Source organism: Achromobacter xylosoxidans A8 (assembly GCF_000165835.1).
GTDB lineage: Bacteria > Pseudomonadota > Gammaproteobacteria > Burkholderiales > Burkholderiaceae_B > Achromobacter > Achromobacter xylosoxidans_B.
In genome coordinates, this window is record NC_014642.1 from 1 (window position 1) to 226,608 (window position 226,608).

Below are 226,608 nucleotides of genomic sequence, written 5' to 3' on the forward strand. Positions count from 1 at the left end.
ATGCGCTCACCTTTCTACGAAACTATGCGCAATTTCCCCATTTTGAGCCAGGCTGCACACCTCATGGTTTCTTCGAACAGCCGAGCGCGCCGCGTTCAGAAGCCCCCAAAGGCCGCCGAACCGACATCGGCGGTACAGAGCCAGGTTGTAGTCTTCGAAGGTGAGGACGATGACCGCACACTGAAAAAGTCGAATGACACGATCGCCGTTCGCGTTGAGAAGGGGGGGCTCTCGTCTCTCGGCCGCAAGGTGTTCAATGTGCTCATCTATCACGCTCAGCAGCTGGGTGAGCCCGGGACGACTGGGCCGACCGAGGTTCGAAATCATGCGAAGTACTTCTGGATCCCATTGCGAGACGTAGTTGCCGACACGCGATACAACAGCAACGATACCGAACTGCTCAAGCAACAAATCGATCAGCTGCAGGACGTGCGGGTCAAGATCGAGGGTCAGAAACAATACACATCCGAGCGGCTGATATCCTCGGCGACGCTATACAACCCTGCCGGCTTGCACTCGCGCGGTGGAGTTGTATGGCTTGGCTATGCATTCCCGCCGGAGATCTCATCTGAGATGCTCCGGCCGATGCAGTACACCAAGCTATCGCTGTATTACCTGACCAGCCTGCGAACGAATGGGGGAATGGCGCTTTACGAGAACTGCCGGCGCTATCTGACGAACCCCAGCAAGGTGACCAATCGGCAGACCGTGCAATGGTGGTACCAGGTTCTCACAGGGAATCCGTCGACCGCGGAGGTACCGGAGTACAAGTACTTCAAGCGAGACACCTTGCTAAAGGCGATTCGCGAAGTGAACGACGTCACTGACCTGGTCGTTGAACTCCTCGAATTCAAGGAGGGGCGCCGCGTAGTCGAGCTGCAATTCAGGGTGAGCCAGAAGGCTCAGGAGCCTCTGCAGCTGCCGACTCCCGCCGTCGACTCTGCGGCGTACCTGACGCGTCTCATGGCTTTGGGTATATCGCAGGCGGAGGCGCTTGAGCACATCGGCACTACGGACCAAGGAAAACTGGTCGCGACGCTTGAAATGGTTGAGAAACGCCTCGAGAACAAGCGACTGGCCCCGGTGGATTCGCCTGCCGGTTACTTCCTTCGTGCCCTGCGAGGGTCGTATGCGACGGCCCAGGATATTGCAAAGGTGACCACCCGCAAGATAGAGCGACCGGTGGCGCCGAAGGTGCAATTGGAAGAACTGACTCATCGCTTCATTGCGTGGCGCGCCGAAGAGGCGATGGGGTACGTTCGGGAACTCGACCCGGAGAAGCGCAACGAGCTGCTCGAACGCTTTAAGGAAAGCCCAGCGTTCAGGGCTCTGCACCCGTCTGCAAAGAAGACTCTGGAGCAGGGACGCGAACCCTCTCCCATGGTGAAGGCTTCGTTCGGGACGTGGGTTGCCCAGGACCTCTGGGGGGACCCTACGGAGCAAGATCTGTACGGTTTTGGTCTGAAGGAAATGGTAGGGGGCGCCGCCCCCCAGCAGATAGAGGCCTAGTGGCTGCGGAGCAGACCTCCCCGAGAGGTCCGCAAAAAAACCGAAATGCCTTCCCAGCGCGTATTACCTGAGATTTACCATATTCGTCGATATGGAAAATCTCAAAGCTTGCGGAGTATTTAAATACTCATTATCGTACTCAGGTGAAATTGAATGAAGCGAGAAAGAGTATGGTCAACGAGAGCAGCTGGCGGAGTTGGACGGTGGTCCGATTCCCCAATGGTTCGTGGAGTTATGGTGGCCGGTTGCACTCGCCGGATTACGAGTTGTGCGAGAAGTGGAGCATCGCTGCGCCCACAGCGAAAGACGCCGTGAAGAAGGCCCAGGCTCTAAGGCGCCAAGAACTGCGCCGCCAAGCACGGGCCGTCGGCGCAGATCTAAAGCGGGCCTGACGTGGCCAGGCCTGCAAAACTGCCGCTGCCTGCTGATCAGGAGGCTGAACTCCTACGGCGTACAGCGATGATCTCGCGGGAACTCGATAATTCCTCGTTTCTGGATCAGCTCCTGCCTCAGATTGAGGCGATCACCGGAACCACGTTCGGTGCTGGGTTGATACGCCAGCTGCTCGCTGGCGTACTCTGGGATGCTGCCGGTGGCCGGTCCCCCGCTCAACGAACGGTGCACGCCGCCGTTCAGCGGCACGCCGCGCAAAAGTGCCGTTCGGCCAGCCCATCCATTTTGGATGCCCTAGTGACCGCAGCCGAAGTGCGGTCTGAAGGAGAACGGCCATCGCCTCCCGCGGTTACGCCGGATTCGATTGGAATGGTGCAGAAGGCGCTCGAGCTGGCAGAGCTCAATCGCTTGGAAATCGAGAGAGAGCGGAAGCGGGCAGATATGGCCGAAAGGGAGCTGAGCGACTTGCGCGTGCAGCTGCAGATCGCCCTCGCGCACGGCAGCCAAGCGGATGCTCGCCTCTCCGCGCGAGAAGAGGCATATACGCTACTGCAGCAAGTGAATGCGGACTTGCGATCATCGTTGCAGTTGGCCGTTGACCGTGCCGCAAGGGAAAATCGGCAGAACATGCTCCGCGTCGATGAGATGCGGCAGGAAGCTCGTGCACTTGAGGAGCAGCTTCGGCTTGCACGTGTGGAAATCGAGGAAAGTGCGAAGAAGCTCAGAGACGAGAAGCTGATGAGCGAGGAACTAAGGCGCCGCGTCAATTCGCTGCGCGACGCAAGGAGCATCTCGTGAGTGAAGCGCATCGGAACTCCGCGCCCGGAGCTACCGTTGGCCAGGTTGAAGTGTTGTTGAATGCGTGGCTTGCGTCGCTTGAGCGAAAGGGTAGGGCAGAGGCGACCATCGCGACTTATCGCCGGGAGGTTCGGCGCATCATTTGGTACTGCGACTGGAGGGGTGCGCCGGCGCCATGGCTTTGGAAGGACGAAGACGCGCTGAGCTACGTTCAGTTTCTGCGTGAGGAGGCTCATCTCCATGTGTACCCGGCAGGGCGGCAATTCGGCACTCCCGACTGGACACCCTTTCGGGCCGGCCATCTTTCGCAGTCAGCTCGTGATTCCGCTGCGCGTATTGCCAGCCTGCTATGGGATTACCTGGTGGTGACGAGACATGCGCAAGCGAATCCATTCGCGGCGGTGGTGCGCAAAGCTTCAGAAGAGTCCGCCCCCCGCCAGGCCAATCGTGGAGCTGTTCCTCCAAACGTGCTTGATCTTGTGATGACGTGCATGGACCGGCGGCAAAAGCCGACAGCCAAGGACATTCGCATCTACTGGCGCAATCGATTCGTCTTGCTCCTATACTGTGGGACTGGACTTCGGGCTACTGAGGGGGTCATGGCCAACATGAGTGACATCCATCCCCTGACGGACCCACAGACTGGTCGTACATACTGGGCTCTTCAAGTCCGAGGGAAAGACCTCCCGCTCGATGCGGCCGTGATTGACGCGCTGCGGAGCTATCGCCTGGCGTTTCAGCTATCCCCTATGCCGATTGCACGTGAGGATCTAGGCCTTATCCTGTCGCCCTTCACGCCAGCCCAAGCCGAAACCCAAGTGTATGGTTCCGCGCGCTCGAGGCGGGGGCGCGGCATGTGGAAGTCCATTCGGACACGCCAGACAATTCGGAACATTGTGCGCGAAGAGTTCGGCGCAGCTGCGGCAGCCCTGCCGAAACAGTCCCCAGAGGCGGCACTTTTGACGCGCGCGTCGACACAGTGGCTCAGGCACACTCGCGGCGCCAATTTGGCTGCGGCGGGCGCTGACGCCCCGGTGGTTGCCCGTGCAATGCGGTACAGCAGTACACGCACCGCGAAGGCTTTTGCCGAAATTGATTTCTTCGATATTGCGCGCCTTGCTGATGCTGAATAACTAGTTTGAGAACTCCAGGGCAGGCGCTAGCAAGGCAGGGAACTTTCGCACTGGCTGGACCGCCGTGACGAAGGTCAACCGAAGGTGAGAATGCACAGGGACCGAATTTCGACTGTATTCGGTCGTGCTTATGGGCTCGGTGATGGATAGGTGAGACGGAACAGGAATGTACGGCCCTCTGCGTCAGTCATTGAAGTCTCAGACTTTGAGCCGCTACATTTTTAAGTTCCACACTGCAGAATAAAATTGGGAGGGGTGACAAACATGACGTTCTATAAGGTCGTTTTGTATGGTGCATACCAGGAAGGCCGCCGTCTCGCTTTGCTTGAATGCACTGCGCTTATAGGACGCCCGGGAGGTAGCTACGGCATTCACGAGTACGTCATGGAGCTTCGAGATGTTTCCTGTGAAGCGCGGGAGTTTTGTGCCGTGCGAAAACAGGATTTAGACGTCGCGTTTAATGACCATCCAGACGACTTTGCGGAGGACAAATTCTGTTTCGCTTGTCCCCGTGAGCCCGGGTTTGAACTAATGACATGGTGGTCAGGGCGGGGCGAATTTGATGCACCGGTAGCGTCGGCCGCCGAAATCCAAACGATAGTACAGGCAGGGATCTCGGGTATGACGCAGGTTTTTCCCCGACCCACAAGGGTTGAAATGGGCGTGCGGCGTAGTGACTGGTCCACTGTCGAGCAGCCTGCGTGGGCACATCTTCACGCGCTCTAAATCGGCGCATGAACAGCTAATACTGGCGAGTGGCTCACCGACAGGTTTGACCATTCATGCTTAAATTTGGACAAGACCACCAGGCCATCGCCGTTCAGAGCGAGTACATCATGTGCTATTCCGCGCAGCTTGTTGCCGATTTCAAGCGGGTCACCCGCCAGTATGGTGTGAAGATCGCCTTTGAAGATTTCGTCGACCTGTACCTCTATCACTCCACTGATTCCAGACCCAAGACTCCAAGGGCGCTAGATGTCGCCTTCACTGCTGCCGATGGGCCGGCGGGAGCTGCGATTCAGGAAGCGGTGAGGCGGTGGGATCAGCTCGAGATGCAGGAGCTCGAGGATCTCGTCTTCGCGCAGCGCGTGCGCCTCGTTTCCGCCGAGCAAGCGCTGCAAAAGAAGGTGACCAAGAAAGCGGAGAATGACCAATGTCGAAGACCATCCACGTCAGAAACTTGCTCTGCATAAGATCAAGGACTTACGTGAAATTCGTCAGTCACCATGGAACTGTCGTGTCAAACAAGTAGGAATTTTGAGTACGAAATTTCATTCAACTTGGAACTTTGCGGCGGTTGAGGCCTAACAAGCCACTCCGGGCTCTGCCCCATAAAAAGGGCTTGACGTAAGTCGGACAGGAGGGAGAAACTTAATCCACCCCTACATGGAGGTAGATGCCTCTGCGTCGACGCTGGTCCGCTTTCGAGCTGATCGGCGTTTTTATTTAGCCGCGCGCTCGGTCGTGACGGCAAGATGAGGACTCTTTTCAGTCGGAGTTACCTCAATGTTTCGTATCAACAGCAGCCCAGAAAAGCATCGCCTGCGCTGCTCGCTGGCAGGCGACCAGGTCGTCGTGGTGTGGTTGCAGCGCCACCAGATCGGCGGCATCGGTGGCCAATCGGATATCCAAGTCGACGTGCAGTGTGAACGGGAAGACAGTTGTCCGCACTGGACGACCACGGCGTGCCCTGCCAAGCGCCTCGAATAGCTCGCGCTTTTTGCTGCGACCCGTAGCAATAGGAGGCCCCCGGATCTGCCATTTGGCCAATTGATGCCCCGTCCCTGCGCACGCGTCAGCGAGATGATTGACTTTAGCGATTCGTGAAGGTTAAAGTGGGGCCGCGCTGGCACGCGCAGGACACCGTCTTCCGAAGCTCCTAGAGCAGTGCTTTGATCTTCCATTGGCCGATGCCTTCCTTCCGGCCTTTCAGAGCGACGGTGACTCTGTAAACGGGGCCCTGAGGATCGAAGCGCATGAATACCGCTAGCATTAAGCCGCTCACAGTGAACGGCATCAAGCAGCTCGCCAAGAAAATTAGCCGCGAGCACAACATCACGCACACAGACGCTCTCAATCTTGCCAGTCGCCAGGCTGGCTACGAGAATTTCGTGCACGCGAAACGTCAGCTTCCCGTCGCAAATGCGACGCGCGGGTTTCCCGTCTACATCTCCGTACACTGGTTCACCCGGCGTGCGCGCAAGGACGACCAAACGCCCAACGGGCTGAGGCATGGCCGAGAACTGTTGTGTGTGCATCTCTCTCGTCCATTACCTGAAATCGTGGCCAAGCACCTCGTCAGCCATGCGCGCGGGCTCTACGGTTTCCGGATGGAGTACATCGATCATCTGGAACACCGGACCAATGTGGACAGCCAAGAGGCGGCTCGGGACCGCTTACTGAAGGCGGAGCGCAGCTTGCGCTTCATGGAAGCGACAGGCCTGCAACCGGTATCGACCAAGAAGTTCGCCTCCATCTCCAGAGTGCTGACCGAGATGCCTGAAAGAGACCATGACTCGGACTGGTTCGACCCTGTGAGCGGGACCTATGTGTGCCTGGACGAGCCGTATGCGGCCGCGGTCAAGGGCATGGAAGCCAAGCGCGCACACTGGCTGGAGAGTAACGGCCTGAAAATGGTGGTGCCCCAGTGGGAGGGCATCTACTACGCCGGCGAATGCATTCCGCACTTGGTTGGCCCGGACGGCGCCCTGCTGCAGCGTGTTGCAGACGCACTGGCCAGACTGCGCCCCGTCGCGGAGCCCCACCCGTGGCCCCACGAAACGGGCATGTGCAACGACGATTTTGTCAGCCCCCAACGCGAAGCGGATGCAAAGCCGCGCCGACGGCGGCCGGGGCCGTCTTACGGCGAATACAACGGCGCCGTGCCGTATGGTGGCCAAATCGGTATCCCGTCACGCTGGCGTCCGGCCAAAGCGATGCCACTTGAGCTGCATTTGCAACTTGCCCCTCTAATGCGAGGCCTGACGGCCGTCGGATTTTCCGGCCGCGTGCGCTCGAAGCTGGGCGCGGCCCGTTCCGAATTGGACAATTGGTGGCCAATGGAACACCGGGATGAGCAGGGAAGGGCCCTGGACGATATCTACTATGGAGGGCCGACTGTGGTGTGCGGCGATTCGGACATCGAGCGCCTGGCGATGCTCACCGAAGCCCGATCCATCGTCGTGCGAGGCTACGACGATTGCAAGCCGAGGCGCACATTGCTTGCGGCTTTTGATGCGGGCGTTGCTGAACTCGAGAAGATTGAGCGCAGCCGCACGGCGGCGAACGCAGTCGCAGACGCTCGCGTTGCGAACTGACGTCTCGCGACAAGCGAGCTCGCAACAGAATGCCCCCGAAAGGGGGCATTCTGTTGGAGGTGCTTCGTGCCCAATCGTCGATACGCTACTGGGCGGTGTGCATTTCGCGCATGCGCGGCCGAGCGGGTCCCCCCACAGTCGAACCGCGAAATCGTACCTAAGGCAGGAAAACCTTGCCGAAAGCCGAGCCAGCGCTTGTATACCGGAAATTCTCGATTCCAAAGCTGGATGACGCAAATCCCAAGAATTCCGACAGCCAGTTCCAACTTGAGTGACACAAATTCCAAGTTGAGTGGCATTCGACAGCTATGTTGAATCCGTTTCACACTGATCACTCATTGATGGAACGCCATCCCTGACCGAGAGACGCGTAAATGTCACCGTCAGCAGCTGAGTACCCCCAAGGTACGGCGCGCCACCAGCACATCACCATTCCGACATTACCCATCAGAAAAAAAGCACAACAGGAATAGCAATGTCCTTTGAACCATGCGATTCCGTCCTCCTGGAGCTTCCTGCAGGCTGGCGCAGTCATAAGAATTCCAGTCACAGAAGGAAGTTCAGTCAGGTGTCGCTTGTCATGAGCGAGCCCGCGCGGCCCCATCGCGATACGGATGGGACAGCCGGCGTTACTGCGCAGGGCCCTTCCTCGGGGTGAGTTCGCCGACCTCTCCCTGAGCCGGGTACCAGTTTGCGATCCACTGCGCTGCCGCTGCCATGGATTCGCACCTGGCCAGTACCTTCTGGGGCGGTCAGGCCTATGGGGCATCTGCACCACCAGGGCAGCGCCTTCTTCCAATGAAACCAAGGGCTCCGCCCGTCTGCGCTGCCATGCTCTCAATTCGTCGGCTAAGGCTTTCGCTGAAATCAACTTTTTCGATATTGCGCGCCTTGCTGATGGTGCACCAACCGACGTCGAGCCCAATCAGTGATGGAGGCAGCGCACCTCGACAAGCATGAAAATCGAAGGTGAGTGTTTACGGGGAAGGCCGAGGTACCGAGGAGTATGGTCCTCCCCGCAGGAGGAACTCGATCGGTGAGGCTTTACAGGAACCGAACTCAGTAAGAGCTAGCTGGTGAAGTCGGTCTAGATGCCTGCCTGCGGCCGCTGTTGTTGGTGGCGGGCCGGCAGACACTAATTTTGTCGGTGGCGCGCAGTGAAGGGGCTGGTGATCCCTATCCCGATGTCGGCCCACAGCCGCGCCGCCCTCGAATTCCCGGAACCCGCCGCAAGAGTTCCATGAAAGAAACCCCGCGCGGCGTAGCGCCGCGCGGGGTTTCTTTTCGGCCCTACAGCGCCGCGGCGCTGCCGAGGATGACGGTGCTCTGGCTGGACAGCGTGCCGCCGTTGCCGTGCGCGAGCGCGGTGTGGCAGTCGGCGACCTGCCGCGCGCCGCATTCGCCGCGCAGCTGGCGGGTGGCTTCGATCAGCGCGAAGATGCCGTACATGCCGGGGTGGCAATACGACAGGCCGCCGCCGCTGGTGTTGACCGGCAGTTCGCCGCCGGGCGCGATGCGGCCGTTTTCGACGTAACGGCCGCCCTCGCCCTTGGGGCAGAATCCCAGGTCTTCGAGAAAGAGCAAGGGCGTGATCGTGAAGGCGTCGTAGAGCTGCAGGACGTCGATATCGCTCGCCGCCAGGCCGGCCATGCGATAGGCCTGGGCGCCGGACGCCACGGCCGCCGTGGTCGTCAGGTCGGGCATGGCGGAGATGGAATAGTGCCCGAGCGCCTCGCCCACGCCCAGCGCGTAGACGGGCGGGCGGCGCAGGTCGCGGGCGCGCTCGGCGAGGGTCAGCACGAGCGCGCCGCCGCCGTCGGTGACCAGGCAGCAGTCGCGCAGGGTGAGCGGCTCGCTGATCATGGGCGAGGCCAGGACCTCTTCCACCGTGAGCGGCTTTTTCTCCCAGGCGACCGGGTTGAGCAGCGCCCATTGGCGGGCGGCGACGGCGATGTCGGCAAGCTGCCGGCGGGTCGTGCCGTACTGGTGCATGTGGCGCGAGGCGGCCAGCGCGTAGGAGCTGGCGGTGTACATGGGCCGGTAGGGGGCCTCGTGCGGATTGGGGTCGGGCGCGGCGACGTTGGCCCGCCCCATGCTGCGCTGGGTGCTGCCGTAGGCGATCACGGCGACCTGGCACAATCCGGCCTCGATCGCGGCCTGGGCGCGCGCAACCATGGTCATGAACGAGGCGCCGCCCATGTTCGTGGCGTCGTGGTAGCGCGGCTGGATGCCGAGGTATTCGGCCAGCGCCAGCGTGGGCATGCGGCTTTGCGAGGTGGTGGCGAACAGCCCGTCGACCTCGTCCAGGCGCAGGCCGCAGTCGTCCAGCGCGCGCGCCGTGGCCTGCGCCATGAGGTCGAGGGGGCCGAGGCCGGGCATGACTTTGCCCAGGTCGGATTCGGCGGCGCCGACGATGGCGACGCTGCCGCGTTGCAGGGGGGGGGTCATGCCGGCTCCTCGATATCGAAGACGGGATAGGGCGGGCCGCCGTCGGGCGGCGTATGGGCGCGCATGCGCACGCGCATGCCGATGGCGGGCCGTCCTTCGACCCGGCTCATGAGGCGAAAGCCTTCGTCCAGGTCGATCAGGACGACGTTGTAGGTGGTCTGGTCGCGCGGATGCACGACCGTCACGGCGTGCACGGTGCCCAGGCCCGCGCTCAGCCGCCATTCAAGCGCCGGGTTGCCGGAGCCCGGGCCGAGCACGCGGGGCGGAAAAACCGCGCTTTCGGTGCGCGTGTCGTACTGATAGGCCAGGTGTCCGGCCGACAGGTGGCGATGGTAGATCGCCAGCGGGGATTCCGGTTGCGTCATGGGAGCGTCCATTCAAACGATGCGCTGTGCGCGCAGTCCGGCGATTTGCTCGGCGCTGTAGCCCAGGAGCGCGCCGAGCACGCTGTCCGTGCTGTCGCCCAGCCGCGGCGGCGGCAGGTCGTAGCGCGGCGGCGTGTCGCTCAGCCGCAGCGGGCTGGCGATGGTGGATACCTGGCCGTCGACGTCGGCGTGGGCGGGCCGGGGTATGTCCACGCGCAGGCCGCGGTGCAGCACCTGGGGATCCTGGAACACTTGCGCGTAGTCGTTAATGCGTCCGCAGGGAACGCCGTTCGCTTCCAGTCGTTCGATCCAGTCGGCGGCGGGCCGAGCCAGCATGCTGCGCGCCAGCTCGGGCACCAGGGTGTCGCGGCCCTGGATGCGTCCCGTGACTTTGGTCCAGCGCGCATCGGCGCCGAGGTCCGGGCGCTCGATGGCCGCGCAATAGCGTTGCCATTGGTCGTCGTTCCCCACGGCCACGACGATCTCGCCGTCGGCCACCGCGAAGACCTGGTAGGGCACCAGGCTGGCATGGGCGTTGCCGTAGCGCTTGGGCAGCTTGCCATTGGCGAAGTAGCCCGTCACCTGGTTGCCGCCCAGGGCCACGATGCAGTCGAGCAGCGCCATGTCGATGTACTGGCCCAGGCCGGAGACATCGCGATGATTCAACGCGGCGAGGATGGCAATGGTGGCGTACATCCCGGTGATGACGTCGGCGATGGCGATGCCGGCTTTCTGCGGCCCGCCGCCGGGCAGGTCGTCGCGTTCGCCGGTAATGCTCATGAGGCCGCCGATGGCCTGGAAGACGAAGTCGTAGCCGGGCTTGCTGGCGCTGGGGCCCTCCTGTCCGTAGCCGGTGATGGAGCAATACACCAGGCGCGGATTGATGGCGCGCAGGCTGGCGTAGTCCAGGCCATAGCGCTTGAGGTCGCCGATCTTGTAGTTCTCGATGACTACATCGCTTTGCGCCGCCAGTTCCCGCACGATGCGCTGGCCCTCGGGCTTGGAGATGTCGAGGGTCAGCGACTTCTTGCCGCGGTTCGCGGCGGCATAGTAGGAAGAGTCGCGCGTATCCTGGCCCGCGCCGTCCCGGATCCAGGGCGGCCCCCAAGCGCGTGTGTCGTCGCCCGTGCCGGGGCGTTCGATCTTGATCACCTCCGCGCCCAGGTCGGCCAGGTTTTGCGTGCACCATGGGCCAGCCAGGATGCGCGATAGATCCAGCACGCGGATGTGGGAGAGCGCGCCGCGTGCCGGCGTGTTGCTTGGTGTTGCCGTCATGCCTGCTCCTACTGGATGGTGATCTGGGCGTCGTTGATGACCTTGGCCCACTTGTCCATTTCCGCGTTGACGAAGCGCGCGTACTCGGGCTGCGTCATCGTTCCCGGCATGGCGCCTTGCTGCGCGAACTGCCCCTGGATGGACGGAGAACGCAACGCGGCCAGGACGTCGCCGGAGAGCTTGGCGAGCAGCTTGGGATCCATGTTGCCGGGCGCGTACAGGCCGAACCAGGCCGTGGCCTCGAAACCCTTCACGCCGGCTTCGTCCAGCGTCGGCACGTCGGGCAGGGCCGCGGAGCGGGTGAGCGAGGTGACTGCCAGGGCGCGCAACTTGCCGGCCTTGATGTGCTGAAGCACGCCGGGAACGGAGTCGAACATGATCGGGATCTGGCCGCCCAGCAAGTCGTTCAAGGCGGGCGCGGCTCCTTTGTAGGGGATGTGGACCATGGACACGCCGGTCATGGACTTGAACAATTCACCGGACAGATGGTTGGCGCCGCCGGTGCCGGCCGAGCCGAAGTTCACCTTGCCGGGGTTGGCCTTGGCGTAGGCGATCAGGTCAGCGACGCTGTTTATATGATTGCGCGCGGCGAAGTCGGGGTTGATGACGAGCACATTGGGTACCGCGGCCACTTGCGCGACTGGCGTGAAGTCCTTCTTGCTGTCGTAGCGCAGGTTCTTGTATAGCGCCGGGTTGATCACGTGATGCGTGGCGGTCACCATCAGCGTGTAGCCGTCGGCTGGCGCGCGGGCCAGTTGTTCGGAAAAAATCGTGCCGCTGGCGCCGGGCTTGTTTTCGATCACTACGGGCTGTTTCCATTCCGTGCCCAGCGCGTTGCCCAGCATGCGGGCCAGGATGTCGGTGGTGCCGCCGGGCGGGAAGGGCACGACCAGGCGGACGGGGCGATCGGGGAAGGCCTGGGCGCGCGCGCCCAGGGGTAACAGGCACAGCGCTCCCAGGAACAGGGAGGCTGCGGTGTGCAACCAGCGATTCATTGTTGTCTCCTCGGTTGTTCTGGACCGGTATCCGCATGGCGGATACCGGAGGGTCTTAGCGGGGGAATTCCACCATCGCTTCGCCTGCCGCCACGGTCTCGCCGCGCTGGTTGAGCACTTGCACGTCCAGCGTCGCCCAATGGCTTTTCTCGGTCTTGCGCGTGGCGGTGATCACCGCCAGCGGGGTGATCGTGTCGCCGGGTTTGACGGGCGCCTTCCAGCGCGTTTCCAGGCGGCGTTGCACGCCGCCGCGCTCATAGAGCCAGTCGGTCAGCATGCGCGTGATCACGCCGAAGTTGTTCATGCCGTGCATGATGATGCCGCCGAAGTTGGTGCGGCCGAAGTCGCCCTGCATGTAGTTGTCGTCCAGGTGCAGGGGGTTGTAGTCCAGCGAGGCTTCGCAGAAGGCGCGGATGGATTCGCGGGTGGGCGAGAAGGGCGCGCCTTCGATTTTCTGGCCGATCGCGAGCGAGTCGAATACTTGGGTCATCTTGGTGCTCCTTACACGGGCCGGATAGTCCAGCCGCGGCCGGAGCAGATCACTTCGTTGTTCTGGTTGAAGAAGACGTTGTCGTGCACGACGAACAGGCGATCCTTGCGGATGAACTTGTCCAGCGCGCGGGCTTCCAGCCGGATGACGTCGCCCGGACGCGCCGGGATGTTGTAGCTCCAGGACTGGCCGGCATTGACCGTGCCGGGGCTGCGCATCCAGTCGTCGGTGGGCGTGCAGGCGAACATCAGGAGGATGTGGATGGCCGGCGGCGCGATCAGGCCCTTGTAGGGCGACTTCAGCGCATAGGCTTCGTCGAAGTACAGGGGGTGCATGTCGTCGACGACGCGGCAGTACTTCTGAATGGCTTCCAGCGTCAGGGTGTAGGGAATGGTTTTGCGAGGCTCGCCGGGGACGATGTCGTCCCAGATCTTGCGCGTGGCGGCGTCTTTCCAGAAATCTGTCTCGAATGTGGTTTGAGTCATGGCCTTTCCAGGGCGGGTTGTGGGGAAAAGGCGCATTGCCGGGCCCGGACTTGCGCGACACGGTCAGTCTGCTTATAATGACCGCTAAGCGGACATAAACATCCGCTATACGGTCATTCTGAGAGTTGGTTGCGGACGTGTCAAGCACGTATGCAGGAGCACCTATGGCAACGCCTGACAGCGAATCTTTCGTCCGCACCTTTGCGCGCGGGCTCAAAATCATCGAAACCATGGGCCAGGGAGAGGCGCGCCAGACGCTGGCCGACGTGGCGTCGGCGGTCGAACTGCCGCGCACGGCGGTGCGTCGTTTCCTGATGACGCTGGTCGAACTGTCTTTCGTGAAAAGCGACGGCAAGCACTACTGGCTTACTCCCAAAGTGCTGCGCCTGGGGCTGTCCTATCTGTACACGCTGCCTTTTTGGCGGCATTCGCAGCTGGCGCTCGAGGAACTGGGCGCGCGCATCGGCCAGTCTTGCGCCGTCTCGGTGCTAGACGAGGAAGAAATCGTCTACGTGCAGCGCCTGCATACCAAGCGCATCCTGCCCATGAGCCCGTCGCTGGGCAGCCGCCTGCCGGCGCATGCGGTATCGATGGGCAGGGTCTTGTTGTCGGGCCTGGAAGACGAGGCGCTGCAAAACTATCTGCAAGCGGCCAAGCTGAAAAAGATGACCGCCACCACGGTCGTGGACAAAGACAAGTTGCGCGAAGGGATCCTGCTGGCGCGAGAGCAGGGCTATGCCTGGGTGGACAGCGAACTGGACGATTCCATCGCCGGCCTGGCGGTGCCGGTGCGCGATCAAGACGGCACCATCGTGGCGGCCGTCAACGTTAGCCTCACGGCCGGCGCCTTCGAGGAAGCGGCGGCAGTAGCGGAGTTTCTCCCACCATTGCGGCAGACTGCGTCGCAATTGCGCGCGACGATGGTGAGTTTGCGCTAGGTGTCGAGTTTCAATAGGTTGTTCCCAGCGAGTCGAGAAGCTGGAGGCTTGTCCTCGAGAGCGGAATGGGGCCTGCGGGCGTTGTAATAGGCCAGGAAGGCCGGCAACGAAGCGGTTCGTTCGTCGCTATGGTTCCAGAGCCGGCCGTAGGTCAACTCACGCAGGCAGGTCTGGATGAAGCGCTCAGCCTCGCCATTGGTTTGTGGGCGGTAGTGGCGGGTAAACCGGTGCTTGATGCCCAGGTCGCGGCAGGCCTGAGCAAACAGCCGGGATCGATAGGCCGAGCCGTTGTCGGTGATCAGTCGTTTAATTGTCTCGCCCAAGGCTTGGTAATGGGCCACAGCGGCCTTGAGGAAGGCCACGGCCGAAGGTTGCCTCTCGTCAGGGAGTACCTGCACAGACCCCACTCGCGAATGATCGTCAATGGCCACATGGGCGACTTCCCAGCCTACCCCTCAGATATGGTTCCGGCGGTCGTCCGTGATGCGATGGCCCGGTGCCACGATGCGCCCGAGCTTCTTGGTGTCTATGTGGAGCAATTCGCCAAGGGCAGGGTGTTCGTAGCGCACCACCGGGACGGTCGGATCAAGGGCTTTCAGGCTCGAGAGCCCCAATCTGCGCAGATGCCGGCTGACCGTGGCCACGCTACGCCCGACCACGGCATCGATGCGCCACATAGGCATGCGAGCGCGGCGAAGTTGCTCGATGTGTTGACCCAGCCGGGTATCGATCGTGCTTCGGGTACGAGCTGGGCGGGAACTGCAATCGACCAACGCGGCCTTGTCATGCAAGGCGAAACGTCGCTGCCATTTGCGCGCTGTGCGCAGACTAATGTCGGCGGCTTGGGCCGCCGTTTTGAGTCCTTGGCTGGCAATGCGCTCAATCAGCAATTCACGACCTCGCGGCGTAAGTCTGGCATTCTTATGGCTGTTCATCCGGGTAAAGCTTTTGGGTGGTTGAAGCGTAGAGAACTCCAGTTTCCCAGACTCTTCCGGGTGAACAACCTATTGAAACATCACATCTAGCTCATAGCCGTTGTTGGGTAGGCCAGGGGCACGCGCATGGGGGAACTCGCGATGTGATGGACCCAATCAGCACCCAAGTTCAATGAACTTTCTGGGGAAGAATGCCATGTTCAATGAATCAGTGCGGCCAAAGTGAATGAACCAAATTTCATTAAGTGCCCGATTAAAAAATGTCGAGTTTCCACCTTCAATGAATTTCGACAGTTCAGCCGGGAATCTGGCCGGTCGCGCCGCGCTGGATCGGGGCGTAACCATGGCCTGCGCTCCGGCCTTCGTCCGGCGCGACGACGATGATGGCGTCGTCACGCTCACCCTCAGCCATCCCGATACCCTGAACCGCTTCTCCGACGGTTCGCAGTTCCTGGAACTGGCCAGCCAGGTGCGCCGGGCCAACGCAGATCCGGCGGTGCGCGTCCTGGTCATCACAGGGGAGGGCAAGGCCTTTTGCGCGGGGGGAGACCTGCGCCAGATGGCCGAACGGGAGGGATTCTCGGCCGGGGACGTTGCCGAGGTGCAGGCGCGTTACCGCGAGACCGTGCATCAATTGCCAGCGGCGCTGGCGGAGACGGACATTCCGACCATAGCCGCGGTGAATGGCCCGGCCTATGGGGCGGGCTGCGATCTGGCGTGCTTTTGCGATATCCGGATCGCCGCGCAGCGCGCAAGCTTCTCAGTCAGTTTCGCTCGTCTGGGCATCGTGGCCGGCGACGGCGGCGCCTGGATGCTGCCCCGGCTCATTGGCCGCTCCAAGGCCATGGAGCTGGCCTTCACGGCCGAGCCCATCGATGCCCAAGAGGCGTGGCGCATCGGCCTGGTATCGGAGGTTACGCCAGACCATGCGCTGGCCCGGCGCACCACCGATCTGGCGCGTGGCATTGCACGGCATCCCGCCGCGGCGCTACGCATGCACAAGCGCCTGCTGCGCGACGCCGAACAGCACACGCTGGCAACCCATCTGGACGTTGTCGCGGCGTTTCAAGCGATTGCGCACGCCTCGGATGAACACCTGAGGGCGGTGCGCGATGTGGTCGGCGCCCTGGGGCAGCCTCGTTAGTCCTCGCCGTCGGTCGCGAGGGCGACGCGCTCGGCCATGGCAAGCAGCGCCGGCGCGACCTGGTCTCGCAGTACCGCTTCCGTGACGTCGGCGCTGACAGCCATGGCGGCCAGGGCGAAATCGGAGCCCGCCTTCACTGGAGTGGCGATGGATGCGGTGTGCGTGGCCACGGGCGCGGCCAGGTAGCACCAGCCCGCTTTCTCCAGCTCCCGGAACGCGGCGTAGACGTCGTCCAGCGCGCGAGATGCGCCTGACGGTGCGTCGGCCTCGATCATGCCCAGCAATTCATCGCGTTGTTCTTGTGGCCGTCCCCAAAGATAGGCGCGGCCGGAAGCCGAGACGGCCATGGGGAAACGGGCGCCCGTGGTCAGGCCCAGCTGTACCCGGCCCGCAGGAACGCAGTGCTCGACCACAAGCATATGCAGCCGGTCACGCGTGCTTAGCGTGACATGGACGCCGAAACGCTGAGACAACTCACGCATGAGGGGCCTTGCGGCCTGGCCGGTCGACAGGCCTTTCTTGGCGGCCCGCCCCAGCGCCAGGCAGGCGATATGGGGTTCGTAGCTGTCGCCCGTGGCCTGCAGAAAATGCTGGGCTTGCAGCGTCTGGACAAGCTTCTCGGTGGTCGGGCGGGTCAGCTCAAGCTTGCGGGCGATGTCGGCCAGCGTCAGTTTGCGGTGACGCAGATCGAATAGGCGCAGCACCTCCAGGCCCCGGCGCAGCGAATCGACCTGCGCGTCGTCGCGCGGCGTGCCCGGTGTCAATTGACGAGTCCGTACCATGATTATTCCGCCTGCATATTGCTGAGTTCGGCTTCCAGCCGGGCCTTGAGGGCGAGCAGGTCGGGGATTACCTCCTGCTTCAACCGCGGCAATTCCAGGGAGTTCGAAGGCGCTGCGCAGCCCAGTGCATAAGTGTGCGGGCCTTCCGGAGTGTCCACGACCACGGCGGCGCCGTTGGTGCCGGCCTCCAGGGTGCCGGCCGCGATGCAATAGCCGTCGCTCGCCATTTGTGAAACCGCCGCCGGGACTTCGCGGCTCAGCAGCTCCCAAGCCTGCGGGTCGGTTGCGGAAAGCTTGTCGAGGAACACAGTGCGTTCCGCATCGCCCATTGCGCCGACCAAGGCCCTGCCCAGGGCCGAGCGGTCTATGCGCAGCCGTGAGCCGGCGCGCACCCGCAAGGTGAAAATCATGTCTCGGCTATGCGTGACCTCGTTGCAGACCATGCTGCTGGCGTCGGGCGAAGCGAGTACCACGGAGACTTGGTGCTGGTCGGCGAATTGCTGCATCAGGGGCCTGGCGAGCACGACAAAGTCCCGGTGCGAAGCCGCGATGAACCCAAGAGCGAGCACGGCCGTGCCCAGCCGGTAGGCGGCCCGTTGGGCGGAATATTGCAGGTATTCCGCCTCCAGCAGATTGGCCGTAAGACGCGAGACGGTCGGCTTGGGCAGACCGGTGAGCGCCGCGATCTCGGAGTTGCTCAGCCACTCGTTATTCGGCTCGAACGCCGAGAGAATGGTCAGCCCGCGCGACAGCACCCGCACTTCGCGAATGCCTGGCTTTTCGGAGGACGAATCAACGGATGTATTCATCGAGTCATCAAAATGAAATTAGACTCGATTCTACAGGTAAGCCTGCCTGAATATGGGGCTCAGGCGCCCCCGTTGCTACTCCTGAAAGACCTTCGGCCGGCGTTTGAGCCACCAGCCGTATTGCTCGGGCCAGGCGAGATAGTCGGGGTCGGCTTGCAAGGCCAGGCGCGCGTGCAGGGGCCAATTCGGGTTGTGCAGCGCCTCGCGCCCGATTGCCACCAGATCCGCCTTGTTCTCTGCCAGGATCGCTTCGGCCTGTTCCGGATCGACGATCAGGCCCACGGCGATCGTGGCGATGCCGGCTTCCTGCTTCACGGTTTGCGCGAACGGCACCTGGAAGCCGGGGCCGCGCTTGACGGCAAGCGGGCCTTGCCCCGCCGTGGCGGGTGCCTGGATGCCGCCGGAAGAACAGTCGACCAGGTCTACGCCCAGTGCTTTCAGTTCGCGCGAAAACACGATGCTGTCGGCCAGCTGCCAACCGCCTTCAATGCCGTCGACGGCGGAAATCCGTACGGACAGCGGGATGTCGGAGGGCAGGGCGTCGCGGACGGCGGCCGCGACCTGCAGAGGGAAGCGCATACGGTTTTCGAGCGATCCGCCATATTGGTCCTGCCGCAGGTTGGTGACCGGAGAGAGGAAGCTGTGGAGGAGGTAGCCATGTGCGGCGTGGATCTCGACCAGGCGGTATCCGGCGCTGACTGCGCGGGCCGCGGCGGCGCGGAAGCTTGAGACGAGGCCAGCCAGTTCGGGGGTGTCCAGCGCGCGCGGCACGGGCCAGCCCTCTTGAACCGGCACGGAAGAGGCGGCCGTGGTTTCCCAGGCCAGCTCCGCCGAGGAGAGCGCCAACGGCCGGTTGCCTTCCCAGGGGCGGCCGGTGCTGGCCTTGCGTCCGGCATGGCCGATCTGGATGGACGGAATCACGCCGTGAGTGGCCATGATGCGCGCGAGTTCCGCGAGCCCGGGGATCTGTTCATCGCTCCAGATTCCCAGGTCGCCTGGGGTTCCCCGGCCGTCGCGGGTGACGGCTGCGACTTCGATCATGGCGCTGCCGGGTCCGCCTCGTGCCAGGCCGGCGGTATGGAACCGGTGCCAGTCCTGCACCAGCCCGTCGATGGCGGAATACTGGCTCATCGGCGAGATAAGCACCCGATTGGGCAGCTCGACGCCGCGCAGTTTGATCGGGGTGAACAGCTTGGTGGCCCGCATGAGGTTCCTTGTTTCGGGTGGTCGTGTCATGGCCGGCGCTCAGGCTTCGTAGTCCAGCACGATGAGCTGCCTGCTGAGCGCCGCGACTTTCTGCTTCAGCGGCACGTGGACAGGGGCCTGCTGATATTGATCATGGGCGGCCGCGTCCACGAGGTCTGCCACGAAAGCGTGGGTGTAGGAATGGGCGCGATCCGAGGCATTGGTGGCAAAGCGCAGTTCGAGGATGCCCGGAAGTTCGTCCTTGATGGTCTGACACATGCCGACGATTTCTTCGTGGTCCCGCCCGGTGAGCGGGTTGTTGAAGCTGAGCATGACGATATGGCGAAACATGATGGCTCCGGTCACTCAGGAAATGGTCAATCCGCCGTCGACGGCCAGGATGTGGCCGGTCGTGGAGCGGGACTCATCGGATGCCAGGTACAGCGCGGCGTGGGCGATGTCTTCCGGTTGCACCAGCCCGAAGAACTGGCCTTCCAACGACTTGCTGGTGACGCCATCGTCCTTCAGCAGTTTGAGCACACGTTCTGTCGCCGTCGCGCCGGGAGCCACCGCATTGACGCGGATCCGGTACTGGGCATACTCCACCGCCATCGATCGGGTCAGCGCGCTGACCGCGCCCTTGGCGGCCGTGTAGGCGTCTTTGCCGTGGGTGCCGATCAGGGCGAAGATCGACGTGCTGTTGATGACCGAACCGCCATTACCCGCGTCCATCATGGCCTGGATGCCGTAGCGGCATCCCAGCCAGGTCCCGAACAGATCGAGCTTCATCTTGGACCAGAATTCTTCCACCGGCGCGTCCGTCACGCGGCTGTCGCGGACGGTGGATCCTCCGGCATTGTTGTACAGCACGTCGAAGCGTCCAAACTGCGCCACGGTGCGCTTGACGGCTTCTTCCAGGCTTTCGGGTTCCGTGACGTCGGTGTGGATGAAAAGGGCGGGGCGGCCCGTCGACGCTTCCACCATGGCGGCGGTCTGCTCGCCCGCGGCGGTGTCACGCTCGGCGATGACGACCTGCGCGCCTTCCTTGGCGAATAGCAGTGCGCTGGCGCGGCCGATGCCGGCGCCGCCACCTGTGATGAAAGCGACCTTTCCTTCGAGTCGTTGCATAATTACCTCGCGAAAACTAATGAGTGGATAGGGCGTTGCGTGGCGATCAGATTCCCAGGTAGGCCTTGCGCACCGCTTCGCTGCTGGCCAGCTCCGAGGCCAGGCCCTGCAACTGGATTTCGCCACGTTCGAGAATGAAAGCGTGGGTGGCGATCTCCAATGCCATTTCTGCGTTCTGCTCGACCAGCATGACGTCCACCCCTTCGGCCGCGATGTCCTGGATGATCTGCGCGATGGTGTCGACGATGGCTGGCGCGAGCCCGATGGTGGGCTCGTCGAGCAGCAACAGCCGCGGTCGGGCCATCAGGGCGCGTCCCACGGCAACCATCTGCTGCTGGCCGCCGCTGAGGCTCCCGGCTTGCGATTTGAGCCGGGTTTTCAGGGCGGGGAAGCGCTCCAGGACGCTCGCGATGCCCTGCTCGATAGCATGCTTGCTTTTCTCCCGGTAGGCGCCGAGTTCGAGGTTTTCACCTACGGTCATGGCTTTGAACAACCGTCGCCCTTCGGGCACCAGTACCAGCCCCCTGGCGACGAGGGCATCCGGCGCCAGTCCGGTAATGTCTTCGCCATAGAAGCGGACTTTCCCGGACGAGGGCGCGACCAGGCCGGTCAAGGCTTTCATGATGGTCGACTTGCCGGCGCCGTTGGAACCGACGATGGTGGAGATGGAACCCCGCTTCACCGTGAAGCTCGCCCCGCTTACCGCCGGCACGATGCCGTACATCACGGAGAGACGCTCTACGTCGAGCACATTTTCGTTATTGTTCATGCCGCTTCCCCAGATAGGCCGAAATCACACGCGGGTCCCGCTGAATTTCGGCTGGCGTGCCGGTGGCCAGAAACACGCCATAGTCCAGCACCACGATGCGGTCGCAGATGTCCATGACCGCCTTCATGTTGTGTTCCACGAGCAGCATCGAGACACCGTATTCCTCGCGCATCCTGCGGAAGATCGCCAGCACCGAGGTGGCCTCGGTCTGGTTCAGGCCGGTCAGGGGTTCATCCAGGCAGAGCAGGCTTGGCCGGGCGGCGAAGGCGATGGCGATGCTGACCAGCCGCTGCAGTCCATGCGAAAGGTTGCCCGCGATCTCGTCCAGAACCTCGGACAGGCCCATGAGCGCCGCCGTTTCGCGCACGCGCGCATCGCGTTCGGCCTTGTTGCGCAACGTCGCGAACGTGCCTACGACGATGTTGTCGTAGACGGTCATGTCGCGCAGCATGCTGTCGTGCTGAAACGTCCGCACCAGCCCCTGTCGGGAAATTCGAGCGGCACTCTGGCCAGTGATGTCCCGGCCCATGAACGTCAATTGGCCGCCCGACGGCTTGTAATAGCCGCTCACCACGTTGAAGGTGGTGCTTTTCCCGGCGCCATTCGGGCCGATGAGTCCGAGGATTTCTCCCTTGCGGACTTCGAAGCTCAGATCCTTGACAGCCACCAGGCCGCCAAAGCGACGGCTCATGCCATCGACTTTCAGTAGTACTTGGTTTTCCATGAGGACCTCAGGCTTGGGGCTTCGCCGCGGCAGTCAGTCCGGGCGCGCGCTTGTTGAGGTGACGGCCCAGGCCGATCAGGCCCCCCGGCATCAGCAATACCGAGATCACGATGGCGGCTCCGTAGAAAATGTGCTCGTAGGGACCGAAGCTCAAGGCGAACTGGCCGAGCAGCGTCAGCACGATGGCGCCCACCACGGCCCCCAGAATGTGGGACTCTCCGCCCACCTTCAGATAGGCTAGGGCGTATACCGCGAGCAGGAAGCCGAAATCCCCTGGGCTGATGACGTTGTTCGAGTACGCCAGCAGCGCGCCAGCAATTCCGGCCACGAACGACGATACGCCGAGGCACAGCACCTTCGTCAGGTGGACGTTGATGCCTACGGTTTCGACGAGGGCGTCGTTGTTGCGGATGGCCACGAGGACTTTTCCGAAATCCGACTTCTCAATGAACCACAGCGCCCAGAGCAGTGCGAGGACGACCGCAACCACGAGGGCGGGGAAATAGCCGTCCAGGTAGGACGGCGGAAAGATCCCGACCATGCCGGAGCTTCCGCCGATCGCTTCGGTCTTGGTATAGATCATGCGGATCACTTCGGTGAAGGCGAAGCTGATCAGCATGAAGTAGGGGCCTTTGGCGCGCAGCGTGATGTAGCCGAACACCAGGCTGATGAGCCCGGCGAAAACTGCGCTGGCGGCCAGCGTGACCAGGAAGGGCCAGTTGAACGATACGCTGCCGACACCCGCCATGTAGGCGCCGAGTCCCACAAAACCGGCGACGGCGAAGTTGAGTTCACCGATCAAGGTAACGAAACGGAAGCTGGCGGTGATCAGCACGTTGACGGCCAGCCACAGGACCAGACTGGCGGCCAGGCCGCCGCCCTGGAGCAGGCTGGCGGCGAGCGCCACCAGGCCGACCGAGACGACTGCAGGGGTGAGTAGCGATTTAGCCATTTCCGAGAATTCCCTTCGGACGAACGAGAAGTACAAACATGGTCAGGGCGAACATCGTGATCGTGGCCCAGGTGGGGTCGAAGTAGTAGCCGCCAAGGCTTTCGATGACGGCGATCAGCAGGCTGCCCAGGATGGCTCCCGGTATGCTGCCCAGCCCACCGATGACAATCGCGATGAAGCCTCGAATGAGATAGTCGCTGCCGATGACTGGGCTGGAGACCGTCACGGGGGATAGCAGCACCGCGGCGATAGCGGCGAGGGAGGTCGCGATGAAAAAGCCGGCCAGGGCGATCCGGCGGTAGGGAATGCCCTGCAGCATGGCTGCTTCATGGTCTTCCGAGACCGCGCGCAAGGCCTTGCCCAGGCGGCTGGACGTGATGGTCCAGCACATGAGTACGGCCACTAATAGCGCGCAGCAGGTGATGATCAGGCGCTGCATGGTGATGTAGGCGCCCAGGATGTTCACCGTTCCTTCGACCAGCGCGGGGAGTTTATTGGGAACGCCGCCAAAGGACTCCAGGAATATGCCTTGCAGCAATAACGAGAGGCCGACCGAAACCACGAAGGAACCAGTCATGTCGCGCTGGAACCGCTGCAAGGCGAACTTATAGATCACGCCGCCAAGCAGCAGCGTCAGGGCGATTCCCAGCGCGCCGCTCAGCGCATACGACGCGAAGAGCGGCAACTGCTCGCTGACCAGGAATGGGACTGTCACCCCCATCACCAGCAACGGCAGCGTGAAAAACTCCCCATGCGCAAAGTTGACGATCCGCATGACGCCGAATATGAGCGTCAGGCCCAGCGAGAACAATATGTACGCCGCGGCGATCTGCATACTGTTCATGATCAATTGCATGTAAACGTCCAACTTGTCTCCCCCGACTTATCGCCGTCCGGCGTTCTGATTACTTTCCTTGTGCCAGACGCTTCTGAAGCTCTTCCGGCACGACGCGCTCCACCTCGACCAGCTTGCCGTCCTGGATCTGCGTGATCATGACCGGGATGAGCATCTGCTGGGGCGAGCCGTAGGTTGCCTCGCCGCCGAACGCCGTCTTGCCGTAGGACGTCTCGAACACAATCTTGGGCAGAACCTTCAGGATCTCGGAGGGCTCGACGCTTTGCGCCGCTTCCATGCCCGCCTTGAGGGCATACACAGAGTCGTAGGGCGCCAATTGCAACGGGTTGAGCGATTCCCCGACGGCCTTTTTCATGCCTTCATTGAGCTCACGTTGCTTGCTGGTGGCTTGGGCTCCGGAGTAGTCGCCCGAAAAGCCCATGTACACGCCATTGGCTGCCTTGCCGCCAATGTCCACGAGTTGCGCCGCACCGGTGCCCACCGGCTGCACTTTGACGCCGTCCCAGCCCAGCACGGCCAGTTCCCGGAACAGCACGCCTGCGTCTGCAGGCGGCGCGACACCGAGGTCGATGACGTCCGGCTTTGCCGCCGCCAGCTTCTGGGCAATAGGTTGGAATTGCGTGGTGCCGCGCTCGTACCAGTTGACCGACACCACCTTTACGCCAAGCTTCTCCCAGGCCTGCTGGGCGACCGGCTCGGTTTCCTTGCCGGTGGCGTCGTTCGGATTGAGCATGGCGACCGTCTTGATGGACCCATGCTTGGCCTTGACGTAGGCATATAGCGGTTCCAGGATTTCAAACGGCGTGGTTGACTGGGTCAGGGTGTACGGCTTGGTCGGCCCCTTGACGGTTTTGCCCCAGGCCGAGGTGAAAAGAATGACCTGGTTGCGCTCGGTGAGCGACTGCAGCGCCAGGATGGGCGCGGTGCCAATGCTGCCGACGACGTAGCGCGACTTGTCGCGATTCACGATGTTCTGCGCGACCTTGGTTCCTTCCGCTGCGTTGTACTTGTTGTCGTACGCGCGGACCTCGAACTTGTAGGTCGTTCCGCCGATCTTCACGCCGCCGGCGTCATTGATCTCCTTGGCGGCCTGTTTGGCAGTCCATTCCTGCCCCAGCCCCCAGGTCGCGGCAGCGCCTGACATCGGGGCGGATACGCCCAGTATCAGGGTCTTGGTGTCCTGGGCGGAAGCGCTGCCCGCCATGAGCGTGGCTGTTGCCATTGCCGTGGCAAGCAGAATGTTGTTGAGGTTCTTCATCCTGTCATCTCCGTATTTATAGGTGTAGTGATAGCCGGTAGGCGCCGGCTTCTACCGGATCCCCGGTATGTCGTTATGCCGGGCTGGACGTGTGCCCGGCGCGTGTCCAGAGAGCGGCTGCCTTGGAGCCGTCCTCGTCCACGTAGTTGGAAACCTGCCTGAGCATCCCAGTCTCCAATCCGGCCTGATCGCCCAATGCCAGAGCCAGATGCAGATCCTTCGCAACGATGCGGTGAATGTCCGGGTAGGCTGCTTCAGTCGGCGACCACGCGCGGTACTGCGCGCGGCCTACGGCCGCGTCGGCCGTCAGGAAGTTCATCCCCGTGCTGACCGCCAGGATGGGAGCGAGGCTCTCAAAGGCAACGCCGTGCGCCTGAGCGAGCTCGATGGCCTCGGCGGTCAGGTACATATTGGTCACGCACAGCATGTTGTTGATGATTTTTGCGACCTGGGCCGATCCCAGCACGCCGCAATGAAAGAGGCGGTTGCCCATCGCGCGCATCAACGGCCGCGCCAGCTCGACATCGGCCTCGGCGCCGCCCAGCATGATCGTGAGCGTTCCTTCCTGGGCGCCGACAATGCCGCCGCTGACCGGCGCGTCCACCAAACGCGCCCCAGCCGCCGCCAGCGGCGCCTGCAGTGTGTGCAGCGTGTCGGGCAGCGTGGTGCTCATCATGCACACAGTGGGGCGATGGCCGGCGGGAATGGCGGAAACCAGGCCGCGTTCGCCAAGCAAGGCGTCCTTGATCTGGGCGTCGTTGGCGAGCAGCACAATGATCGCGTCCGCGGCGGCGCAATCCGTCATGTCGGCGGTCGTTCGGACGCCCTCGCGCTCAAAACTCTCGCGAACAGCCGGATTGCGGTCGCAAATCGTGATGTCGAAGCCGCCGCGCCGCGCACAGCGGGCCATCGGCGCGCCCATATTGCCCGCGCCAATGAAGGCCACAGTCTTGATCGATTCCATGGGCGCCGCTCCGCCTAGACGGCGATTTCCGGATCGAACCGGGGAGCGCGCCGTTCCTGCAGCGCGCTCACCCCTTCCCTGGCCTCGGGGCTGCCGAAGCCCATGAATTCGAGCGCCAGGGACGTATCGAAGATGGGGCCTGCCTGGCGCAGCCAGTTGTTCAGTGCATACTTGGTCCAGCGCAGCGCGGCCGGTGCGCCCGCCGCGAGCCTTCCCGCGATCTCGAGCGACTTTGCCTCCAGCGCGTCATCGTCCACGCAAAGCGACACGAGGCCCAATGCTTCGGCCTGCGTGCCGTTCACGGGCTCGCAGAGCATCAGGTGGTACTTGGCCTTGGCCATGCCGCAGAGCAGGGGCCAAATGATGGCGGCGTGGTCTCCCGCCGCCACGCCCAATTTGGTATGGCCGTCCACGATACGGGCGGATTTTGCCGCAATGGAGATGTCGGCCAGCAGGGCGGCGACCAGGCCGGCGCCGACCGCCGGGCCGTGAATGGCGGACACAATGGGCTTGGAGCAGTTGATGATGTTGTAGACAAGGTCGCGCGCTTCACGCCAGACGCGGGCGCGTGCCTTGAAGTCGTCGTTGATCTCTTCGAGCATCTGGAAATCCCCGCCAGCGGAGAAGGCGCGTCCCGCGCCGCGGATCACCACGGCGCTTGTCTCCGGGTCGCTGTCGATCTCGCGCCAGACCTCGGCCAGTTCGGCGTGGCCCTTCGAATCCAGCGAGTTCATGCGTTCGGGATTATTCAGCGTCAAGCGCAGGACGCGCTCCAGGGGACGGTCAAATTCGATCGCGGTGTAGTTCTTGTAGCGATGGCTCTCTGTCATCTTCGACTCCAACTCCAGATACATAATTCAGCGAATGTTCTCGGCGGTGCTCACCCGATGGCGGCGCGGCGAAGTGGAACGTTCCAGTGCGCAACTGCAGGCGAATTGTGCGATCCGAGTTCGGTTTATCAAAGGTCATCGTTGCACCCTTGGTGTGCGCTGATGCACAATAGGCCATGGATACGCACCCCGAATGGAACGACCTGAAAGTTTTCCTGGCAGTCGCCCGGCTGGGAACGATCTCCGACGCCGGAGAAAAGCTGGGTATCGAGCACTCCACGGTGTCACGCCGTATAGACCGACTTGAAGCGACGCTCCGAGTCGTCCTGTTTGACCGACGCCGCAGCGGCTATTCGCTGACGGATGCCGGCCACGCATTGATTCCCCACGCCGAGAAGATGGAAAGCGCGCTGCTGGCCGCGGTCGAGCAGAGCCTGGAGGCCGCCGACTTCATCAAGGGGAATGTGCGCGTGGGAACGCCTGAGGCATTCGGCATACATGTGCTGGCGCCGGGCCTGGCCAAGTTGCGCCAGAAGCACTCGGGCCTGCACATAGAGCTGATGGCCCAGCCGCAGTTCCCCAGTCTCGTGACGCGGGAAGTCGAGATACTGGTGACGCTCGATCCGCCTCAAATGGGGCGCTACAAGGTCGCCAAGCTCGCGCAGATCGACTATTTCCTGTACTGCTCTCCCGCCTACAAGAAGGCGCATCCCCCCATCCGCGAACTGGATGATGTGGCTCAGCACGATTTCGTCGACTACATACACGACGGCTCGGTCAGCGAGCGCTATCGCGTGCTCGAGGAACTGGTGCCCGCGCCCAAGCGATGTTTCACCTCCAATAGCGTGCTCGCGCAGCGTTCGGCCGCCGCTGCCGGCCTGGGACTGGTGCTGCTCACGCCCTATGTCGCCAACATCCAGCGCGGCGATCTGATCAGCCTGTTCCCCGACAAGCCGCTCATTACCCGCAGCCTCTGGATCGCGGCTCCCGAAGATCTGCTCAGGATCAAGCGCTATCAGTTCGTCTGGCGTTTCATCCGGGAGCAGGTCGAGTCGCAGCCGACGCTTTTTTACCCGCCCACCTGATTGCTGTGCAGAATTGCACAATAAGGTTGCGCCAAATCCATTGTTCCCGCCTGTTCGAATCCCTAGTATCCGGGGGGTGATTCCACGCACTCAACCCCATTACTTCGGTTAGAGAATGAGAAAAGTATTCGGAGATGTGGCCGGCGCCCTGCATGGGGTGATCAAGGACGGCCAGACCATTGCCGTGGGAGGTTTCGGCCTTTGCGGCATTCCCTCGGCATTGATTGAGGGAATGCGCGAAAGCGGCGCCCGCGATCTCACCTGCATCAGTAACAACGCCGGTATAGACGACTTCGGTCTTGGCGTGCTGCTGCAATCGCGCCAGATAAAACGCATGATCGCGTCTTACGTCGGTGAAAACAAAGAATTCGAAAGGCAGTATCTCAGCGGCGAGCTCGAGCTGGAGTTCAACCCGCAAGGAACGCTGGCGGAGCGACTGCGGGCGGGCGGCGCAGGCATTCCCGCCTTCTTCACGCGGACTGGCGTAGGGACCGTCGTCGAAGACGGCAAAGAGATCCGGCAATTCGGCGGCCAGACCTACATCATGGAACTCGCGCTACAGCCGGATGTTTCGCTGGTGAAGGCGAAACGCGCGGATCGCTCCGGCAATCTCGTCTTCGCGCGTACCGCGCGGAACTTCAATCCGGATGTAGCGATGGCTGGCGCTGTGACTATTGTGGAAGTAGAGGAATTGGTTGACGAGGGTGAGATAGATCCCGACGACGTACACCTGCCGGGAATCTTCGTCGATCGCATCGTGGTCGTCCCCAACCCGGAAAAGCGCATCGAGCGCAAGAGTTTCCGTTCGCGGCCGCAGTAAGGAGTACACGCAATGGCATGGACACACGAGCAAATGGCGGCGCGCGCCGCGCAGGAACTGCACGACGGCGACTACGTGAATCTGGGAATCGGACTGCCCACGAAAGTGGTGCAGTACGTGCCCGACAACATGCAGGTCTGGCTGCAATCGGAGAACGGGCTGATCGGCATCGGGCCTCCCCCTTATGAGGATGAAATCGATCCGGACCTTATCGATGCCGCCAAACAGACGGTAACAATGGCGCCCGGCGCGTCGATCTGCTCTTCCTCGATGTCATTCGCCATGATCCGCGGCGGCCATATGGATCTCACGATCCTGGGCGCCATGGAGGTGAGCGCGCAAGGAGACCTTGCGAATTGGATGATCCCCGGCAAGATGGTCAAGGGAATGGGCGGAGCCATGGACTTGGTCGGCGGGGCGCGCCGGGTCATCGTGCTCATGGAGCACAACACGCGCGACGGTGGCATGAAGATCCTGGATCACTGCTCATTACCACTGACCGGTCGTGGCGTGGTGCACCGGATCATCTCCGACTTGGCGGTGATGGACATCACCGAAGAAGGGTTGGTTGTAAAAGAGCTTGCGCTTGGCGTCACGCGGGAGGCATTGCAGGAAAAATCAGAGCCTCGCCTGAATTTTGCACTTAGCTAGCAGATTCAGGCGTGAGGAGGCGACTGCTAGGGCGTTCGTTTTCCTAAGTCGACCTCCACGCCTCGACCCACGTTCTCCAGTAACCGGCCCAGAGTGGGAACATGATGCAACTGGTAGGTGTAGCGTCGCGCAAGCGCTGCAGACAGCCGTCCCGCTCGCCCGGAAAGATCATCAATCCACCCCACCATCGTGAAATTCGGCCATGCGCGAGGGCGAATGGCACGTAGCTGCGCGAACAGTTGATCCTCATCTTGCAGTTCTGGTTGACTGGCATGGAGAATTGCGAGCATTGCTGCGGTGGATCGGGATATCCCCTGGTGGTAGGGGATAAGTATCCGCGCAGGGGGGCCTGCCCTTTCCGCACGTGCGAGTTAAGAAAATTCGAGAATCTCCGCCAAGTCCTCCGGGAAGGGCATTGACTTGCCCGGCTCGGGAGACAGAATGTCGTGGAACCATAACGTCTTATGGTCTTTGACAGACAAGCGTGCTCGCTACAGCGGCGATAACAGGCATGCCCGGATCCGGTAATGAGAGGACGTGGGACACGCCCTAGTATTTATTCTGTTCAAGTATCTGCGATACCATAGATCAACAATGACTCAATTTTCACAGTGATAATGCGCATTTAGGTACTGGCTTTTGCTCCTCGGCTCATACAGACATCATTGGTCGACCGAGGAAATCGCATATCGCGGCAGCACGCACGAAAGTATGCCCAATAGGCCGCGAAATCGGGTAGCGCTTGGGGCGTTATTGTGTGGCTGGATTGGCAGCCGATTGCGAAGCCCGGGAAATTTTTGGCATTTTGTCATTCGGGCTAGCTCCCTGACGCGCCGCGCAAGGTTGCTCACATGTGAATCGCGGATTTCCCAGCGAGTGAGCGCTTCCTCCAAATACGTGAGGTACTCACGATCGCTCCCGAATGGGCTGCTGGCCGTGGTGCCATCGATGGCAACCGCATTGAGTTCGTGTGTCACGCGATTTTGGGGATGCTCCGAATCGGCCACAAAGACAAAGGCGGAAGCGATACGTCCATCCGTCAGGCCTTCTCGTGTCCAAACGGGCCGACATAGCCCGTGCACTATTTCACAGACTGACACCAGGCGTGGTTCGTCGAGCGAATTATCTTCTTCAAGGCGACAAGCCAGACCGCTGCACTCTCCACCATCTTGCCACGCCAACATGCGTCCTGGTACCGACCGTGTCGTCTGGCCGGCGATCAAGCGAAGGTAGAAACTACGATGCCGACTGAGAAGCGAGGCCATGCGCTGTTCTCGTGTGTCGATAACCGGATTCCACACCAACGAGCCATATGCGAAAAGCCAAGCGACTGTGCCCGTCGGCCTTCCGGATAAGGTGTCTTGCTTCGACTGTTCAATGACATCCATTGTCCAAGCCGGTTGAGCGGGCGTGCCGGGCAAAATATTGACGTTGTTGCCACAATCTAAGAGGTCGCGCGTCAGCATGGCGGTTTGGCGAAATCAGCAAAGGTCGTTGAATCAGCGAATCGCACTTCCGACCAGCTCATGAGAGCGGCAACGATGTTGCGGGTCGTAGATCCGGCAATCTATCATCAGTTCGTCTGCGCCCGTGCGCTTTATCACGCCCTCGATTCAGGCGCGCACCTTTTGCTGATCGCCTGCCACCGTCACGGCTAGAACTTCTTCTAGCACGCGGTGTTCGGTCTCGGGCAGGCTCTCCACACAATCCTCAACGGGGCGCGGCAGCAATCCAAGGCGGCTCATGTGCAAATTGAGCATCAATTGGCGATGGGAGCTCGCAAGCAAATCCGCCTCCTCGTTCGAGTCTGCGGCGAATATGTTCACGCCAACTATCACGTAGGGCGCCGCCATCCACTCCGACGGACGAAAGTTCTTTCGGTAGTAGTCGACCGCTTCGTCAAGCATCCTGGGTGCGAAGTGGGAGGTAAGGGCTTAAGGCAGGCCCATCGCTGCAGCGAGTTGGGCGCCGCACATGCTCGGCCCCAGAATGCAGACCGGCACATCGTGAACACCGGGCACATGATGGACAGGACGCCTGCCGTTGTTGGCAGGTAGTCCATTACTTCAGTGACGTCTTCGGCGAAGTCATTCTCAATGCCACTGCGCCGCAAAGCACGAACGGCGGCGGCGGCGCCGCCTGGAGCTGGCCCCATGTCGAGGTCAATCCGGCCAGGGTAGTGGGCGTTCAAGGTGCCTAACTGTTCCGCAACGACAAAAGGGCCATGGTTGGGGAGCATGATGCCGCCCGAACCCACGCGGATTTGAGAGGATACCGCGGCGATCTGATCGACAGAAGCGGCTTGCAGCTGCGCGCTGCTATTGGTAAATTATGAATATCATTCATAAATATGAATTCAACGTTTTCGTGTAATTAGGCACGAAAACTTAATTCCATCGCAGTCGGGCGATGTGCAACTGGAAAAAAAATGAGTTCCTCACTACTGGAAATGGCCAACCGCATGGTTGACCGCAGCCCATTCAACCGCTGGCTTGGCATGTCCGTGCTAGACGCCGGCCCGCAGGGCATCGTCCTCGCTATCCAGTGGCGCGAAGAACTCATTTCCAACCCCGACATTCGTTCCACCCATGGTGGCATACTGGCCGCGCTGGTCGACGCCGCGGGCGACTACGCGGTCGCGCTGCAATTCGGACATCCGGTGCCCACCATGGACATGCACGTGGACTATCATCGCGTGGCAACGCCGGGCAATTTGCGGGTCGAGGGTCAGATCATCCACCTGAGCAAGCGTTTCGCCACGGCTCAGGCGCGGGTGCTGGACATGGAAGGCCACTTGATCGCCAGCGGACGCGGGCTATACCTGCTGCGTTCGCCCCAGGCCCCCGATGCAACCACCGTTGGCGCCGGGGTACAGGCATGACGGGGCCGCTCCAGGGAATCAGGATCATCGAATTGGCAGGCATCGGTCCTTGCCCAATGGCCGCCATGCTGCTGGCCGACCTGGGCGCGACCGTGCTGCGCGTCGACCGTCCGGAGCCGGCCGCGCTCGGCATCGAGCGGCCGCTGAAGTTCAATCTATTGCTGCGCAACCGCCAGGTCATCGCGCTGGACCTGAAAAACCCAGCGGCTCGCGATCTGCTGCTGCGGTTGGTGGAAGAAGCCGATGCGCTGCTCGAAGGTTTCCGCCCTGGCGTGATGGAGCGCCTGGGCCTGGGGCCCGAGCCCTGCCTGGAGCGCAATCCCAAACTGGTTTACGGACGGATGACGGGCTGGGGCCAGACTGGGCCGCTGGCCCAGGTGGCCGGCCATGATTTGAATTACCTGGGCCTGACCGGCCTGCTGGATGCAATCGGCCGCGCCGGCCAACCGCCCACTCCGCCCCTGAACTTGGTGGGCGATTTCGGCGGCGGCGCGTTGTATCTGGCCCTGGGCGTGCTGGCGGGCATCATCGAGGCGCGCCAGTCCGGCATGGGGCAGGTGGTGGACGCCGCCATCGTCGACGGCGCCGCCTCGCTCGGCACCGCGTTGTTTGGCCTGCATGCGGCGGGGTTGTGGCGCAATGAGCGCGGTGCCAATACGCTGGATTCGGGCGCCTACTTCTACGACGTGTATGAGTGTGCCGACGGCAAATGGGTGTCGGTGGCGCCGCTGGAATCTCGATTCCATGATCGCCTGCTGGAGATCATGGAGATCGACCGGGCCTCGCTGGGTCGGCAGGCCGACCCCGAAGGCTGGCCGCGCGCGCGGGCAATATTGGCCGAACGTTTCAAGACCCGCACTCAGGCGCAATGGTGCGACCTGCTGGGCACGACCGACGTGTGTGTGGCACCGGTGCTTCCCATGGACCAAGCCGGCATGCACCCTCACATGCGTGAGCGCGAGGTGCTGGTGGAGATCGACGGGGTAACGCAGCCGGCGCCGGCGCCGCGTTTCTCGCGCACCGCGCCCGGTCTGCCCACGTCTCCAGTGGCGGCCAGCCCGGCCAGCATGGATGCGGCTCTGGAGAAGTGGCTCGTCCCGCAGGAGCGCGAGCATTGGCGGGGCAGGGTAGGCAGCGGCTCAGCCGCCGGGCATGTGACGTAGAGTTTCGGATGCGTCGGCCGCCACCTCGAGCAGCAACTCGCGCAGCGCCGGCATGGATTCCACCAGCCGGTCGATGGGCGCGGCAATCATGAAGGCATAGGTGGCCGAGCCGTCCGCCTTGACCACGGGCGCGGCGATGCCGGCCGCGCCGGCCACCGCTTCGCCGATGCTTACGGCAATGCCCGAAGCGCGGATCTCGTTGAGCTCCGCCTCGAAGGCCGCCCGCTCCGGCAGGGGCTTGCTGGTCAGGGGTTTGAACTTGGCCGTCTTCAGGTATTTCTTGCACCAGTCCGCATCCTGGAAGGCAAACAGTACCTTGCCGGCAGCCGAGACGTGCAGTGGGCGCTTGGTGCCGATAGGCACGGAATACCGGATCGCCTGCCGGCTGTCGATGCTGTCGATGTAGGTTACGGTCTTGGCCTCTTTATCGATCATTGCCAGGAACACGCTTTCATCGCATTGCGCAGCCAGTTTTTCGACGTAAGGCCGCAGGATGCGGGTGATGCCAGCGCTGGCAAGGACTTCGGCGGACAACTGGAAAATGGAAGGTCCCAACTCGTAGCGCCCGTCGCCATGCATCAGGTACTTGTGCGCCACCAACGGCCGCAACAGCAGCAGCAGGCTGCTCTTGGGCGCTTCCAGCGCACCGCTGAGTTCGGCCAGCGTCACGCCGCCTTCAGTGCGGGCCAGCACCTCGAAAATACCGAGAATGCGTAGCAGGGAACGAGGTTCGGTGGAGGCAGGAGCGGTTTCGGATCGGGTTTTCATGTATGGGCGGGATCAGGCAAGGAGGCGTTCGCGCATTGCATTCATGCATCGCGTTCAGCATCATGAATGATACTTGCAAACCGCGTGTAATTCGGAAAAACGACTCATATAAATATCAACCAACATCAGCGCCAGGCATTGGCCGCAAAGGAACTAACGATGACAAACACACCGCAACACAGCCTGCCCGACCAGAGTGCTTTCCGCGCATTCCAGGTGCGCCAAGGCGCCGGCCTGACGGCGGGCGTCGTGCAGTTGGGCCTGGCTGAGCTATCGCCCGGCGGCGTCCTCATCCGCACCGCCTATGCGGGCGTCAACTACAAGGACGCCCTGGCAACCACCGAACACGGCCGGGTGATCCGCCAGTTTCCGCGCGTGATCGGCGGCGATGCATCCGGCTGGGTGGTGGCGTCGGACAATCCCGCGTTTCGCGAGGGCGACGAAGTCGCCGTGCTGGGACGCGGTTTCGGCGTGGACCATGACGGAGGTTTTTCGCAGTACCTTCGCGTGCCGGCTGATTGGGTGACGCCGCTGCCGCCCGGCATAACGCTACTGGAGGCGGCCGGGCTGGGAATTGCCGGCTATACCGCCGCGCTGGCCGTACATCTGTTGGAGGAAGCGGGAGTGCGGCCGGGACAGGGCCGTGTCTTGGTCAATGGCGCCACCGGCGCCGTGTCCAGCATGGGAATCGAGATGCTGGCGCGACTGGGCCATGGAATCACAGCCGTCAGTTCCAAGGCCGGCCAGGAAGGGCATTTGCGCGCCCTGGGCGCCCATGAAGTGCTGGCCACGGCCGACCTGTCCGATCGCGGCAGGCCCCTGGAAGCGGCGCGCTGGGCTGCGGCGCTGGACTCATTGGGCGGCCAGCATCTGGATTTGATCCTGCGCACGCTTGAGCCGCGCGGCTGCGTGGCCAGCTACGGCAACGTAGCGGGCAACACGCTGACGACCAGTGTGCTGCCGTTCATCCTGCGCGGCGTGCGCCTGATCGGCGTGAATCTTACGTACTACATGGATCTGGAAGCCGAACTGTGGAAGCGTTTGGCCACCGACCTGAAGCCGCAACGCGCCCTGGATCAGGTGCACACCCTGGCGCTGGACGACTTGCCCGGCCAGTTGCAGCGCATGCTGGCGGGCCTGACGGTGGGACGCGCGGTCGTTGATCTGGCCGCCTGAAACGCAGCGGGCGGAGATGCGCATCTCCGCCCGCTGCGCTTCCAGCCGCTGCGCTTCATGAGCGTAGCGCTTTATGACCGTTCAATCCAAAGTAATGCCAGCCCCTTTGATCACCTTGGCCAAAGATCCCATTTCCGACGTCAGGAACACGCCATATTCCCCGGGCGTGGAGGGCGTGGCCTGCGCGCTTTGGTTGGCGAAGAAGACCAGCACTTCCGGATCGGCCAACGCCTTGGCCACGGCGCTGTTGAGCTTGGCGATGACCTCGGGCGGCGTGCCCGCCGGCGCCATCAGGCCCGACCACGCGGACAGATCCAGGCCCTTGGCCACCGTGGCGTCCAGGGTAGGGACGCCGGGCAGGGTATCCAGCGGCTGTTTGGTTGCAACCGCCAGCGCTTTCAGGCGTCCCGCCTTGATGGCGGGAATCGCGCCCGCCGACGTGGCGAAGTAATAGTCGACCATGCCGGCCATCAAATCGGCCAGCGCGGGCGCTTCGCCCTTGTATGGAATATGCGTGCCCTTGATGCCGACGGCGTCCTCGAACGACAGCGAAGCCAGGTGCGTGACGTTGCCGTTGCCGGCCGATGCGTAGTTGAGCTTGCCGGGATGCGCCTTGGCGTAGGCCACCAACTCCGCTGCGCTCTTGAGCGAAGACTTGGCGGGAACCACCAGCACGATGGGCAGGCTGGCGGTCCGTGCGACCGGGATCAAATCCTTGGAGACATCGTACGAAAGGCGCTTGTTGTACAGCGCCGGGCTCGACGCAATGGAAGACGTGTTGTACAGCAAGGTATAGCCGTCGGCCGGAGAGCGGCTGACTTCTTCGGCGGCGATATTGCCGTTGGCGCCGGGCTTGTTGTCGATCAGGACATTGGCGCCCAAGGTGCTGGACATATGCTTGGCCAGCGTGCGCGCGATTGCGTCGGTGCCTCCGCCGGCCGAGAACCCCAGCACGATCCGTATCGGCCTGGATGGATAGGCGGTCTCGGCGGCGGACGCGAGCGGAGCCGCGCCCAGCATGGCCAGCCCGGCGACGGCAGCGGCCGCGCGGACGACAAAGCCGCGGCGCGAAACGAGCCGCGCAGGGGCAACGAAGAATTGGCTGCGTTGAATCATTTGTCTCTCTGCTGTGTGCGTGGGGTAGGGGCCCCGCACTTTTCTTTTCTGGATAGCCGGATCAGCCGGCCATGGTCAGGCCGCCGGAAACCGACAGCACCTGGCCGGTAATGAAATGGGCATCGTCCGAAGCCAGGAAGCACACCGCGCCGACCACGTCTTCGGCCTGCCCGAGCCGGCCGAACGGAATGGCTTTTTCGAGCGCGCTGCGCAGCTTGGCGCCGCTTTCGCCTTCGCCGGCGAAATCACGGAACAGCGGCGTGTCGGTAGGGCCCGGGCAAACCACGTTCACGTTGATCTGCTTGCGCGCCATCTCGCGTGCCATGGTCTTGGTGAACGCGATGATGCCGCCCTTGCAAGCCGAATAGACCGATTCGCCGGACGAACCGACCCGGCCTGCGTCGGACGCAATGTTGACGATCCGGCCGCGGCCGCGGCTGGCCATGCCGGTCAGCACGGCGTGGTGCAGATTGATCGGACCTTTGAGGTTGATGCTGATGATCTTGTCCCACAGCGCCGGATCGGTGTCCAGGAAGCGCGCCGCATGGTCCCAACCCGCGTTGTTGACCAGCACGTCGACCGGTCCGAGTTCGCCTTCGACCTTGGCCACGGCAGCTACTACGCCGGGATGGTCGGTAATGTCGACCCGGTAAGCGGTGGCGTGGCCGCCCGCCGCCCGGATTTTCGAGGCAGCTTCGCCCGCCGCGCCCTCGTTCAAGTCGAAAATGGCGACCTTGGCCCCCTCTTGGCCGAAACGCGCGCAAAGCGCCGCGCCGATGCCGCCGCCGCCGCCGGTGACGATCACAACTTTGTCTTTCAGTCCTTTCATCGTTAGTCTCCTTTCTGATCTATTGGGTACGGCACTTGATCATGCGCAGCGGCGTGTAGGTCATCACCACGGAGCCATCCTGCTTGACCACCTTGTTGAATGTGCGCACCAGGGCGCGCCCCGGGCGGCTATTGGAGCGGCGGGCTTCGATCACCTCGCATTCGACGTGGATGGTGTCGCCGGCGAAGACCGGTCCCTTGATGTCCAGCTCCATGTTGAGGAACGCGTAGCCGGTCTTCTGCATGGTGGACTGCGTCAGCAGACCCTCCGACACGCCGTACACCATCGAGCCCGGGGCCAAGCGGCCCTTGATGTCCGATTCATGCTTGATGAACTCCATGTCGGTGAACAGCACTTCCGTCATGTGGATGACGTTGATGAACGCGCATATGTCGGCGTCCTGGATGGTGCGGCCCACGGTCTTGAACTTGCGTCCGATGGGCAGGTCTTCGAAATACATGCCCAGGCCTACGGTTTCGATTTCTTCGCGGCTCATGAATGTCTCCTTGCAGGGGGGTTACTTTTTGGCGGGACGGCCCAGCAGGCCGTTCGAAATGATGTTGCGCTGGATCTGGTTGGTGCCTTCGATGATCTGCAGCACCTTGGCGTCCCGGAAATAGCGGTTGATGGGGTACTCGGACGAGATGCCGGCGGCGCCGAACAACTGCACGGCGTCGGTGGCGACTTTCATGGCGGTGTCGGAGGCAAAGCACTTCGCCATGGCCGCCACCGGCGCCAGTTCGCTCGCCGGCGCGCCGCTATCGACCAGCGACGCGGCGCGATATACCAGGTGTCGGGCCGCTTCGGTCTGTATGGCCATGTCGGCCAGCATCCAGCGCACGCCCTGGAATTCGCTGACCTGCTGGCCGAAGGCCGCGCGGTTGGTGACAAACTCCACGGCGTGGTCCAGCGCGCCCTGCGCCAGCCCGACGCCGCGCGCCCCGATGAGGGGGCGGCTGGCGTTGAAGGCCTCCATCACCGCCCTGAACCCGCCGCCCAGCATGTTTTCCTCGGGCACGAAAACGTTGTCCAGGAAGAGAGGGCAGGACGGCACACCGCGCGCGCCCATTTTTTCTTCCTTGCGGCCCACTTGCAGGCCCGGCGTGCCTTTCTCGACGACGAACAGGCTGATGCCGTCTTTTTCGCCTTCGCGATACTTGGCCGCCACCAGGATGAAGTCGGCGATGTCGGAATTCGTGCACCAGATCTTTGCGCCGTTGAGCGTGAAGCCGCCGTCGACCTTCTCGGCGCGCGTCTTGATGCCGCTGACGTCAGAACCGCTCTGGGCTTCGGTGGTGGAGAAGGCGCCGCGCAGTTCGCCGCTGGCCAGCCCGGGCAGGAGCCGGGCTTTCTGCGCTTCGGTGCCGCCATGCAGGATGGCGCCGAAGGGCACCCACTGCACCAGCAGCAGGTAGGCCGTGTTGTAGCAGACGCGGCCGAACTCCTCGATGGCCAGGCAGGCCGACAGCATGCTTCCCGCGCCGCCGTATTGCTCGGGAAAAGGCAGGGTGAAAAGCCCCAGATCCTTGAGCAGCTCAAACATGTCGTGCGGATACTCCGCCGTGCTGTCGATCTCGTTGGCGCGCGGCGCCACCTTTTCGCGGGCGACCCGCCGGATCAGGTCCTGGATCTGGCGCTGGTCGTCGTTCAGTGCGTACTGGCTGTGTTGCATGCGATGTTCCTGGTTTCGATGATGCGGGCGGCCTCCAGCGCCGCGATGTCGTCGGGCGACCTGCCCAGCAGCGCGGAAAGCACCTCAGCGGTGTGCTGGCCGCGCAGGGGCGGGGCAAAGCGGTACTCGACCGGCGTGCCGGACAGCCTGATCGGGTTGGCCACTACGCTGACCGTCGTGCCGCCGGGATGCGGCATCTCCACGCGCAGGCCGCGATGCACCACCTGCGGGTGTTCGAAGACTTGCGCGTAGTTGTTGATAGACCCGTTGGGCACTTCCGAATTTGCCAGGAGGCCCAGCCAGTGCGCCGAGGGTTGGGAGCGGAATATCGCCTCCAGCGTTTCGACCAGCGCGGCCCGGTTCACGTTGCGGTCGGGCATGCTAAGAAAGCGCGGATCGCCGGCCAGTTCAGGCGCGCGGATCAGCGCGCACAGCTTCCGGAACTGGCCATCGTTGCCGCAGCCGATGATGATGTGGCCGTCTGCGGTGGCGAAGGTCTGGTACGGTGCCAGGTTCGGGTGCTCGTTGCCCCAGCGGCGCGGGATGGCGCCGCTGGCGAAATAGCTGGCGATCTGGTTGGCGCCGAAATTGACCACGGTATCGAGTAACGCCACGTCGATGTGCTGGCCCAACCCCGTCGCGTGGCGGCCCTCGATGGCCGTAAGAATGCCGATGGTGGCGTTCAACCCCGTAAGCACGTCGGCCACGGCGATGGCCGATTTCATCGGCCCACCGCCCGGCTTGTCGTCGCGTTCGCCGGTAATGCTCATCAGCCCGCCTTCGCCCTGGAAGATGAAGTCGTAACCGGGCAGGTGGGAATAGGGGCCATCCTGTCCGTACCCGGTTATGGAGCAATAGACCAGGCGCGGATTTAGCTCGCGCAGCTCGGCATACGACAGGCCGTAGCGGGCCAGGTCGCCCACCTTGTAGTTCTCGACCAGCACGTCGCTTTGCTGCGCCAGCTCGCGCACAAGCGCCTGGCCTTGTTCGGTCGCGATATCGATGGCGATGGAACGCTTGTTGCGGTTGGCCGACGTGAAATAGGCCGAATCGCCGACGCGCTCGCCGGATTCATTATTGATCCAGGGCGGTCCCCAGTGCCGGGTGTCGTCGCCTAGCACGGGGCGCTCGACCTTGATGACGTCGGCGCCCATGTCCGCCAGCATTTGGGTGCACCATGGGCCGGCCAACACACGGGTGAGGTCCAGGATGCGCAGATGGGATAGAGATCCAGGCATGTCGCTTGCTCTGATTGAACTGTCGTTCATATTTACGAATGATGTTTATGATTCTATATACGAAGCCGATCGGGCACAATCGATTTTCCCGGTTTCGGTGGCTTAATACAACATGATGTTGATATATGAAGCAAGAATTCAATCCAACTGGATGCCCGAGTCCTGCACGACTTTCTTCCATCGTTCGATCTCGGCGCTCAGGAAAGTCCGGAACTCCTGTGGCGATGTGGCCTTGGCCACCGCGCCCTGCGACGCCAACCGTGCCGTCACCTCGGAGTCCTTCAGCGCCACGACATAGGCATGGTTCACGCGCGCGATCACCTCGGGCGGCGTGCCGGCGGGCGCCATCAGGGCCTGCCATGCGCCCATCTGGAATCCGGGCAATATCACTTCCGAGGCCGTCGGGACGTCCGGCAACAGGGCAGAGCGCTGCATGCCGGTGACGGCCAGCGCCTTGACGCGGCCGTCCCTGACGTATGGATACGCCGAATTGATCGGATCTGCGAATAGGTCGAGACGGCCTGCGACGAAGTCCGGGAACGCTCCTGCGCCTCCCTTGTACGGAATATGCGTGGCCTCGATGCCGGCCGCCTGCAGCAGTACGAACATGGCGAGGTGCGTCAGGTTGCCGGTGCCCGAGGAGCCGTAGTTGAGCTTGCCGGGGTGCTGCCTGGCATACGCCTTGAGATCCGCCACATTGGCCACGCCCAGCGGATTGCTCGCCATGATCAGCAACGGCTGGTCGATCAGCAACGATACCGGCTCCAGGTTCTTGTCCAGGGCGTACGAAACCTTCTGGCCGAACGCGGCGGTAAAGCCTAGGGCTGAGGTACTGTGCAATAGCGTGTAGCCGTCGGGCGCCGCCTGGGCCACGGTCTCGGCGCCGATATTGCCGTTCGCCCCGGGCCGATTCTCCACCACAACCGGCGTGCCCAGGCTGGCCGACACCTTTGTTGCTAGCAGGCGCGCGACCTGGTCGGTGGCGCCGCCGGCCGCGAACGGCACGATCACCCGAATGGGCTTGGACGGATAGACCGCCTCAGCGGCGGCCGGGGCGAGGGGGGCGAGAATCAATCCGCCGACGAGCGTGGCGGCCAGCATGTACGTGAACTTCATGTCTGTCTCCTTTGTGTGTTGGTGTGCGGCCTGCTTCAGGTCGCCCCAATCGTTCATATAAATGAACATCATTCATTATTATATCTGCACGAACGATATCGAATGCGATTTTTTCTTTACAAGGTTGACTGGATTGAATCATGATATTGATATAAATACGTACCGGAGACAGACATGACCGTAACCACTACTTTTCGAGACCGGCTGGCCGTGATCGAACTGAACCGCCCCGAGGCGCTGAACGCACTGAACGCGCAGACACTGGCTGAGTTGGACGCCGCGCTCGACGAGGTGGAGGCATCCGACAGCAAGGCCATTGTGTTCACTGGCGCCGGCGATAAGGCGTTCTGCGCCGGCGCCGATATTGCGGAGTTGCAAAAGCGCTCGCTGGCGGAGCACCTTGCCAACGCGCGACTGGGGCAATCGATCTTTGATCGCATCCACCAATCGGCGCGGCCCAGCGTGGCGGTCATCCATGGATTCGCGTTCGGCGGCGGGCTGGAGCTGGCGCTGGCCTGCACCTTCCGCATCGCCACGGCCAGGGCAAAGATGGGCCTGCCTGAACTCAAGCTGGGCCTGATCCCGGGTTATGGCGGCACCCAGCGCCTGCCGCGGCTGATCGGCGAATCGCGCGCGGCCGAATTGATTCTCTCCAGCGCCACCGTGTCCGCCGAGGAGGCGCTGCGCATCGGCCTGGTCAATCGCATCGTGGAAGACGGCGCGCCGGCCGACCTCGGCAGCGCCTATATGGCGCCGTTCGTCGCGCAGAGCAGAGTGGCCATGTCGCTGGCGCGCGAAGCCATGCGCCGGGGCCTGGACGGCACGCTGCCCGCCGGGCTGGCCATCGAGGCCGACCTGTTCGCGCTGTGCACCGAGTCGAACGACGGGGCCGAGGGCATCGCCGCCTTTCTCGACAAGCGCGCCGCCGCCTTCACCGATTCGTAAGCGCCTCGCCGTTGCGCCGCTCCCACCCCCGATACGCGGAAAACCGACATGCATACCTACCGGAACCTGCTCGAGCCCTATGATTTCGGCTTCCTGAAGCTGCGCAACCGCATGGTCATGGGCGCCATGCACACCCGCATCGAGACGCTGGACCAGCCGGTGCAGCGGCTGGCCGAATTTTTCCGCGAGCGCACCCGCGGCGAAATCGGGCTGATCCTCACCGGCGGCTTCGCGCCCGACCTCGCCGGCCGCATGGAAGAAGACGCGCCGGTGCTGGACAGCCCGGACCAGCTGGCCGTGCATCAGGCGATCTGCCGCGCGGTCCACGAAGAGGGCGGCCGCATTGTGCTGCAGATCCTGCATGCCGGACGCTACGCCAGGCATGCTCTGTGCGTCGGCCCTACCGACCAGCGCGCGTCCATCAACCGGTACGTGCCGCGCACCATGAGCGCCGCGGACATCGCCGCGACCGTGCAGGCCATCGCCAACACGGCTCGGCTGGCGCGCGAAGCCGGCTACGACGGCGTCGAAATCATGGGCTCCGAGGGCTATCTGCTCAACGAGTTCGTCAGCCTACGCACCAATACCCGCGACGACGCCTATGGCGGCGGCTTCGAGCGGCGCATCCGTTTCCCGCTGGAGACGGTGCAGGCGGTGCGCGCCGCGGCCGGCCGAGATTTCCTGCTGGTCTACCGGATATCCGCCATCGATCTGGTCGAAGACGGGCTGACGGGCGCCGAGACCGCGCAGTTCGCCGCGCGCCTGCAACAGGCCGGCGTCGACATGCTCAATACCGGCATCGGCTGGCACGAATCGACCATTCCCACCATCGCCGCCTCGGTGCCGCGCGCCGGCTGGGCCTTCGCCGTGCGCAACATCAAGCAGGCGGTGTCGATTCCCGTGATCGCGTCCAACCGCATCAGCACCCCGCAGACGGGCGAGCAGTTGCTGGCCGACGGCGTGGCGGACTTCGTCTCGATGGCGCGGCCCTTGCTGGCCGACCCGGAGTTCGCCGCCAAGGCGCGCCAGGGCCGCGCCGACCTGATCAATCGCTGCATAGCTTGTAACCAGGCCTGCCTGGACCGCATCTTCACCGAGCGCAGCGCATCCTGCTTGGTCAATCCGCGCGCCGGGCGCGAGCTGGATTACCCGCGCGGCCGGGCCGGCGCGCGCCAGCGCATCGCGGTGATAGGCGGCGGTGCGGCGGGCATGGCTTTCGCCGTCTACGCCGCCGAGCGCGGCCACGCGATCACGCTGTACGAAGCCGAAGCCGAGCTGGGCGGCCAGCTGAATCTGGCCCGGCGCGTGCCCGGCAAGAGCGAGTTCGACGAAACCCTGCGTTATTTCCGCGCGCGCCTGGCCGAGCTGGAGGTGCGCGTCGAACTGGGCAGGCGTGTGACGGCCGCTGAACTGCGCCAGGCCGGCCACGACGCCGTCGTGGTGGCCACCGGCGTGGCGCCGCGCCGTCCCGACATCGAGGGGCTGGACCACGCCAAGGTGGGGTTCTACGACGAGGTGCTGTCGGGCCGGCGCAAGGTGGGCCAGCGCGTCGCCATCATCGGCACCGGCGGCGTCGCCTTCGACACCGCCGCCTTCCTGCTGGCCGAGGCCGACGAATCCCTGTCGCCCGAACTATTCACTCGCCACTGGGGCATCGACGCCACGCTGCGCAGTCCCGGCGGCCTGGCCGCGCCGGCGCCGCAAAAGGCAGGCCGCTCGATCCACATGCTGCAACGCAGCCTGGACAAGCCGGGCGGCCATCTGGGCAAGAGCACCGGCTGGATACTCAAGTCCCGGCTGCGCCGCGCCGGCGTGCAGACGCTGGCCGGCGTGACCTATCACCGCATCTGCGATGCCGGCCTGGAGTATTCCTGCGACGGAGTAACCCAGGTCCTGCCGGTGGACGATGTCATCGTCTGTGCCGGCCAGCTCTCGCGCGACGAGATCAGCCTGGCGCTGGCGGGGTCCGGCCTGCGAGTCGCCAGGATTGGCGGCGCCCGCCATGCCGTCGAACTGGACGCCGCCCGCGCGATCGAGGAAGCCCTGCAACTGGCCCAAAGTTTCTGACCGCAATCCCGGCCCGCCGGCCACCGGCGGCCGATCTCATCCATGTTTCCAACCCTGGGAAGACACTCTCATGAACGACCGTTACGCCTCCTATACCCGCCTGAAATTCGACCGGCCGCACCCCAAGGTGCTGCGCATTACGCTGGCCTCGCCACTTAAAATGGGCGCGATGGACGCGGCCATGCACCGCGAAGTCTCCGAAATCTGGCGCGATGTGGACGATGATCCCAGCGTCTCGGCCATCATCATTACCGGAGAAGGGCGCACGTTCTCGGCCGGCGGCGACCTCAACCACGAGCGCAAGGGCGCGGACGACTACGAAATCCGCATGCAGACGATGAAAGAGGCGCGCAATATCGTCTTTGGCATGATCAACTGCTCCAAGCCGATCGTGAGCGCGGCGCGCGGCTGGGCGGTGGGCGCCGGCCTGGCCTGCGTGATCCTGGCCGATATCTCCATCGCCGCCAAGGACGCCCGCTTTTCGGACGGACATCTGAAGATCGGCGTGGCAGCCGGCGATCACGCCACTATTATCTGGCCCTTGCTGTGCGGCATGGCCAAGGCCAAGTATTACCTGTTGACGGCTGACAGTTTTACCGGCGAAGAAGCCGAACGCATGAACCTGATCTCGCTGGCGCTGGATGATGCCGAAGTAGAGGCCAAGGCGGTGGAGGTGGCGTCGCGGCTGGCCGACGGCGCGCCGGGCGCGATCCGCTGGACCAAGCACGCGCTCAACAACTGGCTGCGGCAGGCCGGTCCGATCTTCGAGGCTTCGCTGGCGATGGAGTTCATCGGCATGGCCAGCCCGGAAGGCAAGGAAGGCATGGACGCCTTCCTGCAAAAGCGAGCGCCGCAGTTTCCCGCCGACACGCCGTTCTGAGCGCAACGGACCGATCGAGTAATCTCGAACCCTTTCTGTTGCAGAGGGCGACAACATCGTGACTAGCAATTCCGGCGCCGATATCCACAACCGGCTGTTTTTCCGGTTGTTCCAGTTGGGGAATTCCCTCCAACGACAGGCGGTTAAGGAGCTGGGCATCAGCACCGTCCAATGGGCGGTGCTGGGCGCGCTCACGCGTCCGCAGGTGTCCAGCGGCATGACCTTCGGCGAACTGGCCGACTATCTCGTGGTGAGCCGGCAAAGCCTGGACGGCGTGCTCAAGCGGCTCGAACGCGAGGGCCACGTGCAGCGCGTACCCGACCCGGACGACCGGCGCGCGCGCATTGTGATCCTGCTGCCCGCCGGCAAGCTTTTCTGGGACGAAATCCAGCCCTCCATTTACGAGTTTTACCGGCAGGCGATGCAGCACTTTCGCTTCGATGACAGCGTGGCGTTCGTGCACTTCCTGAATCGCCTGCAACACGATATTTCCGACGTGCGGCTGTGAAGCCCATTCATCCAGAGGAATTCCATGAAAATCCTGGTACCCGTCAAGCGCGTGGTTGACTACAACGTCAAGGTGCGCGTCAAGTCTGATCAAACCGGCGTGGATATCGCCAATGTGAAGATGTCCATGAACCCCTTCGACGAAATCGCCGTCGAAGAAGCGACCCGCCTGAAGGAAAAGGGCGCGGCCACCGAAGTCGTGGCGGTTTCCTGCGGCGTTGCGCAGTGCCAGGAAACGCTGCGCACGGCGATGGCCATCGGCGCCGACCGCGGCGTGCTGGTCCAGACCGATGCCGAACTGCAGCCGCTGGCCGTGGCCAAGCTGCTGAAGGCGCTGGTCGACAAGGAACAGCCCCAACTGGTGATCCTGGGCAAGCAGGCCATCGACGACGACGCCAACCAGACCGGCCAGATGCTGGCCGCGCTCCTGGACTGGCCGCAAGCCACGTTCGCCAGCAAGGTCGAACTGGCCGACGGCAAGGCCACCGTGACGCGCGAAGTGGACGGCGGGCTGGAAACGCTGACGCTCAAGCTGCCGGCCGTCGTCACCACCGACCTGCGCCTGAACGAGCCGCGCTACGTCACGCTGCCGAACATCATGAAGGCCAAGAAAAAGCAGTTGGACACCGTCACGCCGGCGGACCTGGGCGTTGACCCCGCGCCGCGCCTGAAGACGCTGAAGGTCAGCGAGCCGCCCGCCCGCAAGGCCGGCATCAAGGTGGCCGATGTCGCGGCCCTGGTGGACAAACTCAAGAATGAAGCGAAGGTGGTCTGAACATGACGACGCTGGTTATTGCTGAACACGATAACGCCCAGCTCAAGGGCGCAACCCTGAACGCCGTCGCCGCCGCCGCCAAGATCGGAGGCGACGTGCACGTGCTGGTCGCCGGCGCCAATGCGCGCGCCGTGGCCGACCAGGCCGCTCAGGCCGCTGGCGTGGCCAAGGTGCTGCTGGCCGACGCCCCGCAACTGGCCGACGGCCTGGCCGAGAACCTGGAAGCCCAGGTGCTGGCCGTGGCCTCGGGCTACAGCCACATCCTGTTCCCGGCGACTGCCTCGGGCAAGAACGTGGCGCCGCGCGTGGCGGCCAAGCTGGACGTGGCGCAGATCTCGGACATCATCGGCGTGGAATCGGCCGATACGTTCCAGCGCCCGATCTACGCGGGCAACGCGATTGCCACTGTGCAGTCGGCAGATGCCGTGAAGGTCATCACCGTGCGCACCACCGGCTTTGACGCCGTTGCCGCGCAGGGCGGTTCGGCTGCGGTCGAAGAGATTGCCGCCGTGGCCGACTCGGGCCTGTCCTCGTTCGTGGGCCGTGAAGTCGCCAAGAGCGATCGTCCTGAACTGGCCGGCGCGCGCGTGGTGGTGTCGGGCGGCCGCGGTCTGGGCAGCGCCGAGAACTTCAAGATCCTGGATCCGCTGGCCGACAAGCTGGGCGCTGCCCTGGGCGCTTCGCGCGCCGCGGTGGACGCGGGCTACGCGCCTAACGACTGGCAAGTCGGTCAGACCGGCAAGATCGTCGCGCCGCAGCTGTACGTGGCAGTCGGCATCTCGGGTGCGATCCAGCATCTGGCCGGGATGAAGGATTCGAAGGTCATCGTGGCCATCAACAAGGATCCGGAAGCCCCGATCTTCGGCGTTGCCGATTATGGTCTGGAAGGCGACCTGTTCCAGGTCGTGCCGGAATTGGCCGGCGCGCTGTAGGCGCCAGTCCGACAGCACACGGAGGCGCCCGGGCAGGGCGCCGGCCGCGGCCGCAATCTCCACGATGTGGTCATTTGCAGCATTCTCATTTGAGCCACGGGGCGGCTTGATCTGAAATCTCTGGGCGCACGTCGCGCGTCGCAGAGGTTTTAAATGACAGAAGCAATCAAGAGCCCAGTCCGGACCCACCGTGCCGGCGACGTATGGGTAATGGAAATCGACAATCCGCCCGTAAATGCCACCTCGTACGCGGTGCGCATCGCGCTGGTGGAGGGCATCAAGAAACTCGACACGGACCCCACCCTAGTGGCCGGCGTGCTTGCCGGCAGCGGCAAGACGTTCGTGGCCGGCGCGGATATCCGCGAATTCAGCGATTCGGTGTCGCGCCAGCCCATGCTGGGCCTGGTGATAGACGACCTGATGGCGTGCAGCAAGCCCGTCGTGGCCGCCATACACGGATTCGCGCTGGGCGGGGGCTTGGAGTTGGCCTTGGGCTGCGATGCGCGGATCGCCAAGCGTGGCGCCATCGTCGGCCTGCCCGAGGTGACGCTGGGCATCCTGCCGGCCGCCGGCGGCACCCAGCGCCTGCCGCGCTGCGTGGGCCTGGGCCGCGCCATGCAACTCATTTGCTCGGGTGAACGGTACACGGCCGAGCGCGCCCTGCAATGGGGCCTGGTGGACGAGGTCGTCGAGGACGGATTGCTCGAGCGCGCCATCGCCAAGGCGCGTTCGATGCAGGGAACCAAGCGCGATCTGCTGGACCTGCCGATGCCGGCCGAGGAGCCCTCGGCCATCGAGGCCGCCGAGCGTCAGGTCTTGCGCGCGGGCAAGCACCGTCCGGCGGTCGTTACCGCCATCGAATCCATCAAGAACGCCGCGCGGCTGCCCAAGCAAGACGGCTTGCAGGCCGAGCGGCGCTACTTTCAGGAACTGCGCCTGACCCCGGACGCGTTCGGGCTGCGCCATCAGTTCTTCGCCGAACGCGAGTCGCTCAAGGTGCCGGCGCTGGCCGGCGTGGCGCCGCGGCCGGTGCAGACCGTGGCGGTGATCGGCGCCGGCACCATGGGCACCGGCATCGCCATCAGCGCGCTGCAAGCCAAGCTGGACGTCATCCTGCTCGAGCGCGACGAGGCGGCGCTGCAACGTGGCCACGAGCGCATCCAGGCGCATTACGCGCAACGCGTCGCGGCCGGCAAGACTGACCAGGCGCAGGCCGACCAGTCGCTCGCGCGGCTGTCGGCAACCGTGGATTGGACACAGGTGGCGCGCGCCGACCTGGTGATCGAAGCTGTGTTCGAGCAGTTGGAGGTCAAGCAGGAAGTCTTTCGCATCATCGACCGCCATGCGCGGCCGGGTGCCGTGCTGGCCACCAACACCTCGTACCTCGACGTGGACAAAATAGCCCAGGCCACCTCGCGGCCCCAGGACGTGCTGGGCCTGCATTTCTTCAGCCCGGCCAATGTCATGAAACTGCTGGAAGTGGTGCGCGGCGCCCACAGCGCGCCCGATGTGCTAGCCACCGGCATGGCGCTGGGCAAACGGCTGGGGAAATCGCCGGTGCTGTGCGGCAACGCCTTCGGGTTCGTCGGCAACCGCATCTACAACGTCTATCGCCAGCAGTGCGAACTGATGCTGGAAGACGGCGCCTGGCCGGAAACCGTGGACCAGGCCCTGGAGCAGTTCGGATTCGCGATGGGGCCGTTCTCGGTCGGAGACCTCGCGGGACTGGACATTCCCTGGGCCATGCGCAAATCGCAGGCCGCCACACGCGATTCGCGCGTGCGCTACGTGGACATCCTGGACAAGCTGTGCGAACTGGGCCGCTACGGCCGCAAGACTGGCGCCGGCTACTACCAGCACACCGGCGACAAGACCGCCGGGCGGACCAGCGACGCGGCGGTGCGCGCCATCATCGAGGACGCATCTCGGCGCCGCGGCATCGAACGCCGCGAACTGGGCGCCGAGGAAATCCAGCGCCGTGCCATGCTGGCCTTGGTCAACGAGGCGGCCTGGGTCATGCACGAGGGCATCGCCACGCGCGCCAGCGACATCGACGTGGTGCTGGTCCTGGGCTACGGATTCCCGCGCTGGCTGGGCGGCCCGGTCCATTGGGCGCGCCAGCAGGACCGCGCCCGCCTGACCCAGGACTTGCACGACATCGCCCGTTCCACCGGCCACGGCTTCAACGTGGCTGACCTTTCTCCTCTTCTGGATCAATAATCGCCATGAACCACGCTTATATCTGTGACGCTATCCGTACTCCCATCGGCCGCTACGGCGGCACCCTGGCCAGCGTGCGCGCCGACGACCTGGGAGCCTTGCCGCTGAAGGCGCTGATGGAGCGCAATTCCGGGGTCGATTGGAACCAGATCAGCGATCTTTATTACGGCTGCGCCAACCAGGCCGGCGAAGACACGCGCAATGTGGCGCACATGGCCAGCCTGCTGGCCGGCATGCCGCTGGAAGTGCCCGGGGCGACCGTCAACCGCCTGTGCGGCTCGGGCCTGGAGGCGATCGGCCTGGCGGCGCGCGCCATCCGCTGCCAGGAGGCCGGCCTGACCATCGCCGGCGGCGTCGAAAGCATGACTCGCGCGCCGTTCGTCATGGCCAAGAGCGAAAGCGCCTTCGACCGCAGCTGCGGCGTCTGGGACACCACCATGGGCGCGCGCTTCATCAATCCGCGCATGAAGGCGACCTACGGCGCCGATTCGATGCCGGAGACCGCGGAGAATGTCGCCGAGCAGTTCGGGATCTCGCGCGAGGCGCAGGACCGCTTCGCGCTGTCCAGCCAGCACAAGGCGCTGGCGGCCCAGAAGGCCGGCCATCTGGCGCGTGAAATCGTCCCCGTCGTGATTCCGCGCAAGAAGGGCGACGCCGTGGTCTTCGAGCAGGACGAGCACCCGCGCGAAACCTCGCTGGAGCAATTGGCCAAGCTCAAGGGCGTGGTGCGCCCGGACGGCACGGTGACGGCCGGCAACGCCAGCGGTCTGAACGACGGCGCCTGCGCGCTGCTGCTGGCCGACGAAGCCAGCGCCACGCGCAACGGACTCACGCCGCGCGCGCGCGTGGTCGCCATGGCGTCGTCGGGCATCGCGCCGCGCATCATGGGCATGGGACCCGTGCCGGCGGTGAAGAAAGTGCTGGCGCTGACCGGCCTGAGCCTGGCGCAGATGGACGTGATCGAGCTCAACGAGGCGTTCGCCGCCCAGGGGCTGGCCGTGCTGCGTGAGTTGGGGCTGGCCGACGACGACGCCCGCGTCAATGCCTGGGGCGGCGCCATCGCGCTGGGCCATCCGCTGGGCGCGTCCGGGGCGCGGCTGGCCACCACCGCGGTCAACCGGCTGCATGCGCTGGGCGGCCGCTACGCGCTGTGCACCATGTGTATCGGCATGGGGCAGGGCATCGCCGTGGTGCTGGAAAAAATCTGAGCGCACAGGCGCCCGAACGGAAGATGACCCGTCAATCAGATTGACGGGCCATCTTTTTTTGGGGCGTGGCGCAAGGCCCCGCGGATGCCGCGAGCGGCTAGCGTTGCACCCAGGCCGCCGGTACCGACAGCGGAAAGTCCAGCAGCATCTGGGCAAAGCTCTTGCCCAGCGGATCGGAGCGCAGGCTGGCCGCGCCGCCGCCGCCCAGCGCCTGTCCCATGACGAAGTTCAGCGCATGGATGCCGGGCACTTCATAGCGCACGACCTCGCCGCGCACCAGGTGCGCGAACCACTCCCGCACGGCCTGCGGCGTCAGTTGCTCGCGCAACAGCGGCAGGAACCTGGGCTCGCGGGCGATGACGCCGATGTTCTCGTCGTCGCCCTTGTCGCCGCTGCGCGCCCAGGCCAGGGCCACCAGCGGCGCCTGGACGCGCGGACCCGGCGCCTCGCCGCCGGCCGGGGCAGGGGCCAGCGGCGCGGCGGGCGGCAGATCGCCGATCTCGGCGCCCACGTCCATCGTTTCCCTGCGCGCACCCAGCGTCACGGCCAGCGGCACCTCGGACTTGTCGACCAGGAACGAGAACACCTTGACCACCTGCTGGATGTCGGCCCGGCCGAACAGCGTGGCACGGGTGCCCGCCGCCATGGAGGTGCCGGCCGAGGCGCATTCGCGCTGGAGGAACCGCAGGGCCTTGGGATCCGGGTGCCTGGCCGCCAGCCGCAGCAGCACCTCGCGGGTCGGCAGCGGCTGCGCTTGCGGGCCGTACAGCGCCTCGCATCCGATCAACTCGATACTGGTTTCGGTGTAGTCCGGATAGCCGTGCTCGGCCAGCATGCGGCGGGTGCGCTGCAGGAGCGCCTGCGCCGTGCGCCGTGCCTTCTCCGGCGCGTCGATGCCACGGATCGCCAGGGCCAGCGCGATCTGGTGGCCGTCCAGCCAGGTGCCATTGCACTTGTACTGGCCACCGGGCGCGCGTCCGCGCACGCCGCTGACGCGGACGTGGTCGGCGTCGAGGGCCTCGATGCGCACGTCGCGGAAATCGCAGGTGACGTCCGGCATCAGGTAGGCGCCCGGGTCGCCGATCTCATACAGGATCTGTTCGGCCACCGCGCCGGGGTGGATGAGGCCGCCCGTGTCCGCCGGCTTGGACACCACGAAGCTGCCGTCCTCGGCGCAATCGATGACCGGATAGCCTATACGGTCCCAGTCCTGCACCGATTGCCAGTCGGTGAACAGGCCGCCGGTGGCCTGTGCGCCGCATTCGACGATATGGCCGGCCAGCGTGCCGCTGGCCAGCCGGTCCCAGTCGGTCCAGGACCAGCCGAACTCATGCACCAGCGGCCCCAGGACCACGGCGCTGTCCACGCAGCGGCCCGTGACCACGATGTCCGCGCCCCAGGCCAGCGCGCGCGCGATACCCTGGGCGCCGATATAGGCATTGGCCGACATCAGGCCGGCCGGCGGCGCCTCGCCGGTGTGCATGTCGGCCAGCCCGGCCTCGGTCCAGGCGGGCATGGCGTGCATGAGGTCGTCGCCGCTCAACACCGCCACCTTGGGATGCAGCCCCTGTTCGGCCGCGACCTGCTGCAAGGCTTCGGCGCATGCGTGCGGATTGAGGCCCCCGGCGTTGGCCACCACTTTGATGCCGCGCGCCAGAATGGTCGCCAGGTGCGGCCCCATGGCCGCCGTCACGAAGTCGGTGGCGTAGCCCGCGCCCGGATTCTTGGCCCGCGCGCGGGACATGATGGACATGGTGGTTTCGGCCAGGTAGTCGTACACCAGGTATTGCAGTCCGGGCACTTCCAGCAGTTGCGGCGTGGCCATGGCCGAGTCGCCCCAGAAGCCGCTGGCGCCGCCGATGCGGACGGTTCGATTCCGGTTCATGCCAGTTCCTCCTTGGCCAGTTCGACCACCTGCACCAGTTTGCCGCCCGCCCGGGCCTGTCCGCCGACCTGCGCGGACAGTTCCGCGATCCGCCCGTCGAACGGCGCGCAAAGGCTGTGTTCCATCTTCATTGCCTCCAGTACGACCAGAACCTGGCCGGCTTGCACCTCGTCGCCCAGCGCCACGTGCACGGCCGCGATGCGGCCGGCCAGCGGCGCGTTCAGCAGGCCATCGCCGCTCTCGGCGTCGCGCGAGCGCCGCGCATCCACCGTCTGGAAGCGCCAGGCCTGACTCTGCATGAAAAGGTGAATATCGTTGCCGTCCGCGGCATACAGCGCCTTGCAGGCCTGGCCGTTGCATTCCAGGCGCCAGAGGCCGGCTTCGGGCGCCTCCAGCAGCAGTATGCGCACCGCCGCCGGGGCGTCGTCGCCGGCGCCCTGCACGGTCGCGTCCACGCCGCCGTCCGCGGGTTGCAGCCGTATCGTCCAGTTGTCGCGGCTGTGCTTCAGTTCCACCCCGAAAGCCAGCCCGCCCAGCTTGCCGGCGCCGGCCTCGGGCCAGCCGCTGGCGCACAGGGCGGCCGTGGCCAGCACGACCGGGTCGGGCGCCGCTTGCGCGAGCGCGCGTTCCATGTGCTGGGCGATGAAGCCGGTGTGGACCTCGCCGGCGGCGAACGCCGGATGCGCCAGGCAATCGGTCAGGAAGCGCTGGTTGCTGGCGATGCCGAGCAAGGCGCAGTCCTCCAGCGCCAGGCGCAGCTTGCGGCGGGCCTCGTCGCGGGTCGCGCCGTAGGCCACCAGCTTGGCGATCATGGAGTCGTAATGCGGCGGGACCGAACCGCCTTCGCGCAGGCCGTGGTCCACGCGCACATCATGGCCCGCGACGGGCGGGCGCCAGCGCAGCACCGGGCCGCTTTGCGGCAGGAAGCCGGCCGGCACGTCCTCGGCGGTCAGGCGCACCTCGATGGCGTGGCCGTGCAGCGCAACGGATTCCTGCTCCAGAGGCAGCGGCTCGCCCGCCGCCACGCGCAGCTGCCATTCCACCAGGTCGAGGCCGGTAATGGCCTCGGTCACCGCATGCTCGACCTGCAGGCGGGTATTCATTTCCATGAAATAGAACTCGCCATTTCGGTCGAGCAGGAACTCCATGGTGCCGGCGCCGACATAGCCGATGGACTTGGCCGCCGCGACCGCGGCCGCACCCATGCGGGCGCGCAAGGCCTCGTCGATGGCGGGCGAGGGCGCCTCCTCGATCAGCTTCTGGTGGCGGCGCTGCACCGAGCAATCTCGCTCGGCCAGGTGGATCACGTTGCCGTGGCCGTCGGCGAATACCTGGATCTCGATATGGCGCGGCTCGATCACCGCGCGCTCCAGTATCAGTTCGTCCGACCCGAACGCGCCCAGCGCTTCCGAGCGCGCGCTTGCCAGCGCGGCCGGCAGCTCGCCGGGCTCCAGCACCAGGCGCATGCCGCGCCCGCCGCCGCCGGCGGCAGCCTTGACCATGACCGGAAGCCCGATGTCGCGGGCCGCCGCCGTCAGCGTCGCGTCGCTCTGGTCCTCGCCCTGGTAGCCGGGCACGCAGGGCACGTGCGCGGCCAGCATCAGCCGCTTGGCGTTGGCCTTGTTGCCCATCGCCTCGATCGCTTCGGGGGAGGGGCCGACGAATACCAGCCCGGCGTCCCTGACCGCCCGCGCGAAATCGGCGTTTTCGGCCAGGAATCCGTAACCCGGGTGCACGGCGTCGGCGCCGCTCCGTAGGGCCGCGGCGATGATGGCTTCGATGTTCAGATACGACTCGCGCGGCGCGGCGGCGCCGACATGCACCGCGCTGTCGGCCTGCGCCACGTGCAGGCTGGCGCGGTCCGCGTCGGAATAGATGGCGACCGTGCGCAGGCCGAGACGGCGGGCCGTGCGCATGATGCGCAAGGCGATCTCCCCGCGGTTGGCGATGAGCAGGGTTTGAAAGGGCCGCAATGGTGAACTCATGTGGAAATCCTTCAGGCGAGATGCGCGGAAGAGGAGGGGGGTACGCCATGCGCGGCGCGCACCGATGCGGCGTCGAACTGCACACGCCAGGCGGGCGCGCGCTTTTCGCGGAAGGCCAGCGTGCCTTCGCCGCCTTCGTCGCGCAGGCAGCGCGCGAACATCCGGGCGGCGTCGTCGAGCAGCCCGGCGTTGGGCTCCTGGCCGCAGCGCCGGGTCAACAGCTTGAAGGCGCGGTTGGCGTTCGGCGCGCAGCGGCCGATGCGGCTCAGCCAGTCGGCCTGCAAGGCGTCCAGCGCCGCGCCGTCGGGCGCGAGGTCGTCGACCAGGCCGATGCGCAATGCCGGCGCGCCGCTGATACGCTCGCCGCTCAGGCCCAGGCGCCGCGTGGCCGCCGCGCCCAGGCGGGCGGCCACGGCGGGCGCGATCTGCGCGGCGATCACGCCCAGCGTGGTTTCCGACAGCGAGAAGCGCGCGTCCTCCGTGGCTAGCACGATATCGGCGGCGCAGGCCAGGCCCATGCCGCCGCCCATGGCGGCGCCTTCTACCACGGCCAGCACCGGCACCGGCAACGCCACGAAGCGCTCCATGAAGGCGCCGAACTTGCGGTTGCGCGCCGCGATGGGGTCCTGGCCCGCGTCCTCGGCCTGCAAAATCTCGCGAAAGCCGCCGATATTGCCGCCAGCGCAGAACATGCCGCTCGCGCCGCGCAGGGCCAGCGCGCGTACGCTGGCGTCGTCCTCAATCATCGAAAATACGCGGTTCAGCTCGTCGAGCATCTCCGTGCCCAGCGCGTTGCGCGTCGCGGGCCGGTTCAGGGTGGCGAAGACCACGCCGTCGGCGCGGCGCACGACCAGCGATTCAAAACCTTCCATTGTTTCCATGGCGTATCGGTCCCGGATCAAGAGCGGCTCATCAGGCCCATCTGCTTGGCGATGACCTGCATCATCACTTCGTCGGCGCCGCCGCCGATCGAACCCAGGCGGAAGTCGCGGTAGGCGCGCGAAACAAAGTTGTCCCAGGTGTAGCCCATCCCGCCCTGGAACTGCATGCACCAATCGGCGATCTCGCGGGACAGCCGGCCGGCCTTGAGCTTCGCCATCGAGGCGAGCTCCACGACGTCGCCGCCGTTGATATAGGTCTGGGTCGCCATATAGACCAGGCCGCGCAGCGCTTCCAGCTCGGTCTTGAGCTCGGCGAGCTTGAACTGGATGAACTGGTTGTCCAGCAAAGGCTTGCCGAAGGCGACGCGCTGGCGCAGGTAGTCGGCGGTTTCCTCGATGAGCTGGACGGCGGCGAGTCGGCGGGCGGCCGCCCCCAGGCGCTCTTCCTGGAACTGCTTCATCTGGTAGATGAAGCCCATGCCTTCTTCGCCGATACGGTTGCGTACCGGCACCCGCACCTCGTCGAAGAAGATCTGGGCCGTGTCGGAGCACCACATGCCGAATTTCTTGATCTTCTGCACTTCCACGCCCTTGACGCGCTTGCCGCCTTCTCGCAGCGGCACGATGATCATGGACTTGTTCTTGTGCGTCTGGCCTTCGGAGGTGTTGCACAGCAGGCAGATCCAGTCGGCCTGCGTGCCGTTGGTGATCCACATCTTGGAGCCGGAAATGACATAGTCGTCGCCGTCGCGGCGGGCGCGCGTCTTGAGCGACGCCACGTCCGAACCTGCACCTTGCTCCGACACGCCGATAGACACCACCACGTCGCCCGCGATGGCCGGCGCAAGAAACTCCCGCTTGAGCGCGTCGGAGCCGAACGTGGCCAGCGCGGGCGTGGCCATGTCGGTCTGCACGCCGGCGCCCATGCTCACGCCTTGCGCGCGCACATAGCCCATGGCTTCGCCGGCCGCCACGCCATAGGAGAAGTCCAGCCCCATGCCGCCGTACTCGGTCGGCTTGGTGATGCCGAGAAAGCCCAGGTCCCCCATCTTCTTGAACAGTTCATGCGCCGGGAAAATCTCGGCCGCCTCCCATTCATCCGCGAACGGATCCACCTCGCTGGTGAGAAAACGGCGGATGCTTTGCATGATGCTGCGATGATCTTCGGTATACATAGTCGTACTCGCGTATGAAGGGGTTAGAAGCGGGCCACGCCGAACTGCACGGGATGCACGACGCGATCCCGGCCTTCGCGGATGGTGGCAAGCACAAAGGCCAACACTGCGCGCGTGTCGCGCGGGTCGATGATGCCGTCGTCCAGCATCAGGCCGCTGGTGATGAAGGCGCTGGACTGGCTTTCGAAATTTGCGATGATTTCTGCTTTCTGTGCGGCGAGCTGAGCCTCGTCCACCGGCTTGCCGCGGCGCTCGGCCTGTTTGCGGGCGACGATCTCCATGGTCATCGCGGCCTGCTCGCCGCCCATGACGGCGGTGCGCGCGTTGGGCCACGAAAAACTGAAGCGCGGCCGGAACGACTGCCCGCACATCCCGTAGTTGCCGGCGCCGAACGAGGCGCCGCAATACAGCGTGATATGCGGTACGGAAGAGTTCGACAAGGCCTGGATCATCTTCGATCCATGCTTGATCATGCCTGCTTCCTCGGACATTCTGCCCACGATAAAGCCCGTCGTGTTCTGCATGAACAGGATCGGCGTCTGCGACTGATTGCACAGCTGGATGAACTGGGCCGCCTTGGTGGCGCCGTTCGGGTCGATGGGGCCGTTGTTGGTGATGATGCCGATGGCCATGCCGTCGATGCGCGCGTGCCCGCAAAGTGTGGCCGGGCCATAGTCGGGCTTGAACGGCAGCCAGGCCGATTCGTCCACGATGCGGGCGATGATCTCGCGCATGTCCACGGGCGTCTTGACGTCCAGCGGCATCACGCCGGCCAGCTCGTCGGCGTCCAGCGCGGGCGCCGGCCCGCCCTGATGAGGCTGGGGAGCCGCCCATCCGAGGGCGTCGACCACGTCGCGCGCGATCGCGATCGCATGGGCGTCGTCCTCGCCCACGTACTCGGCCAGGCCGCTGACGATCGAATGCATGTCGGCGCCGCCCAGATCCTCTTCGTTGGCGATCTCGCCGGTGGCGGCCTTCAGCAGCGGCGGCCCCGCCAGGAAGGCGCGGGCGCGCTGGCGCACCATCACGACGTAATCCGACAGCCCGGGCATGTAGGCGCCGCCCGCCGTCGAGGAGCCGTGCACCACGGTGATGACCGGCATGCCGGCGGCCGACAGCCGCGCCAGGTTGAAGAACAGGCTGCCTCCGCGGATGAACCGTTCCACCCGGTAGGCGCGCAGATTCGCGCCGGCCGATTCGACCAAATGGATGAACGGCAGGCGATTGGCCAGCGCGATGTCCTGCGCCCGCAGCAGCTTCTTGCTGCCGGCATCCACGTAGGCGCCGGCGTTGATGGCGGAATCGGACGCCGCGATCATGCAGCGCACCCCGCTGACGAAACCGATGCCCGTGATCTGGCCGCCGCCCGGCACGCTGCTGTCCGGGGCCTCGCCCTCGGCGCAATACCCGGCCATATTGCCGAGCTCCAGGAAGGCGGTGCCGGGGTCGATTAGGCGCGCCAGGCGTTCGCGCGGCAGCAGTTGACCGCGCTTGTCGAAAGTGGGCTTGGCCTTGGCCGAGGTGTCGCGGGTTCTGCGTTCCAGACTGCGCAGGCGCTCCACCAGCGACAGCATGCCGCTACGCTGGTCGCCGTAGGCGCGAAACGCGGTGTCGATACGGGATTCGATGGGAGTCATTTTGCGGTCTTCTCGGTGGTCAACAACAAGGCGTCGAGTGCGACGGCCCCCTGGCCTTCGGCCTTGATCAGCAACGGATTGATTTCGATATCGGTCAGCCCGGGCCCGCAGGCCAGCGCCGCCCGTGACACCGCGGCGATCGCACGCGCCGCGGCTTGCACGTCTGCCTTGGGCCGACCGCGAAAGCCCTGCAACAAGGCGGCGCCGCGCAGCTCCTGCAACATGTCGAGCGCGATGGTTTCGTCCACCGGCAGCAGGCGGTGCGCCACGTCCTGGAAGATCTCGGTCATGATGCCGCCCAGCCCGACGGTCATGGCCAGACCGAACACTGGATCGCGCGTCACGCCCACGATCAGCTCGCCCACGCCGCTTTCCATCGGCTGCACCAGCAGTCCGCGCAACTCGGCCTGCGGCGCGGCGGCCCTGGCCGCCTCCTCGATCCCGCGCGCCGCAGCCTGCGCGTCCTCGGGCCTGATGTTCAGCCGCACGCCGCCGACCTCGGTCTTGTGCGCAACGTCGGGGCTGAGAATCTTCATGGCGGACAGGCCGCCCATGCGCCGCGCGATGGCCTCAGCTTGTTCGGGGCTGGCGGCGACCTCCGCGGCGCCGACCGGCACGCCGAACTGCGCCAGCCACTGCTTGACCTCATATTCGTCGCCGCGCGCCGGCGGCGGGGCGGCGGGGCGGGGCGCCGCCATTGCGGCCTGTCGCAGTTCGTGCCAGTACTCGGCCCGCTCGGCGTTGCCGGCGCGCCGCACCACGCTGCCCAGGGCTTCGCAGGCGCGCGCCGCGTCGGGAAACACGGCGATGCCGGCCTGCTCCAGCCGCTGGTGGGTCTCCGGCTGGCCCGAGGTGGCGATCATCACCACCAGGCAAGAGCTGCCCGTCGCGACTTCGATCAGTTCCGGGGCGATGCGCTCGAACAGCGAGCCGGTGGCGAACACCAGCAGCACGTCGGCCAGGTCGCTGTCGAGCAGCGTCTGGAGGATTTCGGTCGCCAGCCGCGGCTTGCTGAACAGCTGGCCGGTCATGTCGACGGGATTGCAGACCATGGCGATGCCGGGGACGATGTCCAACAGCCGGTCTTGGCCGGCCTGCGGCAGGACGGGCAGTTCCAGCCCCTCGGCGCTCAGCAGGTCGGCCGTCAAGGCGCCCATGGCGCCGGAGATCGACGCCACCATCACCTTGCGTCCCACGCGCTTGCCTTCCAGGAAGCGGGACAGGTAGGCCAGGTCGGTCAGGTGCACGGTATGGCGCGCCTGCATGACGCCCAACTGCGAGAAGGCGGCGCGATAGATCGCCCGGTTGCCGGCCAGCGCCGCCGTATGCGATTCGGTCACCTGCGAGCCGCGTTCGCTTTCGCCGGCCTTGAGCAGGATCAGCGGCTTGTTGGCCTGGCGCAGCCGGGTGGCGGCGGCGATGAATTTCGGGCCGTCTCGCAGACCCTCGACGTAGCCGGCGATGGCCTTGGTGGCGGTATCTGACGCCAGATAGTCGAGGTAATCCGCATAGTCCACGCAGGCTTCGTTGCCGGTGTTGATGAAATGGCGGAAGCGCATGTTCATCATCCAGCCCATGACATACAGGTCGGCACACATGCTGCCGCTCTGAGTCACCAGGCTCAGCGTTCCCGTCTGCTCGTCGGGCGGAAACGCGCGGAAGGTCGGGACGAACGAAGTGATGGCCCGGGTTTGCAGATTGGCCAGGCCCATGCAGTTCGGGCCGATCACCTGCATGCCGGTGCGACGGCAGAATTCGACCAGCTCGTTCTGTCGTTGCACGCCCGCGCCTCCGACTTCCGCGAAGCCCGCCGCGTAGACGACGGCAGCCCCGATCCTGCGGGCATGGCAGCGTTCCAGCATGGGCAGCACGTCCTCGGCCGCGAGCGCGAGCACGGCCACGTCGGGCGCCGCGGGCAGCGATTCCACGTCGGCATAGCAGCGAAAGCCGGCCAGCTCCGGATACTTCGGATTGACCGGATAAACCTGTCCCTTGAATCCCAGTCGCGCCAGATGGTCCAGGGCGATGCCGCCGATGCGATTGGGATCGCTGGAGGCGCCGATGATGGCGATCGAGCCGGGGTCCAGCGCGGCCGAAAGCTGATGTACCGTTTCCGACATGCAAACGTCTCCGAATGTTCTCGTTATGGATGGAACGATTTCAGAAGAAAGCCGCTTCATCCGCAACGAAGACCGGGACGTTTGTCCAGATTATGGACCAAGTGCTCGTGCCGCCGCTTGCCGCAAGGCCCGGCGGCGGACTCAAAATGCCATTCAGTCGCCGATTTCCTCGATCAGCAGGGCGCCGATCTCATGGCGTCGAGCCATCAGCATGCGCGCGCGCGGCGCGAACACGCTGATGGCGGCCTGACCGGGCGCAACCTCGAAGGCACGGCCGACGCCGGCCACGCCTTCTCCGGCGGCGACCGAGTAGCCGATGCGGCGCGTGCGCTCCACACCCGTCATCAGCCGGCTCAGGCTGAGGTTATGAGCCGTGTACTGCGCCTGGTGCCGTTCATGATGCTGGCGGATCTCGTCGTCGCCCATCATGGCCAGCAGCGACAGGCTGCCTACGCCCAGCCCCAGCAGCCGCGTCGCGCCCACCAGGTTCTGCAAGGCGATGCTGCGCGCCGGGACGTGTTCGTGGTGGATGTTGTAGCTGTAGTCGCCGATACGCACGATCAGGAACACGCCTTCGTCGGCGCGTCGGGCGATGCGGCGCATCGTGTTGGTGAACTGCGTGACCAGCGGCGGGCGCGACATGGTGCGCATGCCCAGCAGCATGGCCGCCGAACCTAGCCGGTACGCATGCGTCTTGGGGTCCTGTTCCACGTAATGCATGTGCATCAGGAACGTAAGCATGCGGTGAACGGTGGGCCGGCTGAGCCCGGCCGCCTGCACGATCTGCCGCATGGCCAGGCCGTGGTCATGATGGCGGGCCAGCAGCGAAAGCAGGCCGAAAGCGCGTTCCAGACTTTGCACGCCGCCCGGCGATGGCACCACGGGTAGCATCGGGAATCCTCCTCGGTAGTGGGCGTCTTGACCACATTATGGTCAATTTGTGCGTTCTTATTGTTTGATGACGGGTCGGTCTATGAAATAGCGGCCATCGTATCACTAGGAATCGACGATGAGCCAGACGAATCTGGAGCGCGAGTTTTCCGAGTTTCTCGCGCAGGGCCGCTTCATGCTTCAGCGCTCGCGCGGCAGCGGCGACTATGTGTTTTTTCCGCGCGCGATCGCGCCGTCCAGCGGGCTGGCGGATCTGGAATGGGTGGCGGCCAGCGGCCGGGGAACGGTCCATGCCACGACGGTGGTGCGCGCTCGCCCGCCCCAGCAGCCTTACAACGTCGCGCTGGTCGAACTGGAAGAGGGGCCGAGGCTGATGACCCGGGTCGAGGGCGTCGCGCCCGAAGCGGTGCGCATCGGCATGCCCGTGCGGGCGAGGATTTCGAACGACGGCGACCGGCCGTTGCTGGTGTTTGACGTGGCGTCGGAGCAGGCATGATGACGGATCGATTCCCGCGCGGCCAGGCCGCGATCGTCGCGGCGGCGACGCATGGTATGGGCAAGGCGCCCGGCTTCAGCTCCCTGGACCTGGCCGCGATGGCCGGCGCCAAGGCCCTGGCCCAGGTGGGACTGGCGCCCAAAGACGTGGACGGACTGTTCGTGGCCTTGCCCGACGATTTCATGTCGGGGCTGGGGCTGGCCGAGTACTACGGCATCTCGCCGCGGATCACCGAGAACAACCGCACCGGCGGCTCCGCCTTTATGACGCACGCTATGTGGGCCGCCCTGGCGCTGGCCACGGGGCAGTGCAGCGTCGCCCTCATCGCCTATGGCAGCAACCAGCGCAGCGCGGCCGGCAGCCTGATCAAGTCCATGCGCGAAAGCCCGTACGAAACGCCGTACCGCTTGCCGCGGCCGGTGGGCGCCTACGCGCTGGCGGCATCGCGCTATTGCCACGAATACGGGCTACGGCGAGAGCAGTTGGGCGAAGTCGCGCTGGCCGCGCGCGGCTGGGCCCGCCTGAACCCGGACGCCTACGCGCGCGAGCCGTTGACAATGGACGACTATCTGGCCTCGCGCATGGTGGCCGACCCCTTGAGCGTGCGGGACTGCTGCCTGGTCACCGACGGCGCGGCCGCGATCGTGATGGTGAGCGCCGAGCGCGCCCGCGACCTGGCGCGACAGCCGGTCTATCTGCTGGGCGCGGCCGCCGCCACCGAGCACCGCGAGATCACCCAGATGCCGGACCTGACCCGCACCGCGGCCCGTCTGTCGGGCCCGCGCGCGCTGGCCCAGGCCGGCGTCGGCGTCGCCGACATCGACGTGGTTCAGCTGTACGACGCCTTCACCATCAATACCCTGCTGTTTCTCGAAGACCTTGGCTTTTGCGACAAGGGCGAGGCCGGCAGCTTTGTCGAGGGCGGGCGCATCGCCCCGGGCGGGGAACTGCCCGTCAACACGAACGGCGGCGGTCTGTCCTGCGTGCACCCGGGTATGTACGGCCTGTTCGCCATCGTGGAGGCCGTCGAGCAGTTGATGGGGCGTGCTGGCCAGCGCCAGGTGGCCGGCGCCAGGCTGGCGCTGGCCCACGGCAATGGCGGCGAGTTGTCCAGCCAGGCAACCGTGGTGCTTGGCATGCAAGACGTTCTATAAGGAGATTTCCCGTGGACCTTCGATTTACCGAAGCTGAATTGGCGTTCCGTGCAGAAGTGCAGGCCTTCGTCCGCGAAGCGCTGCTGCCGGCGACCCGAGACAAGGTGCTGGGCCACCGGCGCCTGCACCGCGAAGATTACGTGCAATGGCACCGCATCCTGCACCGCCAGGGCTGGGGCGCGCCGGCCTGGCCGGCCGAATTCGGCGGAACCGGCTGGAACCCGCTGCAACGCATGATCTTCGAGATCGAGTGCTACCGCGCCGGCGCGCCGCGGCTGGTGCCCTTCGGCCTGTCCATGATTGGCCCCGTGCTGATCAAGTTCGCCAGTCCCGAAATGCAGCAGCGCTTCCTGCCGCGGATTCCTTCGATGGAGGACTTCTGGTGCCAGGGCTATTCCGAGCCCGGTTCGGGTTCGGACCTGGCGTCGCTCAAGACGCGCGCGGTCAGGCAGGGCGACCATTACGTCGTGGACGGGCAGAAAACCTGGACCACCATGGCGCACTACGCCGACTGGATGTTCTGCCTGGTGCGCACCGATCCCGAGGCCAAGGCGCAGGAGGGCATATCGCTGCTGCTGATCGACATGAAATCCCCGGGCATAACGGTGCGCCCCATCGTGACCCTGGACGGCGCGCGCGAAGTCAACGAAGTCTGGCTCGAAGGCGTGCGGGTGCCGGCCGCCAACCTGGTTGGCCAGGAGAACAAAGGCTGGACCTACGCCAAATACCTGCTGGGCCATGAGCGCACCGGCATCGCGGGCATCGGCACTTGCCACCGCGAACTCACGGTCCTGAAATCGCTGGCGGCGAAAGCGCCTTGCGCTGACGGCGGCGTCATGCTGGACGAGCCACGTATGCGTGACAAGATCGCCCGCATTGAGATGGAAGTCATGGCGCTCGAGATGCTGATGCTGCGCGTGGCCACCGAGAACGGCAGCCGCGGGCCCGGTCCCGAGGCATCCATACTCAAGATCCGCGGCTCCGAAATCCAGCAGGATCTGGTCGCGTTGCAGATGGAGCTGGCCGGGCCGCAGGCCTGGCCGTTTGACCCCGCCTGGCTCGAAGCTGGCGGCGAGCCCTCCATCGACGCGCCAGCCTGGGCGGCGCCCTGCACGGGCGCCTACATGGATATGCGCAAGACGTCGATCTTCGGAGGAACGACCGAAGTGCAGAAGAACATCATCGCCAAGATGATTCTTGGATTCTGAGGAGCATAGGCATGGATTTTGAGCTCACTGACGAGCAGCGCATGCTGGCTGACAGCTTGCGGCGTTATCTGCAAGAACAATACACCTTCGAAAGGCGCCGGCGCATCGCGCGTGAAGGCGGGGGCTTCGACCGCGCCGCCTGGAGCGCGCTGGCCGACATGGGAGTCCTGGGGCTGGGCATCGACGGGGAATACGGCGGCTTCGGCGAAGGGCCGGCCAGCCTGGCCGTGGTGCAGCATGAATTGGGACGTGCGCTGGTGCTGGAGCCGGTGACCGCCTGCGCGGTCATGGCGGCAGCGGTAATCGGGCGCCATGCCAGCGCCGCGCAGAAGGCGCGCCTGCTGCCGGCCATCGCACAGGGCAGTTGCATCGTGACGCCAGCCTGGCTGGAGCAGGGCGGCCAGGCGCAGACGCGTGCCCACCGCAGCGCCGAAGGCTATGTGCTGTCGGGCCGCAAAACCCTGGTCTGGCATGGCGGCCAAGCCGACGCGCTGCTGGTCACCGTCATCGTGGAACAGGACGACGAGCCCTCGATGTTCCTGGTCGAGCGCGCGGCCGCGGGCGTGACCACCAACGCCTACGCCACGCTCGATGGCATGAGCGCCGCGGACCTGATCCTGGACAATGTGGCGGTGCCGTTCGATAGCCGCATCGGCGACGAGGGCGCGGGCCGCGAGGCGCTGCAGGACGGACTGGATTACGGCGTGGCGGCGTTGTGCGCCGAAGCCGCCGGCGCCATGGAACGGCTGATCGAGATCACCGCCGAATACCTGCGCACGCGGCAACAGTTCGGCCGTCCGCTGGGCGCGTTCCAGGCCCTGCAACACCGCATGGCGGACATGGTGATGCAGAAGGAACTGGCCATTTCCATGGCCTATGTCGCCGCGCAGGCGCTGGGAGAGGACGATGCGGCCGGACGCGACCGCAAGCTGGCCGCCGCCAAGTTCATGATGGCCAAGGCGGCCCAGTTCGTGGGCCGGGAGGCAGTGCAGTTGCACGGTGGAATGGGGATGACGGACGAACTGATGGTGGGGGACTACTTCAAGCGCCTCACCTCGCTGACCGTCTTGTTGGGCAACGGCGACCATCATCTGGCGCGCTACGCGGCATTGCTCGAGGCCTGACACCATGAAAACACGCATCACCGAGCTGCTGGGCATCCGTTATCCCATCGTTCAGGGCGGCATGCAGTGGGTGGGCAAGGCGGAACTCGCGGCGGCGGTTTCCAACGCAGGCGGGCTGGGCATACTTACCGCGCTGACGCAGCCCACGCCCGACGAGCTGGCGCGCGAAATCTCGCGCACCCGGCGCATGACCGCGCAGGCATTCGGTGTCAACCTCACCATCCTGCCGACAATCAATCCGCCGCCTTACGCGGATTATCTCCAGGCCATCATCGACAGCGACGTCAAAATCGTGGAGACCGCCGGCAACACCCCGGCGGAGTTCATCGAGCTGATGAAACGCCACGACATCGCCATCGTCCACAAATGCACCTCGATACGCCACGCCCTGTCGGCCCAGCGCAACGGCGTGGACGCGGTCAGCATCGATGGCTTCGAGTGCGCGGGGCATCCCGGCGAAGACGACGTGCCGGGGCTGGTGCTGATTCCGCTGGCGGTCAAGGCGCTGAGCATTCCCGTGATCGCCTCCGGCGGGATCGCCGATGGCCGGGGCATGGCCGCGGCGCTCGCGCTGGGCGCAGAAGGCATCAACATGGGCACGCGCTTTCTCGTCACGCGCGAAGCGCCCGTGCACGAGAACATCAAGTCCGCCCTGGTCGGCGCCACCGAGCGCGACACTCGCCTGATGTTCCGCACACTGCGGAATTCGTCGCGCGTGCTGCGCAATGCCGTCTCCGAAGCAGTGCTGGCCACCGAACGCCGTCCCGGCGGCTGCAGCTTCTCCGACATCCGCCACCTGGTGGCCGGCGCGCGCGGGCGCGAAGCGCTGGCCGGCGGCGAAGTTGACGCAGGCGTGATATCGGCCGGCCTGGTTGTCGGCCTGATCGACGACGTGCCCAGCTGCGCTGAGCTGATCGAACGCATGGTGAAGGAATGTCGCGGCCACCTCGAACGGGCCGCGCGCCTGGCGGGCGCCTGACAGGCGAGCAGGGCAGGGCAGGAAAGCGAAAAAAAGCGGCATGGGCCCATGGGCCCATGCCGCTTTTTTGTCGAATCGTTTAATCGACCTTGATGTTCTTTTCGCGGATGACCTTGGTAAAGGTGTCAATGTCATGCTGCATCATCACCGTCAATGCCTCTGGCGTGCTGGAGTTCAGCATAATGCCGTAATCGGCCATCCTGCTGTTCATGCCCGGCTCAGCCAATATCTGCTTGAGGCTCTGGTTGACCTTCTGCACCACCGCCGGCGGCGTCTTGGCCGGCAGCATCATGCCGAACCAGCTCATGGGCTCGAATCCCTTGTAGCCGGACTCCCCGAAGGTCGGCGTGTCGGGCAACTGGCGGGCGCGGGTGGGGCCGTTGACGGCCAGCGGGATCAGCTTGCCGGCCGTCACATGCGACACCGAGCCGGGCACAGAAATGATGAGCGTCTGGACATGTCCTCCGATCGCCTGGGTGATCGCGGGTGCTTCGCCCTTATAGGGAACGTGAATCAACTTGATGCCGGCGGCATCCTGGAACAGTTCCATCAGCAAATGCCCCGTCGAGCCGGTGCCGAACGAGGCATAGCTGTACTTGCCAGGCTCCGCCTTGGCCATGGCCACAAAGTCGGCCAGATTCTTGACCGGTGTGCCGGGAGCGGCGGCGAACAGGAACGGTATCGTCCCCACTAGCGAAACCGGCTCGAAACTCTTGATCGGATCGAACGCGGCTTTGTCGCCGAACAATCCGGGCACCAGCATCAACGCGTTCGTGCCCATCAGCATGGTATAGCCATCCGGAGCCGCCCGGGCCACCGACTCGGCTGCAATCGTGCCCGACGCGCCGGGCTTGTTTTCTACCACTACGGACTGCTGCCAGAGCTTGCTGAGATGTTCCGCGATCTGGCGGGTCATGGCGTCGGACGCGCCGCCGGCGGCGTAGGGGGTGACGATCTTGACGGGGCGCTGCGGGAACTCCTGAGCGCTGGTGGCGCCCGCTTGTGCCGCGCAAGTCAGCAGGGCGATACCGGCCGCGGCCCCTGGCCGTCTTGCGAGACGGCGGATAAAGCTGAGTATGGTCGATGGCATACGAGTGTCTCCGAATATGTTCTGGTGTGAGGCAGAGCGATTTCAGAAGAGACTGGTCGTGCCTACAAGAGGAAAATGAACTTTGACCGCAATGTGGGCAATGCATGGATTTCTGGCGAAAGCCTCTCTCGCAGCGCGGGAATTGCCCATATTGTGGTCGTTTCATCGTCCCCGTTTGAGGGACGTATCAAACTGCTGAAATGATGGTGTTCACTACACCGTTCTTAAAACTAAAGGAGCAGGGGATGAGCGAGATATCAGGCGGCCATGGAAAAGGGCCTTTGGCGGGTTTGCGTGTGCTGGACATAGCCACCATTCTGGCCGCTCCTTCCGCGGCGGCGCTACTGTCGGACTACGGCGCTGAAGTGCTAAAAATCGAACTGCCCGGCGGCGACGGCCTGCGCGAGTTTCCACCGCACAAAAATGGCAAGCCGCTGTGGTGGAAAGTCACCAACCGGAATAAGAAGCTTATCTCGCTGGACCTGCGCAAGCCCGAAGGTCTGGCGCTGTTCAAGCGGCTCCTGCCCCGGTTCGACGTGCTGATAGAGAACTTCCGACCAGGTACGCTCGAGCGCTGGGGCCTGGACCGCGACACCCTTTGGCAACTCCAACCGCGCCTGACCATATTGCGTGTCACCGCGTTCGGCCAGGACGGCCCATATCGCGACCGCCCCGGTTTCGCCCGGGTTTTCGAATCGATGGGTGGCCTGACCTATATCTGTGGCGAGCCAGACGGCCCTCCCATGCATGTCGGTTATCCCCTCGGCGACTCCGTTGGCGGTCTGATGGGCGCCGTCGGCGTACTGGCGGCGCTGTGGAAACGCGCCCGCGACCCCCAGGCCCTCGGCGAGGAAATCGACCTGTCGCTGACCGAGGCCACCCTCAAACTGCTGGAATACCTGCCGATCCGATACGACCAGCTCGGAGAAGTCTGCGAGCGCAGCGGTAACATCAGCCAGTACGCCGCGCCGACCGGTGCATACCGGACCCGCGACCGACACTGGGTATCTTTGTCCGGCAGCACCAACGCACTGTTTGCCGCCAACTGCCGGGCCATAGGCCGGGAAGACCTGATTGCCGACCCGAGATACCAGAGCAACGTCAATCGCTGTGGCTACAAGGACGAACTGAACGCCTTGTTCGGCGAATGGATCGCGAGTCACGACCTGACCCACGTCCTCGCATGCTTCGAGCTCCACAAAGGAACCCTGGTCCCCATCTACTCGGCCAAACAGATCGCCGAAGACGCGCAAATCGCGGCGCGAGGCTTCCTGCGCGAAGTGCCCGACCCCGATCTCGGGCTGGTCAGGGTCCAGGGCGTCGTGCCGCGTTTTCGCAACGATCCCGGCGACATCTACGGCACAGCGGGCCCCATTGGCCATGATAATGACGAAATCTATGGCCAGTGGCTGGGTTTGAGTGCTGCCGATCAGGCAGTGCTGCGAAAGGCGCAGGTAATTTGACGGACAGGGAAGAGGGCCCGTGGCGACGGCCCTATTTCGATGTCACGAGACTAAGTGCCACTCAAGTTCCACTGGTTCCAGGCCCATGACCACAAAGGCGAGATATCTCGCATTCACCGCATGCGATGGGCTTGGGGCGGCGATTCTGGAGGCAGTAGGTCGGTGGATCAGTTCGAGATGCAGGAGCTCGAGAAACTCGTGTTCGTGCAGCGCGCGCGCCTCGTTTCCGCCGAGCACGCGGCACAGAAGAAGGTGGCCAAAGTAAGCGGAGATTGCCCCATTGCATCGCGACGAAGAAAATCAAACGCGCGTTGGAAAAGCTAGGAAGTTTGAAGAGCGTGGGGCAGCAGCTGGCCAACAGTCGCATCTTTTCAGGAACATACGCCCTTGTCATCGTAGAGGGCTCCGGTAAGCGACTAATCCGGCCGATGTGCTATCAATGCAGCCCGGAGGCGATGCCCGAAAATATGATCTGCAGTATGCAGTACCCCGAGACATACAACGCCCGCGGGAACAATCTGGAAGGGTTCTAGGGAAGGACGTTCAGCTTCAAGCACGGGATCATTGTGGCCAGCACATTCAATTAGCACGTCGCCAAGTACGCGCTGGAGGGGGGGGACGAACTCGTCCCCGATGAAAAGAAGGAGGACATCATCCTCGAGTTTTCGCCCTAGCCGGGCAGGAGATGCTTATTGCATGTCTCTGGGAGGAGTGGAAAGGGCCGGAAGGAGCGGCTTCTTTCATTTGTTGTGATCTCGCGAGCTACCCCGGGCAGTGGCCGTGGCGGGCCGCGGTCACTGCAGCGTGCAGATCACGCATGAAAATGTTCACGGCACGTTGAATCCCGACCATAGAGGTTTTGCTGCCTGCTACACAATTCCGGATGATCGGGCGCGTCCCTATTAAGAGCAAAGGCTCGGTGTTTAGGACATGCCCTGCCTGGCCGGCGCATGCAGTGTGCATTGTTCGCCCACATGAGCGCCCTCGATCAGTCGCCCATTCACCGAAGGTGTTCCTTGAACTCTTCCGAGATTCGCAGCCGCGATGTCTTGCCTTCCATCCCCCATCGCCATATCACCTCAATTATTCACTCGCGGGAACGCCTTGCGCAGGTTGGCCCCCAACTCCCAATGAAAAGGCCTGGCACCGCGGCCGAGGTAGCCGACACCGTCATGTGGTTGCTCTCACCCGCGGCCAGCTATGTGGCGGGAACGAACGTGGGCGTGTCGGGCGCACGCTAAGGCGAATCGCCGAGGCCCCCGTGGAGAAACGACGCAAAGACAAATGCATGAGCGTACGTCTCGATGGGAGGGGGAGGAGCGTTCGCGAACGGACGGGCGAGGGGCTTACGGCGGCGTTCGTCCCGCCTGGACCCGCTCAGCTCGCCGCGATTCGATGACCGGTACGGAAGCCATGTGTCCGCGCCGACCACACGACCGTGGTTCCCAGCAAAGCCAACATCACTAGCGCCCACGGTAGGGCAGCGGGCCCAATGTGCTCCAGAAGGACCCCGCCCAAGGCGCCGCCACCTGCCACGGCGAGGTTGAAGACGGTCACTAGCATGGATTGCGCCACGTCGGTGCCGTCGCCGGCCGTATCCGCCAGGGCGGTTTGCAGCAAGGTCGGGGCGCCACCGAAGGTCAGCCCCCAGACGGCAATGCCCAGCAGCACGGCTGCGGGCGAACCGCCCGAAAGCCCCAGTACCAGGGCCGCGACAGCGAATGCCGTCAAACTGAGCAGCGTCAGTGCGCGCAGCCAGCGATCTACCAGCGCGCCGGTGATCCAGATACCCGCGATGGAAGCCACGCCGAACAACAGCAATACAGCATCGACACGATGCCCCAACCCGGCGGATGCAAGGAAGGGAGCGATATAGGTGTAGAGAATGTTGTGCGCCAGTATCCAGGCGAACAACGCCAACAGCACGGGCCGGATGCCCGGCGTCGTGGCGATGCGCCGAAGCGGCAGGCGCTGCCTGGCTGTCTGCCCCTCGAAGTCGGGCACCGCCAGCCGCACCCAGGCGAACAGCAGCAGCGCCACGGCCGACATGATCCAGAACACGCCGCGCCAATCGAACAGCATGCCCAGCCAGGTGCCCAGCGGCACACCGAGGCACAGCGCAATGGGCTGTCCCAATCCTGCCACCGCCAACGCCCGGCCCTGCAAGCGCTGCGGAACTATACGTCGCGCATAACCGGCCACCAGCCCCCACACCACGCCCGCGGCCATGCCTGCAGCAAAGCGCGCGGCCAGGATCAGCTCGTAATGCGTGGAAATGGCTGTGATGGAGTTGAACGCCAACAGCCCTGCGATGGCTGTCAGAAACAGAGGCCGGCGTTTCCAACTTCGCGTGGCGGCGATGACCGGGATGGCGGCCAGTACCGAACCCAAGGCATACAGCGTTACCAATTGGCCCGCCAGGGTTTCAGAAATTTCCAGGCCCGCGCTGATCTGCGGCAGCAGGCCGGCGGGCATCGTTTCGGTCATGATGGCGAGGAAGCCCGCCATCGTGAAAGCCAGCAGTCGCCACACCGGCAAGCGTCCGGCAGACGCGGGGTTTCCATGCAAATTCATGCGTGATGGCTCCATTGCCGCTCAGGCCAGATAGGATGCGGCCATGTCCTTACCGCCGTGCCCGGCCGCCAGGGCGCGCTCAAAGCGATGCAGGCCCGCTTGCGCCGCATCCAGTTGCACGCCGTTTTGCACGGCGGCATGCATGATCAGCCGCGCATCCTTGGCGGCATTGGCAATGGAGAAGCTGGCGGCGTAGTTGTCTGCCAGGATGGCGGCCGCCTTGGCCTGGAAGTAGCCGCTGTCCATCGGGCCGCCCGTGACCGCATCAATTACTAGCGCCGGATCGACGCCCAGCACCCTGGCCAGCGCCAGGCTTTCGGCCAGTCCGTGCGTCAGCGCAAAGGCCCAGTTGTTGAGCACAAGTTTCAGGCGGCTGCTCGCGCCTACCTGCTCCGATACCCACAGGGTGCGTTTGCCGATGGCGTCAAAGACAGGCTGCACGGCATCGCGCTGCGCGATGGGGCCAGACGCCAGGATGACCAGTTGCGCCTGTTCGGCGGGCTGGCGGGTGCCTTGCACAGGCGCGTCGTAGAACACCAATCCGTGCTGTTCGGCCAGCGCGGCCAGAGTATCGATGCCCTCGATGCCCACCGTGCTCAGTTGCGCCCAGATGGCGCCCTTGGCCAACGCCGACGCGGCCGCCTGTATCGCCTCCTGGACGCTCGGGCCGTCCTTGAGCACGGTCACGATGATGTCGGCGCCGCGCACCGCATCGGCCGGGCTATCGAATGCAAGGATGCCATCAGCGGCCAATGCCCGTGCCTTGGCCGGGCTGCGGTTCCAGGCCTGCACGGCGAACCCCCGTTTGTGAAGATTGCGGGCGACAGGCGCGCCGATCAGGCCGGTGCCGAGGACGGCTACGGTGGCTTTGTGGTCAGTGCTCATAGGAACTCCTTAGATGATGGATGAAGAATTCATAATCGGAACAATCGTTCCGTATATGGACAATAAAAACCCGCCGTCCCGGTGCGTAAGTCGCCGAGACGGCGGGATGAGGGCTGACTACAGCGTGTCTAACGCCACGTTGACCACGTCCAGCAGGCACTGGCGACGCAGGTGCGCGGGACTGCCTTTGCTCAACACCCGCAACCCCTGCATGGTGTTGACGAAGGATCGGGCGAGCGCCCGAGCGCTCTTGCCGGCAGCGACTTCGCCCGATTGCTGTCCACGCTGGATCAGCTTCTCCAGCGCCGTCTGCAAGCGTTGGAAATTGTGCGCCACCAACCCGGCCACCGCCTCATCCTGGCCCGCCAGTTCCAAAGAGGCATTCGCCACCAGGCAGCCACGCCGCTGCGGGTCGCCCAGTTCGTCCTCGACGATGCGCATCAGCAATTGTCCGATCAGCACCCTGGGAGAGCCGGGACCGGCCAGCAATTCCACATTGGCGGTGGTCACGGCCTGATAACGGTGCAGCGCCTGTTGATAAAGCCCCTGCTTATTCTCGAACGTGCTGTAAAGGCTGCTGCGCGACAGGCCGGTGCCTTCCACCAGGTCCTGCACGGAGGTCGCGGTGTAGCCACGCTGCCAGAACACCTCCATGGCGGCATCGGCAATCTCGTCAGGTTCAAATGCTTTTGTCCGCATGGCAACTCACTTAAATGGAATGATCGTTCCCGACAGTGTAGGATGCTGTTTATAGAGCGTCAAGAACAAGCCAACCCATGCAGCCATAGCTGGGCGCCATACTTCCGAAGAGAAATCATGCCTTTGTCCAAGCCAACCATCCTGCTCGCCTGCGATTTTTCCGTGCGCTTCAAAACCTTGCTCGGCAAGCAATACAGGGTGCTGGGGCCTCTGCCGCACTCGAATGCCGAGGCCTTGCCCGAAGGCGCAGCAGGCGTGCGTGCACTCGTCACGAAAGGCGGCCTAAAAACGGATCAGGCCTTGATCACGGCTCTTCCCAAACTCGGCATTGTTTCCTTCTTCGGGACGGGGTTCGAAGGCATCGACCTGGAAGCAGCAGCCCAGCGCCAACTGGCCATCACCCACAGCCCCGGCGCGAATGCGTCGAGCGTGGCGGATTTCGCCATGGGGCTGGTGCTCGCTTCCACACGCAAGATTATTTCCGCAGATCGTTTCGTGCGGGAGGGCAACTGGACCGGAAACAGTCTGGTCAGCATACCCGCCGTGCCGGGACTGACGGGCGCGCGGCTCGGCATTTATGGTTTGGGCTCGGTCGGCCGCAAGCTCGCCTTGCGGGCCGCCGCTTTCGAGATGGAGATCGCTTACCACAGCCGTGCCCTCAAGTCCGACGCGCCCTACGTCTATATGGATTGTGTCCAGGCCCTGGCGGAATGGTCGGACGTCCTCGTGGTCGCGGCCAGGGCCGTTCCATTCAATCGTCACATTATCGGCCCTTCTATTCTCTCCGCGCTCGGGCCGGACGGACATGTCGTCAATGTGGCACGCGGTTCGCTGATCGACCCGGAAGCGCTTGCAGATGCGCTGGAACGGGGAACGATTTCGGGCGCCGCGCTCGATGTCTTCGAGAATGAACCGGAGGTGCCCGAACGGCTCCTTCAAGCACCCAACCTTATCCTTTCTCCGCATATCGCCTTCGCGTCCGCCAGCGCGCGGAATGCTCAGGAAGATATGGTGCTCGCCAATCTGGAGGCATTCTTCGCGGCCCGGGAATTGCCAAATCCCATCGACCGCTTCTAACCGTCGCCGGATCGCCGATGCTCTCCTCTCTTATTTCGGATCTTTCCATCGCCCAACCGCTGGCTCGGATGGCGGCGACGGCTTTCGTCGTAGTTGGCGTTGCAATGACGGTCGGCCGGTTTGGGCCGGTCATCGGCGGTGCACTCGCGGGCTTGCCCATCGTTCTAGGGCCAGGCTTTCTCTTCCTGCTGATGCAGGCACCTCCCGGGTTTGCGTCGAATGCCGCGATCTATTCGCTTTTCTCACTTAGCGCGACGCAAATATTTCTCCTCGCGTACATTATCGCTGCCGAACGCGCAGGCCCGCTGGTCTCGTTACTTGGAGCGGTGGCCGCATGGGGCGCGGCCACCGCGCTGTTCCGATTGCTTCCGCCACAAGCGCTGGTCGGCATTGCTCTGTTTGCGGTTGTCACCGCAATCACGCGGAAACGAGGTGCGACGTTCGTTCGCGGGACGATTAAACGCGCTCGGGCAGACAACATCGGCCTACTTCTCCTGCGCGGAATTCTGGCCGGGCTTCTCGTGGCCGGCGTCACTGCGGCGGCAAACCAGCTCGGCGCCACCGCTTCGGGCCTACTACTGGCCTTCCCGATCGGATACACGGTACTTTCCATCACGATCCATGAAGAATTCGGCGCGCAAGCCGCGACCGCGACACTTCACTCAGCCATCTTCGGCACGATCAGTCTGGCCGGGTTCTGCGCCGTGTTGGCAATCGCAATTCCCAATATGCCGGTAGCATGGGCGTTCGTCTTTGCCGTGGCTGTCTCGCTGGTCATTACCGTTGCGCTCATCCTGATCTCCCGTTTCGCACGAAACGCTTCGTGATCGCCAACAGCTTCGCGAAGCAGTAGGGATAAGCATCCAATATTCGAATTGGATCAAAAACGATGGTCCCTAAGCCATCAACGAGAATCGGCGTTCTCGTGTCGTGAAGGAGATGCCTTGGCGCTAGAGCAGCCAGCATAGAGGAAGACCCATATCCGGTGTTTTCCGTCAATCGGTATATAGCGAGTCCGGCTTCGGGAGCACCCAAATTTGGGACGCTCTTCAGTTCGCCGGCGTTGACCTGCCCCCCAGACTTAGTACGGCATCGACATAGAATCCAGGTTCACCCGGAGCGCAGTTGCTCCCCGGTCTCAGGTTTGTGGGCCAAGGTTGCGGATACCTGCAACCCTCCCGAGGATCTGCGCCTGTCGTAGCACAGCATTCCATAGCATCTGCGCGGCTGGCGATAATGAACGGCCGGCCCGGCGGCACAATTCTATGCGGCGCACAGGAAATTCAGCTGTGAGCGGCACATAGCGCAAAGCAGGTAGACGCATCTGATGCAACACCAGCGCGGGTAGAATGGCCAGCGTGACGCCCTGCTCCAAAATGGCTGCCATGCTGCCCGTACCGTCTACAATGAATGATGGCTCCAGAAAGGCAGCGGGAACGTCTGACAGAGATGCGAGCGTGTCGTCGATTGAGGTGCGGGTATTGAGCGAGACGTATGGAAATTTTCCGGCATCGCGCAACTTAACTTCATCGACCTGAAGCGCCGGATGGTCGTGGCGTCCCACAAGTCCAAATCTGTCCTCGATCAAGGGAATGTGGTCGACATCGATCCCCGTGCCAGGGGGAAGCGAAGCCACGCAAAAATCTACCCTGCCTTCGCGCAACGCGGCCAGCATGTCCTGCGACAGGCCTGTACGCAGTTCCACTTTCAAGCGGGAAGATTCCCTCCACATCCCAGCCACGCACGGCGCAACCAGGCAGGATAGAGCCGATGTGGCCCCCATCACCCGGACATGGCCCGCGCTCAGATCGCGCAATTCGGCCACGTGCGTGACGCCATGATCCAGGAGTTGAAGCGAATTGCGCACATGCTCTAGGAAAGCATTCCCGGCCTGGGTCAGGGAAACACTCCGGGTCGAACGGTCGAACAGCCGCAGTCCGAGCTGCCGCTCCAGCGCCTTGATAGTTTCGGACAGGGCCGAAGGAGTCAGGTGCAGATGGCGCGCGGCTTCGACGAAGGAACCGCGGGTGGCTACTTCGTCCATAGCACGCAATTGCCTGAGAGAAAGATTATTCAATTTGTCCAACATAATCGCTCAATTAATTCTGATTGTTTGGGGTAAAGGCTACTCCTAGAATGCCTCCACGACAAAATAAAAGGAGACATTCCCATGCGACAGGTCGTCTGCTACGCCGGCTCGAACGTGTCTATCCCGGCTTTGATTGCTAGGAACCGGCAAGGCCCACCGAGCCGCTTACCGATGCGGCACTGGCGGACGATGTCGGACCGGTGGCTACTTGGTAGATTGATTCGGACATGAATGTCAGGTCGCCCGCCACATTCTTCGGCCTTGCCTCTCTTCTACTCCGCGAAATGCCTGGCCGCGATGTACCCAAAGGTCATGGCCGGACCTATGGTGATACCGGCGCCGGGATAGGCGCCGCCCATTACGCTGGTCATATCGTTGCCCACCGCATACAAGCCGGGAATTGGCGTTGCGTCGGTTTCGCGCAGGACGCGCGCATGTTCGTCGGTACGCAGGCCGCGGAAGGTGCCGAGGTCGCCGGGCTCCAGTCGAACCGCATAGTAGGGCCCCTGCTCGATTGGCGCGAGGTTGGGGTTGGGCTTGCGCCGCGAATCCCCACCGAAGTGATTGTAGACATTGGATCCTTTGCCGAACTCTGGATCGGTACCTTCGCGCGCAAACGCATTGTAGCGATCGACCGTATCTACGAGGCCTTGCGGATCCACATTCAGTTGCGTGGCGAGCACCGCCAAGGTCTGGCCGCGAACCAAATAGCCGGAATCAATATAGCGCCCTATCGGCATCGGAAAGGGAGGAACCACGCCCATGCCGTAACGCCTGATCGTGGTGTGGTCACAGATCAGGAATGATTCAACCCGTGGATCGTCGGCACAGGCCCGCACCATGGCCGGCACGAAGTCGTGGTAAGAGTCGGCCTCGTTGGCGAAGCGCTTGCCTCGGCGGTCAACGGCGATAAAACCTGGCTTGCAGCGGTCGATGAAGTGTGGATAGGGCGTGTATGTGCCGTCGCCGTTCGGCAACCGGGAAACCGGGGCCCAGGCCGCAGGGTTGGAGGCCCCGTCGGAAAGCGCTGCGCCGTGGGTCATGGCGAGATGTGCGCCATCGCCTGTATTGCCGGGGGGAGCGAGGAAAACATGGTTCTTCCCCTGCGCGACATGTGGGTAGTAGCGCCGGCGCCACTCTTCATTGCGCGGAAAACCGCCGCTGGCCAGGACCACAGCCTTGCGGGCCGTGATTTCCACAACGGCGCCGTTGCGTCGAACTTGCGCGCCGCTGACCCGCCCGTTGTCGGTGACGAGTGCGATCACGGGTGAATTGGTCCAAAGTGGGACGTTTTTCTCAAATAGCGAAAGAGCCAGGCGCCCGATGAGCGCGTTGCCGTTGGCAATCGCCGTGCCGCGAGGCCAGTTCAGACGGTCGCGGGCATAGCGGCCCAGCAGTTTCAGAACATGAATTGCCGAGCGCGGTGAGCGCGTGGCGTTGAAAAGATGTGGAATATCCGACCGAGAAACCGACATTCCTCCAAAAAGCATCATGGTGGATAACGGAGTCCTCAGCCGAGAGAAATCCCGCCCTAGCCTGCGGCCGTCGAACGGCTCGGGCAGTAGCGAGCGACCGCCACTGGACGCGCCCGGGCCGAGAGGATGGTAGTCCGCCCAATTGGGAATCAACTGATACCGCACGTGGCTGCGTTCAAGCATGAAGTCCAGCATCCGCGGCGCCTGCTCGACGTAGGCGCGGGCCTTCCGCTCATCGAAGAATTCGCCGGCTTCTGATGCCATATAGGCAAGTGCGCTCTCCTTACTGTCCGACAAGCCAGCGCGTTGCGCCAGCGTATTGCCCGGAATCCAGATCACGCCTGCTGAATAGGCCGTGGTGCCCCCAAAGGTTGCCTCTTTCTCCGCCACGATAACGTCCAAACCGCTGTCGGCGGCGGTAAATGCCGTCGTCAGTCCGGCTGCACCCGACCCCGCAACCAGGACGTCGCATTCAATCCGTTCCATTGTCATGTTCCTTCGTGCGTCAGAGACCCATCAGCTGGGCGATGATGTTGCGCTGGATTTCGTTCGCGCCGCCACCGACAGGACCGATGCGCGAATCGCGGAAGAACCGCTGCATATCGTGTTCCATCATGTAGCCGGCGCCGCCCATGATCTGCATGCCCAGGTTGGCGCAGTCGAAGTCGTTTTCGGTGGATACCACCTTCGCCATCGCGGTTTCAATTCGCGGCTCGATCCCGGCATCCAGCATTTCCGCCACGCGATAGGTCAGCAGGCGCGTCGTTTCAGCCTTGATACGCATGTCGGCAAATTTGTGTGCGACTGCCTGAAATTGCGAGATCGGCTGGCCGAATTGCACGCGCTGGGTGGCGTAATCTCTGGCGTAGTCAATGACGTGCTGCATGTTGCCCGCGCCGGCGGCTGCCAGGCAAAGCCGTTCCATGTTCAAGCATTTCATCAGGCCGCGCCAGCCCCGGTTTTCCTCCCCGATAAGGTTCTCGACCGGTACTTCGACATTGTCCAGGAAGATTTCGGTGGCACGCGTACTGCGGCGGCCCAGTGTGTCCAGCATTCGAATGGTCACGCCGGGGGCATCTGTCGGGATCAGCAGCATACTGATCCCGCGGTGTCCAGCATGGGCAGGGTCGTTCGCGGGCGCGGTGCGAACCGCGGCCACCAAATAGTGCGCAACATGGGCACAGGTAATGTACAGCTTCTGGCCGGAGACCACATAGCGGTCGCCGCACCGTTCAGCGCGGGTCGAAATGGCGGCGGCATCCGAACCAGCGCCGGGCTCGGTCAGTGCGATGGCCATTCGAATGCTGCCATCCATGATGCCGGGCAGATATGCACGCTTGAGATGGTCGCCGCCATGCAGCGCGATGTGCTGCCCGGCATAGATCACTGTTGTCAGGTAGGCGGTGGCGACGCTGGCATAATGGTAGGCCATTGCTTCCACCAGGACTGCCAGATCCTTGTGGGAACCGCCCGAGCCGCCCTGAGCTTCCGCGAATGGCAGGCTCATCCAGCCTGCATCCGCCAGAGACTGGTAGGCGTCGAGAGGGAATTCACCTGCGCGGTCGAGTTCGCGAATTTTCTCGGTCGGTAGTTTTGCTTGTAGCAGGTCCAGTACCGAGTCCCGGATCATGCATTGCTGCTCGGTCATGCCAAACGTATTCCAGTCTTGTCGCGCCATGGCGATATGTCTCCTAGTTAGAATTCATTTCAGGCGCGGGTGCGCACCAGCGTTGCGAACAGGCCGGATTGGACGACTTCGTCGCGTTGATTGAGTATTTGCATGCGACGCTTGATCACGCCCGCCTTGCGGTTCGACGCCAGGCGCTTTTCTTCCACGCTCCAGCGCAGGCGGATGCGATCGCCGAAGAAGACGGGTGCGTGGAAGTTCCATTCCTGCATTCCCAGGAACGCCAGCGCCGTGCCTTGCAACTGTCCGGCCTTGGCCGACAGTCCTGTGGCTATCGATAGGACCAGCAACCCGTGCGCAACGCGTTGGCCCATGGGGCTATTTTTTGCATACTCGGCATCTGTGTGCAGTGGGTTGTCATCGCCCGAGAGTGCTGCAAAGCCCAGTACGTCTGCCTCCGAGATTTCCTGTTCGGGGGTGATCACCGGCGCTGCGGCGGGATCGAAATCCTCGAAGTACCATCCCATCTCTTACTCCTGTGTTGGTGTTTCTTGCGTTTGGCGGCGTACAAAAAGCGCGTCCACGGCGATGAAGTCGGAGCCTCGGGCCATCACCGGGTTGAGATCGATTTCCTCGATTTCTTCCGCGAGATCCGCACACATGGCCGAGAAGCGCACCACCAGACCGGCCAATGCATCGAGATTCACGCCCGCCTTGCCCCGATAGCCTTGAAGCAAGCGGTGGCACTTCAGACGTCGCAGCATGTTCGCGGCGGCATACTGGTCTACCGGTGCGAGTTCGGTGGCCACGTCGCCAAAGATCTCCACCAGTTCACCGCCGAGGCCGACCATGATTAGCGGTCCGAACACCGGATCGCGCTTCATGCCCAGGACCAACTCGAAGTCGGCCTGTGCCTGCCGCTGCAGCAGAAATTGCCCCGCCAGGGATCCGGGCGCGCGCAGCTGGATCGACTCCAGCATCTGACGTGCGGCGACTTCGACTTCTTGCGCGTTTTCCAGTCCGACGCGAACTAGGCCCAGCTCGGTCTTATGCGCGATTCCCGGCACGTCGTACTTGAGAACGAGAGGGAACGACATGGATGCCATCGCACTCATTAACTGGTCGACGCCGGACACCGCGTGCTCCGTCACCACTGGCAGACCATACATCTGGGCGAGGCGTTTAGCGGCCTGCTCTGTGACTACGCGCGGTTGTTCGCTAAGTAGCGCGCGTGCCTGCGCACCAACGGCCGCATCCACGTCCTCGCCACGTGCCGAGCGCGGATTGCCGGCACGCCGGAGGTGCCATTCTTGCCAGGCAGCCAGGGTGCGAAAGCAGCGGTCCGTGTCCCGGAAGAAGCCGACATGTGCATCGCGGGCGTAAGTTGCCGCGCCGGGGCCCTCTAGCCAGTCACTAAGCCAGACTATGCATACCGGCTTGCCGGCTTCACTCGCCAGTGACGACACTAACGGGCAACGCAGATCGGCCATGGCCTGTCCAGCAGTGACTTGAGGTAGGACCAGCGCGCCGTAGTGGTTGTCGCGCAGTAGGGAACTGGCGCAAGCGCGGAACGCTTCCGGATTGTTAAGCACTTGGCCGGTGATGTCGCAAGGATTGCGCGCCGAGCCGAATTCGGGCACGTTCGCGTCCAGCACGGCCTGAGTTTCGGGGTGCGCCTGCGGCAGAACGATGCCGTGGTCGGCGCTTGCGTCTGCACACATGATTGCGGCGCCGCCGGAGGTAGCCATTACCGCAACGCCCGGAGCCTGGGGCGGGGGGGCCTTGGCGAAAAAGTCCGCCATCTCCGTCAATTCCGCCAGTGAGGCGGCTCGGATGAAGCCGCCTCGCCGCATGGCCGCCTCGAATGCCTGGGACGAGCCGGCCAGGCTGCCGGTATGAGATTGTGCGGCGGTTGCCGCAGCCTCACCCACTGCGGTCTTGTACACGATCACCGGCTTGGCACATGCGTGCGCTACATCCGATAGCTCCAGCAGACGTTCAGCGTCGCCTGCCGCCTCCAGTACACAGGCGACGCTGCGCGAATCCGCGTCATGAACCAGATAATTGGCCAGATCCAGCGTGTCGACGTCGCATGAATTTCCCGCCGTGAGCAAATGCGTGTACGCCATGCCGTGGTTGGCACCTTGCAGTAGGGCATAACCCAGGGCGCCAGATTGGCTGACTAGTCCGACTCTGCCGGGAGGATGCTGCAGCGCGGCATAACCCATCTGGAAGAGAAGGCCGGCGCCTAATTTGTTGTTGGCTATGCCCAGGCAGTTCGGGCCCAGGATTCGCATGCCGCTACCTCGTGCGATATCGCTCATGGCCGACTGCAAGGCGACGCGTTCAGCCAGGCCGGTTTCGGCGAAACCGGACGCATAGACTATGGCACCCCCTGCGCCCGCATCGGCAGCCTCGCGCACGGCATCCAAGGCGGCTTGCCAAGGTAGCGCAACAATTACGCAGTCAGGTGCCGATGGCAATGCCCGAAGGCTGGCGTGGCATGGACGGCCGCTGACCTCCGTGTAACGCGGATTGATCAGGTGGATTTCGCCCAAGTAGTTGGCGAGGTTCTCCAGCGTGCGGTTCGAGAAGGCGCCGGGCTTGGCACTGGCGCCGACGATTGCCACGCTGGCGGGGGCCAGCAGGCGACGTAAGGATTCCGGCGCATACAGGCGTCGATTGATAGTGGGCATGGCGTTATCAGGTTTGAGGAATCAGGCGGGCCGCGAACAGCGGGCCATCTTCATAGGCCAGCACGGCCAGTTCGACTTTGCGTCCCAGAGCCTGGGCCGTCGGCGTGTCGTCCAGCAGCCTTGTTGCGATGCGCAATCCGGCGTGCAGATCGACAATGCAGACCTGGTAGGGCGCTTCGGTGCGGAAAACCTTGGGCGCTGCGTGGACGGTCGTGGCGGAATAAATCACGCCGCGCGGAAGAATTTCGCGCCATTGCACGCTCCGATGCCAGCAATGCGGGCAGAACGGCTTGGGTGGAAAGGACAGCCGGTCACATTGTGGGCAATGTGTCGTCTGGAACCTGCCCGTGCCAAGCGCCCGCCAGAATTCGGCGGTAAATAGCGAAAGCGTTGGAGGATAAGGACGCGTGCCCGCCATCGTCAACGTTGGCATCGCGCCGTTTCCGATCGAATGGCTGTTCATGCTGCTGCCTCCAGGATGTGTACGAGCGCGGCGTTGTAGTTGCCAAGTTCGCAGGCGGCCATACCGATCGTTGCGTTGGGAACCTGGCGTTCGCCGGCGTGGTGTGTAAGTTGTTCGAAGACCTCCACGAAGGAGTAAAGCGGTGTGATGAACGGAGGGTGGCCTCGCGCGATCAATCCACCTGAGGTGCAGATGGGCATGCGGCCTCCCAACGCGGTTTCTCCAGCCGCGGCCTGGGCTGCGCCTTCGCCGCGCCGCGTCAAGCCCAGTGCTTCGCTGACCAGCACCTCGACAATGGTGCAGGGCGCATAGAGTTCGGCGAAGTCGATGTCCTGAGCGGTCACTCCGGCTTCCTGGTAGGCACGGTTGCCGGCCCGCACCGCGGCGTTGAAGCCGATCATGTCGGAGGGCACTTCGGAGATCTGGTGTGCGCCTTCGTGATGGAAGCCGCGTCCCAATAGACGTGCATAAGGTCGGTCCAAGTTGCGTGCGAATTCTTCGCTGGCCAGTACGATGCAGGCGGCGCCGTCAGAGCGCGGTGGCACTTCGTACAGACCGAAGGGTTCAACGATAGGGCGCTGCGCCAGCACATCGTCGAGCGTTACCGCTTCGCGATACTGGGCGAGTGGATTCAGTGCGGCATGGCGCCGGTTCTTGACCGCGACGCTGGCAATCTGCGCCCGCGTCGCGCCGGTTTCGTGCATGTAGCGCATCGCGTCCATGGCGTACCAGGAGATCGGCGTAAAGCCGAACGGCGTATGAAACGCCACATCGCCTGTAGCGCGCATTGAGCGGTTCATGTGCTCGGCACTGGCGACGGCGGTCTCGAAGTTCACGCCCAGGGCCAGGGCTACATCGGCCTTCCCGGTTTCTATCATCTGGGCGGCTTGGTCGAACGCCAAGCCACCTGTCATCCCATTGCCGACCACCTCCATGACGACACCGTCGGTAGCCAGCCGCAGGTAATTGGCCATGAACGTACCGAAATAGAGCTGTTCGGTGTACGGCCGTGGGTGGCAGAACACCATGGCGTCGATGGCTTCCTTGCCGATACCCGCATGCGCGATCGCGTCCAGCACACAGCCGGCAAGCACTTCGTGCTCTTGCAAGCGCAGGTTGGATTCCGGAGGGGTTTGCAGGCGGCCGCAGGGGATGGCGGCGGCGCCGATGACCGTGACTCTCTTATTTGTCATACGGATGCGCCTCTTATTGAGAATTCAGAAGGCCGGCACGTTCGACGAAGCGGCGTTCCTGCTTGTAGGCGTCAGCCGCCCATTCAGCGTATTGCTGAGGTGACCGGTACCAGGGGAGCTGGTACAGCGTGTCGAGCAGCGTCTGGTTGCCGGGGGCTTCCAGGGCGGCCTTGAACGCATCATGCAGCCGCCCCACGATAGCCGCAGGCATATTGCGCGGCCCCACCAGGCCGTAAGGGGAGCCATAGACGATGTCGTAGTCGAGCTCCTTGGCCGTAGGCACATCGGGCAGGCGCGACAGGCGCTGCGCGTCGAAGATCGCCAGGATTCGTGCTTTGTGCGCGTCGAACTGGCCGATCACGCTGCCTACGTTGTTCAGTGTGACCATGACATGGCCCCCGAGCATGGCGGTAGTGGTTTCGCCGCCGCCCTTGAAGGGAACATGCACGGCCTCGAAACCCGCCTGGCGGGCGAGCTCTTCCATCAGAAGATGCAGTGATGACCCTTGGCCGGGCGTGCCGTAGGTCAACCGTCCAGGGTTGGCCTTGGCCCAGGCAATCATTTCCTTTAACGTCTTGAAGGGCGAGTCCTCGCGTACCGCGACCGCGAACGTGTAGCCGCCTAGGCCAATGATCCAGGTAAATTCATCGAGGGGATTCCAGTCCACTTTCTGCATATGCGGCTGGCGCAGCAGCGATATCGTGCTGGCGGCAATCGTGTATCCGTCCGGTTTGGCCTTGCGCGCCATCTGAATGGGGCCGATAGTGCCATTGCCGCCGGGCTTATTTTCGACGATGACGGGCTGGCCCAGATGTTGCGAAGCCAGTTCAGCCAGTTTGCGGTACTGAGCATCGGTGGGCCCGGAGCTATATGGCACTACGAGCGTGATCGGGTGATTTGGGAAGTCCTGAGCCTGTGCAGCGCGCGGCCCAGTTAGCAATAGCGATGCGGCGCAGATGGCGCCAAGTAACTGTCTCATGATGTCTCCTTTTTTTAATCGACGACCGCCTAATCCGGGCAAGACGGCGCTGCGAATCAGGTTGGTAAGCACATATATGCAATAAGCGTGCCAGTTTTTCGCCTTGTGGTTAGACTTGTCGCGCGTAGAATGTGACCTTATTAAGAGCACTGGCCGTCCTCAATGACTACATCATCTAAAACTGTCTCAAATATAGACACTAATTCCAGTAGCGAAGCCGATGGAATATGGGTGCGGGATCCGGTATCGGCGACACTGTGTGTCCATGGCATTGCGCGGCAGGATGCAGTGCGGGCACGCATACTTCCGGCTCTTGAGGCGTGGCTGCTGAGGGGACAGGGGGCAGGACTGTTTCCCGTCGACGGCCAGCCCGCGCTGATCGTGGTGGTCAGGGTGGTGGAGTCGGCGCAATGGATGCTGATCAAATCCGCGCGCGATCGAGATGCCTTGCCGCAGTTTCTCACCAGCGTGCCGTTTGCCGCGTCCATACTCAATCATTTCCTGACCAGCACGCACGACGCCATCTCGGTAGTCGACAAAGAGGGCATTCTGCGATACATCAGTCCCACTCACGAACGATGGCTAGGCCTGAAGCCAGGCGAGGCTTTAGGGCAGCCATCCCAGGCAATCATTCCTAACTCGCGCATGACGGATGTGGTCGCCTCAGGCCTCGCGGAAATAGGTCATCCCTATTCGGCCGATGGCGTCGCCACGCGCATCGTCAGCCGGATCCCAATCCGTGAAATGGGAGAAGTGGTCGGAGTGGTGGGGCGGACCTTATTCAAAGGGCCCGAAGTGGTGCAACGCATGTACCGTGAAGTGTCGCGCTTGCAAAATGAAGTCGCCCGTTATCAGCGCACGCTGGGGGTGATGGAGCCTGAGCCTGAATCGCTTAGCCGACTAGTCGGGCATAGCGTGCCGATGCACGAACTTAAGAAGGATATCCGGCTAGTGGCCGAGCTGGATGTTCCGGTGCTGATTCTCGGCGAAAGCGGCACAGGGAAAGAACTCGTTGCCCAAGCCTTGCATGGGCTAAGTGCCCGTAGCGCCCGGCAAATGGTGTCGCTGAATCTTGCTGCCCTGCCATCAAGTTTGTTAGAGGCGGAATTGTTTGGCTATGCACCGGGCAGTTTCACCGGCAGTCACAAGCAGGGGCGCGTCGGCAAATTCGAACTTGCCGATCAAAGCACAGTATTCCTTGACGAGGTGGGTGATATTCCGGCGGATATCCAGGTGAAGTTGCTGCGGGTCCTGGAAGATCAGACCGTGGAGCGTCTGGGAGAGCATCGTTCGCGGAGAGTAGATTTCCGCCTCGTAGCCGCTACCCATCAGCATATGGATGAACTCATCTCGTCGGGTCAGTTCCGCCTAGATCTCTTCTATCGTCTGGCAGGCGTTACGCTTCATATTCCGCGGCTTTCGGATCGTACTGAAGATATTCCAGAACTACTGGCGCATTTCGTTCAGCGCTTCTGTGCCAGGAATCGTTGGGAATTGCCAGATGTCCATCCGGATGTCGCTCCCTTTCTGGCCCAACAGCCATGGCCAGGCAATGTGCGCCAGTTGCGCCAACGCGTTGAAGAAGCATTAGTCTTTTCTGCTGGCCGACAGCTCGAACGACGGCATTTCGAGCGTGGCGGATCGGCCGTCTTTGGACGCCCCGAGACGCCTTTCGTGGCATCCGTCCAGGTCGCGTCACCGTTTGGCACTCAGACGTTGCAAGAAACCATGCGTGTGGCGGTTCGGCGGGCAGTGGAGGACCACAGCGGTAACAAGCAGCGGGCCGCGCGTGCGCTGGGCATTTCTAGATCGTATCTCTACCGGCTGTTGGGCGATTATTAGCGCACCGCGTGTGGGTTCGCGCAAAAAAGCGGCGTTACCAGGATTTAGTAGAAAGGTTTGGCTTTTCATCATTGTGCGTATGGATGGCAACGCTGGTTTCGCCTTGAGCGAATCTTCGGGACCGAGGCGGAGGCAGAGTTAGGGGGCATGCTTGTTCGCCTTGGCCTGGGCCTGCCGCCATTGGGAGAGCCATTCCGCGGCCGCCGCCACGGATTCACACCTGGCCAGCACCTTCTGGAGGTGATCGGGCCTGTCGGGCTCTTGCACCACCAGGACAGTCTTTTCGTCCAATGACTGCAGGGGCTCCGCCCGTCCACGCTGCCATGCTCTTAATTTGCGTTCGGCAAGCGCGATTGCGGTGGCCGGGTCGTCGGTGCAGCCGAGTCAGGACGATCGATCCCACGTGCCGCCGTGAAGGCAGCGGACATCGCAAAAGGGACGACCCCACCATTCGTCCAGCTGTTTTCGACTTCGGCGTTCGTTCGATGTGTCATCGAAAGCTGCTGGCAACACAGGGTCCACCGGAAGCTTCATGGGTCGTGCTGTTGCTGGCAGCCGGTGGTGATGTGTGGCTCTTTTTCGGAGGCGTGCCAGGATGTGAAACCATGCCCCCGTGCAAATACCTTCTAGTGCTTGGTTATGCGGAATACCGTCACGTTTTGCGCGTTGCTTTGCTTCTCCTTTCACGCGCGCGAGGAGTCCTGAACTGGGGGAGGGCATTTTCAGTTCCTTAGAGCCGCACGCATGCCCACTTGCTTGCGTCAAGGAATGAAAATAGGGAAGGCGCTCATCACGCGGGGGGGGGAGGGGGGGGCGCCATGTGGGCTGCTTGCGCAGAAGGCGCGCGAGGACGCTAAGTGGAGCCGACCGGGGAACAAGGGAGAAGGATACGTCGGGGGGCGAGTTCACAAATGTTAGCGCCGTGAAAGGCCGGGGCCCTTCCAGGGCGAATCGGATCTAGTGTGGCATCATGTTCAGGACGAAGGCTCGGCGAGCTTTGTCGCAGGAAAATGGGAAACGTTGAAGAACTGCCAGCATGTCGTTTTCGAAGTCGGGGCCGGCTCCGGCTGGTCGTAGAAATCGAATCCCTTGCTTGCGACCGGCTCTGGCAAGGTTCACCAGAACTTCGCACCAGTCCTCTGACACCTCGAGAACCTGACGAAGCGCTGGCTCATTCTCAATGCGCACGTTGGCACTCTTCAGGATATCGAAAAGGGCATTCACATCGCTCCTCGCACGAGGATGGACTACTCGGGTGCCCGTCGGCATGGACGGATCATTCAGGATGCGGCTTTCCTGTTCGAATCGCTGGGCGAACTCGGGGTCGAAGCGGAGTGCCAGTTCTCGAGTCCCTTCGATGAATTCGAAACCCAGCCGTTCGAGGTGACGCTGGACGACGACGAACTTGTCGAACGGCAAGGTGCGATCCCCGGCTTCGATGCGGGCGAGCGTAGTGTGATGGATGCCTAATTCTTTGGCGAGTTGGGCCAACGTACGCGGGCGCAGGGTGCGCGCGACAGAAACCAATTGGCCGAATACTCTTTCGTCGACAGATTGCAGAATGCGCCGGGTCTTGATCGGCATGATTGTACGTTAAAGTATAGTTGATAGCATATTAAGTATACTTCGATGGGGCTGACAAGGGTGCTAGTGCTCGTGTGCAACGGCCCCAACCTGCATGACGCGGGCGCGGCGTTTGGGTCGTCGGCCTTGCTGATTGACTCTGCCTACCGGGGGTCGGTACATTTGGCAGTGCGTTGGCACGCGCATGACACCGTCTCCCAAAGCTCCTAGAGCAGTGCTTTTGATCTCCCTTCGGCCGATCCCTTCATTCGCGGCCTGCGGCAGTGCGACGGTGACGCTGTGCACGAGGCCTTGAGGACCGAAGCGCATGAATATCGCCAGCATTCGGCCGTCTACCGTGGATGGCATCAAGCAACTCGCTAAGAAAATTCACGGCGAGCAGAGAATCTCCTATGTCCTTGCCCTCGACGAGGCAAGCCGTCAAGCCGGCTACGACAACTTCGTGAACGCGAAGCGCCAGCTCGGCCGAGAACATGTGCCAGACCTTCATCCCGTCTATCTTTCCGTCCACTGGTGCAGCGGGCGCGCGAACAACGTTAAGCGAGCGCTTTCCGATCTAAGCTCCGGTCGGGAGCTCCTCCGATTGGATCTCTCTCGGCCGCTGCTTGAGATTGTGCCCAAGCACCGTGCCCCGCATGCCCGTGGTCTCTTCGGTTTTCGCATGGAGTACGAGGATCACTTGGAACACCGGCTGAACGTGGATGCACAGGATAAGGCTCGTCAGCTACTGCTGGGGGCGGCGCGGAGCCTGCGCTTTATGGAAGCGACAGGGCTGCAACCCGTAACGACCAGGAAGTATCAAAAACTCCAACGATTGATGACGCGATTGCCTGGTAGGGACCATGACTCAGACTGGTTCGACCCTGTCAGCGCCTCCTACGTATGTCTCAATGAGCCTGATGATCCCATTAGGGTGAGCTCACCGGAACGCGATCAGTGGCTCGCGCAGAACGGTTTGAGTTGTGTCGCGCCTGACTGGCCCGGAATTTACTGCCCTTGGTCATGCATGCCGTATCTGATAAGTCCGGACGGCGCATTGTTACAACGTGTAGCTAGCGCTCTCGTCCGGGTCAGGCCGATTAGGGCCCCTGGGTTCTGGCCACACGAGACTGGGATCTGCAACGATGAGTTTGTCAGTCCCAGGCGCCAGGCGGATGCAAAGCCGCGCCGACGGCGGCCCGGTCCGTTCTGGGTCGGACACTTGTGAAACGAGGAAAGAGCTTGTTGAATGTGGCGATGTGTTGGCTCGCAGCCAGCATATGGTCAGGATAGGAACGGAAATTGCTGGTGAGACTCCCCGCGTACAAAGAAGGGAGCTGAAATGACCGACGACCTAAAGAAGAGGGGCGCGCAGGATCGCTCACGTGTGAACGTCAATGAAGCGCATGAAGTGCAGTACTGGACGCGTGAACTGGGTGTCTCTGAGGCGCAGCTGAAAGCAGCCGTGCAGGCAGTGGGCGTCTCCGCCGACGCGATTAGACAATACTTGGCTAAGACTGCACGCTAGCCGAGACGGCACCAATGCCGGAGTCCCTCAAGAAGTATCGCGAAAAGCGAAATTTCGCGGTCACAAGCGAACCCGCCGGCGGCGGTGCCGCGAACGAGGCCGCGCGCGCTTTCGTAGTTCAAAAGCATTGGGCCAGTCGCCTTCATTACGATTTCCGCTTGGAGCTCGGAGGGGCCATGAAAAGCTGGGCGGTACCGAAAGGCCCCTGCTATGACCCATCGGTCAAGCGCATGGCGGTCCAGGTGGAGGACCACCCAATAGCCTACAACCAATTTGAAGGCACAATCCCTAAGGGCGAGTACGGCGCGGGCAAAGTCATCATCTGGGATGAGGGCACTTGGATGCCAATCGGCGACCCGGCCAAGGGTTATCGGGAAGGCCAACTGAAATTCGACTTAGCCGGCACCAAGCTGCGAGGCCGTTGGGCGCTTGTTCGGATCAAAGGCAAGGAATCGGAAAAGCAGCCGCCGTGGCTCCTCATCAAAGACAGAGATGAATTCGCGCGAGATGTGCGGGATTTCAGCGTAATCGACGAAATGCCGGATAGTGTGGTGCCTCTGCGGACTCCAAAGCAGCGAACAGGGCGCAGATCGCGGGAAGCTCCTGCAGCGAGCATAGGCGAAGGCAATCTGCCAGGCGAAGCGGCAGACCTCTTCGAGTCGCTAAAACCGCAACTGGCGACACTGGTGGATGGGATCCCGCGTCGTGGTGACGATTGGCTTTATGAGGTGAAGTTCGACGGGTACCGTATGCTGGCGCGCGTTGACGGCAAAGCTGTGAAGCTTCTGACCCGCAACGGCCACGACTGGAGCGCCAAGGTGCCGCACCTTGTTACCGCCATCCAGCATCTGAACGCGCAGTCGGCCTGGATCGACGGTGAAATCGTCGTACTTGCGGACAACGGGGTTCCGAGTTTTCAAGCACTCCAGAATGCTTTTGATGGGAAGCGGACGCGCGACATTGTTTTCTATGCGTTTGACCTGCCATATATCGCTGGGAGGGATTTGAGGCGCGAGCCTTTGCACGTGCGCAGAGCGCTGCTTGCACAGCTGGTGGCCCCAGGTGCGAACGACCAGGTGCGATTCAGCGAGTCCTTCGACGCGTCGCCTACTGACCTCATCGCTTCAGCCTGTCGCATGGGGCTCGAAGGCATAATGGCCAAGCGGCAATCGGCTGGCTATGTGTCCCGGCGTACGGACGATTGGGTCAAGATTAAATGCGCGAAGCGGCAGGAATTCGTGATCGTAGGTTACACGGCACCGAAGGGCGGGCGGCTCGGATTTGGCGCGCTGCTGTTGGGCGTTTACGAAGCGGACGGCTCGTTGCGCTACGCCGGCAGCGTGGGCACGGGGTTCGACGACCGCACGTTGTCGGACATAAAACGTAAGCTCGATCGCCTCGGGCGGAAGGTTAGTTCGCTGAAATCCGGGAAGCCGAAGGCAGGCCGCGACGTGCATTGGGTCCAACCCACGCTTGTCTGTGAGGTGTCATTCGCCGAATGGACCCAGGCGGGGCACGTGCGCCATGCGACCTTTCGGGGAATTCGGACGGATAAGTCGGCGCGCGCTATCACCCGAGAAATGTCGATCCCTGTCGCCGCAGTCGAAGCTTCGGACGCTGTGGCGCCAGCGCAAGCCGGGCCGCGTGCGCCGCTCCGAGTTCGATCCGGAAAACTCTCCAATCCAGACCGGGTTGTCGACCCCTCGACCGGCCTGACGAAGCTAGACCTGGCACGCTATTACGGCCTTGTCGCGCCGCTGCTGTTGGAACACCTTGCGAACCGGCCCGTGTCCTTTGTGCGCGCACCCAGCGGCATTCAAGGCACACTCTTTTTCCAGAAACACCTAGATGCGGCGATTCCAGGCGTGAAGGCGTTACCCGAGCGGCTGCATCCCGGTCATCCCGCGCTGCTGGAAGTGTCTACGCCGGAAGCCATCATGGCGGCGGCTCAGATGAACGTCGTTGAATTTCACACTTGGAACGCCGTCAAAAGCGCGATTGGCAAGCCGGACCGATTAATTCTTGACCTGGATCCGGGCGAGGGGGTGCCATGGGCGACAGTGCAGCAGGGCGCACAGCTGGTACGCGTGCTTCTGAAGGAAATCGGCTTGGAAGGGTGGCTCAAAACCAGCGGTGGCAAGGGGCTGCATGTCATGGTGCCGCTGCGGAAACAATATGACTGGGACACAGTGAAGGCTTTCTCCGAAGCGATGGTGCTGCATCTCGCCCGCACGTTGCCTCAACTCTTCGTGGCCAAAAGCGGGCCGAAGAATCGTGTGGGCAAGATTTTCGTGGACTATCTTCGTAACGGCTTCGGCGCGACAACGGTCGCGGCTTGGTCGGCGCGGGCCCGGCCAGGTCTCGGCGTATCGGTGCCCGTCGCTTGGGAAGAACTCCCGAAGCTGACCAGCGGCGCGCAATGGACGATCGCGAAAATACACCACCGGCTGGACGCGGCCAACGCCCCTTGGGAAGGTGTCGCACCGCAGGCGCTGGCGCGCCCGATGAAGGCGTTGGGATTCTTCCCCAAGTCTTGACGGCTTAACCTTACGATGTTGCCGGGCAGATGGGCTAGATGGGACGCCCCGCTCTTTGGCGAGGCTTGCGCTGGCTGGCTTTCGCGGCTTCCAGTTCAATTTGTCGGGCGGCCAACTCTTCCGGCGTGAGCAGCGTCGCGTCGGATGGTAGAAACCAGCCAACGACACATGTTTGGTCACGAACCGCAAGTTGAATGTGCGAGTCCAGTCGAAAGCCCGAATGCGGGCTCACTTCCTCACCCTGCCCGAAGGCTCCTCGAACCACCTGATACTCCGTCATGGCCCGTTCGCGACGAATTTCGTGCAGGTAGGTGAAAACAGCATTGTCCAATTGGCGCAGGATGAAGTCGCGATCATCCGGGTGCGATTGGTGATTGGTGGGTAGAGCGTGGCCCACTTGGCTCAACGCTTCATATGCGTTGGCAAATTCGACAATACCGGCCTGGGTTGTCATGTCGAGCCACTGCTGCACGCGCAAGACAGCCCCGACTACAGCCGGGGTAACGATCGGCTGTTTAGTATAAAGGCGTTCGGGATGTCGCTGCGAGGCATCGGCGAAGCGCAGCGCGCGCTCGGGATCGTTCTCGAAGAAGTAAACCCCTGGACCGAGCCAGTCGTACTTGTTCTGACTTTGCTTGAGAGCCCGCAGTTGTCCACCGACGAGCGCATCGCGCGTCACGATGTCGCATCCATGGTACGCCACGATCAGATGGCCGGCGCTCACTCGAAAGCTGCCGTCAGCTTCCCGGTGGCAGTGAAAATACCGGCGCGTTTTGCGACTTTAAGCGCTTCCTTGGGAGTACTGAGATAGGGGTTCGCCGGTTTGACCGACTTCAGAACAGTAATCGTGCCCTGCGGCTCCTTCCCCACCTGGGTCCGGGGACGTTTTGCTTCACTTCCCTTGGCTTTCGCCGGCACAGCTCGGCCCTTCGCCGACTTGGGGGCGGCACGGCCGGTGTCCACCACATAGCGCACGACCTTTGTGTCGCCCGCTCCGGTGGACGTTCGTTTGAGGACTTTGCTCATGACATTATTTTCGCACACCCCTGGCACTGGCGTAAGGTAGCAAGGGGCCAAACTCTCATTACGAGCAGCCAGCCAGCCCCCACTTTGACATCAGCCTCAGGGCACCGTTAAGAATACTGTATAGACGTACAGCATTAATATTCCAGCCCCTCTAGGCGCGAACCCCGCGCTTCGGAAAGGTCAAGCACGTCGCGTCGGCGCTCATTAGCCAAGTCGTGATGGCCGGATGTGGGCTCCTACTACACCGGAGTCCATTCCATGAGTCTTCACGATCACACGTCGGTTGGCGCCCCCCAGCAAAGCCGTATTCACTGCTCATTAGCGACCGGCCAAGTGGTCACACTCTCGATTCAAGGCCACTCCATCAGGGGGACCGGAGGCGAGAGCTTCAGCCAGACGGACGTCCAAAGCGAGGGCGAGGGCGCCTGCCCGCACCGGATGTGCGCGACCGCCGGGCTCGGGTCTTGGACAGCATGTAGAAGGCTCTGCCTCTGTTGGCGAGGCTTAAGGGGAGGTGCGAGTTCCAAACTTGCATTCAATCTCACGATTCTGGTGTGGACTTTTTGAAACGCCATGCCTATAGGTTGACTTCGGACAACGGGGGCCGGTACATTGCGAATTGCGCTGGCACGCGCACGACACCGTCTTCCAAAGCTCCTAGAGCAGTGCTGATGTTTTCATTTGGCCGATGCTTTTATCCCCGGCCTACAGTAGCAGTGGCGACGGTGACGCTGTGATCTAGGCTTTGAGGATCGAAGCATATGAACATCGCCAGCATTCGGCCGTCCACCCCGGGCGGCATCAAGCAACTCGCCAAGAAACTCTCGCGCGAGCACAACATCCCCCATACCCGCGCACTCGACGAAGCCAGCCGCCAGGCAGGTTTCGAGAACTACGTCCATGCGAGGCGTGAGCTCGCCGGCGCAGTCGTACCGTATCCTTATCCGGTCTATTTGTCCGTGCACTGGTTTGCTCCACGCGGGCGCAAGGACGAACCCATGCCCGGCGCCCTAAGGGCTGGGCGCGAGATCCTACGCGTGGATCTCGCCCGGCCGCTGCCCGACATTGTGGCCAAGCACCGCGTCGGGTACGGACGTGGCCTGTACGGCTTCCGGATGGAGTACGTCGATCATTTGGAACATCGTACGAACGTGGAAGGTCAGGACGAGGCTCGCAGCCGTTTGCTTGGGGCTGCGCGCGCCCTGCGCTTCATGGAAGCGACGGGCCTGCAACCCGTGACGACCAAGCAGTTTCAGCATCTCGCGCAAATGCTGGAGCAATTGCCTGGCGGAGACCACGACTCAGACTGGTTTGATCCTGTGACGGGAGGCTATGTTTGCCTCGACGAGCCCTATGACGCTGCGATCAAAAGCGTCGCTGCGACGCGCACACAGTGGCTCGAACGCAATGGTTTGAAGATGGTCGCTCCCGCATGGGAAGGCATTTACTATGCTGGCGAGTGCGTGCCGTTCCTGATAAGCCCGGACGGCGCACTGTTGGCGCGTGCCGCGGATGCGCTGGCCAAGGTGCAGGCCGTGACGACGCCTGAAACATGGCCGCACGAAAAGGGAGTGTGCAATGACGATTTTGTCAGTCCCCAGCGCCAAGCCGATGCAAAGCCGCGACGGCCGCGGCCCGGCCCGTCCTGGCGGGACCACCAGGGCGCTACGCCTTACGGCGGAGCGCCCGGTATCCCCTCGCGCTGGCGTCCGACAAAGCCAATGGCCTTCTCCCTGCACCAGCAACTGGGTCCCCTGATGCAAGGGATCTGCTCCGCAGCCTGGCCCTGGCGCGTGCGCCAGAAGCTGTCGTCCGCCCGTTCAGAGCTGGAGGAATGGTCCATCAAAGAACATAGTGTGCAACAGGGCAGAGCCGTGTACGACATCTACTACGGTGGTTCGCACACGGTGTACGCCAATTCAGCCGCTGAGCTTATGGCGATGCTGACGACCGCTCGAGCCATTGTCGAGCGGGGATACGGCGACTGCAAGCCTCGGCGGAACTTGCTCGCAGCCTTCGATGCGGCGCTCAACGAGATGGGAAAGGCGCAGGCCAAACAGGCGAAAAGCCGCGCTCCAGGCCCGCAGCCTGAGCGCGCCGACAAGTAGCAGCCCGCGCCGGAACCACACGGATGCCCCCTTGGGGCATTTTCTTGGGCGGCGCCGGCGCGTGGCCGACGACAGGTGCCACCTGGCCGCGCACGGCGCCCCCAACCAACCAGATTCCGCTGCCCCAGGATGCTCACACCGCCGGCCTGGCTTCAGTGCTTCGTCGCGGTGATAGACGGGATCGTGCTTGACGTCTGCAAGCACGCAACCTCTAGCGTCTTATCCAGCATCCGGCGCACCGCTTCGTGCTGGCGTTGGAGATATGCGGGGATGGATTTCGGGTTCGCTTTGGCCTCTTGAAGCTCGGCGTCCTCGATGATGGCATTGCATTGATCTACGCATTCGTCGCAAATCAGTACAGCCAGGCCGGCAATGAGCTTGCGTACTTCGTGCTGAGTTTTGTCGCAGAAGGAGCAGCGCAAGATTTCCGGCTGCTTTTTGTGGCGGCGGCGCTTCTTGGGCTCGTCCATCTGAATCAGGCCGGCGCAACGGAGTGCGGATGCGGTACCAGCTGGCCGTGTGGCAGGAGCGGATCCATGTCCAGCTCCTCGTCACCAGAGAACTCCAGCGCCTCGTTGGGATCGTCGGTCCACACCGGTTCGTACCCGATGAAGCCGTTCATATCCTTGAGGTAGCGTGCGGACGTCGCGGCCGGAACATCGGCCCAGCTGGCGCTTCCCAGCCATTCCAGCAGCTCGTCAGCTGTCTGGTTCGCTTGATGTGCCAAGGCGCTAAGACCGCCCGAAAGACGGGTGATGAAGTAGTGCAGCCCGTTGTCGAAGCACTCAAAATCTTCGTCCCGTGGTGGCGGACCACACAATTCGAAGCGCTTGTTTTCCACGTCATTCCAGAGGTCGGCGGTGAAATACCTGTATTTCGTTCCGTAGAGCCAATGCTCGCGCCAGGCCGCAGGCAGGCGCAGCGCGTGCTCAAGCGAGGTCGTCAAGCTGTGCTCATTCGGCAGGCCGACGTCGGAGTTGTCGTAGACGCTCCAATACACGGGACCCAGAACAGGATGAGAGGCACATACGTGCACACCACCGACAACGGTTTGCATGAGGACGAACCGTGGCGACAGCGATTCACTGGTCGGGCAAGGGGTCACGGGTGTTTCTCCTGAGCATATCGGGGGGGAAAGCCTATCCGTGGCCTGGCCCGAGGTCAATACGGCCAGCCAGGGCGGTCAAGCCAAAGCGGGCCGCAGCCATGTATGGCAATCGTGACCCACGTCGCAGACGAAGGCGTCATCGGCCCGGTCGGGCCGCGCTTCGCAGTGCTGGGCGTGACCGACGACCGAACTTCTGCCAGTGCTGCGGACGCCAGGGCCTCAAGCGCGTGGTCTGGGTCGAGGAAGGCGAGAGTAGGGAGGTGCAGCACTTCGGCGTCGTGTGCATCACGGTGGTGGCCGCCCGCGGTTTCGGCATAACGCTGGCCGCCAAGGTCGCGATCGCCTGATTCCAAGACGGCGTCGACCATAAATTTCGCCATGGCCACAGACGTCAGCATGATGGCGAAATTTGTATTACGTTTCGTGTTTGCCCGAGGGCCGCGCCGGCTCTTCTCCATCCCTCGACCTAAGGAACCACATGCAGACGAGTTTTTCCCGCCGCCATGGCTTGGACTTGGCCACTGGCCCGTTGACCTACAACGCGCTTCCCGACGCGTTGCGTCTGGAGCTGTTCGGAATGCTGCAGGCTGGCATTTGTGCAGCAGGCGACCAAGAATCGGCCTATACGCGTGAATATGCGGTCTACCGTGACCTTTGCATCCACATCCATCGGACACCGGCGGTGCTATGTGGCGACGAGGACGACGTTGCTGAGCGCTATCGCCACGAACACCTGCTCCAATTGCTGACCACGGCCGCGTGGCACCAAGTCTTGAGCATGGTTGAGCTCGTTGTGCCGGACATCCTGCCAGCTCGTGCGATAAATGATCTATTTAAGGCCCACCGTGTTGGATATCGCGTGCGACGCAATGCAGACAGTGGCAGGATGGCTGTCGAAAACTTTTATGAAGGTGATGCTCAGCCCGTGAGAGAGGAGGGCAGCGCTTTGACGGAGCATCCGGACATCCGGGAAATGCTGGAGCAAGCGCGTCGTGACCTGGTCAGTCCCACCAGCGTGAACGCTGCGCGCGCAGCCGCTTCGGCCGTTCAGGCCTTGGAATCCTATCTCAAGCGATGGATTGCTCACAGCGGCCAGAAGGCGCCGGCGACGTTGGGAGATGCGATCAAAGCGCTACGCACTAAATTTGCTCTGGATCCGCAGTTCTTGAATGCGCTGGAGCAGATTTATATCTGGCGGAATCGCACGCCCGGCGTCGGCCACGGAGGGGCAACGCCCCCGGCTACTTCTGTCGCGGAGGTCCTTTTCGTCATTGACCAAGCCTGCTGCTTTGTGAACTATTTTTCCCGCCAAGGGAAACCGGCGCCGGCGACCTCTGGCGAGCTCGAGGCTGAAGCAAAGGCTGAAACAGCGGAAGGCGCCGATTAGGCGTCAGCACGTCCGGTACCGATCCCTTCTGGCCAGGAGCCGCGCGGAGTCGAAGGCGCCAGCCAAACCGTACGGCTCAGCCTGGCGCCGGATGGTCGAGCTCTTGGAGCTGGAGCTGCAATCCACCCACCGCGAGAGCCGTCCATAACGCTGTCGCCCGGCCGCGTTCAAGATCAGTTGTCAGCAAGAGCTGCTCGCCCCGCAGCAGTGCCTCCACAAGCACTTCCCCAATTGGCGTGTAGGCCCGTGCTATAAGCCCTTCATCGGGAAGAGCCTCGTCGGCACGCACGAGTGCGTTCTCCAGTTCCTGGATCATCGCGCGTGTCTCCGGGACTCGTGGAAGCCGCTCCAGATAGGTAATCGCGCTCTGGAGTGCGGTGCGCAGGATAATCGCTTCGTTCAATTTCACTTTGTCGGGCACGGTGACTTAACTTTCAATTTAGAACGCGGCGCCGGCAATTCGTGGCCGGCGATGTAGTGCAGGTCTCACGCAATAGGGGGGGCACGGATAGGTCAGGACGAAGGATCGCCCGGTTCGTCTTCCAGCAAGCGCCCAGCCCGCGATGACACTGCGGCCCCGGCTCGATGGTAGCCCACAACACTCGCGACGCTGACATGACCGGACATCGCCATGGTTTCGCCCAGCGGCACCCCTTGTCGGCCGGCTTCGGTAATAAAGCCCGAGCGCAGACTGTGGGCTGAGAAGTCTCCCTCCAAGCCGGCCAGCGCCGCGCGTGCCTTCACGATCTTGCGCACTGCCTCTTCGCTTAACCGTTCACCAATCACGCCCCCGCGGCGCACGCGCCGAAATATTGGCCCGGACGAGATGTTGGCGGCCGTCAGCCATGCTTCCAACGCCTGGGCCGCGCGCCCCACAATCGGCTTGTGTTGGTCAGACCGCTCGACCCCTTCCTGATTGGTCTTGGACTGCCCCATCGTATAGAGAAACCCTTCGGGCACGCGCCGCGTGTTCTCGAGCGAGGCGCGCACCACTTCTGAACGGCGGCGCCCGCCGCTCGCCCATGCAAAGAGAAGAAGCGCGCGATCGCGCAGACCGCTAAGAGAGTCGTCGCACGTGGCTAGCAATTCCTCCAGCGGCTGTTTGGTGATCGCGTCCTTGCGTGCCGGCCGTACGCCACGCTTGGTATAGGCGCTACGGGTCCGTTCCATCACGATCTGGACCGCACGAGTCCGACAGGGGTTCGGGAGGCCCTGCGTTTCGTGGGCCTCGGAAAGCACGGCCAGACGATGGCGCACTGTGGCCAGCTTGAATGGACCGGGGAAGCGTTTGACGCGGGCGGCAATTAGGGCCGCGTCGACTTCCGGCGGCAGGTCATGGACGAGAGTGTCCTGGTCGGTCGTGTGTTCGACGTGGTCGGCTATGAACTGCAGCACCGTCTTAACCGGAACGGGCAGCGCAAACGGATGCCCGAGACGCAGTTGATGCCAAGCCGCCCAGTACTGAATTGCCGCGCGGTACGAGGCCAGCGTGTTTGCCGAACTGCCTTCGTGCAGCAACGCCTGAATCGAGGCGTCGCTAGCGCCGAGGCCTTCCTGAAGCGCGTTCACTACTGCGAGGCGGTCCGCGAGGGCGTTCGAAGGGCTTTTCGGGGCGTTCTTCATAAAGTCCTGGCAGTCCTATCGATGAATCATTAAAATATTTACGTAATACATAAAATTAAATAAGGTACGGCCGATATAGATCGGATAACACCTTATTATCCGCTCTAATTTGAGGAAATGGTATTTCGCGGCGCGGCCCGGGTACCGAGTGAACACGGCTGTTGCCGAAAATAGAGGAATAGCGATGTCGCAGGGAAAGACGACTGCAGTGGTGGAAAACGAACTATTCGCGCTTACTGCAGGGGACTGGTGGTCGATGAGTCGCAAGCCCTTGCACTGGGGGCTGTACGAGGTGCGGCGCCGCGACGGGTCAGGGATCGAGCGGGTTCACTTCGGAGAAAATGGCTGGGAAGGCGGCACTACCGCGCAGTGGGATCGGTGGCGCGGCCAGGTGATGCTCACGGTCCTCACTCCCCAGCCGGTGAGCGTGGAGGAAGAAGCAGTGCGTCGGGCGACGCTCTCCGCCTACATGGGTAACGATCCGGCCACTCACGCCCCCGCCGCTCACGCAGCTTGGTGGCTGGCCCGGCGCGCGGCGTCTCTCGCGGATAACAAGGAGGCGTTCCGTCTATACATGGTGGCGAATCGCATTGCGCCGAGCCTGTTGGCGGAGGTGGATCGCACCTGGCAGCGGCGATGCCGCACGTGGCCGCAGAACGCAAAACATCCCGAAAAGTTCGACCTGGTGGAGGCACAGGTCGAGGCTTTTTTTGCCGCGCGAGGTGAGGCGGATGCACTCGGTAGTCCGGCTGGCAATCCCAAGCTCGTCGCGGAGGATCTCGTCGTGGCAGAGTCGATTCACGGAACCTACTTCTACCACCTGGCGCGGCAAACCGCGACTGCACAGAGCCTCTGCGGTGCGCGAACGATGCCAACGAGCATGGAACTGTCGCAATGGGGAGGCAGCGGGCATCTGAATGAGCGCTACTGCACTGACTGCGTCCAGATTTTGCCCGCCGGTGAGGCGTCTAAGTTGGGATCCGCGTCATGACAGTCGATCGCACGTCTTCGACACTGCGTCGGTTTGACAACTGAGGGGCGCCCCATGGCAAAAGGAATTACCGAATCGGACGTCCATGAAGCCGCGGACGCGGTGCTCGCGGCCGGCGAACGTCCAACCATTGAGCGCGTGCGTGCACAGATGGGCAATACCGGTTCGCCGAATACCATTACGCGGTATCTGGAATCCTGGTTCACCGGGCTGTCGGAGCGCATGGCCAACTTGACCGCCGGCGCCGTTGCGATTCCCGACCCTGTCCATCGGATCGCCGCCGGTGTCTGGCAGGAAGCCCTCCAGTTCGCCGGCCGCGAACATCAGGCTCGTCTGCAGGCCGAACGTGACGCCTTGGCCAAGGCCCAGCGGGACGCCGAAGAGCAGATGGCCGCCGCGGTGGACATGCGCGAGCAGATGCGAGTGCGTGTCGTGGACCTCGAAGCGACTATTGAGGTGGCGCGGGAGGGAATGGCCGCTGCCGAAAGTCGCCTGGCGGCCGCCGAGGTGCAGATTCGCGAGCGTGACGCGCGAACCGCCCAGCTTGAGGCTCAGGTGGCCTCGCTTGGCCAGGAACGGGAAGTCATGCTCGAGGAGGCGAGCAGAGAGCGACAGGCACATGCCGTGGCACTTCAGGAGGAGCAATCTCGGCACGCGGCCCATGAGCGTCGGTGGTTGAATGAGCTTGATGTCGAGCGAGCAACGGTCAAACAGCTGCGCAATGAGCTGGAGTCTGCACGCGCCAAAGCCGTGCAGGAGGCGCGCCACGCGGCCGAAACCGCCAAGGCAAGTGAGGCGGCGCTGGCCGTCTGTGCGCGTGAGCGTGATGTCCTGCAAGTCAAGCTGCAAGGCGTCGAAAGATCAGAGCAGCAGCTGCAGCTGCGCATTGGCATGTTGCAGACCGAGCTTGACACGTTGCGCGACGAACGGAGAGGGGCTCAGTTGACCATTGCCGAGCTTCGTGAGCGCGGCGCGGGCCTAGTGGCGACAGTCGCGCAGCAGCAGGCTGCGTACGATAGCCTCTTCGCCCAGCTGCGGGTCAAGGATGACCAGATCGCGCTTCTCACGACAGCCTCGACCAAGCGGAGCAGCCCCCGGGCGGGCTGAGGTCAAGCATCCTCGAGGGGACGAGAGCCGTTCCTCGGATCTTGCGAGGTGGTGCAGCCTCGCCAACGGACCCTATGCTCGCGGTTCTGGGCGCCTGATGCGGTCGCTAGCCGCGCGGCCTGGGCGTCTTCTAGGTTAGGACAAAATTGAGGTACCAGAACACGTAGAGGGCGCACGAAAACACACATGCGGCATCGCAGATTAGCCGAAAGAGGACCCGCAATAGATGCTGTGTGAGTTTGATGGCAGCGAAACCGCCCACCAAATAGACAATGACGCTATCCAACACTGAGAATCTCCAAAGAAGAGTTGCATAAGAGGAGTCTCGGAGTTGTGCGACCTGCATCTGTGAGTTTCGAGCCCCATATTTGAATATAGGCTGGGGCTCTGGTCATGTTTGGCGCGAATTCAAGCCCGGGGGCGATTCATGTACAAAACCCGCCGTGAAATGGCACAGATATTTTTTTTCTGCGGCCTCAGTTGTTGAGCTGGCTGACCAAACGGTCCCTAGCGTTCGGCCAGAGGCGAAATGTCGCTAGGTCGTGATCAGGTTTTGGTCGGAGCGTCGTGCCCAAAGTCGGCCCGCAAGAGCGCATTTGTCCTTTGGAGTTCCTGCAGCCTCCTGGCCTGCTGATAGGCCGCACAATCCTGGTGCCAGACAGACCATTTCACAAACTCTTGAACGAAAGCGGGGCGTAACTTCATGAGAAAGAACCCCCCGCTCAGGAGCACCAAGCCGTCCATTAGTTCAGGAAGCATCCATGGCACGTTGCCAGGAAGCAAGGAGCTTAAGGCCCATGTGAGCATTCCTACGAGCAGCGGAATGCTGGCCGCGCCAAGTGGGGCAACAATCAGCCCTCGATAGTTGACGACGGGTTTATTCTGTTGGGGGTCTTGAAGTGCAATTTCTGTTGGTGGATTCACTTGATCCATGTTCGGATCCTCTCACGTGTAAGGGCGCCGTGGATGGAAGCCGGCTTTTGCAAATTCTATCGCGTCGAGCATGGGCTGTGGATAAATTGTGCCCGCGGTATCCCATCGGAAGGAATCGTTCGGATGTCCAACTCAGAAGCTTGCTTCCATCGGTAGGTCCGCTCGTTCCGTCGCGGCAAGGGCATTGATGATGGCCATTTGCATGACGGAGCCATCCAAGAGGGGAACTGTTGCTGGCGTCCCGTCGCGGGCGAGTTCCAGCCGTACGGTGGCCGCGCGAGTTCCGACAACCGGCCGTAGAACCTCGGCGCCGGGTCCGAGAACACAGTCGGGGCTGGTGGCCACATCGATGCTGTGAACTGTCTGGACCTTTGTTTTCACTTCGAAAGTCATGAAGCTCTCGTTCGCGTTCACGCTGGCGATCGACAGCTGGAGACCCAGGTTCACTTTGCTCTGCTCGATGAACTCTGCGCTGCATTCAAAGAGGTAAACGTGCGAGATATGCTCAGAGGTGTAGGCATGGCCATGGAGAGGTACCGAGAGCGTGCCTGACCAGGTACGTAGGCTCGGGAGTGCGGCCTCGGCAGTCGCATTGCCCACGGGGGCGCCGGTGTACTGCACATGCATCGCAACGGTCGGTATTGCCAGGTCGCTCGATGCGACTGCGGGAGGACTGCTTGCTAGCGCGCCAAGCGCTGCGATGATGAGCTTGGTGGCATCGAAAGTGGCTTTCATGAGTGACCCTCCTTGCCATGGGAAGTTGAAGTTGGAGGAAGCCCGCTCGCAAGGAGGACGTCCTTCACAATGACCAAAAGTACGACTGCTCCGGCTAGCCAGAGGGCGTTTAGGTCTAAGCGCTGAAGCAGTTCGAACAACTGGGTCGGCTGAGTGGCAATCTCTCCTGCTAGCTGATGCAGATCTACGGCACCGGACTTCATCATCCAAATCAATGCACCAGGGGCGAGTCCCAGGAATGCGGCATAGGCGACGGCCGGCCAGACCATCATGCGCGCTACGGTGCTACCCAATCTCGACATAAGGCGGGGGCTCTTGAAATAGTTTCTGCCGTTTGCGCGTAAGCACGTCAGGGCAGCGATAAAAGTTTCAGTTGCAAATTTCCGACGCTCTTTCATGAGTTGCTCCTTAGAAAATTACGGAATTTTTGCTGTAGGCGCGCTCGATATATCGGCTGGACTGGCGTGCAGCTTGCACGGCATCTTCAACGAGCCGTTGGCTCAACCCAGAGTCCGCAGCACGCTGGACGAGAAGTTCGATATCTACCGTTTGCGTGCCTGGATAGACATAGTCTTGGCAGTCGCGGATAACTTGGTCCGCTGCGATACCTCTGATCTCCAAGGGCAGACTCACCTCATGGGCCCTGTTCACTCCAAAGCGAAGTCCGTGTGCGTTAAGGGTGCGTTCGACCGAGGCAATCAACTCCGCAGATCGCTCGCGCGCGTCGGTGACCGTGGGTGCATCGGGTACCGCTGCTTTGAGTTGGAGATATCGGCCCTGGCTCCGCATGGACCAAATTGCCTCATCGACGAGCTTTAAGCTTTCCCCGGTGAGCCAGGAATGATGAATCAGGTCGAGCACGTCGGTTGAGTCGCCCGGAAAGAGCTCCTCCCGGCATGCGCGAACAAGCTCATCCGCGGCGAGCATTTGGATGACAGGCGGCAAGCTGGCCTCGCGTGCTCTGCTGTCTCCAAAAGTAAACCCGTAAGCACCGATGGCGCGCTCGACGATCTGTCCGTGACGATTCACTCGCTCTTTGGCATCCTCGATAGCCTTAGCGAGCGTGATCGAAAAATTGCGGCCGGCAGGATCCTCAATGGAGGAACAGAGGCTTGCCCAAAGGCTATATAGCGCCTCGGCGCTCTGGATCTGTCCAAGCCTCAGCTGATGGCCAATGTGATGGCCGGTTTCAGCGGTTAGCGTGCTGTAAGTCAAGGTCGGAAGAGGGGCGGCATCGGATGCGTCGTGGTGCGATTCATCGGACGGCGTGGTACTCACATCATCTGTGGCACGCGACCACAGTTTCCGATAGGCACGTACCAAGTACGGTTTGCTGACAAGAAGCAGCAGGCAAAGGGACGACAGAAATCCGGCGACCCGCGCGGCTCGATCCAATTGATCTGGGTGGGCATCCAGCCCGACTGCTGCCAGCACGACCATTGCAATCAATGCCAACAGGATCAGGGGAGGGCGCGTCGACTGCTGCTCGGGAGGGGGTGTGTTCGGAGTCATCGTCGTTACTGTTTCTGGGGTGAGGGTGGGTGGGTTGAGGCCGGCTTTGCCTAATCACCGATTTTCGAAAGCACGCCATTGAGCTTTGGCGGATCGTCATTGCGAGTTCAGCTAGTGGCACGTTGAGAAAGAGAAATCACCGTGCCGGAGTCGGGTGCGTCGCAGTCCAGCATCGTGAAATATCCCTTCCCCGAATGGTGGTCGTAATGGACTAGGTAACAGTCGCCGTGCCATTCCTGGAGCAATTGATCCATCGCCTCTTTCGAGGGTATTTCGCCTTCAGTGACGCGAAATTCTGCGCCATCGCTGCCGCAACCAGGGAAAAAGTGGCTAGGCAAGTTTGGTTCCGAGGCCTTGTCTACAGAAGCAATTGTGACTTGACAGACAATGCGCGGTCCGCCGTCGCAGTCAGCCTGGGCAGTACGTGCCTCATAGCCTGCCTTAATTGCGATGAGGTTGTGGAGCGCTGCGGCTTCCTCTATCAGCTCATGCAAGATATGGCCATCAAGATGATCTTTGTTGTAGCAGTGGGTACCCTTCAACATTGCTAGACGGAAGCTGATGGACCACGCTTGCTGGTGTTCCGCGTTGTCTGGAATCGGTTGCTCGCCAGCCTCGCGGACAGCGCCTTCAGATGAGGTCGCTGTCACCACGTCGGCGTGGACAGCTGTCATCTTGAACAGGCGTTTAAGAAGAACTATGGGCTTATTCATCACAAATTCCGCAGCTCTTCATCATCCCTGGCCATCATTCGCGCCTTTCCAGTTTCCACACTTATCCGCACTCACGATCCAAGCGCCCAGAGTTTCAGAGCCTGGCACGGGCAATTTCGACACGAGTACATCGCATCCGGAGTCGCTGGTGTCCCCCTTCCGACGCACGGAGACAACCACCGACCTGGGCGACAGCACAGTCGGTTCTCCCACGTCCAGCGTTTTGCGCACCGCATACCGCGCTACGGCCTGGCGGATCTCGTAACTGTCCGAGGTTTGAAGGACCTGCTGTGCGTTCTCAGAGCGGCCGCTCATCAAGCCTGAGAAGTACGAGGTCAAAATCGCCGCTCCCAACAAGAGCAACTTGCCAACCACGGCCCACCGTGCTGCGGGACGGGCGGGGTTTTCGTGACGGTAGGAAGAATTAATCAACATTGTGTTTTCCATAAATTTTGCTTTACATAAGATACATTATGTGTCAGAACGATACTAAAAGTAACTTGAAACGATAGTGCTCGCTGCGCCGCTTTTCAAATTCACCGTCCGAGGCCTTTACTCGGTTGAGCGCCGGTGTCATTTCCGCTTCCGAGCCGCGTTTGCTCATCAGGGCCAGAGGCTCCCGTGCCTCTGATTTCCGTCCAGAATTGATGCTCCCGATAGTCTGAAATTGCCTTCGCCGCCCACCAAAACGTGGCTGAGGCGATGACCGCGAGGAACACCGTGACGAGCGCGGTCGGAAAGACAGCTGCGAACCCGGCCCCGTGGGCCTTTTTCGAGACGGGGCCCATATTGAAGCCGCCCCCGACACCAACCGTAGGTGCCGCGAGACAAGGTGCGGCGGAATGAAAACCCGGGCTGGCCAACCGGGTCGGTGGCGGCGGGTTAGCTGCAATCATGGCGCGATAGTGGTAATGATCTAAACAAAGCCTGCCTTGATCGCAACCTAGCGCTTTGTCAAAACCGGGTAACTCCCGTTCCAGGTATTGCGTCATTTGCTCTCGCGCAGCAATCGACACACCGGCTGTGCGTTCCATGAGTTCAAAGTACTCAGGAAGAGTGGGCACGAGTCCGCGTTCTGTGGCGCCCGACCACCAGGCCAGAGAATTAGGTGCAGTATTCCGAGCCTCCTGAAGCGCCAATCCGTAGGATTGGACGAAGCGCTGCGCACGTCGTAGCCACGCGCTTTCGGAACAGCTTTGCCGGCAGGATTCTGCATTGCACGAGCAGCGCGTGGCGAACAGCGTTCCGAACAGTTCATGTATGGCGGGACAATCTTTCATCTGGTCTTTCCTTTTTCCCAAGTCAGTCGGCCACCACCTGGGCGGCACATTTACGCGTCCGGGCATGGCTCGATCCGGAGTCAGTGGCGTCCACAAACACAACTCGGGCGGGTTCCAGCATCCGTCGCGCCTCGGCTGCAATCGTGGCGAAGACCTCTCGGAATGCGCCCCCCTGGCGCTCGCCCGCGTCCTTGTCGTAACCGGTCGCGTAACGCTCCAGGAAGGCCTCCATTTGCTGGGACGCCGTCGGCGAGATGCCGGATGTCTCCCGCATAAGCTGGAAGTACTCCAGCCAAGAAGGAATGTGGGGGGCGCTGTTGGGCGCCATCCAACCCAGATCTGAGGGAGGAAGAGCCACTTGGGCTTGAGCCAGGGACAGCCGAAAAGATGCCACGAAGGCGAATTTGCGGTTCCGCAGTGTGGAGGACATCACGGTCCTCTGTGAAAATCGTCGCAATGGTCCCCGTTTCATCTCACCCATCGCCTCAGCTCCGCATGCCGCCATGCTGCGGGGCGGAGCTTCCGCCAGACGTCACAGCCATTTCGATCTGTTCGGCGCGAAGCGCGGCATCCAATATCATCGGGGACATTTTGGTTAGATAAAATGAATCAGCATATTAACGCATACTAAAAAATGTAGGGAAAAAATAGCGCACAGCCCGCTTTCTGCCATTGGTCTCTCCCCTTTCCTGCGAATTCTTTGGCGCGCATGCGGCACTTGATAGGCTGGTCCCAGTAGCATTTGGAGGACACCTAGAATGACGTCGAAATACAAATCGCAGCTGGAAACTCGCGAGGCAGCGGAGCATCGCGCTCTGATGGATCGCACAGAGCAACTGCCAGGCGGACGAGAGGAACTATTGGCTGTGGCTCGAAAAGCCATTGATCGACTGAATGAAGCTGTGATGGCTGGAGACGCGTCGGGGATCGCAGACGCATTCCGCACTTATGACGCCGTGGTGTGGAGGCTCAATGGCAATACGTTCTTCGCGAGCCGGGATTGTTGCAACCCTAAGGCGGCCGGCCATGTGGTGGATCGACACTGCGCGGCGACGCCCGGCCAAGAACCCCTGTGGGGTCAAAAAGGCGAGTTCCTTATCTCCGTGCAGGGTATGCGTGCTCGGGTTGAGATCAAAGAAGGTTTTGGCCCGCAGCACGTGAGCTTCCACTTCCATGCCGTCGACGTACACCGGCCATTCATCAGCGAAACAGGCTTCTTGTCCGCCTTCGACAAGGTGCGTTTGGGGAAGTCGCCACGTGAGTCGGCGGAGGCGATTTTTCAGGAGAGGATGAGCAAGAGGCCTATCTACCTTACGCCCTCCGCCGTTCGAAGCTGCTCTTCGAATCCAGTTCCCGACTGGTTGGAAAGGCAGCTCGGTGACTTCGCGTGCGCGCCCGTTGAGGACGCAGCAGGGCAACTGGGTCTCGGCTTCTAGGACCTTCGCGGAAACCCGGCCCCGGGCCGGGCGCGACCCGGGCGGAAATTTTCGCCGCAGGTATCAGCTCGGTAGGATGGTGCTCACCTGAACACGAGGAGCATCCATGAGCAATGATACTGGCAAGGCGGCGCCCACCACGGCATCGAATCTGATCGCGTATGGCGAGTTGGTACGGAAAATTTCAGTCGGCGCCCCCCTGCCCCAAGACCTCGGACTTGGTCGCGAGTGCTTGACGGACGTGGCCGATTTCTACTCTACGGCCATGCAGATCACAGCTTTAGGGGGCATCGTGTTGAGTGTGGTCGAGCGTGAAGACCTCACCATCGAGGTGATCTTCCTCTGTGCGAAAGCAGCGCACGCTCTGCAGCTGGCGAAGATGGAGGTGGACCATGACGCAGATTGATTCCCGCATGGCGCTGGGGCAGTTCCCCACGCCCGGGTGGGCGGCTGAGGCCCTGTACGAACGCCACTTTTCTCACCTGGGTCGGGGCGACGTGGTCTGGGAGCCGACCTGCGGGCCCGGCTCCTTCCTGGCTGTGGTGCCGCCTGAGGTGGACGCCTTCGGATCGGAGCTCGACCCTGCCCTGGCCCACGCTGCAGCTGCTGCCACCGGTCGGCTCGTGCTGCAGGGAGATTTTGAGACCGTCGCTCTGCCACTATCTCCCACGGCAGTGATTGGCAACCCTCCCTTTCAGCTGGACCTGATTGATCGCCTGCTTCGGCGCGTCCATAGCGTCCTGCCGTCTGGCGGCCAAGCGGCGTTCTTGTTGCCCGCCTACGCATTTCAGACGGCCGCGCGTGTTGCGGGGTATGCCGAGAGCTGGTCGATCGAGCAGGAAATGATCCCGCGTAATATCTATCCGGGGTTGAAGCTGCCATTGGTGTTCGCGACCTTCACGAAGGATGGCCGCAGGCGCTTGTTCGGCTTCGCGCTCTATCGTGAAACGGCCGACGTGCAGCAGTTCCCGCGCAGCGTTCGCGCAGAACTGGACGGTCACCGGGGCCCGGTCTGGGCCCGGGCAGTGGAAGCCGTATTGCGTCTGCTGGGGGGTGAGGCAGACTTGACCTCGATCTACGAAGCGTTGGCGCCGGCGCGCGCCAGGCCGTCGGCAAACCCCTGGTGGAAAGAGAAGGTTCGCCAGACCTTGCGCCGGTATGAGCGCTTCCGGACGATTGGCCCATCGCGCTACGCGCTGGCCGGCGCAGAGCCAGCGCGTGGCCAACAGCTGGCGCTGATCTAGAGCGCGCGCAGCCGAATCACCCGCCCATGCTCTGCGAGGAGCGCTCGCGTTCGTAGGAGCGCGCTTGCTCGGCGGGAGCGGCGGCTTGAAGGATGATCACCTGTTGCAGCCGCTCAATCGTGCGCTGTAGAGCCGCGGGATCGACCGCCGCCACGGGCTTGGGCGCCCCCAGGTGATAGAAGTACTCCTTCTTCTTATGCTCCGTCGTACGGTCATCCAGGAAGGTTTGCCATGAGTTGACCTCCTCCGCGTGCGTGCGCGGAGGCTCGCCACGCTGGGCGATCGCGAGGCGTGATTGCTGCATCGCTCGATCGAACCCTTCCAGCGCTTCCGCAGCCCAGTACAAGCCTCCGATAAGCTGAGCTTTCTCGTTGGGCGTCATGGACGACATCTCAGCCATATCGAACTGGGGCATGATTCTGTCGCGCAGCGTCGCCTCGTCGAGGCCAATGCTGTCGCGAATTTTCACCAGATCGGTGAATCTCATGCTGCCCAAACTCACGTACTGCTGAGCCTCGGTTTGGGTAGCCACGTTGGCCTTGTCTTGCGCTGCATAAGCTTGCGTCGGCGCCTGCGCCAAATTGACAGTCGCCACCAGTCCGCATGCGACCGCGGCCGTGGCGAACGAGCGAACCGCCTTCGACCACAGCGGACTCTCGGTGCCATTGCCCGAGGTCAGATCGATCTTGGCGTCAGGCCGGAAGAACGCCCGCGCGCGCGCGCTGAGCGTCTCCGCCATATCCACCTTCATGGAATCAAAAATTTTGACGCCTTTTGTGCGGTTCATTGAGTTGTTCTCCCTGTGGGGTGCTATGCGAACTTGAGGACGAAATCCGAGGCGGGCATGCCGCTCTCGCTGATAGGAACCACGAGCAACTCCCCTGCTTCCTCGATCTTTGCCGCCAGGGTGTCGGGCAAGGGGCTGCCCACTTGCTCGATCAAGCCGTCGGCCGCGACCCAGTGAAGGATGCCGGCAAGCAGCCGGGCGCGCTCAGGCACCCCGCGGCCAGGTCGATCCGCCACGAGCAAGCATTCAGCTCCTGTCGTCTTGTCCGAGGCGATTCGGTACGGGACCTGCATGGGTTCTGTCATCTAGGGCTCCAGGCCGAAATTAGAAAAATGAATTATAGGAATAAAACATTCTTTTGATGTTTCTCGAATGTCGATTTAGGACTCCGTCGGAATGCGCACTTTGGTTGTTCGCATTCTTTTAAATTCCGCAATAGATCGCGTAAAATTTAATCTAATGCGGAAATACTGGAAGAAGCGATGCGCGGCGATGGTCCTTTGAAGCGGATGAACACCACTCTGGCTAGGGGAGCCCCACTCGGCGTGGAGGAGTTGGCGAGCGTCGGTGTTTCGCCGGCCCTGGCCAACTACTACGTCAAGACGGATTGGCTGCTTCGGCTCGGCCGCGGGACATTTGCCTTTCCTGCAGACGAACTAGTGCCGTACAGGTGCATCGCGTTCCTTCAGGCCAAATGGCCGCAGATCCACCTGGCCGGGGGCGCCGCGCTCCGCGCGCGCGGTCTGGCCACGCCGTGGGAGCAGGATGAGGTCTTCGATTTTTGGGGGGGCGATGCAATTCGGCTGCCCGGGTGGTTCACGGATCGATTCCCGGCGCGCTACCAGCAGCGCGGCGCCCCCGCAGCTGGTACGCCTGGGCCAGGCCTGGGCACATCGTTGGTGGAGGTCGGGGGGGCCTTGGTGATGGCTTCTGAGCCGGAGCGTGCTGTCTTAGAAGTGCTTTCGCAGGGCGCCCGTGTCAGCCCGGCCGGCATGAGATCGCTGGTGCAATCAATCCGAGCAGCGGTGCCATTGCGCTCTGATGTGCTGGGCATAGAGATTGCGCAATGGCCACGGGCTGGGGTGCGCGCCGCGGCGGCCGCTCTCCAACTCGTCGCGGCATGACTTTCAGAATTAGTTGGTCAATTGCCAGTAGGCGATCGCTGCCATCAGGGTGATCACGCCGGGAATGACAAGGGATTGCCACCCCTGTCGCAACGCCCACCTGAATGGTTTTAGTTGCGCAATTTGAAGCTCGCGAGCCTGGTCCTGCACGGTCTTGTTCAAGTAGCTAAGCTCGTCTTCCGTCTCCCTCGCCGTGGAGAACTGGCGCGCAAGCACGGTGGGCAGTTCATGGACGGTGATGTTCTGTTCCCAAGCCCTGCACTCCACAAGCTCTCCGGCGGGCATGGGGATGGACATCCCCGCCAGTCTCTCTTCCGTTGTGTAGTCGAAGCGCAGGCCGAATTGCTCGTAAAAGCGATTGCGGCGGAGACCGGCCTCGCCCTTCCCTTGATCCGCCTGAAGTTTGATCGATTCCACAATGGCATCCGGCCATTGCCGGGCCCAGTGGACGACATAGTCCATGAGGTAGGTACCGATACGATGCCCGCGCAGCTCACCTGGATCGACGAAAACTGCACCCCCGCCAAGGTCTAATCCGGTGAGTTTGACGGCGTTAAACATGCGCCAATATCGCGCGGTGAACGTGAACGTGCCATGGGGGGGCGGATACGTGGGCGAAACAGGCTGACACTTCAGTCGCAGTGAAGCTTCGTGCGTGACACCCCCGCTGATACTGGGTTCTTCTTCGATTTCAACGAGGATCCAGGCTAAGCCTTTATCTGGGGCTGTCCGCTGGCGGACCTCAAGCAGATGGATGCGTGGCACGCTGTAGTTATCGCGGGGGTATGAGCGTTCCAGAGAAGGTAGCATTGGCGACGAAACAGACAGGGTTGGATGGCGGCGCACCAGAGGCGGCCACCGTCAGCGGTGTGGGCCGGGGGGGCCGGCACCTATGCGCGAGCGCATGGCGCCAGCGTGCGGCCGGGCTTAGGCGGCCATTCGGCTGTTTGGGCCCAGGACTTTGGCGTCCGGTGCCAAGTAGGCCGCCCAGGCCACGTCTTCATGATATCCGTCGGTAGGCTTTCGGGTCAGCTCAACGTACCGCTGCAGCGCCGGGTGCGGGAGGTAGGAGACAATGCCGCCGCGCATGCCCATTGTGACCTCTCCCAGGCTGCGCGAGTTTGCCATGGGCATCCATAGATACTGCGGTTCCCAGGTGACCATGGTCTTCCCGCCATCCTGTGCATCGAGTAATTGGGCCTTGAGCCGTAACGTGTTCGTGGTGACGTCGAAGATGCTTTCCCCCATGCGCAGCCAGGCATGGAAAAACGCGGCGCCGGCACCGACGGTGGTGTTGCTCGACGGAAAATGGGAAATAACGTCCCCGCCCCCGGGCCCAACTCGCCATGCGGCGTAGCCGATGACGATTTCCGCATGCACGCCGAGGCGTTGCAAGACGCTCTGAGCCAAGAGAGCTTGGTCGAAGCAGTCGACCCCTAGATTGCCACTTGCCGCCGCGCATACGCGTTGCACCGCCCCCGCGACGCGCGCCAGGTCGATCTCGTTGAAGAGCGCGTTCACTCGTTCTTGCGCCATGCGGCGTTGCTTTGCCTGCCCCATCATGCTCACCTCAGATTGAATAGTCGTAAATCCATCCTACACACCGAGCAGGCCATCCCAAAGAATTCTGCGGAGCGGCTGCAGATGCGAATTCTTTGGAGTTGGTGGGGGGCTTGATAGTTTGGAATTGCGGTCGTTAATACCAATGACCGAGGGTATGATCCCTACGGAGATTCAGGAAAAATGAACCAGATCAAAGTGATTTTCGCTCTAAGCATGTTGGTAGGCGGGGTTGGCACCGGCTGCATTTTTGGTTGGGCACTAGAAGCTGAAGGCATCAATTTCGCGGCCCTTGTTGTGGGCTTCACCGTGTTCAACTTGATTGGGGGCGCGATTCTCTTCGAGGCGAGCTCCAGCGCAGCCCGGTGGTTCAAGCGATGAAAGTCAATTCATTTTGGTCCATCATCGGTGGCTTGGCGCTGTGGTTCTTTAGTATGGATCTCGCACTTCAGTACGGATCTATCTGGGACTCGCAAGCCAACCCCACCCCGGGTGTCACGGTGGTGATGAACGACGGGGAAGAAATCTCTGGGGAGTTACGGCGTACATGGTCCAAGGAATGGATGTTGACCACGAAAGATGGGACCAGATTTGCCTTGAGCTCGTTTAGCCATATGCGAATTGAACGTCCCTTAGAGCCCAGAACGTTGTCTTCGGCATGGCGATCTTGGTTCCCGATCGCATTAATTAACTTGCTCTTCATCGCATACTTTTCTTTTGGAATGTTCCTGCGACCAAATCGACGATCCAATAAGGACCGCCGATAAACAGACTAAAGGCCGGCATAGTGCCGGCCTTTTTGCATTTGTCTAGTTTATAAGTGGGGCGTTCAGATTCTCGGGGCGAAAACGATGCTGCTGTCTTTTGACAGCTCTTCAATCCGTGCCGCCAGTGTGCTATCGATCTGCTTGCGATACTCACTAGCAGGAAACATTGGCATACACGGGCGAACGCAGCGCAGCGCCCAGAGATAGGCCGAAGCGGGATCGCCTTTCATTTTGAGGTGCAGGGTTAGATCGCGGGCTGCATCAGCCTTGCCGCCGGTCCAAGCCTTTGAAAGGAGCTGCACAGCATCCTGGTTTGCGTAAGGAACAGCCTCGCCCGCGATTACCACTTGGCCGGCCAGATTCAGCAATTCGGCGTTGTTCGCAGTACCAGGCATCGTCAACGCCTTCGCGACTAAGCGCTTAAGCTGTTCGTCGCTGAACAATCTGATGACGATCCGATCCCCGCCCGGCAACAAGCCTTTCAGCTCATTGAGCGCTGCAACGTCCCCTGCGGCGACCGCCGCGGTGAGTTCCTCACTGCGTCGATCGCTGCTGGGCGCGCCAGTGGCTTCAGGAGGGTGGACTGGCGACGCCTGAGCGCGCAAAGGGTTGGAGGCCCATTCGGCGTACCCATTTTCAACGAGAGACGAGAACATTGCGGCACCCGAGAGCGCAAACACGAGGACATAGATCCCTGCGACGATGGCATATCGCTTGGCCTTCTCGCGATCATTGTCGCAGTTACATCGGCAATAACATTGGCACATGAACCGGTCTCTGTAAGGTGACGAAACACAAAACTCGCCGAGCCTGGAACCGGCTCGCCGATCGATAAAAGAATTGATGGTAATGTTAATTCATACTGAAAAATATGAAAAGAGAGGCAGAATCTCGCAGCGTGCCGGCCGACGGGAACGTCAGGTGCTCGTCGGCCAGCCTGCTGGAACACGGGTACGGTCTGAATGCTCAGAGAACGCGGGGTTTCGTGTTGGGTACGGGCCGCCAGAGCCCGCGCCGACGGTGATGTCACTAGAAAAGTGATGCAGCTAAGGAGCCGCTCCCGGCCGGCCCTACGCAGGATTTTCCATTTAGGAGGGAGAACGCCCGAAATTTTGGTCTACCCTTTGACGTCAGTACCATGGTTTGCACAGAACAGAAGAGAGCAAAAGCATGGATACGTCGAAGCTGGATATCGCAAAGGACCCCTTTTTGTCCCCGAGCGTTGAGAATTCGGAATTGGTCCGCCACGTCGCCCCGCCGGATGGAGCAGACCCCGTGCGGATGGTGGCGATGTTTGAAGGGTTGGCGTCCCAATGGGTGTCCGTCGCTGGTGCAGCGAACGAAATCCATCCCCGTGGATCGGGGGCGCTGCGGGCACAGCTACCGCACGAGCTGCAGAGCAGTCTCGTCTATTGGCGCCGGCGGCTGCTATCCTGCGACCCGAACTTTCACGCGGTCATCAAGTTGAAGTGGGCGCCCCCTCCGCCAGACCTCCCTGGACACCCTGGTACTTGGCTCTACTCCGTCCACGTCGACGGAGTCCGCGCAATCGGCGGCACCTCTTTCGGTTCGGACAAGGCGCGCGCGACTCAGCGCGCGACGCAAGTGGCGGTAGACGCTGGCATTTTTGCCTGGGCCTTTGAGGACTGACGCGAGGCTCTCGAGCGCTTGTTGAATGCGGCTGGGATGGGCGCCCTTTGGGCACACTCCAGCCACATCGCTTCCGGGCATTGCCTTGTGCTTCAAAGTTATGGAGCGGCCGGCGCCAGGCATAGCATGGTGTGGAACAACCAGGGGGTGACACACCATGAAGAAACTCAAGCTGACCATCCGCATTGACCACGCCATTCCCGCGGACGGGCAAGACAATAGCGGCGTGACCGCGGATCTCGTCGGACAAATCCGGATTCTGGCAGATCACATCGAGAAGGTTGGCCTCACTGGTCAGCATTCGCACCTCCCCGGCCAAGTCGACGAATTGGGCTACCCGCGCACGCGCTACGTGCTTCTTGAAGACCAAGGTCCGCATAACACCAAGATCGTGCCGGGCCCGAAATGCCCACCGCCGCCTGTCGCCGATGCACAAATCAACCGCGTTATGGGCGTTCTGGACTCGCTCATGCTCGCACTGGACTGTGTATTCCCGCAGGATCTGTATTCGGCGGCGAACACCCACGCCGCGGCCACGGGCGATCGCTCCGCCCTGGAAGTTGCAGACGACTTCGCCTCGACCAGGAATCGCGATCGGTTGACCCTGCTCTGCAAATATCAATCGGCATATAGCCACGGGCTGGGCACCGAGAAAACGGTGATCGCCCGGGCCTTGGCCACCCAACGTATGTGCTGCGCGTGATCCATTCGCGGCTTAAGGGCGCGCGTCTTTGGTCGATTCTTGAGCTCGAGCGCGCATCTGGCGAAATTCTTTGGTGCGCCAGCTCGGTCTGATAGTATGGCTGTGGGGTGTGATCTGCGTCCCGCCGTTGGCAACTGGCAAAGGCTGTGCCGTCAGATCTGTATTTCGCTTAGGCCTCTGAGTCGCAATTCCACACTCTTCGCGCCAGCTGCGGCAAGCCAACTCCCGTGACTCCGTGCGCAATAGGAGCTATTGGAATGCGTATTCCCGTCACCGCCTACGACCTCTCGTCGGGGCTTTTTACCCGGTCGGCCCGCTTGTTGGGCAAGCGCTGGCCAGCGAAGCTTCGCGGCCTGGCGCACCAGCAGAATATTCTGGCGGTCGCCATGGGGTACCGCGATTATCACGACCTGCAGACTGCCGCGCACGCAGGCAGACAAACTCTCGAATTGTTGACCGTAGAGGAGCGTCAGCGTGCACTCGTGGCTAACCTCACCCGCGATCAACTGCTCGAAGAAGCTGCTGCGATGAATCTGGCTTTGGCGCTGCCGTTGGCGAAGTTCGGTTCGAAGGACCCATCATCCAGTGAGTCTGCGCAGAGCCCGTTCCTCGTTGTGCTGGACGAGATGGGTTACTACATGGCGAACCATGATGACGGTCTCATTGCAGAATTGCGCGTGATCGACGGCATACCCAACGCGACGTACCTGGTCAAGGATGGGCGCGTATTCGTGTTCGAAAAGCTGGTGCAGCTCGTCAAGGAATACAGAGCGCGCGAGACGACCGTGGCGCTGGAAGATCTCGCTCGAGGCCTAGTCAACGAAGCCATCGTTCCCGCGAAGGAAGCGGTGGAGTCTTGGGGCGTCGTGCCAAACCCCTATGAAATGGTCGAATCTCCCGCCGGCGCGCTCATGATCAGGCATGTCGCGTTCAACGCACGCCTCCCAGGCGACTTTCATGTGGAAGGCGAGGTGCGGGACGCTTTCGCCGGCCTGCTGTTGGGAATTGTCCAATCGGGGCTTGGCGAGTTTGTTTACCGTGGGCAGCCCATGTCACTTTGCGAGCCCCTAGACTTGGCGCTATTGCCTCCCCGCCCCACCTTTCAGTGCATGGAGGAGCCCGCGGGCTGGGACTTCACAGCCTTGGGCGGCGTTACATACGTCGCAGGCTTCGAGCCGGTTTCTGAGGCGCTATTTAACGATGTCAAGGAACGGGAGGCGACCTGGTCCGACGAACGCGCTCGGGCTCGGCGCTATGTTCAAGCGCACGTTGCGACGATCTGGGCCCAAGCGGCGACGCTTCGGCTTGCGGCCCTTGACGAACCGACCAACGAAGTGCCCGACTACGGGCGGGAAGAATTTGCCGCGTTGCGGCTCCTTTACCCCGAACTTACCATGCTATCGGACGGAACCCTCTACGCGTGGTTTGACTCGTATCAGGTTGAGTGTTGCTACATCAACGGCTGGACCCCTGATCGTGACGACGATTTTCTGTATTACCTGTTAGGCAAGGTTGCTGGTCGAAACCTTGGATCGGAGGAGACTAAAGAGGTCGGGCAATGGACGGCCTATGCCCTGCTCCACTGTGAACTGCTGGATGAGGCTTTCGCCTTTGGGCGGGCTGTGTTCATGTACAACCGCAGCCTGTCCAACTTGGCAAACAGGATTGCTCGAGCTTTGGGCTTTGTTGCCGAGGACCAGGAGTCCGCAGGTCTGCGTGGGAAGCCTTTGGTGACGATGCAGGATATGTTCAGACTGAGCCGGAAATTCAACGTCAAGAGTACGCCTGTTGAACAGAACCTCTCCAATCTGCTGGGAGCGGCTGGCGCGGAGATCGGGGCGAAGCCGCGGCCTTGAGTTTTTTCATAGGCGCGTCGAAGGGAGGAGCCTTCTGTATCCCGACGATGTGCAGCCTAGAGGAGTTTTGGCGAGCCGGTCACAGAGATCGAGCGCGTCTAGGCCGGGCAATTGAGATGTGTGCTGGGGGCGTATCGCCCCGTCGTGGCCGGCGCTGGCGCCAACTGCCCCTCCCGTAGTCGGAATCACTGCTCGGCGATTTCTTGCGTCCGCCCCGGCAGCCATTCATAATTGGTGCATGGCATTGGATAGATGCCTGCCGCCCGCGATGGCAAAGCTGACGCACTATCTTCTTGAATCAATCATCCTTGGAACCGAAGTCGGTTTCTCGGAGCGGGCCACAGAAATTCCCGACGAGGTGACAACGATGATGCAAATCAATGCCCTGGCGATCGAATCGCTGAAGCGCGACGCCAAACTCGCCCGTAGGCGTGACCCCTCCCTTACCCATGCCCAACATCTGAATGCGCTGGCTGCGCAACGATTTGGCGTTCGCAACTACCACGAGCTGCTGCAGCGTGTTGGCACCGAGGTGCCCAGCCAGCATTCTCGAGGACGGATTGTTGTAATCGGCTCTACCGGGATGGGAACAGGAAAATCGACCATTCTGTTGAACCTAGCTGCCCAGTTGGCTCGACTCGGCGGCGCCGCGGGCTCAAATCGGGTTCTTCTCGTGGACCTCGACCAGGGGCCGGCATCGGCCGCCAGCTGGCAGCTGGGCCGCGCGTCAGAAGCGGCCGCGTTACCGTTTACGCTAAAGAGGTTGACGCTACCCGAGTTTGCGGCGCAGGTCGAATCCTTGCGAGGTAATTTTGACTTCGTCCTCGTTGACTTGCCTCCGAACGGCGCTGAATCCATTGTCGGCCCTATGGCGGATATCGTGCTCTTGCCCACAAACGCGACGGCCGCAGGAAAGAGCAGAGCCGTGAAGTGGCGTTTAGCTGCATGGCCAAGTGAGGGTCTGTCTGCGCGATTTTTCTTGTTCGGGGCACGGGCGGGCACTCAGGACCGGGTAATGCAGAGCGTCAGGGAAATTGCTGCAGACCCACTTCCGCTCTCCACCCCGCTCCAGGTATTGTCCGTGTGCTTACCGGAGCATAGAGCAATTGCACTCGCGAACTCTCGCGGCGAGCTTGTCACCGAGATGGCGCGCCCCCCAGCTGCCTTTCTCGCTGGGATTGCGGAGCTGGTGAACGTTTGCGCAGGTGCATCTGCGCAGGCGGATACAGCGGATGGTGCCGATGTGCAGGCATCTCCGAAGGGGGTGGATCCTTCGCAAGGTGGCCCGGTCACACCGATTGACCGTGTGGGGAACAGATTGGGCGGGACCGCCCATAGGATTTTGCGAACCGGCCGCCTTGCTGGGCAAGGCGATGACTTCAAGGGAATGAAGGTGATCTATCCTGATGCCGACTCGGGCCCGAATCCATTCTCGAAGAAGTAGTGCGGCGCCGCGCCGTCGCCAGGATCGACGACGCGCGCATGGGTCTGCTTTACCGGTTCCCGCCCTACTCCCCGCCGGCACCCGCTCGCGCCCACTTTCGGCCGGGCGCCATGCGCCGATGCGCGGCAGGTACTGCTCCGCGCGCGTAGGAGCGGCTCGGCCAGTACTAGGCCCGCGCCTTTAGGGTCATCCTGGCGATGATCGCCTTCAAAGCGTAGGCGGCAGAAAAGACCATCACCGCGGTGATGGCGTGGGCCAACAGGAGCATGAGCAGTTGGAGCAGGCCGTTCACCGTTGGCATGACGCCCCCTTGAGACGGCTCCAGCAGGGATGCTCCTGGATCTGCCATGAATACGCCGGGGGCGCATAAGAACCAACCGACGACGCCGATGAGGAACACTGTGACCAGGAACCGTAATCTCAAGAAGATCCCGCCCAGCAGCGTCATCATGGCAGCAATTGCCGCAATGGTCGCTACGCCAGATCCAGAGGCCAGGTGGGCCACATAGCCCGTGACGCCCGGGATCGCGAAGATCAAGGCCAGCGACATCCAGTCGCCCCCGGTGGGACGCTCGGAGTTAGAACTTGCCATAGCCGAATAGCCAGTTGGAGAGGGCCATGGCCGCGGTGATCGTAATGGCTGGCACCAGGAACACCCCGAGAACCACCATAGAGGATGCGCCTTGATTGGGACCTGTTGCCTGATGGGCATCCGTTTTCACGGCGCGCGCAATCCCCGAAAAGATAGAGATGGCCAAGACGAAGATGAATGGCGTCCAGGCGATATAGAGCGTGACGTTCCTCACGCCCATGGTGACCTGTTCAGCTCTCTCGCTCGAGGGGCCCGGCCCGATGGCAATGAAGATGAGTGCAGCAACTTGTACCAGGGTAGCAATCAGAAAGAGAGGCATAACAGGATCTTCTCGAGAAGGGAGGTAGAAAATGACCGAACGGCGTTGAAGGTCCTAGCTCATGCGATCCTGGGCGTCTCCCCAAGGCAGGCCGCGCGCGAAGAGGTCGGCCGGGAATTCGCAAAACATGCCCTTCACTTCTGGTTTCCCGCATGTGAAGCACCATTGCCCCATGCGTCCTCCGCCATGCGCATCCCCACCCGCGCATACACATAGAAGACGCAGGCCAAAAACGCTCCAAACGCAATCAAGAGGAGGAGCGCAGGAGCTCGGTGCCACAGCACGAAAAAAGGAAGAGCGAACGCGTCGATCGACACGCCTGGTGCCATCGCCAGTACCAATCCCAGGCCCGCGAACGCGCCAATTATCAAATAAATGCCGAATCGCACCCAGATCCATCCCGTACAAACCCAGCTCTTTCTCTCGCCGCAAAAGACTCGCCACATCTGAGCTTCGATCGCCCGGTACCGCGCATGACGTTCGCGAAAGGACTGCGCAAGTTGACGGACATTTCTCATTTGGTTGTATTTCCTAGGGTGATTTGGAGATGGACGTCGCCGGACCCGGCTTTGCCCTCGGTTGCCCGTGCGCCAGCTCACCTGAGGCTGCGTGGCGTGCGGGCCATGGTGACGAGACCCGGCCAGAGGCCGAGGTAAGTCGCCCCTGCCCAAGTGCGAACCTAGTCAGCGGAATTTCACCTTGCCGGATCCAGCGACGCTGTGGTCGCGCTGCTGGGGATTTCCGAGGACGACGATATCGCCCGAACCAGCAACGCGTGCGTGCACGGAGGAGCGGACGAAGGCTTCGATGTCCCCCGAACCGGCGATCGATAGACTTGCGTTGGTCGTGATGAGATCTCGAGCATCGACGTCGCCGGAGCCGGCAACGTCCACAGAAAGGCTGGTTGCCGTTCCAGACGCAGTGACGTTGCCCGATCCTTTGATGCTGACTGCCAGGGCATGCTGTTTGAGGTCGATTAGGCCAATATCGCCGTTGCCCTGGAGGCTGATGCTGGGGGCCTCAGGTAAGCCGAGGCCAACGATCACTTTTCCTTGACTGATGACTGTGGTCGATTTGCTATCTGCAGCATGGCCCTGCTGCGCCGACCCAATTCGCGTTCCGTTGACCACGACGTTACCGGATCCATTGATCGTGACGCTTCCACCAGAAAAATTGAAGGTAGAACCCTCTCGTTCAATGATCAGGCGATCTCCCTCGTAGTGGGTCTTGACTGAGGCCACGGCTTCGGCGGTCTCGCCTGCGACATAGAACGTTGGTGTGGAACTGCGGCGGAACACGACATCCACCGCCCCATTGACCGCGAGTTTGCTGATCTGTTGGAGTGGGCGATTTTCTGTGATGTAGCTCGCGGGCACGGTCCATTCAGGGTCATCGAGTGCCGTCTTGGGCGGATTACCCTGCTCACGTGATTGCATAGAAGATGGAGTCATATTTGCCTTTGCATTCTGTGAAGTCGAGGGAGCCGTTCGATCGAAGGCATGAGCCAATCCGGCGAAGTTGATGAGGATGCCAAGTAGGAAGTATGCGGACGGCTTCATGTGGTCAAGGTCTCCTGAGGTATCAGATCCGTAAAGGCAGGGAAAAAGTGTCGTTGGCTATCGGTGCCCGCATACTCCCACTTCCGTTAATTGTAATAATGAATCGTAATTATGACTCATCACAATGAATTATTTTCTCGAAACGCGGCTCCGCTAGCTATTCGCTGCGGCCAGTGGCAATGCGCCAGGCGGTGTGCAGGCGCAAAGCGGAATCGTCCAGGAAGTAGCCCATACGCTCCTGGACGTCTTCTCTCGGCAGGCCGCGCGCGAAGAGGTCGGCCGCGAAGCTGTTGCGAAGCAGCTGAGGTGTGATCCGACTGTCGTCGGCGTCACCCTGGCGCGCAAAGCCTTCGAAAAAGCCCTCCACCAGGTACTCGACGGATCGCACGGAGAGCTGGCCGCCGGCGGTGCCGCGGGGAAAGAGCGGGAAACCATCGGCGCCGGCGCCCGGAGCGGTGGCGCGCAGCATGATCATCCACCTGGTCAGCGCTTCGGACGCGTACGCCGGCAGGCGCAAACGCCGCTCTCGGGTGGTCGACGTGCCGCGCACCAGTAGAATCAGCTCGAGAGTTGCGCCGGAATCAGAACAATACTCTTCGTTAACAGCCGGGATGACATCGGCCGACGTTACCTCAACGGAGCTCGAATCTTCGCTGGATTCGACTTCCAGCAGACGCCTCTGAATGTCATTCGATGCACTGCCCGTCCCCTGCCCTTGCTGACTAGAACAATAAACTTCGTTAACGGCCAGTTCGCGGAGCTCGGACGGTTTGAGCCCCCCTGAGAGAAGAACTGCGCATGCCGCTCTGTTTCTGCTGAAAACCCAGGCGCGCGGAGCGCGCCCCCTGGACACCCCAGAGTTCGCTGAAGGCCGTTTTACCTGAGGAGCCTGGGCGGACCCGATCCAATCGATCGCGCTCTTGTGGTCGGACTCGTCCAAAAAGTCCGTATCGTCGTTGCGCTCTGCGAGGCGCCAGCTATGGCGCCTGGCCACGGCGGCAGATGCCGCCGGGTTGGTGGCGGCGACGTGGGTGCTGGTAATGGCATTAAAGGCGCGTTCGATCAAGCGGTGAATGCGTTCACGCTGTTCTAACTTCAGGTCGGTACCTTCCAGGTAGGTTCGGATAAGGGTCGAATCCACCCGGTCGAATCCGACCCCGTGCGTATCCAGGTATTGGATGAATCCAGCCCATTGGGAGCGGTAAACGACCCTGGATGAATCCGCCAAACGGCGCGAATCCATCCAAACTTCGAATGCGTCCTTGGGCGAATCCGCCCATGCCGAGAGCGAACCATGCAGGAGGTCACCGGTCAGGCTGGGCAGGGAGTCTCTCGAGCGTTCAGGGTGGGTCATCGGGGCCAAGCTCCATGGCTGTTAACGAACCTTAATGAATTTTAGAGAGGGCGATCTCCCCCCGCAAGGCCTGAGGCTGGCTTTCGTCGCCTGGCTGTTAACGAAGGGTAGTGATCTCGCTTGCTGCGCCCACGCGCCGGCGCTTGGTGGGATCTCCGCCCAAGCAAGATCAGCTGCAGGCGCCGCACCTGGTGTGCCAGTGCCTCGAGCCGGCCATCCGGCCGGCGGGTCCCGCCCCAGTTGGATAGCCTTGCCTTGCCTTGGGAAGGCCTGTAGAGTACGGATCCGCAGCACGGGCCTGAGACATCGCCACCGGCGAAGCCCTCGGCCTCCAGTCCGCCGCCGCCAGAGGGCGCTTCGGACACGCTGGGCTCTCAAGTTGTGGTCGACTTTCAGAGTCCTCTAGGTACCGTTTCGTCGGCGCCAACGCTGCTTCTGCTTTGCCTCTGCTTGCCCGTGGTTTCCCTTTCCAACGGCTGGCGAATTAAACGACCGACTTCTCCAGCACACGTACGGAAGTTGAAATCATGCAAGGCAAACCCTCGCCTATTCAGGCACGCAATACCATTCTCGCCCGCGACATCGCGGACAAACTGTCGGCCCAGGTCAGGGGTGCCATTTCGGTGCCCACCGTCCTCGAGCTTGTTGCCGCTGCCCGTGGCTATGCCAGCTACGCGGCGTACACCGCGGCGGTCAAGGACAAGACCGAGCCGGCGGATTTCAAGATGGCGCAACTTTGGCTGTTCGATTCCAAGATCGTGCAGCCCCGCATCGATAAACTGGGTCTGGCCGAGAAAATTGATACGGCCGGATTGGCTTTCCTCCTGCAGGGCGCGATCAACGACTTGATGAAGCAGTTCCCTGACCGCCAGCTCGTCGCGGCCAACTCGCTGGAGGGATTTTTCGCGGACGTCCAAGAGACGATCGTCTGCGAGGCAATCAACAAGGCACTCAACCCCCGGCCGAAGCCGGGCGAGGTTTTTGGCGACGAGGAACACGAGCTGAATGTGGTGCCTAAGACCCTGTCGGTCGCCAAGATCGGCCCCCTGCCCCAGAAAGTTGGCGGCTGGCTGCGCGCTTCTTTCTACGGAGATGCAGAAGTCGACGACTCCGCCGGGGGCGATTTTGCTGAGCCCAAAGACGAGGATGTGCACGGCTTTGTCGCGCGACTCCGGCTGCGCCGCATGGGCAAGCAGTTGTACACCGGCTGCCAGGCCGAGATCCTCATTTTGAACGACCTGGTCGCCCATGGCATTAAGTCGGACTTCGGTTCCGATCCTGATGATTTCGCCGACTTGATCGCTGCCGGCGACCCCAGTCAGGAGAGCCAGCTCAGGGGGCTCAAGTTGCTCAGAAACCTGGAGCAGTCGGGCCGCGTGCCGACCCTGGGGGAAACCGACAGCATTGTCGATTCGTTCAGCAGCTACCCGTCTGAGCAGCTGGAACTCATCGAAACCTACGCCGGGGCACTCGCAGTCCGCCTGATCAATATGAAGAGAGGTCTGCCTCCTCAGCAAGGCGTGCGAATCCTTGAGGCGCTAGTGGCCAACGGTTGCCAGTTCTCCAAGTTGTCACTGGCTCACGCGCTATTCAACGGCTGGGGGTGTGACGAGGACAGCGCGCGCGCGCGTTCGCTCGTGGCTGAGCTTCTCGCGTTGGTGCGCAGTGGCAAAGTCGATTTTCTGGAGCCCGCTTCGTACGCGGAGCTCTATTCGCTTGGCGCCAAACTCTCCATGCAGGCGGGCGATCGGAGGCAAGCGTTCGAGCTGTACCGCAGCGCGGCCGCTGAAGGTCATGGTCCATCGGCCCTCATCTTGGTGTCATTCCTGATGCCGCGGCCGGCGGGCGATGCGCCTGATGAATTCTCTGGTGTGGTCGAACCCAATCTGAAGTTGGCGGAAGCCTACTATCTACAGGCAATGCGCGCGGGCTACAACCCCGCCACTCAACAATTCAACCCGCAAGAGGTGAAGTAATGGCCATCCCTTCGGCAATCGAAACGGGTTACCGGGCCGGCATGGCCGCGGACCTCGAGCCAGATGCGTTCGAAATGTCGTCCTATGCAGCTGAGTACACGCTCGGTTTCATCATGGGCTACAGCGAGTCTTTGTCCATCCAGATGGCGAACCCCGACGTGGCGGTATGGACCGCCGCTGAGCTGGCCTACCGCTACAACGTGTCGGTCAGGGATCTGCTGAGCCACATGGGCTTTGATCGTGAGCAGACCCAACGCTTTCACGATGCGTACGAGGAAGAGCGCGGGAACTCATCCGGGTTGGATTACTGACTGAACCTGGCGCCAGGGCCGGTGTGCCATGGCGCCGGGACGCAGCCCGCCGGCCGCCGTCCTACTCTAAGTCGAATTCAAGCCCATTCGCCTGCAGCAGCGCCCGCAGTTCGACGGCCTGGTCGGCGGTGACGGGCCCCACCTCCACTCGCCAGTCCACGCTGCCCTGCGCGTCGGTGCGACGCACGATCGCGATGCGGTCATTGGGGGCGCCCTTGGCGAGAAGAGCCTTGGCCAACCGCTCGGCCGCCTGGCCATCCCCATAAGCACTGGAGATAAGCCAGCTTTCCGCCGGCGAGGCCGGCTGCCCTAGTTCGAGATCCCGCGCCCCCGCATTGGCCTCGAGCGGCCGCAGCTCATTCGGCCGCAGAGGGGCCAACTGTCCGCCAGCCAGACCCGCGTTAGGGTCGAGGTGCAGGACTTGCTCATCGGACGGGCCTAGGGAATCCGGATCTGCTGTCCGCAGGTCCGGGGGGCGCTCAGTGGCCAGGGAATACACAACCAGCGCCGCAGCGCCGGCGCCGGCCGCCGCAATCACTAAAGCCAGGATCCAGGCCAGTGCCCTCATAGCAACCGCAGGAAGGGCAATTCAATACCGGCCAGCTTCAAGATGGCTAGGATGGCACCGGTAATGGCCAGCGCCGGCCCAAACGCCATAGTTCCACCTCGGCGCATGACCAGCTGCGCGAACACCTGCAACACGCACGAGCCCAATATGACGGCGGGCAATTCGCCCACACCGAGCCACGCCGACAGGCCGGCGATCATCTTGAGATCTCCGTGGCCGATGGCCGCCATGCGCCGGCAGACGCAGTAGCCCGCGGTAACCAGCCAAATCGCCCCATAGCCCGCGACTACGCCGATCACGGCGGTTTCGATGGAACCTCCCCAGGGCACAATGCCCGCCCATTGTGCAATCAGTCCTCCCCACACGAGTGATCCAGTGATCTCGTCTGGGAGGACCTGGGAATTGGCGTCTACGAACGCACCAGCCGCCAGCATGGTCAGAAAGAAGGCAAGGGCCACGGTGTTCGCCGGCGCCAGCGGGGCAATGGCACACGCAATCCAGATGGCCAGCAGGGTCGCGCGCACCGCCAGCCCACCAGCCACCGGGCGAAAGCCGCCGGCGAAGAGCATTTGCAGCGTCGCCCCCGGATAGCATTCCGCGTCGAGAATCCGCTCCATGCGTTGGCGCAGGCGCAAAACTGCCTCCCCTGCCCCAATTCCCACGACGGCCATTGCGGCCAATGTAATCGGCGTCGTCATTTGAGGGTGTCCTAGTGAACCGTGGCGCCGCGTGTGCGCAGGCTGCCCATGTCACCAAGGCTCACGCTTGCTTCGATCAAGACCGAATCCGGGGAAGAGTCGCTGGCCAGCCGACGTCCTTGCTGCCGAAAGCACTCTTTCACTCGTTCATTCATCCGATCGGAGACGCTGGCCGGGAGCAGCCCCTGGACCGCACCGGTGTTGCGGATCGCGTCCAAGCGAACATACGCCGTCAGCAGCCCCAGGCCCGAATCACTCACCTGCAGATCCTGCACACCCTTCATCCAGAGGCGAACAAGGCCTATGGCCTCGGGCTTCCAGTCCAGTTCATCGTGGCGAGTGCGGGTGAAGTGGCAGAACGCTTGGCCGTAGGGCAGCTGGCTCTCATTGAGCGAGGTCAACGGGGTGGATGCGATACGGGCGCCGCCGGCGGCGCTGCTGGTTTCGGACTGGTGATTCGCGTGACTGGCAGACATTCGAGGAGCTCCAAGCAATGGCGGAAGGGATCAGCGCGGCTTCACGGCGTCGAATGCCGAGGCCGTGACGGTGAAAAGGTCGTAGATATCGCGGGGGGCCGGGGGCGCTTCGAGCCATCGTTGCAAGAAGGCTGACCGGGAAGCAGGCTCGTAGTGGTCGTTTTCTGCTGTGGTCGGAGTTAGCGCCTCCTGGAGCTTCAAGATGGCCTTGGCCGCCCGGGGATTGCCGCTGCCCAGCGCGTAGCCCATTGCGAACATATCCGCGAACGCCTCTTCTTCTCGGCCGCTCATCGGTCCGATTCGGCCGAGATAGCGCTGATGGGCCAGGAAGCAGTGGCCAGACTCGTGCATCACCGCGTATGCGAGCCAATCGGCACGGCTTTCGAACAGTGAGCTGCTCAGGGTGCCGGCGCGGCTTCCATTGAAGAGGATGAAGCAGAACGGCATGCGGACCTTGTTCACCTCCACCTGGGGGTAGAACTGCATGGCCATGAAGTAGTTGGAGAAGTTCGACAGCGGACGTCCCGTGCTGGTGCTCAGCGCCCGGCCGAGCAACGGGTGCTCGATGTCAAACACCTGCGCCTGCAGAGGGGCTCTCTCCTTCAGGGCGTAGCTGGCCAGCGCGCCGCGAAGCAGATCCTGTGCCTCACGCACGAAATCTTCGCGTTCGGCCGCGCCCATCGCCGAGCCAAACCGGGTCACCTCTCGCAAGTGGCCGTCGGCCGGCTGCTGGCGCGCAATGGGCTTGGGGTAGGGTTCCGCATTGGACGACGACAAGATTTCCAGCTCGACCGTCTGAGCGAGGACAGGCCCAGCTAAAAACGTCCCGACCATCGCCAGACCAGCCACCGCCGCCGTCACTGTTGCGCGCCGCAGCGGCCGAGTGCCATCTCGGAATTGAAAAATTTGCCCCAGGCTCACAAGGGCCTCCGTTTATATTTGCGATTTATTAGTATGAATCATTATACTGATTCATATCTAAACCTAAAATTTTTCCCCCCCTTCGGAGAACAGCAATGTCCATGGCCATCAATACCGTGTGGCACTTCAATCAGGAAGACTTGGTGGTCCAGTGGGTCGGGGGCCGCGTTGTAGCAGTGAAGGCGGTAAGCCAGAAAAGCCAGATGCGACGCGGCCACCCCTCGGCATCCAACTCCACGCGGCATTCACTGCCCTCCCGCAAGCCCGCTGCAGCGCCCCCCGAACAGCGCATCGCCGCCTAAACGCCCCCCTTTCCTGAATCGACCATATCCCCGAACCAATGTTCAAAAATCTGACTCTCTATCGACTGCTCCCAGAATGGACTATCAACGCCGAGCAGCTGCAGGAACGCCTCAGCCAACACGGCCTCCCGGAGGCTGGTCTGGAAATGCAGCAATTCGGATGGGTCCCGCCCCGCAAGGGTGGCGAACTTTGCGTGACCAGCGGTGGCGACCAGATCCTCTTCGCGCTTCGCGCACAAAAGCGGCTGCTCCCGTCCACGGTGGTGAATCAGGTCGCGGCCGTTCGCATCGACGAGGTCACGGAGCGCCAGGGCTATCGCCCCGGCAAAAAACAGCGCAAGGAAATCACCGAGCGCGTGCACGACGAGCTTTTGCCGAAGGCATTCCTTGTTCACCGCGACACGCAGGTGTGGATCGACCTCAAGAACCGCTGGATGGCCATCGACACCGCCACTTCCTCTAAAGCTGACGAAGTGGTCGGTTTCTTGGCCAAGTGCGTCGATCCATTCCCAATCCAGAACCTTTACGTCGCCCAATCACCTGCCTCGGCCATGACAGGTTGGCTAGCGGAAGACGAAGCGCCCCCCAACTTTTCCATCGACCAAGACACCGAGCTTCGGTCCTCGGGGGAGAGCGGCGCTGCCATCCGCTACGTCAAGCACTCGATTGACGCCGACGACGCCCGCCGCCACATTCAGTCCGGTAAGCAGTGCACGCGCCTGGCCATGACTTGGGCTGACCGCATTTCCTTCGTGCTGACAGAGAACTTCGTCCTGAAATCGATCAGGCCCCTGGACGTCCTTCGGGAAAACCAGGAACAGGCGGACAACGAAGAGGAGCGTTTCCTTTCGAACTTCACGCTCATGAGCGGAGAGTACAACCGCATGCTCACCGAACTGGTCGACGCTCACGGCGGCGCGCGCGACTGATCCACAACCATTGCTGACATCGATCATGACTAGCCTCGATATACGCACCTGCAGTGAATCGTCCAATGACTGCGACCTCATGCCAGATGACCCAACCCTTGACTACCTCGCGCCAGATGTAGCGAGGGAGGCCATCTTCGAGCGCCAGCCCAGTGGGGCTGCCGCCCGGAAAAAGCTCGAAGGCGCTATCGGAAAGACACTTTCTGTCGCGTTCTACTTTTACCGCGGCGAGCTAATTGGTGACCCGAACAAGGAAGCCCTCCCGATGAAACTGACAGGCTGCGAGTTTCGACCTGCCACGAAGGGCTCCAAGAAGGGCCGTTGGATCGTTCCAGTACCTGGCACTGAGCGCTCTGTCGTCGTGACGCCCGAAGATGTCAGCGCATTTGAGGCTGCCCAGGAATCCACTCGCGCAGCCGAACGGCCGTGACAAGGCGATACCGCATGAATCCAGCGTCGGCGCTCGCGCTGGCGCAGTTCTATGTGATCGACGCCGTTGCCGGCGACGTCTGGTACCGCGTGCTGCCCGGTGACCAATGGGCGGGCGTTGAAGGCCAGGCCGTCGCCAGAATCTCACTCCCTCACCTTGTCGGCCACGAGGTAGTACTGCGAGCGCGCGATGGCTCCCTGCGCGCATTTTCGCCATCAATGATTCAGCACTGCCCGGCGGCTTCGAACGGCGCACCAGAGCAGGCTTTGCCTGATCTTGAAGCGCTCGAGGAAAGCCACCAATAACGCCCAGGCATCTCCTCCGTACCCTTGGCTATGGCGCACCCGCAATTCCCCACGGCAAAGTTTTCGCCGAGATGGCCGCTTCGATAGGCTGATCCATACCAATCCATCAACCTGGAGATCTGCCGTGCCCCCGCTTTCCCCCCAAGCGATTCATCGACTCGAAGAACCCCACATCCTCTGGGGTGCGGCTGCACAGGAGGCACGGACATGAAGTGCGTGACCAATGCAGGGGCCTCCAACAGCCTCTTTTCCGGCGGCATTCCCCAGCTGGACACGAAGGCAACGCATTTTGACTCACGACGCTCCCGCCGCGCGCGCGGGAACTACCAGCCGAGCCGTTCGAAACGCGATGAGCGACATTGGGCTAAACCCAACCTCTCGCTCGACCTCGGTGACGAGCTAATCATCGACAACTTCGCCGGCGGTGGCGGCACAAGCGAGGGTCTCGAACAGGCGTTCGGGCGGCCGGTCGATATCGCAATCAATCATGACCCAGCGGCCATTTGCCTTCACGCGATCAATCATCCCTGGACGAAGCACTACTGCGAATCGGTTTGGGACATCGACCCCATCAAGGTGACGGGTAACCGCCCTGTAGGTTTGGTGTGGCTTAGCCCTGATTGCAGGCACTTCAGCAAAGCGAAGGGAGGTACCCCCGTCGAGAAGCATATCCGTGGTCTCGCGTGGATCGCGTTGCGATGGGTGGCCAAGTGCAAGCCCCGAGTCGTTCTGCTCGAGAACGTGGTCGAAATGACGAGCTGGTCGAAGTTGATTCGGAAAGAGGATGGCAAGCAGTATCCCGACCCGAAGCACAAAGGAAAAACGTTCCAAAGCTACATCCGCCAACTGCGCGCTCATGGGTATACCGTGGAGTGGCGGGAACTGCGCGCTAGTGACCATGACACTCCAACGATTCGAAAGCGCCTCTTTCTGGTCGCGCGCAGAGATGGACGTCCTATTGTCTGGCCGGATGCTACTCATGGTGCACCGGACTCTCCCGCCGTCAAGCAAGGACTGTTACGCCCCTGGCGCGCAGCTGCAGAGTGTATCGACTTCAGTATCGCTGCCACTTCAATGTTCGAGCGCGAACGCCCTCTTGCGGAGAACACACTACGCCGCGTCGCGAAAGGAACTTGGCGTCACGTGCTGGCCAACCCAAGTCCATTCATTGTTCCGCAGGACACCGGCGCGCGTGTTGGCGACCTTGTTGCGCCCATGATCGCCCCCTTGCGTGGCACCCAGGAAGCTCACCTGCAGGGCGATAGCGCGCGCAGCCCAGTTTCTACGATCTCTGCGGGCGGAACGCATCACGCTCTATCCAGCGCTCATCTGGTTCGGCTTGAGCTTGACCCACGATCCGGCCGGGAACTGAATGTGCCCGCCTTGCGTGCTAACCCGCACACCGACATTTCTCATCAAAGGCGCTCAGTGGTTGCGGCCCATTTGACCCATTTGACCCACCATGGCCATCGCCCCGGGACACGACCTGACGCCCCCCTCCCCACAGTCACGGGGGCCAACCGTGGCGAGCAGGTGATCGTGGCGGCCTGCCTGGAACAGGCAAATGGCGGATTCTACGAAGGGAACGGACGCTCCTTGGACGCCCCTCTGTCTACGCTTATGGGCTCTGGCTCGCAACAGCGCTTGGTGGCTGCCCACCTGATCAAGTACTACGGCGAGGGCGGTCAGTGGGCTTCGGCCGCCGACCCCATGCATACGCTGACGACGAAAGATCGCGTCGGCCTCGTCGAAACGGTACAGATCCGTCAAGACTCCTTGCCCGCGAATATGCTGGCTAAAGCGAAACGCTGCGCTCGATATTTTCATAAGTACCTTCCGGAGCAATTCCCCGTAAAGTGTGGCCTCATCATCGTGGATGGGTGGGTCCTGGTCGATATCACGCTACGCATGCTGGTCCCGCGCGAGCTCTATCTGGCCCAAGGATTCCCGGCAGACTATGTCATCGACGAAATCCCCGATCCGAAGTTGCTCTTTGTAAATGGAGAGCAAGTACCTGGTGACCCCCGTCTGATCCCGCGAATTCCGCTGACAAAGACCGACCAGGTACGAATGTGTGGAAATAGCGTGTGCCCCCCGGTTGCCAAGGCTCTCATCGAGGCCAATTTCACTCACGAACGACACATCGCGGAACGCCTGGCCGCGTGAGGATCGGCCGGCGGAAGCCACAACCATTGAATCGCCTCACCGTGTCCTTTCGGGACCTGGTGGAGGAGAAAGGCGGGTCGACAGAGCCGCTACCCGAGGCGAGCTTCAAATCATCGGGAACGATGGTGAACACCGTCATCGTCGTTATCCCCGCCTAAACCGGTGCCTGAGTTCCTCCGGCGGAGCCGACAAGCGCTCCGCCGTCCTTCCAAGCCCACGCGGAATGTTTTGGCAGTGCATGCCCTGTCCGTAGACTGAGTGCTGGCTATTTGGAGAACCTGATGCAGACCTACATTGTCCAGTACCGAATCAACGGTGGCAGTCTTCACACTTTCGACACGGTCAAGGCGAAAAGCCCCGCGGGAGCGATCGGGATGGCCGCTCGGCACCTCACCGACGTCGAGGGAACCCTCGACATCATCGCCACTCCCCAGTAACCCTCCTGCGCACCCGCGACGCCGCCACCGGAGCGGCGTGTGGTGCACAGAAGCAGGCGCGACGGCCGCGTAGACCGCGGTCGCCCCCTCTTCCATCAACATGCCGGCATGTGCAGAAGACATCCCGCACGCAGCCCGCACTCCCAAACTCCCTTCAAGGACATGAAAATGCAAGCCGCCCATTCCTATTCCAGCGCATCGAAAGGCGACACTTCCCACGACCGTTGTGCCGCAAAGGCAAGCGACTTGTCCCGGCCTGGTCAATGTGGGAATGCTCCGGTGGTCGGTCACGAGTACATGTTCGATGTGCGTCTCTTCGCTTCCATTCGAGTTCGGGCGACTTGCCCCGCTGAGGCGCGCAAGATGCTCGCGAACTCGCTGGATTGCGAGACGGTCACGCTTGGAAAGTGGCCGGATGGCAGCCCCATCGCCGCCGAGGTGAGTGCTGACGATGACGCCGACCTCATCCAGGTCGATGGAATCGAAGTGACCTAGGCCATTTGGGGGGAATCAGCGCAAATTTTCGCGCGCTTGGCCACTTGCGTAGAGTGGTTTCATCTCCCCCAACAACACAACGAGGTAAAGAATGTCCACTCCCGATACCCCGCCGTCCTTGGAACAGGATCAGGCGACGTTGCTGCGAGAATGCCGAGCCGCAATTCAGTGTCTTCTTGACCAGCGCCCAGGCCTCAGTTCTCTTGTGTGTGGAAGCACCACGCTGGGCAACCTGCGCGCATCCTTGGCGGGATACCGCGACTTCTCTGCTGTAGTGATGCCTACGTCCACCATGGGCAATGATGCCCCGCAGAATGCCCTCAACCGTCAGACGTTGAAGGGATCCGAAATGGCCACTCTATTGCGGGACTCGGTTCAACATTATGGTGACCATCCCGTCTTCTTCACCGATGGGTTCTTTCGCTACGGGGTGGCCCTCTACCCGGCATGCGCCCCTAACCACGACCGTCCCAATGCCCTGCTGGTCCGGGCTTTCAGCCTGGTGACCGGCCGCGACGGCCCGTGGGCACCGATCCAGCTCGAACACGAATAGCCCACGGCTCGCCGGCGACACGGGCCTTTCCGTTCCGCCGATCGAGGTTTCGAATCAGATATCCAGGAGCAGCTGATGTTGACCCAAGCACAGATCGCCGCCGCGACAGGGAAAATCTTCGAGGTTCCGCGCGTTATCAACGGCTGCGCGCGCGTTCAATTCGTTGGCATATGGCCAACCGGCAATGTCGCCGTAAAGCGCGCCTCTGACCCTGAGATGTTCGGGCCTCTGACAGTCTCGAGCGAAGTGGCAGCTCCCTTGATGGAGGCTATTCAACGGCGATTCAACCGGCGCGGCCAGCCCTGCGTCTAGCAGCGCTCTCTCGTTCGCGGCACGCTTCGCCCGACCCTTCGCTCAGTCCCATTATCTGTGTGGAGCTTTGGCGCATCCCCCCCTCTGCGTAGACTGAATTCATGGGACATCATCGACCGCAAGGCACGCCGGGCGGTGATTCCCAGAATCCTCACCCCAAGTAGCGAGCCGACGAGCGAGAAAGACATGACCGAGATCACCCTCACAATCCGCGTTCGCGTTGACGACGAGACCGCCCTCCGGGTCGCCGCGAGAAAGCGGTCTATCGCGGACGGCGACTCGCAGGTCGCAGCGAACGAGTACCTCAAACCCGACCTTACGCAGCTCACAGACTGCGCGTTTATGGTGCTTCATCCTGACTACATCCCCCCCTCGGGGATGACGATTCTCGAGTCCGGGGCGGCCTGAGCTTTTTGACGTTGGGTGAATACCGCGCGTTTAAGTCGCGCTTAGCCGCCCCCCTTCGCTGGGCGCCAGCGTGGAGCCGGGCCGGAATCCTTTGGCGATGAGTGCCTCATCCGTAGACTGGACTCACCATCAACCACTCTCGCCCGGCCAAGAGGCGAGCCAGACAGACGAAGGAAAAGGAAACCATGACAATCCGATATAGCCACGCATACTCAGTGGGCTTCGAAGTCTCATCCAGCCAATCCGACGGCGAAGACGTCACGGGCAACCAGCTGCGAATGGCGATCATCAATCGGTTGAGCAAGCTGACCGATTCGGAACTTGCCGAAGCCTGCGGCGCTCCCTTCGATACCCACGAGGTGGAGTGAGGCCACCGGCTTCGCACGCCGCAAGTTGATCACTAGGGCAGCGGCCATCCATTTCGTTCGACCGGCCCCACAACATCTGCCCAATCAGCTACGACAAAAGTTTTGGCACGCGTGCTCAGGTGCGTATTGTGATTCTCAGATCATGCAACGCACCTGGAGCACCTTCATGACAGCCCCCCTTCCCGTCTCCCCGCTAACGCCCAAGGCTGTATTCCTTGCAGCGCTGGCAGCCGGCCGCACTGTGCCGGAAGACGAAACCCACGTGATCTTTGCCAACTGCATCGTGGAGCAGATCTACAAATTGGGTTACCAGCTCTCGGCTGCCGACGGCTTCAAACAGCCTGAGCGTGTCTCGAGCGAACTAGCCGCCCGCGACGCCTGCGCCACGTTCCGGCCTCTCCAGGGCCACTCCCTGGCCCAAACGCAGCCCCTGCACCCGCCGGCGTTCGTTAGCATCGATGTGGAAACCTTGGGTGAAGTCTGGCGCGCATGCTTGGAAGCGGTGGCGCAGCGCGTGGTCGGGATGGACCCGGCCGGATTCACGCCGACCAGCTGCGCGAGCGCCCTGCTCGCCCTGGTCCGCACCTCGAACCTGGCGCGCATGACGTGCACCGACCGAATTGAGGTTGCCCAATGACCATCAGCACTCGCAAGGCCCATCTGCCCGGCAAGTGCCATAGCTCCGAGCAGCTCGACCTCTTCCAGCACGTGCTTGCCTCCTACGAGGCTGCAGGCGACCAGCCGCTCCTGAATGCCGACCTGTACCAGGCCGTGGCTCGTCGGGCCGGCGTGGCGGCCACGGACGCAAACCGTACGGTTGAAATCTCCGGCGGCCAGCACAGCCCCTTCAAGCGCTCGGTAAGGTGGGTGCAGCAGACAATGAAGCACCTTGGCCTCCTGGAACGTAGGCCCGGCCAGCGCGGCGTGTGGAATCTGGCTCAACGGAACAAGGACGGGTTGACCAGCGCGCCGGCCGGCAAACGACTGGTGGCGTTCTCCACGAACCTCGGCATCGCGATCTGGGGAGACAGCACGCGCAATTTCCCTCAGCTCGGTGAACCGATCTCCCTCGTTGTGACCAGCCCCCCCTACCTGCTCAGGCGGCCACGCGCTTATGGCAATCCGCTCACAGAGCAAGCTTATGTCGATTTCATCTGCTCCGCCCTGGAGCCAATCGTCGCGCAGATGGCTCCCGGCGGGTCGATCTGTCTGAACCTGACCAATGACAGCTTCGTGCCCGGTTCACCCGCCAGGTCCGTCGCGAAGGAAAGGCTTGTTCTGGCCCTAGTGGACCGTCTCGGCCTGGAATTGATGGACACGCTTATCTGGCACAACCCGTCTAAGCCGCCGGGCCCGATCCAATACGCGAGCAAGCGGCGCGTCCAACTCAATACCAGCTACGAGCCGGTCTATTGGTTCACCACCGATTCCTCGCGCGTCTACAGCGACAATCGCCGAGTGCTGCAGCCGCACTCGGATCGGCACAAGCAATGGCTGCGCCAGGTGCAGGAGGCTGGGGCGTGTCCGCGCACTGGCGTGTACGGTGATGGCGCCTATCGCCTCAGGCCCAGCTCATACATGAACGAGACGGAGGGCCGCATCCCAAAGAATGTTTTGCCGATCGGACACGCCTGCGCCGATACGCGTCAGTATCGGCGCGACGCCGCCGGGCTGGGCCTACCAATCCATGGCGCGATGATGCCGCTAGCCCTGGCGCGCTTCCTGATCGAATTCTTGTCTCTCCCTGGCCAACTGGTTCTGGACCTCTTCGGCGGTACGGCAAAGACGGCAATGGCGGCCGAGGTGCTCGACCGGCGCTGGATGATCTTCGAACTCTTCGCAGAATACCTCCGCGGGGGCGCGCAACGGTTCCAGCGGATGCCGGGGTTCCAGATCGGCAAGGAATTCTCCCTCGGCTTTCCTGGTGACCGCTTCAAGCTGCAGAGCTGGAGTGCCCAATGAAGTTGTCGGCTCGCGAACTGGCTGCCCTTGGCAAAGACCATCCCCTGGTCCGGCAGCTGCGGGCGAAGGGCGTCCTGCCCAGCTCGGGGAACTCCACCGCCACAGCCAAATCCGGCCCCGTCCGCGGTTCGCCCAGTAAGGGGGAGGAGGAGTTTGTCCTGCAGCTGCGCGCGCTGCGTCTGCCTGCTCCTGAACGCGAATTCCGGTTCCATCCAAACCGGGCCTTCCGTTTCGATTTCGCATGGCCAAAGTTGCCCTGCGGTAGACGCCTTGCCGTCGAGATTGAAGGGGGAATTCATAGCGGAGGGCGTCACGTGCGCCCCCAAGGATACAAGCGGGACTTGGAGAAGTACAACAGCGCGGTCGCGCTGGGGTGGACGCTCCTTCGGTTCTCCTCCTCAATGGTATTCAATGGGGAGGCGGTGCAGGTCGTTCAGAGCTGGTTCCTAGCCGGCAGCGCTTCAGAATAGCGAATATCTGCGGTCAGCCCAGCCCGTAGCGCACGTCCGTCCTCCAATGTTGCTAGGTGGGCTCATAGTCGCCCTTCGGAAAGAATCCCACCGCGGTCGTCTACAGCTCGGCGAAACCGCTCTGAGCCGCCACTTCGCGCATGCCGTACACTTGGCCGCAATTCGGCGCCATTGGCGCGCTGCTTCCAGGCAGTTTGGAACAATGAGGCGGGTCTTTGATCGGCTGAAATTCCACATCTCATGGAACTCGATCTGTCACACGCATAGCCCTAAAGTTAAGAGTATGTCGAAATTGACTCGTGACAATAAGCCGAAGCGCAATAGCGCCGCTAAACGTCGAAAGGATTTTAGCCCGAGCACACGAGAGCATATTGCGAAAGCGGCCGGCTATCTGTGTTCAATTCGCGGCTGCCTAAGACCGTCTACGTGCATCAAAACCAAACCAAACGGTGACGTTGGTAGCGCCAATCTGGGAAGAGCGTCGCACATCTATGCTGCAGCGGAAAATGGGCCGCGGCCGGCTCCGATAGGTATGGCTCTCGAACTAATTTCCCACCATTCCAATGGGATCTGGACTTGTAATGATTGCGGCATCAAGGTTGACGTATTGGAGTCCGAGTTCACCCCCGACGACCTGAAGCAAATGAAGCGGGTGCGCGAAAAAGCGGCGCACATGGCCGTCACCGACCCAGAAGTTAGTGCGTGTGCGGCCTACATCGCCGCGATCCAATTCGACGAGGTCTTCTGGAACCATCTGCCTGACCTAGACAGCGTCAGTATTCGCGACGCCCTGCTAGTGCTCAAAGCATCGGCAATTCTGCTCAATCGTCCGGGTTCGGTCCCACAGACCCCGAAGGAGTTCGCATTAAGCACTCTTGCGAACGCGATCAAGGCGCTCACAGAGAGTGCCATGGATGAGCCCGCTTTCACGATGAGCCGTCCTACTACATTGGACCGCCCAAACAGCCTCCGTCTTCCCGACAGCGCCAAGGTTCGGCGACGCGCGGCACAGATCGTAGACGCTTGGGCGGAGTGCATTCCAAGCGACCATCCGTTCCATAAGGCTCCGGGTGAGATGCACCGTGGTGAGGTGAACGTACAAATCACGGCGCGCCATCCCAGTACCAAGGTTGAACATGAGTCGTCCATCTGGGTTGTTGCCACGGGACATGGTAGACATTCTCACTCCACCAAAGAGGGAGAAATGCTTCGCCTCTACCTGCATTGGACGACCAATGCAGTAAACAATCTCGAATGGGAGCTTGAAGTCGTTGCCGAGGATGGAAGGACGCGTGTAACAAGCGACCTACGAGTATTGAACCCCACTTCCATTCCCAATTTCTACACCCGAGATTGGGACGAGGAATTAAGCGCCTATGAGCACGTCCTACGGGCACTGGCGGACGATTGGGAACCAATAGGTTATGTCGATATGAATCGCGGCACTCCTCGGATCGACGCTCAAATGCATCCAGAGCCCTTTGAGATTGAACTGAAGATGTCCAAGTCCAAAATCGAAGAGTGCCTTTATCGCTGTGGCAAGATCAGGCTCGGACTGGAGCTTCAGGCGCAATGGGGCGACTGGGAGTTTAAAGCCACCCCGGAGTATTTCGAGCATCTCCTAGACCACGCTTTGATCCAGGAAGCTTCAGACGAACTACGGCACCGGCTAGGTCCCCCTCCTTACTACTGGAAGGGCGAATCGGCGCCACTGCTGAGCAATGACAAGTGGGATATTAGGCTCGTCGCACGACACGGCAGTGTCGCGTTCAAAACGGTAGAGCGTCGCAAATCGCCTGCTCGCTAAACTGAAGTCAGCATACAAGCGGGCGGGGTGCGGCAATGCCAAACGGCGCGGCTTCAGTATCGGGGGCGCGGCAATCGGAGCTTAGCTAGGTCGCCGCCCCCCGGGAATGGGTCCACGCCTGCGACCGCCCGTAACTCAGCCAGGCTAAGTTCCCGATGAGCCTGGTGGGGTGCATTTGCGACCAGATATGCGGCCCCCGCGCGGGCGGACGGTTCATAGACTGCCTTGTACAGATACGCCGGCACGCGGACTCGACCACGTCCCACGGTCTGGGCGTTGTGCGGCTCCCAGATAACGCCTGTGACGACGTAAATTTGTCGATGCTTGGCCATCGCACGTACGCCCTTCTCAATCGCCGCCCAAAGATTTCGGTTCAGATGAGGATCCTGAGGAACGATGTTCGTCAGCAGAAAGCTTTCGCTGTCGGCTTTCGGCGAGTCCATATCCGCCGACGGGGCCAGGTGACCGCGGTCAAACCCTGAACCGCGGAAATCTTCGAGCGATGCGCGCGCGCGGCGTGCGACACGCTCGTCAGGCCGGAAGTCATTGGAGCGCCCCTGATGGTCGTAGGCGCGGCGCACACGCTCGGGAGATAGGTGCTCTGCCGCGAAGATAGGCGATTTCGCCTCGGTGGAGTAGAGAATGCCGTATCCCTCGGAGCAAAGTTCCGCCGCGCCGCTAGCGACGGCCGCATCCAAGATGGCTGGCGGCTGCGCGCCTGCATAGTGCGACGGGCAGCGGCTTTCGAATGCCGCAGCGGTGGATGCCACGAAGGCGGAACACAGTGCTGCGGCAAGACGGCTGGGCCATGCTTTGATCATTCTGGAATGTTCCTGAAAGTATGAATTGTTCGGTCAATTCATACTATCAAACAGCATTGCCGTCCCAAAGCATTTACGCGACTGCCGCGGCGCTATGCCGACATGTCGTCGTCGAAGAAACCAGTGTCCCTTTCGAACGACCCTGCCGCACCTGAATCGGTCGCATCGAGCTCGTGCGGCTCACTGAGATTGGCTTGGCCAGCGGAGGCATGACGCGTGACGCCTTCCTCCACATTCTCCGGGATGTAAAGATCATCCGGATCCGGAATCCACATGTCGCCGGTCCCGTAGTCCCGAAGGTCCTGCAGCGCTGCCGCCGGCGTGAGCGAGTCGAGGGTGAAGGGCGACTCCCCATAACGGAGGATGGCGTGTGCATCCTGCTGTTCTCGATACCAAGCGCGGGGGCGCGGGCAAAGGTGGACTCCATTGATGGCCACCATGCTGCGGCGGGGCGTCACTGCAACATCCACAATCTGCGGGATCTGGGTTACCCAGCCGTACGCATGGAGCACGTGCGCCCCCAGGACCACTGCGTCCGGGTACAGGCGGCCCACCGCCTCGAGGAGATTGTCCTGAGGCGAGCTCGGGTACCGCAGAACATTGAAGTAGAGCGCGGCGCGCGGCCCAACGAACTGGATCAGCCCAGTGCGTGCCATCCGCTTGACCCAGACCTTGGCTGCTTCGGCGGACATCTCTTGCAGGCGGCAGAGATCCGCCAGCGAGAAGACCGCCGGCAGCTCTGTGAGGCGCGTGACCGCCGAAACCCGGCGGCTAGGTCCCTTTTCGGTCTCTTCGAGGTATGGGATCGTCTCAATGCCCATATCAGCCCCGCGGCGATTCCCTGGCGGGCGCAGGCCTGGAGCGATCCCCCTCAACGTCTCCAACAATCTCCTCTAGCGCGTCAGCGCACCGCAGCGCCATCGCGCCGGCGTCGTCGATCATCGTCGACACCTGGCCTTTCCAGTAGGTCTCCCACAAATGCATCCCACCCATGGAGTCCACGAGGAACGTCTTCAGCTCGGTTTGAGCCTTTACGAGGTACTCCGGCGTTTGAATGGAATCTACCCACGTCCGCAGGGCCCCAGCCATGGAATAGGCGAGCTTCTGGTCGGAGGTGAATTCCAGTTTGGGCGCATGCGCCTGCTCAGGATCCATGGGGGCGTCATAGGCGCTGGCATGAACCAGTACATCCCTGGCCATCTGTTCGGGAGTCGGCCGCTCGAAGCTTCGCTCCTGCTGGATCCAGTACATGTCGAAGATATCGCGAGCCTTGAAGTAGGGGCGGTTCGCAACAGCCACAAGCTTGTCGCACATCACAGCGTTCAGTGTGGCCATGGGCATCATCGAGCTCACACGGACGAAGTAGCCGGCCTGCGCCAGTTCCTGAGGAGGTTCCGGGAGCCGCAAGGCGGAGGGGTAGCGTTCAAGGTAGCTGTCCTCGACGCCCCAGAACTCTGCCTTGACCATTGCCTTGCCAAGGAGCCCGGGCTTGCTCATTGACACGGCGTAGCGCGCCATCCGGTTGGTCGTCTTGCCACTCACTTCGACCTGCAGCGCGGCGTCAATTCGCGCCAGGTGCGCGCGGGCGAACGCCACAGCGCTCTGAATATGCTGCTCGGCCTCCTGCAGATGGTCCTTCTTCAACAGGAAATCCAGATCCTCAGACCACCGGGGGCTGCCCCAACCGAGCTTCAGGCTGGTCCCACCGTGGAAGACGGCCTCAGATCGCGTCCAGCGAGACCGTTCGACAAATCCAGCAATCAAGAGCGTCTGCAGCAGCACAGACCATTGGTGCTTCGTAGTGGTGGGGAGCGGTTGGCGTTTGAGCGGGGAACCGCCGGCGGGTGGCTTGAGGTTCATTTGTAATTTAAGGGATCAATTATGTTCCCTTATATTACCCCGCGCCGCCAAAATGCCAAAGAATCGAGGCCTCACTTGGCAACTGCAGACTCGCCTAACCCAGGAATTGGATCCGCCTGGTTCGCTTTTCCAAGGTACGACACCAGCTATCCGTTGCGCCGATTTCCTATCGTCTCCCCTCGAGCCTTGAGTAGTCCGAACGGACTCACGTGTCTGTCTGTGATATTTGCTTCAGCGCAGCTCGGTAATCGGCAATGATGGAATCAAGGATCTTGTGCTCACCCAAGTACGTGCTTTCCTTGCAATAGAGCAAGAATTTGAGTCGCGTGGCGATGTCGGCAGCGGAAACCCCTTCATGCCTGTACGGCAGCCGCCCGCCGCTCAAGAGGCGGTACATCTTCGCCTCCGCAGCTTGGTCGGGCTCTAGCCAATACTTAAACTCGCCTCGGGGTCCGGCAGATTCATCGAAAGCCTTATTGACCCGCCCGCCGGCTGCCTGCGACGACAACACTCTATGCACGTCGTCAGGCTTCATTTTGGTCGCGGTGCGCACGACTCTCCCTGAAACAGCATTCGTACGCCCAACGGCCCGGTCCAGCAGATACAGCATCACCAGTGCCGTTTTCGACCGGCGTGGCGGCTTCTCAACGAGAACATCAAGTCCACTGGGGGCGGCTGGCGCAAGGAGCAGAGACGCTACCATCGGAAATCACGGCTGGATGCAGAGCGCAGTTTGGACAAAGGTGATGATCGGCTGACTGCCTTCTCCTGACCCGGACTGCCAGCTGCCATACCCCACAGGCGTAAATACCCCAGCGGGACACGCCGTCGACTGCCAGCACCCGCCGCCGATCTGACACGTCCTGTAGCCGTAGCGCGACGAGTCCTGATCGCCGGACATCGTGTAAAGGACAGTTCCACGCGCTACCGAGGGCAAAGCCACACACTCGCCCTGAAGATCGGACCATGGGTCCGCCTGCGACACACCGTTGGTGAAGGTCTTGACAAGGCGCGTCTGAAAGCGGGCGCCCGCATAACCGGCTCCGCAAGCCCAAGTGACAGTTTCGGTACGGGCGTTCGAAATCGATATCGGGATCTGTTGACGCACCGACTCGACGTCCTGTTTCCAGGGCGCACCGGAGTTGCCGACAGCAGCCCCCGGTCCCGTGGAGTCATCACGCGGCAGCTGCGTCGTGTCGGCGGCCCAGGCGGTGGCCAGGGACCCGCACATATACAGGACGATAGCCGCGCGCATCCGCCGGCCGAATTTTGATTGCATAGTCGTGCACCTCGAAATCGATTCGGCACTCCTGAGAGAAGTATCGAATCTATTAATCGTTATGGCTCGTAAGTATTGTACATACTAGAAAAACACCTTCGCGACAGAGCGACGACGAATTTCCCCGGGAAAACATGGGCGTAGACTCCACTTCAGTGGAGTCCTCACGCCTCAAGCGGCAATGGCCGCGGACTGTTCCAGCGCACGCGCTGCGATCTCACGGCCAACTGTCACGGTTAGCCCACCGTCCTCCACCTCATCCTCGCCGCTCATCCGCAGCTTCCGCGCCTCAATCAATGTGCGGGCAGAACCACTGGGTAGTTGCTCGGTCAAGGCTAGAAGCGCCTTCCAATAGTCGCCGCCCAGCTGCTCCGCCACTTGATTGCGAACTGCGGCGTCGATGGCGGAACTGTTAAAAGCCCACAATTCCAAAGGGGACGCAGTGTGGTATAGCAACTGACTCACCGGCCCCTTAACCGTCTTGAAGTAGGCGAAGATTGGGCTTCCCGTCGACGTCGGCCCCAAACACTTCGTCATGATGCAATGGCGCTCAGAATCGGTCAGATTCAACGCCTGCTGAATCTCTTTACCCTCCTCTTCGCTACCGGCCCCCAGAATAAAGACCGATGCGATCGACTTCAGCATCGCCGGAGGTACGTCGCTAAATTGCTGGGAAACAAGGAATGGGAAGACCTGGTACTTTCGGCCCGTCCGATAGTCCGAGTCGATCAGCCCTTCCAAAGCCTCCACGTTCTTCGCAAAGTGGAACTCGTCGTATTCGAGGAATTTCGGAGACGTGTAGATCTCCTGTACGCGCGTCATGTGGTACCGCCTGTAGCGGTCGGGGCAAGTCGTATCGAGCTCATCCCAGCGAAGGAAGTAGTTACGTGCGCCGACATTGCGCCCGAACATCATCATCACGGCAGCGCGACGGCGAGATTCTTCGTCTTCGCCTCCAGAAACAAGTTCTTCCAGGTCGATCGCGACAACGCGAGCGTGGTCCAGATCAAACTGCGTCACCGTGGCGAGCAATGCATAATCCTTCGCCGCGGCGCTAATAGCTCGGGTGAATACTGCCACAATCGCTTCGCCAGATTTCGACGGTGTGGGCTCGCCAGGGCGGTCATATTGGTCACGGACGGACTGCGCACGCGCCGCGCTGATCAAGTCATAGAGCACGGGAACTGCGTAGCGCTGAACAACGATCGCCTCATGGACCTTGCCATGATCGAACAATTCGTCAACCAGGTCATAGACGCGACGCCCCTCGGATTGAATGCCCAGACTGTCCATCACGCGGGTCATTTCGTGGTGATTAGCCCGTTGCCAACGCTTCACCTCCGGACTTCCCCGTGAGAACATCTCATATGCAGCGTCAATCACTGCGCCAATGAACTTGCCTCCCTCGTCACCGAGGTTCGGCGACATCGCCGAAATGACATACCGCTGAAAATCCCGCTCTCGTTCCGTGGGACGGTCGAAACCCAGTTGAGTATCAAACGGGTTACTCGCAAACTTCGCCTCATTTCGCACGCGGACGGAAACTGCCTGGTGCCGCTTGTGCTCAGGCAGAATCGACTTCAATAGGGCAATGTTTAGCGCCGAGCTCATCCCGAAGTCGGTGATTGTGATGTACGGCAAGTCCTGCAGCCCGGGACCCATCGCAACGCTGAAGTTGAGCGAATTGAGCAGAAGGGATTTACCGCGACCAGGCGGGGCGATCACACATCCACCCGTATTGGCCTGGACCGTCGAACCAAATGCGATCGGGAACAGCTTTCCGAACTCCGTGCGCAGCAGTAGCTCCCCAGAGCGCCAGGGAGAGGCGGCACGAAAGAGGGGAAGCGCTCGCACGGCCGCGGCCAAAGGGGTCGGTACAAATGGAAGGGGCGAGCGCGCCGAGAGCCCCGGCGCCGCGGCAAAGCAAAGCTCGGCCGGCGCACCGGATTCATTGCTGACCGTAGAGCCTCCCCAGTTCTGCACCTTGCTCTTCAACTGTGACGCGCGTGCAAACGCTTCTGCCTGCGACTTATGGGACCAGGTGGTGAAAACACCCCGAAGGGCCACATCGATTGATCGATGGTTCCTCAAGGCATCCCAGGCAAGCTTGATGGATTTGTTGTAGTCGCCCATGCCACCGAGGAACGACGCCATCGTGGCGCTGGCCTTCTTGTACCGCTGTCCATCCGGGAACAGTTCGAAGGAGGCTGTATAAGGAAGACGGGCTCCATCGCTCCCCCCGACATCGCTCACGCTTCGTGCAAACGCGTTGAACCCTGGCGCGGGGTCTTCCGAGGGGAATACGTCGAGCGAAAATCCGACATGCACGGACCCTTCCCTCGTTATCCCTTCATAGTCCTTAAAGAACTCGTGCGTCGCCGCAGTATGGACTTGACGCCCAATCCCCAAAGGCAGAAGGTCCGCCGCATCATCGCCGCGGCGGCCGACGGTAGCCGGCCCTCCCCGCCCTCCAAGCAGCGCGGGCTTCCAGCCTTCTGGAGCGGCTCGTCCTTCAAGGAACGAGCGAAGAATCGGAAGCGATTCCTCGCTCGATATCACTTCACCGATCAGACCAATCCCCGCTTCATGATCCGTCAGGTTCTTTACCAGCGTGTTCAGAGCAGCTTGGTGGCGCATCGCCAGCAGCGGAGGAATACCAATCGCATTTTGGGAGAACTGAGAGTTTGCCCCTCGAACCGCGTCTCGTCCCGAGCCCGCACGTGCCTTCGCCAATTCATCAGAGGCACGGGCAGCTTCGTCAGCTGACAGACCACTACGCAAGGTGAACAGCCCCACAATAATGCTCTCATCAACGATGACACCAGAGAGCGCCTGGGCCTTTCGCTCCAACCAAATCTCCAGGCCCTGTCCGGCACCCATACGGCGACCTGTCGCTAGCGCCGGCTGGAAGGCCTTGTTCAACACCTGCGCGGCCCCCTCGGGATCCGACCGAAACCCAATGACAAGCCTGTGCTGCCTGGCAGCTCCAGCTCCGAGCACATGTTCGAGCGCGGTCTCAAGCTGCTCCACCAGCTTGTCGAACTCGGCAGGGCCAATGTATCGCCCCCGACCTTCGATGCGAATATAGGAAACGAGATCGCGACTCTTGGAGATCAAGGTCTTCTTGTCAAAGTTCGACACGAGGGACACGGTGCCTTCGACGTCGTTTCGCCAGACCATGCCGATAAAGTGCAGGATCGTCGCTTCGATGGCTTCGCGTTTTTTTAAGCAGACGGCCAGGAAGCCCACCTGAATCGACATGAAAGCGATTAATAGAACAATTGTGGTGGTACTCACTCAGCTGAACCTCAAACGTGAATTTTTACTTTGATGCCGTGTTTCGGGACTTTGCGACGTCTCGGAGCGGTAAAACTCTCTGAATGGTCTCGTGGGTTGGATGTAGGCCGTCCAACCCCAGGTACAGCTTCGTTAGAGCCACTATTGCGCCTACTGCGTCTTCCATCGCCACGCACTCATCCAACTCCATTTGGATGCTGGCGCCCCCCCGTCGAAACTTCTCCACGAGCGGCCCAAAGGGAGGTTCGATCGCGGCTGCAGGCACGAACTTAAAGCTCGGCAACGGCGGCAGCGACGTCACTGGAACTGCCCCGGACCGCCTGCGGGATACTGAAACCCTTCGAGCTCCCAAAACCGCTGGGCAATCTGCAGGTCCGAATCTTGCAACCGCAGCACGATGGCCCCTTCGCCGTAAGCCTCAACGTGCAGTCCGTCTTGGTGGGCACGGAGCGCCACTTCGTGCATGAGCGCCCTATCCATTGCCCGAAGCCAAATACTCCATATGTCGGCGTGCTCCACCTCACGGTCCGCCACCGGGCGCGCCGTGGCCAGCGCCAGCCAGTGGCAATGAGCCACCAAGCCATACGCATAGGAGAGCGCTCGCTCCGCGCGCCCAGTCAGCGCTTCGGGGAGCTGGGCACGAGAGGGAAGCGGTCGAGTCCCATCCTCATCGAGAAGGAAGCCTTCAGCCTTCACTTCCATGAACTCGCTCAATTTTGCGAGCTCAGGCTGGGAGAACCACCCTCTGCGCCGCGCATTGCGGGCCCCGTCAAACCCAAGAGCGGCGAGTGTTACGGGCGACGTGTCCTCCATGCCCTGCCGTAGCGACGCTTCAGCGCGCACCAGACACGGGCGAGCCAGCATTTCGCCGAGTAGCTCCACACCGGCGGTGCCCTGGACGTGAACCCAGTTCTTGCCCACTGGAAATTGCATCTGCAGCATCTGCCGCGCATACGCGAGACGATTGAACCGAAGCGTCACAAACCGAGTGCCCGGCCCGAGGGGCCATTCACCCCATTGCGGAATTGCTCGGACCTGATATGCGGAGGACAACACTTCACGCTGGCGTGGGAAGCTCTCCACGCCGCTCAATGGGCCCCTGGGTAGATCGCGACCAATATCCTGGTGTAAATACTCGCCCTTCAATCCGTGAACCCAGCGATACGCCGATCCCGCACCGTAGGCGCTCGCGCCTGCTCGAAGTGCACGATCGAGGACGCCTGCCACATGCGCCGCGGCGCCGTCTGGCAAACGTCCATCCGGCTGTACGTCAAGACCCAAATCTCGGGCGATTTCCTGTACGCTCGCGCCGATGAAGGCGGAGCAGCGGAGGTTCCCCTTGCGCCGCACGGGTTCGTCGCCAGTACTAAGGTTGGTAATCCACAGCACGGCCTGGTCGAGATCCCCGACGTGTTCGAAGCGGCGAACCTCCCCATCGGGAGAGAAGAGTTTTCCGCTGGTGCCGGAGTTAGGATCGTCGAACTGTGCATATCCGGAGAGCGGAATTACTCCCGCGTCCACGCGTACCGACACCGCATCTTCACCAAGAATTGCCAAGATCCTCTCCTCTATTTCGCCTCGGCCTCACCGGGCCCTTCAGTCATCCGCCGCCTGGTTTCTTGGGTGAGTGAATCCCACCGATCGCAGTCCGCGAAAGCCGCATGCACATCACCCATCGTTCCCTGCAGATCCCGCATCAGCGCAGGGGAAAAGACCATCCGGAGCTCAGTAACGTCGCGCATCGCATACTCACCATCGGACAGAAAGCGCATGGCTTGTCCGTAGGCGGCTGATTTCATGGAGCCGTATCCGCTTTTCGCGTCGAAAATTCGAGCCTGAAGACGTTGAGATACCTGCGTTGCACGCTCGCGTTCCGTTGGGTGCTCCATCGCGGCTGCCATAGCCCAATGAAGCAAATTCAGATCCGTACCCGACAGCTCAGGAATGACCGCGACGAGGCTATGAGCGGCCATATCCCGGCCGCGGCCACACGGATCGTTTTCGCCCACCGCGGAGTAGCTCGCGCACAGTTCGCACTTGTGCTCCTTTCCCTTCTCGCCGAATCGCGTCGAGAACGAACTTGGAACGGAAACACCACAGTCCGCACACTGCACAGACTGCAGGCCGCTATCCTTTGTGGTCGCAGCGGCTCTGCCAGACTTCTGCTGCCGAGAAGGCGCATCTTCTGCATCCCCGCGGCGAATGGAAAGGAATAAGTCCTTCACTGTGCGCACTCCATAGGCTCGTTGGTAAAAGCCGTCAGAACAGGTTCTTGCCGATGTCCCCGGCGCCCGCCCCGAATGTCTCGGTCACGGCGCCGATAACGAACCCGATCACAATGAGACCGCATCCACCGAACAGCGCCAAAAAGATCCGGGCCGCAGTGACGTCTTCGCCACGTTCGCCTGCCTTCTTGCGCATCAGACTGAATGCATAGATGACGGAAGCGACACCAATGAGCACCGCGGCAGCAACGAACAACTGCGTGCCCACCTTGACCAGGTCAATACCCCGGTTACCCATCTCGATCAGGTCGGCGTGCGCAGTGGCCATCAACGCCAACTGCGCCACAACCACGGCAAGACTCCGCGCCGTACCGGATTTCCAGATTTTCTTCATATCTCTTTCCTAAAAATGGCCCGAAGTTTCGAGCGACAGTTCCTGTGAATTCACCTACTTACACGAGATCATCCCCCTCAGAACAACCCTCCTATGTTCAAAGCGATCGTCCCGAAGACGATGTGCCAAAACCCTCGCCACATTAGGTCGCCCGGTTGATTTGGGCTGCCGTTTGACATCTCCCGCCAAAGCAGCAAGCCGCGGAACACGGCAATCGCGCCAAACATCGCTACCCAACTGACAATGGCGAGCGCGACGCGACTCCAGAAGCTACTTTGAGAAACCTGCGCCGGCAGGTAAGACAGCGCGCTGGCCGGTGCCTGCGGTGCGCTACCCATCAAAAGCTGCGTCACATCGGTGGAGAACCCAGCCAAGCGGAGAAAGAAGTAGCCAATCAGAACGTGGGCAACCACTGGGCCAAACAGCGGTCTTCCTTCACGTTGGCCCTGCGACTGGGCAACACACATGCGAAGCGCCAGATAGATGCATATCAATCCCGCGAGCACGCTCAGCCCCATGAACACCAACCGCATGATGTTCTGGGTGAACTCGAGCGAGCCGCTCAGGAAGGCGTCCAAGTCCATTTCAGGCTGCCGCTAGCGAGGTTGGATTGTTCCGGCCGTCGTGATCACCTTCATGCCATCGAATCCAGTGACGCGCGCGCCGCGCACAACAGCGCCTACCCTTACCGTGGCTTCGAGCTGGTTCTGCTCATTCATCACCCATGCGATCTGTGTGTCGCCACCAGTGGTCGGATATGCGCCCTTGACCCACAAACCGGCGAGCTTTCCGCTCTTCGCCTCGCCACTGGTCGCAGTCCGCTTGGGTCCAGCCGCCGCCGCAGTTGCTCTGGCCGGCTTCGGCTCCACGACTCGTGCAGGCGCCTTTGCGGCCGCAGGATTCGACTGCACCTTCTCGGGAATCTTATCGGCGACCTGGCTTAGTTTCGCCAGGATTGCCGCCTGGCCACCCTCCATAGCGGCGAGGCGCCCCTGCAAGATTTCCATCTGCTTGTTCAACTCGACAACGTTGGCCGCCACTAGGTCGACTTTGCCACCAAGATCGCGAGCGCTCGAAGCTGTCGCACTTCCCTGCATGTTGGTCGACGCCACTCCCAGAACTGCGGGCGGCACCACGTCCAAGGCCTGACGGGGATCCGCGGCTCGGTCGCTGTTCACATGGCCGTCCTCGAACTCGGCCCCTCCAAGTTCCGATTCCTGGACGCGGCCGCCAAACTCGAAATCCTGCTGCGTTGGCTGGCCCTGCTGACGTTCGGCTGGGGTGGAGACTGAAGTTGGCGTGGGAGCTGCCGCTGCAGGCGCCATTGCGGGCACCGTAGCTGCAGTGGCGGAGGCTGGAGCCGTGGGAGCCTTTGCAGGGACCGGAGTTCGGATGCTCGATTCGGCGAGTTGGGCGGAGGGCTCGCTCGGAGCGGACGGCCTCAGGAAGAGGTAGCCACCCACCACCACGGCGCAGACAAACACCGCACTTCCAATGCGAAAGATCCAGTCCGCGCGCTTGCGGCGCTTTGCCTTTTCCTCGGGGTCTTCTTCGTCGAATTGACCCTCCTCGCTGCCCCGTTCAAGGTCTCCATCCGGGTCGTGATGCTCAGGGTGCAGCCGATCTTCTGGAGGAAGCTGCCCTTCAGGATCTCCATCCTGGTGTGAGGCCGTAGCCCAGGCGTCCGGCTGCCCTGCTTCGGGACCGGGTTGGGAGTCGGATGTCGTATCCGAAGGCAGATCAACCTGCCCCGAATCGCGATGAGTGTCAGTGGTCATTCAGAGTTTCTCCGTTTTTTCGGCTGATAGCCCGTCTTTCGGTCTACTTGGCGTCCTTCGCGTACACCGGTTGGTCGAATCGAATTCCGATCGGCGTAAATTGAGGCAAGGTCATACGGTTCTTCTTGTTGGCGCGGCGCTGAATCTCTGCTTCCGTGATTTGTTGAGCTTTCGAGACGCCCGCGCCAATACCGGTGTTCTTCGCGTCTTCCTTTGACGCACGTTCGTCGCTCACAACGATGTCGCCGCCGATTCCTGTGGGCACATACCGCTGCGCGGTACGGCCACGCTCAGTAAAGTAAGTCGCAACGCCCCACATTCCCGACGAGAGGACGGGCATGACGTATCGATCCCAGAAGCGATGGTCGACGTCAGCTCCCATTGCGCGAGACGCGGTCTGCTCGTTCACTCCCACCGCCTTGACGGGAAAGAACTTTCCGTTGAACCGCATAGAATCGAAGCCGATAGAGAAGTCCTCTTCAAACACCACCAGCTTGCCGACGAAGGTAGCGCCTGCCAGCGGCCCCCCCGTGATCTTGGCCGTCACCTCATCCGTCTTGTCTGTGTCGATCGGACTCAGCAGCTCGGCAGCGTGGATCTCTTGGCCCTGGGTAAGATCTGCGCCGCGAGAGGCGCTCGCATCGACACTATTGGCAGTCGAATTGGCCGCAGCCAGCGCAACTGGCGCGCCCCTTTGCCTTACTTCGGCGTCTTCCCTTTGGAATTGCTGCACGGCGACCGCCTTGACTTCCATGCCGTCCATAATCCGCTCGACCTGGCGCATCAGCCCCTGATTATCTTGAGCGCGCTGAGCATTAGGATTACCCGTCGCGTTTCGAACGACTGGTCGCCCCACCTCAGCCGCAGTGGAAGGCTGAAGGAGATCGACTGGCTCCGAGGGGCCCAGAGTTCCTTCGTTTGGAATGTACGTTTTGCCGTACTTTCTTGCCGCGTCTGCCTCCTCGCGGAAAATGCGGTCCTGCTTTTCTTGCATAGCTGGACTCAGTTCTCTGCGAACTTCACCATTACCCGTAGGATTTATCGGCCCGATGGCGGACGCCGGCGCGCTACTTTTGTTGCTTCCGGCCTGAACCCACCAGACGAGGCCCATTGCAGTAAAGATGGCCAGGATCAGCAGGCCACCAATAAGCATCAGGTTGCGCTTGAAGCCCCGCGCAACTGGGCGCGATTGTGGCTTCTCGGAAGCCTCGGAATCACTCTTCGTTGTCATTTATCAGTCTCGATCGTCATTGGTGGCGCCAAGCTTTGTCTGAGGCAGCGACGGTCGGCTGCAGACCCTTGATCCGCACCGTATGGGATACACCGTCATCAGTGGCGACGGCCACAATAGGAGTGGGGGGCAGTTCGTACACTGCCGTGCCGTCCGCGGCGGGCATGCGCTCATACCAGGCAGGTGACGACACGAGACCGGCGATTCGAAGGACCAACTTTCCATCCGGCGACTGCCATGCCCGCGCCCCCGGCACACCCGTCACCTCGAGGCGCCGCGCCCCTTCAGGCGTGCCTCCATACAAGTAGCCATCCAATTTCGCGCCTACTGTAGGCAAACCACTGGCTCGACCAATCTTCGTCACGGACCCCGGCGATAGAGATGGCAATCGGAGGTCGACCCGGACATCGGTGGTGACTTGAGCGGGGATGACCGTAAACGACCACGCGACGCTCATCCCTTCGAGCAGGACGCCCACGGAAGCGATCTTATGGTTGCTAAGCCCTTCGATTGAAAGCGTGCTTGGACCCATACGCTCTACCTTGATGGCCCCTTCGTTGTAGTTCTTCACCGAACTGACGGGCCACCCATTGCCTTCCCGGTCGATGATGTTGACCAGCGCACCCTGACCAGGGGTGACCTGCACCACTTGGGGCCGCGCACCGGGTGAAAGATCAATGTCATAGGTAACAGAGACGGGAATCAGATCGGAACGGAGTGGCTGCACTTCTGCCGCTTGCCTTTCGTCGATCGACTTGCGGAATTTGAGAATCTCACTGGGATTCAATGGCGCGACTTGATCCACAGCCGTGGTGACCATGTCCATGCGAGGTGAAGGAAGAGGAGCATCGGTTGCGACCGACTGCTCGCTTCCGCCAGGCCCCTTTGAGGCAGTTGGAGAGGGATTCTGGCCAGGTGCCGACTTGGCAGGCTGCAGAGCCGCACCGGTCGGCTGCTGCCCCGCCGGCGCCTGAGCCACTTCGGCGCCGTCATCTCCGACATACTTCGCATTACTCACCTGGGGAGCGTTGGAGACCGCCTTAGCGCCCCTTCCGAGAACAGGGCCAGTGTTTGGCGCTCCCGCAGCTTGTGGCTCGCCCTGGGTGGTTTGCGGTGCGGGCTGTGCCTGAATGTTCAAGCCAATGGCGCTTACTAGGGCAGCGACGACGGTCCATCGCCCCCGGCCGGATTTCGTGATCAGAATACTCATAGTTTCCCTACTCGCGAGGCGTCAAGGGCCGCACGACCGGAGCCACGCTTCGCCCCGATCGAACCGCTTCGTCGTAGGCACTGAAGAGGCCGCAGACGACGCCGCACGCGAAGTCATTAGGCGCTTGGTGAAACCAGACTTCCCAATCCTCGAAATCCGGGCCGAACTCGGGCTGATCGAGGTCGGCAAATGCACTGTGCTTGATTGCAAGCTCGTTGTTGTGATGGTCGATCGCTCCCATGACCTGGAGCCCGAGTTGGCTGTCGACCATGTCATCCGCCGTGAGCTGATTCAAGTTTGTTCGCGCCGTGTACAAACCAAAGGCAAAGCCAAGGGCGAGGTCACTGGGAGCCGAATGCATCAGCTCCATCGCCGTGCCCTCTGAACGCATTCCGGAGCCGTTCAAGCCACCCACTGCTCGCCACCACTTGGACCAATGCTTGCCCACTGTGGGTTGGATGCGAGACATGACGATGGCCCGCATCTTGAAAATGCCCTGGTGATTCACGCTCACTCTTTACTCCTTTTGCTTCCGGCCCATTCGGCCGCGTCGCCTGTGTGTTCTTTCATCTCAAGTGCCTGAGGAGCGCCCGAGGCTCCTTTTTCGCGTAGGCTCAGGTACTCACAATGCACTTTCTCTTTCGCTACTGACGTGTTTTTCGTGCGGGCTCGAGCTGGATCGTGTGAACAGAAATGCCGCGGGCATGTTCTTCCGGCGGTACTTGAACAACCTGTATTCGGGCGATTCGCTCACGAGGTGAGTACGAGGCGCGTTGGCCCTGGAACCTGATCGTGATCGGGATCTCGATATCCCATGCCACTCGGCCGTGGAAGAGGTGCGCAGACCTGGACATGAGAGGAGCCTCTGTCGAGTTGCTCATCACGGCACGCTCCTTTCGCATGTCGTCCAGAATCGGCTCCAGTTGCGTTTGGAGCATGCGTCCACCCTGCGTGGTGTAGAACCTCTTCGCGTAGTTGAGCGTTCCGATGACGTTCACGAAATCGTGCGAGAAGGAAGCGCGAAGCGCTTCCTCAGCAAAGTCCAATACCCTCGAATCCGAGACGTTTTGCGTGTCGAGCGGCGCCGGTCGCATGACTTGCAGCCGATCGTTCACCGCAAACGGGATTTGCTTTTCACGACTCGCCACGGTGAGGAGCAGGCCATTTGCTAACGTCATGATGGCAAGAGTCACCGACAAGATGAGGATCACCAGGGCCGGGGAAATGCGCTTCACACTTTTTGCCATGGCTACTTTCCTCCGCTGCGTAGAGCAGCCATTTCTTCGGTGATGGCGACGGGCACCTCGGGACGAACTCCATTGACGTAGACAGCGGGGCGATACACCGCGCCACCAGGTGCGTGGGCTTCCAACCGAGCTTCGGCGAAGAACAGTCGGGTGGATCCATAGAGGGAAATGCAGGAGTTCAGCAGCGCTGCTATCGCCAAGTAGAGCAGCACCCTGCCGACCAGACCGCCGTGCCGCTGCAACAGCACGTTGGCTTCTTCGTCCACAGCGCTGGCATCGAGAGAGAAGGCCTTCACATGACCCTCGCGGCGGAAGTGCGAGCAGGATCCAGGGCGAAGCCATCCTCGGGCTGCTTGCCGAAATGAGCCTTCAGCCAAAGCAGGAAGCTCGCCTTCCTGCGAACTTCGCTTCGGCATCGCCCGGACGGGCTGGACTTCAAATTGGTATCTCGCGAGAACTGATTCCAGACAGCCTCAGCTGCCGACTCGGCCAGGCCGATCGCGGTCAACGCAGGGGCAACATAGGCGGGGAAATTCTGGACGCCGGCCACCGGTTGAGTGATAGAGAGCGTCCCATCGCGAAGCAGCTGCGCGACAAAGGCCCGGACAATGCTCGCGTCGTCGCTCCTGAACTCACTTTGACGTTCCAGCCAGTGAAGAGTCGCGAGATTTGCATCGGGTTGGCCGAGAGGCCACGCGGTGCTAGGTATCGTTTTTGCCACGGATCCTCACTATCTACGGGCGCATTTATTGGGATGAATAAACATAATGAATCATACTGGAAACAAAATTTTGCCCGCAACACGACGCGCCACCTTTTTGAAGGGGCCTGGGCTTTGTGAGGACCGAGGAATGGGCGAAACGCGGAGATGCGTTTACGACAGCTGGAAGCGCCACGAGAGTGGCAGGAATGAAAAAGGGGCGCCCCGCGGCGCCCCTTCGATGATCCCCTCTAATCCAGCACTAGGGCTGAATGTCTAAAAGCGGGGACGGGTTATACAGATCAATGATGTCCGGGTTGAAGCGCATCGTGACCACCTTGGACTGGAGCTGGTCCTTTTCAGGCATATCAGGAACACCAATACGCGCGATATAGCGGACCGCCTGGATCTTCGGGAACTCATCGAACAACTGCTGGAGAAGACCTGGGAACGTCCGCGCCATGTACAGCACATGCTCATGCTTACGGTGAACCAACGACTCGGCGATCTTTTCCATCTCTGAGCGTTCCACGCGACGCAATTTGCTCAGCTGCGCATCGAAGTGGACCATGAAATAGGTCAGTAGGTCGTGCGTGATTGTGCGGTCGTTGCGAGTCAAGTCGAGGCCGGGCGTCTCGTCCAGCGGCAACAAGTTGCCGACGGAAAAGGGAAACGAAAAGTCGATCCGCTTCGGGATGTTCGGCCGGCATTTCTCATATAGCGCAGTGCTGTACCCGCCGGCGGACTTGCTCCAGCCCGACTTGGCAATGTACGTCTGCAGCGGCTCGTGAAAGCGGTACAACTGGTCTTCCCCATCTAGCAGGTCGACGCTCAGTTCACGTAGAGACACCCGCACCGGGGATTCTTCCGTCGTGGACGGATCAATCGGAATGTAGGCCTCCAACTGCTGCCGACTCGTCTTCGGCGGCGCAGCGGCAGGCTGTACGACTTGCTCGGGCGCGCCCGAGGCAGGTTTGGTTTTCATAGATCCTCAAGATTGGACAACACGGAGGCCAGGCGCGGAGCAGCTATGCTCGCCGCGACGAGCACTCACTCGTCATTCCGCACTACGCGCGAAGCGTAAAGCTCCTTCACTTCTTTATAGAGATCGCTTTCAAAAGGATCTTCCTGAGCGATTTTCTCCAGGACATACTGAGCCTGCGGCAGATGGCCGATACGCCGTTGCCAGCAAAACTGCGCCAGCGCCTTCAGATCTTGATAGGCCTGCTGGGGCGTGCACATGACGCCACGTTCAAAATCCGCCATGTTGGACGTGTCCGCTTCGCGCAACCGCGACATCAGAACGCGCAACGAGGGTTTGGAATTGCTCCGCGTGCCATTAACCATCGCGTAGCGGTTGTTCACGTTCCCGTTGAGGAGCATCGGTAGCCACTCGAGCACCATGACGCGCAATCGCGACAGCAGGTCCGAGCGCGCGCCCCCCATGTTGAGCCAGTGAGGCGAACCGTAATAGACGCCGATGTCCTGGAAGAGCCAATCAGTAAAGCGATCCGACTTCCAATGATCTTCCTCCGCTACGATTCGCAGCGACAATGGATGTGGACGGGCGACGTAAAGATGCAGGTTCATCTCGACCTGAATGTCGACCAGGCCAGGCCGTGCAATGGCTTCACGAAAACGCACCTCTTGGGGAGAACTCACCCCGAGGATCTCCGCGCATTGACGCTCCGTCATCTGGAGCGGACCTTCCCGCAGCAAGTTCAGCTTCTCGCCTGTCAGCGGAAAGTCGGCAGGATCAGCGACTTTGCGCAGGTAGTACTGAAGCCGCGTCGGCTTGGTCTTTGAGGGATCGAAGTACTGAAGTTCTATCGCCATAAAAGGGTTCGGTTGCGCGTCTAGGCCGCGCGTTAGTTCTTGTTTGACCGCAATCCTCGCTCTGGCATCAAGCCACACCGGCAAATTGCGCGGCTGACGCAATTCCTGCGGACTCATCGCTTAGAAGATGAATCGTAAGGATCATACATTCTTTGCATAGCGGGCGACAGAGCATAAGCGTTTCAAAACGCGTCAATTCTCTTTGCTCAGAAGCACTCGCCACGATCCCCTGCTCGCCCCCTTCCCGTGGGTCGAACCCTATTTTGCGTACACTACGCCTTTTTTTCAAGAAGAAACCACAGATTTCTGTTTATTTCGTAAAAATTCTTTGGGATGTGCGTCTCATCTGTCATTATGAATCGTACTTCTCATTCATCAATTAAACCATAGCCGCTAACGCCGTCCAAGGCATCGGTTTCTACGGAGATAGCCCTGCAATGACTACCCCCAAATCCCGCCAGTTCGCATCTAAGCTGGCACTTTCTGTTCTGACCCTGGCCATCCTGTCCGCCTGCGGCGGCGGCGGTGGTGGTGGTGGTGGCGGCGACGGCGGAAGCCTCCCCGGCACCGGCCCTGGCACCGGCACCGGCCCTGGCACCGGCACCGGTCCTGGCACCGGTGGCGGCACCCCTCCCGATCCCGGTTCGCAGAAGCCCACGCCGACGACACCGGTCGCCGCGGACTTCAATGGCGCGGGCGTGAAAGTGGGCGTGCAGGACGGCGGCTTCCAGGGCGACGGCTTCGCCGATCACCCGGCGGCAGTCGCTGGCGCACTCAAAGAAGTGATCTCGCCGGTTTACGCCGAAGCAGGTAGCCATGGCGCCATCGTCAGCCGCGTCATTGGTGGAAAGGACATCGGCGACGGCTTCCCGGCCGGTGCGGCGTCTGGCTTCAGTCTCTATCAGGCGAACCTGCCCAGCGTCTTCAATTCCACGATCCTCAGCACCAACTTGACGGCCATGGCCAGCAAGGGCGTCAAGATTGTCAACAACTCCTGGTCCTTTACCACCAGCCCTGCATGGGCGCTGCCCGGCGGTGCGAACACCCTGCCCGGCTCCGCCTTCGTGCAGGACTTTTTCCCTGTCTTCCGCGATGCTGTTCTGCGAGACGCTCAACTGTTGATCTGGGCGAACGGCAACGAAAGCCAAGCAAACCCATATCTGGCCGCTGGCGCCCCCTATGTCGACCCCGCGCTCGAGCGCGGTTGGCTGACGGTGACCCAAATCCAGGCGGACGGCACGCTTTCCCCCTGGTCGAACGCGTGCGGTGTAGCAGCGAACTGGTGCCTCAGCAGCGAAGCGCCGGCCGGTCTGACGGGCACGTCGTTTGCCGCCCCCGTTGTGACCGCAGCAGCCGCACAAGTTTCCCAGGCCTTCCCCTGGATGGACAATTCCGCGCTGCGTCAGACCCTGCTTTCCACGGCAGATGACATGGGCGACCGCTCTAAGTTCGGCTGGGGCCGCCTCAACACCGACCGCGCTGTCCGTGGCCCGGCCAAGTTCGACACGAGCCTGACGCTCGGTGGTGACTTCATCGCCAACTTCGACGGCTACCGTTCCCAGTTCTTCAACGATATTTCGGGCAACGCAGGTCTGACCAAGGACGGCACCGGCTCCCTGGTGCTGTGGGGCAATAACTCCTACGCCGGCGCAACGACGATCGCCAAGGGTACCGTCGAGCTGTTCGGCAGCGTCACCAGCGATGTCAACGTCTTCGTTGACGGGAAGCTGGCTTCCAACGGTGGCGTAGCCGGTGCATCCGTGAACAACAGCGGCGTGGTGCAATCGACGGGTGCCGGCCTGCACATCAAGGGCAACTACAACGCCTGGCGCCCGGAAGCGACGCTTATGACCCAGCTCGGCACCACGGTGACGGTGGATGGTCAGGCTGCTCTGAACAATTCCAATCTTGTCGTCACGAAGCCCGAGGACACCTACGTCGTCAAGAGCAAGGAAACTGCCGTTAAGGCCGGCCAGGTACAGGGCCAGTTCGGCTCGGTCACCGGTGCCACGGGCCTGCTGTACACGGTGACCGCGAGCTACACGCCCACGCAAGTGGACCTGGATGTTGCCCGCAATAACGTCGTCAACGTCTCCCAGGGTCTGTACGCGGGCCAAACGAGTCGCCTGGCTTCCGCCGAAGCAGTGGAAGCCGCCTTCCAAGCCACCGACGCCAAGGTGCAAGGCCAGCCGCAGGTGCGCGTGAGCGAAGAGTTCGTGACGGCCGCCGCCAAGCTTCAGGCGGTTGACAGCGCAGAAGCCTTGGCTGCAACGCTCGACAGCGTTAGCGGCCAGCTCTATGCCTCCTCGCAGGCCCTGACGTTCCAGCAATCGCAGGCCGTAAACCGCGCGCTCTCCAACCGCGTCGACGAGCTCGCCATTCCGGGTGCGAAGACCGGCGGCTGGGTGAACATGGTCGGTGGCTCGGGCAAGCTGGAACAATCCGGCTTCGCCAGTGCAGACACGAGCCTGTTCGGTGGTCAAGTCGGTTTCGACCATCGCATCTCTGAGAAGGCCGTACTCGGTGCTGCTCTCACCTGGTCTGACGCCAAGGCCGATTTCGACAGCTACGGTGGCAAGTCGAAGAGCCAGGGCACCGGCCTGTCGCTCTATGGCCGCTACGGCGCCGATGTGGGCACCTACGTTTCCGGCCGTGCGGGTTACGAATGGATCAAGTCCAACGTCAAGCGCGACATCCTGGTCGATGGCGTCGAGAACGTGAACAGCGGTCGCACGGACTATCTGACCTCGCTGTACGCAGAAGTCGGCCATGCCTTCAGCCTGAATGGCGCTCGCGTCACCCCGTTCGTCGGCCTGTCCTACGACAACCTGAATCGCGGCGCCATTGACGAGTCCGACAGCGCCTTTGGTCTGAAGGCAGATAAGAAGTCCTACGACCAAGCCGCTGGTCTGCTGGGCCTGCGCCTGCAATCGTCGGTCGTCGCCTGGGCTGGTGGTCAAACCGTGTTCACGGGCTATGGCGCCTACCGCTACGGCAATCCGACCAACCTGGACTTCACGGCCGCGTTCGCTGGCGCGCCGGACGCCGATTTCAAGGTCAAGGGCATCGGCCTGCAACGTCACACCGGCTGGATCGGCCTGGGCGCCACGTCGCAAGTCGGCGCCGACCTGTCCTGGTTCGTGAACTACGACATGCAGCTCGGCCGTGGCGGTGTGAACAACAACGTCTTCTCCGCCGGTCTGCGCTACGCATTCCACTAATCCGCATCCGATCGGGGCGCCCTGCCGGCGCGCCCCCTTCACTTTTGGCGAGGGCCTCACCCCTCGCCTTTTTTTTGTCCACTACAGCCGTAGAAAGTTTTGGAGTACATATGGATATGTGTATCTTGATTTCGTATGGAATGGCAGTCCGCCGTCCCCCACACCTGAGATTCACATGGCCAACGCATATGCCCTCGCCACCTGCCTTTTGATCGTCCGCCGCTGCACGGTCGTCATTGAAAAACTCTTCGGGAGCTTTGCCTCCAGGTTCACGGAAGCCTCCGACACAAAAGTGGCCGCTGCACCTCCGGACTTCAAGGTGTTCAGCTTTTACCTTGAAGATGGTGACGGGCTATCCGATTCCGAACCGATTTTCAACGCATTGCACGATCTGCTGCACTCGCTTGGTCTTGGCGTCGGCTTAAATGAACTTACTGATGAGGAAGTTCTTCACTGCTTATGCCTTCATTTCCAGAAGCCGGACCATCCGGTCATCAACGCGCTTCTGGATGAAGCAGACAGCGGTGAGGTCAGTATTGCAACCCTTTGCACTCTTGCGACGGTTCTCAATGATGGCCATGACCTTTGGGCGCTCTCTGTGCAAGAGGGGCGTTGGGCCGACCGCTGTGAGTATGGAAATTTTGGAGGCTCCGCTCAGTATCTTGGCTCCCATTTTGCGGGGTTCTTCGGTACCAATTCTTCCCTAGGCGCCGCGCAGAAGCTTCAGACCACACTCAGTCAAGGCAATGTGTCTGCGGCCGCCGAGGTCGTGGCGGCTAGAGTTCAAGGCATCTTGAAGGCTATTCAGCAGGAGGATCAGCGGGAAGCGGTCTTGGCAGACTTGAGGCTCTTGCTACAGCGCCCCCACCCCAGCATTCCGCAGTGCCTAACCACTGTCGTCCTGTCCACCGCACACATCCCGGACGACGCTACGGCCCGGAAATACTTCGATGCAGAGGGAGTGTCAATGGAATTTGGCTGGCTTTGGAAAGTTCCACCGCGCTCGCCTGAGGCCCGCGAATATCTCGAAATTCCCGCCTGGCTACAGCCGATCCTCGCCTACGCCGACTTGAATGAAATTGACCGTATTGAGTTCGATAAAGACGGCGAAATGATTGAGGACCTGCCTCTCTACGACTGGTGAGCGGCCGCCTCCCGAGCGCGCGCGAAGCTGAAGAGTGGTGAACCCGTTTCGACCAGCCAACTCAAGTCATCACCCTTGAAGCGCCGCGCCACCCTCCTAAACGATCAACTCGGGCGGCATCCGGCCGCCCACCCTCCACCGAAGGAACACCCCATGACGAGCGAATCTCGCTACTCGTACCAGTCCTATATGGAGCGACTGCGCGCACTTCTGCTGGCCAGCGGACCCAACGCAGCAGTGGTCGTGTCGGACGGAATAGCCGCCACGCTCGGAAGCCCCGCCTACGTCTACGGGTTCACCCATGAGGATGCGACGCGGAACGAACTCGAACGCGGCGAATTCGACTTCGACGAAAGCGCGTGGAACGGCACTTCTTGGGACGGCGAAACACACGCGCAAACGTGGTCGATATTCCTGGCGCCCACGATATTCACCCGCTGGCCGTGATCCGAGTTCGCCGCGCGCCGCAAAGTTTTGGCGCGGGGCCTCGCCTCTGTAGTCTGGATTGCATCACCTTCCAGTGCGAAATCGCACCAACTACGGACCATCTCACATGACCATCACCGTGCAACCGCTGACCCAGGCCCGCCTCATCGCCAACACCCTCTTCCCAATCTTGGAGCGCCGCCTGCGTGCACCAGGTTCCTCTGCAACGGCCTTGGGCGAGCTCCAAGAGCTGCTGAACACCGTCAAACAAGAAAACGTGATTCTGATGCGCTGCCGCCAGGAGGAGCGCGAAGGTGATCTGGTCTTGGTCAGTCAGGAACAGGCCGGCCATCGTCGCGGCGTGGAGAAAACTGGGCCCGACGAGCACGAGATGACGATGCACGTCGTAGACGCAGCGGAGGAGGAAGGATGGACCCACATCATCACGAACGACGCCTGGATCTACTTCTACAAGCTGGTTGACCGCGACGACGTAACCGCCCTGAACGACTAGGTCTCAAAACAGCCACAACGGCCTGCGACAGCGGGCCATCCACTCTCTCTAGGATTTCCCCATGACTACCCCTCAAAATCGCCTCTGGCGCGTTGTATTGCCCTGGGAGCAGGATGACGAAGGCCACTTCGACACCGACGTTTATGCCCCCACACCGGAATCCGCCTGCTTGGCCGCCGCCGCAATCATGCTCGACCACGACGAACACTCGGGGCTCGAAAGCCAGGCGGAGCGCGACGCCTGGATTAAGGGCCGCGCAGACGAGGCCGTTTGTGTTGTAGACGTCCGAGAAAACGCTCTGCAAGATCTCCGCGCGCTTTTCGCTCACGAGTTGGGGATCGGCGCCGATTGCGCCAACGCTGAAACGATCTGCTGGGAGGCACTGCGCTCCGTGATTCGGCTCCACCGTAGCCACCTGCTCACGGGTAGACAGGAGGTCCAGGCCCGCCAGGCATACCGCGTGACGCGAATGGCAGACGACGGCCCTCGCGTGCACATGGACGCCCTGCGCACCCTGCCCATGGCTGTCATCGAGGCGCGTGCGCAAGGCGCCCCCTATGAGGTGCAAATTCTCTGAAGGCGAACTCGCATGACGCACACGCACTGGATGTGTGCGCGCCGCCTCCCAGTGCAGTGGCTGCAACGCTGCCGAAAAAGTTTTGAAGTACACATATCCATGTGGATTCTGATTGTGAAACCACACCACTTTTCGGAGTACACATGGCCAAAACGCCGAACCCTCGTCACAGCGACCACCATCGGGCAGTTATCAAGATCCTCGAATCCTTCCGCCCCCAACATCGCCTCCACCGCGTGTGGGAAGACTTCGTTGCCAGCTCGGCGTGTGCGATCAGCTCGGCTGTTGAACCAACGCGCCGCGACGCGCGAGAGGCCGAGTTCGCAAAGATCCAAGCGCGCTACTCGCCCGAGGAAATGACCAAGTTCTCCCAGTGCCTCTCGCACGTCGTCATGGCCCTCGAAGAGCGGTATCAGGACTTCCTCGGCAGCCTGTACATGGGCCTCGATCTGGGGAATGCCGGAACTGGCCAGTTTTTTACTCCCTACGAGGTCAGCCTGCTGATGGCGAAGATGCTCCATGGTCAAAGGGACCTGGCCGAGTTGGTCCGTGAGCGCGGCGGGTTCATCACCCTGAACGATCCGTGCATCGGCGGGGGTGCAATGCTCATTGCCGCTGCCGAGCAGTTCCGCGATCAGGGCCTGCCGAGCCACCGCACCTTGCATGTGACCGGAGTGGACATCGACCGCACAGCGGTGCAGATGTCGTACATCCAACTGTCGCTGCTCAATGTGCCCGCGATCCTCCTTCAAGGAAACTCACTTTCGCCGGAACCCTACAAGGGCTGGAACACCGAGAGCGCCTGGCGTACCCCTGCGCATTGCCTTTTCGGCTGGGAGCGGCGGCTCTCTGAGAGGGAGCAGCAGGATGCCGTCCAGCGCGTCCAGTCGAGTGAGGCCCTGGCTTCCCCTGGAGGTGAGCCGTCCGCATCCGTGGATGCTGTCCCGCTCAAGACCGCCGTGCAGTTGAACCTCCTCGAAGTCGTGGGGGCATGATGAAAATGCGCACACGTCGAATCAGCAACGCACTGATTTTCAGCCCGCAGGACCTCGGCCGCGACACTGGCGCCGGATTTCTACTGTTTGGGTTCTATCCCTTCAACCACTGCAAGGGCATGCGGCTACGCCTAGCGCGCCGCAGGCTCAGTACCCTGAAGCGGACCCGAGGTTAATCATGGCCCATATCCCAACCGAAATTTCTGCACTCATCGCGCGCGGTGCACTCGTGGTCGTGAACACGTCAGGGGGGAAGGACAGCCAGGCGATGTATCTGGTCTTGCGTAAGTTCGTCCCACCTGAACAGTTGATCCTCGTGCACGCCGATCTCGGCGCGGTGGAATGGGCCGGCGCGGTCGGCCATATCCTGGCCACTTCGCGCGGTGAGCGCCTGATTACCTGCCAGGCCTCTCGCGATCTGCTGCGAATGGTAGAGGATCGTGGAATGTTCCCCTCACCTCAGCAGAGATGGTGCACCAGTGACCTAAAGCGTGGCCCCATTGAGCGAACGATTCGCGGCATCACGCGGGAACGGCGAGACCTGGGCCACCCGGCCTGGGGACTGGTGATTAATTGCATGGGCATGCGTGCTGAAGAGTCGACGAGTCGCAAAAAGCTGCCCGTCTTTAAGTTCAGTACGCGAAACAGTAAAGCCGGCCGGGAATGGTACGACTGGCACCCCATCCACGAAATGACCGAGCAGGGGGTGTTCGCCACAATCGCGGCCGCCGGCCAGGAGCCCCACCCTGTCTACAAGTTGGGTATGAAGCGCTTCAGCTGCGTTTTCTGCATCATGGCGAGCGAAGAAGATCTGAAGACTGCCGCACGCCTGGCCACAGAGCACCCGGAACTGCTGAACGATCCGCACCTGTACAGAAAATACGTCATGCTTGAGCGGCGATCCGGCCAGGTAATGCTCATGCCGACAAAAAAGCACGGACGTCGAAGCCTGGAGGACGTGACGGGCGTCCTGGTAGGTCCCGCGCCGGCGCCTGTGCAGCTTGCCTTCCCCGCCCTATTGCCCAATGCAGCGGTAACCGCCTGAATCAGGCGCCCCCCCTTCTCGCCCATTCACCCCCTTTTCAACACCACGCCCACAGGAGGCACCATGACCGACCAACTACGCGACCAATCCCAGCCCACGCCGACCCCGGCCCCTGCTATCAGCCCCGAACTGACGCCAGCCACCCTCGGCATCCTCATTGAGGTCGGCTACGGGTGCGCCAAAGACCGTGCAGACTGGGGTGCGCCGGGCACCAATGACCGGCATGGCACCCGCTACTACGCGGAGCTGATATCGCGCCAACTCGCCCCTCTGGTCAATCCGCAGCCAGGTGATACCCGAGAACGTGACCGCCTCTTGCAAATCGCGAGGCACGCGATCGAGGCTGTGGAGGCACTGGATGCCCGCCAGGCCAATGGGGTCAACTAGAATGGCGCTTGCGCCCCCTACCCATTCCTCCAACATGACCACCGAAATCCCAGGACCCCTGTCCACGGATCAGTTCGCCGCTCTGGCCGACATCGCACGGCTGGATTCCCCGACCGTGCGTGACGCAGTGAGGCGGATCGTTCTGTTTGGTGCGCTGCGGCTGGACGTAGCAAGCGAGCTCGGGGTGGGGAAAGCCACAGTGAGCAATGCCATTGGGCGACTCAATGGCGCCCTGGCCACCGCGCGCGCGGCTCTGCCGGGTGGTCGCACAGCACGTTGTGCACCGGGGGCGGATAGCGCGCAATTTGAGGCTTTGTGCCACATTGCCCGGTTGCGTCCTCAAGAAGTGGTAGCAGCCCAGGCGATTGCGGTCGACGGGGCCCGGCCGGAGGATGCTGCGACGGCTGCAAACTGCAGCGTGGCCACGGCGCGGGGGGCGGCGGGAAGACTGCTCGCGGCGCTCGAGCTTGCCGTTGCTGCCACAGGGGAGACGAACGTCCCCCGCCCCGAGTACGCCTGGGCTTCACGACTTCTCGACATCGCGCTGCCCAGGCTGCCGACTCGTTAGAAGCTACCGAACCCCGTCCATAGATCTCCAACCATAGAGGGGGAGCTCGTGAGGGCGAATGCCGCCAGGCCCGCCCCGATGACAATACAAGAGGCGGCCAGGCCAAACGCTTGCCAGCGTCCGACGTCTCGACGCCCCGCCCCCAGTAGCAGCGGATGAGCAGCCGCCCTCTTGCAGAAGTGCTCGATCTCCGCGATCAGCTCGCCCACAAGAAAGCTTGCAAGGTATGCATGTCGCCGCCGGTACAGCGCAGACTGGCCCTCACTCCCGCCGGCAACGCGAGAAAGATACTCCGCCAAGACAGCATCGCCGTCTTCCGCACGGCGCCGAAGGTCCGGCAGACCAAGCGCCAACACGAAACGGGAAAGGTCCAATTCAGCCCCCTGCCGATCACGCTGCCACACCAGCGAGTCCACAATGGCGCACCACAAGCCGTGCGCTTCGCGCATCGTCGAGTCGCTGCCCTGCTGTAGTCGAGCATGCAGGCCGAGCCGTCCTGCCATCCAGCGCTTCAGATCTCCCGCTGGGGCGTCGCACGGTGGCATTGGATTTGAGGCGCTGAGCTCGGCAATATGCGGATCAGTAGGCATAGCTGCAGTACATGAGCGCGATCGCCTGAGCGAGCTTCGGACTGCCCACCGTCTGTCCCCAATCGGGCGCGTTTACACGAACAACCCAGTTCCCGCCCGAGCTATCCACCACCCACTGCCAGGCGGGCCGGTTCGAGTCGAACGAACGTGGCACCAGGTAGATGAGCGCCGAACCCCGATCGCCGCACGACGGCCGGGCGACAACCTCTCCATTGGCAACAATGCGGGAGGCAACCAGCGTTAAGGCCGAGAACTGGTCAGACAGCTTGCGCCAGTAGCTATTTCGGCACACGAGAGTACCGGCTGTGCCCTGCGCCAGAGATCCAGGAATGGTCTGCGCGCCGCAGGAATCCCCCTCCGTCGCAACCCGCAGGAACTCCATCCAAACAGTGCCCTGGGTGCCGGCGTCGTTGCAGTACGCCACGCCACCTTGCGTGGTGAGCGCCATCATGCCGAGTTGCTCCGCCGCGCACGCCTGGCCAGCGCGCACTGTCGCCGACGGATTCCGCAAGCGCAGCTTCTGTGCATCGAATTGAGTGCTCTCTACTCGAGTATCGCTGCCATCCTGCCGGCGGATCGCCACCCCAGTATTGGTTCCGAGTTTGATGTCCAGCCCATCGTCTTCGCCCACAGCGGTAACCGAAGTCCCGCGAACGCGGAGCCCTTCGTCGGAATCAACGAGCCCCTTCGTGGTGACGCCCAGGTTCCCGTCGACAACGGTTTGCTTCGTGCCGCCGAATTCTCCCTTAGATGCCTGAACCAGCCCCTCGCAGCTCACGATCACCCGTCCTTCCGGCCGAAGCTCCACGCAGTGCTTACCGGTGCCATCGTCGCCCACGCCCAGATCGCCGCTCACGTTGACGACGTTCAGATTGGTCGTTCCCGCCACCGACAGGTTTCCCTGCAGGTCAGGATCTCGCGTATCGCGGATGCGAACGAACTGCTCATACATCGTGGTGTCTAGCAGCGAATGGACGCCCACAATCCCGTCTGTTCCCAAGTCAACGGGATTGGCAAAGGTGCCTGTCGCCCCCCGCAACTCTGCCGGATTCTCCACTTGCGAAGCCATGCCGTAGCCAGCAGTAGACATCAGATACTTGCCCACCATGGCCGAATCCCCGAAGCGGGCGACACCGGAATTCAGCGGCCGGGAGGTGTAGGCCATCGCATCAATGCGACATTGAGTACCCGGGCAAGTTGCGCCCCCCGACCGAATGACCTTGATCATCGGTACATTGCCCAACGGCGCCGTCGACGGGAATCCTCCAGGCACGTTCTTGGCGCGTCGCAAGTCCAGAAGGCTCAAGGAAAACTCCTGGCTGCCGTCGCCCAGGGTCCGCTCCAGGCGGAAAGACGGATAGGCCGGCCTTCCCGATCCTCCCGGCCCGGCGCCCGTCCCCGTGCGCACAGCGTCGTAGTTTGCCCGGGCAATGTCATCAAAGGTGCTGCTTAGGAACGCATCGAGCCCCCCCTTTATGCTGAGCATATAGGTACCCGTAAACTCGGCGATTGTGTCGTCGAGTTCGGCTTTGACTTTACCAGCGCCGTAGACGGCAAGAATGGCCAGAATTGCAAGAACCGTCGTCAGCTCCGTTGCCACAAAGCCAGCCAGGCGCTTCGCCCGCAAAAGAGGACCTCTAAACTTCTTCATGGCTACTCCTTAGGCCATCGAAAATTCCAACCCCACCTCTTCTAACTGCCTCTTAGCGTGCGCCGGCGTTGACCTCGTAGTTGCCGGCAGTAAACACGATAGTGTTGTTCTCTCCATCGACACACGCCGCGTCAGCATTGGTCCCACTGAAATTGACGGGCGTTTCTGTGTTCTTCTGCTCTTGACCATTGATGGAGATCTTGCTGGAGTCGCGAGCGAGAATGCCCGCCAGATTTGCGCACGCGATCTGGTGAACCTTGTTGAGGGTGAGGGTGTATCCCTTCCCGCCATCGACTGCCGCATACGCGATCACTCCGCCGCTGCCGAGGTTGTGCTGCACGACGTAAGTCGTCGTATTTGACGAAACTGTGGTCGAACTGGCGACCCCCAGGGCAAAGGATCGCTGCGTCGCGTTCGCAAATGCTGTGTTGGGGTCGGCCGCGGCGCTGGCGTTAACCCGATTCCGCACCATGAACCGGCGCAGGTCTTCCGCCACCTTCGGGACTTTCCCGTCGATGAGATACGAATCAATCTTCGGCATCGTGTAGATAGCCAGTACGACAATGATTGTCAGAACAACACCAAGCTCGACTGCGCTTAGACCTTTTGCCAACTGGCGCCGCCTTTTCGAGAGGGCGGAAGGGGTTTCGGTGCCGTGCATGGTCAGTTGAGATTTCATAGTTTTCTCTTTCCAATGAATTAGCCTGACTGGCTAGTTTCTGAAACAAATAGGTGGGATATTCGTTGCGCCCGTCAGGACGTCAGGTAGAACATTTGGAGCGCGCGTCGCAGGATCTCAATAGTCGCAAAGTGCCACAATGCGATGCCAATCAAGCCGCTCAGGGCAATCGCAAACATGGACCAACGGACGATTGCTGCGCGCTTCGCGACGTCGCTAAGAACACGCACCTCAATCTGTCGACGGGTCCTCTGGAGGCCTTCGTCAATGCCATGTGACACGCACACATCCGACAGGTAGAAGTACAGATCCCGAGGAAGAATTCCCGTGTCGAACGTCTCCGCTCCTGTAACGTGATCATCTTCGATCCGCTCAAGCATCTTCGCTATGTGCCAGTTCAACCACGGATTCTGTGGGTCGCTCAGCATCAGAATGCCGTCCCGCATGTTGATCGTGTTTCCCTGACGGGGCTTCAAAATGACCGACAGAGTCATCATGAAGCGGATAGCCTGAAAGTCGCGATATGCCCTCCAAATGAATCTGTCTTCCAATTTCTCGCGAATTGGACCCGTGAGGTTTCGGAGCGACCAGTGCAACAAGTACGCGATCACCCCGAGGAACCCAAGAATCAAGAGGAGATTTGCCGCCAAGAAATTGGCGGTGGTCCGGAAGTTGGCGGCTGCTCCCGTCCACATATCTGCAGGAAGCATGCTGAAAACTTCCTCCAGCCTCGGGTGTGTGACAAATGCCATAACGAAGAGCATTGCGATGCCAACGACCAGACATAAACCGCCGGCAAAGACAGTCCAAAAGAATCCGGATTTGGATCGGTCCATTAGACGGGTGTAGTCCGTTAGGTCTCGAAGACCTTGCTCCAGCGCGCCAGGGCCTGAGATCTCAGATATCCCCAGGATGAGTTCGTCCTCATCAGGAACAATGCCGTGAAGGGTCTCGCTCACTTTGCCCACGCCATCTGTGACTAGACGATCCGCAAGGTGATTCGAGAGGTACCCTCGCTGGGTGGCTATACCACCGTATCGCTCACAATCATCCTGCAGGATGTTAATCAGCGTTTTCTTCCCCGCCGTCGCCTCCATGGTGTCGCAGAGCGTCTCGTAGAAATCCGCGCGCCGCTTACGGAAGCTTCTCACGGCGAGATAGTGCTTGATCGAAAAATCACCAAGCTGACTGAACCAATCACGCAGTGAGCCGATCATGCTTTCCTCCGTTTCGCAATCTCTCGAGCGATCTCCACGGTCTCAAATGCCTTGAAACGGGGTTCGATCTCTCGTGGATCCAGCTCGCCCTTGTAGGCCTTGTAGACGGCGCAGTCCATCGCAGACTTTCCATTCATATCGGGACTGGTGTAGTCGAGATCCGTGCGGCCAAAGTAGTACCGCTCAAGCCCGGCGTTGTCTGCACGGCGAATCAGCTCCAGAGCGTGGTCATCGATGGCGGGCTCGATCATCTCCGCAACCACTGTTCGGTCATTCAAGCCGAAGAGCTCGTGGAATCCCTGCTTCTGGCAAACACTGCAGCCGTCAGGATTCCGCACCTTGACATTGGTAAGCGCGTCAATGCCGTAGAGGCGATCAATGCGGTCCGCATAGCTGCGCCAGTAATCCCCGCCACGGAATTGACCTTCGGAGTCCTCACCGCCCTCGCGAACCAGGTACTCAAAGTCGTGTTTGCAGTCACACAACCTCGGCACCAATGCCTGATACACGAGCAGCTTGAGAACGCCATTCGACGCCAGGAAATCACGTGAAACGCCAATCACGTCCGAGGCCAATCGATCAGGGATCTGCACTGCACGGCCCGTGTGAGTGGTCGTATACAGGTTCGTCCCAGACGACGCGAGGTCCATAAATGCGCGTCCAGTCACCAAATCGCGAATCTCTCCGATCACCAGATCATGCATGGCACTGCGCTTCACCGCCTTCAGCTTCTCAATGAACGGATCCTCAACACCCGAGACCCAAGTAATCGTGTTCTGGATGGCGTTCCGCAGGAGGTACTCCACCGGATCCTCGAGTGTGATGATCTTTCGATAAGCGGGAATCCCTCGAATCTTGGCGGCCAAGGACGTAGACTTTCCGGAACCCACGATCCCAGCAAGCACCACCGCCCCGCCGTTCGTCATTCGGGCGCGCCGCATCATCTGCTCTTGCCCGGGCAGATATCCGAGCTCCTCGAATGTCTTCCCTTTCTCATCAACGTCAAGGTGAAGAATGCGCATGGTCACGGAAACGCCGGCGTCGGCAGCTAAGGTTGCCCAACGCAGCATCACTCGATTACCGTTCTTCAGGACGTGATTGCTTCGCCCCTGCTGTTCCATCAGAGGTTGGAAGGTCGCCTGAGCGGCGCCCTTTACCTCCATGAACGCAACACGCAATAGTTCCTGAAGCTGTTGCGTCGGCATGTTCGCAAACTGCCCGACCGAGACATATTTCCCACCCACGGAGAACTTGACCTCCGAGTAAGGGCGCGTGTCGAACACGTTGATGTGAATGTCCGCGGCGTTGTGCTTAGCGCCCCATTCAAGCATGTCCTCCAAAAGACCCATCATGGCCGTTCGTTCCGGGCTGATGAGAATCTTCCGCCGACTGCCGAGCGTTTCCTTGTTTATGTGCTCTCGAATGATGGCATTCAGAAGGGCGGGAACTGCAACGACTACTCGCGCGGGGTCCGACATCGGCCGTTGCTGTTTTTGTATCACCAGCTTTTGAACGTCGTCAGCCTCGTCGGAGTCCAGGTACTCCGGCAGGCAGAGAAGGATCACAGTGTTGTTGTCCAACAAGACCGGACATACCTTCGACGCGATTGCGGGCAAGAGGTCCAGGTCCTTGTTGAGGGCCCGCTCGAACCGAATTTTCTGCGCGAGGTCGTTCTCCGAAGCGATCACGGCCGGCGCAGAAGGCTCACTGTGCTTGCCAGCGCCTTCTGCGCCGACCACGCGTTCAGTATTGGACGACCTCTGTGCCCCGGTGCGCTGCTCAACGCGCGCAGGCCTGGTGGCGGTCGCTCTCGGACGTGCAGGCTCGGGGGCTGCCCGGCCGGTTGGCGCCGCCTCTTTCAAGCGAGGTTCCGCCGGAGGCACTCGCTTCTTAGGACTGGGTGCTCGCGGTTTCGCGGTCCCCGGCCTGGAAGAGAAAAAGCTAAGTAAACCCATGGATTGCTGCTTCCTTGAGCGTGGCTATTTGGAGAGAAACGGCGGGGGCGGGGGAATGATTCCGAGCGATCCTGAAATTGCAGAAGTGCTGTCTTGGCGCGGTGTGGCAGCGCCGTTGCGCGCGTTGTACGCCGGCGCTTCACCAGGCCCGAGGTTCGTTTCATGCCGGTAGCAGGCCGTCTTGGTGCCTTCGGACACGGCAACGGTTACGCAACGCCCACGGATCGATTTCAGTCGAGGCCCACTCGAGTGGCCAACAGCGTACGTACTGCCGCTGCGAAACTCGTACTGCTGCCCGCCATACGACACAACGGCCGTCAACTGACCACCGACGCCGTAAATTGCTTCCACTTGAGGTGGCGGAGGCGGAGGAGGAGGCGTGTTTGCCCGCTGCTGGATAGTCTGTTCGGCTTGTTGACGATCAGCGGCTTGCCGCACGGCCTCAGCTTGCGTGGGAAGGCCTGCCTCCCGGCGCATCTTGTCGGCCGCAATGTCTGCGTCCAGCTGCAGTAGGTTGCCAACCTGTCCTTTGACGTTTTGCAGAGCGGACTTCTCCGCCGCCGCTGCAGCAGCTGCATTCGCGGTGCCTTGGCTCTGCGCCCATGCAGGCGAACTCGCCGCCGCGATCGCAATGGCTATGGCGTACTTCAACCCGCCCATCGCACGATTACTTCGCATTTTGAACATACAGATCTCCGTTCAGTGTCATTTTTAATGGGCTGGAGTTGAGGGACACGTCGGCGTCAACGCGATCAATCTTTATCATTCGGATCGCGGTCGGTGTGCTCTCGATTTCCCAGACCGAAAGCGACCGCAGAGGGCCTTCGAGAACGAGAGGTATCGCACCGGGAACCATCACCGTGGACGGCTTCGAAACCGGCTTACCATTGCCGTCAAAGGGCATGGCCACTTCCCATGCCGTTGTGCTCGGTAGCCGAATTGACGTAAACGCGGGCAAGATCGACTGCAGCTGGCTCACGGGTGAGCGAAGGATCTTTGCGCGGGTAGGCAGATTGTCTGGAACCACTCCCGTCTTGGTGCCGACACTCTTAAATGTCCAAGCCCCGGTGGCCGTGCCGAGTGGGTCGAACTCCGCGCGCCACCCTCTGGGCAAGGCTGCTTCGAATTGATCGTTTGTGGCGCCATAGCCCTTGCGATGGAAGGTCGCAAGGCATTCCCACATGGAGCCCGTAGGCGAGCATGTCGCGGTGTGCAGTCTCCAGCCAGCCACCTCCAGCGGTATTGCAATCAGTTGCTCATAGAGCGCCTCTACGCTCTTCACGCTGTCGACGCGCTTTCGGGCAGCCTCCTCTTTGACAACCGTTCGCCACGCTATCTCCGGATCTTGCATGTTGGCGCGAAGCTCCTCGAGACGACGGCTGCGTGCGAGCGAGTCAAAGAAATCCCAGGCCGCGCTCGCTCCGAAGAGGACCAGCATCACCAGAAAACTGACCTTAACCGGCTTGGGAAGCTGATCAAGGCTGAATCGACGGGTCTCAAAGGGCTTAAGCTCCACATCGAGCAGCTCTTCGAGCGAAATGTGCTCTGTATGCGGAATGTCGAGATTGCTGAAGAAAGACCAGTTCGGCCCCATCGGCACGAGGTCTTCCGCCTCTTTCTGGAGCTGATGAAACCGCTGGTAGGCCATATCCTGGTCTGTGTAGACCAGGTCGCCATTCCGTCGGATCATCCCGTTTTGGCACAGAACTATCCAGATTTTTCCATCGTCCAGCTCGAAGAATCCCACTGCGGTGCCGGCCGGGCGGAAGATCGCAAACGCCGCAGCTGCTGGGAAGATCGCTTTCTTCCCAATCAACTTCATCTCGGCCCGCCCCAGCTTGACCGTAGCCAGGCCAGAATGACCACTCTTGGTTACGAGTGCGTAATGCGTCGCCTTGAACTGAGCAGCGTTCCTTCGCGCTGCGGACTCGGCCCGCCCCCCGATCAGAGGGCTCCAGTCCGCACCGAACACGAGCATGCGGTTCTCATCCTGCACCAGCACGGGCGAGAACGGTCCACGGGACTTCGCGGTTTCTCCGCGGCGCCAAATCGCCATAATCAGAGCCCCTCTTCCACCTGAGCGGTGACGATGATGAGGTTGTAGAGCTTCTGGTTGTTGGTCGAGTTCGCTCCGCCGAACAGGATCGGTGCCTTTTCATCGAATCGCTGGCGCGACGTCTGATCCTGATCCTTCTGGAAGCCGGCGATCACCAGAGGCTGGCCCGACTGCAGGGCCACCTGCTGCACCATTCCGTTACCACGCACAGTCAACTGCTGGATTTCGATCCCATTCTTGCTGTCGCCGAACTTGATCGTCTGCAGCGGGTCATTGATCGTGCTGTCGTAGGAGATGGTCAGCAGGATCTGGCCGTCTTCTTGCGCATCAGGTACCAAGGTCAGGAACTGGCCTACAGTGACGTCCTTCTGACGCACAGATACGTTGGGAACAGTGCTGAAGGACCCGTTGCTGGAGTCTGAGGAAGTCAGGCCCGTGGTTTGGACCTCATTGATGTACGAGAAAGTCTTCCGGTCAGCGTAGGTGATCGGCCGGCGGTTCAGGGCGGACAACGGAATCGCGGTTGAGCGGGTCGTCGTTCCGATCTCGTCCAGTGCCTTGATGATCGCATCCGACCCTTTGAATGGCCCGCTTCCGACGGTTGCAGACGCGATCGTGCCGGCTGCCGTGCTCATCGTGCCTGTGGGGGCGGCACCCGCCGCGGCCGCGCTCGCCGTCGAGTAAATTACTCGCCAATCGATGCCGGCGTCATGCTGGTCGTTCACCGATACCACCACTTCTTCGAACACAAGTCGAACGCGACGCGTCAACATCCGGTTTTCGCGTTCAAGGAACTCGTCAATGTTCCTCAGCACTTCAACCGTGTCGGTGACCACGATCGAGTTGGTTCCACTGGCCTGGGCAACGATGCTCCCCGCCTTGCTGAGGAAAGGTTTGACCTTGCCCATCACCGACTCGATAGGGCTGATTTTCTCTTCGCCCTTCAAGTCGGTCTTTGACGTCGAGTCGAAATTGCTGCCCGACTTGCTGTCCGCGGAGCCGGAGCTCCCCGACTTGCCGTCAAGGCCGATCCCTGCGTTCACCGTGGCCATCGTCAGCAGGGCACGCACATTGAAGGCCTTGGTCTCCACTCGGTAGAAGACGATTGCCGATGTCTTGTCGTCATACTTCCAATGGACCGCCAGGCGGTTTGCCACGGCGTCGAGCGCCTCAGGGAGCGGACGAATGCCGTCGGGCAGCTGTGCCACCGAAGGCATCTGGATCAGAGGCTGCAGGTTCTCGCTCTTCTCTCCGTCCAGCCTGGGCGCAAACGACTCCTGGGGCATCAGCGCGTCCGGGGTAACTCGGGTGTTGATACCCGTGGCGAGCTGGATCCGCTCGGCGATTGTCTGCAGCGATGTCGCGCCCCCCTTGAACATGAGCGCGGTGTTCACGTCACGGCGCAGGGCCGCCGGCAACGTCACTTCACGACCCAGCGGCACGGCCTTGCCCACTATCCAAGGCTTGTCCACCTGGTTGTCTTGCATGCGACGGTCACGATCCGTAATGCTCGACTTGTAGTTGCCGATCTTGGAAGCGACATCTTCGCGGCTGCGTTTGGACGAATCCAACACCCGATCCGAATGCTGGATCGCGGAGCAGCCGCTCAGCGCCGCAAGCGCGGCCACCAGGCCCGCCGTGCGCAGGGCGAAGCGTTGGTAATTCTTCTTCATATGGCTCTCGATTTCCGTGTTTTGAAAGGACCAGGTGTTAGCGGCCCGCGGTGCGATCGCAGCGCTCGGTATACGGAATGACCCGCAGCACCTTGTTCGTGTAGAAGCAGCCGTGCACCGGCGTGTCCCCGAGCTCGCTGGAGGACAGCAGGTCCTGCACAGATTCCTTAAAGTCCGGACTGAAAGAAGCCGAGGCCGTCAACGGAATGTCGACCTTGACCTGCCAATGTTCAGGTTCGAATACCCATCCAGCGGTCTTGGCCCAGCGCACTAACGTGCGGCGCAGGTTCACGTCGCTCACCGAAACGGTGTAAGGGGGGCGCGGAGGCGCTGCCACGGGCGCCACCTCTGCCTGCACCTGTGCGCCCCCCGCCAACGCCAAGTCGCCCGCGGGAGCGGAGCTTAGAGCAGCAGCTGAAGCCGCGGGACGAACAGCCAGTCCGCCGGCGAGATCGACAACTCGGAAAGTCTTCAGATAGCGCTCAATGCGCACGCCCGCCTGCTGAGCTGCGGAAGCCAGCGCAGCCTGGTAGGAGGTTCCCGAGGGCAGAACGACCATGCGCGAGAACGCCGCGGAGTCGCCATCCAGTTGGACCGTGCCGATCGCGGGCGGAACTGCCTGCATGATGGCCATCGAAAGAGGCATCTGGCCCGTTGCACCAGAGGCGGGTATGGGAGCCAGCCACGCCATCTCGGAGAACGAACCCGTCAGCGCGCCATTGGCCTGCAACGAGGTCGGACCCGAAGTGGCGAATTGCTGCTGTTGCCCGGGGGCGGGCACGGTCGTGAGCGTCAGAGGGGCGCTCGCGATTGGGACGGTGGATGCGCCCGGTTGGAATGGGACCTGTGCAGGCGGCGGCGGGCTTCGTTCGTCGATAAATGCCATGGAGGGCGCGCACAACGCAGTTGCGAGCACGCCACCCAGGAGCGCACGTAGGGTGTAGGTCGGCGTCGCGATGGGCTTCATTGGCTGTTCTTCCTGTTCGATTGATCGGTACGTTCGTTGGCCTTGGACGGCTTCGTGGTGGACGGCTTCTGGGGTTTTGTCTCAGCGGGAGGTTCAGCGCGGCTCTTTGCTGGCGCAAACCCGAAGGCGGCCATTTCGTCATCAAGCTTTGCTACAGCTGCTCCCAGAGAGATCTCGGGTGATGTAGGGCGGGACATGCGCCTCACGTGCCAGATTGGACGGGCGTGGTAGACCGCGCCACGCATCCATGACTGCAGGCGCCGCATTGCCCATCCAGGGGTCCGCTTCTTCACCCGATTGAGGTAGAGAAGCCACCCGCAGATGGCGAAGCCCAACGGCCAAGCGACATACGACGGAACTGCGTCCGGCGTTGCCCATGCCAACGTCAGCGGTGAGACGACATACGCAGGGATGTCGGTATAGGGAAGCCCCACATTTAGGGCTGTTTTGGTCCAGGCCGCGCGCTTCATGCTGCGGCCTTGATCGCGAATTCGTTCGCGGGGAGCTTTTGAGCATCAATCCCGTGGTGGCGAAGGAACTCAATACCCTCCGGAGCAGTCATCCCCGTGAGGTCCCTGAATGTCCGGAAGGTGATGAGGCCTTCGCGGACCTCAGGAAGCGCTTGAAGGCGGAACGAGGCTTCACGGGCTTCGACGACGCCGCGAATCAGACGAGCACGATCCTTGAACTCAACCGATTCGAGTTTTTCAACGCACTCCCGGTCCAACACAACCCAAGACTGCAGCGCGTGCTTGCGTCCGTCCGTGCCCCGATAGAGTTTCTGGCCAACGATAAGACGGCATACTTCGATAAGCTGCGACGCGCGGTCCGGCTGCACGTCTTCAGGGAACATGTTCACGGTTCGCGTGAAGTAAGTGTCTGGCGTCTTTGTGTGAGACGTGTGATAAGTCGCGTGGCCAGTCGCAGCCATCTCAAAGCAAGCGGTCATAGATGGGCGATCGCGTGTCTCACCTACGATGATCACGTCCCCCTTGCGTCGCATGGCGTTGGGTCCAGCCTGTTCGTACGACTTCAAGTGATCGCCAATAATGACTTGGACGGGCTCAGGCATACGACCCGCCGCCAAGCCATCGTAGATGTACTCCTGCGTGTCCTCGTATATGAGGATGCGCACAGGCTTGTCGCCTTCCAGGCGAGCACGATTTGCCGCTGCCAACAAGGTCGTTTTACCGGAGCCGGTGGTGCCGATCACGGCAGCCAGGCCTTCTGCGATCAGGAAGTTTTCCCGCAGCTCGGCCGGCAAAGGAAGGTCTTCGAACTTCGGAGGGACGCCGGGGATCCGGCGCATGGTTATCGAGAATCCCTTTGTTTGTCCGTTGATGTAGCCTAGCGTCGCATTCGTCCGGTACCGAATCCACGATTCGGATCCAGGGCTCTCCTGAAGTACTGCAGCGAAGTCGAGAGCGTCCCGATCCAGAAGGCGAGCGCTTCCCGTTGCCGAGCCGTATAGCTGGGCCAATGCTTGCTCCAGCTCTCGATGCTCCAGTCTGCGGTCGTTGAGACGCACCCACGTGCCCTGATCATGGCCGAATACGTAGTCCCTCGATTGGAAGGTCAGGTCTGAGATCCCCATGGCGTGCGCACGCTGGAGGACATGATCAAGGTCTGTAGCTGAAAAACCAGGGGGCAGATCGAGCTTGGCGAGCTTTTCGGCGCCATCAAAGAGTGCCATGTCAGCTCCTGCTCGCGCCGATGTGGAGGGTCACACCTGGCGAAACGTCTGCGGGCGTCTGCAGGCCGTTCCTTTCCAGGAGAGATTGCCAGCTGACACCGAAGCGCGCGGCGACCGAGTATGCTGTGTCGCCCGTCTGAACCAGATACGCGCGGGTGTCTTGCGCTACACGCTTAGTCTCCGCGGCAGTTGCCTGGACGGGCGCGACAACTGGAATAGGCTTGCGGGTTTCCCGGATTTTGCTGGGTTGGGTTACGGCGGCGACCTGCCGAGCAGCGTTTGCTGCGGCGGCATACGCCCGCTGGAACTCGTCCGCATAGGCCTTGGCATAAAGCTCAGCTCTTTTCCGAGCGAGCTCCTCGGGGGAGGCATCGCGGTCCAAGGTATCGACCTTCGGCGCTGGCCGTACCTGCGGCAGCTGCGCGGCTGGCTCTGGCTCCGGTTGAGCCACCAGTTGCGCAGGCATCGTGTAGACCTGCTCCTCGATCACCGGAAGTTGGCGTACCGGGAGCATGGAAGGAAGATCAGCGTTGAAGGCCACGCCGCCCAGCACCGATCCGGTTACCCGATAGGGATTCGCCGCCGGAATTGGTCTGGGGGCGTAGGAAGACGCATCCGTCACTCCGCCCCCCTGTCCGATGCGAATCCGGATCACCTGTTCAGCGCCAGGGTTTGCCGGTGCAGGCTGTTGAGGAGCCTGATTCCAGTTGTTATCTGCCGGCGGCGGCGCCATTTGCGGCGCGGGCGCGGTAACGGGTGCGGTCTGCACCACGCCACCAGCTGCCCCATGATTGGGAGCGGCGGCCGGCGCAGTGGGCTGCACTTGCGCGGGCACGTATGGCTTGAACGCCGGGTTGGCCAGATTCACGCTCTGGGCGGGAATGGCGGGCGTCGGCGCGGTTCCGGTGGTTGGACGCCAGTTCTTCGTATCCGTGTTGAACGAGCTCGGCACCGTGATACGGAAGACCGTATCGCCTACGACGATCGTGTTGGCGTCGGTCTGATTGACGATATCCTGGGTGGTAGCCAGGCGCGGTAGCGAGACCAGGCCGCGGCCGTGGAGTTCGTAAAAGGTCCGCATGCCGAGATAGGTACGCTCGAGCCCGGCAAGGTTCTCCTCGAAGATGCGCGCTGCTTGCTCACGTCCCTGCACGTAGGACTTCTGGACGATCTCCTGCCAGTAGGCGCGCTCTTTGTCATCCTGAGGCAGCAACTGGGGATTGTCAGGCAGCTGCGGCGCATCCGACTGAGCCAATAGGCCCATCAACAGCCAGTCGCGCCAAGACGGGGCACCAGTAAAGAATCGCGCCGGCTCCTCGATTTTGTATACACTGCCCGCGACGCGCATCATCTTGGCACCCTCACCGATGGATGCCGAGTTGTGAGATGCCACAACGACCGGCGGCAGAACCCCCTGGCCCATGACCAGGTCGCCGAAGCGGAAAGTCCGATCCATCGTGCCGCCCATATCGTTGACGACCTGCAGGATCTCGTTCGCCGCCTCGATCATCCCGGTTTGCGTACCCAGGGCCTGTGCCGTCGGACGCAAGATGGCTTCCCGGACGGGCGATATTCGCGGTGCTACACGACCTGCCGAGGCATTCATCAGCGAGTTGAGCGCTTCGCTCTGCTGCGCAAGCGCGCCCGTTGGCGCGCCCCCGAAGGCAGCCGCGATAGCAGTTGCTAGCAGGACCCTGCGAAAGCCCACGCGCGTGGCAAATTGCTGTTTGGATTGCATTCCTTTGCCCTATCGGTACCGAAGTTCCATGTACCCGTCGCCGAGCACGACGTTGGCGCGCTGGCCGAATTGCTTGTCGACGTCGCGCAGCAAATCGAGATAGGCGGTCTGGGTCGCGTTCACGTAGATGTAGATGGGCATGCGCGGCTGAGGACCGGTGACCGTGAACTTGAGGAAACGCTGTCGGGCGACTTCGTTGAGGAACACGGCCGCGTCGCCCTGCCACGCCACCGAGATGGAGTCGCTGGCGAAGTTCGGCCGCGGGGCTGCGTTGTCCGCTGCATCGCTCCAGGTGGGCTGTGACTGCACGCGTCCCAAGGCGCCCTCTAGCTGGAGCCGCACCGCCTTGGCGGTTTCCCCCGGTTTACCGAGGTTCTGGCTTTGCGTGGCGCAGCCTGTCGTCACCACCACGGCGACCGCCGCGGCCATGCGCAGGAGCTGTTTGGAATGGGGAATTTTCGGTAAACGGTGGGGTCTGGCCATTAGCGAGTCCAAGCCTTTAATAGTATGCGTCGTAATAATAGCTCATACTGATTAGCGGCCTGTGACATGTGGCACACAATTTTGAGGTACCGCCTCTGCCGACGGGTTCAAGAAAAGGGGCGCTTGCGCGCCCCCTTCTGATCTTTCACCGGTGAAAGACAACAATCGTCCCAGATTTTGGTCATACGACGAATGCTTCCAGGACGGGATCATTCACCGGGGTCGCCACTGCCCGAGCACGTTCCGGCGCGGGGGCGATGGGCTTTGCGGTCGGCACAGAGGCCGGGAACGTTGCGGTCGTCAGCTTCTGATGATCGATTTCGCGTGCAGGACTGTCATCATGCTGCACCGCAGCGGAGGCTTGGACCGATCGCATGGCCGGCGCGACCATTCCCGGAATCATCGGGGCGATGGGCTGGGGGGCGAGGCCTCGCTCCTGTGCGCTAACGGGCACCAACTGGAGTGACCCGTCCATCAGTGCCTGAAGCTCACGCGCCCCAATTCCGACCGACTCCAGCGCCATTCCCAAGCGCACCAAGCGACGGACCTCCCGGACCAGCCCCCCTCGCCCCTCCCCATCCGCCCCCACCCGATCAGCCAACGGCTTCAGATCCGGGAACTGGCTGAGCTGGAAGCGGACCATGTCCGTGCTAGGTTGCTGCTTGGCCATACTTACGCTCGCGTGCGCTGTGCAGCCAGATAGGCCGCCTTTGCCATTCCGCGGGCATTGGCAAAGCCCGGGTTGGACGGGATCATGATCGCCTCCTCCGGCAGACCCGGGAAAACGCGGGCTCGGAACTTACCGAGCAATTCAGCCACGCCGCCCACGAAGATCGTGCGCCCGAATTGCGAGGCGTCCTTGAGTCGCTTGTTCACTTCGAAGCGGATTTGATCGGAGAATTCCTCCAGCATGCCGTCCACGAGCTCCTGCACGTCCTGCGGCTTGCCGTACAGACGATATTGCCCGGTCTTCACTGCCTGCTCGAGATACTTGATCGCGATGTCCTGGCCGAGGCTGAACCGCTTGCGAAGTTCCTGGTTCAGGCGATCGTAGAGCGTCAAGGCCCCCACATCCGCAGTACCAGACAGGTCCTTGTACAGGCCCGTCCCGCCTTCTCGCACCACCGCGATATCCAACGTCTTGCCGCCGCCATCAACAACGGCCACAGGCGCCGAGCTCGAAAGCTCATGGAACTCTTCATTGACCTTCCCGTCTTCGTCGTAACGCTGATCGAAGAAGGCTGCGACGGCCTCAGAGAGCACCTGGTGCATTTCAATCACCGGCACGTCAATGTCAGCCAAGCACGAGATCGGCTTGAGCAGATTCTCGCGCTTCGCGTTGATCAGTTCCTTGTTGGGCACCTCGCCAAGGTAGAAGCGGTCCACCGGCAAGCCGGACACCAAACTGGTTGGCCCAGACACGCCAGCTTGGCGAAGCGCGTAATGCACCAGCGCGCGGTTCACTGCCGAGGTGGGGTAGTCGTTGGACCGAGTGTCTGCAAATTTGCCCAGCAGATCGTCGGCCGTGATCGTGACGTACTGGTTGTCGGCCGTCATATAGATCTTGTCCAGACCCTCAGCCGACGCGCTCTCGGTAAGGCCGGCGGAGGTCAGCTTGCCGGGCCAAGCACGAGCCGGCATAGCGAAGGTGCTGATCGGCGAGCCGGGCCGCATAACGGCGATCTTGATCGCATAGTGGCCATCGTCACCGCCCACAGCGGTCAGGTTCTTTTCTTTGCTCATATCGGAGATGCATCAGTCCAGTTGGGGTGGCGTGCCACCAGAAGGGGCCGGGACATTCTTTCGCCTCGAGGCGGTTGGGCAGTCCCGGAATCGCGACAGTTTCAAATTTCGTGTTTGTATGAATCATTATATTGATTCATAATGAAAACACAAAGCAAAGAGCGGCATTTTCTTCCACTCAATGACATTCGAGATGTCATTCGACGTCGGCGGGCCCGCCGCACCTGTCACCGCCAGCGACCACCTGGCCCTGCAAGGAATCGTGATATGCCCCCCACTCGTTCCCTGATCGGCGACGACATACGCAACTCCTGGCGCGAGTTCGCGCCGTTCCTTATCGAACTGGCTCGCCACAACCTCCCTCTCCTCGACCGAACCTGGGAATTGCACCCTGAGTGGCGCCTGCTGCGCGACGCGCTCATCCCTATGTTGCTGGGTACGCCTTACCGCTTTGTCCTGCACCAACGAGCAAGCAACCAGCGCCAGCAGCCGACCTTGGATCCTGACCTCATCCCAGATGCGAATCGCTGCCTGAATTTGATCCGCGCGAAGATCTGGCAACGTCTCGGCGACCGCTGCAGCGTGCATCAGTCAAAAGCCATGATCGAAGACATCATGCGGTGGCTGGAGCACCTGACGCTCGGCTGCTCGATGGACCCAGAGCTTATCCAGATGGATTTCGCTATTGACTTGCCCGAAGTTGGATCGGTCGTGCACCACAACGACCGTTACGGTTTGGCCCATGCATCGTCGGCCGGCGCGAGCTCCACCCATATTTCCAACATGGCGGCCACAAATCGCGTCGCGGCTCTGGTCGACGACAAGTTTCAGGCGTTGCGAGATTGGCTGGGGGCGCACCCGGATGGTGTGGCAGAGCTCGGCAAGCGGCTTTCGAATATTGCCTATGAACTGGAGGAGCTCCGGTTCGGTTCGAATGCGAGCCATGCCCTTCCCGAGTACATGAGCGTGTCCTTCTCCATGTATGACGGCGAGCACCGGGCGGTTGTCCACCGGGTACGCGTCCGCAAGCGCGCCCCCACCACCGTCTCCCAGTTCGATCAGCCAGCTGTCCTCGCCAGCCTCCATGTCCAGCGCTCCACCCTGCTGCGCCAGCGACGTCAGGAGAGCTTCGCGGGCGAGCTTGCTGCCTTTGTCCCGCACCCCCAGGAAGCATTCGACTCCACCACGGCCATGGCCCAACGCTGGCGCTGGCTGATTCACGCGCCCCATGCATTGATGACCCTCCGGGCACTGCTGGAGTCTCTGCCTCAGAAGGTATTCGGCGAGCCCCGCCACGTGCTCGAGTACGTCAACCTGCAGGTCGACATCGAAATCTTGAAGTCGAGGTGGGAGCTGAGCGGCGAATTCTCCGACCAGCTGGTCGGCGCCCTAGCCTGGGTCAATCCGAAGGGGGATTCAGATGTCTGGCCAGGAACAAGCGAAACGACGCTCGGCGAGCGCCAGGCTTCGACGTGGTGGCTTTGGTTCGGAGTCACCGGCGCGCCGCTCTGGACGAAGCGCACGGCAGTGTGCCTGGACGAGGCGCAACAACCGTTAGAGGCTGCGCTTGCGCGCGCCAGGCAGTACATGGAATCTAATCTTGGCTCTCTCGAGGCGGCTGTTGACCTCGTTCTCAGAGAGAGCGGCTATCATCCCGAGGACTTGTTGGCGCCCACCAAGTCTGAACCATTCTTCTCGGACATGCTGAAGGCCTTCTCGGGGTATGCACGGCCGTTAGGTATGCCCATGCTGCGCCAGTCGGCCCCGGAATCTCGCCGCAGTCGAGCGGCGTAACTTAGCCCTTGCGCGGCACCCTCAACTCAACACGCACGCAGGAAATGAACCTCATCAAATCAACAGTCATGACCATTCCAGCGCTCATCGTTGTCGCTGCGTTTCTGTCGTTCCTCCGCATGGTTTGGGACTTTCAGGTCCATTTCTTGGAGGCTGTTGCAGCCCCCTGGTTCTACTCGGCGGGCGCTGTGCTCCATATTGGCGGCTGGGTATTGTTGGGACTCTCCGTTGCAGCCACAGTCAAGCCAATGAGCCACATGATTGTCCGGCTCATCTTTTGCGCGCTTGTGTTCTTCGGCCCTGGCTTGGCGAATTTCTACATTCTCCAGGGAATTCCCCCGGATGTGGGCACAGACACCCCGATACTACGGACGGTTGTCACGCTAGTCATTGTCGGCACCCCCTGGTTTGCGCTGGCTGCCCACTGGGTGGAAACAATTGCAAAGCGCAGGGAGAACCAACCTGCCCCGCGATGACCTTTCCTCCTGCCCAAGCAGCATGATATCGATCCTCCGCGCCTAGCCGACACGCCCAAGGTTCTCAATTGACCCCCAACCACCCCAACTCCGGTCTCCGCAGCGTCGAGGGAGACGTTTCCACCCTCCTCGCCTTCATCTTTGAGCATTTCGGGCGGCCAGGTGACGCCGGCGCCTTGCCGGATGCAGTCGTTCTTGCCGTTCGCCGTCTTGAGGCGGATATCGCAGCTAGGGGCTCGCTATCAGCCGCTCGCGGCAGAAAGCACGCCGCCCCCCAGGCGCCGGCCAGCGAAGCGCCCGGCTCCGCAGCGCCTCGGGTAGGGCCGGATGTAAACAATAGGTTGCTCGCCGCCGCCAAGGGTATGACGTCCCTCTATCCGCACGTCTGGGACCGCACTGATGGCAGCCTAATCGTGTTTCCCGAGAACGTAAGCCGGTTTGACGCGGCCTTTGATGCCTTGCGTATCGCGACAGGGGAAGCCGTTGAAGAAGTTGAAGACCAAGACGAGGGCACCGCGCTAGCGTCAGGTTCATCAGACGAGACAATTCTTGGGAGTGGTCGACCGCTCGGGTAATCTAGATTGTGATCATGGGCATCCCCCTGACTCTTCAAGAATTCAACTGGTCGAATTGAGTAACGCAATGACTGATGCGAGCGGAACCAACATGAACGAAAATAATGCGTCCCAGCCCGAGCTGACGGATGAAGAAATCAAGGAAATCGAATCAAGCGTAGGCGGCACGTTTGGCCTGGGGCCGGTCCCCTTCGCTCGCGCCATTATCGCCGCTATGCTGTCCAAGCAGCGGGCCTCTGATGCAGCGCAGGCAGTGGCCTGGATGCATGAGGAAGACGAGACCCGCGTAATCTCGGCTCAACAAAAGGCGCAAGCCGAGCGCGATGGCGGTGCATATGCCTCGTCGCTGCGTCCTTATACCATCGCGCTGGGGCGCATTTCCCTCCCCCAGGCCAGCGGCGGAGCGGCGGGAGGAGAGGAAGTGGGCGCGCTCAAGTCCGCAACGCTTCTCGATCGACTCGGCGTTGATCGCACGGCGTGGGAGGCCGACATGGTCGCAGCCGGCGCAAAGCATCTCGGCGATGAGTGTTGGGAATGGGAGACCGAGGATTTCGAGTTCCGCCTCTGGCAACAGGCGATCATTCGTGCGCGCAGCCTCTGCGCTTGAATTCAACAAACGAACGCGGAAAGGTGTGGCTGGGCGTCACTCCTCGCGCATACTGCACCCGTAAACTCTCTCTTCTTCGAAGCTTGAGACGATTCCGCCCAGAGGGGTGACGAACCCCAAAGTATCCTCCGTCCATCGAAACTGGGGCCCCTCGCTAAAGGCTAACGTTCGACTCTTCACGATCCCATTGGCGAGCTTATCCAAAACGAACACATAGCGCGTCGTTTTGATGTCAGCAATCGTGCTGACCAGTTTCTCGAACCGCTGAGGCTTTACGGTGCTGATGTCCAGTTTGCCCGTGGCGAGCATCTTCGTCACGCGTAGCTCAATTCCATTCCACTGCCACTCCGCGGGCGTCTTAATTTCCTTTCCCTGAGAAATCGCGTGCTTGCAGCTGATGGTGAATCCCGCCTGTGCCGGGGTCGCACAGACTGCTGCCAAAATAAAGGCGCAGAAAATGGAAGGCTTCATAGTTCGAGTGTCGAAGCGGAGAGGACGAAAGAACGCCCGAAAGCAGACCTCTAGGGCGTGCGAAATCAGCAAGACGTCTCGGCGTCAGGACTTCTTCCAAGTGCAGTTGCGATACTCGTTCTGGTGCGAAGAGACGACAGCCCCTTCGGGGGTCACCAAGTTCCATGTTTCCGTGGCAAGCAATTGGTTGTCGCGCTCGAACACGTGATACGTCCTGGATTGCCGGTCACCATTGGACAGGACCGCCGTCACAAAGCCGTAGTAGGTATTGACGATTCCGCTGATGGAATCCCGCTGTACGAAATGAACGGGCTTATATCTGTTGGACTTTTCTTCCTTTTCGTGGGTGGTATACGTGGTGCTCACCTCTGAACCATCCCACCGCCATTGGATTGGACGCGCAGCATCTTTTGCAGGCTTTTCGATTTGAGTTTTGCAGCTGATGGTGAACGCCGCGTGTGCAGGCGCTGCGACGGCCGCGGTCAAAAGCAAAGCACCGATGACGGCATTTTTCATACCTATATCCCCTGGGTGGATGGATGAAGCAATGCCCCACAGAAACGGCATTGGGGCATTTTCCGGAATCAACAATTGTAGGATTGCGGCTCAGGTACAAAGGCGAGGGTTAGCCCCCAATTTTCGCCTCTATCCTCGGGGACGCTCGTATGTGGGGGCGGTCTTCTCCGCCGCTCGATCGGAATCCTTCCGGTGTTCGATGGCAGGTAGCGCCCCCAAACACTCGATAAGCGCTGTAGCCGCCGGCGCGGGCCGGTCCCGCTCGTCGACCAGCTTCATGATGGCGATGTCTTCCAGGCGAATTCGCCCGATCTCATCGAGATCTTGGTTCTCCGGCCGGCTGCGCTCGGTATCCAACCACCGCATGACCGCCTGAGCCTCGCCTTCGGTCCACCTGTTCCCCGGCCTGGCAGGCCCGATCACGCCGAGATCGCGTTCGGCCGCCGCCAGCCAGTCCATTTGGGCAGCGCTCAGCTTGTCATCTCCAAGTATGACGAGCGGCCGATGAATGATGGCCACGGGCGTTTGGCGAGGCCAAGCCTGGCGGTCGTCGTACCAGCCCTGCTCACGCACTTGGTAGAACTGGCTCCGGAGCGATAGCCAATCCTTCGGCGTCGTGTACAGCAGCAGCTCGGCGCCGACATCACGCGCCACCCGAGCCAGTTCAAGGCGGCTCTGTGCGGGGGCCGGGGCATCCCCCAGGACCTCGCCCGAGGCATCATCGACCAGGGAGTTTCCGACCTTCGTCGTTCCCGCTGGCAGCCCGAGGTTGTGAACGGAGCGGCCCACCCAGTCCGAATCCGCGACCAGCACGATACGCCCAAGGGATGCACGCTCGGGGGGCGTGGACGCCTCAGGCGCGACCAGGCGAATGCGTTCCACCCCGAGGACCGAAAGAACCTCGTTGCCGGGCTCATCCCAGGACGCAGACACCAAGGCACGGCCGCCGCCCAGATCGATCTCGACCGCCGTAGCGCGCACGTCTGCACCGGCCCGCACAGACGTCCATTCCCGCTCCGAATAGGCTGAGCCCAGCGGAATGCTCTCGGGGGCGCCTCGGTGATAGCGCAGACTCGCTTCAGGTTCGAATTCGGCCGGATTCGCCCGCGGGAGAGCCCGCCGCCGGGGAGCAACAGGTTCCTGTTGGCCCACGTCCCCCGACCAGTATTCAACGTTTTCGTCGTCAGACTGGGTGAGCGGCGCCTCGTCCAGCCAGGCGGGCGGATCCAGCGCATCGATTGGGACGGCTTCGATCCCCACGCTTGGCTGCGAATGGGTCTGAAGGCCCTTTGCTGGAGCGGCTCCAAACGTGCTCCTACCTGGCTGACGCTCTTCAGAGGATGCCAGCGCCATCGGTGGCACGTTCACCTGCGGCGCCGGCCGGGGCGCCGGCGCACGGGGTGCTGGTGTTGGAGTATCAGGACCGACCAGACCAGTGCCCGGAATATTGAAGCGTATCCCCATAGTCGCTCACCCAAGAAGTAAATTTCAGTGGCCAGGATTAGCCGTGTTCGCGCGGGCGTTCGATTTGCTGGGGCGCCGGCTCCTCGTCACCGAAGAAGCCGTCATCGACCGGCGGAGGCATTACAGGTGCTGGCAACTGGTCAACCGGTTGAAGTGCTGCCGCGCCGGTGTCGGCACCGTCCTGCTCTTGTGCTTGGTCCGCCGCCACCTGGTTGTATCCCAGCTGCTCAATATGGACTTGGTGCGGCGCGTAGGGCTGGCCTACGTTCTCCAACTGGAAGGCAGACGGATGGCCCAGGGCAAAGATCAGTTCGCGCAGAGTCGGATCTTGCGCAACCAGGTCGGCGTACTCCTGGGCAAGCTCCGCAGAAGGGGCCACGAGTCGCATGCGAAGCACTCCGTCCGCGCGGTCTTCGGAGGAGTCCACGGGGAAGGAAGCGGTCTCAGCCTCCAATGCGCCGAAAACGGCGTCTGCCGGGCACGGGGAGACTTCACCCGCACCCCGGAGAGTGGCCGCCGCATGGAGTCGCCCGTACGGTCGTTCGGTGACTGGCCCGGTCTCCACTTCGTCGTCAGCGTTCACTGCAGGAATCGACATCCGGAAGTTGACCAGCAGGCCTTGGACCTGCATGGGGCTGACAAACACCTCTTCTGCTCCGGTGTCACGCAGAATGTCGTCGATGGCCAAAAGCGCTCGATCGCGATCGCTCTCCAGCGCGAGCGCCATTTCGCTTCCGTCTTCTTGGGCAGCTCGCATGCTCGCGTACATGTCCGCCCAACGCGCCCGCACCATCGCGCCGATGTTGGCCTTCACGACAGGTAACAGGGCTTCAGGCACCTGCAGAATCGAGACAGTTGCCGCCTCCGACTCGCGGCGGGTGTAGTCGAAGAATTGCTCGTCAGCTCGGCGAATTGCTGAGTCGACTAAGAACTTACCGTCCTCATAGGTCCCGTACACGCCGGCCAGGATATTGTTGAGTTGGCTGTCGCCGGGCGCCGAGCGAAGGACTGCCAGCGCAACCGTGGGGCTCTCGGCCGTGCTACCGGGGGCGGCGAGTTGGTTGTCTGTGATTTCAGGCACTGAGGACTCCTACTTGGAAAGGTGACCCGCGTCTGCGGGCCAGGTTGAATTCGGTGCTCGCGGGGGCGCCACGCGCCCCCTAGGGTCGATCGCCCATCATCTCGGCGTGTGAGCTGGTCCGCGCCAGTGCCTCCTGCAGGAGAAGCCGCTCTTCGTCCATCCAGGCCCCAAGGGCCGGGTTCGGGCGGACGCAGTACTTCGCGCGGGACAGCGCCACGTACAGGAGGTTGATCTCTTGCTCGTCCTCTGAGGTCATCTGATCGGCCTGGTGTGCCGTCAGCGCGCGTTCGAAGGACTTGTCGAAGTCGTCGCAGAGCTCCACCTGGGGAAACTCCAGACCTTTGGATCCGTGGCCAGTGCCCAGGCCGATAGCCGCGTTTTCCAGAGTTTCGGAGACCTGTGAGTCGATGCGTTCCACCAGGTCGGGAATGCGGTGCCGATACTGCTCGACCAGTGCATGCAGGATTTTGGCGTCAGGATCACCCGTGCTTTCTGCGTACTGCCGCAGCTCCTCCCAACTGAGATAGCCGCGGAAGAACTCGTCGTTGACCTCACGCACACGGCCCTCCCAGAGCGCGTATGCATCCAACAACATGTGCACGCGGTACTTGCCGATGCCGCCGACCCAGTAGATCGGGGTGTTCTTGGACTCCACATGCGCGACAGCCATCTCAAAGAGCTTGGCATTGGTGCGCGCCAGATAGGTCGTGGATTCCTTTTCACTCCAGGGGCGATCCTGGCCGCAGCCCACCACGCGTGCCGTTTCATGGGGCTTGAAAGCTGCCAGGACTAGATTGACCTTCTCCGCCGTCTCCGGGCCAAAGCGCCATGTTTCCGTCAACGTGTGGACCGATGCATCCTCGGGCAAATGCTTAAAGATGTTGTAGGCGCCGCGGAACTTGTAGATGGACTGGTGCTCATCACCGATGATCATCAGCTTCGAACCGTACTCCCGCTGCTGGAGCACAAGCGCGGCCATCAGTGGGTTGGCGTCTTGGGCCTCTTCAAAGATGATGCGCTCGAAGCCGAGGTTCGGGCGGCCGAGAATGAAGCGCTTCAGGTATCCGTCGTGGGGAATGCGGCAGCGCCCGTGCGGATTCTTCATTTCCTCCCAAAGCGCATTCGCCTTCTGAGCGCATTCCTGCAGCCGTGCAATGCTCACCTTAGGATCAGCCGCCACCGCGCGCGCACTGTGGAGCTCGACGTCAATCGTAGGGGCAGTGTCGGCAAAGAACTCTTGAAACAAGCGCCCAATCACCGCCACCTCATTCCAGCTCGGCCTTTTCCCAGTCAGCGTCTGCAGGTCATCCGTGATCGTCCGCGCATTCCAGTACTTCGGTACCCGGGCCCTCGTGCGGGCATCCAGCCCAAGGTACGCGATGGAGTGGCCCGTCCGACAATCGACGTTGCGTGGAAAGCGCAGCTTGGCTTCATCGGCATTGGCCTTTGCAAAGCTGACATACAGCATCTTCTCTTTCGGCCGGGCCTCCGCCACTCCGATCGAGGTGGTCGTTTTCCCGCTGCCCGACAGGGCCATCGCGGCCACGACTTCAGCGTCGTCGTCGATCACCCCCTGCTGGGACGCTGTGGGGGTGGGACGGGAGCGTGCGGGGCCCCGCTGTGCCGAGGGGGCGATCGGACGAGCGTTGCGAAATGCCGCCGGCGCCGCAGCGCGGTCCACCTGGGGGCGCGGTGGTACTTGGTTCCCTGCTCCTCCCGAAGGCGGAAGCGCGCGCGATTGGCTTGCCATCTGCTGGCGCTGGTTGCCCTGCCGCGCCCCCGAGTCTGCTCCGACCGGTCCTACCCCTGGCACCACGAATCGAAAGCGCGGGCGGGCCACTTCGGGTGTCTCCCCTTCCGTCGGCATCACCTCCGACGCGTCGAGGTCCCGGGGCATCTCATCATTCCGCAGAATGGCCATGGATCAAGTTCCAGTCATATATTTGTATGAATGGTAAGTCTATTTCATTCTATGACCGCCCCAAATCTTGGCGGCCAAGCTGAGGCCGACTACTTGCGGCTCCTGCCCAGCGCTGCAGCCGGCGGATGCAATTGGCCGCACACTAAAGGACTCCGGTTCGCCCGAGTCCAACGCGCCGACGAAAGCTTTGGAGCGATACCACCGCCCGGTAGGCTGATGTCTGAACTCGTCCTCGGTCCATCTGGCGATCGCGTCTCACCGTGCGTCGTCTGCCCAGGGCTCCATAATCAGACCACCCGCAGAAGGAGCAATCATGCAAGCCATCATCGACCAATTGAAGAGGATCCAGAATCTGCAAAAGGACCCCGAGGCCTCCACCAATGGTCAGGTACTCGAAGCCCTGCTGGATGTATCGAATTCGTTCCCGGAGGTCATTGCGGTGCTCGAGGGGGCGCTCCACATTCAGCGCCCTTCAGTGAGCCAGCCCAAGCCTCAAGCACAGGAAGAGGCCCGAGACCTCATCGCGGATCTGTCTTCGGCCTTGGACAACGTCCTGCTCCACCACGGTAGCGCCATGCCTCATGGAGATACTGTGAGCCGCTTCGAGCTCGTCAGGCGGGCCGAGGCCTTTCTATCTCGATAGCACCTGACCTGGGGCCGGGTTACTCTCCGGCCCTGACAGGGCATCAGCCATAGCCGACCTTGGACGGCTAGAACGGATTCCTTGGCCCGCCTCGTGGCGGACAACCCCGGCAATCAGTCCCCTGCTGCCGGCCGGCAAACCGGCGCGATCGCGCCACCATCACTGACACCATGAAACTGATCCCAGTTAAGCCCAATGGGCTCGATCCTGTTGTTCTGGAGTATCGCGACGGCACCCGTCTACTCTTCAGCTATGAAACGCCGGTAGCGGCCTTCTCACCTGGGGGCGGGTTCATCGTCACCCGGGAGAACGTCTCAGTCACCACTGAGCGTCGCATCAAAGATTGGATCGGCTCGCAGCCCTTCCGAGATGCGGATCAGGCTGAGATCTTTGCGGTGATCACTGGCCGCCCTGTGCTCACGCGCGAATAGACGTGGTGCTGAAGGCAGGCTAGGCCCCGCGGCGCGCGCCCCCCCGGGCAGGTGCGGAGCAATCGCCGCGCCGCTGAACGCCGAGGCCAACCAGCTGAGGAGAGTCAGGCGGCCGCGTAGCTGCGAGAGTTTTGGGACGAGATATCGGCCCCGTAGACTGAATGCACAGTCATCAAACACGAGGCAATTTGCATGAACCTTTACACGTTTCAGCAGCTGGGCGAAAACCTTCCCGATTTGCAAGCAGAAGGTCGCACCGTCTACGAAGGTGTGCGCGCCATCAGTGACAGGATCAATGGCGGTGCCGTGCACATGTTCGGACACGACCACTATGCGATCAGCACCCATGAAGGTACCGGTCTATGCCAACTGCTCTTGAAATCGACCGCCGTCGTGTGATTCCAATCGCCTGGCCTTCCGATCGGGCACGCGCCCCTCGCTTTCAAATGAGCTCGGCCCGCCGCGCGCGGCAGCAGCCCTGACACCTCGAAAGATTCCCCACCAGCGAAGCGGCCCAGCAGCGCGGACTGCTGCGGTACGCCGGCCTGCCCTCGTGAAACCATCCTCTCCGAAGGGCCTGGACGAAAACGCCCCCTAACCCTCGGCATGGCGATGGGGGAGCCTGGCATAACTGCCCACCGCGTTACCTGACCTTAGGGGAGCGACGGCGCCATGACACCGGGTAGTCAAGAAAATGTTGAACACTGGCCGCCCGGAACCTGGGGGCGCGCGCGGAAACTCCCGGGTGTCCGGCGCCGCGCGCGCCGCGCTTGCCCTCATTGCCGAGGCGAACTTGTCGCCGCCGCGCCAGCCACGCAAAATGGCGCCTGGCCTGTCGTTCCCGAACGAGTCTTTCCGTCCTCGGATCCATTCATGGCATCGTCCACCGCCCTTGCCCCTTCCGCCCGCCCCGCGCGCGATCTGCCGCTGAGCAACTACAAGATGTCCGAGCGTTCTCGGTACGGCGACTTCGGCATCCGCGACGAGCGCACGGCGCTGCCCAACCCCGCGGCGCACCGCCACGAATACCTGCAGATCCACGTGCAACTGGCCGGCAAAACCCAGCACGCCATCGGCGATGCGCGGCGCGCGGTCACGCCGGGCACGGTGTGCTTCATCCTTCCCTACAAGACCCATTTCATCCCGACCGTGCCGGGCAGCCGCTACTACATCCTCAACGCCAGCCTGGGCTACCTGCTGCCCTCGCTGGACGTGGACGCGCTCGACCTTCAGGACCTGCCCATCGAGCGCGCGCCCGAGCTCGCGCCCTTCCGCTTCCAGGAGCAGCTGGACTTCCGGCTGAACGGCGCGGCGCTGGCCCAGGTGGAAGGGCTGTGCCGCGAGATCGCGGCCGAAGACCAGCGCCGGGCCAACGGCTCGGCCATCCTGATCCGCGCGTACCTGCTGCAGCTGATCGGCCTGGTCTGGCGCGAGCACGGCGAGGCGCTGGCCGCGCTGGCGGCCATGCCCGCCTCGGGCCAGGCCCGCAATCCGGCCCTGACGCGGCTGCGGGCCTTCCTGAAAGACCGCCTGGACCAGCCCGTGTCCCTGACCGACGCGGCCGCCGCCATCCACCTGTCCCCCACCTACCTGGCCCACCTGCTCAAGCGCGAGACGGGCCAGACCTTCGTCGAATACCTGACCGCCCGGCGGATGTCGCTGGCGCGCGAGCTGCTGCTGCATACCAGCCTCTCGGTCAAGGAGATCGCGTTTCGCTGCGGGTTTTCCGACGAAGCGTATTTCGGGCGCCGCTTCCGGTTGCTCGAACAGGCCAGCCCCACGGCGTTCCGCCGCCAGCTGCGCCAGCCCGGGCCGTGCTGAGCCGGCCGGCGCCGACTGCGCAAGTTTGTCCGGCTTTAGGACAGTCCACCGTCTAACGGCCGCCCTCGCCTTTCGCGCAACATTCATGCATCGCCCGCGCCCTCACGGCGCGGGGCCAGCCGAAAGGAGTTTCATGAATCACCCCGCCCCCGCCAACGGCGCCGCTGCCTTGCCCCTGCCCGTCGTCGCCCCCGTGACCGTGCCCGTCGCCGGACGCGACCAGGCCTTCGCGGTGCGGCGCATCTACTGCGTCGGCCGCAACTACATCGAGCACATCCGCGAGATGAAGGAAGGCGACGAGCGCGATCCCCCCTTCTTTTTCCAGAAGCCCACCGACGCGATCGTCACCGATGGCCAGGTGCCCTATCCCGTCCTGACCGAGGACTTCCAGTTCGAGCTCGAACTGGTCATCGCCATCGGCCGCACGCCCGATCCCGATCCCACCCAATCCCTGTCCGCGGTGTTCGGCTACGCGGTGGGCCTGGACATGACCCGGCGCGACCGCCAGCGCGAAGCCTTCCGCGAAGGGCGTCCGTGGGAAGTGGGCAAGTCCTTCGACGCGTCCGCCCCCTGCGGCCCCATCCTGCCGGTGGAGGCCGGCGGACACGTGCTGGCCGGGCCCTTGACGCTGGAAGTCAACGGCCGGGTCGCGCAGCAGTCCGACCTCGGCAAGATGATCTGGAACGTGCCGGAAATCATCGTGCAGCTTTCGCGCCAGTACCGCCTGATGCCGGGCGACCTGATCTACACCGGCACGCCCGCGGGCGTGGGCGCGGTGCAGGTCGGCGACCGCCTGCACGGGCGCGTCGCGGGGCTGCCGGAGCTGGATGTGACCATCGTCGCGGCGCGCTAGCCGCGAACCGCTGCGGGAAACGGGGCTCGCGCCCCGCGCCGGAGCGCCGCCCGCAGGGCCTCGCAGGCCCCGGGCCGGTCCGGCGACAACAATAATGGAGAGAGGCAAATGAAGACGAATCGAGTATTGCAGCATCTGGCCGCGTCCCTCGCGCTGGCCGCCGGCCTGTCCGGCGGCGCCCAGGCGCAGGATTATCCGTCGCGCCCGGTCACCACCATCGTGCCCTTCGCCGCGGGCGGAGCGAGCGACCTGCTCGCCCGCCAGCTCGGCAAGCAGCTGTCCACCAAGCTGGGACAGGCCTTCGTCATCGAGAACCGCGCCGGCGCTGGCGGCACCGTGGGCGCGCGGCTGGCGGCGCGCGCCGCGCCCGACGGCTACACGCTGGTCATGGGCACGAACGCCTCTCACGCCATCGCGACGACCACGCACCGCAACCTGAACTACGACCCGCTGAAGGACTTCGCCGCCATCTCGCTGGTGGCCCGCGTTCCGCAAGTCGTCATGGTGCATCCCTCGGTGCCGGTCAAGGACATCCCCGGGCTGATCGACTATGCCAAGCGCAACCCCGGGCAGCTGAACTTCAGCTCCGCCGGCAACGGCACGCCGGGCCACCTGGGCATGGAACTGTTCAAGATGATGACCGGCGTGGACATGGTGCACGTGCCGTTCCAGGGCGGCAATCCCGCGCTGGTGGCGCTGACCGGCGGACAGGTGCAGCTGCTGGCCGACAACATCAGCTCGGCGCTGCCGCAGATCAAGGCCGGCAAGGCCCGGGCGATCGCGGTCACGTCCGCGCACCGCTCCCAGGCCCTGCCCGACGTGCCCACCATCGCCGAACAAGGCGTGCCGGGCTTCGAATCGGGATCGTGGTTCGCCTTGTTCGCGCCCGCCGGCACGCCGCCCGCGGTCGTCGACAAGCTCAACGCCGAAGTGGCGCTGGCGCTCAAGGACCCGGCCGCGCACGAGACGCTCTCGGCCCAGGGCGCCGAACCCGACCCGGGCACGCCGGAAGCCCTGCGCCAGCTGATCCGCGAGGACGTGGCCAAGTGGGGTGACGTGGTCAAGCGCATCGGCCTGCAGGTCGATTGAGGACGGCACAGGAACGGCATGATGGAAACCCTGTTGCTGTGCGCCGCCGCCTTCATCGGCGGCGCGCTCAATACGATCGCGGGCGGCGGCAGTTTCCTGACGCTGCCCGCGCTGATGTTCGCCGGCGTGCCGGCTGTCGCGGCCAACGCCACCGGCGCGGTCGCGCTGCTGCCCGGCTATCTGGCCGGCGCCCTGTCGCTGGGCCGCGGCCGCGCGGCCCGGCCCGGCCTGATGCCCTTGGGCCAGTTGGCGATCCTGTCCTGCGCCGGCGGCGCGCTGGGCGCATACCTGCTGACGCAGACCGGCGACGCGGCCCTGCGCGGCATCGTGCCCTGGATGATGTTGCTGGCGACCCTGATGTTCATGGCCGGCCCCGCCTGGATCGCGCGCCGGGCCCGCGGCGCGGCCTCGGCCGAGGTCTCGGTATCGGACGCGGGATTGCGCGCCGGGCTGTTCGCCGCCAGCATCTACGGCGGCTACTTCAATGGCGGCATGGGCATCCTGCTGCTGGCGCTGTTCGCGCTGGCCGGACACCGCGACCTGCTCGCCATGAACCAGGCCAAGAACTGGGCCTCGGCCGTGCTCACGCTGATGGCCGCCGGCGTCTATTCGGCGGGCGGGGCCGTGGACTGGCCGCGCGCCATGCCCATGATGGTTGCCGGCGCGCTGGGTGGCTGGGCCGGCGGCCGCCTGACGCATCGCCTGCCCGTGGCGGTCGTGCGCCGCGGCGTGATCGTGGTGGGCCTGGCCATGACGACCGCCTTGTTCCGCTGATCGCCGGCGGAGCGCCTATCGCTGGCAGCCGGCGCCGCCCGGCGGGCAGCCCCCTTCGGCCTCCCAGGCCCCCATCCGCGTCCGGCAGTGGCGCAAGGCGCGCTGGCCTGCCCTCGTGCAACCAACCCCCGAAAGGCCTGGACGAAAACGCCCCCTAACCCTCGGTATGGCGATGGCGGAGGCTGGCATAACTGCCCACCGCGCTACCTGGCCTTAGCGGAGCGGCTGCGCCATGACACTGGGTAATCAAGCAAATGTTGAACATCCAGCCATTTCCGCCGGGCACCAAGCTCCGCATTGCTTGCTTTCGAGGCTTCCAGGGTCCTCAGACGGCTTAGCTCATGAAACACCTGCAGTGTGTGCGCCACGGGGGCGCTGGCCAACAATGCAGAATCGCTCGCGCCAGCAGCAATCGAAGGAGAACCCTGCACAGCGTCCTCCGCCCACTCGTCGCTCCGCTCCAACAGATCAGCGGTGCGCTGGCGCCATTTCCCGGATACTGCCCACCGCAAACTCTGCTTCTTCGCACCCTGTTCAAGCTCATAGAGATAGTTTGAAAGGCACAGCACCTTGGCATGAGCTTTGCACGCCCCCTCCGCCTTCTCGTGGGTGAGCGCCAGGTGCTGGGCAACCTCCATCGGTTGAATATGGCGGTATCGGTCGGGGGCGGACAGAGGTATGCGCAGATCTTCAGCCTTCATAGGCGCGGAGACCCCTTCCCGCATCGTTACTGGATCCTTCCACACGAACCTGAACCCGTACCGCCCCCAGAACTTGTTGCGAGTGATTCGGTCTTCATCGGTCTCTGCCTGAGCCGCGTGAAGGGACACGCAATCGACACTAGCTCTCGGCCAATACTTCGCCCACCTTGTGATCTCGTCTTGAATGTAGGAGCCAAGCCGGAAGCGACGAATCGATTCGGGATCGACGATCAAAAGCCCCGGCCGGTGCATCGTCAGTCGGCCATCATCGCCGAACACGCCGGGCGCGCGTGAGTACCTCGCCTCAAACCAACCGCCCTGATCCGGACAGAGCTCAGATGCCCCATCCGACAGGATCCAATACTTGATCTTGAACTCGGCCTTGTAGGCTTGTGCGCGGATGCTGTCGGACAGGAGGATTCCGCTCGATGCCGCCTTGAAGGTCTCTACCTCTTCGACCAGAAGCCAGAAAGGCACTGCAACCCGAGGAAGGTGCCGACCTGCCGCCTTTGAGTCCGCCGGCGCCGAAAAGTGCACGTGCCCTTCCAAGACGGCAGGCTCACCAACTTCAAGGACGTACCGACTGCGTATCGTGAGAATGGAAGCGCCCCCCGGGGCGTTTTCGATCAAGGTCGTATCCGACATTTAGAAGAATCCATTGTCTGCGGGCTCGCCCTGAGTGAATGCGGCCGAAGGCGGTACCTCCTGCACGCGCTCGACCTCTGCCAAATGCTCCTTAGGGCGGACGACGCCAGGGCGGGCCTTTCCAACAGGGCCGTAGTAGGCGGACGCCTTCCTCGGTGAATTGCCCATCTCCACCGCCGCGGCCTTCAGCCCATTGCGCTTCTTCCTATCAGCCCCGAATTGCCCTCTTGCCGCGTAGAAGGTCATCGTGATCCCAAGATCCTGGCACACGTCATACCGCTTGCGATCCATCGCCTCGTAGAAGGCGTGATAGCCGCCCGGTTGCGCGCATCCGCGCGCCACGTAACCAAGGAACAGATCGACCCACAAGCGCTCCTCCGGATCAATACTAACAACGCGCTCACGTGGCAATTTCGTAGGGGGCGCTGCTCCAGCCATAGACGGGAGGGTTTGCGGCGCCTGGCGCCGCTTTGCACTTCTCACCTTCAGTTCTAGGGAGCCGGGGGCGGTCCACTCGGCTCTCGGCCACTCACTCGGGCGTAGCCCTGCTGCCTGAAACGCACGAATGGCCACTGTGACTACAGAGGCTGGGTCCAATCGATCACCCTTTCGGGGGCGCGCCTGAAGCGCCAGTCGCTGCGTCAGCAGCCGCAGATGCGATGGCAGAATATGGCGCCGCCGAGTAGACGCGGCAGCATAGAGGCGCTGGGTTGTGCCCGGACGCACCCCTTTGAAACCGTCCCTGGGCGACAACGCTTCTAGGCGCGAATCCGCCTCAAGGGCCTCAGGCGATCCATCTCTGGCGAAATAGTCCCGTAGGGCGGCGCGCCGAATCATCCACGTACCAGGTCGAATCCCAGGGGCGTGGTGCACAAGCCAGTCTACAAGCGCTTGGAAGTATCCCGGCCTGGACGGAGCCGCCCCCGTGTGGGCTACGCCACGTTGAATGCGGGTCAAGGCGCGCGCATAAGCCTCGGTCGTAGACGGCATGAGCGTGCGTGCGGCCGGGAGTGCGGATCCCTCGAGGGTGCGTACGTCCACGGGCGCTGACGGCTCAATGGTGCGGCCGGCCAGGGGCATGGACGTCCCAAGGGTGCGAACGGCCGGGGGCGCGGACACCTCAAGGGTGCGAGCCGCCGAGGGCGCGGACGGCTCAGAAACGGCGCTTGCATGGGCGTGGACGCCCACATCGGGCTCGTATTGGGCCGCGAGCGTCTGGCGGTCGGAGTTGCCGTCGTCAAGTACACCGGGCTTACTTGTTTCCATCAGACCTCCTCCAGGAATGCACAGATCAGGCCAGAACTGGGCCAGGGGCGCGCCGGGGCGAATCCGCTCCCTGAGGTGAAAGCGACCTTGTGCGGACTCTTCCTGCGCGAGAACGCACCGAGGTGCAGCTCCCCTGTCGCGCGGTCGGTCCCATGGATCAATGCGACAGCACCGGTCGCGCCGAGGACGGACCCAACCATAAGAGACCAAGCGGCGCTAGCCGAACGCGCGTCTTGGGTGGCGTCGCCGCGGGTGAATCTACCTGCCAGCGCACTTGTACGGGTCCTAGACGCGTCCAATGGCGGTTCTCCCCGATGCTGAAGCTCGCCCATGCCAAACCCTTCCAGAACGAATCCACTCGGGGCGCATGCGCGACATAGCGGGTGCACTGGGGGCGCATTCGTCCCGGACGGAGACGCCAATGCGGTAACGGCCCAGGGAGCGCATCCACCAGTGGGTGAGCCCAAGGCCGGCGAATGCGCGCCAGGACGCACCAGGGCCTGCGTGCGGCGTCGAATGGGGATGATGCGGGCCGGAGCCGCTGGCGCTGGGGCGGCTGGCACGTTGTGAGCCCGCGCATGGGGCGAATGCGAACGGGAGCGGGCAAAAACGGGCGTGCTTTCGAGCGATAGCGGATTCTTCCCCATTAGTGGGATGTGATTTTTTCGGAGTAATGAGACGTGGGGCAAGAATTCACCTCGGAAACGGCCATTCGAACCCATACAGCTCAGCTGCAAGTTCGCAATTTCCGGCCATTATCTGCGTTTTGCGCGGTCCGCCTGGCGCAAATGACACACGATTTTCGACTGTAAGTATTTCGCTCGAAAACCGGTGACTTTCGCGCATGGCCATAGAAATTCACCAAGTAGCTCCTAAAGCCGTGATCTGTCGAACAAATTCTCGTCGGAGAAATTGAAAGATGAAGCGGCGGCACGTGCACTTCCCGAATTTCTTGTTTTCGGACGGAATTTCACCAATGCTGGTGAATGGCATTGGCTGTCACTAAAGGCGGCCTCGCGGTGCACCGCAGAATCTAATGACGGTGAATGTCATTGGGAGTCAATCGAGCCCTCTCCCGCCAGGGAACAACCTCCAGCAATCCCAAACAAGGTCAAATGGGTTCCCGTAGGTGCTCACCTTTGAGGGCAATACAAAGGTCCCTGTAATTGCTCACCATATCGAATGGAATGAGACTTCACTGGTGGATGAATTGGCCTATGTGCGTCGCCGGCTGAAGAAACCCGCCGACGACTTGGCGGACCCAGACCAATTGAGTAAAGAAGGAAGGAAGCCGAACAAGCACACTCTGCATCGAGGCGCGCGAAGAGTCTGCTCAGCTGATGACCGCTTGTCGCCAGCTAAGGGATCCTGGGGGGGAGTGTTTTTGGCAGATAGACACCTATGAGCTGATGACCCGCCGTTAACGACTCACGTTCTGTTCATCATTACTAACTGGGCCTGGACGGGGAAGACTCCGATGCCAAATCTGCACACCTTCCGCCAGGATGTCGTCGCAACCACGTCGAAGTTTCCAACCGAAAGTGTCCTTGCCCACCGCCAGTTCAAAACTGGATAGAGTTCGCTTCACCGGGTGGAAATCCCACTCCTCCGTCGGAGGAACAGCGAATTTTTTCCGTAGCGCGTTGAGCAGCTTTTCACGCCCTGGCAGCAGAGGCGAAGCCAAAATCAGGCTGTAACCCCTCTCCTCATTTCGCTCTGCCTCCGTCACGAGCTCGTGAGAAACCTCGATCAATTTCCGTGTCAGTTGAAGGAGCTCTGCCAGGCCGAGCACGAGCTTGCGCGTCCCCACGCATCCAAACAGGTGAAAGCGGGCGCAGAGTCGATAGATGAATCCATGCCACACGTCATTGTCGCCCGTAAAATGGAGCGACCATAACTGTGGCCCTTCCTGAGTCGCGACGATCTTAATTTCACGGGCACCGATATGGGTGGGGAGGAAGGTGCCCACCACTCGCTTTTGCCTGGTCTTCCTATAGAGATGAACACCGACGACGAAGAACGACACTGCGAAAAATCCGCTCACAGAGAGAACGAACACTAGTGGATCTACGTACGTACGAGTGGACCAGAGATAGACCAAGACCACGAAGAGCGAAAGCACCACCATGCAAAGTAGGTGAACGATCCGGTTGTAGTTCAAGCGGAACTCGTATCTCCCGGCAATGCGGTCTTTGCCGCAAAGGGTGCCCATCGCTCCAAAGCCCGCGGACAATCCCCCCCCAACGGCTACGACAACAGTCAAAAGCGCGAACAGTACTGGGAAATTTTGGTACCACATGTACAGATGATCGAACATATCGGTGTTGCCTAAAGTTGAAAAAGTGCATTAGGACCGCTTGCGGGTTGGAGCCGCAATCAATTCCGACCTCCCGATGGCCATGGGGGCGGCTTGCTGTGAATCGGCGGCCGCAATCCCCGCTTCGGCAATGGCGGCATCTAGGCCGCGATACCTCTTATCAAGCCGAGCGCTGCGAAGCGAACACATGCCGTCGTTCCACGAATGCACCATCTGCGTCGCAATCCAAGTCCAGCGTGGCTCATTCTTAGCGGCGGCAAGGATCTCCTGACCCACCTCCACGGCTGATTCGCACAGTTGCTCGACCATGTCCTGGTAGTCCCGGGGAGAAATATCCAGTCGGGCAGTGCAAAAGCGCGCCAGCGTTTTACCCGGCGCCCATGTCTTGCGTCCGTCCACGGACAGGCCTGGCGCGCTGCTGAACTGGGGGTAGGCCTGCGTCGTGACCACGTCGTAGATGGGTGTGTAGCGCACATCCTCGAGAGACGAGTAGTAGATGGCGATGTTCTTCGCGTGGCAGTCGGCATTTCGCACGACATAGTTAGAGAGCAGTTGCCAGGCGAAGTGAAGATTCTGTTGGCGCCGCGCCGCAGCCGGGATGTATGCCCGGGTAGCGTTCAAGGCCCGTTCGGTAGACGGGCTGTATTTCTCGTGCGGGGGAAGCCCGAGCAAATTGCAGGCATCCTCTACCCCGTAAGCCGGCCGCCCCTCGGCATCGACGTCAAAGCGATCCACCACGAGGATCCGTCCATCCGCGGACATTTGCGTACGAACCACCGGCACGACATTCAAACGCTCCAGCACTTTCAAGGTGAAGTGCTCGTTGAAGCCCAAAAATTCCGTGGCCTTGTCTGAACCCTTGATGATATGACGAGCGGTACGGAGCGTGGCCTTGCCCGCATCTTCACCGCTTCCCGGCTCGTCCTCGGGCGCGAGAAATTTTGGCACCACGCCCGAGACCGCGGAGCGCGCGTACTGGCGCACCAAGTAATCAAAGTGCGCCGTCGATTGCTCTGCAGTCAGAAGCTCATCAATATTCAGAGGATTGAGCTCCACGCCTGGTGCCACCCCTTCGGGTGTCACAGCAACACGCCCAATACCAGCTGCCCCCACAACGGCCAACAGCGAAAGATCAGTCCCATCCAGAAGCGGCCCGAACAATTCGCGGATCACTCCTAGCAGATGCCCTTCAGGTAGGTTCTGGCGAAAAAACGGGTGCAGATCCCGAGGCCAACGCCATGGCGCCTGGCGCACGGGCATGGTCACGCTGACGAACGCGTGCTCAGGTGTCCCGGGTTCGTATTGAAGGACATACTCGTCCGCCTCTCGATAGAGCTGCGCGACTCGCAGCCCCTGCACGTGTACGTCTAGACGCATCGATCACTCCACGCGTTTTTGTTCTTCAAGGATGTCTTCGACGGTCCGACCATGGCCACGCTTCACAAACTTGAGGTCGTAGCCCGCAGCTTCCAGCAGTCTCACCAGAGCGGAAACGCTCATGTCCCCACGGGCAACGGTCTCCATTCGATTGACTGTTGTTCGTGCAACGCCGGCGCGCGCCGCCAACTCGTCTTGGGAGAGATGGCTTTGCTTGCGCACGTTCTTTAGCATTTCTGCAACATCGCCTAAAGTCGTCATTTGTAGCCCCTGGGCATCAAAACTAATTCATTCTACGCATTTTGTAGCCCACGAGGCACAAAATGGACATTGAACTGCTCTATCGGGGCGTGCGCAATTCTGTAGCCCTTGGGCTACATAAAAGGGCGCAATATGGAAGTTTGAAGCCCAGGGGCTACAAGATCGGAAAGGGTCTCTGGCCGTGCGAAACGGCTCAGGCGATAGGAGATTCTCGGAGTTCGCGGAGCTCTTCGAGGACCTCATTGAGCACCGACTGCACTCCCTCGGGAGTGCCCCCACTGTATGCAAGAACCAGCAACGTGACGGGATGTACGTTCAAAACATCGCAAATATCCGACAACTTGCTGAGGGTTGGGCTTTTCAAATCCCGCTCCAGCACGCTCAGATAGGTCCGGCTCGAGACGTCCGAAAAGGCTTCCTGGCTTAAGCCACGGGCCTTTCTTACCGTTCTCAATGCTGCCGCAAGAGAGTGCTTCGCTGCCACTGCTCGGTTCCTCTGTAAAACAGCATAGCAACGCATTGCGCTCTATTGAGCTACAAACTATAGTGTTCATTTCAAATGTTTACGGTTTGCGTCTTTTTATTGTACTTTGCAGGGCGTACCTACCAACAACCAGGTCATGACTTCTCTTTCTAATAATGGGTCCTCCCCCACAGCCCCCCAAAACCAAACCCTGAACATGCGACCTCCGCCGGGGCGAAGCGGAACCTTTACTGGCTTTCGTCGCGATAGCACTCACGCCGGCACCGCGCTTAGCACTACTGGCAACACAATGAGCGGCTGGATGCCAGTTCCAGCCGCATTGCTCCAAATGATTGAGGTCTGGGACACCGCTTGCCGCCAGGCGGCCGCAGCCGCACTACTTCCGTTCGACCGCCTCTACTGGGAGGAACGTCTGCAGGCGTTGCGGAAGGCGTGTCACCGCATGAGCGCGACGTACGGCAATGGCATCAATGGCGCCGCTACCGAGGCTGTTCAAGTTAGTAAGGGCTGGGCACACGCCCCCCTCGATCTCCTCGATATGCTCGAGGATTTGGACACCGCATGCGTGTTGGCCGCAGCAGCCGAACAAACCCCCAGCAAGCGCGACAATTGGGAAAAGTGCATCGAAACGCAACGCGCTGCGAGAGAGCTGCTGGATAGCGCAATGCCGGCACGCCTCGTCCCTCTGATCCCGCGCTAGAAGGTCAATCGCTTCGCGCGCCGCTCGAACGGAAGATTCACCTGCACTAGAAGAAGAACAAAGACACAGCAATCGAATGTGGCCAACGATCGGCCTTCGAGCGCCGCGGCGATTCCCGCGCGCCATTCAATGCGTCGTGAGAAACATCACGACTGGCAAGGTCAGCAAGAGGGGGCGAAGTTGACGTGGCCTACGACACTCCTACGCGCCATTTCGACGCCTGGCCACCACCCAGTCGACTTCAACGCTTCGACCGGCGCAATCGACTTGATGGCCAAGGCTCTCCTGATCACACTGAAGCCATGGGTGCCACAATCTGGACGTCGAACAGAATCGGTGCTAAACCATCGAATGTGAACGAATTTCGGTGCTATAGCAATGAACATATCTCCTGGGTTGCCCCCTGAGACCAAGAAGCGGCTCGAGCTCTTTGCCGGACGCCTGCGTGCGGCGCGGAAGGGGCGCGGCTGGACCCAGGCGCGCCTTGCCACCGTAGCAAGCCTTGGGATTTCCACCGTGCGCGCGATCGAACATGGAGAGCCCAGTACCTCCATCGGCAGCTACCTCGCAGTTCTTTGGGCACTAGACCTGGACAGCGGGATCGACCAGCTCGTCCCTGCAGATCTAGCAGCAGCCAGTATTGGCTCCACGCCGATCGACACGAATTTCTAAGGACTCACGTGATGGCTCGCCAAATCTATGTTTGGACATATCTTCCAGGTCTTGCCGAACCGGTGGTTGCCGGAGCCTTTAAGCACACCGAGCTCACGTCGACCAGCGGCCGCGGCGAGTTTGCCTACGCCGCTTCGTACCTGTCCCGTCCAAACGCAGTGGCGCTCTGCCCGGCCGTGCCATTGGGGCGGACACAGTTCTCGACGACGGCGAATCGCGGCTACTTCGGCTTTTTGCTTGATGCCGGCCCTGACTCGTGGGGACGCGCTCTAATTGACCGTCTCTATGGCGCCCAGGACCAATTGGGATACCTCCGACTATCTGAAGGCGGAGTCAGGACAGGAGCGCTTCTTTTCAGCGACTCCCCGAGCACAGTCAACTCCACCGCCTGGTTGGCCTCAATCAGCGAACTCGAAGACATCCAGCAGGCAGCGCGGGCCGTCGAGCAAGGCAAAGATCTCCCGCGTGACGCCGAGCAATTGCTGCGCCCTGGGCTCTCGCTTGGGGGCGCCCGGCCAAAATGTTCAGTCCTGGCCGACGGCCGGATCTGGATTGCCAAGTTTCCCTCTACAAAAGACTCCCCAGAGCTTCCAGAGGTCGCGCGGCAAGAACATGCCATGTACCTCCTCGCTCGTCGAGCCGGCATTGAGGTGCCAAACTGCCAGTTGATTGAGGTTGGCGGACGTGCAGTGTTCCTCACGGAGCGATTCGACGTCGAAGTTCTGCCAACGGGGGAATTCGGGCGGCTTCGCTACGCTTCCGCGCGCAGCGCACTTGAAGTACCCGATCTTCCCCCCTCGCCTCATGGGAGCTATCCAGGGCTCGCCCGCCGCATGACGAAGTGGAGCGAAGATCCCGCAGTGGATATCCGCCAGCTGTTCCGGCGCCTGGTATTCAACATCGCTACTTCCAACACCGACGATCACGAGTTAAACCATGGCTTCGTGGATGGCCCCGACGTTTCCAGTGTTGACACGTTACGATTGGCACCCGCATTCGACCTGGTGCCGTCCGTGATCACCACCGAACGGATGTACCAGGGCATGCTTGTTGGTGATGAGGGTGCACTCTCCACTTTCGAGAATGCGGTGAGCTCAGCAGACTTGTTCCGGCTCACGCCGAAGCAGGCCTGGGACATCGTTGAAGAAGTAAGCCAAGTAGTCGCTGAGCACTGGCAGCACACACTCTCCGAATCGGGCATCGATTTGCAGGAGGTGGGCAAGCTCGAACGAGCATTTACGCGGCACTTGGGCGTGGCCAACGAACCACCCGCACCTGCGCAGGTGCCACAAGAACGCCCGAGGTAGCAGCATTGACCGTCTGGTGCTGTACCACACAGCACGGCAGTGCCAAAGAAAAATGACTCAGCCAAGGTCGGCAAAAAATTTTGGGACGAACGGTTCGACCTGTAGGATGGTATTCAGAGGGTGATGATTTTTCACCCCGAATCGTTGGGATATCGCTGAGAGGGCCGACTTGCCCACTTGGGACTAGGCACGTGCGTGCTTCCTTGTGTACCCCCTAGCGAACGTTTCCTCCAAGAGCCATGTGATGATCAAATCAATTTTCAACAATTTCTGTTACATTCGACCCAACAAAGCTGAGGAACGCTCTATGCAAACCAAGCCCACCACCGGTTTTCAAGACCTGGTGTACTTCATCGCACGCCCCAAGGTGGTTATCTTTGCCGTCATCCTGGCGTTCGGCGGAGGATACCTCTTTCAAAGCAAGGCTTTCGTACAGCTCATCCTCGTGCCCGTCGGCATCTGCGTGGCCATAGCGCTGCTGGACATAATAATAGCCATAGCTACCCGCCTTATGGGGTTCGTCATCAATCCCAACTATCGCCGCGGCGTAATGCAGACTATTGCCGATGCGTGGCGAGGAGAACGTCGTTGATTAACACAAAGCATTCACACCCAAGCTAACAACCCGCCAAATTTGGCGGGTTGTTTTTTTGGGCGCTACGCCCGTCCTACACCAATTCCTGGAACGCCGGACCACCGGACCGTAGTCTGCGCGAGCATCTCAATCTTGTTATCCATTTCTCGGCCGAATCGCGCTTCCATCGCTGAGCCAATCCACCCCAACGAACGATCAGGAATCTCATAGACCATGTTGTAGATACCCTGAATCATGACCATCATTCCTATCATGAACAGGACGACGAGCCCAATGATCGAAGCAATTCCGGTGACTGAGTTACCTTGCACGTTGGCCAGCGCAGCTGCGAAAAGCTGGAGAAACAGCGTAGCGATCATGATCGACATTGCATTTGCAATATAGAAACTTACGACCATCAAAGTGGGCCGCAACAATACGTTGGGCAGGTGGGTATATCCCCGCTCCGTGCGCGCACCCATGCCATCACCTTCACCTGACAGGTGAGCAAACGCCATTAGCTGACCCGCGACAAGCCCTTCTACCACGATGCAGAAATAGCCTACTAGGCCGGTCATCCATGTCAGGAACGGAACAAACGGGATATAAATGGCGAGGATCGCACCCACAATAAACATGGCGATAGCGAGCTTCTCCAGGATCTTCAAAGTATCCGACCCGAACATTTTCAGAGCTGTAGGTCCGAAGCCTCCATTCGCCTTCGATGCCGCCGCTGCCGCTGCGCTAACTGCCTTGCCTGGTCCGGGAAGATCCTTCGCCTTTGAGGCCACATACGCGACCTGTGGAAGCATCATCAACCAATCGCCCACATTCTTGGACGCGATGATGGGGTTCACAAGCCCATTACCTCCGCTGTTCGCCGCGATGCCGTCGATCATTCTCAAGGCCAGTGCTTGGCCCATCGAGCAGTTCCCGGTTTCGGTCTGCCACGAATCGAAGAAGCATTCTGAAGCAGGCGCTGCGGTCTCACGCTTTGTAGACAGTGCGGCAAGCGCATCTCGCACCTGATCTGTCTGCGGCACATCGGCCAGGCCGACCGAGCTCAACACCCGCTGCCCGATTCCCCGTATCTGGTCACCAATCTCTCCAAGTCCAAAGCCAACTCGACTGCCTGGGGCTACTACGGTGACACTGTATACGTTTGCGGCATCGACGATTGCAGCATTCGCCTCAGCAATCGTTGAGTTCCAAGCACCGAGCACCGCCCAACCATCACGCTTAATCTTGTCCGATGCCTCCTTACGAATCGCACTCTGCTTGGGAATTAACGGCTTAACAATGTCGTATACCAATCGGACCCCTTTGCGCGCCTTCGTGAGGTGTTCGGTAGGCCATTCCGGCATGGGAGTTCCGTTGGCCAACGCCTTCTGATAGCCGCGAAACCAACCGACTGCAATCGGGTCGACGAGCGCATTGAGCCCTCGCAACTGTCCAACCATCGCCTGCCGGCCGGCCTTCGCAATTGCGTCATAATCGACCGAGTCGACTCGATACGAGAGTGCGCCCTGCAGGCCAGATCCGGAGCGTGCGTTATCGCCAAGAAAGCCCGCCAAGTTCACCCCCCCGCACAGCCGCTCTCCATAGATCTGATTTGTCCGCGCGCCCTCTGCGGAATCAAGATTGTCAATCAGCAGGTTGCTGCTGTCGTAGCCATCGGGATCGTCGTAAGCGCGATTTGCGAGAACGCACACCTTAGAGATGAAAAGCGCGTCAGCCACGTCCGCTGACAGTACCCCCGACCCCAGGGGGTTCACCATCGCCTCCGATTGGACCAGTGGGGCATAGTTTGACGCCGCGTCGATTGAGGCATTCAAAGACATATTTGCTGCCCCGATGCCAAGGAGGGTGAACCACATGAACAGCGCCTGTGCTGCAGAGAATCCGCCGAAGACGGGGAGCATCCCTGCGACGCCCACGGTTGTGCGAACGGGAAGCCACGCCGACGACATCTTCTGCCCAAGAACACGGCCCTCATGAGCGGATGTGAGAATGCCGGCCAAGATGTTGTACGTGAACCAGACAATACCCAGCCCCATGATCACCAAGTTCGAGATCAGGAAAACGTGGCCAAGCAACGAATCTGGCGTTCCAACTTCAAGGAATGGATTCTCGGCGAACTGGCCGAACACCATTCGCAGCACTTCATAGCTCTTATCAGTCTCCCTCCCAATCGCCTGCTCCAGTTCTTCGGAGGTCGGAGGCTTCTGCTGAGCAAGCGCAAGCTGCGTCAACACGGACATCGCTACCAGTAGCAAAGCGGAGAACGACCTGCGCAGGTACCCCGTTTTTTGGAACCTCATTATTTCTCCCCTTCTCTCTGGCGCATACTGGGTGACTCTTGCTCCAGAATGGGCCGACCTTCATTCGGCGAGTCAACAAGGAACTCGGCCGCATCTCGCTTAACGCCTTCAATCAGCTTTCTGCTCAGATCACGCAGCTGTTTCACTCCTACATGAACATCTAGCAGCGCCTGCAATGCCTTTGCCTTCACCTGGACCACGGGCAGGGCTGCTGAAACAGAGAGCACATCTCTGAGCTTCGCCAAGTCCTGATCGACGTTCTGCCTCAAGCTCAGCAGACGCCTGCCCTCGCCCGTATTAACTGCCGCGCGATCCTTCAGCCAATCCGCCAGATTCCGTTGCGCAGTGTCGACCTCGGCCGTCCGCGAAAGCAGTCTTTGGGCGATATCTGGCTGTGTCGGGCCCTCAGCATCCCGCCGCAATGCTGCGTAGCAAAGCTCGACCTGCCTGAGAAGCCGATCGGGCCTCGCGGCAATCAACGCGGCCAGACGCTGCGGAAATGATTCCCGCATCGATGTGGAGTTTTCGAGTCCTTGCATTTTCATCACTCCACAGAAGTAGCGGCGTCCTTAGACTGCTCCCGCATGCCATCCATGATTTCGCGCATCTCCACACGCACCAACGAGTTGTAAATCTGGCCGAGCAGCATGTTCGTCTTGCGCGCCTCCTGCAGGGACTTCACTTCAAGGTCTTGCCTCGCAAGGTTGATCAACGTCGCCTCACGCGCGATGACAGCTGGATCAAACTGAGTAGCAAAATCCAGTTGCCAGGCGGGATTGAGGTAACGTCGCTCGACTTCTAGGTGCTCAAGTTCCTCCAAGGAGATTCCCGTGCTGCTCCACTTCGGCGTGCTCTTCTGCAGGTACTGAGACACCCACGCCCCTGTGATCGGGTCGGCGGTGAGTTGTTGCAGCATCGGAATGGTTTCTTTGTCGGGGGAGCGCGCACCGATGTAATCCCGCGTCGGCTTGCTACCCATCGAAATGCGGGCGTCAAAAGTGGTCTTGAGCGCCAGGAAGCCCTTCCCCGCCCGGGTCTTCAGATCCAGCTTTTGCGGATCCTCGATCTGCTGAGGCTTCTCCAAGTGGTACACGAAGGAGTTCAGAGCATCGATTTCCTTCTTCGTTGTCCCCAACGTTCGCTGGTGCTTGAAGCCCTGTGCATCTCGCGATGCTTGCGGCCCATCGAAAAGTGTCTCCGCGCGCACGTCCGCTTGGAAATACCCAGTCAGGTTGCCCGCGGCCCACCCTGCTGCTTTGCACCAGAGCTCGCGTAGAGGGTTTCCCGCTCCATAAGTCTCACATGCCCCTTGGGCAGTGTCCTCAATTTGTCTGTTGGTTGAGGGAGCAGCTTCAAGGCCGTTTCCGCGGTCGATCGCTTTGGCCATAGCTGTGCTGACCGTTGAGTTTCCAGTCATCCGCACAGGGGCACCGCCGCCGCCATATTGCGCCCCCGATCCAGCGGCACTTGATCCGGCGCCGCCCGACTTGGACCGCGCAGTGACCGAGCATCCGTTAGCTTGCTCCAAGGCAGCGTCTCGCCTAGCCCGCTCGAGCTCAATCTGAGTTTGCCGGTTCGTCTGCGAGTCCAGCTCGGACCCCTTCGATATCGCGTTTGTCAGGGCTTCCGTCTGCGAACCCGTGGATTTGTAGATCGCGTCAACGATCGCATCTCTGGCATTCTGAATTGCCTGGACCACAGATTGGAGTTGCTGCTGAATCTGCTGCACCCCTTGATAGATCAGCGGCGAATAGCTATCCGCGACATACCCACCACCCGAAGCGGCCGCCGAGCTGAACGTCAACGCAAGAACGCCTGCAATGGCGTTGCGCCGCCACTTGGGCCCGAGTGGCCCGTATTCCTTCGAGTCCATCATCAACCCTTTCGCGTCGTAAAGAACAGGTCGTGTAAGACCGATGCCGTCCCGCCGAGGCACTCGATGCGCGGATCAGCTTTTGTGTTGCATGAAAGTTTGTTCAACGGCGCCCTCCCATTGCGTTCGAAAGGGCGTCGTAAACGCCGTCCATCGATTGATTCGATCTGTATGACATCGGTACGTTGTTACTCGGCGGATGGCTCACGGACCCCAGCGGCGGCTGTGTTGACCCAGTGGAGGGGAATGTCGGCGGTGTGTAGACCGGGGGGGTCCGACCTGGCAGCTGGCCGCCGGCATTTCGCGAGACGCTCTCCCAAGATGGGAAGCTGGGCAGCCGCCCTTGCTTTGCCTCTCGCGTCATGCGGCAGGCCTCCTGATTCAGGCTCTTTACCACTCCACTCAGGTCGATGTTCTTCCCTCCGATGTTGATGGAGTTGCCTACGACCTCCGCGAAATCGACCATGCACTCAAGCATCCGCTTTCCGGAGTTCGAGATGTCCTGATCAACTGTGTCGATCTGTTGATCGCTCTGCTGGCGGCGCTTCTCGATAGCCTCATCCAATGCAGGATCGCAGGCCTGATTTGCCGCCTGTGCACCGATATGCACCATGAGCAGAGCCAAGGCGCTGGCACGACGTATCCCACCGGACCGGTTCACTTTCTTCAAAATTCTCAACTCCGTTCCCGTTCCGCCGGTCGTTCCTGCTGGCGCGGGACTTCCGGCGTAGATTCCTGTAAAGGCTCACCCAACCGCATCAGTGCTGGGGCGCTCCTTTCAATCTCGTTGAATTGCTCCCTTGCCTTTCGCTCAACCCCCGCCATGACCGACTCGAATGTGCGACCGAGAGCGTTTGCACGAGCACGGCCAAGAAGGTCGGGGGTGGCCTCCGCGCGAAGCAGACGCGTCGTCTCGGCCCTATAGATGGCGCAAAGCAATTTCGAAGCGCGCGACAGCGCTCCTTCGCGCCACTTGGCCAGGACCAGTGGCGAGGCGATATCTGGATCAGCTGCATCGACGATCCTGCGAACCCCTTGCAACAGGCTATTGCGGACTACCTCAAGAGGTTGGCCGTAGGTAAACGGGCGATCCGCATCAGGGTCTCCCTCCCTCAGGTCGAAGAAGCGCCCGTAATGCAGCTTGGGATCTTCGAGGTTTCGCTGAACTTCCCACGCGATGTCAAAAGAGGCTGCGCGCAGCCTGTCCTCGGCATACTGTCGCTCGCTCTCCACGCTGCCGTAGTCGGGGGTGGCCTGCCCCAGAAGATCAAGGACCTCCTGAGGGATTAGGTCTGCACCGGCGTCCAGCACGCTTTGCGCGATGGCGCGGAAGGAATCTGCTGCCACTTTGCCCGTACTGCTGTAGTGACGGGCGAGTGCATGTGCAGTCTCTTTCAGCATGGTCGCCTGAAGCGAACGACGTACCTGCGTGCCGCCGGCCGCTGCAGCCGTCAATTCGCGCGAAACACGGTGAGCTTCTGTGATGAGGCTTGCCAGAGCCTGTGGGGTTGGTTCGCCGGCTCCTGCTTGGCGACCTCCACCGCCCTCGACCACTGCCGACACAAGGCGGACCAGCACACCAGCTGCGTGTCGATCGGCGATAACCTGGCTGTTCTCAGAGACATGACGTACAACTGCTTCTGGCTTTGCTGTAGGCAGATCTTGTGCTTGCTGCGCCTCACGTGGTGTTTGCGCCGGCTGGCGCGCACCGCGGACAACAGCAGCTCGTTCACGGTCAACGGGCTGACGCATGGAGCCGCCGTCGCCCACAATGCCGTCCATTCCAGGGATTCTGAAGCCCCCGAATCTAGGTGCAGAGACAGAAGCCCCAGGAGGAGCCTGGGTGGAGACGTCGGCCCCCTGTTGGGTCGAGCTGATGGGCCGACCTGGGTCGGCAGCGCGCAAATCGGCTCCCACTTCGGGGGCCACGCGCGGTGGTGGTCTGTTCTGGCCTCTCAGATCTTCCCTTTGTGCTGCATCAGCACGGGCAGCTGCAGTTCTGCGGTCCAATGCCGGCGGCGGTTCAGGGATCCTTTCGTCCGACTGGAAATCGGCCGGATCAAGCTGCGCCAAAGTCAACTGACTCTGTAGTTGTTCCACCCCCTCGGGCACCGGCACGACTGGAGGTGCAGCACGGTATCGGCCAAGACGAGCTTGTTCGAGAAGACCAGCACTAGGCATGAGCATGCTCCTTGGGCACCTGCTGCTCACTCTCAATGAAGATCAGCGGCACGCGTGTAGCGGGCCATTCCGGGGTGGCGGGTAGGTACAGCACATCGTCCAGCAGCTGCACTTGAAGGCTCTGGTACCAATCGACCATTTCCTCCACCTCGATCACCTGACGTCTCTCCCAGTCCAAAAGAGAGTCTGCGGCGCGAGCTATGGCCAGCATCCGATGCAGGGAAGCGAGATCACGGCCCAGCAACGGCCAATGCACCGCTAACCCGACCAGGCTCTCTGGTTGGACGGTGAACGAGGCGCCCGTAGCAAAACCTCGAAACTCCGGGAATAGCGCTTGCCAGACACGCTCAGCCTGGAGGGCGACGAGGGGCCCCAACACGTTGCTTTCCAACGCGTCGTCGCAGGCGACAATGCTGCGTCGATCCTGGCCATCCTCCTGAATCGTGAACGTCAGCCCGGCTTCAGAAGCGAGGCGCCTGAGCAAACGTCCACCACAAATGAATCGGTTGTCCATTCTCTACATGCGCCCCCATCGTTCCTGCGGCAAGTGAACTTGGGCTTCGGCAACGTACGCGGCCTGGTGCTCTTCGCTATCCGCCACCTCCCGAGCTGCCAGATCGGCCTCCTGCTGTTCGACTGCTCGCCAGTAGCGATGAATTCCAGCACTCGCAGAGGAGGCGTCCTCGGTAATCCGGGCCGCCCACTGTGCGGGTGTGAAGTGGTCCAGGGGAGGACCGAGCCAATCCAGAACGGTTTCGAAGGGAAATGGACCATCAGCCTCAGAAAAGTACGCAAGGGCTGCGGTCTTAGCTTCGGGCGTGCGCGCATGAAGAACGTCGTCAATCGCGCCCATAAGCATTGAAGCGGCAAGCTTGCGAAAGCCACCCTTGTGGAACCGATCTTCCTCGGCCGATGTGAGCTCCAAGACCGGCCCATGCATGTTGTAGATCTTCTCGCGAGCCTCCTCGGGAGCCTCCTGAACGGCGCTGGGCGAGGCTTCGAGGCTGAAATGCGTCCCGAAAATATCCTCAGCGACTGCGAACAGGTCCAGCTGCCGGGGATCAAACGGCATAGTGTTCTTCTGCTTCATGCGGTCACCTGCACCAGCTTGGCGATGGACTGACGGCGCACGCGAAGCTTCTCTGCCGTTATCCCCAGCCGGGCAATCAGCTCCATATCGGTCTCATCGGTACAAAAGAAGTCCCGAAAGTCCTGGCGCTCCTCGGGCGTCCAATTGACCGAGCCCTTGACGACACGCGCAAGGAGACTGGCGGAAGTGGTGGGCCGGGACGATTCGGGCGTAGGGGCAACGGACATATCGATTCCAAAATTGAGAAAAGTGGTTCACAGGACGGCCGACTAGGCGGCGGCGCGCCGGTTGTCATCGAGAAACTTCACGACGTACTTGATGAGCTGCTTTTGCTGGTCTATCACCGCGCTGGCGGGAATCTGACCCTTTGCAACCAGGGAGAACAGGAGCTCCCACTGCGCGGTAACTGCAATGCTCGTGAGATGCGACGGAAGAAGGCCGAGCATTTGGCGTCCGATATCGGATATGTGGACCGTGCGCTTTTTACCCTGTCCCGCCTCGAACAGCAGGCCCATGGCGAGCACTTCAGTGATGGCGCTCGCCCGGGTTCGGGACGTGCCGATTCCCTCCGTTTGGGAGAGAACTTTGCGCACCTCTTCTGCCTGAGCGCGAGTGGGGTAATCCTCATCGCGCACATACCGATGCGCGTTCAGCATCGCCTCCGCAAGCGTGGCCTGGTTGAATGCGCTAGGCGGGTCCACTCTCTTGACGTCAATTCGGGCGCCCACCGCCTGAATCTGCTCCCCTTCGCGGAACCGGGATACATCCACCGCGTCGCCGGCTCCCTCTGAGTCATCGATGGAGAGGTCGGAGATCGCGCGCCAACCCGCGCGTGTTGGCTTGCGTGCGAGAGCCCGGAATACATCCTGCCCAAACTGCACCGTCAGCACCGTCGAAAGGTACGTGTACGGCCCCAAGAACTGCGCCACATAGCGGTTCACGATCATTCCGTACAAGGCAGCTTCTGCGTCGTTTAGGCCGACCGGTTCACCTCCAGTCGGCGTAATCGCGAAGTGTTCGTCAACCTTGCTGTCATTGAAGGCACGAGACTTGAAAGCGGGATTGGCAAGCTCCAACGCCTTATCGAGGCCGGGTACAGCACCGGTCGCAAATCGCAGTGCGTGCAGAATCTCCGGCGCTCGCTCGTGCATGTTCTCCGGCAAATATTGGCAATCAGTGCCAACGTAGGTGATGAGCTTATGTTTCTCGTAGAGCTTCTGGGCAAGCTCCTGCACTTCGCTTACTGTGAGGCCCAGCTTCTTTGAAGCCTCGACCAACAACGTTCCCATCGAGTATGGCAGTGGCGCAGGCTCGCCTTTCTCCTCGACGGAAGCATTGGTGATCACTCCCGGCTGTCCGCGCGCGACATCAGCCACGATCCGGTCGGCCAGCACCTTGTCGACCAGCTGCCCCTTAGCGTTGAAACCCGGCGCCCCTTCCGAACCCAGGCGTTTGAACCAGCGCAATTGCGTTCGATCTGCCAGCTGAGCTATGGGAACAAAGGCGTCATATGGAACAAATGCGGCAATTTGGCGGTCTTGCTGGTCCACCAGCACAGCAATGGCGATTTTGACTCGTCCCAATCCGATGGACGGTGCACCGCGCTCGCGACGTACCAGGGATTGAACAGCCATCGACAGATTCATGCCCAAGAGGAAGTCGCACTCTTCCCGTGCAACAGCCGCGGCGCGAAGATTCACCCAGAGCTCCGATCCATTCGCCTCGAGCGTCTGCACGGTCTCCATCATGGCCTTGTCATCGGTATTGACGATTCGCACGCGCTTGAACCGCGACGCGGCCGGATCCTGCTTCAGCCTGCGCATGACAATTTCGTCGAAGATCAGTTGCCCTTCCCGATCCGTGTCGCAGGCATTGACTACTTCCTTGGCCTTGCGCAGCAACTGTTCTACGAGCTTCAGGCGTACCGATTCCACCGGCTGGCCGCCGCGCGTCACAGGCTTTCCGTCGCGCCCTAGCTCCGGCTTTGCCACATACAGAAGCTCTGGAGGAAACCACGGGAGAAATCCGAAGAAGTCCCAACGCCCCAATTCCTTGCTTTGCTCAACATAGCGCTGGTAGCTTTCGTAGCCTCGTGGAAGCACCATTGACAGCATGTGGCCGAATACGCTCGTAACTGCTATGGACTTTCCGTTCCAGTTCAGCAAGACGAACCCGTCCGCCCTGCTAGTAGAGGAATTGACCCACTGCGCCCCCAGGCCGCGCATCGCCTTCTCGATCACTGCTTGGTTGCTAGGTTTCTCCGCAATCCATAGCTCATCCAGCTTCGTCAGGTCCGTCGCCATTTCGCCGCCTTTTTGGTATGAATTGTAATTACTATTCATATTGTATAAGGGCTGACGACAGAGGACTGACGTGGTGGCCGGGAATTTGGCGCCTCCCAACCACCACTAACATTGGACGCTACATGGCTGGCGCTTCGGTCCTCTCCGGCGGAAGGGCGCTGAGCCCAGGATTCTGCAGCCCGGTAGCGGCTGCATCCTCGTCTTCTATCGGGTCAGCGGACTCCGCTTCGCCGGAGTCAAAGGAATCTCCTACGAGTGCTCTGTTCCTTTCCCGGCGGGCGGCCTGGGCGTCCAGAAGCCGTTGACGCTCGGGCGCCAGGCGCTCTGCCACCTCCTGGAAGAACACCACTTCTGATTGCCGAGCCAGCTCTGCCAACTTCATATCCTGGGGCCGGACGTACAGCTGCAGGCCAACTGCGCGGATGACCAGACCGATGAATCGGGTGCTCGCTGCTCGGTCCGCCGGCAACGCGAACATGACCGTCGTCTCCTCCTGGTCACGCGGGGTGCGCGCCGCCTGAGCGGTCAGAGCAAGGGGATAGGGAACATCTGGATTCTCCGCCTCCCAATCCCGGCGATCCGCGTCCATCGCTGACTTCACCATTCGAACGAATCGGGCTTTTTCTCGCTTTTCGACCCCAAACGCGACCGCCCCCTTCCCATCATGGGCGTATGGTGCGATCCCAAATAGGTCAATCAAGCTCTGCCGCCTTTCGCCTTCAAACATCGCCGCCTTGAAGGACATCGGTACCTGCAACGTCCGCCCCGGCAGGCGTTCGTTCGGAGGCAGCCGGTTGGCCCAGTCCAACGTACGGTGCACGAAGTCGGTGATCATCAACGGGTTGTGCAACCGGATGGGAATCCGGTGCATGTTGATGTCCTGCCGCCCAAAGGCGGTCGCGCGCACTTGGATCGCGCGGTGCCGCTGCCCCGTTTCGTCGGTGTAGGTTATGGCCATACCTGCCTTGGTGGCCTCGGCCCACTCCGCAGCCTGGAAAAGGTTTCCCGTCAAGAGCTTGCGACGCAGGGTAACGGGGCCAGGGGTGTGATCGCCGAATCTGCGTTCCAACCGAGCCGCCTCTCCTCGCGAGTCGAAATCAAACAGGTGTGTTCTACCCACCTCCACTTCGGGGAACTCTGGGGCCATTCCGGCCCGTTTGAACAGCGATGCTGCCGTCAGGACGGTAGGCTTCTCATCCCCTGGCTGCACAAGGTGATATTTCCATTTCGAGAAGACGGCTGCGTCCTCGGGAGACGGAATCTCAACCTTCGCCACCGTCATTGTGTTGCCCACACTCCAGAAGGTTTGACTATTCGAGCCGGCGATCTCCCGCAGGGTGAGCTCCGCACCAGGAACCAGGGAAGCCATGACCGACCGCAGGAATAGCAGACGCCAATGCGCTTCCTTTACACCGTTGTCGTCAGGTTGCGCCAGCGCCTCCTCGACTGACGCACAATCCATGCGCTGCAGCGCGATGATTCGCTTTCCTTCCAGAATTCGCCCTGCGCTCTCCACGATCGACGACAGGGACACCTGATGCAGACGCTCATCCGCCGGCATGTAGACACGCTTGAACATCTCTGCCCAGGTCGCGCCCGTCGTCGGATCTCGGCGCCCGATCACTTGAAGCGTAGGGCCGCCATTCTCGTCAAAGCCCAGCCGCAGCTCTCCACCACTATCTCCCTTGGACTGCCACATTGGAATGTACGGTGCCCTGCGCGGAATGTATGCAACGAATCGATCGAAGACATTCTGGCCGCCCCGCCGGATCCGAATCGGCACCCAAGCGCCAGCCAAGGCCGAGCGCCAGTCATCAGGATTCACGTTGCCACCCGCCGGGTCGCCCTCTCCGATGGTCCCATTGTTGGCCGCAGCCGCCGCCTGCTGCAGTTGCTGAAGGATGTCGCGGGCCTGCCTGGCCCTTCGCACGCCGACCGCTTCAGTCTCCTCGCGGCTATAGTCCGCGACAGCCATCACGCGACCGTTCCCGGTCGGCGCAACCGGTTGAAACTTTGCCTTTTGCTCCGCGACCAAGGCGGCGTTCGATTCTGCAATGGTCTCCTTCAATGCCGTCCAGCCAATCGGCTGATAGTCCTTCACATACTCAACTGTCCGTAAGAAGACCGGGCCGTCGAACGCCGAGAACAGTTCCTGTGGAATCTCACCTGACGGGCCCCACGCACGTTCCTCCTCGATTGTCCGCGCCCGCCAGTCGCGGTTGCGCAAACTAGCGCCCCCCTCTCCGGAGAGCTCCCGGCGAATGACGGCATCGTCATACGCCGCAAAAAGGTCATCGTAGACCTTGTCCTGGTCGTCAGGATGCAGCAATGCGATCCGCTGAGTAACCAGGTTGGCCAATCCGGTGCGCTCCTTCACTTTGGCTACTTCGATGCTCAAACGGCTCATCACGCCCGGATTCTCCAACAGATACTCTTCGCACACCTCATCGCCGACGCTATTCAGCATGTCCGGAACCTCTCCGATGAGCGCGGCATTCTCCCGGCTGGACCGCACATTCACCGAGAGCCCAGCCAGCTTTCGATTCTGCATCATCAGGTTCCGCAATTCAGCCCGCTGGCCAGTGGTCATGATGCTTAGCATCGGCCCAACCACCTGATCGAATCGATTAACCCGCCCGTACAGCTGCAGGCGCACAGTGGGATCTTCCTGGATTTGATACTCAATCAGCTCACGGCGGTCCTGATTCGGGAAGCGCGGTGATGCATGCATCGAAAGGCCCGTGGCGCCCGCACGATTGAGAAGGGCGACGTCAATACGTCCGTCGTTGAACGCGCGCACCGTTGCCATGACATCGGTCTTCTTCTTCGCCCGTTTCACCACCCTCCAGGGGCCGGAGAACCCTCGATATGGGTTCCCCTGATCGTCTACGGCACCAGGGCGATGAAGAGCAAACTGGCGACCCGAGATTTCACCAACTCGGAAACCTGCCTCCTCCAACCGAACGCGAATGTAGTCTGCGGGGCTGATCGGCAAATCTGGCAAGGCTTCAACTCGCGCCAATATTGACTCGACACCACGGCGGTAGGCCTCCATCTGACCTTCGCTCACACCTGGCACCGCAGCGATCGACACGAGCGTGCTATCACCTGTTCCACCAACGTCTGGATCATTCCCCTCTTGCACCTTAACGCCCCCGAGCCGTTTCAGGAACATGTGCATGAGGTCCTTCAACATCGGCATGCGGACATCGGGGACCACGGCTACCCGCCGTTGCGAACTCACCAGGTCCGCCAAGGCTCGCACGGCATCATCACCGTCCTGTGCCGCAATGGATGCCTCGATCCGCTCTCGCTCTTCGTCGATAAACCGACGAACTAAAGCCTCGCCAGTGTCATCGAACACGATTACGGGTCGGCGGCCCGCGCGAATTGACTCTATCGCGCGATCTACGGTGGCGTCGGCAAGCAATGCCCCTAGCGTGCGACGCATGGCCTGATAGAGAATTCCCCCGGTGGAGAAGCTGTTCTGGAAGAAGCTCCCCTTGGAGATTGGGCGCCCAATCTGCTCAGTTAGATCACGCCGCTCTGCTCTTGCCGCGGCAACACCTTCAGAATCGCCGATGCTTTCTAAGTCCTCAATCCGCCTGTCGAGCTGCTCCACATTTAACTTTGCTTGCTCAACCCATGCGTTCCGCCCTTCCTGCGCCGCCCTCAAGGCACCGCGAGTCGCACTATTGGCGCGATGCAGTAGCTGGTCGACCTCGCCGCTGAGAAGGGACATCATTCCCAGAACTTCAGACACTTGAGTCATCAGCGCTCGATTTCGATCGTAGTGCGAATCATCGACTAGCACGTTCGCTTCAAGCTTGGAAAGATCATGCTCACGCCGATAGAACGCGCCGTCTCGCGCGAGCATCGAAGAGAACACTTCAGCGAACTCCTCGCCTCCTCGCTTCATGGCAGCCGTCACCTGCCCGATGTTGATCGACTCAGGGAATGCTCGCACGTAGATGTGAAGGTTTCGAACCGACTTTGCCCACGTGGCAGATGCCAGTACTAAACCCCAGCTTCGTTCCCCGAGCATTCGCACGTAATCGGCAGAGTTGCTGTCGCTGCCGGCGGCAATATGGGACTCGTCGAGAATGACCAGCGCGTTTGGGCACTGCTTCAACAACCAGGCCGCCTTCGTGCTGTCCTCTCTGCTGATCTGCGAATAGGTGAGCATGATCAGATTCACGTCCAGGTCCCCGAATGACAAGTCCTTCTCTAGGATCTCGCTCATCCTGTCGGCGGGAGTAGCGCTTACCAACACCTCATTGTCAGCCATGATGTCCAGGACATGCCCATCAGAGTTGAGAGGCATTGGGCGAAAGCGCGCCCATTCGTCAATGTCGATCAGGTCTCGTGCCAAGTCTGAGAACAGGTTCGCCCGATCGGTCACGAAGATGACGGGCCGCTGCTGTTTATTGGCCCACACTGCGGCCGCGGCGATCTGCCGGCCTTTCCCAATTCCCGTATCGTCTCCGACAATGATCCCTCGGCCCTTCTGCAGCCGGCTGATCATCATGGCAATGCCGTCCACCTGCTCCGCAGAGAATCGCTCTGCCAGCGTTTCCATGCCCATGCCGAGCTCGTATGCGACATACTCGTCAACTGAGCCCTGCTCTTCTTCCACCCTGGCGAGCGCGTAGTTCAAAGACGCCTGCAGGTTCTTTGGCACCATCGTGCGTGCCTCGCCCACGCGAGAGAATGCAACGTACGGACGCTGCAGCTCATTCTCGAGCGTGCGATCGCTGATCCGAACGACATCGTCGGACGACGGGCGTTGCCCACGGGAAACGAGCAGCTCGTCGACCACAGTCTTCAACTCGTCCCAGCTGTGACATGCCTTTGGCGCCGGCAATTGGCCAGGTTGCTGGCCAGGCACGAGTGGCGCAGCGATGATCAAGCGAGCACCGCTTTCAACACCGGATGAACGGGTCAATGCCGACGGTACGTCCAGTATTGCCTCGATTTCCACTTGAACCCGGAATCCTTCCAGGATTTCGCGCTGCTCTGGAGTCAGTACACCCAGCCGTGCCCCCTCTGCATGGCGAACAACGAGCGCTATTCCCCCGCCAGGTCGCACCCTGGCAAGCCCACCTAGCATTTCACGCAGATCCTGGTCGACGTTCTGATTGCTGCCGTTCGGCCCCCAGGAAGACTGCAGAATCATGAAATCTAGTTGATGCCCTTCCTCTTCATCAGGGTGCAGGGCATCCCGCGTTGCTGGGAGGGCCCGTTCGATCACTTCAGAAGGAGCGATGACCGCGAAGTCTGAGGGGACCATGAGCGCCCCAGCGCCCACGAAGTCCCCGGAAATTAGAATGCGGCGTTGTGCCCGCTCGCCTTCCGGCAAGTCCTGCGGAGTGTCCTGATGCAGGCCGAGTGCTTGGTTTATCGCCAGAGTGAGCGGCAATGGCAGCCATGGCTCATCTCCCGCCCGTGGCCGAATGGCCATGAATTCGGTCAGCCGAATTGAATCGCCCCACGCCTCGACCGGCGTTTCGTAGCGCTCCTGCAGGTATCGGAACTTAGCTTCCTCGATTGCTCGCCGGACGTTGGGGATGAGATGCGCGGCCGCCTGCTCATTCGAGGGCAGGACAGCGCCGATGAACCGGTCCAGATCACCCTCGCGCTGCACCTCACCCAATTCGATACTTCGGATGAACCCGTAGGCGCAGTCGACGAGCGCTTCCTCGTCAACGGCGCGAAGGAACATCGAAGAGTTGCCGCGGCCCGATTCACTTTCGTACAGCAGAGATTCGTTCTCAGTTGCGAGAAAGCGGCCTGACCGACTTTCGAAGACCCGCAAGCCTCCACTGTTGCGCCCGAGGTAATCCGACTCCTGAAGGGTCTGGCGGATCTCTCGCAGTCGCTCCTCTTCTGCTGCAGCTACAGCCGGCGCTGCGGCCTGCTCAGTCGGTCGACGCAGTTGGATGACGACCGCAGAAACTTGCATGTCGCGACCGATCGCGTTCGGCCATATCCGTTGAAAAACAGCGGCGGAGGTTGTCGATCCTGATGGAAACGGCATCATCAGCAAGGCTCCGCTGCGACTCGAAGTGAATCCCAGCTCGTCGATACCCCTGCGAAATGCTCGACTTTGTGGAGAGACCCCCTCTAGAACAAGGTGACGGCGCCCTTGATGATCCACCAGAAGTCGCAACCGGGCTCCAGCAGGGTCCCTTAGATCGATCCATTGCATTTCCGCTCACTCCCTCTCATTTCCGCAACTTCGGCTCTACCAAAAAAATGGGGCGGGACAACTTGCCCGCCCCCTCACATGCGTGATCCGGCCTTCAGGCAGGACTTAGCCTCGCTGGCTCTCGTAATTCGTGTTCCCGCGAGAAACGGCCCGATGATCAGGTTCCGCCTGGTGCTCCGGCCCATCCAGGTAGTCGGGAAGATCGTCGGCGGAGATCGGTGCCGTATTGGCGTCTCTGTGCGTCTCCGCTTGGCTTCGGCGGTTGAATGAGATCTGCATCGCTTTCAGTGCCATCGACATCCACTCGCGCGCCTCGGTGAAGTCGCGATGGTTTGTCGGTCGGCCAGTGGTTGGGTTTATGATGAACGGCGTTTCCGGCCCCTTCTCCATCGGGTTGCCCTCGCTATCGACGCCCCAGTTCGGCTGCTGAATTTTGTAGTCATTCGCAAACACGGGGACCGCTAGTTCCGCCTTCTGACGGACGTACTTCTCACCGGTGTTCCGATCAGTTCCAGTAGAGCCCTCCTTGAATACGTAGGCCATGATGCGAATCTGGTCATCCGGTCGGCAGGCAAGAAGTTTCGCAACGAGATGCCCTGCGGCATAGCTATAGCCGTCAGGTCCTCCAGTGGCGAACTGCAAGGCAGTGCCTCGCTCTTCGCCTTCATCCTCGAAGTACAAGGTGCACGTTTCGATCGCACCGTTAGGAATGGACTTCGTGCGGACGCTCACGTGACGGATGCGGCCGCCAATTCCAGGGACTTCGGTGAATTCGCTGTAGTCGCGATTCGGAAGAGCCATGCCCAGCGGGGCCTTCGCGTTTGTGCCGAAGGTCAATTGAACGTAATCCGTGGGTCGGTTGCCGTCTCTGCTCGTGATGATTGCCATTTGGTCTCTCCTGAGAATTTCTGCTGCCGGTTAGCCTGTTTCTCGCTCTGTTGAGCGGTGAATGCGTGCTGAAGATTCAGAGCCCTCCAAGGGCTCCATCGGGGTTTCACTGAGACTGGCATCGCTTTGATGGCGGAACCAATCCATACTTTCCACCCAGTCGCCCACTCGGTCGGCAACGCCGGTCGCGCTGCGCCAAACGGGCCTCTCCGTGATGACGAGGCTGGGATCGATGTTGCGGTCGGCCAAGGCCTGATGGACTTTCGCAGGGTCAAGCTTGCGACGAATCACCGTATTGATATCAATACCGGCAGCCGCAAGAGCACTTGCCACCGCATCAGGGTCCAGCTCGTTCTTAGCCTTGGCGTTTCCCGCATAGCGACACTCGGCGATTACCTCGGCAGGCAACCGTTCCGCAAGCCGCTCTTCATCGATTACAGGTGTGGCAGAGCAGCTCATTACCTCTGGGAAGCTCAGCTTCTCGGCCCCCATTCGCTTGTTGCTCAGATCGAGCAGCCCGTTCAGCGATTGCTTTACCGCCTCGGCCTCCTCGTTGACCCTCTTTGCCACTCCGCTGAGCATGGCCAGCCGTTGAACGAGTGGAAGCGCCGCGGCCCGCAGTTCGTCAGTGATGATTCGCTGCTCTTTCACCACATAGCGCGGAATGCGACCTTGCAACACCTCACCCCAGTAGTACTCGCCTGTTTCGCGAATGGCCGCGCAGAGTTCGCGATCCACGGGAAGAGCATTCAGGTGAAGTTCGCAATTTTGGTAATCGAACTGAACCAGGAGAAGACCGTCGACTTCAATGCCCTGCTCTTCACAGAGAATCGCCCCCTGATTCATTTGCGCGGCATACTGAAATGAAATGTCGTCGGAAGCATCAACGGATGCTGGCGCCTTATAGTCGGCGAGGTATCGCCCATACAACTGGTGTCGCTGTCCGTCTACAACCAGCGGGAATGGACGGCGAAATCGACAAAGTTCATCTGGCGAGTAGCGCATCCAATTCAAGCTGCCAACCGCATTCTTCAAGCGCTCGAATTCACTTGGAAGACGCTCTGCGCTGCATTGGGCGTAGAACAACTGTCGGATGACGGGCTCCATCACGGTGCCGCGATAGGTGCTCTCGTTACCCTCGTCTGGGAGCTTTTTGAGCAGTTTCCCGAGCGCCCAATCGTGCGCTGAGAACTCGAAATCGGCTCGAATGTTCCAACGGTTCCTAACAAGCCCCCCAATCTCACTTCCGCCGATGCCGGATGCCCGACGCATGTGCCACACAGCCTCTTTAGGTCTCACGTTGGCCATGTAGTCGATCCATTCCGCAGCCTCCCGGCTGTCGATGGCCGCGCGCTGCGGCAACGCATCGCAAATGGCCCAGAGCTCACGCGTCAGCGCAGCGGTAGCATCAGTAGTTTCGAAGCTAGTAGGCATGGGTCAGGTCGTACCGTTGAAACCGAACAGCCGCCGGTTGGGCTAATATTTGTAATGAATTCTAATGCTAATCCATACTGACGATAGCGCCCGACCCTTGGGAGACGGAGCGCCCGCTTGGCGAAGGAGCCCCACTTGTTCATAGACACGAACGCTCAGGAAACTGGCGCTCCCCTCTCCACGACGGACTCCGTTTCACCGGAGTCCGAGGTTTTCTCGTCCAATTTGGGCGAAGTGGATAGCTTTCAATGAGCGCCGCGGCACTACTGCAGCAAGAGGCATCTCTTCGAGCAAGGATTGCGACCCTGGAGTCGGAGGTGGCTCGTCTGCGTCGCACGATCGAGCGGGCCGGCCTCTCCGCCGACGCGCCACCTCAACAGGTCTCGGAAATGATGCACAAGCGAGACCACATAGCTATCCTTCACGAGCACAAGCGGACGATCCGGAAGCTCAATGACGAGCTTGCCCGTGAGCGCGCCGCAAACCAAAGGCACGCGCCGATGGAAGAGGTACCAGCTTCATTGAAGGACGAACCAACTTCCCTGAAGGACGAGTCCGAGAACACTCTGGAAGAATCGGATTCCATGAGCCAACAGAAAAACTGGAGCCCCCTATGAGTGCAGCCGCTGATGGGTACAACCCCAAGAGTTTCAGAGAAATGAGTGCATGGGTTGGCGCCGCAGGTGCACCCAGCCAAGTCGAAGTTACGTTCGACGGCCAGGTGCGTCGAGGCGCAGAAACTCCAGTCCGGGTCGACGTCACGCGCGCGCTTCTTACGGCCTGGGCAACTCTCGCCTTCGGAATGGAGACACTTGGTCTGCGCTACGCAGAATCCCGCCGCAGCACCGGTCTGCCGGAACCTGGCGGGGCGCTTATTCTGTCACTCGATGAGAGCAACGGAAGCATGCTCATTGGATGGGAGACCGCCCAGGGCGTTCAAGTTGCTCCAACACCGGTGGAGCGCTTGCTGCACGGAATCGCGGATGCCTGCCGCGGGCAACTTCCGGCAATTCGTCTTCAGGCGGGTGCAGATGCCTCAGTACCAGCCCACCACCGCGATCACCCCAGGGGTTAAGCTCCGATTCCGGCCGAGGCCGCCATCGAAGTCAATGCAGCATCCAGATCTCGTCTGCTCATCCCTCCTGCATAGAGGACGATCGGGCGAAGACCTGGCATCAGAACCACCTCAATGTCGGTGCCACCACAGAGAGCGAGGTGCTTGCGTAGGAGATCTAGAAATTCCTGCGTAAGCGTCCGCCCGCCGGCGCGCTGGTGGCGGTCTATCTCCGCCGCAAGCGATTTTTCTTCTACCTGACCCCAAACAGCCACAGTTGCCTCGTCGATTCTGGCCTGGCCAGTCTCGCGCCGAATGGGCACGAGCAAGATGGCCCTCGAGAACTGTTCAAATGACCAGGTCGAGCAAGGACGATTGCAGATCGCCGTAATCATTGCCTCGCTGGCAGTCTGCAACAGGTCTTCACCCCGGGCCGCTATCTGCGATCCCTTAGGAGGCTGTCGTAAGGAGACTTCGAAGAGCCATCGATCTGCGCGCTCGAATTTCGTCCAGACCAAAGCCTCAACCGAGCCTGCCTCGGACTCAGCGGCCTCGAGGACAGCCGCCCCCCGCATAAA

The 226,608-nt window shown here is 61.7% G+C and carries 222 protein-coding genes and 1 pseudogene (1 of these 223 only partly in view); 90 read left to right on the plus strand and 133 right to left on the minus strand.

All coding sequences use genetic code 11. The annotated features are described in order from the left end of the window. The 6 genes from AXYL_RS32830 (at position 1) to AXYL_RS32855 (ending at position 7,150) form a co-directional block, all read left to right on the plus strand. Positions 1–1,509: a replication initiation protein gene (locus tag AXYL_RS32830; RefSeq protein WP_013397114.1), complete on the plus strand. Its 1,509-nt coding sequence runs from the start codon at positions 1–3 to the stop codon at positions 1,507–1,509. 459 nt (positions 1,510–1,968) lie between these two features. Further along, a complete protein-coding gene (locus tag AXYL_RS32835; protein ID WP_041657694.1) occupies positions 1,969–2,700 on the plus strand; it encodes a hypothetical protein in 732 nt (243 codons plus the stop codon). Beyond that, a complete protein-coding gene (locus AXYL_RS34620) occupies positions 2,697–3,833 on the plus strand; it encodes a phage integrase family protein 8 (RefSeq protein WP_013397117.1) in 1,137 nt (378 codons plus the stop codon). Before AXYL_RS32835 ends, AXYL_RS34620 begins: the two co-directional genes overlap by 4 nt. Before the next feature lie 782 nt (positions 3,834–4,615). Continuing rightward, positions 4,616–5,026, plus strand: coding sequence for a hypothetical protein (locus AXYL_RS32845; protein WP_041657703.1), 411 nt, complete (start codon positions 4,616–4,618; stop codon positions 5,024–5,026). Positions 5,027–5,339: 313 nt separating this feature from the next. Continuing rightward, on the plus strand, positions 5,340–5,543 hold the full coding sequence (locus AXYL_RS32850) for a hypothetical protein (protein WP_013397119.1): 204 nt from the start codon (positions 5,340–5,342) through the stop codon (positions 5,541–5,543). A 266-nt stretch (positions 5,544–5,809) separates the two neighbouring features. After that, positions 5,810–7,150, plus strand: a complete 1,341-nt coding sequence (locus AXYL_RS32855) for a DUF5623 domain-containing protein (protein WP_013397120.1) — start codon at positions 5,810–5,812, stop codon at positions 7,148–7,150. A gap of 1,290 nt (positions 7,151–8,440) precedes the next feature. On the opposite strand, the gene AXYL_RS32860 is transcribed toward AXYL_RS32855, so the two are convergent. From AXYL_RS32860 to AXYL_RS32885, 6 genes are read right to left on the minus strand one after another with little or no spacing between them, the layout of a single operon-like run. Next, on the minus strand, positions 8,441–9,598 hold the full coding sequence (locus AXYL_RS32860) for an acetyl-CoA acetyltransferase (protein ID WP_013397121.1): 1,158 nt from the start codon (positions 9,596–9,598) through the stop codon (positions 8,441–8,443). Then, the gene (locus AXYL_RS32865; RefSeq protein ID WP_223306575.1) at positions 9,595–9,963 is read right to left on the minus strand and encodes a Zn-ribbon domain-containing OB-fold protein; all 369 of its coding nucleotides are present in this window, start codon (positions 9,961–9,963) and stop codon (positions 9,595–9,597) included. The genes AXYL_RS32860 and AXYL_RS32865 overlap by 4 nt, the downstream gene beginning before the upstream one ends. Positions 9,964–9,975: 12 nt before the next feature. Beyond that, on the minus strand, positions 9,976–11,238 hold the full coding sequence (locus tag AXYL_RS32870) for a CaiB/BaiF CoA transferase family protein (protein ID WP_013397123.1): 1,263 nt from the start codon (positions 11,236–11,238) through the stop codon (positions 9,976–9,978). 8 nt (positions 11,239–11,246) lie between these two features. Continuing rightward, on the minus strand, positions 11,247–12,233 hold the full coding sequence (locus tag AXYL_RS32875; protein ID WP_013397124.1) for a Bug family tripartite tricarboxylate transporter substrate binding protein: 987 nt from the start codon (positions 12,231–12,233) through the stop codon (positions 11,247–11,249). A gap of 55 nt (positions 12,234–12,288) precedes the next feature. Continuing rightward, positions 12,289–12,723: a MaoC family dehydratase gene (locus tag AXYL_RS32880; protein ID WP_013397125.1), complete on the minus strand. Its 435-nt coding sequence runs from the start codon at positions 12,721–12,723 to the stop codon at positions 12,289–12,291. A gap of 11 nt (positions 12,724–12,734) precedes the next feature. Then, positions 12,735–13,208: a MaoC family dehydratase gene (locus tag AXYL_RS32885; protein WP_013397126.1), complete on the minus strand. Its 474-nt coding sequence runs from the start codon at positions 13,206–13,208 to the stop codon at positions 12,735–12,737. A 164-nt stretch (positions 13,209–13,372) separates the two neighbouring features. On the opposite strand from AXYL_RS32885, the gene AXYL_RS32890 reads away from it, so the two are divergent. Further along, positions 13,373–14,146: an IclR family transcriptional regulator C-terminal domain-containing protein gene (locus AXYL_RS32890; protein ID WP_013397127.1), complete on the plus strand. Its 774-nt coding sequence runs from the start codon at positions 13,373–13,375 to the stop codon at positions 14,144–14,146. Here the strand turns inward: AXYL_RS32890 and AXYL_RS32895 are convergent. Continuing rightward, a pseudogene (locus AXYL_RS32895) lies at positions 14,143–15,081 on the minus strand (IS481 family transposase). The gene AXYL_RS32890 and the pseudogene AXYL_RS32895 sit on opposite strands and share 4 nt — an antisense overlap. 226 nt (positions 15,082–15,307) lie before the next feature. Between AXYL_RS32895 and AXYL_RS32900 the strand changes: the two are divergent. Then, on the plus strand, positions 15,308–16,225 hold the full coding sequence (locus tag AXYL_RS32900) for an enoyl-CoA hydratase-related protein (protein WP_237710069.1): 918 nt from the start codon (positions 15,308–15,310) through the stop codon (positions 16,223–16,225). On the opposite strand, the gene AXYL_RS32905 is transcribed toward AXYL_RS32900, so the two are convergent. The 12 genes from AXYL_RS32905 to AXYL_RS32960 all read right to left on the minus strand — a co-directional run bounded on the left by AXYL_RS32905 (position 16,222) and on the right by AXYL_RS32960 (position 26,482). Beyond that, positions 16,222–17,007: an IclR family transcriptional regulator gene (locus AXYL_RS32905; protein WP_013397131.1), complete on the minus strand. Its 786-nt coding sequence runs from the start codon at positions 17,005–17,007 to the stop codon at positions 16,222–16,224. The genes AXYL_RS32900 and AXYL_RS32905 overlap by 4 nt on opposite strands. A 2-nt stretch (positions 17,008–17,009) precedes the next feature. After that, on the minus strand, positions 17,010–17,816 hold the full coding sequence (locus AXYL_RS32910) for an IclR family transcriptional regulator (RefSeq protein ID WP_013397132.1): 807 nt from the start codon (positions 17,814–17,816) through the stop codon (positions 17,010–17,012). Positions 17,817–17,891: 75 nt separating this feature from the next. Beyond that, positions 17,892–19,022 (minus strand): NADH:flavin oxidoreductase/NADH oxidase, encoded by a 1,131-nt coding sequence (locus AXYL_RS32915; RefSeq protein ID WP_013397133.1) that lies wholly within the window; start codon positions 19,020–19,022, stop codon positions 17,892–17,894. Between the two features lie 39 nt (positions 19,023–19,061). Beyond that, positions 19,062–19,352 (minus strand): Dabb family protein, encoded by a 291-nt coding sequence (locus tag AXYL_RS32920; RefSeq protein ID WP_013397134.1) that lies wholly within the window; start codon positions 19,350–19,352, stop codon positions 19,062–19,064. 15 nt (positions 19,353–19,367) lie between these two features. Continuing rightward, entirely contained in the window at positions 19,368–20,129 is a 762-nt protein-coding gene (locus tag AXYL_RS32925) for an SDR family NAD(P)-dependent oxidoreductase (protein ID WP_013397135.1), read from the minus strand. A 46-nt stretch (positions 20,130–20,175) separates the two neighbouring features. Further along, the gene (locus tag AXYL_RS32930) at positions 20,176–20,898 is read right to left on the minus strand and encodes an ABC transporter ATP-binding protein (protein ID WP_013397136.1); all 723 of its coding nucleotides are present in this window, start codon (positions 20,896–20,898) and stop codon (positions 20,176–20,178) included. Continuing rightward, positions 20,888–21,622 carry an ABC transporter ATP-binding protein gene (locus AXYL_RS32935; RefSeq protein WP_013397137.1) on the minus strand — a complete coding sequence of 245 codons (735 nt, stop codon included), beginning with the start codon at positions 21,620–21,622 and terminating at the stop codon, positions 20,888–20,890. Before AXYL_RS32935 ends, AXYL_RS32930 begins: the two co-directional genes overlap by 11 nt. A gap of 7 nt (positions 21,623–21,629) precedes the next feature. Continuing rightward, a complete protein-coding gene (locus AXYL_RS32940) occupies positions 21,630–22,574 on the minus strand; it encodes a branched-chain amino acid ABC transporter permease (protein WP_013397138.1) in 945 nt (314 codons plus the stop codon). Continuing rightward, the gene (locus AXYL_RS32945; RefSeq protein WP_041657858.1) at positions 22,567–23,430 is read right to left on the minus strand and encodes a branched-chain amino acid ABC transporter permease; all 864 of its coding nucleotides are present in this window, start codon (positions 23,428–23,430) and stop codon (positions 22,567–22,569) included. The genes AXYL_RS32940 and AXYL_RS32945 overlap by 8 nt, the downstream gene beginning before the upstream one ends. 49 nt (positions 23,431–23,479) lie before the next feature. Next, positions 23,480–24,688, minus strand: a complete 1,209-nt coding sequence (locus AXYL_RS32950; RefSeq protein ID WP_013397140.1) for an ABC transporter substrate-binding protein — start codon at positions 24,686–24,688, stop codon at positions 23,480–23,482. 73 nt (positions 24,689–24,761) lie between these two features. Beyond that, positions 24,762–25,652 carry an NAD(P)-dependent oxidoreductase gene (locus tag AXYL_RS32955; protein WP_013397141.1) on the minus strand — a complete coding sequence of 297 codons (891 nt, stop codon included), beginning with the start codon at positions 25,650–25,652 and terminating at the stop codon, positions 24,762–24,764. Between the two features lie 14 nt (positions 25,653–25,666). Then, positions 25,667–26,482, minus strand: a complete 816-nt coding sequence (locus AXYL_RS32960; RefSeq protein WP_013397142.1) for an enoyl-CoA hydratase/isomerase family protein — start codon at positions 26,480–26,482, stop codon at positions 25,667–25,669. A gap of 176 nt (positions 26,483–26,658) precedes the next feature. Here AXYL_RS32960 and AXYL_RS32965 point away from each other — a divergent pair, with 176 nt between their 5' ends. The 3 genes from AXYL_RS32965 (at position 26,659) to AXYL_RS32975 (ending at position 29,038) form a co-directional block, all read left to right on the plus strand. Next, a complete protein-coding gene (locus AXYL_RS32965) occupies positions 26,659–27,567 on the plus strand; it encodes a LysR family transcriptional regulator (RefSeq protein ID WP_013397143.1) in 909 nt (302 codons plus the stop codon). A gap of 115 nt (positions 27,568–27,682) precedes the next feature. Next, complete coding sequence (locus tag AXYL_RS32970) at positions 27,683–28,387, plus strand: CoA transferase subunit A (RefSeq protein ID WP_013397144.1); 705 nt, start codon at positions 27,683–27,685, stop codon at positions 28,385–28,387. A gap of 12 nt (positions 28,388–28,399) precedes the next feature. Continuing rightward, on the plus strand, positions 28,400–29,038 hold the full coding sequence (locus AXYL_RS32975) for a CoA transferase subunit B (RefSeq protein WP_013397145.1): 639 nt from the start codon (positions 28,400–28,402) through the stop codon (positions 29,036–29,038). Between the two features lie 662 nt (positions 29,039–29,700). Here AXYL_RS32975 and AXYL_RS34625 read toward each other — a convergent pair. The 3 genes from AXYL_RS34625 to AXYL_RS35375 all read right to left on the minus strand — a co-directional run bounded on the left by AXYL_RS34625 (position 29,701) and on the right by AXYL_RS35375 (position 31,277). Continuing rightward, complete coding sequence (locus AXYL_RS34625) at positions 29,701–30,504, minus strand: gamma-glutamylcyclotransferase (RefSeq protein WP_013397146.1); 804 nt, start codon at positions 30,502–30,504, stop codon at positions 29,701–29,703. A gap of 147 nt (positions 30,505–30,651) precedes the next feature. Continuing rightward, entirely contained in the window at positions 30,652–30,945 is a 294-nt protein-coding gene (locus tag AXYL_RS35370; RefSeq protein WP_223306574.1) for a hypothetical protein, read from the minus strand. Then, a complete protein-coding gene (locus tag AXYL_RS35375) occupies positions 30,873–31,277 on the minus strand; it encodes a hypothetical protein (RefSeq protein ID WP_237710070.1) in 405 nt (134 codons plus the stop codon). Before AXYL_RS35375 ends, AXYL_RS35370 begins: the two co-directional genes overlap by 73 nt. A gap of 189 nt (positions 31,278–31,466) precedes the next feature. On the opposite strand from AXYL_RS35375, the gene AXYL_RS32985 reads away from it, so the two are divergent. Next, positions 31,467–31,919: a PaaI family thioesterase gene (locus AXYL_RS32985; RefSeq protein ID WP_013397147.1), complete on the plus strand. Its 453-nt coding sequence runs from the start codon at positions 31,467–31,469 to the stop codon at positions 31,917–31,919. Beyond that, positions 31,916–33,082 carry a CaiB/BaiF CoA transferase family protein gene (locus AXYL_RS32990; RefSeq protein ID WP_013397148.1) on the plus strand — a complete coding sequence of 389 codons (1,167 nt, stop codon included), beginning with the start codon at positions 31,916–31,918 and terminating at the stop codon, positions 33,080–33,082. Before AXYL_RS32985 ends, AXYL_RS32990 begins: the two co-directional genes overlap by 4 nt. Here AXYL_RS32990 and AXYL_RS32995 read toward each other — a convergent pair. Further along, positions 33,059–33,850, minus strand: a complete 792-nt coding sequence (locus tag AXYL_RS32995) for an IclR family transcriptional regulator (RefSeq protein WP_013397149.1) — start codon at positions 33,848–33,850, stop codon at positions 33,059–33,061. The two genes, AXYL_RS32990 and AXYL_RS32995, sit on opposite strands and share 24 nt — an antisense overlap. 159 nt (positions 33,851–34,009) lie before the next feature. Between AXYL_RS32995 and AXYL_RS33000 the strand changes: the two genes are divergently transcribed. Then, complete coding sequence (locus AXYL_RS33000; RefSeq protein ID WP_013397150.1) at positions 34,010–35,026, plus strand: acryloyl-CoA reductase; 1,017 nt, start codon at positions 34,010–34,012, stop codon at positions 35,024–35,026. Between the two features lie 81 nt (positions 35,027–35,107). Here AXYL_RS33000 and AXYL_RS33005 read toward each other — a convergent pair whose 3' ends face one another. The 6 genes from AXYL_RS33005 to AXYL_RS33030 all read right to left on the minus strand — a co-directional run bounded on the left by AXYL_RS33005 (position 35,108) and on the right by AXYL_RS33030 (position 40,997). Then, positions 35,108–36,142, minus strand: a complete 1,035-nt coding sequence (locus tag AXYL_RS33005) for a Bug family tripartite tricarboxylate transporter substrate binding protein (RefSeq protein ID WP_013397151.1) — start codon at positions 36,140–36,142, stop codon at positions 35,108–35,110. A 61-nt stretch (positions 36,143–36,203) separates the two neighbouring features. Further along, a complete protein-coding gene (locus AXYL_RS33010) occupies positions 36,204–36,971 on the minus strand; it encodes a glucose 1-dehydrogenase (protein ID WP_013397152.1) in 768 nt (255 codons plus the stop codon). A 19-nt stretch (positions 36,972–36,990) separates the two neighbouring features. Continuing rightward, positions 36,991–37,467 carry a MaoC family dehydratase gene (locus tag AXYL_RS33015; protein ID WP_013397153.1) on the minus strand — a complete coding sequence of 159 codons (477 nt, stop codon included), beginning with the start codon at positions 37,465–37,467 and terminating at the stop codon, positions 36,991–36,993. Positions 37,468–37,488: 21 nt separating this feature from the next. After that, positions 37,489–38,643 (minus strand): acyl-CoA dehydrogenase family protein, encoded by a 1,155-nt coding sequence (locus AXYL_RS33020; RefSeq protein WP_013397154.1) that lies wholly within the window; start codon positions 38,641–38,643, stop codon positions 37,489–37,491. Further along, a complete protein-coding gene (locus AXYL_RS33025) occupies positions 38,619–39,881 on the minus strand; it encodes a CaiB/BaiF CoA transferase family protein (protein ID WP_013397155.1) in 1,263 nt (420 codons plus the stop codon). Before AXYL_RS33025 ends, AXYL_RS33020 begins: the two co-directional genes overlap by 25 nt. 138 nt (positions 39,882–40,019) lie before the next feature. Further along, the gene (locus AXYL_RS33030; RefSeq protein ID WP_041657867.1) at positions 40,020–40,997 is read right to left on the minus strand and encodes a Bug family tripartite tricarboxylate transporter substrate binding protein; all 978 of its coding nucleotides are present in this window, start codon (positions 40,995–40,997) and stop codon (positions 40,020–40,022) included. 174 nt (positions 40,998–41,171) lie between these two features. Between AXYL_RS33030 and AXYL_RS33035 the strand changes: the two genes are divergently transcribed. The 8 genes from AXYL_RS33035 to pcaF all read left to right on the plus strand — a co-directional run bounded on the left by AXYL_RS33035 (position 41,172) and on the right by pcaF (position 50,531). Beyond that, entirely contained in the window at positions 41,172–41,942 is a 771-nt protein-coding gene (locus AXYL_RS33035; RefSeq protein ID WP_013397157.1) for an enoyl-CoA hydratase/isomerase family protein, read from the plus strand. A 48-nt stretch (positions 41,943–41,990) separates the two neighbouring features. Continuing rightward, entirely contained in the window at positions 41,991–44,009 is a 2,019-nt protein-coding gene (locus tag AXYL_RS33040) for an NADPH-dependent 2,4-dienoyl-CoA reductase (RefSeq protein ID WP_013397158.1), read from the plus strand. Between the two features lie 70 nt (positions 44,010–44,079). Continuing rightward, the gene (locus tag AXYL_RS33045) at positions 44,080–44,889 is read left to right on the plus strand and encodes an enoyl-CoA hydratase/isomerase family protein (protein WP_013397159.1); all 810 of its coding nucleotides are present in this window, start codon (positions 44,080–44,082) and stop codon (positions 44,887–44,889) included. Positions 44,890–44,947: 58 nt separating this feature from the next. After that, a complete protein-coding gene (locus AXYL_RS33050; RefSeq protein WP_013397160.1) occupies positions 44,948–45,397 on the plus strand; it encodes a MarR family winged helix-turn-helix transcriptional regulator in 450 nt (149 codons plus the stop codon). Between the two features lie 24 nt (positions 45,398–45,421). Further along, entirely contained in the window at positions 45,422–46,171 is a 750-nt protein-coding gene (locus AXYL_RS33055; RefSeq protein WP_013397161.1) for an electron transfer flavoprotein subunit beta/FixA family protein, read from the plus strand. A 2-nt stretch (positions 46,172–46,173) separates the two neighbouring features. Then, on the plus strand, positions 46,174–47,103 hold the full coding sequence (locus tag AXYL_RS33060; RefSeq protein ID WP_013397162.1) for an electron transfer flavoprotein subunit alpha/FixB family protein: 930 nt from the start codon (positions 46,174–46,176) through the stop codon (positions 47,101–47,103). Positions 47,104–47,256: 153 nt separating this feature from the next. After that, entirely contained in the window at positions 47,257–49,323 is a 2,067-nt protein-coding gene (locus tag AXYL_RS33065; protein WP_049797974.1) for a 3-hydroxyacyl-CoA dehydrogenase NAD-binding domain-containing protein, read from the plus strand. Positions 49,324–49,328: 5 nt separating this feature from the next. Further along, on the plus strand, positions 49,329–50,531 hold the full coding sequence (gene pcaF / locus AXYL_RS33070; RefSeq protein ID WP_013397164.1) for a 3-oxoadipyl-CoA thiolase: 1,203 nt from the start codon (positions 49,329–49,331) through the stop codon (positions 50,529–50,531). Positions 50,532–50,628: 97 nt separating this feature from the next. Here the strand turns inward: pcaF and AXYL_RS33075 are convergent, their stop codons facing one another. The 7 genes from AXYL_RS33075 to AXYL_RS33105 form a co-directional block, all read right to left on the minus strand. Further along, complete coding sequence (locus AXYL_RS33075) at positions 50,629–52,416, minus strand: acyclic terpene utilization AtuA family protein (protein WP_013397165.1); 1,788 nt, start codon at positions 52,414–52,416, stop codon at positions 50,629–50,631. After that, positions 52,413–54,401, minus strand: a complete 1,989-nt coding sequence (locus AXYL_RS33080; RefSeq protein ID WP_013397166.1) for an acetyl/propionyl/methylcrotonyl-CoA carboxylase subunit alpha — start codon at positions 54,399–54,401, stop codon at positions 52,413–52,415. Before AXYL_RS33080 ends, AXYL_RS33075 begins: the two co-directional genes overlap by 4 nt. An 11-nt stretch (positions 54,402–54,412) precedes the next feature. Beyond that, complete coding sequence (locus tag AXYL_RS33085; protein ID WP_013397167.1) at positions 54,413–55,282, minus strand: enoyl-CoA hydratase/isomerase family protein; 870 nt, start codon at positions 55,280–55,282, stop codon at positions 54,413–54,415. A 17-nt stretch (positions 55,283–55,299) separates the two neighbouring features. Further along, positions 55,300–56,457: an acyl-CoA dehydrogenase family protein gene (locus AXYL_RS33090; RefSeq protein WP_013397168.1), complete on the minus strand. Its 1,158-nt coding sequence runs from the start codon at positions 56,455–56,457 to the stop codon at positions 55,300–55,302. Between the two features lie 23 nt (positions 56,458–56,480). Continuing rightward, positions 56,481–58,094, minus strand: coding sequence for an acyl-CoA carboxylase subunit beta (locus AXYL_RS33095; RefSeq protein WP_013397169.1), 1,614 nt, complete (start codon positions 58,092–58,094; stop codon positions 56,481–56,483). Then, positions 58,091–60,214 (minus strand): acetate--CoA ligase family protein, encoded by a 2,124-nt coding sequence (locus AXYL_RS33100; protein ID WP_013397170.1) that lies wholly within the window; start codon positions 60,212–60,214, stop codon positions 58,091–58,093. Before AXYL_RS33100 ends, AXYL_RS33095 begins: the two co-directional genes overlap by 4 nt. A 153-nt stretch (positions 60,215–60,367) precedes the next feature. Continuing rightward, a complete protein-coding gene (locus AXYL_RS33105; protein WP_013397171.1) occupies positions 60,368–61,105 on the minus strand; it encodes an IclR family transcriptional regulator in 738 nt (245 codons plus the stop codon). 118 nt (positions 61,106–61,223) lie between these two features. On the opposite strand from AXYL_RS33105, the gene AXYL_RS33110 reads away from it, so the two are divergent. The 5 genes from AXYL_RS33110 to AXYL_RS33130 are packed head-to-tail and all read left to right on the plus strand — an operon-like array spanning position 61,224 to position 66,066. Continuing rightward, positions 61,224–61,601 carry a Zn-ribbon domain-containing OB-fold protein gene (locus tag AXYL_RS33110; protein WP_013397172.1) on the plus strand — a complete coding sequence of 126 codons (378 nt, stop codon included), beginning with the start codon at positions 61,224–61,226 and terminating at the stop codon, positions 61,599–61,601. Further along, positions 61,598–62,755, plus strand: coding sequence for a thiolase (locus AXYL_RS33115; RefSeq protein ID WP_013397173.1), 1,158 nt, complete (start codon positions 61,598–61,600; stop codon positions 62,753–62,755). Before AXYL_RS33110 ends, AXYL_RS33115 begins: the two co-directional genes overlap by 4 nt. Before the next feature lie 11 nt (positions 62,756–62,766). Beyond that, positions 62,767–63,963, plus strand: a complete 1,197-nt coding sequence (locus AXYL_RS33120) for an acyl-CoA dehydrogenase family protein (RefSeq protein WP_013397174.1) — start codon at positions 62,767–62,769, stop codon at positions 63,961–63,963. Between the two features lie 11 nt (positions 63,964–63,974). Beyond that, complete coding sequence (locus tag AXYL_RS33125) at positions 63,975–65,087, plus strand: acyl-CoA dehydrogenase family protein (RefSeq protein ID WP_013397175.1); 1,113 nt, start codon at positions 63,975–63,977, stop codon at positions 65,085–65,087. Between the two features lie 4 nt (positions 65,088–65,091). Further along, the gene (locus AXYL_RS33130; protein WP_013397176.1) at positions 65,092–66,066 is read left to right on the plus strand and encodes an NAD(P)H-dependent flavin oxidoreductase; all 975 of its coding nucleotides are present in this window, start codon (positions 65,092–65,094) and stop codon (positions 66,064–66,066) included. 79 nt (positions 66,067–66,145) lie between these two features. Here the strand turns inward: AXYL_RS33130 and AXYL_RS33135 are convergent, their stop codons facing one another. Beyond that, positions 66,146–67,156: a Bug family tripartite tricarboxylate transporter substrate binding protein gene (locus AXYL_RS33135; RefSeq protein ID WP_013397177.1), complete on the minus strand. Its 1,011-nt coding sequence runs from the start codon at positions 67,154–67,156 to the stop codon at positions 66,146–66,148. Between the two features lie 245 nt (positions 67,157–67,401). Between AXYL_RS33135 and AXYL_RS33140 the strand changes: the two genes are divergently transcribed. Both AXYL_RS33140 and AXYL_RS35380 read left to right on the plus strand, forming a co-directional pair. After that, positions 67,402–68,619 (plus strand): CaiB/BaiF CoA transferase family protein, encoded by a 1,218-nt coding sequence (locus AXYL_RS33140; RefSeq protein ID WP_013397178.1) that lies wholly within the window; start codon positions 67,402–67,404, stop codon positions 68,617–68,619. Positions 68,620–69,593: 974 nt separating this feature from the next. Beyond that, positions 69,594–69,860, plus strand: a complete 267-nt coding sequence (locus tag AXYL_RS35380) for an SDR family oxidoreductase (RefSeq protein WP_085947907.1) — start codon at positions 69,594–69,596, stop codon at positions 69,858–69,860. A gap of 136 nt (positions 69,861–69,996) precedes the next feature. Here the strand turns inward: AXYL_RS35380 and AXYL_RS33150 are convergent, their stop codons facing one another. From AXYL_RS33150 to AXYL_RS33160, 3 genes are all read right to left on the minus strand, one after another. Next, complete coding sequence (locus AXYL_RS33150; protein ID WP_013397182.1) at positions 69,997–71,193, minus strand: MFS transporter; 1,197 nt, start codon at positions 71,191–71,193, stop codon at positions 69,997–69,999. A 21-nt stretch (positions 71,194–71,214) separates the two neighbouring features. After that, positions 71,215–72,078: an NAD(P)-dependent oxidoreductase gene (locus tag AXYL_RS33155; protein WP_013397183.1), complete on the minus strand. Its 864-nt coding sequence runs from the start codon at positions 72,076–72,078 to the stop codon at positions 71,215–71,217. Between the two features lie 117 nt (positions 72,079–72,195). Further along, on the minus strand, positions 72,196–72,777 hold the full coding sequence (locus tag AXYL_RS33160) for a TetR/AcrR family transcriptional regulator (RefSeq protein ID WP_013397184.1): 582 nt from the start codon (positions 72,775–72,777) through the stop codon (positions 72,196–72,198). A gap of 117 nt (positions 72,778–72,894) precedes the next feature. On the opposite strand from AXYL_RS33160, the gene AXYL_RS33165 reads away from it, so the two are divergent. Beyond that, on the plus strand, positions 72,895–73,854 hold the full coding sequence (locus AXYL_RS33165; RefSeq protein ID WP_013397185.1) for a 2-hydroxyacid dehydrogenase: 960 nt from the start codon (positions 72,895–72,897) through the stop codon (positions 73,852–73,854). Positions 73,855–73,871: 17 nt separating this feature from the next. Next, positions 73,872–74,681 (plus strand): hypothetical protein, encoded by an 810-nt coding sequence (locus tag AXYL_RS34165; RefSeq protein ID WP_013397186.1) that lies wholly within the window; start codon positions 73,872–73,874, stop codon positions 74,679–74,681. Between the two features lie 311 nt (positions 74,682–74,992). On the opposite strand, the gene AXYL_RS33175 is transcribed toward AXYL_RS34165, so the two are convergent. From AXYL_RS33175 to AXYL_RS33210, 8 genes are all read right to left on the minus strand, one after another. Further along, on the minus strand, positions 74,993–75,943 hold the full coding sequence (locus AXYL_RS33175) for a LysR family transcriptional regulator (protein ID WP_013397187.1): 951 nt from the start codon (positions 75,941–75,943) through the stop codon (positions 74,993–74,995). 272 nt (positions 75,944–76,215) lie between these two features. After that, positions 76,216–77,904 (minus strand): FAD-dependent oxidoreductase, encoded by a 1,689-nt coding sequence (locus tag AXYL_RS33180; protein ID WP_013397188.1) that lies wholly within the window; start codon positions 77,902–77,904, stop codon positions 76,216–76,218. Positions 77,905–77,923: 19 nt separating this feature from the next. Then, entirely contained in the window at positions 77,924–79,096 is a 1,173-nt protein-coding gene (locus tag AXYL_RS33185) for an acyl-CoA dehydrogenase family protein (RefSeq protein ID WP_013397189.1), read from the minus strand. 29 nt (positions 79,097–79,125) lie between these two features. Then, positions 79,126–79,572, minus strand: a complete 447-nt coding sequence (locus AXYL_RS33190) for a MaoC/PaaZ C-terminal domain-containing protein (RefSeq protein WP_013397190.1) — start codon at positions 79,570–79,572, stop codon at positions 79,126–79,128. A gap of 3 nt (positions 79,573–79,575) precedes the next feature. Continuing rightward, on the minus strand, positions 79,576–81,741 hold the full coding sequence (locus tag AXYL_RS33195; RefSeq protein ID WP_013397191.1) for an acetate--CoA ligase family protein: 2,166 nt from the start codon (positions 81,739–81,741) through the stop codon (positions 79,576–79,578). Between the two features lie 7 nt (positions 81,742–81,748). Further along, a complete protein-coding gene (locus AXYL_RS33200) occupies positions 81,749–82,204 on the minus strand; it encodes a Zn-ribbon domain-containing OB-fold protein (RefSeq protein WP_013397192.1) in 456 nt (151 codons plus the stop codon). Further along, entirely contained in the window at positions 82,201–83,397 is a 1,197-nt protein-coding gene (locus tag AXYL_RS33205; RefSeq protein ID WP_013397193.1) for a thiolase family protein, read from the minus strand. The genes AXYL_RS33200 and AXYL_RS33205 overlap by 4 nt, the downstream gene beginning before the upstream one ends. A gap of 13 nt (positions 83,398–83,410) precedes the next feature. Beyond that, a complete protein-coding gene (locus AXYL_RS33210; RefSeq protein WP_013397194.1) occupies positions 83,411–84,376 on the minus strand; it encodes a Bug family tripartite tricarboxylate transporter substrate binding protein in 966 nt (321 codons plus the stop codon). A 231-nt stretch (positions 84,377–84,607) separates the two neighbouring features. Here AXYL_RS33210 and AXYL_RS33215 point away from each other — a divergent pair, with 231 nt between their 5' ends. Then, entirely contained in the window at positions 84,608–86,218 is a 1,611-nt protein-coding gene (locus tag AXYL_RS33215) for a sigma-54 interaction domain-containing protein (RefSeq protein ID WP_158307680.1), read from the plus strand. A 957-nt stretch (positions 86,219–87,175) separates the two neighbouring features. Here AXYL_RS33215 and AXYL_RS35020 read toward each other — a convergent pair. Continuing rightward, positions 87,176–87,802: a helix-turn-helix domain-containing protein gene (locus tag AXYL_RS35020; RefSeq protein WP_041657715.1), complete on the minus strand. Its 627-nt coding sequence runs from the start codon at positions 87,800–87,802 to the stop codon at positions 87,176–87,178. A gap of 307 nt (positions 87,803–88,109) precedes the next feature. Here AXYL_RS35020 and AXYL_RS33225 point away from each other — a divergent pair, with 307 nt between their 5' ends. The 3 genes from AXYL_RS33225 (at position 88,110) to ligD (ending at position 91,846) form a co-directional block, all read left to right on the plus strand. Next, a complete protein-coding gene (locus tag AXYL_RS33225) occupies positions 88,110–89,009 on the plus strand; it encodes a hypothetical protein (RefSeq protein ID WP_013397200.1) in 900 nt (299 codons plus the stop codon). Positions 89,010–89,123: 114 nt separating this feature from the next. Next, entirely contained in the window at positions 89,124–89,309 is a 186-nt protein-coding gene (locus AXYL_RS33230; RefSeq protein WP_013397201.1) for a DUF3606 domain-containing protein, read from the plus strand. Positions 89,310–89,323: 14 nt separating this feature from the next. Then, positions 89,324–91,846 (plus strand): DNA ligase D, encoded by a 2,523-nt coding sequence (gene ligD, locus AXYL_RS33235; protein ID WP_013397202.1) that lies wholly within the window; start codon positions 89,324–89,326, stop codon positions 91,844–91,846. Between the two features lie 34 nt (positions 91,847–91,880). On the opposite strand, the gene AXYL_RS33240 is transcribed toward ligD, so the two are convergent. Beyond that, the gene (locus AXYL_RS33240; RefSeq protein WP_013397203.1) at positions 91,881–92,570 is read right to left on the minus strand and encodes a hypothetical protein; all 690 of its coding nucleotides are present in this window, start codon (positions 92,568–92,570) and stop codon (positions 91,881–91,883) included. Continuing rightward, entirely contained in the window at positions 92,567–92,872 is a 306-nt protein-coding gene (locus AXYL_RS34645; RefSeq protein ID WP_148260768.1) for a hypothetical protein, read from the minus strand. Before AXYL_RS34645 ends, AXYL_RS33240 begins: the two co-directional genes overlap by 4 nt. Positions 92,873–93,633: 761 nt before the next feature. Here AXYL_RS34645 and AXYL_RS33245 point away from each other — a divergent pair. After that, entirely contained in the window at positions 93,634–94,980 is a 1,347-nt protein-coding gene (locus AXYL_RS33245) for a DUF5623 domain-containing protein (RefSeq protein WP_013397205.1), read from the plus strand. Between the two features lie 152 nt (positions 94,981–95,132). On the opposite strand, the gene AXYL_RS35500 is transcribed toward AXYL_RS33245, so the two are convergent. The 3 genes from AXYL_RS35500 to AXYL_RS35390 all read right to left on the minus strand — a co-directional run bounded on the left by AXYL_RS35500 (position 95,133) and on the right by AXYL_RS35390 (position 96,486). Beyond that, on the minus strand, positions 95,133–95,450 hold the full coding sequence (locus tag AXYL_RS35500) for a ClpX C4-type zinc finger protein (RefSeq protein ID WP_013397206.1): 318 nt from the start codon (positions 95,448–95,450) through the stop codon (positions 95,133–95,135). 5 nt (positions 95,451–95,455) lie between these two features. Further along, positions 95,456–96,037, minus strand: a complete 582-nt coding sequence (locus AXYL_RS33255) for a hypothetical protein (RefSeq protein WP_148260769.1) — start codon at positions 96,035–96,037, stop codon at positions 95,456–95,458. Positions 96,038–96,141: 104 nt separating this feature from the next. Next, complete coding sequence (locus AXYL_RS35390) at positions 96,142–96,486, minus strand: hypothetical protein (RefSeq protein ID WP_148260770.1); 345 nt, start codon at positions 96,484–96,486, stop codon at positions 96,142–96,144. An 80-nt stretch (positions 96,487–96,566) separates the two neighbouring features. On the opposite strand from AXYL_RS35390, the gene AXYL_RS33260 reads away from it, so the two are divergent. Further along, complete coding sequence (locus AXYL_RS33260) at positions 96,567–97,475, plus strand: hypothetical protein (protein ID WP_013397209.1); 909 nt, start codon at positions 96,567–96,569, stop codon at positions 97,473–97,475. Between the two features lie 76 nt (positions 97,476–97,551). On the opposite strand, the gene AXYL_RS33265 is transcribed toward AXYL_RS33260, so the two are convergent. Together AXYL_RS33265 and AXYL_RS33270 are read right to left on the minus strand one after the other, a co-directional pair. Then, positions 97,552–97,896, minus strand: a complete 345-nt coding sequence (locus tag AXYL_RS33265) for a hypothetical protein (RefSeq protein WP_013397210.1) — start codon at positions 97,894–97,896, stop codon at positions 97,552–97,554. Positions 97,897–97,988: 92 nt separating this feature from the next. Next, the gene (locus tag AXYL_RS33270; protein ID WP_013397211.1) at positions 97,989–99,098 is read right to left on the minus strand and encodes a site-specific integrase; all 1,110 of its coding nucleotides are present in this window, start codon (positions 99,096–99,098) and stop codon (positions 97,989–97,991) included. Between the two features lie 184 nt (positions 99,099–99,282). Between AXYL_RS33270 and AXYL_RS33275 the strand changes: the two genes are divergently transcribed. Next, positions 99,283–100,089 carry a hypothetical protein gene (locus AXYL_RS33275; protein WP_013397212.1) on the plus strand — a complete coding sequence of 269 codons (807 nt, stop codon included), beginning with the start codon at positions 99,283–99,285 and terminating at the stop codon, positions 100,087–100,089. 54 nt (positions 100,090–100,143) lie between these two features. Then, positions 100,144–101,196 (plus strand): DNA-binding protein, encoded by a 1,053-nt coding sequence (locus AXYL_RS33280; RefSeq protein WP_013397213.1) that lies wholly within the window; start codon positions 100,144–100,146, stop codon positions 101,194–101,196. 546 nt (positions 101,197–101,742) lie between these two features. Here AXYL_RS33280 and AXYL_RS35030 read toward each other — a convergent pair. The 7 genes from AXYL_RS35030 to AXYL_RS33315 all read right to left on the minus strand — a co-directional run bounded on the left by AXYL_RS35030 (position 101,743) and on the right by AXYL_RS33315 (position 106,799). Next, entirely contained in the window at positions 101,743–102,129 is a 387-nt protein-coding gene (locus AXYL_RS35030) for a hypothetical protein (protein WP_148260771.1), read from the minus strand. A 132-nt stretch (positions 102,130–102,261) separates the two neighbouring features. After that, positions 102,262–102,864, minus strand: coding sequence for a hypothetical protein (locus AXYL_RS33290; protein ID WP_013397216.1), 603 nt, complete (start codon positions 102,862–102,864; stop codon positions 102,262–102,264). After that, positions 102,861–103,262 carry a hypothetical protein gene (locus AXYL_RS33295; protein ID WP_013397217.1) on the minus strand — a complete coding sequence of 134 codons (402 nt, stop codon included), beginning with the start codon at positions 103,260–103,262 and terminating at the stop codon, positions 102,861–102,863. The genes AXYL_RS33290 and AXYL_RS33295 overlap by 4 nt, the downstream gene beginning before the upstream one ends. A 10-nt stretch (positions 103,263–103,272) precedes the next feature. Further along, positions 103,273–104,376, minus strand: a complete 1,104-nt coding sequence (locus AXYL_RS33300; protein WP_013397218.1) for a hypothetical protein — start codon at positions 104,374–104,376, stop codon at positions 103,273–103,275. A gap of 107 nt (positions 104,377–104,483) precedes the next feature. After that, positions 104,484–105,089: a hypothetical protein gene (locus AXYL_RS33305; RefSeq protein WP_013397219.1), complete on the minus strand. Its 606-nt coding sequence runs from the start codon at positions 105,087–105,089 to the stop codon at positions 104,484–104,486. A gap of 536 nt (positions 105,090–105,625) precedes the next feature. Further along, the gene (locus AXYL_RS34660; protein ID WP_013397221.1) at positions 105,626–106,369 is read right to left on the minus strand and encodes a hypothetical protein; all 744 of its coding nucleotides are present in this window, start codon (positions 106,367–106,369) and stop codon (positions 105,626–105,628) included. A 22-nt stretch (positions 106,370–106,391) separates the two neighbouring features. Continuing rightward, complete coding sequence (locus tag AXYL_RS33315; protein WP_013397222.1) at positions 106,392–106,799, minus strand: hypothetical protein; 408 nt, start codon at positions 106,797–106,799, stop codon at positions 106,392–106,394. A 328-nt stretch (positions 106,800–107,127) separates the two neighbouring features. Here AXYL_RS33315 and AXYL_RS34170 point away from each other — a divergent pair, with 328 nt between their 5' ends. The 3 genes from AXYL_RS34170 to AXYL_RS33330 all read left to right on the plus strand — a co-directional run bounded on the left by AXYL_RS34170 (position 107,128) and on the right by AXYL_RS33330 (position 109,049). After that, positions 107,128–107,805, plus strand: a complete 678-nt coding sequence (locus tag AXYL_RS34170; RefSeq protein ID WP_013397223.1) for a hypothetical protein — start codon at positions 107,128–107,130, stop codon at positions 107,803–107,805. A 106-nt stretch (positions 107,806–107,911) separates the two neighbouring features. Continuing rightward, positions 107,912–108,211 carry a hypothetical protein gene (locus AXYL_RS33325; protein WP_013397224.1) on the plus strand — a complete coding sequence of 100 codons (300 nt, stop codon included), beginning with the start codon at positions 107,912–107,914 and terminating at the stop codon, positions 108,209–108,211. Continuing rightward, positions 108,198–109,049: a class I SAM-dependent methyltransferase gene (locus AXYL_RS33330; RefSeq protein ID WP_013397225.1), complete on the plus strand. Its 852-nt coding sequence runs from the start codon at positions 108,198–108,200 to the stop codon at positions 109,047–109,049. The genes AXYL_RS33325 and AXYL_RS33330 overlap by 14 nt, the downstream gene beginning before the upstream one ends. Positions 109,050–109,065: 16 nt before the next feature. On the opposite strand, the gene AXYL_RS33335 is transcribed toward AXYL_RS33330, so the two are convergent. Further along, on the minus strand, positions 109,066–109,836 hold the full coding sequence (locus AXYL_RS33335; protein ID WP_013397226.1) for a hypothetical protein: 771 nt from the start codon (positions 109,834–109,836) through the stop codon (positions 109,066–109,068). A gap of 23 nt (positions 109,837–109,859) precedes the next feature. Further along, entirely contained in the window at positions 109,860–110,141 is a 282-nt protein-coding gene (locus AXYL_RS33340; RefSeq protein ID WP_013397227.1) for a hypothetical protein, read from the minus strand. A gap of 204 nt (positions 110,142–110,345) precedes the next feature. Here AXYL_RS33340 and AXYL_RS35505 point away from each other — a divergent pair, with 204 nt between their 5' ends. Next, positions 110,346–110,960, plus strand: coding sequence for an AbiEi antitoxin N-terminal domain-containing protein (locus AXYL_RS35505; RefSeq protein ID WP_158307681.1), 615 nt, complete (start codon positions 110,346–110,348; stop codon positions 110,958–110,960). 9 nt (positions 110,961–110,969) lie between these two features. Here AXYL_RS35505 and AXYL_RS33350 read toward each other — a convergent pair whose 3' ends face one another. Together AXYL_RS33350 and AXYL_RS33355 are read right to left on the minus strand one after the other, a co-directional pair. Further along, complete coding sequence (locus AXYL_RS33350; RefSeq protein WP_049797977.1) at positions 110,970–111,521, minus strand: GNAT family N-acetyltransferase; 552 nt, start codon at positions 111,519–111,521, stop codon at positions 110,970–110,972. 366 nt (positions 111,522–111,887) lie between these two features. Next, entirely contained in the window at positions 111,888–112,523 is a 636-nt protein-coding gene (locus AXYL_RS33355; protein WP_013397230.1) for a lasso peptide biosynthesis protein, read from the minus strand. Between the two features lie 180 nt (positions 112,524–112,703). On the opposite strand from AXYL_RS33355, the gene AXYL_RS33360 reads away from it, so the two are divergent. Next, on the plus strand, positions 112,704–112,901 hold the full coding sequence (locus tag AXYL_RS33360; RefSeq protein WP_013397231.1) for a hypothetical protein: 198 nt from the start codon (positions 112,704–112,706) through the stop codon (positions 112,899–112,901). A gap of 448 nt (positions 112,902–113,349) precedes the next feature. On the opposite strand, the gene AXYL_RS34665 is transcribed toward AXYL_RS33360, so the two are convergent. Beyond that, positions 113,350–114,054 (minus strand): hypothetical protein, encoded by a 705-nt coding sequence (locus AXYL_RS34665; protein WP_013397232.1) that lies wholly within the window; start codon positions 114,052–114,054, stop codon positions 113,350–113,352. Positions 114,055–114,457: 403 nt separating this feature from the next. Between AXYL_RS34665 and AXYL_RS33370 the strand changes: the two genes are divergently transcribed. The 4 genes from AXYL_RS33370 to AXYL_RS33385 all read left to right on the plus strand — a co-directional run bounded on the left by AXYL_RS33370 (position 114,458) and on the right by AXYL_RS33385 (position 118,940). Beyond that, positions 114,458–114,937: a hypothetical protein gene (locus tag AXYL_RS33370; RefSeq protein WP_013397233.1), complete on the plus strand. Its 480-nt coding sequence runs from the start codon at positions 114,458–114,460 to the stop codon at positions 114,935–114,937. Positions 114,938–115,094: 157 nt separating this feature from the next. Further along, positions 115,095–115,640: a hypothetical protein gene (locus AXYL_RS33375; protein WP_013397234.1), complete on the plus strand. Its 546-nt coding sequence runs from the start codon at positions 115,095–115,097 to the stop codon at positions 115,638–115,640. Between the two features lie 257 nt (positions 115,641–115,897). Further along, positions 115,898–117,496: a hypothetical protein gene (locus AXYL_RS33380; protein ID WP_013397235.1), complete on the plus strand. Its 1,599-nt coding sequence runs from the start codon at positions 115,898–115,900 to the stop codon at positions 117,494–117,496. 268 nt (positions 117,497–117,764) lie between these two features. Next, entirely contained in the window at positions 117,765–118,940 is a 1,176-nt protein-coding gene (locus tag AXYL_RS33385; RefSeq protein ID WP_013397236.1) for a hypothetical protein, read from the plus strand. A 166-nt stretch (positions 118,941–119,106) separates the two neighbouring features. On the opposite strand, the gene AXYL_RS33390 is transcribed toward AXYL_RS33385, so the two are convergent. The 5 genes from AXYL_RS33390 to AXYL_RS33410 all read right to left on the minus strand — a co-directional run bounded on the left by AXYL_RS33390 (position 119,107) and on the right by AXYL_RS33410 (position 122,764). Next, on the minus strand, positions 119,107–119,490 hold the full coding sequence (locus AXYL_RS33390; protein ID WP_013397237.1) for a hypothetical protein: 384 nt from the start codon (positions 119,488–119,490) through the stop codon (positions 119,107–119,109). A gap of 28 nt (positions 119,491–119,518) precedes the next feature. Beyond that, the gene (locus AXYL_RS33395; protein ID WP_013397238.1) at positions 119,519–119,851 is read right to left on the minus strand and encodes a hypothetical protein; all 333 of its coding nucleotides are present in this window, start codon (positions 119,849–119,851) and stop codon (positions 119,519–119,521) included. 134 nt (positions 119,852–119,985) lie between these two features. Beyond that, the gene (locus AXYL_RS33400; protein WP_041657723.1) at positions 119,986–120,369 is read right to left on the minus strand and encodes a hypothetical protein; all 384 of its coding nucleotides are present in this window, start codon (positions 120,367–120,369) and stop codon (positions 119,986–119,988) included. 165 nt (positions 120,370–120,534) lie between these two features. Beyond that, entirely contained in the window at positions 120,535–121,410 is an 876-nt protein-coding gene (locus tag AXYL_RS33405; RefSeq protein ID WP_013397240.1) for a GIN domain-containing protein, read from the minus strand. 157 nt (positions 121,411–121,567) lie between these two features. Continuing rightward, positions 121,568–122,764, minus strand: a complete 1,197-nt coding sequence (locus tag AXYL_RS33410; RefSeq protein ID WP_013397241.1) for a site-specific integrase — start codon at positions 122,762–122,764, stop codon at positions 121,568–121,570. A 527-nt stretch (positions 122,765–123,291) separates the two neighbouring features. On the opposite strand from AXYL_RS33410, the gene AXYL_RS33415 reads away from it, so the two are divergent. Both AXYL_RS33415 and AXYL_RS33420 read left to right on the plus strand, forming a co-directional pair. Next, positions 123,292–124,740, plus strand: coding sequence for a hypothetical protein (locus AXYL_RS33415; RefSeq protein WP_013397242.1), 1,449 nt, complete (start codon positions 123,292–123,294; stop codon positions 124,738–124,740). Next, entirely contained in the window at positions 124,740–125,051 is a 312-nt protein-coding gene (locus AXYL_RS33420; RefSeq protein WP_013397243.1) for a DUF2623 family protein, read from the plus strand. The genes AXYL_RS33415 and AXYL_RS33420 overlap by 1 nt, the downstream gene beginning before the upstream one ends. Positions 125,052–125,112: 61 nt before the next feature. On the opposite strand, the gene AXYL_RS33425 is transcribed toward AXYL_RS33420, so the two are convergent. Genes AXYL_RS33425 through AXYL_RS33440 form a run of 4 tightly spaced genes read right to left on the minus strand, consistent with a single transcriptional unit; the run spans position 125,113 to position 127,714 of the window. After that, positions 125,113–125,619 carry a hypothetical protein gene (locus AXYL_RS33425; protein WP_013397244.1) on the minus strand — a complete coding sequence of 169 codons (507 nt, stop codon included), beginning with the start codon at positions 125,617–125,619 and terminating at the stop codon, positions 125,113–125,115. Beyond that, positions 125,616–126,317 carry a prepilin peptidase gene (locus AXYL_RS34175; RefSeq protein WP_013397245.1) on the minus strand — a complete coding sequence of 234 codons (702 nt, stop codon included), beginning with the start codon at positions 126,315–126,317 and terminating at the stop codon, positions 125,616–125,618. Before AXYL_RS34175 ends, AXYL_RS33425 begins: the two co-directional genes overlap by 4 nt. An 11-nt stretch (positions 126,318–126,328) precedes the next feature. Beyond that, positions 126,329–126,793: a hypothetical protein gene (locus tag AXYL_RS33435; RefSeq protein ID WP_013397246.1), complete on the minus strand. Its 465-nt coding sequence runs from the start codon at positions 126,791–126,793 to the stop codon at positions 126,329–126,331. Between the two features lie 30 nt (positions 126,794–126,823). Further along, on the minus strand, positions 126,824–127,714 hold the full coding sequence (locus AXYL_RS33440) for a hypothetical protein (RefSeq protein ID WP_148260772.1): 891 nt from the start codon (positions 127,712–127,714) through the stop codon (positions 126,824–126,826). A gap of 95 nt (positions 127,715–127,809) precedes the next feature. Here AXYL_RS33440 and AXYL_RS33445 point away from each other — a divergent pair, with 95 nt between their 5' ends. The 15 genes from AXYL_RS33445 to AXYL_RS33505 all read left to right on the plus strand — a co-directional run bounded on the left by AXYL_RS33445 (position 127,810) and on the right by AXYL_RS33505 (position 138,658). After that, entirely contained in the window at positions 127,810–128,016 is a 207-nt protein-coding gene (locus AXYL_RS33445; protein ID WP_013397248.1) for a hypothetical protein, read from the plus strand. 38 nt (positions 128,017–128,054) lie between these two features. Further along, a complete protein-coding gene (locus tag AXYL_RS33450; RefSeq protein WP_013397249.1) occupies positions 128,055–128,945 on the plus strand; it encodes a recombination-associated protein RdgC in 891 nt (296 codons plus the stop codon). Between the two features lie 25 nt (positions 128,946–128,970). Further along, positions 128,971–129,375: a hypothetical protein gene (locus tag AXYL_RS33455; protein WP_013397250.1), complete on the plus strand. Its 405-nt coding sequence runs from the start codon at positions 128,971–128,973 to the stop codon at positions 129,373–129,375. Positions 129,376–129,389: 14 nt separating this feature from the next. Next, a complete protein-coding gene (locus tag AXYL_RS33460) occupies positions 129,390–129,680 on the plus strand; it encodes a hypothetical protein (protein WP_013397251.1) in 291 nt (96 codons plus the stop codon). 207 nt (positions 129,681–129,887) lie between these two features. Beyond that, a complete protein-coding gene (locus AXYL_RS33465; protein WP_013397252.1) occupies positions 129,888–131,846 on the plus strand; it encodes a DNA cytosine methyltransferase in 1,959 nt (652 codons plus the stop codon). 281 nt (positions 131,847–132,127) lie between these two features. Next, the gene (locus AXYL_RS35120) at positions 132,128–132,283 is read left to right on the plus strand and encodes a hypothetical protein (RefSeq protein WP_013397254.1); all 156 of its coding nucleotides are present in this window, start codon (positions 132,128–132,130) and stop codon (positions 132,281–132,283) included. Between the two features lie 168 nt (positions 132,284–132,451). After that, a complete protein-coding gene (locus tag AXYL_RS33470) occupies positions 132,452–132,778 on the plus strand; it encodes a hypothetical protein (protein WP_148260773.1) in 327 nt (108 codons plus the stop codon). A gap of 91 nt (positions 132,779–132,869) precedes the next feature. After that, positions 132,870–133,331 carry a hypothetical protein gene (locus tag AXYL_RS33475; protein WP_148260774.1) on the plus strand — a complete coding sequence of 154 codons (462 nt, stop codon included), beginning with the start codon at positions 132,870–132,872 and terminating at the stop codon, positions 133,329–133,331. A 75-nt stretch (positions 133,332–133,406) separates the two neighbouring features. After that, positions 133,407–133,643 (plus strand): hypothetical protein, encoded by a 237-nt coding sequence (locus AXYL_RS33480; RefSeq protein WP_013397257.1) that lies wholly within the window; start codon positions 133,407–133,409, stop codon positions 133,641–133,643. Between the two features lie 186 nt (positions 133,644–133,829). Continuing rightward, positions 133,830–134,051 carry a hypothetical protein gene (locus tag AXYL_RS33485; RefSeq protein ID WP_013397258.1) on the plus strand — a complete coding sequence of 74 codons (222 nt, stop codon included), beginning with the start codon at positions 133,830–133,832 and terminating at the stop codon, positions 134,049–134,051. A gap of 185 nt (positions 134,052–134,236) precedes the next feature. Next, complete coding sequence (locus AXYL_RS34670; protein WP_013397259.1) at positions 134,237–134,419, plus strand: hypothetical protein; 183 nt, start codon at positions 134,237–134,239, stop codon at positions 134,417–134,419. Positions 134,420–134,585: 166 nt separating this feature from the next. Next, positions 134,586–135,056, plus strand: a complete 471-nt coding sequence (locus tag AXYL_RS33490) for a hypothetical protein (protein WP_041657740.1) — start codon at positions 134,586–134,588, stop codon at positions 135,054–135,056. Continuing rightward, positions 135,053–136,381 (plus strand): site-specific DNA-methyltransferase, encoded by a 1,329-nt coding sequence (locus tag AXYL_RS33495; protein ID WP_013397261.1) that lies wholly within the window; start codon positions 135,053–135,055, stop codon positions 136,379–136,381. The genes AXYL_RS33490 and AXYL_RS33495 overlap by 4 nt, the downstream gene beginning before the upstream one ends. Next, positions 136,378–136,851, plus strand: coding sequence for an endonuclease domain-containing protein (locus tag AXYL_RS33500; protein WP_013397262.1), 474 nt, complete (start codon positions 136,378–136,380; stop codon positions 136,849–136,851). The genes AXYL_RS33495 and AXYL_RS33500 overlap by 4 nt, the downstream gene beginning before the upstream one ends. Before the next feature lie 532 nt (positions 136,852–137,383). Then, positions 137,384–138,658 carry a hypothetical protein gene (locus AXYL_RS33505; protein ID WP_041657744.1) on the plus strand — a complete coding sequence of 425 codons (1,275 nt, stop codon included), beginning with the start codon at positions 137,384–137,386 and terminating at the stop codon, positions 138,656–138,658. Positions 138,659–138,711: 53 nt separating this feature from the next. Here AXYL_RS33505 and AXYL_RS33510 read toward each other — a convergent pair whose 3' ends face one another. The 19 genes from AXYL_RS33510 to AXYL_RS33610 all read right to left on the minus strand — a co-directional run bounded on the left by AXYL_RS33510 (position 138,712) and on the right by AXYL_RS33610 (position 156,653). After that, positions 138,712–139,479 (minus strand): DNA/RNA non-specific endonuclease, encoded by a 768-nt coding sequence (locus AXYL_RS33510; RefSeq protein ID WP_013397264.1) that lies wholly within the window; start codon positions 139,477–139,479, stop codon positions 138,712–138,714. Positions 139,480–139,571: 92 nt separating this feature from the next. After that, a complete protein-coding gene (locus AXYL_RS33515) occupies positions 139,572–140,300 on the minus strand; it encodes a hypothetical protein (RefSeq protein WP_013397265.1) in 729 nt (242 codons plus the stop codon). Between the two features lies 1 nt (position 140,301). Next, positions 140,302–141,339: a nucleotidyl transferase AbiEii/AbiGii toxin family protein gene (locus AXYL_RS33520; RefSeq protein ID WP_013397266.1), complete on the minus strand. Its 1,038-nt coding sequence runs from the start codon at positions 141,337–141,339 to the stop codon at positions 140,302–140,304. A gap of 205 nt (positions 141,340–141,544) precedes the next feature. After that, a complete protein-coding gene (locus AXYL_RS33525; protein ID WP_041657748.1) occupies positions 141,545–141,949 on the minus strand; it encodes a hypothetical protein in 405 nt (134 codons plus the stop codon). Between the two features lie 99 nt (positions 141,950–142,048). Next, positions 142,049–142,618, minus strand: a complete 570-nt coding sequence (locus tag AXYL_RS33530; protein WP_013397268.1) for a hypothetical protein — start codon at positions 142,616–142,618, stop codon at positions 142,049–142,051. 171 nt (positions 142,619–142,789) lie between these two features. Then, positions 142,790–145,915, minus strand: a complete 3,126-nt coding sequence (locus AXYL_RS33535) for a hypothetical protein (RefSeq protein ID WP_013397269.1) — start codon at positions 145,913–145,915, stop codon at positions 142,790–142,792. Between the two features lie 297 nt (positions 145,916–146,212). Continuing rightward, positions 146,213–147,472, minus strand: coding sequence for a hypothetical protein (locus AXYL_RS33545; RefSeq protein WP_041657754.1), 1,260 nt, complete (start codon positions 147,470–147,472; stop codon positions 146,213–146,215). Between the two features lie 11 nt (positions 147,473–147,483). Continuing rightward, positions 147,484–148,140: a hypothetical protein gene (locus AXYL_RS33550; protein ID WP_013397272.1), complete on the minus strand. Its 657-nt coding sequence runs from the start codon at positions 148,138–148,140 to the stop codon at positions 147,484–147,486. Between the two features lie 34 nt (positions 148,141–148,174). Further along, the gene (locus tag AXYL_RS33555) at positions 148,175–148,534 is read right to left on the minus strand and encodes a DUF6750 family protein (RefSeq protein WP_013397273.1); all 360 of its coding nucleotides are present in this window, start codon (positions 148,532–148,534) and stop codon (positions 148,175–148,177) included. Between the two features lie 77 nt (positions 148,535–148,611). Further along, positions 148,612–149,118 (minus strand): hypothetical protein, encoded by a 507-nt coding sequence (locus tag AXYL_RS33560; RefSeq protein WP_013397274.1) that lies wholly within the window; start codon positions 149,116–149,118, stop codon positions 148,612–148,614. Positions 149,119–149,130: 12 nt separating this feature from the next. Beyond that, positions 149,131–150,312, minus strand: a complete 1,182-nt coding sequence (locus AXYL_RS34675; RefSeq protein WP_013397275.1) for a hypothetical protein — start codon at positions 150,310–150,312, stop codon at positions 149,131–149,133. Between the two features lie 43 nt (positions 150,313–150,355). Next, a complete protein-coding gene (locus AXYL_RS33575; RefSeq protein ID WP_013397276.1) occupies positions 150,356–151,543 on the minus strand; it encodes a DotG/IcmE/VirB10 family protein in 1,188 nt (395 codons plus the stop codon). 16 nt (positions 151,544–151,559) lie between these two features. Beyond that, on the minus strand, positions 151,560–152,369 hold the full coding sequence (locus tag AXYL_RS33580; protein WP_041657767.1) for a DotH/IcmK family type IV secretion protein: 810 nt from the start codon (positions 152,367–152,369) through the stop codon (positions 151,560–151,562). A 391-nt stretch (positions 152,370–152,760) separates the two neighbouring features. Continuing rightward, complete coding sequence (locus AXYL_RS33585; RefSeq protein ID WP_013397278.1) at positions 152,761–153,267, minus strand: hypothetical protein; 507 nt, start codon at positions 153,265–153,267, stop codon at positions 152,761–152,763. A gap of 130 nt (positions 153,268–153,397) precedes the next feature. Beyond that, a complete protein-coding gene (locus tag AXYL_RS35125; protein ID WP_013397279.1) occupies positions 153,398–154,000 on the minus strand; it encodes a DotI/IcmL family type IV secretion protein in 603 nt (200 codons plus the stop codon). Between the two features lie 2 nt (positions 154,001–154,002). Next, entirely contained in the window at positions 154,003–154,296 is a 294-nt protein-coding gene (locus AXYL_RS35130; protein ID WP_013397280.1) for a hypothetical protein, read from the minus strand. Continuing rightward, the gene (locus AXYL_RS35135; protein ID WP_013397281.1) at positions 154,293–154,721 is read right to left on the minus strand and encodes a hypothetical protein; all 429 of its coding nucleotides are present in this window, start codon (positions 154,719–154,721) and stop codon (positions 154,293–154,295) included. The genes AXYL_RS35130 and AXYL_RS35135 overlap by 4 nt, the downstream gene beginning before the upstream one ends. 241 nt (positions 154,722–154,962) lie before the next feature. Further along, entirely contained in the window at positions 154,963–155,685 is a 723-nt protein-coding gene (locus AXYL_RS33605) for a hypothetical protein (RefSeq protein WP_013397282.1), read from the minus strand. Between the two features lie 65 nt (positions 155,686–155,750). Next, positions 155,751–156,653: a hypothetical protein gene (locus AXYL_RS33610; RefSeq protein ID WP_148260777.1), complete on the minus strand. Its 903-nt coding sequence runs from the start codon at positions 156,651–156,653 to the stop codon at positions 155,751–155,753. A gap of 320 nt (positions 156,654–156,973) precedes the next feature. On the opposite strand from AXYL_RS33610, the gene AXYL_RS33615 reads away from it, so the two are divergent. From AXYL_RS33615 to AXYL_RS35045, 10 genes are all read left to right on the plus strand, one after another. Further along, the gene (locus AXYL_RS33615; protein WP_013397284.1) at positions 156,974–159,757 is read left to right on the plus strand and encodes an autotransporter domain-containing protein; all 2,784 of its coding nucleotides are present in this window, start codon (positions 156,974–156,976) and stop codon (positions 159,755–159,757) included. 175 nt (positions 159,758–159,932) lie between these two features. Continuing rightward, positions 159,933–160,901 carry a hypothetical protein gene (locus AXYL_RS33620; protein ID WP_013397285.1) on the plus strand — a complete coding sequence of 323 codons (969 nt, stop codon included), beginning with the start codon at positions 159,933–159,935 and terminating at the stop codon, positions 160,899–160,901. Between the two features lie 153 nt (positions 160,902–161,054). After that, positions 161,055–161,348 (plus strand): hypothetical protein, encoded by a 294-nt coding sequence (locus tag AXYL_RS33625; RefSeq protein ID WP_041657777.1) that lies wholly within the window; start codon positions 161,055–161,057, stop codon positions 161,346–161,348. Positions 161,349–161,454: 106 nt separating this feature from the next. Next, entirely contained in the window at positions 161,455–161,841 is a 387-nt protein-coding gene (locus AXYL_RS33630) for a hypothetical protein (protein ID WP_013397287.1), read from the plus strand. 61 nt (positions 161,842–161,902) lie between these two features. Continuing rightward, a complete protein-coding gene (locus AXYL_RS33635) occupies positions 161,903–162,418 on the plus strand; it encodes a hypothetical protein (RefSeq protein WP_013397288.1) in 516 nt (171 codons plus the stop codon). A gap of 143 nt (positions 162,419–162,561) precedes the next feature. After that, positions 162,562–163,413: an N-6 DNA methylase gene (locus AXYL_RS33640; RefSeq protein ID WP_013397289.1), complete on the plus strand. Its 852-nt coding sequence runs from the start codon at positions 162,562–162,564 to the stop codon at positions 163,411–163,413. A 178-nt stretch (positions 163,414–163,591) separates the two neighbouring features. Continuing rightward, positions 163,592–164,458: a phosphoadenosine phosphosulfate reductase family protein gene (locus tag AXYL_RS33650; protein ID WP_013397290.1), complete on the plus strand. Its 867-nt coding sequence runs from the start codon at positions 163,592–163,594 to the stop codon at positions 164,456–164,458. Positions 164,459–164,521: 63 nt separating this feature from the next. Further along, positions 164,522–164,845: a hypothetical protein gene (locus tag AXYL_RS33655; RefSeq protein WP_013397291.1), complete on the plus strand. Its 324-nt coding sequence runs from the start codon at positions 164,522–164,524 to the stop codon at positions 164,843–164,845. A 34-nt stretch (positions 164,846–164,879) separates the two neighbouring features. Continuing rightward, complete coding sequence (locus tag AXYL_RS33660) at positions 164,880–165,413, plus strand: hypothetical protein (protein WP_148260780.1); 534 nt, start codon at positions 164,880–164,882, stop codon at positions 165,411–165,413. A 155-nt stretch (positions 165,414–165,568) separates the two neighbouring features. After that, on the plus strand, positions 165,569–165,886 hold the full coding sequence (locus AXYL_RS35045; protein ID WP_148260781.1) for a hypothetical protein: 318 nt from the start codon (positions 165,569–165,571) through the stop codon (positions 165,884–165,886). A gap of 106 nt (positions 165,887–165,992) precedes the next feature. Here AXYL_RS35045 and AXYL_RS33670 read toward each other — a convergent pair whose 3' ends face one another. The 13 genes from AXYL_RS33670 to parM form a co-directional block, all read right to left on the minus strand. Continuing rightward, positions 165,993–167,654 (minus strand): hypothetical protein, encoded by a 1,662-nt coding sequence (locus tag AXYL_RS33670; protein ID WP_013397294.1) that lies wholly within the window; start codon positions 167,652–167,654, stop codon positions 165,993–165,995. A gap of 52 nt (positions 167,655–167,706) precedes the next feature. Then, entirely contained in the window at positions 167,707–168,333 is a 627-nt protein-coding gene (locus tag AXYL_RS33675; RefSeq protein ID WP_013397295.1) for a type 4 pilus major pilin, read from the minus strand. Positions 168,334–168,407: 74 nt separating this feature from the next. Then, positions 168,408–169,550 (minus strand): hypothetical protein, encoded by a 1,143-nt coding sequence (locus tag AXYL_RS33680; RefSeq protein WP_013397296.1) that lies wholly within the window; start codon positions 169,548–169,550, stop codon positions 168,408–168,410. Continuing rightward, positions 169,547–171,412 (minus strand): GspE/PulE family protein, encoded by a 1,866-nt coding sequence (locus AXYL_RS33685; RefSeq protein WP_158307683.1) that lies wholly within the window; start codon positions 171,410–171,412, stop codon positions 169,547–169,549. Before AXYL_RS33685 ends, AXYL_RS33680 begins: the two co-directional genes overlap by 4 nt. Before the next feature lie 117 nt (positions 171,413–171,529). Further along, positions 171,530–172,192 carry a hypothetical protein gene (locus tag AXYL_RS34680; protein WP_148260782.1) on the minus strand — a complete coding sequence of 221 codons (663 nt, stop codon included), beginning with the start codon at positions 172,190–172,192 and terminating at the stop codon, positions 171,530–171,532. After that, positions 172,173–173,561, minus strand: coding sequence for a type 4b pilus protein PilO2 (pilO2, locus tag AXYL_RS33690; RefSeq protein WP_013397299.1), 1,389 nt, complete (start codon positions 173,559–173,561; stop codon positions 172,173–172,175). The genes AXYL_RS34680 and pilO2 overlap by 20 nt, the downstream gene beginning before the upstream one ends. 2 nt (positions 173,562–173,563) lie before the next feature. Further along, positions 173,564–175,234, minus strand: coding sequence for a type II secretion system protein GspD (locus AXYL_RS33695; RefSeq protein ID WP_013397300.1), 1,671 nt, complete (start codon positions 175,232–175,234; stop codon positions 173,564–173,566). Positions 175,235–175,271: 37 nt separating this feature from the next. Beyond that, positions 175,272–176,201, minus strand: a complete 930-nt coding sequence (locus AXYL_RS34180) for a toxin co-regulated pilus biosynthesis Q family protein (RefSeq protein WP_013397301.1) — start codon at positions 176,199–176,201, stop codon at positions 175,272–175,274. 466 nt (positions 176,202–176,667) lie between these two features. After that, positions 176,668–177,894: a type IV pilus twitching motility protein PilT gene (locus AXYL_RS33705; protein ID WP_013397302.1), complete on the minus strand. Its 1,227-nt coding sequence runs from the start codon at positions 177,892–177,894 to the stop codon at positions 176,668–176,670. 1 nt (position 177,895) lies between these two features. Continuing rightward, entirely contained in the window at positions 177,896–179,632 is a 1,737-nt protein-coding gene (locus tag AXYL_RS33710; RefSeq protein WP_013397303.1) for a type IV secretory system conjugative DNA transfer family protein, read from the minus strand. Between the two features lie 9 nt (positions 179,633–179,641). Then, positions 179,642–180,115 (minus strand): DotD/TraH family lipoprotein, encoded by a 474-nt coding sequence (locus AXYL_RS33715; protein ID WP_013397304.1) that lies wholly within the window; start codon positions 180,113–180,115, stop codon positions 179,642–179,644. A 181-nt stretch (positions 180,116–180,296) separates the two neighbouring features. Continuing rightward, positions 180,297–180,785 carry a hypothetical protein gene (locus AXYL_RS33720; protein WP_013397305.1) on the minus strand — a complete coding sequence of 163 codons (489 nt, stop codon included), beginning with the start codon at positions 180,783–180,785 and terminating at the stop codon, positions 180,297–180,299. A 2-nt stretch (positions 180,786–180,787) separates the two neighbouring features. Then, complete coding sequence (gene parM, locus AXYL_RS33725) at positions 180,788–181,858, minus strand: ParM/StbA family protein (protein ID WP_013397306.1); 1,071 nt, start codon at positions 181,856–181,858, stop codon at positions 180,788–180,790. A 267-nt stretch (positions 181,859–182,125) separates the two neighbouring features. On the opposite strand from parM, the gene AXYL_RS33730 reads away from it, so the two are divergent. The 3 genes from AXYL_RS33730 (at position 182,126) to AXYL_RS33745 (ending at position 185,310) form a co-directional block, all read left to right on the plus strand. Next, positions 182,126–183,652, plus strand: a complete 1,527-nt coding sequence (locus AXYL_RS33730; RefSeq protein ID WP_013397307.1) for a hypothetical protein — start codon at positions 182,126–182,128, stop codon at positions 183,650–183,652. A 44-nt stretch (positions 183,653–183,696) separates the two neighbouring features. Then, on the plus strand, positions 183,697–184,128 hold the full coding sequence (locus AXYL_RS33735) for a hypothetical protein (protein WP_148260783.1): 432 nt from the start codon (positions 183,697–183,699) through the stop codon (positions 184,126–184,128). A gap of 642 nt (positions 184,129–184,770) precedes the next feature. Beyond that, positions 184,771–185,310 (plus strand): hypothetical protein, encoded by a 540-nt coding sequence (locus AXYL_RS33745; RefSeq protein WP_013397309.1) that lies wholly within the window; start codon positions 184,771–184,773, stop codon positions 185,308–185,310. 36 nt (positions 185,311–185,346) lie between these two features. Here AXYL_RS33745 and AXYL_RS33750 read toward each other — a convergent pair whose 3' ends face one another. From AXYL_RS33750 to AXYL_RS33770, 5 genes are all read right to left on the minus strand, one after another. Continuing rightward, positions 185,347–185,781: a hypothetical protein gene (locus AXYL_RS33750; RefSeq protein WP_013397310.1), complete on the minus strand. Its 435-nt coding sequence runs from the start codon at positions 185,779–185,781 to the stop codon at positions 185,347–185,349. 84 nt (positions 185,782–185,865) lie between these two features. After that, positions 185,866–186,297, minus strand: a complete 432-nt coding sequence (locus tag AXYL_RS34690; protein WP_148260784.1) for a hypothetical protein — start codon at positions 186,295–186,297, stop codon at positions 185,866–185,868. 129 nt (positions 186,298–186,426) lie between these two features. Beyond that, the gene (locus AXYL_RS33760) at positions 186,427–187,557 is read right to left on the minus strand and encodes a hypothetical protein (RefSeq protein WP_041657801.1); all 1,131 of its coding nucleotides are present in this window, start codon (positions 187,555–187,557) and stop codon (positions 186,427–186,429) included. A gap of 241 nt (positions 187,558–187,798) precedes the next feature. Further along, positions 187,799–188,842 carry a hypothetical protein gene (locus AXYL_RS33765; protein WP_013397313.1) on the minus strand — a complete coding sequence of 348 codons (1,044 nt, stop codon included), beginning with the start codon at positions 188,840–188,842 and terminating at the stop codon, positions 187,799–187,801. Positions 188,843–188,921: 79 nt separating this feature from the next. Beyond that, positions 188,922–190,412: a UvrD-helicase domain-containing protein gene (locus tag AXYL_RS33770; RefSeq protein WP_158307684.1), complete on the minus strand. Its 1,491-nt coding sequence runs from the start codon at positions 190,410–190,412 to the stop codon at positions 188,922–188,924. A 664-nt stretch (positions 190,413–191,076) separates the two neighbouring features. Here AXYL_RS33770 and AXYL_RS33775 point away from each other — a divergent pair. The 7 genes from AXYL_RS33775 to AXYL_RS33805 all read left to right on the plus strand — a co-directional run bounded on the left by AXYL_RS33775 (position 191,077) and on the right by AXYL_RS33805 (position 196,374). Continuing rightward, entirely contained in the window at positions 191,077–191,406 is a 330-nt protein-coding gene (locus AXYL_RS33775; RefSeq protein WP_013397315.1) for a hypothetical protein, read from the plus strand. 170 nt (positions 191,407–191,576) lie between these two features. Beyond that, positions 191,577–191,837 (plus strand): hypothetical protein, encoded by a 261-nt coding sequence (locus tag AXYL_RS33780; protein WP_013397316.1) that lies wholly within the window; start codon positions 191,577–191,579, stop codon positions 191,835–191,837. A gap of 192 nt (positions 191,838–192,029) precedes the next feature. After that, on the plus strand, positions 192,030–192,236 hold the full coding sequence (locus tag AXYL_RS33785; protein WP_013397317.1) for a hypothetical protein: 207 nt from the start codon (positions 192,030–192,032) through the stop codon (positions 192,234–192,236). Positions 192,237–192,710: 474 nt separating this feature from the next. After that, entirely contained in the window at positions 192,711–193,658 is a 948-nt protein-coding gene (locus AXYL_RS33790; RefSeq protein ID WP_013397318.1) for a helix-turn-helix transcriptional regulator, read from the plus strand. 133 nt (positions 193,659–193,791) lie between these two features. Continuing rightward, entirely contained in the window at positions 193,792–194,511 is a 720-nt protein-coding gene (locus AXYL_RS33795) for a fumarylacetoacetate hydrolase family protein (protein ID WP_013397319.1), read from the plus strand. A 108-nt stretch (positions 194,512–194,619) separates the two neighbouring features. After that, positions 194,620–195,600 carry a Bug family tripartite tricarboxylate transporter substrate binding protein gene (locus tag AXYL_RS33800; RefSeq protein WP_013397320.1) on the plus strand — a complete coding sequence of 327 codons (981 nt, stop codon included), beginning with the start codon at positions 194,620–194,622 and terminating at the stop codon, positions 195,598–195,600. Positions 195,601–195,618: 18 nt separating this feature from the next. Next, positions 195,619–196,374 (plus strand): sulfite exporter TauE/SafE family protein, encoded by a 756-nt coding sequence (locus AXYL_RS33805; RefSeq protein ID WP_013397321.1) that lies wholly within the window; start codon positions 195,619–195,621, stop codon positions 196,372–196,374. Between the two features lie 203 nt (positions 196,375–196,577). Here the strand turns inward: AXYL_RS33805 and AXYL_RS33810 are convergent, their stop codons facing one another. The 6 genes from AXYL_RS33810 to AXYL_RS33835 all read right to left on the minus strand — a co-directional run bounded on the left by AXYL_RS33810 (position 196,578) and on the right by AXYL_RS33835 (position 203,425). Next, complete coding sequence (locus AXYL_RS33810; protein ID WP_013397322.1) at positions 196,578–197,720, minus strand: hypothetical protein; 1,143 nt, start codon at positions 197,718–197,720, stop codon at positions 196,578–196,580. Next, on the minus strand, positions 197,721–198,089 hold the full coding sequence (locus tag AXYL_RS35050; protein ID WP_041657810.1) for a hypothetical protein: 369 nt from the start codon (positions 198,087–198,089) through the stop codon (positions 197,721–197,723). Positions 198,090–200,406: 2,317 nt separating this feature from the next. Continuing rightward, positions 200,407–201,303 carry a hypothetical protein gene (locus tag AXYL_RS33820; protein ID WP_013397325.1) on the minus strand — a complete coding sequence of 299 codons (897 nt, stop codon included), beginning with the start codon at positions 201,301–201,303 and terminating at the stop codon, positions 200,407–200,409. Positions 201,304–201,333: 30 nt separating this feature from the next. Beyond that, positions 201,334–202,680, minus strand: coding sequence for a type II toxin-antitoxin system HipA family toxin (locus AXYL_RS33825; protein WP_013397326.1), 1,347 nt, complete (start codon positions 202,678–202,680; stop codon positions 201,334–201,336). Between the two features lie 3 nt (positions 202,681–202,683). After that, positions 202,684–202,941 (minus strand): helix-turn-helix domain-containing protein, encoded by a 258-nt coding sequence (locus tag AXYL_RS33830; RefSeq protein WP_013397327.1) that lies wholly within the window; start codon positions 202,939–202,941, stop codon positions 202,684–202,686. Between the two features lie 193 nt (positions 202,942–203,134). Beyond that, positions 203,135–203,425 (minus strand): helix-turn-helix domain-containing protein, encoded by a 291-nt coding sequence (locus tag AXYL_RS33835; RefSeq protein ID WP_013397328.1) that lies wholly within the window; start codon positions 203,423–203,425, stop codon positions 203,135–203,137. A gap of 328 nt (positions 203,426–203,753) precedes the next feature. Here AXYL_RS33835 and AXYL_RS33840 point away from each other — a divergent pair, with 328 nt between their 5' ends. The 4 genes from AXYL_RS33840 (at position 203,754) to AXYL_RS33855 (ending at position 206,696) form a co-directional block, all read left to right on the plus strand. Next, positions 203,754–204,125 carry a hypothetical protein gene (locus tag AXYL_RS33840; RefSeq protein ID WP_041657813.1) on the plus strand — a complete coding sequence of 124 codons (372 nt, stop codon included), beginning with the start codon at positions 203,754–203,756 and terminating at the stop codon, positions 204,123–204,125. 378 nt (positions 204,126–204,503) lie between these two features. Next, a complete protein-coding gene (locus AXYL_RS34185; protein ID WP_148260786.1) occupies positions 204,504–204,797 on the plus strand; it encodes a helix-turn-helix domain-containing protein in 294 nt (97 codons plus the stop codon). Positions 204,798–204,808: 11 nt separating this feature from the next. Further along, positions 204,809–206,104 (plus strand): type II toxin-antitoxin system HipA family toxin, encoded by a 1,296-nt coding sequence (locus AXYL_RS33850; protein WP_013397332.1) that lies wholly within the window; start codon positions 204,809–204,811, stop codon positions 206,102–206,104. 307 nt (positions 206,105–206,411) lie between these two features. Beyond that, the gene (locus tag AXYL_RS33855; RefSeq protein WP_013397333.1) at positions 206,412–206,696 is read left to right on the plus strand and encodes a hypothetical protein; all 285 of its coding nucleotides are present in this window, start codon (positions 206,412–206,414) and stop codon (positions 206,694–206,696) included. Positions 206,697–206,761: 65 nt separating this feature from the next. Here the strand turns inward: AXYL_RS33855 and AXYL_RS33860 are convergent, their stop codons facing one another. The 12 genes from AXYL_RS33860 to AXYL_RS33920 all read right to left on the minus strand — a co-directional run bounded on the left by AXYL_RS33860 (position 206,762) and on the right by AXYL_RS33920 (position 224,976). After that, entirely contained in the window at positions 206,762–208,939 is a 2,178-nt protein-coding gene (locus AXYL_RS33860) for a DotA/TraY family protein (RefSeq protein ID WP_413772879.1), read from the minus strand. Positions 208,940–208,998: 59 nt separating this feature from the next. Next, positions 208,999–209,538, minus strand: a complete 540-nt coding sequence (locus AXYL_RS33865) for a hypothetical protein (RefSeq protein WP_013397335.1) — start codon at positions 209,536–209,538, stop codon at positions 208,999–209,001. Between the two features lie 5 nt (positions 209,539–209,543). Beyond that, positions 209,544–210,875: a hypothetical protein gene (locus AXYL_RS33870; protein WP_041657820.1), complete on the minus strand. Its 1,332-nt coding sequence runs from the start codon at positions 210,873–210,875 to the stop codon at positions 209,544–209,546. 100 nt (positions 210,876–210,975) lie between these two features. Then, a complete protein-coding gene (locus AXYL_RS33875) occupies positions 210,976–211,533 on the minus strand; it encodes a hypothetical protein (protein WP_413772880.1) in 558 nt (185 codons plus the stop codon). Between the two features lie 14 nt (positions 211,534–211,547). Continuing rightward, positions 211,548–212,654: a hypothetical protein gene (locus tag AXYL_RS34710; protein WP_148260787.1), complete on the minus strand. Its 1,107-nt coding sequence runs from the start codon at positions 212,652–212,654 to the stop codon at positions 211,548–211,550. 391 nt (positions 212,655–213,045) lie between these two features. Next, a complete protein-coding gene (locus AXYL_RS33890) occupies positions 213,046–213,567 on the minus strand; it encodes a hypothetical protein (protein ID WP_013397339.1) in 522 nt (173 codons plus the stop codon). 3 nt (positions 213,568–213,570) lie between these two features. After that, positions 213,571–214,143, minus strand: a complete 573-nt coding sequence (locus tag AXYL_RS33895) for a hypothetical protein (protein ID WP_013397340.1) — start codon at positions 214,141–214,143, stop codon at positions 213,571–213,573. After that, positions 214,140–214,370 carry a hypothetical protein gene (locus AXYL_RS33900; protein WP_013397341.1) on the minus strand — a complete coding sequence of 77 codons (231 nt, stop codon included), beginning with the start codon at positions 214,368–214,370 and terminating at the stop codon, positions 214,140–214,142. The genes AXYL_RS33895 and AXYL_RS33900 overlap by 4 nt, the downstream gene beginning before the upstream one ends. 42 nt (positions 214,371–214,412) lie before the next feature. Beyond that, a complete protein-coding gene (locus AXYL_RS33905; RefSeq protein ID WP_041657828.1) occupies positions 214,413–216,446 on the minus strand; it encodes a DNA topoisomerase in 2,034 nt (677 codons plus the stop codon). A 118-nt stretch (positions 216,447–216,564) separates the two neighbouring features. Continuing rightward, positions 216,565–222,486 (minus strand): strawberry notch C-terminal domain-containing protein, encoded by a 5,922-nt coding sequence (locus tag AXYL_RS33910; RefSeq protein WP_013397343.1) that lies wholly within the window; start codon positions 222,484–222,486, stop codon positions 216,565–216,567. A 273-nt stretch (positions 222,487–222,759) separates the two neighbouring features. Further along, positions 222,760–223,542, minus strand: a complete 783-nt coding sequence (locus tag AXYL_RS33915; RefSeq protein WP_013397344.1) for a hypothetical protein — start codon at positions 223,540–223,542, stop codon at positions 222,760–222,762. A 30-nt stretch (positions 223,543–223,572) separates the two neighbouring features. Continuing rightward, on the minus strand, positions 223,573–224,976 hold the full coding sequence (locus tag AXYL_RS33920) for a YqaJ viral recombinase family protein (protein ID WP_013397345.1): 1,404 nt from the start codon (positions 224,974–224,976) through the stop codon (positions 223,573–223,575). Positions 224,977–225,224: 248 nt separating this feature from the next. On the opposite strand from AXYL_RS33920, the gene AXYL_RS33925 reads away from it, so the two are divergent. Then, complete coding sequence (locus AXYL_RS33925; protein WP_013397346.1) at positions 225,225–225,593, plus strand: hypothetical protein; 369 nt, start codon at positions 225,225–225,227, stop codon at positions 225,591–225,593. Between the two features lie 454 nt (positions 225,594–226,047). Here AXYL_RS33925 and AXYL_RS33930 read toward each other — a convergent pair whose 3' ends face one another. Continuing rightward, positions 226,048–226,608 carry the 3' portion of a hypothetical protein gene (locus tag AXYL_RS33930; protein WP_148260789.1) on the minus strand. Its footprint extends 327 nt past the window's final position, so 561 of the gene's 888 nt are visible here — the last part of the coding sequence; the start codon falls outside the window, past its right edge — the gene reads right to left on this strand; the stop codon is at positions 226,048–226,050.

Coding starts and splice junctions, on each gene's coding strand:
- AXYL_RS32830 (WP_013397114.1), top strand. CDS start 1: ATGCGCTCACCTTTCTACGAAACTATGCGCAATTTCCCCATTTTGAGC.
- AXYL_RS33180 (WP_013397188.1), bottom strand. CDS start 77,904: ATGGAACGGATTGAATGCGACGTCCTGGTTGCGGGGTCGGGTGCAGCC.
- AXYL_RS33860 (WP_413772879.1), bottom strand. CDS start 208,939: ATGTCCGTGTTGACGCAGCTTGCGCTTGCTCAGCAGAAGCCTCCGACC.
- AXYL_RS33610 (WP_148260777.1), bottom strand. CDS start 156,653: ATGAGTCCGCAGGAATTGCGTCAGCCGCGCAATTTGCCGGTGTGGCTT.
- AXYL_RS33125 (WP_013397175.1), top strand. CDS start 63,975: ATGGATTTTGAGCTCACTGACGAGCAGCGCATGCTGGCTGACAGCTTG.
- AXYL_RS33185 (WP_013397189.1), bottom strand. CDS start 79,096: ATGGCGCGACAAGACTGGAATACGTTTGGCATGACCGAGCAGCAATGC.
- AXYL_RS33205 (WP_013397193.1), bottom strand. CDS start 83,397: ATGACAAATAAGAGAGTCACGGTCATCGGCGCCGCCGCCATCCCCTGC.
- AXYL_RS33035 (WP_013397157.1), top strand. CDS start 41,172: ATGACCGTAACCACTACTTTTCGAGACCGGCTGGCCGTGATCGAACTG.
- AXYL_RS32960 (WP_013397142.1), bottom strand. CDS start 26,482: ATGACAGAGAGCCATCGCTACAAGAACTACACCGCGATCGAATTTGAC.
- AXYL_RS34675 (WP_013397275.1), bottom strand. CDS start 150,312: ATGACCACTGACACTCATCGCGATTCGGGGCAGGTTGATCTGCCTTCG.
- AXYL_RS33075 (WP_013397165.1), bottom strand. CDS start 52,416: ATGAACCGGAATCGAACCGTCCGCATCGGCGGCGCCAGCGGCTTCTGG.
- parM (WP_013397306.1), bottom strand. CDS start 181,858: ATGAGCAAAGAAAAGAACCTGACCGCTGTGGGCGGTGACGATGGCCAC.
- AXYL_RS33135 (WP_013397177.1), bottom strand. CDS start 67,156: ATGCCATCGACCATACTCAGCTTTATCCGCCGTCTCGCAAGACGGCCA.
- AXYL_RS33890 (WP_013397339.1), bottom strand. CDS start 213,567: ATGGACAACCGATTCATTTGTGGTGGACGTTTGCTCAGGCGCCTCGCT.
- AXYL_RS33575 (WP_013397276.1), bottom strand. CDS start 151,543: ATGACAACGAAGAGTGATTCCGAGGCTTCCGAGAAGCCACAATCGCGC.
- AXYL_RS33040 (WP_013397158.1), top strand. CDS start 41,991: ATGCATACCTACCGGAACCTGCTCGAGCCCTATGATTTCGGCTTCCTG.
- AXYL_RS32965 (WP_013397143.1), top strand. CDS start 26,659: ATGGATACGCACCCCGAATGGAACGACCTGAAAGTTTTCCTGGCAGTC.
- AXYL_RS32865 (WP_223306575.1), bottom strand. CDS start 9,963: ATGACGCAACCGGAATCCCCGCTGGCGATCTACCATCGCCACCTGTCG.
- AXYL_RS33630 (WP_013397287.1), top strand. CDS start 161,455: ATGACCATCACCGTGCAACCGCTGACCCAGGCCCGCCTCATCGCCAAC.
- AXYL_RS33115 (WP_013397173.1), top strand. CDS start 61,598: ATGATGACGGATCGATTCCCGCGCGGCCAGGCCGCGATCGTCGCGGCG.
- AXYL_RS35380 (WP_085947907.1), top strand. CDS start 69,594: ATGAGCGCCCTCGATCAGTCGCCCATTCACCGAAGGTGTTCCTTGAAC.
- AXYL_RS32845 (WP_041657703.1), top strand. CDS start 4,616: ATGCTTAAATTTGGACAAGACCACCAGGCCATCGCCGTTCAGAGCGAG.
- AXYL_RS33720 (WP_013397305.1), bottom strand. CDS start 180,785: ATGGCCAAGCAGCAACCTAGCACGGACATGGTCCGCTTCCAGCTCAGC.
- AXYL_RS33415 (WP_013397242.1), top strand. CDS start 123,292: ATGCAAGGCAAACCCTCGCCTATTCAGGCACGCAATACCATTCTCGCC.
- AXYL_RS33375 (WP_013397234.1), top strand. CDS start 115,095: ATGAAGAAACTCAAGCTGACCATCCGCATTGACCACGCCATTCCCGCG.
- AXYL_RS33225 (WP_013397200.1), top strand. CDS start 88,110: ATGAATATCGCCAGCATTCGGCCGTCTACCGTGGATGGCATCAAGCAA.
- AXYL_RS33490 (WP_041657740.1), top strand. CDS start 134,586: ATGACAGCCCCCCTTCCCGTCTCCCCGCTAACGCCCAAGGCTGTATTC.
- AXYL_RS34170 (WP_013397223.1), top strand. CDS start 107,128: ATGACGTCGAAATACAAATCGCAGCTGGAAACTCGCGAGGCAGCGGAG.
- AXYL_RS33920 (WP_013397345.1), bottom strand. CDS start 224,976: ATGCCTACTAGCTTCGAAACTACTGATGCTACCGCTGCGCTGACGCGT.
- AXYL_RS32855 (WP_013397120.1), top strand. CDS start 5,810: ATGAATACCGCTAGCATTAAGCCGCTCACAGTGAACGGCATCAAGCAG.
- AXYL_RS33675 (WP_013397295.1), bottom strand. CDS start 168,333: ATGAAATCTCAACTGACCATGCACGGCACCGAAACCCCTTCCGCCCTC.
- AXYL_RS33810 (WP_013397322.1), bottom strand. CDS start 197,720: ATGTCGGATACGACCTTGATCGAAAACGCCCCGGGGGGCGCTTCCATT.
- AXYL_RS34665 (WP_013397232.1), bottom strand. CDS start 114,054: ATGTGCCAATGTTATTGCCGATGTAACTGCGACAATGATCGCGAGAAG.
- AXYL_RS33300 (WP_013397218.1), bottom strand. CDS start 104,376: ATGACTCCGAACACACCCCCTCCCGAGCAGCAGTCGACGCGCCCTCCC.
- AXYL_RS33400 (WP_041657723.1), bottom strand. CDS start 120,369: ATGAGAAATGTCCGTCAACTTGCGCAGTCCTTTCGCGAACGTCATGCG.
- AXYL_RS35375 (WP_237710070.1), bottom strand. CDS start 31,277: ATGCTCCCCAACCATGGCCCTTTTGTCGTTGCGGAACAGTTAGGCACC.
- AXYL_RS33895 (WP_013397340.1), bottom strand. CDS start 214,143: ATGAAGCAGAAGAACACTATGCCGTTTGATCCCCGGCAGCTGGACCTG.
- AXYL_RS33370 (WP_013397233.1), top strand. CDS start 114,458: ATGGATACGTCGAAGCTGGATATCGCAAAGGACCCCTTTTTGTCCCCG.
- AXYL_RS34670 (WP_013397259.1), top strand. CDS start 134,237: ATGACAATCCGATATAGCCACGCATACTCAGTGGGCTTCGAAGTCTCA.
- AXYL_RS33330 (WP_013397225.1), top strand. CDS start 108,198: ATGACGCAGATTGATTCCCGCATGGCGCTGGGGCAGTTCCCCACGCCC.
- AXYL_RS34185 (WP_148260786.1), top strand. CDS start 204,504: ATGAACATATCTCCTGGGTTGCCCCCTGAGACCAAGAAGCGGCTCGAG.
- AXYL_RS33820 (WP_013397325.1), bottom strand. CDS start 201,303: ATGTTCGATCATCTGTACATGTGGTACCAAAATTTCCCAGTACTGTTC.
- AXYL_RS33080 (WP_013397166.1), bottom strand. CDS start 54,401: ATGAGTTCACCATTGCGGCCCTTTCAAACCCTGCTCATCGCCAACCGC.
- AXYL_RS33870 (WP_041657820.1), bottom strand. CDS start 210,875: ATGATGGACTCGAAGGAATACGGGCCACTCGGGCCCAAGTGGCGGCGC.
- AXYL_RS33090 (WP_013397168.1), bottom strand. CDS start 56,457: ATGTATACCGAAGATCATCGCAGCATCATGCAAAGCATCCGCCGTTTT.
- AXYL_RS33900 (WP_013397341.1), bottom strand. CDS start 214,370: ATGTCCGTTGCCCCTACGCCCGAATCGTCCCGGCCCACCACTTCCGCC.
- AXYL_RS33805 (WP_013397321.1), top strand. CDS start 195,619: ATGATGGAAACCCTGTTGCTGTGCGCCGCCGCCTTCATCGGCGGCGCG.
- AXYL_RS33095 (WP_013397169.1), bottom strand. CDS start 58,094: ATGACTCCCATCGAATCCCGTATCGACACCGCGTTTCGCGCCTACGGC.
- AXYL_RS32995 (WP_013397149.1), bottom strand. CDS start 33,850: ATGAAAACCCGATCCGAAACCGCTCCTGCCTCCACCGAACCTCGTTCC.
- AXYL_RS33515 (WP_013397265.1), bottom strand. CDS start 140,300: ATGGGCATTGAGACGATCCCATACCTCGAAGAGACCGAAAAGGGACCT.
- AXYL_RS32940 (WP_013397138.1), bottom strand. CDS start 22,574: ATGGCTAAATCGCTACTCACCCCTGCAGTCGTCTCGGTCGGCCTGGTG.
- AXYL_RS34625 (WP_013397146.1), bottom strand. CDS start 30,504: ATGCTGACGCGCGACCTCTTAGATTGTGGCAACAACGTCAATATTTTG.
- AXYL_RS33635 (WP_013397288.1), top strand. CDS start 161,903: ATGACTACCCCTCAAAATCGCCTCTGGCGCGTTGTATTGCCCTGGGAG.
- AXYL_RS33100 (WP_013397170.1), bottom strand. CDS start 60,214: ATGTCGGAAACGGTACATCAGCTTTCGGCCGCGCTGGACCCCGGCTCG.
- AXYL_RS32950 (WP_013397140.1), bottom strand. CDS start 24,688: ATGAAGAACCTCAACAACATTCTGCTTGCCACGGCAATGGCAACAGCC.
- AXYL_RS35500 (WP_013397206.1), bottom strand. CDS start 95,450: ATGGACGAGCCCAAGAAGCGCCGCCGCCACAAAAAGCAGCCGGAAATC.
- AXYL_RS35020 (WP_041657715.1), bottom strand. CDS start 87,802: ATGCCGATCAAGACCCGGCGCATTCTGCAATCTGTCGACGAAAGAGTA.
- AXYL_RS33650 (WP_013397290.1), top strand. CDS start 163,592: ATGGCCCATATCCCAACCGAAATTTCTGCACTCATCGCGCGCGGTGCA.
- AXYL_RS35370 (WP_223306574.1), bottom strand. CDS start 30,945: ATGCTTGACGAAGCGGTCGACTACTACCGAAAGAACTTTCGTCCGTCG.
- AXYL_RS32930 (WP_013397136.1), bottom strand. CDS start 20,898: ATGAACAATAACGAAAATGTGCTCGACGTAGAGCGTCTCTCCGTGATG.
- AXYL_RS33200 (WP_013397192.1), bottom strand. CDS start 82,204: ATGAACAGCCATTCGATCGGAAACGGCGCGATGCCAACGTTGACGATG.
- AXYL_RS33425 (WP_013397244.1), bottom strand. CDS start 125,619: ATGAGGGCACTGGCCTGGATCCTGGCTTTAGTGATTGCGGCGGCCGGC.
- AXYL_RS32935 (WP_013397137.1), bottom strand. CDS start 21,622: ATGGAAAACCAAGTACTACTGAAAGTCGATGGCATGAGCCGTCGCTTT.
- AXYL_RS33780 (WP_013397316.1), top strand. CDS start 191,577: ATGAAACTGATCCCAGTTAAGCCCAATGGGCTCGATCCTGTTGTTCTG.
- AXYL_RS35505 (WP_158307681.1), top strand. CDS start 110,346: ATGAACACCACTCTGGCTAGGGGAGCCCCACTCGGCGTGGAGGAGTTG.
- AXYL_RS33030 (WP_041657867.1), bottom strand. CDS start 40,997: ATGAAGTTCACGTACATGCTGGCCGCCACGCTCGTCGGCGGATTGATT.
- AXYL_RS33210 (WP_013397194.1), bottom strand. CDS start 84,376: ATGAGACAGTTACTTGGCGCCATCTGCGCCGCATCGCTATTGCTAACT.
- AXYL_RS33315 (WP_013397222.1), bottom strand. CDS start 106,799: ATGTCCTCCACACTGCGGAACCGCAAATTCGCCTTCGTGGCATCTTTT.
- AXYL_RS33295 (WP_013397217.1), bottom strand. CDS start 103,262: ATGAAAGAGCGTCGGAAATTTGCAACTGAAACTTTTATCGCTGCCCTG.
- AXYL_RS33270 (WP_013397211.1), bottom strand. CDS start 99,098: ATGAAGAACGCCCCGAAAAGCCCTTCGAACGCCCTCGCGGACCGCCTC.
- AXYL_RS32885 (WP_013397126.1), bottom strand. CDS start 13,208: ATGACTCAAACCACATTCGAGACAGATTTCTGGAAAGACGCCGCCACG.
- AXYL_RS33855 (WP_013397333.1), top strand. CDS start 206,412: ATGCAAACCAAGCCCACCACCGGTTTTCAAGACCTGGTGTACTTCATC.
- AXYL_RS32985 (WP_013397147.1), top strand. CDS start 31,467: ATGAGTTCCTCACTACTGGAAATGGCCAACCGCATGGTTGACCGCAGC.
- AXYL_RS33520 (WP_013397266.1), bottom strand. CDS start 141,339: ATGAACCTCAAGCCACCCGCCGGCGGTTCCCCGCTCAAACGCCAACCG.
- AXYL_RS33580 (WP_041657767.1), bottom strand. CDS start 152,369: ATGGACATGGTCACCACGGCTGTGGATCAAGTCGCGCCATTGAATCCC.
- AXYL_RS33230 (WP_013397201.1), top strand. CDS start 89,124: ATGACCGACGACCTAAAGAAGAGGGGCGCGCAGGATCGCTCACGTGTG.
- AXYL_RS33505 (WP_041657744.1), top strand. CDS start 137,384: ATGGCTCTCGAACTAATTTCCCACCATTCCAATGGGATCTGGACTTGT.
- AXYL_RS32900 (WP_237710069.1), top strand. CDS start 15,308: ATGAACCAAATTTCATTAAGTGCCCGATTAAAAAATGTCGAGTTTCCA.
- AXYL_RS32890 (WP_013397127.1), top strand. CDS start 13,373: ATGGCAACGCCTGACAGCGAATCTTTCGTCCGCACCTTTGCGCGCGGG.
- AXYL_RS33160 (WP_013397184.1), bottom strand. CDS start 72,777: ATGCGGACAAAAGCATTTGAACCTGACGAGATTGCCGATGCCGCCATG.
- AXYL_RS33045 (WP_013397159.1), top strand. CDS start 44,080: ATGAACGACCGTTACGCCTCCTATACCCGCCTGAAATTCGACCGGCCG.
- AXYL_RS33695 (WP_013397300.1), bottom strand. CDS start 175,234: ATGAAGAAGAATTACCAACGCTTCGCCCTGCGCACGGCGGGCCTGGTG.
- AXYL_RS33350 (WP_049797977.1), bottom strand. CDS start 111,521: ATGTTTAACGCCGTCAAACTCACCGGATTAGACCTTGGCGGGGGTGCA.
- AXYL_RS33530 (WP_013397268.1), bottom strand. CDS start 142,618: ATGCAATCAAAATTCGGCCGGCGGATGCGCGCGGCTATCGTCCTGTAT.
- AXYL_RS33380 (WP_013397235.1), top strand. CDS start 115,898: ATGCGTATTCCCGTCACCGCCTACGACCTCTCGTCGGGGCTTTTTACC.
- AXYL_RS33005 (WP_013397151.1), bottom strand. CDS start 36,142: ATGATTCAACGCAGCCAATTCTTCGTTGCCCCTGCGCGGCTCGTTTCG.
- AXYL_RS33560 (WP_013397274.1), bottom strand. CDS start 149,118: ATGGACTTGGACGCCTTCCTGAGCGGCTCGCTCGAGTTCACCCAGAAC.
- pilO2 (WP_013397299.1), bottom strand. CDS start 173,561: ATGGCGATTTGGCGCCGCGGAGAAACCGCGAAGTCCCGTGGACCGTTC.
- AXYL_RS32835 (WP_041657694.1), top strand. CDS start 1,969: ATGATCTCGCGGGAACTCGATAATTCCTCGTTTCTGGATCAGCTCCTG.
- AXYL_RS34645 (WP_148260768.1), bottom strand. CDS start 92,872: ATGAGCAAAGTCCTCAAACGAACGTCCACCGGAGCGGGCGACACAAAG.
- AXYL_RS33445 (WP_013397248.1), top strand. CDS start 127,810: ATGTCCATGGCCATCAATACCGTGTGGCACTTCAATCAGGAAGACTTG.
- AXYL_RS33670 (WP_013397294.1), bottom strand. CDS start 167,654: ATGAAGAAGTTTAGAGGTCCTCTTTTGCGGGCGAAGCGCCTGGCTGGC.
- AXYL_RS33660 (WP_148260780.1), top strand. CDS start 164,880: ATGACCACCGAAATCCCAGGACCCCTGTCCACGGATCAGTTCGCCGCT.
- AXYL_RS32925 (WP_013397135.1), bottom strand. CDS start 20,129: ATGCAACGACTCGAAGGAAAGGTCGCTTTCATCACAGGTGGCGGCGCC.
- AXYL_RS33065 (WP_049797974.1), top strand. CDS start 47,257: ATGACAGAAGCAATCAAGAGCCCAGTCCGGACCCACCGTGCCGGCGAC.
- AXYL_RS32970 (WP_013397144.1), top strand. CDS start 27,683: ATGAGAAAAGTATTCGGAGATGTGGCCGGCGCCCTGCATGGGGTGATC.
- AXYL_RS33140 (WP_013397178.1), top strand. CDS start 67,402: ATGAGCGAGATATCAGGCGGCCATGGAAAAGGGCCTTTGGCGGGTTTG.
- AXYL_RS33060 (WP_013397162.1), top strand. CDS start 46,174: ATGACGACGCTGGTTATTGCTGAACACGATAACGCCCAGCTCAAGGGC.
- AXYL_RS33130 (WP_013397176.1), top strand. CDS start 65,092: ATGAAAACACGCATCACCGAGCTGCTGGGCATCCGTTATCCCATCGTT.
- AXYL_RS33385 (WP_013397236.1), top strand. CDS start 117,765: ATGGCAAAGCTGACGCACTATCTTCTTGAATCAATCATCCTTGGAACC.
- AXYL_RS33155 (WP_013397183.1), bottom strand. CDS start 72,078: ATGAGCACTGACCACAAAGCCACCGTAGCCGTCCTCGGCACCGGCCTG.
- AXYL_RS34710 (WP_148260787.1), bottom strand. CDS start 212,654: ATGGACGGCATTGTGGGCGACGGCGGCTCCATGCGTCAGCCCGTTGAC.
- AXYL_RS32915 (WP_013397133.1), bottom strand. CDS start 19,022: ATGCGGGCCACCAAGCTGTTCACCCCGATCAAACTGCGCGGCGTCGAG.
- AXYL_RS33605 (WP_013397282.1), bottom strand. CDS start 155,685: ATGAAAACCAAACCTGCCTCGGGCGCGCCCGAGCAAGTCGTACAGCCT.
- AXYL_RS33010 (WP_013397152.1), bottom strand. CDS start 36,971: ATGAAAGGACTGAAAGACAAAGTTGTGATCGTCACCGGCGGCGGCGGC.
- AXYL_RS33455 (WP_013397250.1), top strand. CDS start 128,971: ATGACTAGCCTCGATATACGCACCTGCAGTGAATCGTCCAATGACTGC.
- AXYL_RS35125 (WP_013397279.1), bottom strand. CDS start 154,000: ATGGCAAAAAGTGTGAAGCGCATTTCCCCGGCCCTGGTGATCCTCATC.
- AXYL_RS33390 (WP_013397237.1), bottom strand. CDS start 119,490: ATGTCGCTGGCCTTGATCTTCGCGATCCCGGGCGTCACGGGCTATGTG.
- AXYL_RS32975 (WP_013397145.1), top strand. CDS start 28,400: ATGGCATGGACACACGAGCAAATGGCGGCGCGCGCCGCGCAGGAACTG.
- AXYL_RS33795 (WP_013397319.1), top strand. CDS start 193,792: ATGAATCACCCCGCCCCCGCCAACGGCGCCGCTGCCTTGCCCCTGCCC.
- AXYL_RS33395 (WP_013397238.1), bottom strand. CDS start 119,851: ATGCCTCTCTTTCTGATTGCTACCCTGGTACAAGTTGCTGCACTCATC.
- AXYL_RS33790 (WP_013397318.1), top strand. CDS start 192,711: ATGGCATCGTCCACCGCCCTTGCCCCTTCCGCCCGCCCCGCGCGCGAT.
- AXYL_RS32955 (WP_013397141.1), bottom strand. CDS start 25,652: ATGGAATCGATCAAGACTGTGGCCTTCATTGGCGCGGGCAATATGGGC.
- AXYL_RS32870 (WP_013397123.1), bottom strand. CDS start 11,238: ATGACGGCAACACCAAGCAACACGCCGGCACGCGGCGCGCTCTCCCAC.
- AXYL_RS33730 (WP_013397307.1), top strand. CDS start 182,126: ATGCCCCCCACTCGTTCCCTGATCGGCGACGACATACGCAACTCCTGG.
- AXYL_RS32910 (WP_013397132.1), bottom strand. CDS start 17,816: ATGAATACATCCGTTGATTCGTCCTCCGAAAAGCCAGGCATTCGCGAA.
- AXYL_RS33745 (WP_013397309.1), top strand. CDS start 184,771: ATGACTGATGCGAGCGGAACCAACATGAACGAAAATAATGCGTCCCAG.
- AXYL_RS33865 (WP_013397335.1), bottom strand. CDS start 209,538: ATGCAAGGACTCGAAAACTCCACATCGATGCGGGAATCATTTCCGCAG.
- AXYL_RS34165 (WP_013397186.1), top strand. CDS start 73,872: ATGCTCTCCTCTCTTATTTCGGATCTTTCCATCGCCCAACCGCTGGCT.
- AXYL_RS33715 (WP_013397304.1), bottom strand. CDS start 180,115: ATGGCCAGACCCCACCGTTTACCGAAAATTCCCCATTCCAAACAGCTC.
- AXYL_RS33485 (WP_013397258.1), top strand. CDS start 133,830: ATGACCGAGATCACCCTCACAATCCGCGTTCGCGTTGACGACGAGACC.
- AXYL_RS32945 (WP_041657858.1), bottom strand. CDS start 23,430: ATGCAATTGATCATGAACAGTATGCAGATCGCCGCGGCGTACATATTG.
- AXYL_RS32920 (WP_013397134.1), bottom strand. CDS start 19,352: ATGTTTCGCCATATCGTCATGCTCAGCTTCAACAACCCGCTCACCGGG.
- AXYL_RS33800 (WP_013397320.1), top strand. CDS start 194,620: ATGAAGACGAATCGAGTATTGCAGCATCTGGCCGCGTCCCTCGCGCTG.
- AXYL_RS33830 (WP_013397327.1), bottom strand. CDS start 202,941: ATGACGACTTTAGGCGATGTTGCAGAAATGCTAAAGAACGTGCGCAAG.
- AXYL_RS34690 (WP_148260784.1), bottom strand. CDS start 186,297: ATGAAAAATGCCGTCATCGGTGCTTTGCTTTTGACCGCGGCCGTCGCA.
- AXYL_RS33555 (WP_013397273.1), bottom strand. CDS start 148,534: ATGAAGAAAATCTGGAAATCCGGTACGGCGCGGAGTCTTGCCGTGGTT.
- AXYL_RS33015 (WP_013397153.1), bottom strand. CDS start 37,467: ATGAGCCGCGAAGAAATCGAAACCGTAGGCCTGGGCATGTATTTCGAA.
- AXYL_RS33190 (WP_013397190.1), bottom strand. CDS start 79,572: ATGGGATGGTACTTCGAGGATTTCGATCCCGCCGCAGCGCCGGTGATC.
- AXYL_RS33305 (WP_013397219.1), bottom strand. CDS start 105,089: ATGAATAAGCCCATAGTTCTTCTTAAACGCCTGTTCAAGATGACAGCT.
- AXYL_RS33915 (WP_013397344.1), bottom strand. CDS start 223,542: ATGGCAATCATCACGAGCAGAGACGGCAACCGACCCACGGATTACGTT.
- AXYL_RS32850 (WP_013397119.1), top strand. CDS start 5,340: ATGTTTCGTATCAACAGCAGCCCAGAAAAGCATCGCCTGCGCTGCTCG.
- AXYL_RS32860 (WP_013397121.1), bottom strand. CDS start 9,598: ATGACCCCCCCCCTGCAACGCGGCAGCGTCGCCATCGTCGGCGCCGCC.
- AXYL_RS35390 (WP_148260770.1), bottom strand. CDS start 96,486: ATGCTGACGTCTGTGGCCATGGCGAAATTTATGGTCGACGCCGTCTTG.
- AXYL_RS35030 (WP_148260771.1), bottom strand. CDS start 102,129: ATGGATCAAGTGAATCCACCAACAGAAATTGCACTTCAAGACCCCCAA.
- AXYL_RS33105 (WP_013397171.1), bottom strand. CDS start 61,105: ATGCTACCCGTGGTGCCATCGCCGGGCGGCGTGCAAAGTCTGGAACGC.
- AXYL_RS33055 (WP_013397161.1), top strand. CDS start 45,422: ATGAAAATCCTGGTACCCGTCAAGCGCGTGGTTGACTACAACGTCAAG.
- AXYL_RS33710 (WP_013397303.1), bottom strand. CDS start 179,632: ATGCAATCCAAACAGCAATTTGCCACGCGCGTGGGCTTTCGCAGGGTC.
- AXYL_RS33785 (WP_013397317.1), top strand. CDS start 192,030: ATGAACCTTTACACGTTTCAGCAGCTGGGCGAAAACCTTCCCGATTTG.
- AXYL_RS33290 (WP_013397216.1), bottom strand. CDS start 102,864: ATGAAAGCCACTTTCGATGCCACCAAGCTCATCATCGCAGCGCTTGGC.
- AXYL_RS33450 (WP_013397249.1), top strand. CDS start 128,055: ATGTTCAAAAATCTGACTCTCTATCGACTGCTCCCAGAATGGACTATC.
- AXYL_RS33175 (WP_013397187.1), bottom strand. CDS start 75,943: ATGTTGGACAAATTGAATAATCTTTCTCTCAGGCAATTGCGTGCTATG.
- AXYL_RS33775 (WP_013397315.1), top strand. CDS start 191,077: ATGCAAGCCATCATCGACCAATTGAAGAGGATCCAGAATCTGCAAAAG.
- AXYL_RS34180 (WP_013397301.1), bottom strand. CDS start 176,201: ATGAAGCCCATCGCGACGCCGACCTACACCCTACGTGCGCTCCTGGGT.
- AXYL_RS33435 (WP_013397246.1), bottom strand. CDS start 126,793: ATGTCTGCCAGTCACGCGAATCACCAGTCCGAAACCAGCAGCGCCGCC.
- AXYL_RS34175 (WP_013397245.1), bottom strand. CDS start 126,317: ATGACGACGCCGATTACATTGGCCGCAATGGCCGTCGTGGGAATTGGG.
- AXYL_RS33500 (WP_013397262.1), top strand. CDS start 136,378: ATGAAGTTGTCGGCTCGCGAACTGGCTGCCCTTGGCAAAGACCATCCC.
- pcaF (WP_013397164.1), top strand. CDS start 49,329: ATGAACCACGCTTATATCTGTGACGCTATCCGTACTCCCATCGGCCGC.
- AXYL_RS33840 (WP_041657813.1), top strand. CDS start 203,754: ATGATTGAGGTCTGGGACACCGCTTGCCGCCAGGCGGCCGCAGCCGCA.
- AXYL_RS33465 (WP_013397252.1), top strand. CDS start 129,888: ATGAAGTGCGTGACCAATGCAGGGGCCTCCAACAGCCTCTTTTCCGGC.
- AXYL_RS33360 (WP_013397231.1), top strand. CDS start 112,704: ATGAACCAGATCAAAGTGATTTTCGCTCTAAGCATGTTGGTAGGCGGG.
- AXYL_RS33165 (WP_013397185.1), top strand. CDS start 72,895: ATGCCTTTGTCCAAGCCAACCATCCTGCTCGCCTGCGATTTTTCCGTG.
- AXYL_RS33340 (WP_013397227.1), bottom strand. CDS start 110,141: ATGACAGAACCCATGCAGGTCCCGTACCGAATCGCCTCGGACAAGACG.
- AXYL_RS34660 (WP_013397221.1), bottom strand. CDS start 106,369: ATGAAAGATTGTCCCGCCATACATGAACTGTTCGGAACGCTGTTCGCC.
- AXYL_RS33110 (WP_013397172.1), top strand. CDS start 61,224: ATGAGCCAGACGAATCTGGAGCGCGAGTTTTCCGAGTTTCTCGCGCAG.
- AXYL_RS33325 (WP_013397224.1), top strand. CDS start 107,912: ATGAGCAATGATACTGGCAAGGCGGCGCCCACCACGGCATCGAATCTG.
- AXYL_RS33680 (WP_013397296.1), bottom strand. CDS start 169,550: ATGATCGGCTCACTGCGTGATTGGTTCAGTCAGCTTGGTGATTTTTCG.
- AXYL_RS32880 (WP_013397125.1), bottom strand. CDS start 12,723: ATGACCCAAGTATTCGACTCGCTCGCGATCGGCCAGAAAATCGAAGGC.
- AXYL_RS33280 (WP_013397213.1), top strand. CDS start 100,144: ATGGCAAAAGGAATTACCGAATCGGACGTCCATGAAGCCGCGGACGCG.
- AXYL_RS33625 (WP_041657777.1), top strand. CDS start 161,055: ATGACGAGCGAATCTCGCTACTCGTACCAGTCCTATATGGAGCGACTG.
- AXYL_RS33150 (WP_013397182.1), bottom strand. CDS start 71,193: ATGAATTTGCATGGAAACCCCGCGTCTGCCGGACGCTTGCCGGTGTGG.
- AXYL_RS32905 (WP_013397131.1), bottom strand. CDS start 17,007: ATGGTACGGACTCGTCAATTGACACCGGGCACGCCGCGCGACGACGCG.
- AXYL_RS33020 (WP_013397154.1), bottom strand. CDS start 38,643: ATGCAACACAGCCAGTACGCACTGAACGACGACCAGCGCCAGATCCAG.
- AXYL_RS33705 (WP_013397302.1), bottom strand. CDS start 177,894: ATGGCACTCTTTGATGGCGCCGAAAAGCTCGCCAAGCTCGATCTGCCC.
- ligD (WP_013397202.1), top strand. CDS start 89,324: ATGCCGGAGTCCCTCAAGAAGTATCGCGAAAAGCGAAATTTCGCGGTC.
- AXYL_RS33025 (WP_013397155.1), bottom strand. CDS start 39,881: ATGCCTGGATCTCTATCCCATCTGCGCATCCTGGACCTCACCCGTGTG.
- AXYL_RS33335 (WP_013397226.1), bottom strand. CDS start 109,836: ATGAACCGCACAAAAGGCGTCAAAATTTTTGATTCCATGAAGGTGGAT.
- AXYL_RS33655 (WP_013397291.1), top strand. CDS start 164,522: ATGACCGACCAACTACGCGACCAATCCCAGCCCACGCCGACCCCGGCC.
- AXYL_RS33420 (WP_013397243.1), top strand. CDS start 124,740: ATGGCCATCCCTTCGGCAATCGAAACGGGTTACCGGGCCGGCATGGCC.
- AXYL_RS33825 (WP_013397326.1), bottom strand. CDS start 202,680: ATGCGTCTAGACGTACACGTGCAGGGGCTGCGAGTCGCGCAGCTCTAT.
- AXYL_RS33510 (WP_013397264.1), bottom strand. CDS start 139,479: ATGATCAAAGCATGGCCCAGCCGTCTTGCCGCAGCACTGTGTTCCGCC.
- AXYL_RS33355 (WP_013397230.1), bottom strand. CDS start 112,523: ATGATGGGGCAGGCAAAGCAACGCCGCATGGCGCAAGAACGAGTGAAC.
- AXYL_RS33470 (WP_148260773.1), top strand. CDS start 132,452: ATGCAAGCCGCCCATTCCTATTCCAGCGCATCGAAAGGCGACACTTCC.
- AXYL_RS34680 (WP_148260782.1), bottom strand. CDS start 172,192: ATGTTCAAAATGCGAAGTAATCGTGCGATGGGCGGGTTGAAGTACGCC.
- AXYL_RS33750 (WP_013397310.1), bottom strand. CDS start 185,781: ATGAAGCCTTCCATTTTCTGCGCCTTTATTTTGGCAGCAGTCTGTGCG.
- AXYL_RS32990 (WP_013397148.1), top strand. CDS start 31,916: ATGACGGGGCCGCTCCAGGGAATCAGGATCATCGAATTGGCAGGCATC.
- AXYL_RS33850 (WP_013397332.1), top strand. CDS start 204,809: ATGGCTCGCCAAATCTATGTTTGGACATATCTTCCAGGTCTTGCCGAA.
- AXYL_RS33245 (WP_013397205.1), top strand. CDS start 93,634: ATGAACATCGCCAGCATTCGGCCGTCCACCCCGGGCGGCATCAAGCAA.
- AXYL_RS33195 (WP_013397191.1), bottom strand. CDS start 81,741: ATGCCCACTATCAATCGACGCCTGTATGCGCCGGAATCCTTACGTCGC.
- AXYL_RS32875 (WP_013397124.1), bottom strand. CDS start 12,233: ATGAATCGCTGGTTGCACACCGCAGCCTCCCTGTTCCTGGGAGCGCTG.
- AXYL_RS35120 (WP_013397254.1), top strand. CDS start 132,128: ATGCAGACCTACATTGTCCAGTACCGAATCAACGGTGGCAGTCTTCAC.
- AXYL_RS33460 (WP_013397251.1), top strand. CDS start 129,390: ATGAATCCAGCGTCGGCGCTCGCGCTGGCGCAGTTCTATGTGATCGAC.
- AXYL_RS33085 (WP_013397167.1), bottom strand. CDS start 55,282: ATGGAAACAATGGAAGGTTTTGAATCGCTGGTCGTGCGCCGCGCCGAC.
- AXYL_RS33255 (WP_148260769.1), bottom strand. CDS start 96,037: ATGCAAACCGTTGTCGGTGGTGTGCACGTATGTGCCTCTCATCCTGTT.
- AXYL_RS33260 (WP_013397209.1), top strand. CDS start 96,567: ATGCAGACGAGTTTTTCCCGCCGCCATGGCTTGGACTTGGCCACTGGC.
- AXYL_RS35045 (WP_148260781.1), top strand. CDS start 165,569: ATGAGCAGCCGCCCTCTTGCAGAAGTGCTCGATCTCCGCGATCAGCTC.
- AXYL_RS33910 (WP_013397343.1), bottom strand. CDS start 222,486: ATGATGCCGTTTCCATCAGGATCGACAACCTCCGCCGCTGTTTTTCAA.
- AXYL_RS33405 (WP_013397240.1), bottom strand. CDS start 121,410: ATGAAGCCGTCCGCATACTTCCTACTTGGCATCCTCATCAACTTCGCC.
- AXYL_RS33640 (WP_013397289.1), top strand. CDS start 162,562: ATGGCCAAAACGCCGAACCCTCGTCACAGCGACCACCATCGGGCAGTT.
- AXYL_RS33615 (WP_013397284.1), top strand. CDS start 156,974: ATGACTACCCCCAAATCCCGCCAGTTCGCATCTAAGCTGGCACTTTCT.
- AXYL_RS33905 (WP_041657828.1), bottom strand. CDS start 216,446: ATGGCGACGGACCTGACGAAGCTGGATGAGCTATGGATTGCGGAGAAA.
- AXYL_RS33495 (WP_013397261.1), top strand. CDS start 135,053: ATGACCATCAGCACTCGCAAGGCCCATCTGCCCGGCAAGTGCCATAGC.
- AXYL_RS33275 (WP_013397212.1), top strand. CDS start 99,283: ATGTCGCAGGGAAAGACGACTGCAGTGGTGGAAAACGAACTATTCGCG.
- AXYL_RS33620 (WP_013397285.1), top strand. CDS start 159,933: ATGGCCAACGCATATGCCCTCGCCACCTGCCTTTTGATCGTCCGCCGC.
- AXYL_RS33000 (WP_013397150.1), top strand. CDS start 34,010: ATGACAAACACACCGCAACACAGCCTGCCCGACCAGAGTGCTTTCCGC.
- AXYL_RS33925 (WP_013397346.1), top strand. CDS start 225,225: ATGAGCGCCGCGGCACTACTGCAGCAAGAGGCATCTCTTCGAGCAAGG.
- AXYL_RS33475 (WP_148260774.1), top strand. CDS start 132,870: ATGTCCACTCCCGATACCCCGCCGTCCTTGGAACAGGATCAGGCGACG.
- AXYL_RS33480 (WP_013397257.1), top strand. CDS start 133,407: ATGTTGACCCAAGCACAGATCGCCGCCGCGACAGGGAAAATCTTCGAG.
- AXYL_RS33410 (WP_013397241.1), bottom strand. CDS start 122,764: ATGACCCACCCTGAACGCTCGAGAGACTCCCTGCCCAGCCTGACCGGT.
- AXYL_RS33525 (WP_041657748.1), bottom strand. CDS start 141,949: ATGCTGTATCTGCTGGACCGGGCCGTTGGGCGTACGAATGCTGTTTCA.
- AXYL_RS33735 (WP_148260783.1), top strand. CDS start 183,697: ATGAACCTCATCAAATCAACAGTCATGACCATTCCAGCGCTCATCGTT.